Source organism: Bacillus sp. OV322 (assembly GCF_900112495.1).
Taxonomy (GTDB): Bacteria; Bacillota; Bacilli; order Bacillales; family DSM-1321; genus Peribacillus.
Window position 1 is genome coordinate 1 of the sequence record NZ_FOMA01000003.1, and the last position, 230,686, is coordinate 230,686.

A 230,686-nucleotide genomic window follows, 5' to 3' on the forward strand; every position below is an offset into this window, starting at 1 on the left:
CTGCTTCCATAATGGACGGTGGACTTTAATGCAGCACCATAGCCGTCATAGGAATTTCTATTGAAAGTAGATTTATAATAGTCATACGTTTTTCCTGCATAATAGTGGGCATCTACAGCAGGTGCATCATTGGTTGCGCTGAAAATGTTGTCAGCATCCGCCCAAAGTGTTCCTGGAAGTCTTGAGGAATTGCTAGTGTTGTATGTGAAAATACCATTGCCGCGTGTATTATCCTGTAAATAATATTTTCCGCTTGATAGTGTAGTATTTAGCGATACTGTGTTCTTAAGAACGCCTGTACCGGTTCCGACTGAATTTGTGCCGGTAACTTCATCAAGGGTATTATATTTATTTAAAATTTCGCCTGTTTTTGCCGAGACGAAATAATAGTAATTTCCTGGTTTTGGATTCAAAAAGTTTAAATTCACTTTATAGGCGAAATCTGCACGGTCCTCTGAAGCAAATACAACAAGTTCCGGATCTGGAGCCTGCTCATATTTTGGAGTGAAGCCAAGATCGCTTTCCGCAATATTGACCGCTTGTGAGGCCTTAATGCCTTTTTTATCTTTTTTATCGAGCTTTGAATCAAGATCAGATACTACTGTACCCGACACTACATTCAGTACGCCATCATCTTTCAGGACAGCCGCCTGCGTGGATCCGAAAACAGGAACACCTTCAAATGTCTGCTGAAGCTTCAGCACCGTATTTCCAAGCTCGTCTTTGCTCTTTTTGAGTACTTTGAAAGAATCCTTTGCCTGCTTGCTGCCAAGCTTATAAGATTGTTTATTTTTATCAAGGAAGTTAAATAAAATCGTTTCAGGTGCTTCGCTTGAGGGAGCGGTCAGGTTTCCTGACTTGAATTCAGCGGAATCTTTTTCTTTGTTGAATTTTTCTGTGCTTAAAACATTTTTAGAAGCAGCAAACGCTTCAGAATGGGGAAGAGCTGAAACCATTAATCCAAGAGATAATACAGTACCTGCAACGATTTTACCTTTCAAATAACCCAACTCCTTTATTGTAATACAATCAATGTAGTATGAAACTATTAATTATGAAAATTAAGAAAATAACTATTTTTGCAAGCTTTATTAAATAAAATGCTAGTTTTATTAAACTTTAATAATTATATTGAATGAATATATTCTTTTAGTTATATTTTCAAACTTAATAGAGGGGGAAATTCAAATCGGCAATAAAAAAACCGATTTCTTAGAGAAAATCGGTTACGGCTCGCTGTTATCGTTATACAGGATAAGATCCTAAAATTCCAAATATAGAGCAGTATTTTCATGGATTAGGAAAAGAATATTTATTAAGCATCAATTGAGCAGCTTTTTGGTAATGAAAACTGGCTTTTTCGTGTAATCCCTGAGTCGAGTATATCGTTGCTTGAACCACATAGCATTTAGAAAGTAATTGTAAGTCTGTGCGGGCTGTCAAAATAGAAATGGCTTTTTCAATATATTCTTCAGCCATTGAATACATATGCTGATTTATTTCAATTTGAGTTAAAGAAAGAAGCAGTTTTGCTGTGAATAACTCATCATGGCAAGATTTTAAGCCTTGGCTCGCCATTTGCGTAGCCTCGTTAAATTTTTCAAATTGTAAGTACGTCAACGTCAATTCGTAATAGTTGTTAACGATATACCATTCATTCCCGAAATCAATGGAGTGATCCAGACTTCTCTCTAAATATTGGATAGACTTCGAAAAATCATTCGATTGCCTATATAAAATTCCCAAGTTTGTTTGACAGCCAATTATCTCTACTGAATTTTCATCTTTGTTAAGATGCCTTAGTGCAAGTAAATTTGTTTTTATTCCTTCTTCTATCTGTCCAAGATATAGCTCTGAAACGCCTTTAAGCATCAAGAATAATCCTGGTGAATAACTGAAATTCTGCTCTTCCATTATACTGAGAGCTTCATCGATAATAGTGAGACCTTTTTCGTACTGGCCGATTCTTGAGTAGCTCAAACCAAGGTTATAAAGTAATTTGATATGAAGGAGAGGATCATACTTATCATAAATATTGGACTTAATTAAAGCAGTAGCATATAAGGCATTTTCTATACACATGTGATGATTGTTCATCAAGCGATAATTTAAGGATAAGGCATAATAAATTTCGATGTGCTTACTAATTTCAAAAGGTGTTATATAGGATAAAGATTCCTTATATAACAATACGGCTTCTTCCATATTCGCATGGCTTTTAATATCAGCCATTAATTTTAACGCTTCACCTTTAACGGTATAGTCATCCAAGTTTCCCATTAAATCTTGCAGGATAACCTCGGCTTCATCAACTTTATGGCTATTATAGAGAGCAATACACATTTTCACCAATTTCTCAGCTTCGAGAGGATTTAACTTCTCTTGTTCTTGATTCTCCCCAAGTATTTCTCCCAGGCTCACTCCAAGTTTGCTCGCGATGAAATCTAAAGTTTTAATTGATGGGGTAGTTTGATTTCTTTCAATTAGACTAATCATCCCTCTGCTGAGGTTTGGCCCTGCTAAATCATCCTGGGTTAGGCCAAGTGACTTTCTTCTTTCTTTTATCCGTTCTCCAAATTCAGTAATCATGTAAAATCACCTTTTTCTAAGTATTTTTTTTAATCGAAATAATGAAACTTTATTACTATAAACTGGTTGACTTTGTCATTTTATATATAATATATTAACATTGTTAGATAAATTTACCAATAAGGAGAGTTTTTAATGAAGAAGGTAAAAATCTTAATAATGGCACTAATAGTTGTTGCAAGTGGCTCCCTCGCTCTGTCTCATTTACAAAGTGATAATAATTCCAGTTTAGGAATAATAGCGAATCAAACAGATTTAGCTTCTGCTGCAGTCCCAAATTTCGATCCTGTATGGCCAACAGTAAAATAATCCAACGATCCATGTAAACTGAGTTAACTTCTAGTTAACTCAGTTTTTTGTTGGCTTTATTTATGCGTTAATGTCCGCAGTCAATCAGAGCAGTTACACCCGATCACCTGTCTTGTAATGGATTTTAGGAAAAAAATGAATTTTAGTCAATGTACGAATTGTGAAATATTTGAAATTTTGTTCATATTTGAAAATAATGTTTGACTTGGTAAATAATAGTATTATATATTAACTTTGTTAATTTCATTAACATTGAGAAGGCGGTGATGGATGAAATCAACAGGGTATTTCAAATGCTAATCTGTACTGCTGACAAGATGATTTGTTGTAAGAGCCAATCATATATGAAGGAGACTCGCATGGTACATTGTCATTCTATATTCGATAGTCTAGAAGTAGTCAATCTGGAAAATGTCGTGTTACATGAAAAAACGGATGATAACCGATTGAGGAGAATAGCCAATGAAATTAGTCAGCAACAGCTACTGAAAAATCCTCCTCTAGCAATGAAAATTACAAAGGATAAGCACTTGATTTTAGATGGTGCCCATAGAATAAGCGCTTTAAAAGAACTGGGATACAAGAGAGCTATCATTCAAGAACCTGCATTAAATCTCTTTAATACATTAAAAATTGAGGCATGGGGCCATGTAGTGCGCTCTGGAAAACTAGTGGGTCTTGTAGAGGCATCCAGTGAATTTTCACTGAAATGTAATGGCGGACAAAAGATAGCGCAAATTGAAGTGCTTGGTGAAAAAGTAATAGATGTGTATACGCTGCCTTCTGAACATGATTTAGAAACTAAAATTGAAAAAATGAATAAATTAAATCTTTTATATGCATCTAATACACTCGGGGAAATTAAGAGAGTGGCTCCCGGTCATGCACAGGAGATTAAAACCGGAGAGGTATATATAAAGTATGAAGCATTTGATTACCCTGATCTTATGGAAATAGGGAAAAATAACCTGATATTGCCTGCAGGCATCACCCGCGTTGTCATGCCTGGCCGTTTACTTAATATCAATATACCGCTGGAGATATTGAATCAGCCGTCATTTGAAACCAGTCAGCTTGAATACATGGTGAATATTTGGAATCAGTCGATTAGATATTACGAAGATCCTGTTTTTATTGTCAATTTATAAAAAGGAGAATGAAGAATGGCTCTTGTTACAGATTTAGTTGGCAATACACCCTATATTACCTTACAGCGATTAACTCAAGGCATAAATTCAAACATACATGTAAAAATCGAGAGAGGAAACCCGGCAGGAAGCATTAAAGACCGTCCGGCCCTATATCTCATAGAGCAAGCGGAAAAAGAAGGTTTAATTAAACCGGGGGATACCATCATTGAATCATCTTCGGGGAATTTTGGGATATCATTGGCTATGATTGGGGCCTCCAAAGGCTATAAGGTCATTATTCTGGTTGATCCGAAGACAACGCAAGCAAATCTTTCTATGCTCAAGGCATTTGGGGCTGAAATTATTGTGGTAACAGAACAAGATGACAGCGGCTCCTATCATAAAACGAGAATTAAACTTGCGAACGAGCTTCATAAAAAAATCGAGAATTCCTTCAGACCAGACCAGTGTTTTAACCCTAATAATGCAGATGCACATTACTATAGAACAGGACCGGAAATTGCTAAGCAATTCCCTCAAGGACTCGATGCCATAGTCATCGCTGTTTCGACAGGGGGACAAACTGGAGGAATTTCAAGATTTTTTAAAGAGAATTATCCGAATACTAAAATAATTGCTGTCGATGCCGTAGGCTCATCTATTTTCAGCGGCCAAGAACATAGTTACCTGCTGCCAGGTATGGGGCTGAGCTGGACACCTGCAAATATAGAGAATATCCGCTTAATTGACGAAATTTACAAAGTCCCGGATGAATCTGCTTTTATGGCCTGCAGAACACTTGCAAGGCAAGAAGGAATTTTGGTTGGGGGAAGTACGGGAGCCTCACTCATGGCAGCCATGAAAATTGCCCAATCAGATAAGCTCGAAAATATCTTATGTATAGCTTCTGATAGCGGAGAAAGATATTTAGATACGATTTATAATGATGCCTGGATGGAAACAAAGGTGTTTAACTGTGACACGACTGTACATAGTTTAATGCAGAGAGTTAGCGATTTATCTATTTATTCAAATCAGCCTGATCAAGTTGCAAATTATAAGCCTGAACTTATTGATATTTTAGGAAGTCCCAGTAAGAACATTATTCAGAAACGAAAATCTGTTGCCGTGTATTAAAGTCCTAAATTGAAATATTAGAGGAGGAATTTATAGTGTTGAACAGCATAAAAGAAAACTTTGTTTTAATCCTGGCTAATGAAGAGGACCATTTGGACCATACAGCCCTTAGTAAACAATTAAATAAGTTTGAAATGGATAGTTTAGTAGTGGATCCAAGGGATATCATCACAATATTTGAACAATCAGGCACACGTTTTTATTTAGATAAAGTTGAACTAAAACCATCAGCAGTCCTGGGATGGGTTTTCGAAGATATATTACAATTAGGCATGAATTTGCTGTATGCCTTTGAAAGATCAGGTATTCCGGTTGTAAATAAAGCGGATACACTATTCTGCGGCCAAAATAAATATTTGAATTCAGAAGCCCTTCACAGAAATAATATTCCTCATTTTCCCGTCATAAGCGGTTTTTCCGAAAAGTATGTAAACAACTGGACAGATCAGCTTGAATTTCCACTTGTGCACAAACAAATTGTAAGTGCCGGGGGACAATCTGTAATGAAAGTAGAGAAACCAGAGTTATTGACTGATCTAGCCAGAACCTTTGCCCGGTATAATGAAAGTTTTTATGCTCAGCCTTATTTTGAAAAACCAAACAGGGATATTCGGGTAATATGTATTGATTATAAAGCTACTACAGCCTTTTATAAGTATACACCTCAAGGAGAATGGGTGACCAATGTTGCTAGAGGCGGCAAGCCTATCATCATTGATGAGATTGAGAAGGACCTTGCAAGTATAGCTGAAAGGGCAGCAAAAGCATTAGGAGCTCAAATTGCCGGGGTAGATTTGTTAGAAGACCCGGAAACAGGCTACAGAGTTTTAGAGGTAAATACTTGTCCGAATTTTTCTCTGCCGGGATTCATGGAGGATGCCCCAGATACCAATGAATATGAAATTGCTAAAATGCTTGTTAAGCTATCAAAAAAATTAGTTCAATAAGTTTGTTTGTGATAATTTTTGAAATTGGCAGGTATTCAGGAAAGATGAATCTTCAATGGTTCTCTTTCTTTATTTAGTTACTAAAAGCCGGTTCATTCACAAAAATCAGAGTCAGTTTGACAAATAGTTATGACAAGAGGTGTTTTATTTTGTATACATTAATCATCAATTCATATGATAGGAATCTTAATTTGGAAGAAATTGCTCCGGAGAATCTTCATAAAATGATTGTGCTTACCACTCCCAAATTAGAAAACTCTCATATGTTTAAATATTACGAAGAAATTCCGGAAATGAGTGAAAATGAATATTTGGAAAGCAGGGTTTTAGAGCTGTCTAAAATTTATAACATTCATACAATCATCGCACATGATGAATATGACTTAATCAGAGTCGGAAGGATCCGCGACCGATTAGATATTGCAGGTCAAAGTGAGAAGAGCGGTGTATCCTTTCGAAATAAAGTAATAATGAAGGAACACGCTAAAAATTCTGTAGCCACTCCGCATTATCGACAAGTGCAATCTATTTTTGATGTGTATGATTTTGCTGCTGAGCATGGATATCCGCTCATCATTAAACCGATTGACCAAGGTGCATCCAGAGGTCTAACTATTGTTCATAATGAAGAGGACATCAAAGAGTATTCAAAAAAAACCCAGCAATATTCAATGGAAGTAGAAACATTTGTTGATGGGGAAATGTATCATATCGACTCTTTATTTATAAATGGAAATGAAATTCTTACGAGTGTATCTAAGTACTGGAATGGCTGTATAGCCTTTACTAATAACAGCAGTTTGGGAAGTTATCAGCTCCATTCGGAGAGCAAGGAAGCAATCGAGGTCAAAGAATTTTTAAAACAGCTGCTGCTTTCATTCGAATGCCCTGAAAATGCAGTTTATCATTGCGAAGTATTCCGGGACAGAGAGGGAAAGCTGATATTTTGTGAGATAGCAAGCCGGTATGGTGGCGGCTATATCCTTCAGGCGGTAGAGGAGACGTATGGAATAAACATAAAGAACGCATGGTTCAGGGCTCAAATGGGTCTAGAACAAAAAGATGTGCCCAGAGAAGAACAAAAACTTCATGGATTTTTACTTGTGCCGCCAATTAAAGGGAAATTGACAGGGATTCCGGAAAGCATCCCTTTTGACTGGGTTAAGGTTTATCAGAAAAGTGAAGTCGGGACGGATTTTAATTTACCTGCAAGGAGTATCGATAAAGTGGCTGGCATAATGATAGAAGGTGAAAGTTCAGATATCCTTAAGGAAAGGCTGAATCGCTTGGATGCCTGGTTTAGAAGCCAATTATCATGGTCAAGTGAAAGTGATTCAGCACATTGAATACGATCATTAAAACCTTCAAAAAAATGACTCCTTTATCTAAGGCTGCAATCGCGGGAATCTTAATCAGCAGTTTAGGCACATTCATGTTCATGCCCTATGTATCGATTTATATTTCTGATTTAGGTTATAGGGCTTCTTTTGTTGGAGTTGTCTTATTGATGTTTTCCATAAGCCAGCAGGGATTCACATTCTTTGGCGGATATTTAAGTGATAAATTGGGGACAAAGTATATTTGTCTGGCAGGTTTATCAATTCGTATTGCCGGATACATAATGTTTTTATTTTCCTTAAATAAGGCTCTTATCATAATGTCTGCCGTACTGGTTGGTTTGGGAGGGGCACTGATCACTCCTTCGTTAAAGGTGACGATGTCGATAGGGAATGAGGAAATCCGTTCATCAGTTTTTGCACTCAGGAATACAGTGATTAATTTTGGTGCAGCCATTGGTCCAATTTTAGGAGGGGTTTTATATGTATATTCCATAAATGCCATCTTCCTATCTGCAGCAATATTACATGTTTTGGTGTTTTTATTGATAGCCAGAAAAAAACAAATCGTTGTAGAGGCTGAAGAAAAAGGAAATCTTCCATCGCCGAGTATTTGGGCTATTTTCAATGATAAGAGAATTCTATATTTAACTTTTGCTGTTAGTTTCTTTTATTTTCTTTATGTCCAATTTAATTTAAGCGTGCCCATATACATTAAAGATTTTTATCATAAACCCGAGCTTTCAGGTACACTGTTTACCTTTAATGGAATTCTGATTATCGTTCTGCAGTATCCAGTCATGATCTTTTTTCAAAAAAAATTCCAAGATCATATCGTATTAGTTTTAGGAATGTTTTCTTTAGCTTGTGCTTTTATAACTTTAGTTCTCTCTGAAACTATACTGATTTTATTTTTATTTACTTTTTTATTAACATTGGGTGAAATCCTGCTGCCGCCCACCCTGGACAATATAGCAACTAAACTGGCACCCAAAAAATTAATGGGAAGCTACCTGGGGTTTATGACATTCAGTTTTATGATAGGCGGAGGGCTAGGAAGTTTAATAGGCGGTTACGGATATGAGTGGGGATCAGATCATAATATCCGCCTATTATGGATGCTATATTCCTTGGTTGGATTAGCCGGTGCCAGCCTAATTTGGCCTGTGAAGAAGTTTTTAAAAGAATCCGCCCAGGAGAGTATCAAGGAGGATGCAGTATGAGAACGGCATTATTAATTAGCCCAAGGCCAAATGTAATCGAAGATGCACGCCGTGCCGGATATCAGGAAATTTTTGTTTTTATTAAAAAGAACCAAATCAATAATGATATTTTTAACCTTGCAGATAAAGTGTTTGTTTTTGAATGGGACCATTATTACGAAGCCTTACAATACGCTAAAATGCTTCATAGTGCCAATCCTATTTATAAAATCTATGGTTTTGGCGAATATTCTGTCCAGCTGGCAGCTTACCTAAGTGAATCGTTAGGGCTGCAAGGTATTTCTGTCAAGTCCGTTCAGTTAGCTACGGATAAACATCTTATGAGGGATGTATTGAACAAAGTAGACAATCAATATGTATTTTATGAAGTCGTAAAAACGAAAAATGATCTCCTTAAATTAAAGGGGAAAATACCATACCCCTTCATTTTAAAACCAATATCCGGAGCGGGGAGCATGAATGTATGCAAAGTTTCCTCCGATGAAGATTTTAAACGGTTTGAATGTGAATACAAAGAAAGCAGCGGAATCATTTATATTTGTGAGGAATTTTTGAAAGGAAAGGAAATTAGTGTAGAGGCCATTAGTTTTAATGGGAAGCATAAGATAATAGGCATCACTGAAAAATATACAACCGGCAGTCCTCATTTTATTGAAACCGGTCATGTATTTCCGTACTGCCTAGAAGAAGTCCAACAAAAGCAGGTTAGCGATTCCATAACGGCCATACTTAATAGCATCGGTCATAATACAGGGTTAACTCACACAGAGTTAATCTTGACCGATTCCGGGCCAAAGGTTGTGGAAACTCATGTAAGGCCCGGCGGTGACGGGATAACAGATTTAGTCATGCATAGTACGGGTATTAGCATGTTTCATGCACTATTTATGTATGATTTATATGAGATCGAAGAGTTTCCGGTACATCCAGCACATGTCACCTCGAACCAATTCTTTTTCTTTGAAGAGGGTATTATTTCAAAGGTAGAGGGGATTGAACAAATAAGAGAAAACCCTCAAGTAATAGCGATAAACCTATCTTTTAAAGAGGGAGATTCTCTTAAAACTCCTACTGATTCCACTAATAGGCATGGCAATGCGATATTGATTGCTGACGATAGAGAAGGAATCAACAAACTGGTAGATCAAGTTCATAAAACGATCCGTGTTGAAGTGGAACTTATATAAGTAAACAAAATATGAAATAGTTAAGTAAGTATAAATTTACATGAATGTTTTTTAAAAAAATGAGACCCTTAATGATTCTAACAGAAATCATCAAGGGTTTTTGCTGATCCAACATAGGGGCAAGAGTGGAGTAGTTGATGAACAGGGAAAAGTTATTGCTGTTGTGAAGGTAGCTACAGACATTACCGATCGAGAAAACAATATCATTGAATTGGCGGTTAATTTACAAGAATTAGCGAATGATTTGCTGAATCGCGCTGATAAAGGCACAAAAAAAAATCAGGATATTTCTTCGTCCTCAGAGAAGCTCGTTATTGAATCAGAAGAAAGTATGAAGATTTCAAATTCCCTTCAAGTAAAGGCAGATTCAATTGAAAGTATTGCTAAGACGATTAAAGAAATAGCCATGCAGACGAACCTTTTAGCGTTAAATGCAGCCATTGAAGCTGCGCAAATTAGCGGTACGGGCACAAGAAGCTATTCAAGAAGTGAACTCTTATATTGAAGGTATAACGTCAGAGGTTCAAAAAATCAGCGAAGTGTCACAGCGATCACAAAGTGGAATATTAGAAAATCAAAAATTAGTAGAAGAAGCTAAAAAAGAATTTTCGGAAATCGGGAATGCTGCTCTCCTTCTTGAAACGAAATCTAAAACATTCCGGGACATTCTTTAAAGGCTATTCGGCATGCAAGATTAAGCGGTTACAATTACAGCTGGCCAGTGGTCCTGCATTATACAACTCTTACACGTGAAATACCTCTTCTCGCAGCAGGCATACAGCAATCTTAAGCTGCATTCTTATAGTCTTTTCTCCGCATCGTAACAAAGGGCTTCTTTACTTTTTATGAGGTAGTTTATGGAGTTACAGTTTTCTAAACAGGTAAAGACGGCCGGTATAGACCGTCTTTTTAAATAAACCATTTTATGGTAATGTGGAGTGAGTAAGCTGATTATTTTGAATTTTATGGAGCTGGAGGAGAATAATTGAAACACTTTTACATGATATCAGTTTGCATGATCGCCATTTTATTTTTGAATGCCTGCAGTCCGAATGCTGTAAAAACAAAAAGCCGGGTTTTGAATATACCAAATTCAAATCAATATACCACTCTATTTGTTCAGGGTGTTAATAACAATGGGGTATCTACTGAGTCAACTACTGCTTTCATTTCAGATCATAATCAATTATCAGCGTTCATAAAGAAAATGGACAAAATGGAAGTTGAGCAGCCATCAGGTAAGGAGTTAACTGACAAGATAAAAGACTTAAATAAAAAAGGAAATTATATTTTTGTATTGTCTGATAAAAAAACAATGGACAATAAAGTTTATACAATTGATTTTTTTAGTGACGGAACGGTCCTATTCCAAAAACCAAACGGAAAGAAGCCAGCAGCCAATGGTGCAGGAGAGAAGCTGATGTACTTCTCAGCAGAAAAACATCCTAAACTTCTTCATGAAATGAAAAAAAGACTTAATATCACATTTTAGGAATGGGATATAGCAATCAATATCCATAGAAATGATAAATGATTTGCTGATAGAAGGAGGGCTTATCATGCAAAAGCCGAATTCAAAAGATGAATACCCCGCTTATTATCACGAATATATTAATCTGGTTGCAGAAGGTGACATAAAGAATGTTCTGGCCAGCCAGCTTGAGGACACACTTTCATTGTTATCAGGTGTTTCTGAAACAGAGGAAAACTATCGGTATGCACAGGGAAAGTGGAGCTTAAAGGAAGTAATCGGCCATATAACAGACGTTGAAAGAATTATGAGTTATAGGCTGCTTAGAATATCGAGGGGAGATCAGACTCCGCTTGCCGGATATGACGATGAACAATATGTGAAAGAAGCAATGTTTCATACTCGACCCATTTCTAGTTTACTGGAAGACTATCAAGCAGTAAGGAACTCGACTATATCTCTATTGAACAGTTTGCCACACGGGTCAGAGTCAAGAAGGGGCTTTGCAAACAATGGCGAGATAACTGCAAGGGCCATTGCTTACATAATTGCCGGCCACGAACTCCATCATGTGAAAATTATCAAAGAAAAATATTTGGTATAGCATAATAAAAGGTTCTCTGTTATCAAGAAACATTTAGGGGATGAAACATGGATGAATATCTAAGATACTCTGTGGTCATTTTGTTAATGTGCGGTTTTTTATATGGCTTCATTCAGCAGTTCAAACATACAGCGGACATATGGAAATAGAGACAAAGTTCCGGAAAGCTATGTAAAAGAGAATTGTTAGTGAACGGGTTATCTGCATCTCATATTGCGGATTCATTATGTCGTATGTGATGAATGTATTGATCTATGCAAAATGGATTGCCCCATATTTCACAACCAGCATGACAGGCCTTTGGTGTTTAGTTTTTCTTGTCTTGTCCTTCTTCTGGGAGCTAAATTCGGAATGAAGTCTAACACAGCAAAACGGGCTGATACATTTAGTTTATGAAGGATATATTTATAGAAAATTGAATGTAGTAGTGAAAATAATTCGGAGGTGTATTTAGTGGGAAATCCTATTTTAAATCAAATCGGAACAGTTTTTATACCAGTAAGCAGCATTGAAAAAGCGAGAGGTTGGTATTGCGACATTCTTGGTCTTGAGGCAGATGGAGACATACAGTTTGGCCATATTTACGTCCTTCCTATGGAAGGTACGGGAATTGTATTAGACAGCAAGATTTTCTCAAAGGAAAATATATTGAAGACTCCATTATTTCATTTTAATACACATAACATTGAAGAAGCCTATCAATATATGACAGAAAAGAATGTCACTTTGCTAACTAGCATCCAGCATGAGCATTATTTTAACTTTGAAGATCCTGATGGAAATCATCTTATGGTTTGTAAGTGCTGATGAAGCGGTTAGCTTAAAAAAAATTTTTCTGATGAGGGAGCATATGAATCTAAAAAAAGCATCGTTTTTCATCTTATGTTTTGCTATACTTTTTTCGCTGCTGCATCCAAAACAGTCCTTTGCCAAATGGGCTTATGCTTTTGTAGTCTATGATGGTTATACTTATGTATTAAGTGATGAAGCTGTAACAGATATCAATAAGGAAATAGGGCAAGTCACAAAGTATTCGGATAACGAAGGCACGTACTCTGGCAACTTTTCTAACGAATATCACAAAGGGACAAAATACTATTCCATCAAAGGGATTAGCACAGACCGGGCAATTGCAGTTGCCGACCATGGCCATTACAAAAAGGCCGACAGAAGAGGAAAATATGAAGGGGAAAAAGTAGCACCTATTCGTTATATTGAAACTGGTTTAATTATTTTTATAATCGCTGTCCTGCTGATTTATGCTTTTCGTTCGATTAAGGCTAGGCGCTGAGTTGTTTTATTGCCGGAGTTTATGTGCTGCTTCCCACAAGGCCGGAGACAGCAGAGCTGGTGAATGTCGCAGTCGCAAAAGAAAAGCGCGGCAAGGGGATTGGAAAAGAGCTGGTTATGCATGCAATAAAATCGGCTAAGGAGAAAGGCTATAAAACCATTGAAGCGGGTACAGGAAATTCAAGTATAGACCAGCTTGCATTATATCAAAAATGCGGCTTTAGAATGAATAGTATTGATAGGGACTTTTTTATAAAGCATTATCATGAAGAAATCTATGAAAATGGCATCCAGTGCAGGGATATGGTTCGGCTATCCCAGGATTTATGATGACTTGCCTACATACTCTGGTATCTTAGTATAAGGAACGGCATATTGTGAAAGGGGTGTAAAGTTATTTGAGAAGGTATGAAGCAATGCTATTCGATTTAGATGATACCCTGCTTGATAGGGATCATGCAGTAGATAATATGTTTTTAATGATTTTAGAAAAGTGTTATCCCGGTGTTAAACATTCTGCGATAATGCTGCAGAAATTTAAAGAATATGATAAAAGAAGCTATGGTAGTAATGATAAAACAAAAGTTCTGGAATCATTTTTTGATGAATTTCCATCAAAATATAGATTGCCCCGCAATGACATTCAGGATTATTGGAATAGTAATTTTCCCAATTGCTTTTCTATAGACCAGAATACTGCAAATATCGTAAATGCTATAAAGATGCACATGAAAATTGGCATTATAACAAACGGTGCATCGCAGAGACAAAAAGCTAAAATACTTAAAACGAATTTGACTAATTGTTTTGACATAATCATTATTTCAGAAGAAGCGGGACTTAGAAAACCTGACAAACGCATATTTGAATTAGCAATAAATATGCTGAATGTACAGCCGGAAGCCGTATTATTCGTTGGAGATGACCTAGTAATAGATATTGACGGCTGTCAAAATGCAAATATGAAAGGGATATGGTTCAATCCTCATATGAAGAAGAATGATACCGAAATAAAACCATATGCCGAGATTGAATCTTTTGATCGTTTATTGAATTTTATTACATAAGCAGCTTAATCACATAATGACTGGGAATTGATTCTTGGATATCAAATTAGTTTTTAAAAAGGTGTTTTCGTAAACTTTGTTGCTATAATGAAAGCAGACTGAATTCTTCTATTTTATGAATGATAAAAATGGCAGCTGCTGTACTGAGCGGCTTTTTTTTCGTGTTTCTTGCCAGGGTATACGTAAATTACTCTTTCGTTAAAATGTAAATAATAGTCGTATGGTGCAGAACGTTTACTTAGCTTTTTGATTTGCCGTCAGCACAAATTTCCTTTCTGGAATGAGAACGGTCCGCTGTAAAGGAATCCCTCTATTGATACGTTTCTTTCCATAAAATCATACTTCTTTCCATCAATTAAGAACTTCCGGTATCCTGGGTACGAAGCCATATGGCCCTGCCGGGTAAGCTCCTTCAATATTGCTTTGATATATTTATCAAAGTCCGTGTAACGGTCATCAAACTCAATAATGATGCGGCCTTTTCCTTGTCCCATAAGCCAGTTTAAGCCCAGCACACCTAAACTCCCAAATAGTAAAGCAGCTATAATATTAAAAATCTCTTTCATTCGATTTACCTCCCGAAGATTTTCAAACCCAACTGCACCTGCAAATCGCTTCAGCAAAAATTATTCCTGGAGATATAGAAGTCATCCTTCGCAATTCAATACAAAGAAACACGTTCATTTATCTTAATAGCAAGCACACCATCTCTATCAACAGACTTTATTTTAACCACTGCATCTCCGGAATAGCTTCTTTCAAAGTACCCTAATACAGTTTCGCTGTGCATATTTCCTTTTAAATCTTTATATACAATTTTCAATGCGCCTTCATTGAAATCTGCCTTGGAAGTTTTGACAGGGTCCACATGTAATTTGTACGAAGATTTTGCTGCAATCGGCGGGATGCTGATATCCTTTTTAATATGATTGTAGGTCACATATAGTCCGGCTATTTCCTTGTTGGTCTGATTTTGCACTTTGATATCCAATCCGCGCTGACTGATGTAAAAAAGGGCCGCTGCTGCAAGGGTCATACCTATAAGTGTGATGCCAATTAAGAACTTTTTCAAAGTGCCACTCCTTCTGCAGCCGTTATAAATTGAGCTCTGCTTCGTTGATTCAAGTTTAACATATTTAACCATATTTCTTAAGAGTAAACACTCGTTTTCACCAGGTTTTCTGTTCATGTCTTAAGGGTATTTATTGATAAAAATAGTTTACTCGATGAGGTGAGAGAATGGGCAAGAATCAGCATGTTACACCGCATCCCGGCGGAGGCTGGCAGGTGAAAGCTGAAGGAGACAAAAGACCTTCGGGGGTCACGGATACAAAAAAAGAGGCTGTGGATATGGCGAGAGAGATTTCCAAAGATGAGAAATCCGAATTATTTATACACGGGAAAGACGGCCAAATACAGTCAAGGGACAGCCATGGACATGATCCTTTTCCGCCAAGGGGCTAGCCGGTTTGAGGGCTGGCTTTTTCTATTTTAGGGCTATATTCGGTTCTTAATTCATAATGTTGATTAACAAAGAAAACCGCAAATATTTTTATGCGGTTTTCTTTGTTAGATTAATAATTTCTTATTAAACTAAGGCTCTCTTTATAATGCATAAACAGAAATTAGTTATTTACAATTTTAACTTCTTTTAACGGATAATAAACAATATTTGTTGTCCCTATTATCTTTTTTAGTGGTATCGCTCCAATACGGCGGCTGTCTTCGCTGATTCTTCGGTTATCTCCCATTACAAATAAACAATCTTTTGGAACCGTTTCACTGCCTACTGCGGTTTCCTTTAAAGTAAAGGATTCTGTCAGGTTTCCTTCATTTAGTCTTTTCTTATATTTTTCTAAGTATGGTTCTGTATATGTCTTTCCGTTTATATATAAAACGTCATTTTTATATTCGATTCTATCACCAGGGAGTCCAATTACGCGTTTAATGTAATCTCTGCCGTCAGGGGCGTGAAACACAACAATATCAAATCTTTTCGGTTCTCCAATTTTAGTTACAACCATACGTTCCTTGTCCTGTAGAGTGGGGTTCATTGATTCACCGTCAACAACAATAGGGGTAAAGAAAAAAGAACGCATAATAAATACTAAAACAATTGCAGCCATAATGGGTTTAAACCATCCGATCATTACACTTTTCTTATTAGCCATTACTCAATCTCCCTTAATATTTGTTTGTATTGATATCCTTATATTACCATATGTGTTTAGTGTTTGTTATTTTTCTGATAAACAAGGTGGCTGATTTCCGCTACAAGATCCCTGCTAAATTGTTTTGATTTAAATTCGGGAAATATTGAAAGGCTTATTCCTTTGCTTATACCTCCTCTTAGAAATGCATTATAGCAAGGTCTACTCGCATGGGTAAAAAAATTTTTCTGATAATAGTTTCCTGATAAGCAGAGTTCTGCACTGATATGCATAATTTCTGCAAATCTATCAGCTATCCTCTTCATATAGATTTTATTTAAGGGGAGGATTATTATGGGTAAAAAAATAGCTATGCTAATATTTGCAGTCATGCTTGTTTTTGCGCTGTCTGCATGCAGTGATTCAGCGGATAAAGGCCATAATATGGATCATTCCAGTATGAATCATACTAGCTCAGGCGAAATTCCGGAAGGTTTAAAGACAGCCCAGCATCCGGCTTATAAACCTGGCAGCGGGGTCATTCTTAAAGCAGACCATATGAAAGGAATGAACGGGGCAAAAGCAACAGTTAAAGGGGCATATGATACAACAGCATATGTGCTGAACTATACTCCTTCAAATGGAGGAAAAAAAGTAAAGAACCATAAATGGGTCATCAAGGAAGAAATCAAAGATGCTAAAAATAAGGATCTGTCGCCTGGTGCAAAAGTGACGCTCAAAGCAGACCATATGAAGGGCATGAAGGGTGCAGAAGCTGAGATTGTGTCTTCAGAAAAAACGGTCGTGTATATGGTGGATTACACTCCTGTTTCAGGAGGAAAAGAAGTGAAAAACCATAAATGGGTAACAGAAGATGAATTGTCTGCGAAATAGAAAAGGAGCTCATCCAAAGCGGATGGGCTCTTTTCATTCGTTATTTGTGCTCCATTTATAGCCGACACCCCAAACGGTTTTCAGATGCTGATCAATCGGAAATTCTGCCTGGCGCAATTTTTCTCTTATGTTCCGGATATGTGAATCGACGGTCCGGTCTTCTGTTTCTGAAGAAAGTCCCCAAATGGCCGACAGCAGATGATCCCGGGAGAAGACCTTATTTTGATAGTTCAAAAATAATGATAAAAGAGAGAACTCTTTTTTTGTCATGGGAATTCGCTGTGATCCGCAGAAAACCTCAAAAGCTTCTTCATTTAAAGTAAGTTCCTTAAATAGAAGTGGTTCATCATTGTCTCCAGCGGTTCTCCTCAGCACAGCTTCCATGCGTGCAAGCAGTTCCTCTTCATCAAATGGCTTTGCTACATAGTCGTCTGCTCCTAATTTCAGTCCTCTTACTATTTCATTTTTATCACTGCGGGCGGTAAGCATAATGATGGGCACACTCGAGGTTTCACGGATTTGTTTGCACGTTTCCCAACCGTCCGCTTCTGGCATCATTATGTCCAGCAGTATTACATCAATGTTAGTACGCTCAAGCGAATCTAAAGCCTCGCTTGCTGAGCTGCTTTTGATGCATCTATAGCCATGCGGGCTAAGGTACAGTGTTAATAGTTCAAGCATTTTAGGTTCATCATCAACCAGCAGAACGGTATTCATCTTATTGCTCCTTCAATAGTATGGTAAAGCATGTTCCTTTGTTTACTTCACTTTCAGCAAATATCTGGCCGCCGTGTGCCACAGTCAATTCTTTAGCGATGGCTAACCCGATCCCAAAACCGCCTGTTTCCCTGGAGCGGGACTTATCCACACGGTACAGACGGTCAAAAATATAAGGGAGTTTTTCCGGCGGGATGCCAATGCCTTCATCACGGATTTCAATGACAATAGCCTCTTCTTTTTTATAAACTTTCATGCTTGTACGTGCAGGTGCAGCTGAATATTTTAAGGCGTTATCGAGAAGGTTGATAAGAATTTGCCCAAAACGGGCAGGATCTGCAAATATCTTTAAATCTTCATTTGCTTCCAATGTGAGCTGGATGTTTTTATTTTTATATGCAGGAAGCATCTTTTCATAAATGCCCTGCAAAAAAGTAGGTAAGTCTATAACCTCTTTTTTTATCTTAAACTCATTTTGATCAAGCCTTGCCAAATCAAACAGCTCTTCAAGAAGGGCACTAAGCCGCTCCGATTCTTCATGAATAATGGTTAAGTACTTTAACCTGTCTTCTTCATCCAGCATCGGCCTTTTCGCAATATCGGCATATCCCTTTACATATGTCAGGGGGGTGCGCAGTTCATGCGAAATGCTTGCCAAAAACTCATTTCTTTCTTTTTTGAGATAATTCAGGTCATTGGCCAGAGTCTGGATGGAAGATGACAACTCTCCCAGTTCATCCCTCGAAGGTGAGGGGAGAGTAACAGAAAAATTGCCTACGCTGAGCTTTTTAGTTGCTTCTGTCATAGAAATCAAAGGCCGTGTTAATGCCCTGGATAAAAAGAAAATAGAGATCAGCATAAAGACGGCAACTAATATTCCTGCAAAAATAAAGTGGTGATTTAACTGGGAAATCAATAATTTAACACTATTGGTATCCTTAAACATGAATACATTTCCGCTGTTTCCCTGTTTTGTAAAGTAGCTTGTTACTGTTGAAATATATTGTTCGTTTTTCCAGTCCTGCTGAAGGATTTTCCCCTGCAGCGGAACCTTGCCGGGATGTTTGTACAATATTTCCTTCATGCTGCTGTTTATTTTTCTGGAAGAAGCGAGAACTTTCCCGCTGCTGTCAGTGATTACGACTTCAGTATCAGTCTGGGATTCCATCAATCCGATGTGATGGAGAGTTGATGGGTTAAACGATATTTCCAAAACATCACGATGGCTGTTCCCGCGAGCCTGAAGGGAATGCAGCTCCTGGCTGACCCGGGAATGGATGATGCCCGTGTGCAAATATGTCATGGAAATCGACTCGATCAATAACATGCATATAAAAAACCATAATCCCAGCTTAAACGAGATTTTCAATATCTTCACCCTGCTTCATCCAATTCAGCAGACGGTACCGAAACCTGCCCTGAAGGATTAATATGTATTTCTGCAATTTTACCTTGGAAATGTGAAAAGAGTATGCAGAACGCTTTATGTATGAAAGTATAACAGGAAAAAGGGAGTGCTTTCTAGAATCAGTGCACTCCCTTTCTTATTTATGAAATCATCTTACGGCAGATTTCCGCACATGTTAAACAGGCATCTGCACATTTTTGGGAGTGATCGTGGTGGTGCTGTCTGCACTCATTTCCGCAGGCTTCGCAAATCTCTGCACATAGCTGGCAGATCTGAAGTGCAAATGGACTGTTTGATTGCATGGCCCTGGCCGCCAAACCGCAAATATCGGCACATTCCCTGTCCATCCTGATGCAGGAGCTCATCATTTTAACATCTTCTTCGTTCAGGCTGGCATCATTTGGTATTAAGGCCTTTTTCAAAACTCCATAAAAACTGCACAAATTAATAATAGGCGGTGAAAACGAACTTTTAGTTTTACATGCAAATTGAAGTTGCACGAACAAGGAGATAATCAAAATGCCTTATTAGTGAATTTTCTTAAATTAAAGATCAGGATTAAAGAAAAACAACTTAAAAAATACATAGGCTGGGATAGAGAAAGCAATGATTGCAAGAAGATATAGCGGTCTGAGGCGTTTGTCTTTTTTAAACATAGCCCATATAAATCCAATTATTATTACCACATACCCTACTGCGTATAACCACATGCCTAGTGGTCTATCCAAATGAATTCACACCTTTCACATTTCTAATTAAAATCAGCATAGTATTCTTCACATTTATCAATTATTGCCATGTACAAATACAACGAGTGGCGCAGCAGTAATAGCAGCCGCGAAAGATAATATCGCTCACGGTCATATTCATTTTCAGTTATTACGGTGCCATTTTTTAAATACCCTATTACTGGAAAAAAATCCTTTTAACACTTAGTTACTCTAGTTAAGGTTGTACCTTTTTATTATTTATTGATTTTTTGGAACCTGTTGGTTAACGGGCTAAGTTAAGATATTACACATATACGTGCGTCCTTTGGGATAATTCTTTTCACTCTTTTTGATTTTTTTCAAAAGATCACTGTGTTGCTAAATTAGAATTGTGAGCAGCCGACCATAAAGTTTTGCGGGGTGACGGCAGAGGTAATTGTAGTATTAAATGAATCTCCAGTGTCATTAATCGAATGAATTGCCCAAGTAATTGTACTCCCGCAAATGGCTGCTGTCATAAACACATCAAATAATCCTTACGCCTTGTGTTAAGTGACGGTTAGCAAGCCTGATTTTTGGTGTAACGAGCAGGGAAGCCCGCTATTACTAACAAATGCCAAGAAGGAATTTAAGGCAAGACTAGAGAAGTTATTTAATGAATTTTAGACATACCAGGCAGTATGTTTTAACCTATTATGCAAGGGGAGTGAACCTAGTGCGGCAATTTAACAACAGGGTAGTCGATTATTTTAGGGAACACCAAAATGATGTAATCAGAACACTTTTACCAAAGAACTTAGAAGAACTTAATATAAAATTTACTGAACAGGATTTACATATCCACTATGAAATGCTTCATTTACTTTTGGACCGGGTAACCAGCAGTCTCAAAATTAGCAAAGAAGAGATTTCAAAAAATGAATTAGGCTACGATTCCCTAAATTATTTTTTTAATCAAGGCGTTCAGTTAAAAGAGACTGTGGCAGTACTTGGATCATTCCGATTGTCTTTACTCAAATATCTGCGTAATTCAAAAATCATCGATGGCAATGACTTGGAAGAAGGGCTTCAAATATATGAAACTATTATTTTTGCTTTTGATGAAGCCATAAGGATAACAACACAACAATTTAACAATCAAACTGAACAAAACAAACAGACAATGGAGAATGAGCTGGATAATGTTGCTGCTCCGATTGTTTTTATTAATGATGATGATGCAGTGATGCCTCTTGTGGGAGGGTTTTCTTCGTCACGGATGGACAGCGTAGTGAATAACACCCTAAATCAAGTAGTAAAACTAGACGTTAGAAAACTAATTATAGATTTTTCTGGTTTTGTAGGTGTTAGTACAGTGATTTTTCAAAAATTGTTTGAACTAATAGGCGGATTAAAACTAGTAGGGACCAAGGTAGAAATTTCAGGGTTTTCTCCAAAAATGGCAAAAACGTTTACAGAACTTGGATTGGATTTAACACATGTACCTGTATATGGACAATTGAGACATGCGTTGGCATCTAGCCCTTAATCTGCTGTAAAGTTTGCCTGGTAATATGAAATCTTTCCTTTTCAGCGGCCATAGGATTCTAAAGGTTTGCTTAAAGCGTTCATAAATTGAGGATGAAGCCATTCACCCTCTTTTTTTTAGGCTGTTTTCGTAAACTTTGTTGCTATGAAACAAGGGGTTGATTTCCGCTCCAGGATGCTTCGCTTTCCGCGGGGCGTGCGCTGAGCCTCCTCGACTTGCGTCTGCGGGGTCTCACCTGTCACGCTGATCCCGCAGGAGTCTCCACACCTTCCGCTCCAATCAACCTGTTATAACAATGGAATTGCCTCGAGAACTATTTAAGTAACAACAATCTTTAAGAAAAGAGCCTTTTTTTATGTCATCTATCTAAAGTAACAAAAGAGCTTTTGCATAATCCTTTACATAGGGTAGGGGGGTATAATATACTGGGGGTGTAAAGAAAAAAGAGGATGTTCAGTAAACTTATAAATAGTAGGAAAAAGGAGAGAGTGTACATGGAAAAAACAACTTTAAACGTAAAAGGCATGACTTGCGGACATTGTGTAAAAGCTGTTGAAGGAAGCGTCGGTGAATTATCTGGTGTTTCATCTGTTACTGTCCATTTAAAAGAAGAAAAAGTCGATGTAGAATTCAATCCTTCAGAAGTATCATTAAGTGAAATTAAAGAAACGATTGATGATCAAGGCTACGATGTGGTTTAAATAAGAGGGACAAGAGCAGCGTGCTATCCGGCACGTTCTCTTTTTTTAAGGGCTTTGAATGATGAGCGGCGGAACATGCGGGATTTCTGTAAATGATATCATTATACCCTGCAACGTCTTGGAGGTGCTGCTGTATGAGTGAATCTGGAATAGCAAAAATGAAAGAAGCGAACTATCAAATAACAGGCATGACATGTGCGGCCTGTGCCGGAAGAATTGAAAAAGTCCTGAAGAAAATGGAGGGTGTCCAAGAGGCAAATGTCAATTTGGCCCTGGAAAAATCAAGAATCACATATGATCCAAGCATTGTTTCAGAGGAGGATTTTCAAAAGAAAATCAAACATCTTGGATATGATGTGGTGATGGATAAAAAGGAATTCGATATTACCGGGATGACCTGTGCGGCCTGTTCAGCGAGGATTGAGAAGGTCTTAAATAAAATGGACGGAATTTCAAGCGCAACAGTGAATCTTGCCCTAGAAAGAGCAAGCGTAGAATTTAATCCGTCATTAGTAGACACTGGAGATATAGTGAGCCGCGTCCAAAAGCTCGGGTATAACGCGATTGCAAAAGAAGAAAATGAAAATACGGCAGATTACCGACTCAAAGAAGTGAAAAAACAGCAAACAAAATTCATTATTTCTGCCATTCTATCTCTTCCATTGCTGTGGGCGATGGTCAGCCATTTTTCTTTTACTTCTGGAATTTATCTGCCTGAAGCGCTTATGAATCCTTGGGTTCAATTCTCGTTTGCTACACCAGTCCAGTTTATGATCGGGTCGCAGTTTTATATTGGCGCATATAAAGCGCTGAGCAATAAAAGCGCAAATATGGATGTACTTGTAGCCCTTGGAACATCTGCAGCGTACTTTTACAGCTTGTATATGACGATTGCAGCGGGTTCTGGCGGGCATATGCCCCAGCTGTATTATGAAACAAGTGCCATCCTCATTACATTAATTCTTCTCGGGAAACTGTTTGAAGCAAGAGCCAAGGGCCGCTCGTCTGAAGCGATTAAGAAGCTGATGGGACTTCAGGCTAAAACGGCGATTGTCATTAGAAACGGAATGGAGAAAGAAATTCCGCTTGAAGAGGTTCAAACTGGCGATGTTGTCCTCATCAAGCCAGGAGAAAAAGTGCCTGTAGATGGCATGATTCTTGAAGGGAATTCCGCGGTGGACGAATCGATGATAACAGGAGAAAGTGTGCCTGCAGATAAACAAGCAGGAGATTCGGTCATTGGGGCCACAATCAATAAAAACGGATTCTTAAAGATTGAAGCACTCAAGGTCGGAAAAGACACGGCTCTCTCCCGCATCATTAAGGTAGTTGAAGAGGCCCAGGGTTCAAAGGCGCCTATCCAGCGCCTCGCTGATAAAATTTCGGGGGTATTTGTGCCGATTGTTGTGGGGATTGCCGTTATCACCTTCTTGATCTGGTTTTTAGCTATAAATCCCTGGGATTTTGCCGATGCATTGGAAAAACTGATTGCTGTTTTAGTGATTGCCTGTCCTTGTGCACTTGGTCTTGCGACACCGACCTCCATTATGGCAGGATCTGGCCGTGCAGCAGAATTCGGTATTCTCTTTAAAGGCGGGGAACATCTGGAAGCGGCGCACGTCATTGATGCAGTGATTTTAGATAAAACAGGGACCGTTACAAAAGGTGCTCCGCAATTAACAGATGTGATCGCATATGAAATAGAGGAAAATGAACTTCTATCATTGATCGGTTCAGCCGAAAATCAATCCGAACATCCTCTTGCACAAGCAATTGCTGCTGGAGTGAAGGAGAAAAATATCCCTTTAAAAGCTGTGCAGCAGTTCGAAGCGCTGCCAGGCTATGGCATAAAATCAGCAGTTGATCACACGTCCGTTGCTATCGGGACACGAAAGCTTATGGAACAGGAGAATATCAGTCTTGCACCATATGTGCTGTCCAGCATGGAAGCTCTTGAAAATCACGGGAAAACCGTGATGCTGGCTGCTGTTGACGGGAAATATGCCGGAATGATTGCGGTGGCAGATTCAATTAAGGATACTTCAAAAGAAGCGGTCCGCCGGTTAAAGGATCTGGACATCAGGGTGCTTATGATTACTGGAGATAACGAGCGGACGGCCAAAGCCATTGCGAAGGAAGCGGGCATAGATGAAGTGATAGCAGGGGTCCTTCCAGAAGGAAAAGCCGCGGAAGTTCAAAAGCTTCAGCAGCAGGGAAGAAAAGTGGCCATGGTTGGCGACGGGATCAATGATGCCCCCGCTCTCGCTGCCGCCGATATCGGAATGGCCCTTGGAACGGGTACAGACATTGCGATGGAAGCAGCTGATATTACACTCATCAGCGGCGACTTGAACAACATTGCCGATGCCATTTTGATGAGTAAAAAAACCATCCGCAACATCAAACAAAATCTCTTTTGGGCATTTGCCTATAACGTCATTGGCATTCCAATTGCCGCCCTTGGCCTGCTCGCCCCGTGGCTGGCAGGAGCTGCCATGGCATTCAGCTCAGTATCAGTCGTACTGAATGCCCTTCGCCTGCAGCGCGTTAGAATTGCTGACAGGGGAAAATAGGTGGAAATAGAGATCCCGTTTCGGGGTCTCTATTTTATTTGCTTATAGGGACAGGCTTTGAAGCATTGTATAATGTTATAATATGAGAAGCTGCAGAGCCGTGTTTTTAATATAATCAGTTTAAGATGTGCAGTGTACTAGGGGGCAAAATAGTGAGCGGGATTGAAACCTTCGCAATATTTTTAATTCGAAATGCTGATTCAATAAGCAGAGAAATCGTTGAATATAATTTAGGAAAATTAGAAATAGAGCTTCCCTATGAAATTGTCGAAAAGTCAATAACCAATAACCGTGAATTTTTGGAGTTCCTTGGGAGTTCGTTACATTTATCGGATGAATCAGTGACTGAGATGTTTCTTCAATGGCACAAAAAACATCTGGAAAAATCTCGAGCAGAATCCCATCAGTTTAGTTTCGAAGACATCTCCAGCCTTATAAAGCCATATGCGGAAACTAAGCTCCAGCTAATAAATATGCTTGCCAAAACAACCATCAAGCAAGGCCTGTCTACAGATGAGGTAGTTTTTGTAAATAACCGAACAGGTTACCTGCTCGATTTAAGTATTACTCAATCTATCCTTGAACGAGAACGGTTAGCAGATGAAATGAATGTAAAAAATCAAAAGGTAATAACTGAGTTATCATCACCAATCGTGCCCATACAAAATGGAATAGCGATTCTCCCGTTAATTGGAGAATTTGATTTAATTAGAAGTGAGCATATTATGGATAAGGTTATACCAAAAATCAGTAACCTGAAAATTGAGTGTCTTATCATTGATTTCTCTGGACTGGTTACGATTGATAATGAGGTGGCCGGCAGAATTTTTACCATAAATAAGGTTTTAAAATTATTAGGGGTAAAAACCATATTTACAGGTATACGATCTGATTTAGCAACAATGAGTATCGCCGCAGGAATTGATTTTACAGATTTAGAAACGTTCAGCACCGTAAAGCAAGCCATCCTCAGCATAAGTTAGCACAGCAAAAGGAAGCTTCATATTTCATTAAAATTTGAGTTAATTAATCTTTTGGCTGCCATTTTCGGGCGGCTTTATTTATTTCCGCTAGTGAAATTGCTTGTTATGGCATTCGCTCGAATCAATCGGAAACTGGCTCTAATGAAGCAGAAATTCGCTCTAATCAAGGTGTATTTGGCTCGAATCAGGCTGGAATTCGAATGAATTTTCCATTTTTATGGAAAATATCAGGCTCGTCGTTTAGATTTTTAGGGGTGTTACTAAATTATTATCCTCACTGGGTGATTTGCCAGCTTTAAAACAATAATTCTTCTTCATTTTAATCTTCTCTTAATTCTTTTTATGCCGGCAATGAGGTATCATTAAGTAGTGCTACGCTCTTTATCAGGAGGTAAATAAATTAGTGGACCAAATTATACATTTATTAAATGAATATGGATATATCGTATTATTTTTATCATTAATGCTTGAGCTGATTATTGTCCCGATACCTAATGAAGCAATAATGAGCTATGTGGGTGTGCTTTGCTATCAGGGAAAGATGAATTTGTTTCTGTCTGTCTTATCAGCCGGATTGGGCGGTGTGGCAGGGGTGACGGTTTCCTATTGGATCGGCTATAAGCTTGGCGAGCCCTTTTTCCGCAGATTCGGCCGATTTATCCACATGGGGCCGGAGAAAATAGAGAAGATGTCCGTCTGGTACGGGAAATATGGGAAGGTGCTCTTGCTCATTTCTTATTTCATTCCGGGTGTAAGGCATATCGCCAGCATTATTTCCGGGATTATCAAGCTTCCATTCCGGACTTTCGCCATCTTTTCATATATTGGTGTCTTTTTATGGACAGGAACCTTTATTTGGCTCGGAGATTTGATGGGGCCGAAGTGGGATCAGTTTGAAGGAGAAATTAAAAAGTGGCTCGTCCTTGCAGCCATTCTTATTGGTACCATTGGCTTATGTTATTTTGTCATAAAAACAAACAAAGAATATATTAAAGAAGCCATAATCCTTATTTTTGAAAATGTATTTCAGCGTTTCCATAGTTTCCGCAAAATAAAAATTATTATTTTAGGTGTTTCCCTGCTGTTTGTTTCGTTTATTACCTTGATGGTTCTTTATATAAAAAGCGTTATTTCAAATGAGTTTGTCCAATTTAATGAAGTGGTAAAGACGGTTCTCAATTCATTGTTTAATGTTCACTGGAACGGTCTGATGCATCTGCTGCAGCATCTTTCTTCCTGGCCGGTTCTTGGAGTGCTTTCTTTATTTACACTGGCAGCGATCTTTTTTAACAGGAAAAATATATGGCTTGAATGCATCTTTTATGCTTCGGCAGTGATCGGTACCTACCTGTTTTCCATTGGTGTTCGCTGGCTGTTTCATTTCTTGCTTGGTGCAAAAAGCATTAGCGAGAATTTTGCTGATGAAAAGTCCATGCTGTTCATGACGGTGTATGGTCTGCTATGGTTTATGCTGATCCGCCATAAGTCGCGGTTTTTATCAGCAGCATTCCTGTTCGTCTTCTTTATTTTCTGTCTGGCAGCCTATTCAGTCAGTTCCATTTATCTTCATCAGTCACTTCCGAGCGACATTCTTGCCTGTTACGTTTTCAGTGCTGTACTGGTCAGTGGAGCCATTTTATCTATGGAAATGTTCCGTTTCTTAAACTTGATAAAAGAAAGTATCCGAAAAATCGATTAAGCGCACCTAAGGGCAGTTTCTCCTATAAAGAGAGCTGGCCTTTTTTTGCTGCAGCCGACAAACTCTTTCTTACTGCCATTTATAATAATGTGTTCCAAATAGCCGAATAAAATTTATATGAATCATGAGCATCAGAAATAAGCACCGTCGATTTGTTCGGTTAGAATTCTGCCTGAACCAACACGCTTTGAAGGAGTTGTTTTATTCCGGTCTCTTGCGATCAATACACAGACTTGTTTCGGGGATAAACTTGCACGATTAACACCGAAATTTGCATGACTCCGTAATTAGCGTACCGAATATCCATGCGAAGCACTGAAAAAGACAGCTGATATCACAGGCATCCCGGGTTACCTCCGTCTGGTCAAAGTAAATTATTAAAAATAGAGTAAAATGCGGCGGATGATAAACCCGCTTAAAATACCGGGTATAAGAAATAACATAGGAAGCCATACCGGGCCGAGCAGCACACCAAATATTTCTAATTTAGAGGAATAAAAAAGCCCAAGCGTGACGAAATAGGCTGAAAAGACAAATGGCAGGGAAGCCCATGGTTTGTTTCCGCCTCCAGCATCCCGGTAGGCATCCCACATGGAAAAAAAGTATAAGCAAGGGTAAAACATCAGCCATTGATGGTTTGTCACTTGAATGGCTTTTTGAATTTCGCCCTGAAAGCTGTATATAATAGCTAAGTTAAAGTTGGCCTGCACATTAATTAGAACCTCGATGCCAATAAATATGAATCCTTTTATTAATTTGCCATTCAGTATTTGTCCAAAACCGGGAAATGCTGCACTCCAAAAAATCGTCTCTTTAGCGTCCACATTTTTTTAATCCTTTATTGATAGCGAAATCCGCGGAATGTGCTTTACTTACATCCATGCAGGCGGCATAGGAACTCCATAGAATACTTTGGATACTTCCTTTATGATGATTTTCCATTGTATTAACCTCCTGATTATCTTCAATTATAATTTTCCCATATAGTAAATATACTTATTCATGACCTTGCACTCAGCATATTGTAAACCCTGGCCATTCCATAAAAGAAATATGCTTGCCTGCCTCCCAGTTTAATGACCTTTCTTGCAAGCCGGCGGACATTTTTTTGAGACTTGATTTTACTGTCAGATAGATATAAGCCAAGCAGGCCCTTAAGGATAAGCTGGTGGAAGCCTTTATCTGGTATATTTGCCGCCGTATCCAGTGACTTAGAGAAAAAGCTTGCAAAAGAGGCCATTAACTCTTCATCATCCCGATAATAGCTGCAAAAATTCAAATCTCCCTCCTTATGGTCTTCTTCCTGATCAATAAAATAATCCAGTAATATATGAAGGCCCTGAATGTATGGAAAATAGCCATTGAATATGGAAATGGCTTTTTCTTCATTAAAGTCTTTCTGGGTGCTGTATGCACAAAGACAAAATATGCCTAGGGTAGATCCGGCACAGGCGGAAAATTCATACCAGGCAAGGGAAGGGAAGTCAGAAATCCTGGTTCTGGCCCAGTCCATCAGGCGCGTCGCTCTTTCATCTACAGTAACATGCTTATGTACCTGCAGCTCGCAATAATAGGAATTTAGTGCCTCCATGTATGGCAGGATGATGGTGTGATGCCGGATGCCGCGCAGTACTGACTGGCAGACATCCACTAACTCATGCAGGTATCCGCCATCATCTTTTTCGTTTCTGAACCGATAATAATCTGTCTTTCCCAGTGCAGGGTCAATTGAGTGCTTCATGGCTTCATGCAAGGCAGAAAAATCTTCTGGATTTAAAGAGGTGCCCCTGTCGCACAGGTTGTCGAGATAGTCACTCATTGTTTGGTACCCTACGATAAACTTGATGGTTTCTGCCCGGTTCCATTTATTATCTGCAAGCAGGGCAAAAATAGCTCCTCCCTGACAGTGAAAAGCTTTGCTTCCTATGCTTGATAATGCCTGTTTTTTAAGCACAGGATCTGGAATCTGTTCCGCTCTTTTTCTCCAGTGGGCAAGCTCCTTGTCAACGAAAGGAAAGACTTTATAGAAAATGTCCATCATTAAAGCAATAGAATTCAAATACATAACCTCTCCTTCCGCTTGTTTAATCAACAATTCCTGATTGGCTCAGTTCGACATCCATTTTTACCGTAATATCCATTTTGGGGTATTTTTCCTTCCACTCTTTAAAGTCGAAATGGCGAGTTTTACTTCTCATTTTTTCGCCAAGGCCTAATGGATCTACTTGCAATTTCTGGAACTTCTTTATCATTTTATTTAATTTTTTGGTAGAATCCTCACTGAAATCTTTTTCCACTGCATGAAGAGCATTAGGGTCAGTGAAGGTGACACGACCGGCATCGGTTATTCTTCCTTTCATGGATATATGAACCACTGCTCTTGAAAAATCGCCCTTTGTCATTTGGTATTTCACCTTTGAGTTAAGATTTTCGATGGTTAAAAAAGTACCGCTTTTTAACTTGATTTCATGCAGCCCGTTCTCGAAATTTTCATACATTGTTTTAAAAAGAAACGATTCTTCTTCCGAAACGGATCCTGCATATTTATCTTGTTTAAAAAGAGCGACTCCCTTAATTCTGATTTTATTTTGATAGTTATCCAGCAGCGGCATGATTGGATCTTGGCCTACTTCTTTGTAAGTATTCAAAAATGAATGCAAATTTGTTTTAGGAAGATTTAAGTTCATGTTGGAATTAAAAAGATCAGAAAGATACCGGGAAGGGGTTTCTGATACCGTATAATTTTTTTTGAGCATCTTTTCAACAGATCCGTCAACAACACCCAGATAAATATTCCTCCCGATTTCAGGATCCCTGCTGAGCGTTTTAATATAGTAGCCTATTCCGTGCTCTGCGAGTTCTTTATTATATAAAACCACATCCGCTCTTCCAATCATGAGCGTTTTAGGGGATTCCGTCTGAATGATTTGGCGGATATTTTTGCTTGTATGTCCTTTTGCCGTTAAATAGCTGTTTTTTGGCGGGGCTGTTTCTTCATTTGAACTGATCGGTGTGACAGCAGTGCCTTTTACATACATATCATCAATATAATCATATCCAAATGCGGTGATAAGCTGGATATCCTCAAGAATACGGGGCTTTATGCTGTAGCCGGCGACCAATAGTATGGTAAAGATGGTCCACCATATAATTTGAAGCGGGTTGTTATTCATTTTTTTTACCTGCCTTCAATCGTATAAGTTGAAAAGCATAAAGAAATGGAATGTAAAAGTAGATCAATATAAAGCCTGCTTTCCCCGTGTATGTATTTAGCAGATCGATTTCAACACGGTTTGAAAACAATACGCAGCTAATGAATGTAATAATTAATAACAGGATCAATCCCTTTTTTTGCTTTAAGTGAATAACCTTCTTCAAGCCCCAGCTGGCTGACCACATAAGAAGACACAGGTTTGGAATGATGACAAAAAGCCAAACCACAATGCCTGTATATTCGAATCTTTCAATAAACGGCAAGTTTACGATTTTCCACAAAGTCAAAGTGGCCCAAATGGTATCTTTCAGCTGGCTTTGGCTAAAGTACAGGAACGAAACAACTGCAGTGAGAAAATAGAGGAATATGCTGAAAAGGACGCCAAGATGTGACCATTTTTGCGACTTTTCTGCTTGTTTAATAAATGGATAAAAAAAGAATAGCGTTTCAAAGCCCAAAAAATTGAGAGTCATGGTTTTAGCGCCTAATAAAATTTCTCCAACAGAATGATCCATAATGGGAAATATCCTTGTAATGTGTCCTTCCTGAAGGGGAAACCAATTCATGAAGATGACGGGAATTCCGTAAAGGACACTTAAAAACGCAATGCCTGTCACGACTCTGAACCCCTTTATGACGAATACATAGGTGATGGTCAATAAAATCATAATCATATACCAGGTATGGAGCTGAGGGAATATCCAGATTTGAATGACCTCAACATATGTGCGGGAGATGGTGACCATCAAAGCCAACAAATAGACAATGAAAACGAGTGAGAAAAAATTCCCGATTACTTTGCCAAAGAGCTGTTTATGTATGACGGTTATATCACTTTTACCCTTATTCAGTATTTTATACGACATCCATATAATGAGGTTGATGGAAAATCCGGAGATGAGTATGGATATCCATGCATCGTGGCCTGCATCCTTCGCTATATAGCGCTCAAATCCAAGAATGGCCACGCCTATTTGTGCGGTGTGTATCAAATAAAAGGTGAAAAACGGCGAGACTTGGCGGTTTTCTTTTACCATGATTTATCCTACCTCTGCAGATTATTCTTCAATATCCGGATTTTTTTTCTTCTTCTTGGCTTTGTCTTTAAATCTGACTGGATTTTGGGATCTTACTTGCATAGGGCGTAATCTCTGGTGAGAAAATGGCAGCCTGAATAGGGCATCCTTTAAATCATGTATCCTGAGCGGGTAGATAGGTGCGATATATGGCCTTCCAAGCGAAGTAAGGCCAAGCAAATGCGCCAAAACAAAAGCGAAGCATACAGAAATGCCAAGAAGTCCTAGAAACTGGGCGAATAGAATAAAAGGAAAACGAATCAAACGGATGGTATTGCTCATCTGATAGACTGGGGTGGTAAAGGATGAAAGAGCAGCCAATGCCACAACAATCAAGAGCACATTGCTTGTCAGCCCTGCATCAACAGCTGCAGTTCCAATAACGATACCGCCAACGATACCGATTGTCTGTCCTACCTTTGTAGGCAGCCGTGCGCCAGCTTCCCGCAGAAGCTCGATCGTCAGTTCTAAAATAATCGCTTCCATTACCGGCGGAAACGGAATACCGCTTCTTGATGCAACAAGTTTATTTAATAAATCCTGCGGAATCAATTCATAATGATAGGTCAAAATCGCCACATACAGCGGAGTGGATAAAACGGAAAACATAACCGAAAACAAACGGATCAAACGAAAAGCTGATGCAATATGCCAAGTCAGGAAGTAATCCTCAAAAGCAGAGAAAAACTCTACAAGCGTCGTTGGCCCGGTTAAAACAGATGGAGAGCCATCTGTCAAAATGGCAATTTTACCTTCAGCCAAAACACTTGCTGTCCGGTCAGGGCGTTCTGTATCAATCAGCTGAGGAAATGGCGAATTTCTGTTATCAGAAATCATCTGCGTAACAAAGGATGCATCCACGATTTCGTCATATTCTATATTTTTTATTCTTTGAATGACGGTATTTACGTTTTCTTCATTGGCCACTCCGTCAATATAAGCCACACAAATTCTCGTTTTGGACAAATTCCCTACAATGATTTCTACAAAGGTTAATTCAGGAATAGGCAGCCTTTTGCGGATTCTGTTTATATTAATATCCAGGGATTCCACAAAAGCTTCTTTAGGCCCTATTACGCTGTACTCCTGCTCTGGAATGGAAATGGCCCGTTTTTCTTCTGTCAGCGCATTCACCAGCATGACAGTGGTATCATCTTCATGCAGCTGAATAATGATAAAACCGGCGAACAACTTTTTCTGGATCTCGGAAACTTCATTTGTAACCATGATATTCTCAAACGGCAGAGTGTTTTTCAGCTCTTCATATGTCTTAAATTTCTTATCCTGAAGATACAAAAAGATATCCCGGTGCAAAATTTCAGGAGAGACGAGAGTCTTAAAATAAGAAATACACAAAAAATTATGCTTATTCTGCTGAAACCTCATGAAATCCGCTGATTTCCGGCATGTATCAAGAAGATCCTTCAGTGAATGATAGTGTGTATCCAGCTGGCCGCCGGGTGAATTCTTTTTATCTGATTTCTGCCACCAGGTTTTCATGTATTTCCTCTCCTTTCCCGCATCTTTGGAATATCTGTACACTTCAATATTTTTCTACAACAGCCGGTAATTATTCCTAGATGTTTTGTAAATGTACATGGTTATAGCAGAAGCTGTCCCTGAAAAGGGGAGTTGCATGATTTATGTGAAAAGCTGCATGAATATCGCCGAAAGTTGCATGATTCTTCGAAAAGCTGCACGATTATGGAAGAAAGTCGCATGATTATAGAAGAAAGCTGCATGATTATAGAAGAAAGCTGCATGATTATCTTGAAAACCTGTTTGTATGCGGGAAAAGTGATGGGTTTATGCATTCAAAGAGCCTATTTGGAAATGTATAGCTATAATAGAGATAGATTGGGAGGGGATTTTTTTATGCTTGAGGAATTTTTGAAGTGGTGATTACGCCGTTTAACCGAAAAAGAACAGCAAGAGTATACTTGCCTGAGGATTATTATCAAAATGATACGAGGTATCCTGTTCTTTATATGCATGATGGCCAAAATCTTTTTAAAGATGAAGATGCGAATTACGGTGTATCCTGGGGGATTTCAGATTATCTGGCGGCTAGCGGCAGAAAAATGATTGTAGTGGGATTTGACTGCAATCATGAAGGCTACAAGCGCCTCGATGAATATGGGCCATGGCCAAGCGAAGAAATGAGCAGGGTCTTTCCTGTTAACGAAGATACAATAGGCGGGGAAGGCAAACTATACATTGATTATATTGCACAAGAGCTAAAACCGATGATTGATGAGAAATATAGAACAAAAACAGAAGAAACCTCCATGGCGGGCAGCTCGATGGGCGGCTTGATTTCTACTTACGCAGCCTGTGCATATCCTGATATCTTTAAGAAAATCGCCTCCGTTTCCTCGGCTTACTGGTTCAATCAGAAGGAAATCGAGAGCTTCATCCAAAACAGCGATCTTTCCGGCATTGAAAAGTTTTACATGGATATTGGCATAAACGAAGATACACAAAGCATCGGAAGCCAGCGTTATGTGGACTCCAGCGAAAGAGTTTACTATATATTGAAAAATAAAGTAAAAGACTTGCGCTTCGACATTATAGACGGAGCTGTCCATAACGAGCAGGCATGGAGAGAAAGAGTACCGGCAATTTTTGAATTTTTAATTGAGGAAGATTCCAAGTAAGAATGCAGCTCAGCATTCTGGCTTTCAGCTCGAATGAACTTTGCATCATTGGCTCGATTGGCAGCTGAATGGAATCCCAATTACCTTAAATAGGAATTATTAAACGGACAATTTTATCATGTTTCTCAAAATACATTTGTGATGACAATCATGCTTAAGGAGAGGACAGTTTGTTAACAAATTTGTACTTTGTAAGACACGCTCATTCTGAATATTCTACAGAAGAACTTAAAAGGCCCTTATCAGAAAAAGGTTTATGTGACGCAAAAATAGTAAATCAACTGCTTGCCAAAGAAAGTATAGATTATGTTATTTCAAGTCCTTATCTACGCGCAATACAAACTGTAGAAGGTGTAGCAAAGTGTATTGAAAAAGAAATTATTATTGAGGATGCATTCAAAGAGAGGCAATTATCTTCACAACGTGTAGAAAATTTTCAGTTAGCTATAACAAAAGTCTGGAAAGAGCCTTCATTTTTTTGGGAAGGCGGAGAATCTAATGTAACTGCTCAAAAAAGGGGAGTTAAAGCTACTTTAAAAGTGTTAGAAAGATTTGAAGATAAAAACATTTTAATAGGTACACATGGCAATGTAATGGTTCTTATTATGAATTACTTTGATACTAAGTATGGCTTTGATTTTTGGAAAGAACTCAATATGCCGGATATTTATAAACTTTCTTTTAATAAATTCGAATTGAAAGAAGTAAATAGAATTTGGGGGAATGGTTAATAACTCTTTTCGTAAGGGCTTGAAGAAAATAGCATTGCACAATAAAAGTGAGGGTGTTACATATGGGGAGTCTTACAATACCAGCTGAGGTAATCATGGAAACATTGTTTAAATCCTGGTCTTTAGAAACAAGTTCAATGTTGATTAAAGATAATCCTGCTAAAGGGCAATGCGGGGTCACCGCATTAGTTGTAAATGATATATTGGGCGGAGAGATAAAGAAAACTAAATTGCACGATGGATGGCATTTTTATAATATCATTAACGGCAAGAGATTAGATTTTACAGCTTCTCAATTTACAGAAGACCTATTGTATACCGATCTTCCTTCAAATAGAGAAGAAGCATATAAAGATACTAATGAAAAACAGTATAGTCATCTAAAACGAAACTTTTTAATCAATTTAAATGCATTTATCAAATAACAGGTTTGTGGACCATTGCCTTCCTCTTGACCTTGCCATGTGCTGCTAGCATTAAAAAATAGCTATACGATAGGCCAATTAAAAAGTACCGATCATGAAGTAATAGAATAGGAATGAGGTGAGAAGTGAAACGTCCTTCTGCAACAATGATGGTCTTGCGTTTCCTGAATACTAGTGTCTGGGTTTGTCCTCCTAAAAGAAGAAGATTTACTTCAGCATCATGATATGTTGCAGTATAGACAATTAGTTCAGCGGATATTTCACGTTCCCAATTTTTATCGAATTCAGCTAATAAAACTCGATTGGATGCAGTGTCAAATGTTTTTGGCTTTCATATTTATTTTCCCCCTTTTTTGCTTGTACTAATAAGAATAGAAAAGCAGAAAAGGGGTCCGGTGTGTCCACCTGAAGGAAAAATAAACTACATCACAGTACGGGAAACAGATAGGTTACCGTGATATTCGGAAGAATCCGCGATCTCAACGAAATTAGAGATTAAGAGGGAACATTTTATAAACCGGAATTTTGAGGAAGCAGCTGCTTAGATTGAATGAGCATGGTATTGATGGAGGGAGGTTCATATTACGCGGACTAAAAAAGACCACTATTTAATAGCAGTCAAATGCAATGCATCTCGAAGTAAAAAAATATCTTGATAGATGATATTTTTTACCTGGTCATCGTCACAATTGTTGAACTCATTTAGTAACCGTCCAAGTTCCTTGATAAAGAGTAAGTGCACTCGCTTGTTGTTCATAGTGTTACTCTCCTTTACATAGGAAACACCTATGTACACTAAGGCTAACACTATATCCATTTAATTACAATGGCCTTCAGCTTTATTAATATTTGTCCCTTAGCTTTTCCCTGCCTCGTTTATAAGAAAGTTATGGCAATTTAAAAGTCCTTCCTTAAATTCTTTACTAATTCTCTCTGAATCATAGGCACATACAGAAAGAAGTTTTGTTTCGGCAACAATTTTATCCGCTTCATTTTCAGAATCCATTAATTTTCTGCTTACCTCCCTTTCATCCCGCCACTCTACATGAGCCCAGCTTCTGATAGCTAAATCGTTTTTTAGATCTCCTTCAATTAAGTTCGGAAGATAATCGAAAATAGAATTAATTCTAAAATCTCCCGTGGCAAAATAGAAATCATAATTATTGACGAACGCCACTTTTTTTAAGCGACTTTCATCCACTAACAATTTAAGTCTTTTTTTTATCAACGGAATAAAACGATCATTTTCTACAATAACACTATATTCACTCAGTTCTAAACCAGAAATGACAAAGTCGACCACATTTTTAACATACTGATCCTGATTTTTGAAAAAATATAATACATGGCCCTTGGTAAGAGTCTGAATTTCATTGACTTCTATTAAATGCGTACTTTCCAAATGTACACCCCACTGATATAGACATATAACACTTATATAAAAGTTTATCATACATTGATATAAAAACGGGTTTCGCCAGGAAAAAACCATGAATGGTGTAATTATTGAGAATCAAAGTCTCAAAACGCAAAGTTTGTGAGAGAATGTACTAAAAATATAGGGGGCGTGGGCGGCGAGCTGGTTTGTATCATATTGCGGATTGCAGCTTCATATGTCCATATTTCTGCATTGAATATAAACAGGATACCTCCTGAGTCATTTGATACATTTTTTGATTTGGGTTTAATGACCAAAACAAAGGATATAGATATAGAAATACGATGTTTCTTTAACAAATTTGGCTAAAGGTGCCAGGCAGGTATTTTGGTCTCCCAAAAAGAGGATACTATTTATAGTATTGAAATGGAGGGTGTGTTTATATGATTGATGAAAAAACGATTGGTATTGTTCAGGCAACTGCCCCGGTATTAAAGGAGCATAGTAAGGAAATTGGGAAAAGGTTTTATACATTATTATTTGAAAAGGCCCCTGATCTTTATAATATTTTCAATCAGACTAACCAGAAAAGAGGCCTTCAGCAGGAAGCGTTGGGATACGCTGTTTATGCGGCTGGAGAGCATATAACAAATCTTGGCGCAATCAAGCCTGTTATAGAGAGAATATCTCAAAAACACAGGGCAATCGGAATTAAAGCGGAGCAATATCCTGTAGTGGGCGAGACGCTGCTTGACGCTGTCAAAGATGTTCTGGGAGATGCAGCAACAGAAGAAATCATTGAAGCGTGGGGAAAGGCTTATGGCTATATTTCCGATGCTTTTATTGAACTTGAAGAGAAATTGTATGCAGAAACTAAAAATCAGACAGGCGGATGGGAAGGCTACCGCAGCTTTATTGTGGAGAAAAAGGTGAAAGAAAGCGATGAAGTGACTTCCTTTTACCTGAGGCCTGAAGACGGGAAAGAAATCGCGGGCTATAAAGCAGGACAATATCTTACCATTAAGGCAAAAGTTCCAGGTGAAGAGTATACCCATATCCGCCATTACAGCCTATCCGAAGCAGCAGGGAAGGATTATTACCGGATCAGCGTGAAGCGGGAAGACGAACATGATACATCGCCGGAAGGTATTGTTTCAAATTATCTACATAACCATATCCAAACAGGTGATTCACTTCCGTTTTCAGCACCTGCAGGAGACTTTGTTCTTGAGCAGGATGATTTGCCAGTTGTGTTTATTAGCGGAGGTATCGGGATTACACCGGTATACAGTATGCTGCAGACTCTTGTAAATGAAAAAACAGCGAAGGAAATCACTTTTATCCATTCTGCGCGCAATAGTAAAACCCATGCTTTCCGGGAGGATTTAAAACAACTATCAGATAACAACAGCCATTTAACATACTTGGTTTGTTATGACGCGCCGACTGAGGAGGATAGGGCTTCCAAAAATTTTGATAAAGAAGGTTATGTTGATTTAAACTTCTTAAAAGCGAATGCTGGCACTAAGGACGCGCAATTTTATCTTTGCGGTTCTCTTCCTTTTATGGAGACAATCATTAAAGCTCTGGATGAATGGGGAGTATCGAAAGAACACGTTCACTATGAATCCTTCAGTCCTGTCGCCATTTTAGGAGAAGAGTAGCCAATTAGAATCCGAGGTTTTTCCATGGCTGTTTCGCATTTTGCAGAAGCAGTCTTCGTTCTTTTTATAGTGATAATAATAGTCAAAATAGAAAGGAGATGCCTCAATGCCCGCAAAGCTGCAACATGCTTTTTCCGAAGTGTTAAAACTGACTCAGCGCTGCTTGATGAGACCGCATCTTATGAACATTCACTATTGACGCTGATTCGTGCGTCCATGCAGGAGCAGAAAGATACCTTGAATAAGCTGATTCCGGAATTGGAGATAGAGAACAAGGCAAGGGATTTAGATGTAAGAAATTATATAACTATCGTCTATCATAATCATGAAGTTTCAAGTCCGGTCTTTAGGGCTTGGGGGAGGGCCAATGAGTGGATGAATTTGTCCTCAAAAGAGACATTTAATACTGAAAGGTTTTAATAATTACATGTGATAGAAGGGAAAGACGACAGTGAAATTGGTTAAAAAAAAGGGGAAAATAATTAAATTACATCCCGCGCAGATTCTTGTAATAGGCTTTTCCATCCTCATATTAATAGGTACATTCCTATTGATGCTGCCTATTTCTACAACGGAAGAAGGACATGGGCTGGGCATGATCGATGCTTTGTTTGAAGCCACCTCTGCGGTATGTGTAACAGGACTGGCAGTGGTGGATACAGGCACGACGTTTACTGTATTTGGACAAATCGTCCTTTTGTTTTTAATCCAAATTGGCGGATCGGGTTTTATGACTTTAGGTATATTTATGTTCATCATCCTGGGAAAGAAAATAGGAATAAAAGAAAGATTGCTGCTTCAAGATTCCTTGAATTTATTTACTCTTTCAGGTGTAGTGACACTTGTTTTAAAGATTATTAGTATTACACTAATTGTAGAAATTGCAGGTGCTATCATTTTAGCGGTACGTTGGGCCGAGGAGATGACATGGGGAAAAGCTGCTTATTATGGTGTTTTCCATTCGGTTTCAGCGTTCAACAATGCTGGATTTGGACTTGAACCAGACAATTTAAGTAAATGGGTGGGGGATCCTGCAATTAATTTGGTTATCACATTTTTATTTATTATAGGCGGGATAGGTTATACCGTAATATTGGATATTTGGCAAAAAAAATCTTGGAGAAAGTTAACTCTTCATTCCAAGGTCGTTTTATTGTTCTCATTAATTCTTAATATCGTTGCCACTTTTATTATTTTTGCTTCGGAATATCATAACTCTGCTACTATAGGGAAGTTGGGGTTAGAAGATAAAGTGTGGGCATCTTATTTTCAGGGAGTTGTTACTCGGACAGCAGGATTCAATACAATTGATATCGGACAAATGACCTTACCCTCTCAGGTCTTCATGATGGTACTAATGTTTATTGGAGCTTCTTCTGGCTCTACCGGCGGAGGAATTAAAGTAACCACTTTTGTCATTATTTTATTGACTCTTTGGACATTTTTATCTAATAAAGGTGATGTGAACATTTTTAAGAGACGAATATCATGGCAATTGGTAAATAAATCATTATCAATTAGCGTTATTGCTGTCATATTTATCTTTATTATTTTCTTCTTGCTCACATATACAGAGCATGCAAGTATGGAGAAAATTCTTTTTGAAACGATTTCTGCCTTTGGGACAGTAGGTCTTTCAGCAGGATTAACCAGTCACTTATCCCCTGCAGGAAGAATTCTTATCACAATCATGATGTTTATTGGTAGAATAGGACCTTTAACAATGGCTTTTGCTTGGATGTCTAAACGAAATGGAACCAAAATTAGATATGCAGAGGAAAAAATATTAATTGGATGAGATTGGATTAAAAAATGATAGTTAATAAATGAAGGCTCTTTTCTTAAAATTGTTGTTTTTTTAATTTGTTATGTGAGGCGTTCTCATTGTCAAGTCAGGTTGATTAGAGCGTAAGGTGTGAGACTCCTGCTTAGATTAGCAGATCAGGTGAGACCTAAGCAGGCACAGCCGAGGAGGCACTGGCTGCCCCGCGGAAAGCGAGCATCCTGGAGCGGAAATCAGCCACCTTGTATCATAGCAACAAAGTTTACGAAAACAGCCTAAACGAAGGAAAAATGTGGGTTATTTGAGTATCTGTATGAACGACTTTCCACATAAAAGCCGCCCATGTGGCAGGCTTTTACATGAAAAAGTTTTTTGCGGACTTTGAAAGGCTTCCAGAAAGAGAGAGATGCACCCCGCTATGATTGCCATCCAGGCGGGAGGGGTGTTATATCATAAAGCCGAGCAATAACACTTATTACTCAACACTTGAATCATCTAATTGAATTTTGGCAACTTTACCATTGCTGACACACCAAAACTCTAACGTTAGATTGTGTTTATGGTCAATATAGCCAATAATGTCTGCTCCTTGCTCATTGCTTTTGTAATAGTTATCTCCATACAAAGAGAGCACTTTTTCCTTACTGTCTCCCAGTTTAATTCCTTTTTCTGTTCGGAGTGGGTTATCGTATATGTTGTTTTCCGTACCGGTTATTATTAGCCTCATCAGAGATCCTTTATTTTTGCCGGAATTAATAGAAGCAGTTTCTAATCCGCCTTTCCAATGATAATAGTCATAGTAATCATTATTTTCCTTGCTTAGCGGTTTTCCGTACCTTGTTATAAAACTGCCTTCATGTATACTTTCGTGTATTTTCATCCCTCCTATGGACTCCTTGGAAAGGTTGGCAGATTTCGTCAGCTTCTCAGAGTATGGTCTAAAATATAGAAACGCTAAAACGGCTATTATTATAATTGCGGTATATAAAGCAAATCTTTTTTTGCTCATTGAGCTCCTGCTTTCTGGATTAATTGGTAAATTTGGATAACATTAGTCTATCATATTCGGCGTTGCTCTGCCTTGCGGTAAATGGAATGGAAGCAAGTCGGAAAAATTATTGCGGAGAAGTCTCAGTAAGATTTTTAAAATATGACTGTGTGCACTTGATGCTAAGGGAAACTATCGTAATATTCTAATGCGAGTCTAAGAACAAACCGGAATAATAACTCTTCCATGACATATATTGTCTGTAGCAATGGACAAGGGATGATGGCATGATCCGTAAAATTTGTATAGCTCTATTATCAAGTATCTTCATCGGAGTAGGCCTGAATGGATTTGTTATACCATACCATCTTTTGAATGGAGGTATATGGGGAGTCAGTTTGATCTTGCATTATGTTATGAATTATAATGTGGCACTTGTATTTATCTGCTTGAATGCACCGATTTTTTTAGCGGCCAGTTTCTATGACAAATCATATTTTGTAAACGGGATGGCTGGAGTAGTCATATCGAGCACCGTGATTGATTTGCTTAAGCCTTTTCAGACGTTGATTCATTTGCCTGTTTTATATAGTGTGCTGATTGGAGGAACACTGATCGGTATCGGGGTCGGGTGCATGCTGAAGGAGCATATCAGCCCTGGAGGAATGGACTTATTGGCGCTCATCATGGCAAAAGTTTTTTCGGTCAATGTCGGGATTATCATATTAGTCATAGATGCGGTCATTATTTTAACGGGAATTTTGATATTAAAAGACGCTAGCTTATTATATTCCATGCTGATCATTGGAATTGTCGGAACAATGGCATCCATTATTACAGGAGTAAGGAATGTGAACATTTATGTGTAAATCAGAGGGCTGCACTTCGCGGCTCTTTTGTTATGGAGAAACTTGTTTTTTGCGGTTATAAGAAATTGTTATTAAAAGGGATAATTTATCGGTATTTATCTTAATGGCTTCATCCAGCTATACTTATATTAGTGAGAGCCAATGAAAAATGGATAGGGGGAAGCAGTATGGTTCTGGGTGTGCATCACGTGCAGATTACGATCCCTAAGGGCGCTGAAGAAGAGGGGAAGAAATTTTACTGCGGCATGCTGGGCCTGCCGGAAATTGAAAAGCCTGAACCGCTAAAGGGGCGGGGAGGCTTTTGGATAAAAACCGGTAATATGGATGTGCATGTTGGTTCAGAGGATAGTTTTGACAGGTTAAAAACAAAAGCGCATGTTGCTTATCTGGTGGAGGATATTTTTTATTGGAGGAACAGGCTCAAGCAAAATGGCATTGTGATCTTTGATTCCGTGCCAATCCCAGGTTATGAGCGATTCGAGTTCAGGGATCCTTTCGGAAATAGGGTGGAGATGATTCAAGAAATATAGCTTAAAAAACTGCACACTCATCGTCAGCCTATCCTGGAATGAATGTGCAGTTTATTTTACGAACTCTTCTTGTAGTTATCAAGATTCCATTTTAGGGGGCTCCGCCATCCAGCCTTTTGACATCATGAGTTTAGCGCCTTCAAGAACGTATCCATATACATCCTTCGTATAGATTCCTGACTTTGCAATAATATCATTTCTCAGGACAAAAGCATTGGCAAACCCTTGGCTGCCAATGCTGAATCCTCCTAAAAGATAGCAGCAAAATACCATCATTTTATCCGAAAAAGGAGCTATAGTTGATGTAGTGACCACCCCGCCTGATGCTGCGGCTGGCTGAACGTTATTTTCAAGAAGGATGTTCTCGGTGCCTTTTATTATTTCCTTTGTCAGGTTTTGCCCTTTTATAAAATACTTTTTGGCTTCTTCGTCTTTTGTGCATTGTGCAAAGCTTTTCATCAGCTGCATACCGGTAATATTGGTTTCCAGGGAATGAAACAACAATCCGAATTCAATAGTATTCAAGGGTCTTTTATGGCCAAGAAGGTTTGTTCCCTTCATATAGCTTGTGTCAGTAATATATTCATTGGATGTTGGCATTTCTGTAAAATTTGGCGCTGGCAGAATCCTGTTATCAAGCAGATATTGTGTAAATAAATTATAATAGGTTTGTGTTATGTCCGTAAGTTTTTTATAGAACATGATAATATCTTCGCGATACGATAATGTAGTATGTAACGCATACATGCCCATACTTATTTCCTTAAGTATGCGGCAGAACGTAATGTCAAATCCCTGCTCATAAAGATTTGGAGCTTCAAGATTTACGTCTTCCATCGTAAATCCGATTGGAACCGCTGCACCGTCTTTTTTCAGTAATGCTGAAATTTCATCCACCATGGGATTTAGTTTTTTTACGAGTCCCTGCATGAGTGCTTTAGCCTTTTGATCATCTGATGTCTCAATGAAATAATCAACTATCCGGAGAATCATTGTTTTTTTGTGATAAGTCATCCATAATATCCCTACTTCGGCTGAGCTCATTTTGTTTTGTTTAGGCAAATTCGATATCTCCTTTGTTTTGTCTGTTTAAAAGTAGTATGTGGTGTGTTTGTAAATGTATACAAAGTAAAGCTCGCTTTTAGCGGAATGCATGCTTAAACAAAAAAAGCTGCCGGGGCAGCCAATGATGAATGAGTCAATATGGACGGTATCGGGAATTAATGGCCGGACGACATAGCTATCTTACCTCTGACCTTTTACACAAGAAAATGCAAGCACTAAAGGAATTCTTTGTCTTCGTTTAAACTCACTTTCACTGCTGAAATGTTCGCGTTTTGGCGTGCCTTCCCGAAGATCAGTGACGGTAAATCCGGATTGGGTAAGTGTACGGAAATAGTGTTCAATAGTCCGAGGGTACTTCACGACAACCTGTCCAATCCACGGTTCCTTTCTCTCTCCATCCAGAAAATAATCATTCACCACCCAGTTTTCGCGCAGTTCTCCCGATTGTTTGCTGATAAAAGAAGAGGTGGTGAGCGGGTGCTGGACGCTGAAAATGAATCTTCCCGTTTCTTTTAGGGATGTCAGGACGTTTTGGAATAACTGGTTAATATCTGCCACATAATGAATGGCGAACCGTGATGTCACAATATCAAATTGGTTTGATGGGAAGGAATAGGTTTCCATGGTTTCATTGAAGAGCATCCCATTGACTCCATCCAAATTTGATAATGCCCGGGCTGCCATATTCCTGGATCCCTCCACACCTGCATAAAAAGCCGCTCCCCCATTAAGCAGATCCCTGCCAAACGAAGCATCTCCGCAGCCTAAATCCAGAATTCTTTTGCCTTTAAAGCCGCCGATCAGTTCATACATCAATGGCCCCTCAATCGCAGTATTAGGACTGTCTGGTCTTTCCCTTCTTTTTATATAGTTTGTGAAAAACTCCGCTTCATCGTAGACACTTGATCCTCTGAATTCCATAAAAACCCCCTGAGTATTGTTATATGAAGCCAGAAAATAATCGTATGAAAAACCTTGTATTGTAGAAAAAGGCTGATCCTAAATGACAGTGTAGCATAGAAAATAATGGAAGGGGTAATTTTTGAATGAAGATGTTTCCGGCGAAAGATAAGGTATTTGTCATGCGGCTTCTCTAGATGCAGGGGGGAGGCTGAGGGAAGCAGAAACGGGCAGCTTGTCAGGGGGGCATTGGCACCCCGCCTGTAAAGCTTTTTTATGAATAATGATCAAGCAGAAGAGACACCAGCAATCCGAGTGCAGCGATCAGTCCTGTCAGAGGGCCGCTGTCTTCATAGGCTTCTGGCATCATTGTAGAAGCGATCATCGCAATGATCCCTCCGCCTGCAAAAGCGCCTATTTCTGACATAATAGCTCCTGAAGCATGATCAAGGAAAAAGTAGCCTCCCCATGAAGCAAATGTTGAAATGGCTAATACAGTGATCCAAAGCAGCATGATTTTGGTTTTCGAGTAGCCGCTGTTCTTCATGCCGGCAGTGCTTGAAAGCCCCTCTGGAATATTGCTGATGAAAATGGCGACTACTAACAAAAAGCTGACTGTCTCTTTTTCGAGCAGGCTCGATCCAATCATGATCGACTCAGGTATGGCGTCCATGACTGTGCCGATAAAAATGGCAATGCCGCCGCCTGCAGCCGCTTTCTGGCCTGACCTCTTTCTTTGGGAGGCGCCTTTTTTGGAAACCAGGTAATCAAATAAAGTAAAGACAGCGGCACCTGCTATAAAACCGATAATAGTCGGTGTAATTCCGCCATCATGTACAGCATCGCCGAGGAGCTCAAACGATGCTGCCCCCATTAAGACACCTGTACCAAACGCCATTATGTATCCGATTATTTTTGTCTTGATTGGCAAAAACATGGAAACAAGAGCACCTAATAGTACGGCAGATCCTGATATCCCGCCCCACATTGCGGCAGACCACATACGCATCACTCCTTTCTTAAAAACTACTACCCAAAACCGTTTTGGATAAACTTAGAATGAAATTAGGCGAAGAAGGGGATTGGAGGTACTTGGAATGTTTCATGCCGGTCAGGGTGCTTTCATTTGATTTAGGGTAGCCTCAATTTTAAAGTCCTGTTATTAGAGAGAGTGCTTCCAAGGCAATCCGAGGAAATATAATTGCAAAATGAAGTTGCTTATTATGGTAAAAGATGTAAAATTACAGTGTTGTAAAAAATTTCTATTTAATGAATCAGGAGTGATTGTTTTATTATAGGCAGAAAAGAAAAGCGGCAGCAGTTAACGCAGAAAGATACGCATAGGTATCGATAAGGAAAATCTCTCATAAAATAAAAAATTCCCCTGCTGCGTTCTGCAATTATTTTGCTAATGCTAATAAGGAAGAAATCCTGCAGCAGTTTTTAAGCGTTAGCTATAAAATGTTCCTAGACAGCATTGAGGAAGCTGCCGTCATGAGGGCGGGTAACACCATGGAAAATCGTTTAAGAACGATTTTTTATGCTTATATCCATTTTGGGCTGCTCAAGCTGGTTGCTATCAGTTCATCTTAAACTTAAGCGACCCGTCCAGCTTACAGGCCGATGACCGGGAAAAGGATTTCTTTTGCTTATTGGAACTGTTAAACAAGCTATAGAAGCAGGAGTATTAAAAAAGGAAGATGTACAGCTTATGTCTCAATATATTTGTGCATCGCTGCCTGGGATAACATCTTTGTTAATAAAATTTCCCAAGTTTCCGCGGGTGGAGAGAGAAGATGATTTCGTTCATGCAGATAGTATCTTTAAGGGGATTTCATAATAGAATGGGATTTTAAGAATTGGGGGAGATGTTAGTGGCAAAACAAAAAATTAATGTGAAAATCTTGCTCTGTTATGTGGTTGTTGCGGCTTTTATTGGTTATATTTTAATGTCTTATGTGTTGCAAGATCCCAAAAATGCAGCTATTATTGCCGGCAAGCTGGAAAATAGCCCTAGTTTTCCATATGATTTATGGATTGTGATTTTATTCTTTCATATTTCAACAGGGGCCATTGCCCTCATTTTAGGACCTTTTCAATTCCTGAAATCCAGCAGGAAGAATAAAAAGGTGCATAGAACAATTGGGAAAATGTATATGTCAGCTTTCAACAGGGGCCATTGCCCTCATTTTAGGACCTTTTCAATTCCTGAAATCCAGCAGGAAGAATAAAAAGGTGCATAGAACAATTGGGAAAATGTATATGTCAGCCATTTTCCTTAGCGTGCCTGCGGGAATTTATCTGGCCTATTATGCAACAGGAGGAGCCGGATCGGGGATTGGCTTCCTTGTACTGGACATTTTCTGGTTTGCCGCGACATTTATTGGTCTTAGGAAAATTCATAAGCAGGATATAAAGAGGCATCAGGAGTGGATGCTTCGCAGTTATGCTATTACTCTTGTATTCGTGACCTTTCGCATTTTCATGCCAATCTTTGTGTTTGTCATGAAGCTTGGATTTTCAATTGGGTTTCCAGCCGCAGTCTTTTGTTCTATTGCACTTAATTTAAGCCTCGCAGAATGGCATCTTCGGAGGAAAAATATAAGCTCCAAGAAAACCAGCCCAAAAACAACACCTGTCTGACTTCATCAATGAATAAATCAAAATAAATAATTCCATAATTCTCCAATAAACCGCTAAAAAAAGTGGGGAGATTTGTCTTCACGGGTGAAAAACTGCAATTAATAGCTCAGCAGGCTTTAATTTGGAACTCACTGTAGATACATCCAAAGTGAAATGGGCGGCAGCGAACAGTCCAGCCTGCAGCCTTCTAAGAAGCTATAACGGTTAATTAAAGGAGACAAAATGCTAAGACAAAGAATACGTTGTGGGGTTTTATTGGCAGCTACAATCGCAATCACAATCACCTGGTACTTTATAAACTCCTACTATAATAAAGATTTATCAAAATACGATGTATCACAACTTGAAAAAGTTGATATGCTGGTTTCGCCTAGTAAAGATAAAAAATTAAGTGTTTATTTCGGAGGAGGTATTTTCGGGAGAACAGATTATACTTATATCGGACAAATGGAAAATCTTAAGAATCATAGTAAGAGTCTTATATTTATACTCCCTGGAGAAAAATTTAAACTATCCTGGCTGGATAATGAGCATCTTCAGATAAATGGGGATAGTGTCAGCATAAAAAGCACTTATGATTTTCGGGAAAAATAAACGGGTGCCGTATTATTAGGATGAAACACAATAACAAGCCGGAAACGTCATTTATCGAGCGTTTCCGGCTTTTTCTGCTCAACGCCATAGTACCATTTTCAGAAGATGGGAATCAGTGAAATGAAATATGGGTTTATAAGGAAAAAAATTGGTTTAATATACCTGAATATTTGGGTAACACTTTTATATTCTTGCAAAAATGGTAAATCTTTTCTAAGATTTTTATATGCTATAAAATGACAAATATTTTAATTCTATTCAAGGTCCGGGTTATTTTACCCTTAATGGATTGAGAGAGCACCTGCAGCAGAATTCAACAGACAAGATTAACAGAGCTATGAAAATCCACTCATTGAAATAATTCTCCTAGTTAAGATAATCAGCCGAAAAACTGGAAAGGACTTTCCGTGATGTCAATGAAAATCTATGATGCAAAGGCACTTATTCATGCTGCAGGGGAGCGTTCCAAACAATATAGCGATTTGAGAGAACAGCTTATTGAACTGAAAAAAGGATTCAGCGGCATCGTCGAACTGGATGATGAGCTGAAGGGGAATGGTGCTGCGGCGATTAAAGGATTTTACAGGGCGCAGATGGACACATCAGATGCCTGGATAGCCCTTGTTGACCGCCATATTGCTTTTTTAAATGGAATAGAAGGGGATACAGAAGAGGCTAAGCTCGGAGGGGACAGCATTGTTGAAGTGCCGTTTCTTGAAGGGGAAGTCGCACATGCAGACAGGAAGTCAAAGGAACTTGTCGCTGCCCAAAAAAGTGATCTGAAGGCCATATTCAGCCGGATAGAAGACATTATCCATCTGGAACCATTCTCCGATGAGGAATTTCAGGAACAAATTTCAGAGGCTGACAGGAAACGCTTCGAAACGATAGACAAGGTAAATGAGACGGACAGCGGGTGGCTTGAAGAATATGCGGAATCTGAAGCAGACCAGGCTGCCATTGTGTCCCTGCTTGCGCAGCTAAGGGAATCAAGTTCAAGGGGAGGCAAGGTCTCTCCTTTATACTTTGACGCCAAGTCCTATCAAAATAGCGAAGTTTATAAGGAGCTTCAGGATAGGAAGAAAGAAAACACAGCCTATTTGAAAATCAAGAAAGAAGAAGCGGAAAAACGCCGGATCGAGGATTTAAAAGCGAAACTCGCGACTGTAACCAACCCAGAAGAATTCCTGGAAATTGCAAACGTTATTGGATTGGATAATTTGCCTCCTGAACAGCAGCAAATTGTTATACAGCTTGAAATGGGCAAGCAGAATGCGGAAATCGCCAAAGGGATAGGAACAGGTCTTTACGATGCGGGAAAAGATTTGGTGACAGGTATTTGGGATTTTGTTAAAGACCCTGGCGCAACCATTGAAAGCACGGTCACAGCAATTGTTCACCCGATTAAAACGTATAATTATATTTCAAAGGCGATTTCTGACTCGTTTGAGAGGGATATGGTGCATGGAGACGCCTATTCCCGGGCACATTGGGTAAGCTATGCCCTTGGCACTGTCGTATCATCTGTTGTCGGGACGAAAGGTGCAGGAGCGGTTGCGAAAACGGGCATGGCCACTTCTAAGGCGGCCGTTATTCAAGGAGTTACTAAGGCTAAGACAATCCGCAGCCTGCTGCCATATGCACCAGGTAACCGCTTGGCAGCATCAGGTGTACCTTTTAATGCGGTAAATGGGGCAGAATTAGAAAATCAGCTGCTTACCATGGCCAAAGTTGAAACAGATCTGCTGGACAAGGGGCCTGTGAAGAGCCGGCTGGATTATTTAAGAGATAAGCACGGCACGCTTACCCCAGAAGAATTGCACGACAGGATCAACACAAGAGGCGAAATTGAAAAAGCCATAAACCATGGTTCGAGGAATACATGGAACGACTTTTATGAAGCATCAAAAGAAGGAAAAAGTGTTGAACAAATAAAAAATTCATATATTAACCTGATTAAGGAGCAATCTCCATGGCCGGAAGGATTTACTCCTGTCAAATCTGTCCTGAAATCCGGAGATACCTTTGAAATGGTTTTGGACAACAAACAGCCATTAAATAAGCCAGGAAGTTTTGGGACATATGACACAATATCCGGTGTCGAATATGCCAAAAATAAGCTGGCCATTAAATCGGACTGGAAAGAAGATTTCGGCAAGGTTGTCACATACAGAGTGAAACAAGGAGTGGAGCTGCCGGTATTAAAAGGCCCGGTTGGCCCGCAAATCGACCTTGCAGCAGATAAATATCTGCCCGGCGGCGGCACACAGCTGCAGATCATGCTTGACTGGAAAGAAGACAAGATGAATTATCTCGAAATCGTTTCAGTTCGCCCTAATAAATAGACTCTGTTAAAGCTCCATGCAGGTTTCCCGCCCCTATGCACGGGAAGGGAAATCTATAGACAAGATGAATAGAGACATTAAATAAAGGAGTATGAGTATGGAAATTATAGATTTTTCCTGGGATTTAGAAAGTGTCGGCTGGACATATGAGGGAAAAGAAGTACAAGTTGCACTATCAAATATTAACTTTGCCAACTTAGATGCGGACGAGAACTATATATACATTGTATGCGGCGAAAATTTTTCCGAAAATCAGATTCACTTCCTGACATTTGACGGAAAAGAAATTCTGGCCTATGACAAAACATCAGGATCGATCACCTGGGAATTTGACGGTAAGACCGAGGTGCAATGTGAACACCTGGAAAATGCGAGATTGTATATCATGGAATCTCTTATAATGGCCATTGCCGCAGACGGACAGGGAAATACCAAGTTAATAGGCTGGCGTTTAGACGGGACACTGGCATTTGAAACAGCTGCCCCACCAGAATATAAGCTTTCCTATTTATCATCTGTTGATAAAAAACCAACCGTTGTCTGTGAGGGCAGTCCGGCAAAAGCAGACAAGTATGGAAGAAACACCTGGCATTTCAGCATAGATGCTGCAACTGGCGAATTAATCAAGTCTGAATTGGCGCATTGATATATTTGTATGATAGGCCCTTCTTTGTGGAAGGGCTTCTTTCCTGTTTGCTTACGGATGAAAGGTTTTAAAGTAATTGTATGCACAATTACCATAGAGATTTATAATTGGTACTAAAAGGAGAAATGAGCCTTGATAAATAAAGTTCAAAGCAGGCCCTTGTATATTCAAAAGCTTGAAGCACTTTTGAGGCGTATCCCAAGCCAGCATGAAAAGCGAAAGGAAATGGAGGATGAGCTCTCAAGAAGAATGTCGGGCTTTAAAGGAGAGCTGTCGCTAGATTATTATTTACGACTGATTCCCGATAAATCAATACGGATTTTCCATGACATCAGGCTTCTCGATGGAGAGTACACTTTTCAGATAGATACTTTGTTAATGTGTACCCGTTTCTTTTTAATACTAGAGGTGAAGAATTTTTCCGGTTCACTGCTTTTTGACCGAACTTTTAAACAGCTTGTCAGAAGGATTAACAATAAGGAAGAAACATTTCCGGATCCGATTACACAGGTGAAACGTCAGCAGCTCCAGCTGAAAAATTGGCTGAAAATCCGAAAACTCCCCGAAATCCCCATAGAGACACTTGTTGTGATCTCCAATCCCTACACTTACATCATGCCTCCTGAAAACCCTACGGAAGTCAAACGCCTTGTCACGCATAGCGCTAATCTCATCAGCAGATTATCAAACCTCGAAAACAAGCATAATCATGACGCACTTACGGAAAAAGCCCTTGCAAGAATCTCAAAAACCCTCTTAAAAAACCAAATCCCAGATAACAGGAGTGTTTTGGAAAAATATCAAATCACGAAACATGAACTCATTAAGGGAGTCGTGTGCCTGGATTGCTCTCCGTTTTTAATGAAAAGAGAGTACGGCAAATGGATCTGTACTCAATGCGGAGCAGCATCTAAAGAAGCCCATATAGATGCATTGCGGGACTACCTTCTTTTATGGGGAGAGACGATTAGCAACCAGGAACTGCGTGAATTTCTTGGTATCAGTTCAGCGTCAATAGCAGCAAGAATGCTCTCTTCCTTGCAGCTTCCCTATACAGGTTCGACTAAGGATAGAAGATACAGCCTAGCGGGGTTGCTTAACAATTAAAGAGTTTGTATTTTTCTCTATTTATTGCAGTTGCATGATTTTGTTCAGAAGCTGCACGATTCATTCAAAAAGTTGCATGATTTTCGTCCGAAGTCGCACGATTTTAGGGGGAATCTGCATGATAATCTTACAAATTCGCATGATTACGCCAAATACACTCTTGTATTAGCACAAATTCAGGTAGGAATCAGCCAATCGCTAAAATAAAATTATGTAAAAGCCCTTTTTGATAAAAACCTATTTACTTAAAGTTTGCTCCTGCTTGGGAGAGATTGATCAGCCAGTCATTTAATAGGAGTTATTACCCTATCCAGAGGTCGGATATGATTGCTATACTATGAACCGGGGTTAAATTCCTTGGTTCTTTTTATTTATTAAACAACAAGAAAAGGATGATTTATGTGAACAAAGTTTTAGGTTTTGCGAAAAGAAGATGGGCATATATTTTAACTGCCCTTATTGCACTCATTATTGGAGGAAACATGGGCCCTTCAAAAGAGGAAGTCGATGCAGCTGCAAATAAAAATGAGGAACTGAATAATATAATCGAACAAAGAAATATACGGTTAGCTAACTTAGCTGATGAGAACAAAAAGCTTTCCGCTAAAGTAAAAGAAGCGGCTCCATTTTTTAAATTACAAGAAGCTGAGCGCAAAGAAAAAGAAGCTGAATTGAAGAAAAAGGAAGCAGCTGCTAAAGCAAAGAAAGAAGCCGAAGAGAAAGCAAAAGCTGAAGCTGAGGCAAAGGCTCAGGCTGAAGCAGATAGATTAGCAGAAGAAAAAGAAAAGAGAGGCTACGATACAGGAACTACGTATAGCCAATTAGCAAGAACCCCTGATAATTATATTGGTGAAAAAGTTAAATTTAACGGTACGGTTGTTCAGGTCATTGAAGGTGACGATACTGTACAGATACGATTTGCTGTTAACGATGATTACGATAGAATCCTGTTTGCTGAATTTGACCCTTCTATTGTAGAGTCCAGAGTTTTAGAAAACGATAAGATTACGATCATGGGATTATCTACTGGTTTAATCTCTTATGATTCTACAATGGGCGGGAAAATATCTATTCCAGGTGTGTCTGTTGAAAAAATAGAACAATAATAAAAGTAATTTGGGGCAGTCTCTACTTGGGACTGCTCTTTTTTAGTTGGTGGGTTTATGATTTCCCCCGCCGGCTAAAATCGGCTGTCTCCTCCTGTTAATCGATTTTTCCCTTTTTACCGTGGCTATATATACAAAAAGCCCCCGATTCCGGTCAGCGTTTGCCGGAATGAGGGGCTTTTTCAATTTTATCGTATACGGCACTGAGAGCCTGTTCGAATTTGCCGCTTTTTTTGGGCTGGTAGTATTGTTTGCCCCGGAGTTTGTTTGGCAGATACTGCTGTTTGACCCAGCCATTTTCATAATTGTGCGGATAAAGGTAGTCAATTCCTCGGCCGAGCTCTTTTGCCCCTTTATAATGGGCGTCCTTCAAGTGATCGGGAACATCGCCGCTTTTTCCTGCTCTGATGTCTGCCAGGGCCGAATCAATGGCCATGATGGCGGAATTTGATTTTGGCGATAAGCAGAGTTCGATGACGGCATTGGCGAGCGGAATCCGGGCTTCAGGAAAACCGAGGCGTTCAGCCGTTTCAATTGCGGCAAGCGTTCTCGCTCCTGCCTGCGGGCTTGCCAGGCCGATGTCTTCATAAGCAATCACGGCAAGGCGGCGGGCAATCGAGACAAGATCGCCTGCTTCAGCTAGACGGCCCAGATAATGCAGGGCTGCATTCACATCGCTGCCGCGGATGGATTTCTGGAAAGCGGAGAGCACATCGTAGTGGGCATCTCCATCTTTATCGTGTGAAAAACTCTTTTTCTGAATGCATTCTTCAGCGGTTTTTACATCTACCGAAATTATCCCGTCTTCATCAGGTTCCGTTGAAATGACAGCAAGCTCAAGTGCATTTAGCGCACTGCGGACATCTCCGTTCGATGCCTGAGCAAGATGTGTGAGTGCCTCCTTGCTGACATTAGTCTTATAATTGCCAAGACCGTGTTCACTGTCCTCAAGGGCACGCACCAGTGCCGTCACAATATCATCTGTTTCAAGCGGCTTTAATTCAAAAATCTGGCAGCGGCTCCGGATAGCGGGATTGATTGCATGATACGGATTGCTAGTTGTGGCACCGATGAGCGTAATCATTCCATTTTCAAGATATGGCAAGAGGAAGTCCTGTTTGGCCTTATCGAGACGGTGGACTTCATCGAGCAAAAGGATGACCCTGCCTGACATTTTCGCCTCCGCTGCGACGATTTCCATATCTTTTTTATTATTGGTAACGGCATTCAGCGTGCGGAAAGCAAATTTGGTGCTCCCGGCTATCGCACTTGCAATCGATGTTTTCCCGACGCCGGGCGGACCATATAGAATCATGGAGGAAAGCTGTTTGGCTTTGACCATGCGATTGATAATTTTTCCATCGCCTGTAAGATGGTCCTGTCCGATGATATCTTCAATCGAATGGGGACGCATACGGAAAGCGAGCGGTTTAATATTCATAAGCACCTCTCCTGGAATCAAGTAGGTTTCTGTCCTTATCATACTATATAATGAAGGGGAAATGCATTTATGGCGGTTGTGTGCTATAATTTCTTGTGCCGACTGCGGTTTTAAAACACTAAACCAAGAATCACATATATAGATTTAAAGCATCAAAAAAAATTGAGGTGTAAAAACTATGAGAATCTCAACAAAAGGCCGTTACGGCTTGACTATTATGATTGAGCTTGCAAAAAAACATGGAGAAGGCCCGACTTCACTTAAGTCGATTGCCAATGCACATGATTTGTCCGAGCACTACCTGGAACAGCTGATTGCACCTCTTAGAAATGCAGGACTTGTCCGCAGTATCCGAGGAGCTTATGGCGGATATGTACTTGGACGCGATCCAAAGGAAATCACATCCGGAGATATCATCCGGGTGCTTGAAGGCCCGATTACACCTGTAGAAGGAATTGAGGATGAAGAGCCGGTCAAGCGCCAGCTTTGGATCCGCATCAGAGACGCTGTCAAGGATGTTTTGGACAGCACAACGCTTGACGACCTTGCCAATTATAATGACAGCGGCGAGCAAGATTCTTATATGTATTATATCTAATGCTACACCTGCCAGCGCTTGATTTTTTCAGGGTGCTGGCTGGTTTTCTTATTGGAGGATGAAAAAAGTGGAAAAAATCTATTTGGATCATGCGGCAACCTCTCCTATGCATCCGGAAGTCATCAGTACAATGATGAAGGTGATGGAAGGGGACTTTGGTAATCCGTCCAGCATCCATTCATTTGGCAGGCAGGCACGTCATATTCTCGATGAATCACGTGCTGTGATTGCAGGCAGCATCGGTGCCGCACAAAATGAAATCATTTTTACAAGCGGCGGCACGGAGGCAGATAACACCGCACTGACTGGAATTGCCTTTAGCAGCCAGGCGAGGGGCAAGCACATTATTACCACTGAAATTGAACATCATGCTATTCTTCATACATGCCATTTTCTCGAAAAGTCCGGGTTTGAGGTCACGTATCTGCCCGTCAGCGAGGAAGGAATCGTTTCTCTTGACGACTTGAAGAAAGCTCTAAGAGAGGATACGATCCTTGTTTCTGTAATGTATGCCAATAATGAAACCGGCGCAGTGCAGCCTATCGGCGAAATAGGCAGGATTCTAAAGAACCATCCAGCTTATTTCCATACTGATGCTGTACAGGCTTATGGATTGGCGGATTTGGATGTGAACGAACTCGGAGTGGATTTGCTTTCTGTTTCGGCGCATAAGATCAATGGCCCTAAGGGAATCGGTTTTTTATACGTGAAAAATGGCATCAAACACCAGCCGCATCTATATGGCGGCGATCAGGAGCGCAAGCGGAGAGCGGGTACAGAAAGTGTGCCTGCGATTGCAGGTTTTGCTAAAGCAGCCGCTATTGCCCAAGCTTCTAGAGAAGAAAAAGCTAAGCAATACAAAGAATTCAAGAACATTATGCTTTCTGTCATGAATGAACAGGGTGTCCGGTATGAGCTGAATGGCTCACTGGAAAACACACTGCCGCATGTGATCAACTTCAGCTTTCCGGGAACGAATGTCGAATCGATGCTCGTCAACCTGGATTTGGCAGGGGTCGCTGTATCCAGCGGATCTGCGTGCACAGCTGGTTCGATTGAGCCTTCACATGTTCTTGTAGCGATGTTCGGAAAAAACTCCGAACGCACGAAAAACTCAATCCGTTTCAGCTTCGGTTTGAATAATACGGAAGAACAAGTAAGGCAGGCAGCGGAGGAAACTGCAAAAATCATTCGCAGATTGCTAAAATAAAGTTTTAAAGGAGCAGAAAGATGAATAAAGCGCCAAAAGACACCCGTGTCGTAGTCGGCATGTCTGGTGGAGTCGATTCTTCTGTTGCAGCTCTCATGCTGAAAAACCAGGGCTATGATGTAGTCGGGATTTTCATGAAAAACTGGGACGATACCGATGAAAACGGTGTGTGCACCGCAACAGAAGATTACAATGATGTAATTGCCGTCTGCAACCAGATCGGCATACCATATTACGCAGTAAATTTCGAAAAACAATACTGGGACAAAGTGTTTACCTACTTTTTGGATGAATACAAAGCAGGAAGAACACCAAACCCAGATGTTATGTGCAATAAGGAAATCAAATTCAAGGCTTTCCTTGAACATGCAGTCAGCCTTGGTGCGGATTATCTGGCTACCGGCCATTATGCCCAGGTGGAATTCCGCGATGTAGACTACAAAATGCTCCGCGGTGTGGACGAAAATAAAGACCAGACGTATTTCTTGAACCAATTAACTCAAAGCCAGCTGGAAAAAGTGATGTTCCCGCTTGGAGGTATTGATAAAAAAGAAGTCCGTAAAATTGCCCAGGAAGCAGGCCTTGCCACTGCCGCAAAAAAAGATTCAACAGGAATCTGCTTTATCGGCGAAAGAAACTTCAAGGAATTTCTCAGCGGCTATCTTCCGGCACAGCCAGGCAATATGGAAACTCTTGACGGTGTAGTCATGGGCCGTCATGATGGATTGATGTACCATACAATCGGCCAGCGCCATGGACTTGGAATCGGCGGAAGCGGGGAACCATGGTTTGTCATTGGAAAAGATCTTAAGAAAAACATCTTGTATGTAGGACAAGGCTTTGACAATGAAAAACTTTACTCGGATTCCATTAACGCAGTGAATGTAAGCTGGGTGGCGGACCATGCACCATCTCAAGAATTCACATGTACTGCCAAATTCCGCTACCGCCAGCCGGACAGCAAGGTAACTGTCAAAGTGAAAGAGGACGGAGATGTGGAAGTGATTTTCTTCGAGCCAAGCCGTGCAGTCACTCCAGGACAAGCTGTCGTTTTTTACGATGGTGAAGTATGTCTTGGCGGCGGAACGATCGATGAAATCTTTAAAGACGGAAAAAAATTAACCTATGTGGGTTAATACCGGGCGAACTCCTGAGTGAAATCTGGTTAACTTTGTTACATTAACCGGCTGTTTGGAGCGAAGGGATGCTTCGCTTTCCGCGGGGCGTGCGCTGAGCCCGCATGAGTCTTGAAAATCTTTTGCATTAAAAAAGTCAAATTCCTTATTTGAGGGATTTGGCTTTTTTGTTATTTTAATGGGGATTGTCTATCCAGAATGGGAATTCAATAAGGCTGATTCACATTCAGGATATGATACAGCTGTTTGCAGTAAAAACAGGAGACAAAGTTTCCTATTGGTATCTCATTTCAGGCCAGAATTTCGGTTTGGCTCGAATCCTAGGGAATCTGGCTCGAATGGGACTGGATTTCGCTCTAATGGAAGGGGATTTGGCTCTAATCAAGGCGTAATTGAATCGATTATCCAATTAACTGGAAAAAATCAAGCGCGATTTCTTATAATAAAAGAGATTCTGAACAGTTTATAATAGTGCCAGACTATATGAAAGTCACTGGGCTATCAAAAAAATGAAGATTTTCAGTGAGCTAAAATCAGAATGAAGTTTTTGATGAATGGACCTTTGATGTGTCATTTTATAATCAGAAAGCACATCTTCCAGGGAGCTTTGTTTTTTAATTTTATGGTATAATTCAATGTAGAAAAATTGGAGCGTGAGATATTATGGATAAAAATCAGCAAGGAATTCAGTTTATGCAAGAAGGCAAGTACGAAGAAGCAGTAAAGGTATTTTCAGAGGCGATTGAAGAAAGCCCGAAGGATCCTGTGGCATATATTAATTTCGGGAATGTGCTTACTGCAGTAGGCGAGCTTGATAAAGCGGAGAATTTTTACCAAAAAGCCATCGGACTTGATGAGAAAGCTGCGGCTGCTTATTATTCGCTTGGCAATTTATATTATGATACAGAGAAGTTTCAAGCGGCATCTGAAATGTTTCAAAAGGCGGTTTCAAACGGCCTGAATAACAGTGATGCATACTTTATGCTGGGACTTTCGCTCATGTCCCTGGATCAGCAGAAACTGGCCATGCCCTACCTGCAGCGTGCCGTTGAATTGAATCCGGCCGATGTTGACGCAAGATTTCAGTTTGCATTAAGCCTGGCTGGACTTGAGCTTTATGATGAGCTGGTTAATCAGCTGAAACAAATTGTTGAGCAGGATCCTAATCATGGTGATGCTTATTATAATCTAGGAGTTGCTTATGCCGGATATTTTGAAGATGCTGAGAAGGCCTTGGAGTATTTTGAAAAAGCGCTTGAAGTTCAGCCGGACCATATGCTTGCAGCACACGGTGTGAAACTGATTAAGTCGCTTTCTGAAACAGAAGAAAATTAATTCATTCTCATGAAAGGAGGGAAGCGCTATGGGACAGCAGGATTCGCTGGATTTGTTCTCAGAAGAAAAACCGTTTATGAAAGGGCGCCAGCTTGTCACTATTTTTCATAATGAAGGCAATATGTACTCGGTTGTGCGGATCCGTGTTGATGAGACCAATTTGAACTATGATGAAAAGGAAGCGGTTGTGACAGGCTACTTCCCTCGTATTCATGAAGATGAGACGTATACCTTTTACGGGATTTTAAAAGAGCATCCCCGGTTCGGGATGCAGTTTCATGTCGAGCATTTCCGTAAAGAAATGCCGCAGTCAAAAGAAGGAATCATTAATTATTTATCAAGCGATCTCTTTAAGGGAATCGGAAAAAAAACAGCCGAAAGCATCGTGGAGGCTGTCGGGGAGAACGCGATTTCAAAAATCCTTGCACAGCCTTCCCTGCTGGACGGAATCCCTAAGCTATCCGGTGAAAAGGCGAAGGCATTTTATGACACGCTGATTGAGCATCAGGGGCTCGAACAGGTGATGATTGCCCTGAATCAATACGGGTTTGGCCCGCAGCTGTCGATGAAGATTTATCAGATGTACAAGCAGGACACTGTTTCCATGCTTCAAAGCAATCCTTATAAGCTTGTAGAAGATATTGAGGGGATTGGTTTCGGGCGTGCAGATGAGCTTGGATATCAGCTTGGAATAGCTGGTTCCCATCCGGACAGAATCAAGGCGGCCTGTTTATATACCTTAGAATCGCAGTGCCTTCAGGAAGGCAATACATATCTTGAAGCGGAGGCACTCCTTGAGAGTGTCAAAAAACTTTTGGAAGAAAATAAACGGGATCGTATAGAGTTTACTGATATTTCCTCGGAAATCGTCAAATTGGGAGAAGAAGGTAAGATTATCAAGGAAGGCATGCGAGTTTACCTTCCTTCTCTTTATTATTCTGAAAAAGGGATTGTAACCAATATTAAACGGATTCTCGGGCAAACCCAATATCAGGATCAGTTTCCGGAGTCTGAATTTCTTCTTGCACTTGGAAAGCTTGAAGAGCGGCTTGGTGTAGACTATGCCCCTGCGCAAAAGGAAGCGATACAGACGGCGCTCCAGTCTCCGATGCTCATTTTGACTGGAGGGCCCGGTACAGGGAAAACTACGGTCATTAAAGGGATTGTTGAGCTATACAGTGAGCTGCATGGAGTGTCCATGGAGATAAAAGATTACATAAAAGAAGAAGACCCTTTTCCGTTTGTGCTTGCTGCTCCAACAGGGCGGGCGGCCAAAAGGATGGCTGAATCAACCGGGCTGCCTGCTGTCACCATTCACCGCCTGCTTGGATGGAATGGAAGCGAGGGATTTTCCCATGATGAAGATAACCCGATCAATGGCCGGATTGTCATCATCGACGAAACCTCCATGGTCGACACCTGGCTTGCACAGCAGCTGTTCAAGGCCCTGCCTGATGATGTCCAGCTTATTCTTGTCGGAGATGAAGACCAGCTGCCTTCAGTCGGACCGGGCCAGGTGCTGAAAGATCTGCTTGGGTCGAATTGCGTGCCGACAGTGGCTCTTGAGCATATTTACCGCCAGGAAGAAGGGTCCTCCATCATTGAGCTCGCCCATGATATCAAACGCGGCAGCCTTCCTCCTGATGTGGAAAAGCAGCAGGGAGACCGTTCGTTTCTAAAATGCGGTACAGGCCAGATTTCACAGGTAATCGAAAAGGTCGTACAGAATGCCCGTAAAAAAGGATACACAGCAAGGGACATACAGGTGTTGGCTCCGATGTATAAGGGGCCAGCAGGGATTGATGCTTTAAACAAAATGCTTCAGGAAGTTTTTAACAGCAATAAAAATGAAAAGCGCAGAGAATTAAGGTTTGGCGATGTAATTTTCCGGACAGGTGATAAAGTCCTTCAGCTTGTGAACCAGCCGGAAAACGGCGTATTTAATGGGGATATGGGTGAGATTGTTTCTATCCTATTTGCCAAGGAAAATACAGATTCAGTGGATAAGGCCATTATTTCCTTTGAAGGAATTGAGGTCAGCTACACCAAACAGGAACTTTCGCAGATTACTCACGCATATTGCTGTTCGATCCATAAATCACAGGGAAGCGAATTCCCGATTGTCATTCTTCCTGTTGTAAAAAGCTATTACCGGATGCTGCGGCGCAATCTGATTTACACAGGTATCACCCGGAGCAAGGAATTCCTCATCCTTTGCGGTGAAGAAGATGCCCTTCGTATGGGCGTTGAGCGGAATAATGAAATAAGAAAAACAACACTGCTCACACGGCTGCAGGAAACTATGAATGATAATGAGGACGCTGATAACGAAAGCATATCTGCTGAAATTTCCACAGAAACAGCAGAAGATTACACAGCAGCACTCATGAAAACAGATCCAATGATCGGAATGAAAAATGTCACGCCTTATGACTTTATGTAGGCGGGGCATTTTTTTTTGTGTACATGGCAGCCTATTTTTTGAATTGGCTCTAATCATGACGGAATCGCTCTAATTGTCATGAATTTGGCTCGAATGAGGGCAGATTTCAGTGCGATTATCCATTTATTTGGAAAATAATACTCATGCAGATCCCTATGGAAAACCTTTCACCTTATTTCTTGCAGGCAAATCACGGATACTATCATGGTAAAGCTTTTAGAGAAGCGATCAGGCACGATGTAAAACTTGAACGGAGGCGGGATGATGTGCACATTTTCTTTAATTAAAGGACTGCCTGTGTATTCCAAGGATGGAGAGCGGGTTGGCATGATATGTGATCTGGCCATTTCTGGAGACGGGCATGTAGCGGGTGTGATTGTCCATCAGCAGGCTTTTTTTAAGAAAACCTATTATATCCCGCTCGGCCAGGTTTATTCATTTGGAGAGCATGGAGTTGTGATTGAGGATTATGATCCCTCACTCCGGCAGATAAAATGTCCGCAGAATCTGCAAAAATTCAGCGGAGATCATTTATTTGGGAAAATGCTCATGTCAGAATCGGGAGAAGAGCTGGGTCTTTTACATGACGTATATTTCCAGGAAAAAATGGGCACGATTGTAGCATATGAAACGACAGATGGTTTCTTTTCGGAAATTTCGGAGGGAAGGCGCATGGTCGAATGCGGGCTTCCTCCAGCGTTAGGCAAGGACGCCATTATTGTTTCTGTCTATGATCTGTGAGGTGTTTGCTTTGGAAATGAAATGTCCGAATTGCAGAAGCAAGGATATCGGAAAAATTGGCGTAAACCAGTTTTATTGCTGGAATTGTTTTATAGAACTGTCCGTGTCAAATGGAATGATCAATACTCATCAAGTAGAAGAGGACGGAAGCTTGAGCTCTCTTGATGACTTGTTTGAAGAAAATGACCGGATGTTCGGCATGTAAAAACCTGTCCAATGGACGGGTTTTTTTACGTTATCCGCGATTAATGGCCGAGGTTTGCATGAAAATCCAAAAAGTCACAAAAACTACTACGAGGAGGCGTATTGAATGGATATTCGGCTTAAGTGGTTTTACCGCCTTGGTTTTCTGCTGCTATTATTTTTTGTCCTTTATATTTTCATGAAGCTTGAGCCAATCTGGAAGCCTGTTGTAACGATAGGTTTTACGGTGCTTTTGCCGCTGTTTATCGGGGCGTTTATTTCCTATTTGCTTCATCCTGTCGTCGAGATCCTGCATCACCGGGGCATGAAGCGGGGATGGTCGATTGTGATCATTTACCTGATTTTCTTCGGAGGTCTGGGACTTGCTCTATATAAAGGCATACCTGCAATGACCACGCAGATTCGCGAGCTGTCAGACAGTGCGCCGGATGTGATCAGGCAGTACCGCTACTTAATGGATCTTCTGGAGAAAAAGACAGCTTCCTGGCCTTTTGGCTTTCATGAGCGCCTTGAGGATAGTGTGAAGCTGTTAGAAAGCCGTCTGAATGACCTGATGAGTGTTGTGATGGGCTATTTGATGAGAATATTTGATTTTATTTTGCTTTTGTCTCTGATACCTTTTATTGCTTTTTATATTTTGAAGGACTTTGCAGCAATAAAAAAAATGGCCTGGTACTTAACTCCGAAAAAGTGGCGTAAACAGGGGATGGCCTTCCTGAGGGATGTGGATGTGTCACTTGGGGGCTATATCAGGGGACAGATTCTTGTTTGCATCAGCATTGGCGCTATTTCAGCGCTCCTGTTTTGGCTGATTGGAATAAAATATCCGCTCCTTCTTGGGATCATTATTGGCATTACCAACGTCATTCCCTATTTTGGTCCAATTTTTGGGGCGGTGCCTGCCGTCCTTATTGCTGCATCAATGTCAGTAAAAATGATGATTTTCGTGATCCTGATCGTGCTTGTGCTTCAGTTTTTAGAGGGAAATATCCTCTCTCCTCTAATTGTCGGGAAAAGCCTTCACATGCACCCCATCTTCATTATGGTCGCCTTGCTTGTCGGAGGGGAAATATCAGGGGTTTTCGGCATGATTCTGGCTGTGCCGATCCTGGCTGTGATCAAAGTATTTGTGCTTCATGCAAGATATCACTTTATACAGCGCACAAAGTATGGTCCGGCAGGAAGCAAGGGAAATTAACTGCAGTGTTGACAAAGCGGGATGTTGTGAATATAATCCAATACATAAGAATGAAAAATCGTTGAAGGATCGAGTATGCTGTAGACCATCTTCGTGCCCTGCACATAAGAGAGGAATTTCCATGGCTGAGAGGAATTCCAGATGAAGAACAGCTGAAAGCTAGTCCGGAGGGCAGCTAAAACCTGCCGTTACGCCGCGTTAAGGCTATGATGAAGGTGATGAGTGATGCAATTAGACTCATAATCAGGGTGGTACCGCGAGCTAACTCTCGTCCCTGTCAGGGGATGGGAGTTTTTTGTTTGCGGTTTTTTTGCTGCATCAAACCCATGCCAGGACGGGACGCCAACGTGTCTATTTTAGGGAGGATAAAATGATGAAGAAGCTGACAGGCGCACAAATACGCCAAATGTATCTCGATTTCTTTAAAGAAAAAGGCCACAATGTTGAGCCAAGTGCTCCGCTTGTTCCGCATGATGATCCATCTTTGCTTTGGATTAATTCAGGTGTCGCAACACTGAAGAAATATTTTGATGGACGGGTCATACCGGAAAATCCAAGGATTACAAATGCACAAAAAGCGATCCGTACAAACGATATTGAAAATGTCGGAAAAACGGCCCGCCACCATACATTTTTTGAAATGCTGGGCAATTTCTCAATCGGCGATTACTTCAAAGAAGAAGCTATCACATGGGCATGGGAATTTTTGACTGATGAAAAATGGATCGGCTTTGATCCGGAGAAGCTTGCTGTAACAATTCACCCGGAAGATGAAGAAGCGTTTGAGCTTTGGAACAAAAAAATCGGCCTTCCTGCTGAGCGGATTATCAGGCTGGAAGAAAACTTCTGGGATATCGGTGAAGGCCCAAGCGGTCCCAATACAGAAATCTTCTATGACCGCGGACCTGCTTACGGCGACGACCCGAACGATCCCGAGCTTTATCCTGGCGGAGAAAATGAGCGCCATCTTGAAGTTTGGAACCTGGTGTTCTCACAGTTTAATCATAATCCGGACGGTTCTTACACTCCGCTGCCAAAGAAAAACATTGATACAGGTATGGGACTGGAACGCATGGCATCTGTTGTTCAGGATGTTCCGACAAACTTCGATACAGATTTGTTCATGCCGATCATTCATGCTGTTGAAGGGATTTCAGGCGAAAAGTACCGCGTAGAGAATGAAAAAGATACGGCGTTCAAGGTCATTGCTGACCATATCCGTACTGTTACCTTTGCTGTAGGAGACGGTGCTCTCCCTTCAAATGAAGGACGGGGTTATGTACTGCGCCGCCTGCTGCGCCGCGCTGTCCGCTATGCTAAACAAATCGGCATCAACCGGCCGTTTATGTATGAATTGGTTCCGGTTGTCGGGGAAATCATGTATGATTTCTATCCTGAGGTGAAGGATAAAGCCGAATTTATTGCTAAAGTAGTGAAAAATGAAGAAGAAAGATTCCACGAAACACTTCATGACGGACTGGCTATCCTTTTTGACGTGATGAAAAAGGAAAAAGAAAAAGGAAGCACCATCATTCAGGGTGCAGACGTTTTCCGCCTATATGACACATACGGTTTTCCTGTTGAATTAACAGAGGAGTATGCCGAAGAAGAAGGCGGCATGACGATCGACCAGAAAGGCTTTGAGCGTGAAATGGAAGCACAGCGTGAGCGTGCGCGTGCAGCACGCCAGGATGTGGATTCTATGCAGATCCAGGGCGGAGTGTTAGGCGATGTGAAGGTTGAAAGCACATTTGTCGGATACGATAAGCTTGAAGCAGAAGGAACCGTGGCAGCCATTATTAAGAACGGCGAGCTTGTCACTGAAGCGCATGAAGGGGAAGAGGTTCAGGTCATCTTGAGCGAAACGCCATTCTATGCTGAAAGCGGCGGACAGATTGCGGACAGGGGCACAATGGTAAACGAAGATGTTAAGCTCAATGTCCTTGATGTCCACAAAGCGCCGAATGGCCAGAATCTTCATAGAGTCAGTGTTGCAGCCGGCACTTTGAAGCAGGATGATACAATCATTTCTGTAGTGGATCAGGTAAAAAGAGGCGGCATAGTGAAAAACCATACAGCCACACATCTTCTGCATCAGGCTTTGAAGGATGTTTTAGGAACACATGTCAATCAGGCAGGATCTTTGGTTGAAAATGACCGTCTGCGTTTCGATTTCTCTCATTTTGGCCAAATTAAGCCTGAGGAGTTAGATCAAATTGAGGAAATCGTCAACCAGAAGATCTGGCAAAGCCTTGATGTGGACATAAATTATAAAGACATCGAGGAAGCAAAAGCCATGGGCGCCATGGCACTGTTCGGCGAAAAGTACGGCAAGGTCGTGCGGGTAGTCCGCATCGGCGATTACAGCCTTGAGCTGTGCGGCGGATGCCATGTGCCAAATACGGCTGTAATCGGACTGTTCAAGATTGTCTCAGAAAGCGGAATTGGTGCAGGCACACGACGGATTGAGGCTGTTACTGGAGCATCTGCTTATAAGCAAATGGCCGACCAAATCTCCCTGCTTAAGGAAGCCAGTGCCAAATTGAAGGCAAACCCGAGAGATCTTTCTGTACGCATTGACGGCATCCTTGGCGAAATGAAGGACCTTCAGCGGGAAAATGAAAGCCTGTCTTCAAAGCTAAGCAACATTGAAGCAGCTAATCTCGTATCCAGAGTGAAGGAAATCAACGGCGTTCAGGTGCTTGTAGCTAACGTACAGGGAACAGATATGAATAATCTTCGTGCAATGGCTGATGATTTGAAGCAGAAGCTGAATTCTGTCATTATAGTACTAGGCTCTGCACAAGGAGAAAAAGTGAATCTTATTGCAGGAGTTACAAAGGATTATATCGAAAAAGGCTATCATGCCGGCAAATTGATCAAAGAAGTGGCTTCCCGCTGCGGCGGCGGAGGCGGTGGCCGTCCAGATATGGCTCAGGCAGGCGGAAAAGATCCCGAAAAATTGGATGCAGCGCTTAATTTTGTTGAGGAATGGGTAAAATCCATATCATAAGCATATGAAGTGTTGTACAATTGAATCAGGAGTCCGAACCCGTTCTTGCTGTTGAACGCAAAAAGAGAGGTGCATTATATGAGTTCCTTTGATAAAACGATGAAATTCAATTTTCCCGAAGAACCGTTTGAACAAGATGTAAAAGAGGTCCTTTTCCAGGTGCATAATGCCCTTCAGGAAAAAGGCTATAATCCCATCAATCAGATTGTAGGGTATCTTCTGTCAGGTGACCCGGCCTATATTCCGCGCCACCAGGATGCCAGAAACATCATCCGCAAGCTGGAACGGGATGAAATCATCGAGGAATTGGTTAAATCGTATTTGAAGCACCATCGAGAGGGAAAATAATACATGCGCACTATGGGACTTGATTTAGGTTCAAAAACCATCGGCGTTGCGGTAAGCGACGCGATGGGCTGGACTGCACAGGGTATAGAAACTGTGAAGATTGATGCAGATCAAAGGAATTTCGGCATTAAGCGATTAGGGGAAATCATCAAAGAGCATGAGGTGTCCAAAATCGTTGTCGGCCTTCCTAAGAATATGAACGGAACAGAGGGCCCGCGGGCGGAAGCAAGCCAGGAGTTCAGCAAGCTCCTGGAGAAAAAGTTCAAGCTTCCTGTCTTCCTCTGGGACGAGCGCCTTACGACAATGGCTGCTGAACGGGTGCTGTTAGAAGCGGATGTCAGCAGAAGCAAGCGTAAGAAAGTAATTGATAAAATGGCGGCTGTCATGATTCTTCAGGGATTCCTTGACAGACAAGCCAATACTTTATGAGGTGAATAATATGGAACATGGCGAAAATAATATTACAATTGTAGACGATAACGGAAACGAACAGCTTTGTGAGGTTCTTTTCACATTTGACTCTGACGAATTCAAAAAATCTTATGTACTATACTACCCGATCTCTGCTGACGATGATGAAGAAGAAATCGAAATCCACGCATCATCATTCGTGCCAAGCGAAGACAACAAAGACGGAGAGCTATCTCCAGTTGAAACGGACGAAGAATGGGACATGATCGAAGAAATGCTGAACACTTACCTTGAAGAAGAAGAAGGCGAGTAACAAAGCAGAAAAAGCAGGCTCACAAATGAGCCTGCTTTTTTCATGCGCAAATTTGTATTATTTTTAGGGGTCTGACCCCGCATGTAAAACGTTTTCTTGACAAAGTGCGGGGTTGTTTGTCATTAATAGAGGAGTGAAATTTGCTGGATTTACTGTTATTTTGTGATTTGTATGTATTTTTTGGCTGTTTTTAGTATAATAATCGAGCAGGCTTCCTGTCAGAAGGACTGCAGGTACGTGAATGTTTGGACGTGCAGGGGGTAATGGGAATGGATGATAAAGAGAAAAATAAGATAACGAAGAAGCAATACATACGGGATGGCTTGCTGGAGCGCCAGAGTGAGGCGCGTGTGGTGAGGAAGGTCATTTTGATCGTCGTAGCCGTGATTGTGCTTCTTGGAGCCGCAATCGGCATCGGAGGGTACTTTTACGTCAGTTCGGCGCTTAAGCCGGCAGATCCGGATGATAAGAGCGTGAAAGTGGTTGAAATCCCGATCAATTCTTCAATCGGAGGAATTTCAGAGATCCTTGAAAGCAAAGGTATCATTAAAAACGCGCGTGTATTTAAGTATTATATCAAGTTCCGCAACGAAGCCGGATTCCAGGCAGGGAAGTATAAGCTGTCACCTTCCATGAATATCAAGGAAATTGTCAGCAGCATCAAAACCGGGAAGGTTATGAAGCAAGCTGCGCTGAAAATTACGATTCCAGAAGGCAAGCAGCTGGTGCAGATTGCGGGAATCATTGCCGATAAAACAGGCAGGCAGCCGGATACAGTATTTAAAGAGATGAACAATAAAGCATTCGTACTGAAGATGAGGGAAAAATATCCGAATTTGCTGAAGGATGAAATCTACAACAAAAACGTGATGTATCCGTTAGAGGGCTATCTGTATCCAGCCACATACGAATTTTTCAAAACAAATCCGTCTCTGGATGAAATTGTTTCCCAGATGCTTAAGAAAACAGATGATTCTCTTCGTCCATATCAAAGTGATATAGCGGCAAAAAAATTCACACCGCATAAGCTTTTGACGATTTCTTCATTAATAGAGGAAGAAGCAACGGAGAAGGTGGACCGCAGCAAGATAGCTTCTGTTTTTTATAATCGTCTTAAAGAAGACATGCCGCTGCAGACAGATCCGACAGTGCTATATGCAAAAGGCCAGCACCAGAAAAAGGTGTTTTACAAAGACCTTAAAGTTCTGTCTCCTTATAACACCTATAAAAATAAAGGATTGCCTCCCGGGCCGATTTCAAATGCAGGAAAGATATCCATTGAGGCAGCTTTAAAGCCTGCTAAAACAGATTATCTGTATTTCCTTGCAACAGGAGACGGACGGGTCCTATATTCGAAAACTCTTGCTGAACATAATCGTTTAAAGGCAGAGCATATTACTGACAAAAATTAATCATTAGTCTTTTGGGGGAGAGATATTCACTTTCTCCCTCTTTTTGTGGTAAAATAGTCAAAGTGAATTTTTTCAGAATAATGTCCTGCTCGGCCGCTGCCGGGTTTTTTCTGCGATAGAAAGAAAAAGTGTTACATAAGCCAAGGAGGAATCAGCTTGAAGGAGAACCTGGAGGAATATCTTCATTCCCTGCTGCCGGCCAGAAACGGCGAATTTGCCGAAATGGAGGAGTACGCAAAAGAACATCAAGTACCGATCATGGAGCCTGAAGGCATGGAGGCCTTGCTGCAGATACTTAGGCTGCAAAAGCCTGAAAGGATTCTTGAAGTAGGGGCAGCCATAGGATATTCAGCACTCAGGATGTCAGACGCCCTTCCTGGCACGAAAATCGTGACCATTGAAAGAGACGGAGAACGTGCCCAGCTTGCACGTGAAAATATAAAAAAAATGGGCAAGCAGGAAGATATCACGCTTATTGAAGGCGACGCACTTGAGACAGGTGAAGAAGCAGGCCTCTATATGTATGACGCCATCTTCATTGATGCAGCTAAAGGGCAATATAAGCGTTTTTTTGAACTTTATGAAGCATTTCTAAACCGTGATGGCATCATTATTACGGACAATGTTCTCTTTAAAGGCCTGGTCGCTGAGAATGAAGAAGAAATCGAACCAAAACGGATTCGCAATTTAGTCCGTAAAATAAAGGATTATAACGTGTGGCTTATGAATCATCCGGAATATCATACAGTGATTCTTCCTATTGGAGACGGAGTGGCCATCTCAAAGCGTAAATAAAGGTAAGTTTCGGCAGTGGAAAACGAAGGAAGAACAGTTTTTTTACTTGGATCCCCTGGAGTATAATTCATCCATGTTTGGGAACCCTAGCAAAAAGACTCGTTTCGATTTCGCAAGTAGAATCCTTACCCAATAAGGATTCGTACAGGATCCATGACCGTGTTGCATAGTAAACGGGTGATGAAGTGGAATTGAACACTGTGCCCAGCATGCAAATCAGGTGCTAAAAAAAGGAACATGACAGAGATTCCTTTGGACAGACAAGCCTGGAGAGAATCGGAAGGAGAACGAACATGGGGAATAAACCTGTAGTAATCGGTGTAGCCGGGGGATCGGGTTCTGGTAAAACAAGTGTAACACGAGCAATTTTTGAAAGCTTTAAAGGGCATTCCATTTTGATGCTTGAACAGGATTATTATTATAAAGATCAAAGCGACCTTCCATATGAAGAACGCCTTAAAACGAATTATGACCATCCGCTTGCGTTTGATAACGACTTATTGATCGAACATATCCATAAGCTTTTGAAGTATGAGCCCATTGAAAAGCCTGTATATGATTATTCCATCCATACACGGGCAGAAGAAATTATCACGGTAGACCCAAAAGAAGTGATCATCCTTGAGGGCATTCTCATTTTAGAGGATGAGCGTCTCCGCGATTTAATGGATATCAAGCTGTTTGTCGATACAGATGCCGACCTGCGCATTATCCGCAGAATGTCGCGTGATATTAAGGAACGCGGCAGATCAATGGATTCTGTTATTGACCAGTACGTGAACGTGGTGCGTCCGATGCACAACCAATTCATCGAGCCTACAAAGCGGTATGCTGATATCATCATTCCAGAAGGCGGCCATAACCATGTTGCCATTGACCTGATGGTGACTAAAATTCAAACCATCCTTGAACAAAAGTCATTTTTGTAATAACATGGCATAGATAAAGGTAAGAGATATTTTTTAAGGCTGTTTCCGTAAACTTTGTTGCTGAGGAACAAGGTGGCTGATTTCCGCTTCAGGATGCTCGCTTTCCGCGGGGCAGGCGGTGAGCCTCCTCGGCTGCGCCTGCGGGGTCTCACCTTCCCGCTAATCCCGCTGGAGTCTCGCACCTTACGCTCCAATCAACTGGCTTAACAAGAAATCGCCTCAAAGAACTTATTAAAAAACAACAATCTTTAAGAAAAGAGCCTTTTTTTATTTATTTTCTGTTAAATACTGGACAAATTCCGGAAAAGGAAATACTCTATCTTAAGAAACAGAATCATTAAGCTGTCTGCATGTTAAAAGATGCAGCAGATAAACTAAGGTATTTCCTTAGTCAATGCGCGCCCTTCAGTAAGGACGCGCACTTATGTATTCTCCGCTGTATGGACCTGATGCTATACGCGTCCGGACGATTAATGGCTGCTCAGGCAGCTGACTACATAATATTTCGCATGCTGCCCAGGCAGGATGCGGAGGACTTGAAGGAGTGAAGGGTTTTGGCTATAGAAAAAGTATTTCCCATGACAAAAGAAGGAAAAGAGAAACTGGAGCAAGAGCTTGAAAACTTAAAGACGGTAAAAAGGAAAGAAGTTGTGGAAAGAATTAAAATCGCAAGAAGCTTTGGCGATCTTTCCGAGAACTCTGAGTACGATTCCGCAAAAGACGAGCAGGCTTTTGTTGAAGGCCGTATCACCACTTTAGAAAATATGATCCGTAATGCAAAGATCATTGAAGAAAGCGATACGAATTCAGATACAGTAACACTTGGCAAGACGGTCACATTTGTTGAGCTTCCAAATGGCGACGAAGAAACCTATTCAATCGTCGGAAGTGCAGAAGCAGATCCGTTTGAAGGCAAAATTTCAAACGACTCTCCAATCGCTGCAAGCCTTATGGGCAAAAAAGTAGGCGACACGGTTACAGTCATGACTCCAGGCGGAGATATGACAGTGAAAATCGTTACAATTAAATAAGATGAAAAGCGGAGCAATGCCAGATTGCTCCGCCTTTTTTCTGCCTGAATCCTATAAAGGCCCTTTCATGATTGTTGTTTATGCAGAGAAGACCCTATCCTTTGTAAAAATATGGTACTATTTATTGTGAGGTAATATATAAAGGGGGCAATTGCAATGACTGTAGAAATCATGGATAATGAAGACTTCATTATTTTAAAATGGCAGCTGTCACATATTGAAATTCCGAAGAATGACATTCTTTCTATTAAGCAGGATGATACCTATGCCGGAGATCCATCTGCCACTGTAAGGCTAGGTTTTCCCTATGCCAGCACAGATCGCCTGCTCATTGAGACCCGGCATGACAAGTACCTTGTGTTCACTAATGAGAGCCCTAAATTCCTGAGGATCCTTCAAACAGAAGTGAAATGACAGTGCCCCTCTCCGGCAGCGGAGGGGTTTTTTTGTATCTGCTTTGAAGGATTCCGCTGAATCCGTAACGGTAATAGGCCTATACCTGATTTTCTCTTCTGGGTAAAAAGTTTTGTTATTGTCAGAATGTTATGTTTTTTGTTGTGCTCCTGTGGGAATATGAGGTAGTAATGGAATGTGAGCTTTTCATATTCTTGAAAGGGGACACGATCTTGAAAAAAAGCATACATATGTGGATCCTCATTTTAATTTTACTTGCGTTAGGAGGCTGCGTGATGAATCAGAACGACGATGGAGCCGAAAAAAAAGCATTGCCAAAAGAAAAGGCTTTAAGCGACGCCTATACAAAAGAGTATTTGATGTCCCATAAAGAAAAAGAAAAAGGATTTTATCAGCTTCAGTCAAAAACCAATGGCTATACGATGCTTTTTCCAGCAGATGCCTCGATTTCAGAATCAAGTACAGAAATAAATGGCGACTTTTTTGAAACCTATGAATTTAGTGAATCCAGCAAAGAGTCAAATATCATGAATGAATATAAAATCACGTTTGATAATAGAGCTGTTTCAAGAAATATTGAGGCTAATTTAGCCCAGCTTTCCAGTTATGCCGATTACCAGGGTGAATATAAAAAAATCAATGATGGTGAAAAAACACTTTATTATGCTAAAAATACGTTCACATATAAAGGAAATGCAGACCACAGATTTTTCAGTTATATCAAATCGAATAAAAGTGATAAAGCCATTAGTTATGTGGCTTCAGATTCCTGTATGGATCAACAAAGGAAATGCACAGCAGGTTCCAGGCAAAGTGAGGAAAGATTTTTAAAATTGATGAAGTCAGTAGATTTTAAAGATTGAACTAAAGCTGCAGGTGAAACGAAAATGGGCAATGAAGAAGTGTTAAAGAATGATATCCTCCGGGCAAGAATTGCAAATTTGGAGTATGAAAAGGATGGGCCAATCACCATAGAACAAATCAGGAAAATTTATATTGAAGAATGCGGGAAAGAGCCGCCGGGGAAAATTGAAGTTTACCGTTCTGATGATATAAAGGAAATTAATCAGGATAAACGCAACGGGAAAGATTCGGGGTTTGATGGTACGGTTATTCATTTTTATGATCCAATCAAGGGTATCAACCAGACATACACCATTACAAGAGGAAGCGAGAATGCCGAAGACGGAGGAAGTGGTGGTCCGAATGACTGGCTATACAATTTATTTGGGATTTTTGAAGGTAAGGCGCAAAATCAGTTAAAGGATGCGAGTATGTTTGATCAAATAGTAACGAGTAAGATTAATGATTCTGTTAAAAGAGATCTGGAGAGGAGAAGGAAAAATGGAGAAGAGATTCAGGATATTCCGCTGCAAAAGTCCGGAATTGGACACTCCCTCGGCGGAAACCTGATTCAAATGCTGCAGCTGAAGGATGGGGGCTTCCGGAATGTGTATGCCATCAATGACTGTCCGCCAAGCGCCTACCAGCTTGTTTTGGCCGATAAAGGATTTCAATTTGCCCTTCAGCACGAATTTAATAGGAACGTCAAGGACGATAAGGAGCTTTACTCCATCCCGCCATCCGAGCTTAAAGCTTTCACAGAAGAGTATTATAGGGATAAAGGAAAGAATATTCATCATTTGACCGCTAATGAAGATATGCTTCATGCAGCCTCGATTATCAGGGGATTTATTGATCTTGGCGACAGGAGATATGTAGACACAAATCCTGACTTTGATGGCATTCAGAATGTCGTGCAGCATCTTTCAGATAAAGACCTCCAGGCACTGCAGACTTTCCTGGGGCAGTTTGGCCCTGCATATGAGCAAGGAGGGACTGAAGCACTGATCAGGGCTATGACAGGCTATGATTCCAGTTTCGCAGAGTGCGTGAATGATGTGAAAAGGGAGATTGGGAACTTTCTTAGAAATGGTCCGGATTGGGAGGAAAAGTATCTTGATGTGCATGTTCCCTATACAGGCTTCGTAAAATTTCCGCTAATTGCGGTGCCTGTGATGCCTGCTGAGCTTACCCGTGCCATCGGCAATCTTACAGCGAGGATTATCGAAATGGAATCGAAGGTTACGAATCTGGCAAAACAGCTGCCTCTTTTCGGGCATATTCTCTTAACCGCAATGCTGCCGCTTAAAGATAAGCTCGCCCCGCATTTTGAAAAGCTGAAGGAGCATGCGAAAAACCTGCTGGAGATTGCGGCTGATACAGGAAAGAGACTGGCAGTTGACATGTTTAACCCTAATCACAGCGTGGATGATGACTTGGCCGGGGTGATTTTGATCAATGGAGCCAAAGCAGTCTGGAATATTAAAAAAATGGGAGAAGCATGCGGAGATATGTTTAAGGAAACTAAAACGTTTTTTTCGGGCTTTGGAGAAGCGGCTGATGCGCATGGCATCAGCCAGTTGACGAGCGGGCTTGCATCCGGGGAAGGCAAACGCTATGAAGGAAATGACATGTTTTTATCCGCCGGAAGCGGAAGCAGAAAAATAGAAATCAATCTTTCCTCTGCTGTCCGGATTTATCAGCTGGGAACTGATTCCCTTCATGAACAGGAATACTATTTGAAAGAGCTTAAAAATATGTATAAAAAGGAATACCTCGAAGACTATGACAGCCGCAAAAAGAAATTACTTCAGAAATTCAGCGACATGGAAACCCATCCTCAGAGATACAAATACCTTCTTCACATGGAAAATGCCAAAATCACAAATATCACCGTCAATGAAGTTATGCAGCCGTTAGATGCATCCTTCACAAATGCATTCGAGGATGCGTTTCACTATTATGAAACCGAGCAGGCTAAAAGCAGGGATTTAATCAATAAAATACGAGCATCCATCGAACAGCTTTTTAATAAAGATGAAAAAGTGTCCAGTATGTTTGATCTGCGGTAGTAAAAGGAGGCAGACATGGGAAGCTTGGCTAAAAGATACGATTTTGAACCATACGAAGATCTGACAGGCAAGGCCAGGGGATTTAACGACCTCTTTGGAAAGCTCGGAAGCCTGGCCCACGAAATGCAGCTGGCGGCTGAAAAGGAACTTGCAGGCAGTTCCGGGGAAATGGTGGACAGCATTAATGAAGAGCTGAAAAAAGAGCTGAGCCAGCTGCAGATCCACATCACTCAAAGTGTAAAAGTCATGCATGATAAAGCGGTCCTCTACAGCGGGCTTATGAATGACATGAAAACGCAGAATATCACTATTTATTATGAAGAAAGCGCCATGCCTCCAAAAGGGAAACAGGAATCTGGAGAGAGCAGGCACAGCAATACACGATAAAATTATTAGAACTTTCGAAAAATAGTCTGCGTCCGGGATTAAAAAGTGATGCCTCGTCAACAATGGTGATGAGGTGTTTTTATATGATAAAAAAAAGAATAGCCTTTCTTGCATGTTTTATCATGCTGCTTTTGGTCCTGCTTGCCGCAAGGCTTGTACAAATCCAGCTTATCAGTACAGAGTCTTTTTCCGCACATCATGTGAACTTAATAGAAGCCAGTGTGAAGCAGAGAACCCAGACGGTTACGCTCGATGATGGAAGAGGGAAATTTTATGACGTGAAGGGTGTGCCTCTTGCACATGAAGAAGTTCCTACACTGGTGCTTTTTCCTTTTTTGAAAAAAATGGACTGGCCTGCGGATAAAGTGGCTGGGATTATCGGAAGAGATGAAGAGGCATTGAAGAATGCCGTTCAGATGGCAAAGGAGCCATTTGCTTTTGGAGGAAAAAAACCGATTATCTTAACAGATGAGCAGACAGCTGCTATCAATTCATTGAAAGTACCAGGTGTATTTGCCGTGAAAGAAAAATTTAACCAAAACAGCATACCAGCTGCTCAATTGATTGGCTCAACTGTTATGTACGGGTCACTGAAGGTGCCGAGATATCCAGATCAAAAGCTGTCAGCCCAAACAAGGGTAGGCTACCGGGGGCTTCAGCGGACATTTGATGAATTCCTGCTTTCAGGCGGCGACTCCAAGCTTGTGTACCATGTGGATGCCAATGGGGGACCGATGTTCGGGGTAGATGTTAAATATGTTGAACCTGCCAACCCCTTATACCCTGTCAAAGTAATCACAACACTTAATAAAGGGCTTCAGGAAAAGGCGGAAAAGCTGGTTGATGAGCATGGTATAAAAAAAGGCGGGATTGTCCTGATTGATATTGCATCAAGTGAAATCCGGGCGATTGTATCACGTCCAAGCATGGAGAAGAGAAATCCGGATGCCGAAGGCTCAGTGAATCTCATGTTCAGGCAGGCAGCGCCAGGTTCTGTCTTTAAAACCGTCGTCGCTGCCGCTGCGATTGATTATCAGGCTGCAAAAAACAAGACCTTTAACTGCAGCTTGACCATTGAAGGAAAAAAAGATAAAAAGCATGATTACGGCCCATTGAACTTTGAAAATAGCTTTGCTCAAAGCTGCAATAGGGCATTTGCCGAGCTTGGCCAGGAGATTACTGCAAAGAATCCGGACTTTTTGAAGCAATATGCCGAGAAGCTGAATGTGATCGGTGGCTCAGGATGGAAAGGGAATGTCTACCATACCCCGATTGAACAGCTGGATCAGGAGGATAAAGGGAAGATCTGGCAAGATGAAAAGCTTAAAAAAGATCCAAGGATGGTGGCAAAAAGCTCAATAGGACAGCAGGATGTGCAGGCTACCCCTCTTGCCATTGCCAATATGATGGCGACTATAGCCCGTGGAGGGGAAAAGGAAATGGTGAAAGCCGTGAAAAAGGTCGAGTTCAATAACGGGACATCCATCGTTTCATTTCCTGATATGAAAATTAGCGGAAAACCAATTTCGCCTTATACTGCTCTGAAGCTTCAGCAGATGCTGCGCGGTGTTGTCACAAGCCCGAAAGGAACGGGAGCACCTCTTGCTGATCTGCCATATGAGGTAGCTGGAAAGTCCGGCACCGCACAGACTGATATCGAGAGAAAAAGGCTGAATAAATGGTTTGCTGGATATTTTCCATATAAAAATCCAAAATATGCACTTGTCGCGGTAAGCCTGGATACGGATGAAAAAAGCGAAACAATGACTCCATTATTCGGGGATATTGTGAAAGAAGTCTATAAAGAAGACCAAAAACAAGTAAATGACGGGACTAAAGAATGAAAAGCGGAGAAAACAAGCTGGGATAGGATTCACTTCAAACTCTAAAGAGAACATGCTAAAATGGAGCTGTACGCAATAAGTTAGGGGGATATGTGAATTGAGTGATTTTAAGCCCATACAGAATAATTCAAGACTTAGCAAAGTGAAGCAAAAAAAGATGAATCGAATATACAACGTGCTGATTGTGGTTATGTCCTTATTAATCATCGTGGTAGGAGCCACTATTTTCATTGGCAATAAAGATCAAAGCGCTGCACCTGAGAAAGCCCCGAGCGCCGCAAAAGATAAAAATAGCACAACAAAAAAGGAAAGCCCTGCAAAGGAAAATAAGGATGATGCCTCCGTCCAGGCTTCAGGGGAAGAAACAGATAGCGCTGCTGCTGATGACAGCACGGATGATTCCGGGGAGACCAAGGATACCGCGGATGAAAACCAGAAAGCCGATTTAAAAGAAGTGCAGGATAAGAGCGATTCAAATGTCGACAAAGCCTATGAAAGCAAAGACTGGAAAACAGTAGGCACTACCCAGACCGGGCAGCATACTACTTCCTTTGACAAAGGCTCTGCAGACTGGAAAGAGATGACGAAGGCTCTTGCCTACGGTGCTGGAATTGATGAGAGCAATATGACAACATGGTGGCTTCAAAACGGAGGCTCCCCGAATACGGCAGTCGGAACGGTTTCAGCCAAAAATGATCCGCAATCCTACCGTGTTTATCTTCAGTGGGAAGATGGCTCGGGCTGGAAGCCGGTTAAGATTGAAAAGCTGAAAAGCAACGATAAAAAATGATTTTCCTAAAAAGGCCCAGGCATTGACCCGGGCCTTTTCTTTGTTTCCTGCTTAGTCCGTTCATATTTTATCAGGACTTCGCTTTAAAGTGTACGACTGCGCTGTAAAATCTTCTTCCTTCTTCCGTTACATGCATTTGATGGGAAACAGCATGTACACCAAGCAAAATTGCCTTGTTCACTTCTATTTGTGCTTCTACCTTTTTCTCCAGATCTTTCAGGCTTTCTGCTTCAAAAAATTCTACTTTATCCTGAATGAAATCCAGCTGAAAATTCATATCTATCCCTCCGTAATCTGTTCATCACAAATGCTATTGCTGAAGCATAGGATACTTCACAGATAAGTGTATCATGTTTATGGGGAATCTCTCTGTCTATTTTTATTAAAAAAATGCTTTAGGGAAATGCGAAGTACTTGATGGAATCTTTGACATGTGTTAAATTTAGAACAGTTTCACGCTAAAACACACTATACTGATAGGAATTATTTACTTTATAATAAAAAAGGTGATTATAATGGGAAGAGAATTTTTGGATTTATTTGAAGAATGGTCGGAATCGTATGATGATACAGTAGTGGGAAAAGATATAGAATATCAGGAAGTATTTAAAAATTACGAACTGATCCTAGAAAGCGTGGCCAAGCGGGCTCATGGCCATGTTATTGAGTTTGGGGCCGGAACAGGAAATCTTACTGAAAAGCTGCTGCAGGCAGGCCTGAGTGTAACCTGTGTGGAGCCTTCTCCTGCTATGAGGGAAAAAGCAATCGAGAAGCTACCGGCCGGAACAGACATCCAGGATGGAGATTTTATTGATTACAACCGTCCAAAAAAGGTCGATACCATCGTCAGCACATATGCGTTTCATCATCTGACAGATGATGAAAAGGAAAAAGCTTTGGCGGACTATGGAAAATTACTGAAAACTGGTGGTAAAATAGTGTTTGCAGATACTATGTATCAATCCAAGGAAGCTTACAGCCAAGCTATACGCGAAGCACAGGAAGCAGGATTTCATAATCTGGCAAATGATTTGCAGACAGAGTACTATACAACCATTCCGTTTTTTGAATCTGTATTAGAAGCAAACGGCTTTGAAGTAAGCTTTGACCGGTGCAACCAATTTGTCTGGATTATGGAAGCGGAAAAATTATAGGAAGAGGTTTAATAATGAAAGCAGCCATAATCGGAGCAATGGAAGAAGAAGTAACTATTTTACGGGATAAGCTGGAAAATCTTGAACAGGTAACAATCGCAGGCAGCGAATTCAATAAAGGAATGCTGGACGGTGTAGAAGTAATTCTATTAAAATCAGGAATCGGCAAGGTAAACGCGGCGATGTCAACGGCGATCCTGCTTGAAAAGTTCAAGCCTGACGCAGTGATTAATACAGGCTCTGCAGGCGGATATCTTCCTTCATTGAATGTAGGCGACGTGGTCATTTCAACAGAAGTGCGCCATCACGATGTGGATGTAACCATCTTTGGATATGAGTATGGGCAAGTCCCTCAAATGCCGGCAGCATTTGCCTCGGATCCGGCTCTTCTGAAGATTGCTGAAGAAGCTGCAAAGGAAATAAATGGTATCCAGGTGGCAAAAGGCCTGATTGTTACAGGTGATTCGTTTATGCATGATCCTGAGCGTGTTGAATTTGTCCGCAGCCAGTTTACTGACCTTGCAGCAGTGGAAATGGAGGCAGCGGCTATTGCCCAGGTGGCGTACCAGTTTGGCGTACCTTGTGTGATTATCCGGTCACTTTCTGATATTGCAGGAAAGGAATCAAATGTATCCTTTGAGCAGTTTTTAGAAACTGCTGCCCTGAATTCCACAGAGCTTATTTTACACATGATAAAGCAGATGAAGTAAAAAAGCAGGGGGCAAAAAAGCATCAAATGCCCCCTGTTATATCAAGACACAGCGGCGGTTACGAATCAGCCGTGAAAGGTGCGTTGAGAAATGAAGGTTTATGGAAGCGTTCATGAATTGATTGGCCAAACGCCAATGATTGAAATCACTCAATTTCCTCTTCCAGAGGGTGTCCGGATATTTGCTAAGCTTGAGTATTTCAATCCTGGGGGAAGTGTGAAGGATCGCCTTGGAGTAGAGCTGCTTGAGGCGGCCTTTAAAAGCGGGGAACTAAGGGAAGGCGGCACTGTCATTGAACCGACTGCCGGCAATACAGGAATCGGACTTGCACTTGCTGCCATCAATAAAGGAATTGATGTTATTTTTTGCGTGCCGGAAAAGTTCAGTGCAGAAAAGCAGGAGCTAATGAGGGCACTTGGAGCTAAGGTCATCAATACTCCGACAAAGGACGGGATGAAGGGTGCTATAGAAAAGGCCCAGCAGCTTCTTAAGGAAATCCCGGGTTCCTATTGTCCGCAGCAGTTTGCAAACTCATCAAATCCTGAAACCTATTATAAAACACTGGGACCTGAAATCTATGAACAGCTTGACGGTAAGATCGGTGTTTTCGTGGCTGGAGCAGGGACAGGCGGAACGTTTATGGGTACAGCTAGATATCTGAAGGAACAAAATCCTGCAGTGAAAACCGTCATTGTAGAACCTGAAGGCTCCATTTTAAATGGAGGAGAAGCTGGCCCGCATAAAACAGAGGGAACGGGCATGGAATTCCTGCCTTCTTATATGGATGTATCATATTTTGACAGCATCCATACCGTATCCGATGAACATGCATTTTTCCTTGTCAGTGAATTGGCGCGCAAGGAAGGGCTGCTTGCTGGAAGTTCTTCAGGCTCTGCATTATATGCAGCCTTAGAGGAAGCAAAAACAGCCAAACCTGGGACGAATATTGCCGTAATTTTCCCGGATTCGAGCGAACGATATTTAAGCAAGAAAATTTATCAAGGGGGCATTTAACTATGAAAAAGAAAACACAGCTGATCCATGGCGGTATTTCCGGTGATGAAAAAACAGGTGCAGTGTCTGTGCCGATTTACCAGGTAAGCACATATAAACAGGATGGTCCAGGAAATCACAGAGGCTATGAGTACTCAAGAACCGGAAATCCGACACGCCACGCATTGGAGGAACTCATTAAGGACCTCGAAGGCGGAAAGCGCGGCTTTGCTTTTGGTTCCGGAATGGCTGCTATGACAGCTGTCATGATGCTATTCAGCCAGGGGGACCATATTTTGCTGACTGATGATGTGTACGGCGGATCTTACCGCGTAATTACTAAAGTGCTGAACCGTTTTGGCCTTGAAGCTACATTCATCAATACAAGCGACCTATCAGGCATTGAAAAGGAAATCAAAGAAAACACGAAAGCTTTGTTCCTGGAAACGCCGACAAATCCAACCTTAAAAATCACAGATATTGAAGAAACAGCGAAGATCGCCAAAAAACACGGTCTGCTAACGATTGTTGATAATACATTCTCTACACCTTATTGGCAGAATCCGCTGACGCTTGGTGCAGATATTGTACTGCATAGCGCAACGAAGTACATTGGCGGCCATAGCGATGTTGTAGCAGGGCTTGCCATTGTAAATGACGAAAAGATCGGGGAAGATCTTCATTTCGTGCAAAACTCTACAGGAGGGGTTCTTGGGCCGCAAGATTCCTGGCTGCTGATGCGCGGCATCAAAACATTAGGTGTGCGCATGGAAGAGCATGAAAAGAACACGGGAGAAATCGTGGACTTTCTGCTTCAGCATGAAACCGTGAAAAAAGTGTATTACCCTGGCATTGAAAGCCATCCAAACCATAATATTGCCAAAAAGCAATCCCGCGGTTTTGGCGGAATGGTTTCCTTTGATGTCGGAAGCGCGGAAAAAGCAGCAGAAGTGTTAAGCAAGGTTAAATACTTCACCATTGCTGAAAGCCTTGGGGCAGTGGAAAGCCTAATTTCAATTCCGGCTCTTATGACGCATGCTTCCATCCCGCAGGAGCGCCGTTCAGAGCTTGGCATCACTGATGGCTTGATCCGGATTTCTGTGGGCCTTGAGGATGCCGAAGACCTGATCGAAGACTTAAAGACTGCACTTGATGCTTAAAAATCAAAGCAAAAGCAGGATTCTTCCCTTTGGAGGAGTCCTGTTTTTTTTTCCGCTTCGTGCAGGCAGCATCCCTATTATCATGTCAGAGGACAGGCTTTGTTCCTATTACGGCCGCAGCATTCAGTTCACTGTCATGTACGGCTCTGGTGATCAGGCCATGTTGAGCAAATATTTCAAAGGTCTGCCATGCCTGTTTCCTGCTGGTCTCGACTATGACATGGCCAAGAGGCGCCAGCCATTGGCAAGCCTCTGATGCTATCCTGCGATGGAAATCCAGGCCATCAATTCCGCCGTTAAGTGCAGCCTTGGATTCATGATTGCGGGACTCCCGCGGCAAAAGCCTGATTGCCCGGGTTGGAACGTAGGGGGCATTTGCAACAAGGATATCGACACGCCCGCGCAAAACGGATGGCAAAGGCTTGCAGAGATCTCCTTCTAAGACAAGAGCGCCTATAGAAGCAAGGTTTCTCCTTGCACATTGCACGGAGTGGGGGTCGATGTCTGCAGCGTACAGTTCAATCCCGCCCAGGGCTTTGTCCAGGGCCGCGCCTACTGCCCCAGTACCGCAGCATATGTCTGCAACAACTGCCCCCTGCATATCTAAGCGGGCCGCCTGTTTAACTAAAAATTCAGTACGCCTTCGGGGAACAAAGACTCCAGGCTCCACTGCTATCCTGATTCCGCAGAAATCCGCCCAGCCAAGTACATATTCAAGCGGTACCCCAGTTGCCCTCCTATCTGCCATTTCTGTAAGAGATTCCAATGACTGTGCCTCTGTGACAAGCAATCTGGCTTCATCCTCAGCAAAAACGCAGCCAGCATGGCGAAGTTTCGCTGCGATTGCCTTTTCTGTTTCTTTATCTATATTAATAATAATCTCACCGCTTTTCATAGCTTCTTTTGCGTATGATAGGTAATTCGTCAGGATAGCAAAAAATCCTGTAGCATAATCGGCATTAGAGTTAAATGCTGCTTCTGCATCATAATCGCCAGCGCCTTAAAGAAAGTCTATAAAACTATAAAATATTTTTTGCGAAAATGGTTGAAAATTATGAAACTTTGTTTTAAAGTGTAATTGTAAACGATTTCAGAAATCGTTTACACGAGCGCTGAAAATTTTTTATAAGGAGGGAAAAGGAGGCGTTTTTTTGACAACGATTGCGGATGTAGCCAGTCTGGCAGGGCTTTCCAATGCGACTGTATCGCGTGTGATTAATAATCATCCCAATGTGACTGAAGAAAAAAAACAAAAAGTCAGGGAAGCGATGGAGGCACTTAATTATTTTCCTAATTCATCAGCCCAGCGGCTGCGGAACCAAAAAACAGATACTATTGCCATCTTAATTCCAATCTTGACTAATCCTTTTTTTGCTTATCTTCTTGAGGCAATAGATACTGTTGCAACACAGAACAATCTGCAGCTCCTTGTTTGCCAGACGAGGTACGACAAAAAGAAAGAACTCAAATTTCTGCAATTGCTCAAAACGAAACAGGTGGATGGCCTAATTTTGACATCCATTGAAAATGACTGGGAAATAATTGAGGAGTATACCTCATGCGGTCCCATGGTCTTATGCAATGAATATGACAGGCGCGCGAACATTCCGACTGTCCGGCTGAACCAGCTCGAGGCAGGATACTTAGGAACAAAGCATTTACTGAAAATGGGACATAAGAAAGTCGCCATCACAAGCGGCGGGAAAAGCAGCCTGGCAAGGGACAGGGACCGCGGAATCCAAAAGGCGCTGAATGAATACGGTATCCATGTACGCCAGGAATGGCGTGTCTCAAACGTCTTTAACATGGAAGACGGGTGCAGGGTATTCCAATATCTGCAGAACCTTCCAGACAAGCCGACAGCTGTATTCACAGGAAGTGACCAGGTAGCTGCGGGCATGCTGGTCGAAGCAAAAAAAAACGGAATCTCGATCCCGCAGGATTTTGCCGTGATGGGCTTTGATGACCAGCCGATATCAAGGGCGATGGATCCGGAGCTTACAACAATAAAACAGCCGGTCGAGGAAATGGGCCGGATCGCCATGGAAAAGATCATTGATGCTATCAATGGGAAAAATGATTCCGCGATGAAGCATACTTTATTGCCATTTGAATTGGTTGTGCGAGGCTCTACAAAATGAAACCGACTATAAAATTATTGGGGGACCATACATGAAAAAGTCCATGAAAATGAAATGGCTCACGGTTTTTGCTACACTCTCACTTGCACTGACAGCTTGCAGTTCAAGCGATACGAGCTCAACAGACAAGGGCGGAGAGAAGGATTCCAGCAAGGGTAAAGATGAAAAAGTAACATTGACATATGCCCGCGGCAAGGACGTGACACAGGGCACGACCAAAATGGTGGAGGCGTTTGAAAAATCCCATCCAAACATCAAAATCAACTTCAAACAGATGCCTGCTGACACTGGACAGCAGCATGACCAATACATTACGGCATTCAACGCCAAGTCATCTGAAATTGACGTCATCGATATGGACGTAATTTGGCCGGCAGAATTCGCGCAGGCAGACTATGTGCTTCCGCTTGACCGATTCATCCAGGCTGACCATATTGACCTGAACGAATACAACCAGGGCGCACTTGCAGCATCCCAGTTCAACGGGAAACAATGGGCGCTTCCAAAATTCATTGATGCAGGACTTCTTTTCTACCGCAAAGATCTTGTAAAAGACAGTGATGTCCCTAAAACATGGGATGACCTGCTTAAACAGGCAAAAGCATTGAAAGGAAAAGGCGGCACTAAATTTGGATATATCATGCAGGCCAAGCAATATGAAGGCCTTGTATGTAACGCTGTTGAATTCGTTTCTGCTTACGGCGGCCAATTCATCAACGAAAAAAATGAAGTAACTGTAAACAGCCCGCAAACAATCAAAGGCTTAAAGAAAATGGTTGAAGTGGCAAAATCATCAGTAGTGCCAGGAAATGTAACTACCTTCACTGAAATTGAAAGCGACCAGGCGTTCATCGAAGGCCAGACTCCTTTCCTTCGCAACTGGCCATATGAATACGCAAGTGCCAATGATAAAGAAAAATCAAAAATTGCCGGCAAAGTCGGAATCGCTCCGCTTCCTTCCGGTGACAAAGGATCAGGTGCTGCACTTGGCGGCTGGATGGCTGGAATCAACAAAAACTCCAAGCATCCAAAAGAAGCATGGGAATTCCTGAAATTCATGGCTGGACCTGAAGGCCAGAAAATCGATGCTATTTACGGCGGTCACGCACCGACCATTCTTAGTCTTTATAATGATCAAGAGGTTATCAAAGCTAACCCTACTTTTGCAGACAAAGGCTTCCAGGATGGCTTAAAGGCTGCGGTTTCACGCCCGGTTGCTCCTAACTATCCAGAAATCTCAGAAATCATTCAAATCCACGTTTCCAAAGCAATTGCAGGACAGGAAACAGTTGAACAGGCTGTACAGAATATGGAAAAAGAAATGAAGGCAAAACTTAAATCCTAAGTTTCGTTCACACAAGCAAGAAGAAGATGACTCTGTGAAGGAATCTGTGATATATACAAGCAGAGAATTCCATGGGTCATCTTCGATTTTTTCATAGTATAGGAGAATGATATATGAAAAATGGCTCAGTTGGAGTAGAGAATGAACCAAGAAGAGGTGTCCCTGCACCACCGGTTAGAAAAAATAAGAAGCCTAAAAAGCAATTATCCGAAAAAAAGATCGGCTATCTGCTTGTAGCTCCGTCCCTGCTTTTGATCTTCGTGATTGCCATCTGGCCTGTCATGCAATCCTTTTACTTCAGCTTGTTTGACCTGAAGCTGAATGATCCGACAAGGTCCGAGGTCCATCTAAGCCATAATATCGATCTCGACCGTTACCTGAACAACTATCCATTCCTCGTTGGCGCAATTGACAGCGAAATAAAGACAAGCACTGAAAAGGATCAGCTTCAAGAGGTGAAAACAGAGCTTGAAGACATGGATAAAAAACTGCAAAATGATTCAGCACTCAAAGGGCAATATCAAGCAGTAAACGATAAGCTCATGAATTTCGAACAAGTAGGAAACAAAGAAAGCATTGCAAAGATTGATAACAGCCTTGCTGAGGATTTTCGTAAAACAGGGGAGTCCATTAACAAGGAACTGAAATCGATTTCAAAAGAAACGAAGCTAACTCAGGAAAAGAAAATACTCGGGCTTGCCGCAGGCTATAAAGAAGTGGTACAGCAGCCGAACTTCGTGGGTTTTCAGCATTATAAAGATGATTTAACGAACAGCAGAATGTGGAAGGCCATGGGCAACACGCTGACATTTACCGTAGTCTCGGTGGTGCTGGAATTTGTGATAGGACTTGCTATTGCTCTATTAATTAATAAAGCATTTGTAGGCAGGGGACTTATCAGGGCAAGCATCCTGATTCCCTGGGCAATTCCGACAGCCGTTTCTGCCATGATGTGGAAGTTCCTGTATGACGGGCAAAACGGTATCATTGCCAAATTGTTTTCATCCATCGGCATTGTCGATAAAATGGAAAACCTGCTCGTGACCGATACCGGAGCAATGTTCTCGGTCATCTTTGCAGACGTCTGGAAGACAACACCTTATATGTCACTGCTGCTGCTTGCAGGGCTTCAGACCATACCGTCCTCCCTGTACGAAGCTGCCGCGATCGATGGAGCAGGAAAATGGCGCCAATTTGTGTCCATTACCCTTCCGCTGCTGAAATCCAGCATTCTTGTTGCCCTTTTATTCAGGACGCTTGATGCATTCCGGGTATTTGACCTTGTTTACGTTTTAACAGGAGGCGGTCCTGCCAATTCGACGGAAACCATCTCGATTCTTGCATATAAGGTCATGTTCTCCCAGACTAACTTCGGCAACGGCTCGGCCTTATCCGTAATTGTCTTTATCTGTGTAGCGGTCATTTCAATGATTTACATTAAATTTTTGGGAAAAGATCTCTTAGGTGAGGGATCAGGCAGATAAAGAGCCGTGAAAGGAGTGTGCACCATGCAGAAAAAAGCAAGCCCGTTATTTTATGTATTTCTAGTTGTGTTTGTATTCCTCGTGATGTTTCCGTTTTTATGGATGCTGATCAGTTCAATCAAACCGGCTTCTGAGCTGTTTGGAGATCGAGCCTTTACTCCATATTCGGAGCACCCGACCTTTAAAAACTTTGTTTCTGTATTCGTAAATTATCCATTTTTGCGATATCTATGGAATAGTACAGTTGTTGCCACCATTACAACGGTTTATACCGTTTTGGTCGCATCCTTTGCGGCATATGCGATTGCAAGGCTTCAGTTCAGGGGCAAAACATTCATCCTGGGGCTGGTTTTGTCAGTTACGATGTTTCCTCAAATCGCAACTATTTCACCGATTTATATTATCTTGAAAAATCTGGGTTTAACGAATTCCTATCTGGGGTTAATTATTCCTTATACAACCTTTACGCTCCCATTATCCATCTGGCTGCTTGTGACCTTCTTCCGCAAGATTCCTTTTGATCTGGAAGAAGCTGCGAAAATCGATGGAGCCACTTTGATGCAGACATACTGGAAGGTTATTCTGCCGCTTGCGGTACCCGGGATTTTCACTACCGCTATCCTGGTATTCATCGCAGCATGGAATGAATTCCTGTTCGCTTTGACCATCAATACAGATGAAAAATTTAAAACTGTTCCAACAGGGATCGCGATGTTCCAGGGTCAATTCACAATTCCGTGGGGAGAAATCTCAGCAGCGACCGTTGTTGTGACCATACCGCTCGTCATTATGGTTCTTATCTTCCAGCGCCGCATAGTTTCAGGCTTAACATCAGGATCTGTAAAAGAATAGAAAAGGAGATTAACTAATATGCTGAATGTAACCGTTTGGAATGAAAATCGCCATGAACAGAAAAATCCCAAGGTAAGGGAAGTATATCCCGAAGGAATTCACGGCCAGCTGGCAAGCTTCTTAAGGGAGGAATCGTTCAATGTCCGGACTGCCACCCTTGACGATCCGGAACATGGCTTAACTGAAGATGTTTTGGCAGATACCGATGTCCTGCTTTGGTGGGGGCATATCGCACACGACGAGGTCAGCGATGAAATCGTCGAGCGCGTCACGCAGAGAGTGCTGGACGGAATGGGATTAATCGTGCTTCACTCCGGCCATTTTTCTAAATTATTCAAAAAGCTGATGGGCACCACATGCGATTTGAAGTGGAGAGAAGCGGATGAAAAAGAAAGGCTTTGGGTAGTGGACCCTGGACATCCGATTGTAGAAGGAATTGGAGAAAGCATTGAGCTTGAAAAGGAAGAAATGTACGGCGAGCATTTTGATATCCCTGTTCCGGACGAGCTTGTTTTTGTAAGCTGGTTTGAAGGCGGAGAAGTATTCAGAAGCGGCTGCACGTATAAGCGCGGAAACGGAAGAATCTTTTATTTCCGCCCTGGTCATGAAACATATCCAACCTATCATAACCAGGATATCCAGAAGGTTATCGTCAATGCCGTAAACTGGGCAAAGCCTGTATTGCGCAAGCGCCCGGTATATGGTAATGCAAAGCCGTTAGAAGCTATCGGCGCACATAAATAAAGTACTGAAATAACAGGGATAAGAGGAGATGTAGGGATGGGGAAGTTGAGAATTGGCGTAATAGGCTGCGGAAGTATAGCTACACACAGGCATTTGCCGGAGTATGCAGCGAATCCGGAGGCTGAAATTGCAGCAGTGTGCGATATTTTGAAAGAACGTGCAGAAGAAAAGGCAGAGCTTTATCAGGCAAAGGCTTATACAAGCTACGAGGAGCTTCTTGCTGATGATTCAATTGATGCAGTTTCTGTATGCACGCCGAATTATCTCCATGCACCAATCACGATTGCTGCATTGAAGGCAGGAAAGCATGTGCTGTGCGAAAAGCCGATGGCCACTTCCAAGGAAGATGCTGAAGCGATGATTAAAGCATCTGAGGAAAGCGGCAAAAAATTAATGATTGCCCACAATCAGCGTTTTGTGCCTTCACATGTGAAAGCCAGAGAATTGATTGAAAGCGGAAAAATAGGTAAGCTGTTCAGCTTCAGAACAGCGTTTGGCCACGGAGGACCTGAAGGCTGGAGTGCTGACGGCATGGATAGCTGGTTCTTTAAGAAAAGCCAGGCATTCATCGGTGCCATGGGTGACCTCGGTGTACATAAAACCGATCTGCTCCGCTATCTGCTGAATGAAGAAATTACGGAGGTTGGAAGCTTTGTAGAAGGCTCTGCCAAAGAAAACAGCGATGTGGATGATAATGCAGTCTGCATTTTAAAAACGGAAAGCGGCATAATCGGTACACTGGCTGCAAGCTGGTCTTATACAGCGAAGGAAGATAATTCGACAATCATCTACGGTGAGCATGCCATTGTGAGAGTGGAAGATCATCCGGAATACTCACTGATTGTTCAATATAAATCAGGGGAAACAGTAAACTATGAGCTTGGCCAAATACAATCCAATGATGAAGGCGGCCAAAACAGCTCTGAAGTCATTGATAAATTCATTGAAAGCATTCTTTCTGGCAAAGAGCCAGCTGTAAGCGGAGAAGAAGGCATGAAGTCGCTGATGGTAGTCCTCGCCGCTTTGAAATCGAACGAAACAAAGAGCATTGTTCGAGTCGAATAGGTTCTTGATCAGGAGGTTTTGTAATGACAATTCTTAAAGTGGGCATTATCGGGGTTGGAGGGATCGCCCAAAACCGGCATATCCCTACGTTTCTGAAATTAGCGGACAAGGTTTCGATTTGCGCCCTCTATGACACAGATTTTGAAAAAGCGAGGCAAGTGGCGGCAGAACTCGATATTCCGCAAGTTGCCCAGACCCATGAAGAGCTGTTTGAATTTGCGGATGCTGTAGTCATTTGCACGCCAAACAAATTCCATTCAGAGCTGGCAATCGAAGCCTTGAATGCAGGATGCCATGTATTGTGCGAAAAACCGATGGCATTATCTGCAGAAGAAGGCAAAGAAATGATTGCCGCTTCTGTCAGGGCAGGCAAGATTTTGTCCATTGCCTATCATTACCGGTTTATGAAGGAAGCTATTGCCGCCAAAAAGGTCATTAATGAAGGCGAAATCGGCACTCCGCTTGTAATCCGGGTACAGGCGCTTCGCAGGCGCAAAGTTCCCGGGTGGGGTGTATTCATCAACAAGGAGCTCCAGGGAGGCGGAAGCCTGATGGATTATGGCTGCCATCTGCTTGATTTGGCACTTTGGCTGATCGGAAATCCCAAGCCGGCCGAAATTAGCGGAACAACCTATGACGTATTGAGCAGGATTCCCGGACAGGTGAATCAATGGGGCTCTTTCGACCATCAAACCTTTGGGGTGGATGACCATGTTTCAGGATATATCCGTTTTCAAAATGGAGCATCCCTGCTGCTTGAAACCTCCTGGAGCAGCAATATTAAAGAAGATGTCATCGAAAACGTTAGCATCTCCGGTGATAAGGGAGGGCTAGAGGTTTTCCCGTTCAGCCTCAATTACGCAAAGCATGGCATGCTGTTCAACAGCAATGCCGAATGGCTGCCGGGTGAGGATGATCCAAGCCTCCCTCAGGCAGAAAACTTTGTGCTTTCCTGCCTTGGTATGGCTGAGCAGGTTGTTAAAGCAGAGGAAGCCCTTCAGGTAACACAGATTATTGAAGCGATATATGAAAGCAGCAGCAAAGGCTGCAGTGTGAGGATATAAAATAGGAAGGGCGGATAAGAATGAAATTAGGAGTATTTACTGTATTGTTTGCAGATAAATCTTTTGAAGAAATGCTGGATACTGTCAAGGAATCCGGCCTTCATGCGGTAGAAATCGGGACAGGCAATTATCCGGGCAATGCCCACTGCCCGCTGGATGAGCTTCTGGAAAGTAAAGAAAAGCGGGAGGATTACCTGAAGCAAGTGACTTCACGGGGCCTGATCATCAGCGCTTTCAGCTGCCATGGCAATCCGCTGTCTCCAGATAAGGAATTTGCTGCAGTTTCTCATGATACATTTGTTAAAACCGTAGAGCTTGCATCACTTCTGAATGTACCAGTCGTAAACTGCTTTTCAGGTGTAGCTGGGGATCAGGAAGATGCCAAGCATCCAAACTGGCCTGTTGCTCCATGGCCGAATGAATATGGAGATGTGCTGACATGGCAATGGGAAGAAAAACTCATTCCTTATTGGAAGCAGTGGGGGAAATTTGCAGAAGAAAAAAATGTAAAAATCGGCCTTGAACTTCACGGAGGATTTTTGGTCCATACCCCGTATACTCTTTTGAAGCTTAGGGAGAAAACATGCAAGGCAATTGGCGCCAACCTGGATCCGAGCCATCTTTGGTGGCAGGGAATCGATCCGGTTGCAGCTATTAAGATCCTTGGCAAAGAAGACGCCATTCACCATTTTCATGCAAAGGATACATACATCGACCAGGAAAATGTAAACATGTACGGACTTACAGACATGCAGCCATATGACAGTGTAAGAACCCGGGCATGGTCCTTCCGTTCTGTAGGCTGCGGACATGGCTTGCAGGAATGGTCTGACATGATGAGCGCGCTTCGCACATTTGGATATGATTATGCAGTATCCATCGAACACGAAGACCCGCTTATGTCAATTAACGAAGGCTTCATGCGTGCAGTGAAAAACCTGCAATCCGTATTAATCAATGAAAACCCATCCTCCATGTGGTGGCTATAATAACAATCCGGGGACTCCAAACTGAGTCCTCTTTTTCTTTGCTGTTTTCGTAAACCTTGTTGCTATGAAACAAGGTGGTTGATTTCCGCTCCAGGATGCTCGCTTTCCGTGGGGCGGGCGGTGAGCCTCCTCAGCTGCGCTTGCGGGGTCTCACCTTCCCGCTAATCCCACAGGGGTCTCGCACCTTACGCTCCAATCAACCCGACTTGACAATGGGAACGCCTCACATAACAAATTCAAAAAACAACAATCTTTAAGAAAAGAGCCTTTTCTTTTTAGCGGTCATAGAGTAAAGATAATTTAACCTCAGAAGGCAAAGAGCGCCTTCCAAGCCCAAAACCCTATTTGCTTCGCAAGCTGAACAGGCGCTTGCGCTTTTTACATAATTTACAATCGGGAATGCTGTCTTTTGTATGGTAAAATAGGACTAGTGATAGATTTTGAGAATTTTGGAGGCGTCTGTATGAATACGAAGGAACAAACGAAGGTGCTTATGGCAAAAATGCATGATTTTAAACGCTTTGCGATGATTCTGCTTTGTGTTGGTTCGTTCTTTTATATAGGAACCATCCTTCCAGATCAAAATATGACCATGGCTAATACGTATGCTTACATGATAACCAGCACAGCAAGCCTTCTGGTGTCTGTTTTCTTTTTCATGAAAGCTAAAACATATAAACGGCATTTAGATGAAATTGGATGATATATATTCTAAATTGAATCCTGCACCATATACTGAACAAGTAATGTTTAGTGTGGTGCAGGATTTTTTGTGCAATAAATTTCTGAAATTTAGGCAAATAACAGGTTTACAAAACTGTATATTTTGGATATACTTACCAATGTAAGATAAAACTGCTAAAGGAGGTCGAAGGAAATGACTTATATCATTGCTAAATTCAGAGCTGCAAGTTTTTCCTGTGCAACAACACAATTTAAAAATGAATTCGACCTGTACGGAGCAGATTTTCTTTAAGGCAATACTTTGCTTTTAATGAATGATGCAGATAATCCCGGCCGCAGGAGGATTCGTTATCCTGCGGCCTTTTTATGCCCAAAACAGCCGCAGGAGGCCTATTCTTTCTGCGGCCTTTTTCTGTCCAAAAATCGGAGGTGATACCATGACACTGAATATCCTGTTTTTTACGGTTACCATTCAAAAACATAAAAAAACGGCACAGCAATGTATCCAGGCAGATCAATCTATGAAAATCCGCAAGGAACATATCGATCGTGCCCTCATGCATCGAAGAATGTAAGAATCGGCTAATAGTACAATGAATGCTGTTAAGAAGCAAAAAGAGGTGACAAAGAATGAAATTAAATATTATTTTTCTAACAATTACAATTAAAAAAAGCAAGTTAACCAAGGAAGAATCTATACACCAGGAAAATATACGCAGCCTGAGGGACCACTACAGAAACCGCGGGCTTATGCATGGAAACATCAATTAATTTTAAGAAAGGGGAGAATATGATGCTGATATATGATAGGGAAAAAAGGTTTTGGCCGGGGAATGGAAAAGGAAATGACTGCCTGTAAGGGGGTGAAAAAATATGATAGTGAATATGCTGTTTTTTACAATTATCATCAAGCGAAAGAACATAACGGCTGAAGAATATAAACATCGTGAAGAAATGAAAAAATTGCGTGAAGAATATATCGTCCGCGGTTTAATGCACAGAAATTAACAATTAAAAAAATAATTGCAGAGAGGATGAAGTAATATGAATAGAAATGGAGCAGCAGGAATGGATACCAAAGGGTGCATCTGGCATCAGAAGGATACCGGCTAACGTATTATTTTGAAAGAAGAAAAAGGAATTTCACATTATTGACATAATTTGTATGAAAAATGTTCAAATTTCAAGGAATTGTTAGCATATAAAGCATGTTACCTTTTATGAAGGATTAAAAAAAGGAGTGCACAGTTTATGTTTACAATTGTGATATCCCTGGTTGTTGCCACGATCATTGGAATAGTAATAGCAACAGAATTATCACTCAACATGTAAAATGGAAATGCTTATGGCTTTTTGCTGTAAGCATTCTTTTGCGTTGTTAAATTGTATGGAGGATTTCTGCACTATGCTGATTGGAACGGAATAATTCGTACAAATGCATTTAAAAGGTGCTGAATGGGTATGTAGGTAGAATATAGAAAATTCCAAGATAAAGGAGAGGAAGTCATGACAAACATTAATTTAGCTGTTATTTATTACAGTATGAGCGGAACGAACTATCAGCTGTCGCGCTGGGCTGAGGAAGGTGCGAAAGAAGCGGGGGCTGAAGTGAAGGTATTGAAGGTGCCAGAACTGGCACCAAGTTCCGTGATTGAAGGAAATCCTGCTTGGAAAGCTCACCTAGAAGCGACGGAGCAGGTTCCCGAAGCCACTTTGGAAGATCTTGAGTGGGCAGATGCAATTATTTTCAGTGTCCCGACGAGGTATGGAAATATGCCTTCACAGATGAAGCAATTTCTTGATACAACCGGCGGGCTCTGGAGTAAAGGCAAGCTGGTAAACAAGGTTGTGAGCGCAATGACCTCTGCCCAAAATCCTCATGGAGGACAGGAATCCACCATTCTATCACTATACACAACCATGTTTCATTGGGGAGCAATTGTGGCAGCGCCAGGCTACTCGGATCCTGTTTTATTCGGGGCAGGAGGCAACCCATATGGAACAAGTGTGTCAGTGGATCAAAACGGAAACATGCAGGAAGACGTTGAAGCGGCCGTCAAGTATCAAGCGAAACGGACCATTCATTGGCTGAATGGGTGAAAAAAGGCATTCAGTAAAACAATCGCCTTGTTTGCATGAAAAGGCAGCAAACCAGATCACTGAAAAATATATTGCAGTAAAATAAATACCTCCCTAAATTCAAGTGGTACAGACACAAACAGGCTGCCGTCCGCATAGGTATGAAACATAGGCAAAGGCCCAATGAATTAGGGGAGGTAGAAACATGCCAGACATACTGACAGCAATTGGCTACCTGGTCAAAGAATTTTACTTATTAGTTTCTTATGTGAAAAACAATGCTTTCCCCCAGCCGCTATCAGCAAAGGACGAAAGGAAATATCTGCAGCTCATGGCCCAGGGTGACGGTGATGCTAGAAACATGCTAATTGAGCACAACTTGCGGCTGGTTGCGCATATTGTCAAGAAGTTCGAAAACACCGGTGAAGACACAGAGGATTTGATTTCTATCGGTACCATCGGACTGATTAAAGCGATTGAAAGCTATTCAGAGGGCAAGGGGACGAAGCTTGCCACATATGCGGCGCGGTGTATTGAAAATGAAATCCTTATGCACTTAAGAGCTACAAAGAAGACGAAAAAAGATGTTTCGCTGCATGATCCTATCGGCCAGGATAAAGAGGGCAATGAAATTTCATTGATTGATGTACTGAAATCTGAATCAGAGGACGTTATTGATACGATTCAGCTCAATATGGAAATTGAAAAAGTGAAGAAATATATTGACATCCTCGACGACCGGGAAAAAGAAGTGATTGTAGGAAGATTCGGACTGGATTTGAAAAAGGAAAAAACACAGCGCGAAATCGCCAAGGAGCTCGGAATTTCAAGAAGCTATGTCTCCCGGATTGAAAAAAGGGCCCTTATGAAAATGTTCCATGAATTTTACCGGGAAGAAAAGGAGAAAAAGAAGAGCTGAACTTTTTGAGCTGCCAGGTTAAGAAACCAGGCAGCTTTTTTTTTGCTTCATGGAATGCTGCCGGGTTTTTTTAAAAGCCTGTTTTCGTAAACTTTGTTCCTATGGAACAAGGGGTTGATTTCCGCTCCAGGGTGCTTCGCTTTCCGCGGGGCGTGCGCTGAGCCTCCTCGACCTGCGTCTGCGGGGTCTCACCTGTCACGCTGATCCCGCAGGAGTCTCGCACCTTCCGCTCCAATCAACCTGCTATAACAATGGAATTGCCTCGAGAACTATTTAAGTAACAACAATCTTTAAGAAAAGAGCCTTTAAAAAAAGCAATGTTATACGATTATGTTGATATTGGCTATATAAGAACATAAGTGAGTGGTTAATAATGGCACTGAGGGATATTATAAAGGGGATTCAAATATCTGAACAGAAACATAAAGATGGTTACACCTGCACACACATATTGCTATTTAACTAATGCTGTCCATTTTGGGAAGTATCGAATTAAAGCCGGAACGAAATTTATTGAACGACAGCGGTACCGCTTCAAGGACTGCAGAAAAATATTTAGGATGTAACCAATATATGAATGCTAATGATCCTGGTAGTGCGATTTTCTTTTTTACCTAGTTGCATCTTCACTGTTTTGTTTAGTGAAATCCATAGTATAATACTAATCCACCATGAATTTACATTTTTTACAAACACTATAATTCGAGGTGTTATTATGACCAAGAAAAAACTTTATGTATTTAGCCTCGCTGCAACTATAGCTAGTACGTTCATTCCTGCAGTCGGAGTTGAGGATAATGAATTCCGTCATTTATACGGCTTTCCTGCACAAGTGTTCGGATACTACGAAACTGGTCATTTTAGTTTCGAGTGGCTAGGTTTCATCTTTAATTTCTTCGTACTTTACTTCGTTGCAAACATCGGATCGAAGTTATTTCTCTCATTAATGAAGTAAAGTCATGTTATTTCAGTTTTGAAATCTTTAAGTTATACAATGAAACACGACGTAGGAACTGGATATCACCCTAATATTACCCCGGATATTACGTATTCTTACAAAGTAACTTTGTATAGAAATGGGAAATATAGTATAAAGGGTACTAGAGATCAAGCACCTTCTCATGAAATGTATATAAAATAATGGCTCCTATAAAAAAATATTTAATGCTAAAAACAGAGGGATAAAAATTTGGTTAATTCCACTGGCTCCAAATGCAGCAATTAATTATTCAAACTAATTCAACATCTACAACCTTAACTCGAGAGGGAGCTTAAAATGGACGATATTACAATGTATGATCTTTTTCAAATACTATTATTTTGGTACATGTTAATTATTGCTTGGGTAGTGTTAGGTCTTTCTGTATTGTTTTTTATAATAGCATTAAGAAAAAAATCTCAGAAATTAATGAGTGTAAGTGTAATTTTAATGACACCGAATATCCTCTTATTAATCATACAGGAAATTGAACCCGTGATAATGCTTTTATTTATTATATGGTTTGCTGTCCAAATTTTAATGTTTATTAAAATATTAAGAGAAAAAAGATATTTAAAGTAAGATTACTAGAAAAGCTCTTCTCATTTTCGAGAGGGGCCTTTTTTAAATTTTTGACTAATTCAGTTATAACATTATCGTTGTAAGTTACTTTGTAAGCCCGAATTATAAAAAATAAAGCGCGCCCATGGGCGCGCATGACAAATAGCTGTAGATCACTGGTTTTTTCTCAGATCTACAGCTATTTGATTTTTTCGCATGCCTCCTGGATTTGCTTGGACCAAGGCAGATAGCGGTCTAAAAGATCTGGCTGCTGGCGGAGGTCCAAATTGGGCAAATCCGTCAGTAACTTTATTAGATATTGGTAAAAATCTAGGCCGTTCGCTTTGGCTGTTTCTGCGAGGCTTAGACAGATGGTATTCGCTTGGGCATCAGCTTTACTGACGGAGAAAAGCCAGTTTTTTCGACCAATGACACTTGGCCGAATGGAATTTTCAGCTGGATTGTTATCGATCTCGATTCGGCCGTCATTCAAGAATGCTTTTAGCCCGCTGATTCGATTAAGCGTATAGTCAGCTGCCTTGGCGAGGGCAATTTTCCCATAGAACGGTGGTGACAACCTTTATTATGACCAGTAAGGATATACCAGACTCTGTCCAGTTCCAAACAAAAAAGTGTCTGGCCATTTTGAGGTCTTAGCAGAAAACTAAGTGTACTGAGTTTATTAATTTGTCATGAAAAACTACCAGAATAGGGCGCACTGCCTGAGGAGTGGATTATCAACAAATGCATATACATATACACTTGTTGATAATCCATACTTAGTGCTCCAAAATTCCTATCTGAAATCACCTTTTTAAAATTACATTGGGTAACAGCAAACTGTTTGAGAAAAGGTTGTTGGCAAACAGGAGAATTCCCTGTTGACTATTGATAATGTGAAGCAATCCATTACCAAGGCAATAAAGGGGGACATACGAGAGATATCGATTCTTGGTTTAATGAGGTCGAATCAATTCAAGAGCAATATTATTTAACATAGCTTTTATAAAAAAATACAAAAAATGCGGAGGGAAAAACAGCTGTTTTTCTCTCCGCATTCAGTGAGTTTTACATATAGAATTAATATTTGCCTTTTATCATATCTAAAAATGCATGGTAAATTTCAATTCCTTGAAAGGTTAATAGACTTGAAGCTGTTGCTGAAAAAACGCCCACCATTAAAAAACGGATCCACATGGATACCACTCCTTCGTTTTAAAGTTTTTTACCCTTTAAAATTCAGGAAATTAGCCACATACTTGGAGCTGTAATGCACCGGATCCAAAAATAGAAAGCGCCGGATCAGTTTTACGGATGAAAGGCTGTATATAAACAAGATCAATACAATCACGAAACTGATTTCTGATACCGGAGGAACAATAGCAGGCAATGGAACCTTTTTATCCTGTTCATCTGCTGAGTATTGAACCTTATCATCTTCAAAGGTACTTAGGATCCTGTGGTCTCCGGAAGAGTGATGCACGGTAAATCCGGTGAACATGTGCAGCGCCGCATAGGCTGCAAAAACAATCAGCAATAAATGAGTGATTAGCGCTTTGCTCTTCAACCTGATCCCTCCTTTTAAGAAGTAATCCCATCATATCACCTTTTATAAAAAATACAATAAGGAAAAAGTTTAAATTTCAGAATAATTCGAATAAATTGAAAAATATGCAAAAACCCTTATAATAGAAATATAGAACAGAAAGGGGAACATATTCATGACATATTCGTTAACTTGGGATTTAGAGGTGTTTTTTAAAGGCGGAAGCTCTTCAGAAGAATTTCAGCAATTTCTGAAGGAGGTAAAAAAGCATATTCAGGAATTAGACAGCCTTGTAAGCGGTTGGAGAGTCAAGTCAGAAGAAAAAGATCAGCATCTCCTGATCAATGCCATGGAGCTTTTTGAGAAAACCCGCATGAAAATAAGCCAGGCCGGCGCTTTTATCAGCTGTCTTGAAGCCCAGGATATGGATGATGAAAAAGCACATGAACTTCGCTCGGCAATCACCCAGGATTTTGCGGCATTTCAAAATGCCCTGACAAAGCTTGATCAAAAGCTGGTGCAGCTTGATGAGGAATTTTTCCAGTCCATACTTAAGCAAGAACCCTTAAAGGAATTGAAATACATACTGAATGAACGCAGAGAACAGGCGGGCAGCATGCTGTCTGTTGAGGAAGAATCATTGATTAACCAGCTTGAAGTAGATGGATACCATGGCTGGGGACAGCTTTATGATACAATTGTCGGCTCCATCCGGATTCCTCTTGAAGAAAACGGGGAGAAACAGGAGCTGTCTGTTGGCCAGGCAGCAAATAAATTCTCTGATCCTGACCCTAAGGTAAGAAGCAGCATTTTCAAGGCGTGGGAGCAGGCATGGCAGGAAAAGAGCGATCTTTTGGCTAAAACGCTGAACCATCTTGCTGGCTTCCGCCTGAGTGTTTATGAAAAGCGCGGATGGAAGGATGTGCTGAAGGAGCCGCTTGATATAAACAGAATGCAAAAAGAGACTCTGGACAGCATGTGGGGAGCCATTGCCAGCCAAAAAGAGCCTTTGGTTAAATTTCTGAACCGCAAGGCGGAGCTTCTTGGAGTTGAGAAATTAAGCTGGTCTGACCTTGATGCACCGCTTTCTTCCTCAGGAGAAGCAAAGGTGATGGATTATCAGGAAGGAGCGGCCTTCATTCTCAAGCATTTCAGCAAATTCGGGAAAAAGCTTGCGTCCTTTACAGAAAAGGCTTTCGAGGACAGCTGGATTGAAGCGGAAGACCGTCCAGGCAAGAGGCCTGGCGGATTTTGCACAGGTTTTCCTGTCAGCGGGCAATCAAGGATCTTCATGACGTATTCCGGCACACCTTCCAATGTATCAACGCTTGCCCATGAACTGGGGCATGCCTTTCATTCTTTTGCCCTGAAGGAGACGCATCCCCTTAACCGAGGCTATGCAATGAATGTGGCTGAAACAGCGTCCACCCTGGCTGAAATGATTGTATCGGATGCGGCTGTTAAGGAAGCGAAAAATGATGAAGAGAGGCTGGCACTTCTTGAGGACAAAATACAGCGGTCTGTCGCACTTTTGATGAATATCCATGCCCGCTTTTTATTTGAAACAAGATTCTATGAAGAAAGAAAACAAGGAATGGTCAGTGCCGGACGCCTGGATGAATTGATGGAAGAAGCACAAAAAGAAGCCTATGGAGAAGCACTCAGCGAGTATCATCCGTCATTCTGGGCATCAAAACTGCATTTTTACATTACCGGTGTGCCTTTCTATAACTTCCCGTATACATTTGGATACCTGTTCTCTCTGGGAATCTATGCCCAGGCGTTGAAGGAGGAAGAAGGTTTTGAAGAAAAGTATATCGCCCTGCTTCGGGATACAGGAAGCATGAAGGTGGAGGACCTTGCCAAAAAGCACCTGAATGTTGACCTGGCGTCAAGCGGATTCTGGGAGGATGCGGTAGGCGCTTGCCTGAAGGATATTGAAGAGTTTCTTGACCTTACCAATCCTCTTGTTAAACAGGCATAATAAAGTATAAAAAAATGCCGCCTGAGTGAAATCAGGCGGCATTTTTTTATTATAATGAGATAAGTGCATGAAAATTATTAAACTTTCTTAAGTTTAAATGGACTGACCATTAAGAAAGATAATATAATCATAAAGGACAGCAGAATGACAGGATGGACATGTCCGATGGCCAGAAAGCTAAGGGTAGCCAGGCATCCAGCCGCAGTAATCGGCAGCCCGGTGAAATAGCCATTGCTTTCCGTAATATTAAATTTGGCGAGGCGGAATGCACCGCAGCCAATGTAAAATACTGTGAAGAATGTACCTGGAGCGCCGAAATCTTCAAGAACACCCTGATATAATAATAGAGCAGGCGCTATTCCGAATGAAATAATGTCGCACATGGAATCCAGCTGTTTGCCAAGCTCGGATTCACAATTGAATTTTCTGGCTGCCATGCCATCAAACCGGTCGGCAAGTGCGGCTAGAAAGATTAATAGTAAACTAAGGTTTAATTCATGATTCATGCCAGCAATTATCGCAAATCCGCCAAGGGATAAATTGGTTAAGGTTATGATGTTTGCGGTCTGTGTTTTCAGCTTCTTGACAGTAAGGTCCAGTACGTCAGATATTAACATGTTTTCACTCCTCTTGGACTGGATAATTTACATCCTAAATGCTTATTATATAATAATATTTTATACCGTACAAATTATGCAAGATATTTTTGAATTATTTTACATTTGGTGGTGGAATATTTGTACCAGTTTTTTTATCGGTCACTTATAGAATTGACAAACGGAAAATGGAGCTCCCATCTTCTGAAAAGGTTCAGCAGCTCAAGTCTCTCAAAGCACCTTATACCTTCTTATGCAAGGGTTTATAACATCAATCAGGATGAAAGCAGCCGTAAGCTTGATGAGTATGAAAACCTGCATTCCTTATTTACCAGGCAGCTAAAGGAAAATGCCAGAGTCATAGCTGCGGATCCTTCTGCGGTTGTCAGTCCCGTGGATGGAGTTCTGGAGGATTATGGGGAAATCACTCTGGAAAAAAGCATCATTGTAAAGGGACGGACATACTCGATTGAAGAAATGCTGGAAGACCCGGACTCACTCCAGAAATATCTTGGGGGATCATTTATGGTGCTGTATTTAAGCCCAAGCCATTATCATCGGATTCATGCACCGGTATCCGGCACCGTCAAAAAAAGATGGGTGCTCGGGAAAAAGTCGTATCCGGTCAATAAATTCGGAATGAAATACGGCCGTGCACCACTTTCTAAGAACTACCGGAATATAACCGAGGTTGAACATGAAAAAGGGATGGTAGCCATTGTGAAAGTCGGAGCAATGTTCGTGAATTCAATTGAAATTACCGAGCAATCGGACAAGCTGGTTAAGGGCCAGGAGTTTGCCTATTTCAGCTTTGGTTCGACAGTAGTGCTTTTATTTGAAAAGGGAATTTTCCAAAAAGACATACAGAAACCTGTGCCTTCAGATGTCAGAGTCGGAGAAAAGCTGGGCGTCCTTACAGACGCAGAGCAGGAATGACCATAAAGGAAAAAGGCTGATCCTATTGTCAGCCTTTGTAGCTTTTTACAGTGTTATTCTAATTTTATGTGTGAGGGATCTGCGGTGAATTTCCGTTTCAATAAGACGGATAAAGTCTCTGCTCAATTCTAATTTTCTTGCCTTAAAATAAGACTCAATCAGTAAATCATCAGTTAATTTATTCATAGCTTTGCCAGAGCGGCCACTCACCTCCATATTATATCAATCAGGCATAAACGGTGTATCCTGTGCATATATTGACAAGTTAACCTGGTGTATTCCCACTTTATCAAATTAGATTGTTAAGAACAACCGTTCCAATATCCACAGGATTTGGTGGATAACCTGTGCTTAACTTGTTTATAATTGGAAATTCTGTGCGTGAAACAAAGGGTAAAATGTGCATAAGGTTATCCACAAAAATAAAAATGGAGAATTTTGTCGAAAATTATTTTGATTTTTAGCTCTGTTCATCCTGACTGCTTCTAATTGGACTATCTTACAGCAGGCAAGGAGCTAAAGGCATTATTGCTCCGGAATTAAAACATACATAGTAAGAAAGGCAACACTGTGCAATCCCTGCCATTATGGAAAAAACATCATGTTTTTCCATAATAGCAGGGATTGCTCGCTGTTTTCAGAGTGAAATACAGTCAAAACTGATTGTACAGCTTTGCACTGGAAGGTTCGTTTAAAGGGGAGATTTTTCTTTTTTTCTTCCCTTTCCTTTCGTTGTATATTATGATGGAATTTTGAAGTACATGGTTTTCACTTGCTTTTTTGAAAATTTGAGGGAAATCCGATATGATGGAAACGGTAAATTCATGAAAAATATTGAGGTGCAGACATGCTTGAAATATTCTTGCCCAGCGAACATGTAAAAAGCATTTTTGACATAACGCCCGAGCAGCTAAAGGAAAAAGGAATAAAGGGTATCATTACAGACCTTGATAATACACTTGTGGAATGGGACCGGCCTACGGCAACACCTAAGCTTATTAAATGGTTTGATAATATGAGAGATCACGGAATTTTAGTGACGATTGTTTCTAATAATAAGGAAAACAGGGTCCGGGCTTTTTCGGATCCGCTTCATATTCCTTTCATCTTTCAGGCAAGAAAGCCAATGAGGCGCGCATTCAGCCGTGCCATTGCCAGCATGGGATTGAAACGGGAAGAAACCGTGGTAATCGGAGATCAGCTATTGACAGATGTGCTAGGCGGAAACCGCGGAGGCTTTCATACAATTCTCGTGGTGCCAGTCGCTTCCAATGATGGCTTTGCGACAAAACTGAACCGCAAAATTGAAAGACGGATACTCGCGTTTTTCAAACGAAAAGGGATGATAGAATGGGAGGACAGCAATTGAACAATCAAGAAGAAATGGTTTGTATAGGCTGCGGGGTCAAGGTTCAGACTGAAGATCCTTCCAAGCTTGGATATGCCCCTAAATCTGCGCTTGAAAAGGAAACAATCATCTGCCAGCGCTGTTTCAGGCTTAAACATTATAATGAAGTCCAGGACGTATCTTTAACGGATGATGACTTTTTGAAAATATTGAACAAGGTCGGCGAAACAGACTCCCTAATTGTCAAAATCGTTGACATCTTTGATTTCAATGGAAGCTGGCTTCCTGGGCTTCACCGCTTTGTCGGAGGAAACGATGTTCTTTTAATCGGCAATAAAGCAGATCTTCTTCCAAAAAGTGTGAAGCACAATAAATTGATTCACTGGATGAAAGAATCTGCACGTGAATTAGGCCTGAATCCGGTAGATGTTCTGCTTGTCAGCGCTGAAAAGGGAAAACACATCCAAGAAGCGGCCGAAGCGATCGAGCATTACCGGAACGGGAAGGATGTTTATGTTGTAGGCTGTACGAATGTCGGGAAATCGACATTCATCAATCGCCTTATCAAGGAAGTGAGCGGCGAAGGTGATGTCATCACGACTTCCCATTTCCCTGGAACCACACTGGATACCATTGAAATTCCGCTCGATGATGGACAGGCCTTGGTTGACACACCGGGAATCATCAATCATCATCAGATGGCTCACTATGTCGATAAAAGAGACTTGAAATTCATCACGCCAAAGAAAGAAATCAAGCCGAAGATTTATCAGCTGAATGAAGGCCAAACCTTATATTTCGGCGGATTGGCGCGACTTGATTATGTATCAGGAGGCAGAAGGTCCCTGACATGCTACTTGTCCAACGACTTGAATATTCACCGAACCAAGCTTGAAAAAGCTGATGAATTATATGAAAATCATGCGGGCGAACTGCTTACGCCTCCCCGCAGAGACCAGATGGATGAATTCCCGAAATTGGTTCCTCATGAATTTACAGTTAAAGAAGGCAAAATGGATATTGTATTTTCAGGCTTAGGATGGGTGACGGTAAACGAACCTGGAGCAAAGATTACGGCACATGTGCCTAAAGGGGTCAATGTTATCATCCGCAAGTCATTAATTTAATAAATGTGGTGGAGCAAATGATGAAATTGTACGGTGTAATCGGAGACCCGATTGCACACTCCATGTCACCGGAAATTCATAATGATGCTTTTGAAAAACTGGGTATCGAAGCAGTTTATCATCACCTTCATGTGGTTCCGGATGACCTGGAGGCTGCGGTCAAGGGAATGAAAGCAATTGGCTTCGCGGGCTTTAATGTCACGGTTCCCCATAAAGAGGCGATCATCCCTTTTCTTGATGAAGTGGATGAAGCCGCTTTGGCTATTGGAGCAGTAAACACAGTTGTCCGGGAAAACGGGCGTTTTAAGGGATATAATACAGATGGAATGGGTTTTTACCGTTTTCTCAGTGAATGGATCACAGGCGAGCTGTCAAATAAGAAAACATTGATCATTGGAGCAGGCGGTGCTGCAAGAGGCATTTACTTTACGTTAGTGAAGCAGGGCATGAAAAAGGCTGATATCGCCAACCGCACTGCGGGCCGGGCCAGAGGGCTGATTGATGATTGCCCCTATAGCAAGGAATCTTTGGCCCTGTCCATCCCTGAAGCAGAAGAAAGGCTTGCTGATTATGACTTAATCATACAGACAACTTCTTCAGGAATGAGTCCAAATATCAGTGAAAAACCGATTAATCTTTCCATTATAAAAGAACGGGCATACGCCGCTGACATTATTTATAATCCGCTAGAGACAGCGTTTTTAAAAGATGCGGCTTCGCTTGGAGCCCGTATTGAAAATGGGCTTGGCATGTTTGTGAATCAGGCAGCTCTGGCTTTTGAGCTTTGGACTGGCCAAGCGCCTGATACAGCAAGAATGCAGCAAATTGTTTTGAACAAACTAGGAGGTCACACATGCTGACAGGTAAACAAAAACGATTTTTACGATCAAAGGCACATCATTTACAGCCGATTTTTCAGGTGGGAAAAGGCGGAGTGAATGAAAATCTTGTTAAACAAGTCGGAGAAGCTTTAGAAGCCCGCGAACTCTTGAAGGTAAGCATCCTGCAAAACTGTGATGAAGAACGCGGCACTGTTGCAGAGGGGCTATACAAAGGCGCGAAGGCAGAACTTGTACAGATTATCGGCAATACGATCGTGTTATATAAAGAGTCAAAAGAAAATAAACAGCTTCAACTGCCATAAGGAAGAATGTGATGAAGAAGATAGGTATCCTTGGAGGCACCTTCAATCCGCCGCATATCAGCCATCTGATTGTGGCAAATGAAGTGCTGCATGCACTGTCTCTTGATGAAGTCAGGTTCATGCCGAATCATATTCCGCCCCATAAAGTGAAAACACATGAAGTATCAGATGAAGACCGGCTCTCCATGCTGCATCACGCAATAAGCGGAAATCCCTGCTTTTCGGTTGAGGAAATTGAAATGAAAAGAAAAGGGACTTCCTACACATATGATACAATCAAGCTTCTGATAGAAAAGGAGCCCGAGTGTGAATTTCATTTTATTATAGGCGGAGATATGATTGAATATCTCCCAAAATGGCATAGAATCACGGAACTTTTGGAGATGGTCACTTTTGTCGGGGTGAAAAGGCCAGGTTACAGCGAAGCTACATCATATCCGGTAACCATGGTGGAAATTCCGCAAATGTTTATTTCCTCATCTCTCATCAGGGAAAAAATAAAAAAGGGCTCGCCCATCCAATATTTGCTTCCTGATTCTGTGGTGAGTTACATTAAGGAGAATGGTTTATATGAATCGTGACGAAGCTTTACAATTAGTGAAGGCACAAATCACAGAGCAGCGCTATATCCATACGCTTGGTGTTACAGAAGCTGCGATTGACCTTGCAAAACGCTATGGAGCTGATATAAAAAAGGCTGAACTTGCGGCCATTTTTCACGATTATGCCAAATTTCGTCCCAAGGATGAAATGAAGGAAATCATCATATCAAAAGGGATGGCCCCTGATTTGCTGGAATATCACTCCGAACTATGGCATGCGCCTGTCGGGGCATATCTGGTTGAAAAGGAAGCGGGCATCACCGATCGGGACATCCTTGATGCAATTGCTTACCATACTTCAGGAAGACCTGGTATGACATTGCTTGAGAAGATTGTATATCTTGCAGATTATATAGAACCGGGACGTGCTTTTCCCGGAGTGGACGAGGTCCGCGAAACAGCGAAGAAGAACTTGGATCTTGCTGTCATCGAAGCATTGAGGAATACGGTCGCTTTTTTAATGAGCAGAAAACAGACTGTATATCCTGATACCCTATTTACGTACAATGATCTTATCAAGAACAAGAAGGAGAAGATTTAATGACAGAGCGCGAATTGCTAGTAACAGCTGCTAAGGCGGCAGATGATAAAAGAGCCGAGGACATTGTTGTACTTAATATGAAGGGGATTTCCCTTATTTCAGATTATTTTTTAATTTGCCACGGCAATTCTGACAAGCAAGTGCAGGCTATTGCACGTGAAATGAAGGAAAAAGCCGAAGAGAATGGCATTGAAGTCAAGCGGATGGAGGGGTTTGACGAAGCAAAATGGATTCTTGTTGACCTTGGCGATGTTGTTGCACATATCTTCCACCGCGATGAAAGAAGCTACTACAACTTAGAACGCCTATGGGGAGATGCACCTTCAGAGGACCTTCAAAGCGAATTGAACCTATGAGCTATGAACGCTTTGCCTATGTTTACGATGCATTGATGAAGAATGCTCCCTACGAGAAGTGGCTGCAGCTTTTGCTTGATAAGTGGGGAACGTATGATGTAAGCGGAAAGAAAATTCTTGATCTTGCCTGCGGAACAGGAGAATTCACTGTTGAGCTAGCCAGGTGCGGTTTTGAAGTAGCCGGTGTTGATTTGTCGGAGGAAATGCTTTCTGTCGCCAATGAAAAGGCAAGTCTTATGGGGCTGCAGATTCCATTTTACCAGCAGGACATGGCCGGTCTAGAGGGACTAGGCGTGTATGATGGGGTCACGATTTTTTGCGACTCTTTGAATTACCTCAGAACGGAGAATGATGTTCAGGCTGCCTTCAGGGGTGTGAATGAGCATCTTCAGTCTGGCGGGTTATTCATGTTCGATGTGCACTCTGTTTATAAAATGGAGCAAATTTTCCAGAATCACACGTTTGCTGTCAACGATGAAGATGTATCATATATCTGGGATTGCTTTCCTGGTGAAGAGCCTTATAGTGTTGAACACGATTTGAGTTTCTTTGTCCGTGATGAGGAATCCGGGTTATATGACCGCTTCGATGAATGGCATTATCAGCGTACATATCAGACAGAAACCTATGAACGCTGGCTAAACGAAGCAGGCTTCGAAGTTTTGGAGGTTCTTGCTGATTTAAATGAAGAGGCCCCAAGCAGTACAACGGAAAGAATTTTATATATCTGCAGGAAAAAATAAATAAGTTGAACAGAGCATGCAATTCTCTGTTCAACTTTTTTTTGATGTAAGCAGGAAAATGCCCTTAAGCGGAGAATCTAGTATTTATGCCCAAGATCTTCTTCGATTTGCTCCAGATCTTCCTCGAATTTTGCCTGTGTTGCCTCAAAGAGCCGCGGAAACATATCACCGATTGCCCCTTCGAGCACCTTGATTCCTTCTCCTGTAATCCCGCCTTTTACGCAGACCTTTTCTTGCAGTGACGGAAGAGAATAAATTTCCTGGCTTAATAACTCGCCTAATCCCGCCAGCATATTCTGTGTCAGAATCGTTGCTGTGGCTTCATCAATTTTCGTTGCCTGGCAGGCTCCATCAATGAATGCCCTTGCCAAAAAGCTGAAGAAAGCCGGTCCGCAGCTGACAATATCAGAAGCTGCCCTGGTAATTTCATTTGGTATAGAGACAGGAGCTGAGATGGATTTGGCCAAGTCTGAAATTTTTTCCTGCCATTCACGGCTGCATGATTCTCCAAACGTCAGCAGAGAAACCCCTGATAGCGCGCGGTTTGTGATGCTTGGAATGAATCGTGCACAGTGGCAGTTCAGCTGTGATTCCAGCTGGGCCACTGAAATGGGGCTAGTAATCGACACAACACACTGTTCCTGTGTAACGGCCGGTTTTATTTTTGCAATCACTTCCGCAAATTGTAGAGGCTTTACACAAAGGAAGATCAGGTCTGCTCTTCTTGCCGTTTCCTCTGCCGTTTCTGCCACTGATATTGCCCCGCATCGCTCCTGCAGCGTATAAGCCTTTGAAAGTGTCCTGTTCGTGACTGTAATCTCCTCGGGCTTTACAGCTCCAGCTCCAAGAAAAGCCTCTATTAAAATGGTTCCCATATTTCCTGTCCCGATAAAACCAATTTTCATCCTGCCACCCCCTCGTTTCTCCTAAAGAGTATGATACATCCTCCTTGTCTTATGACTTCTGTAAAATCAATACGAAAGGATGTTAGTTTTCATGGATATTTTATTAAAAAAGAAAATAGCGGCCGTTTTTGGAACTGTCATCCTTGCTTCGGGAGGATTTTACTATTATCAGGAAACAAAAAGCGGCCAGGAAAATCAAATGAATATTTTTCCTAACCAAGCGGAAAATGCGTTTTCTGCAGATCCCTTAGCTGCCGGAGAAAAAAAGGCTCCAGCCGAAAAGAAGCCTTCTGTTATAAAGGTGGATGTGAAAGGGGCTGTTAAGGCTCCAGGAGTGTTTAATGCAAAAGAAGGAGACCGTGTGATAGATTTGATTGCAGCTGCGGGAAATTTTTCCCGGGAGGCGGATAAAGATAAAGTGAACCTTGCTCAGCTTGTGCAGGATCAGATGGTCATTTATGTGCCGGAAAAAGGTGAAGCACCAGGGATGGAAGGAGCTTTGGCAGCACCCGCAGGAGCCGTTTCTGTCCCGCAAGGAAAGGGAGGAGGCGGGGATGGAAAGGTAAATTTGAATACGGCTTCAGAGGCGGATCTTGAGACATTAACTGGCATCGGCCCGTCTAAGGCGCAGGCCATTCTGGAATACCGGGATAAAAATGGCGGCAGCTTCAAATCGGCTGAAGATTTAAAGAATGTGCCGGGAATCGGCGACAAAACCTTTGAAAAATTAAAGGATTCCATTTTTGTACAATGAATTCTTTAGAGCTTCATCTACACAATGATAGGCTTAAAAGGTAGAATGGAGGAGAAACCATTACTGCATGAGGGAGAGACAAATCATGAAACGTATCAGCTGGGATCAATATTTTATGGCACAAAGCCATTTATTAGCTTTAAGAAGCACTTGCACACGACTGACGGTAGGAGCCACCATCGTGCGCGACAAGCGCATCATTGCCGGAGGTTATAATGGTTCCATTGCAGGGGGCACGCATTGTATTGATGAAGGCTGCTATGTCATTGACCATCATTGTGTCCGTACCATTCATGCGGAAATGAATGCCATTCTGCAATGTGCCAAATTCGGGGTCCCTACAGGAGAAGCTGAAATATATGTGACGCATTTTCCATGTCTTCAATGCTGTAAATCCATCATTCAGGCTGGCATAAAAGCAGTTTATTATGCTAAGGACTACAAAAACCATCCTTATGCTATCGAACTGTTTGAGCAGGCGGGAGTGAAAGTTGAGCATGTCAGGGCGGAATCACCTGCACAAGGCGAAAAAGAAAAGCAGGATTTTGTTATGTCCCTGCTGACAGAACTCGGACATTCTGGAAGAACTCCAGAAGAAATCGCGGAATTGCGGAAGCAGGCAGAATCAATATTCAATCCTACTGTTTAACGGGGGAGTTAAGTGGATAAAAAACTCATTTTCACAGCCGTATCAGCGGCACTTGGCACGTCCTGTTATTTTTCACGAAGCGGGAAGATTCTGTTCATCCTGCTTCTGTATTTTATATTTCTATATATGACAGCAGGATTTAGAAATCTGCTTCTTCAATGTGCGGCTGCTGCTTTATTTTTTTCATCGGCACACATTGCTGCAATCCGGCAAAAAACGGTATTTACAGGCAGGGAATATTCCTTTCTCATTACCTTTTCAGAAATGCCGGACTTTGATGGCAGCCTCATGAAAAGCCCAGTGAAAAGCCAGAATGAAAGCCTTCAGCTATTTTACAGCATAGGAACTGAAGAAGAAAAATCTGCCTTGCAGCAATACATGGGCCCGGGGGTTTCCTGCTTGATTTCCGGCAAGCTTGAGAAGCCTGAAGCTGCACGAAATGCGAATGGATTTGATTATAAAAAATTTTTGATACAGAAAAACATTTCATGGATCCTCCGAGCTAAGACTTTATCGTTAGACAGTTGCCGCCACAACCCAAAAAACCCCGCATTCATGATTTCCTCACTCAGGGCAAAAGGCATCTCCTATATTTCAAATCATTTTCCCGAATCTTCAAAAGGCTTTGTCTCTGCATTGATTTTTGGAGATGGGAAGGAGATCGGTGAAGAAGACTATCTGGCCTATCAGAGACTTGGCATCGTCCACTTGCTGGCCATTTCCGGACTTCACGTCAGTTTTTTAACAGGCATTCTATTTTATCTGGGAATCCGCATGGGCATCACCAGAGAAAAAATGAGCATGATCATCCTTATTTTATTGCCCGCATATATGATCCTTTCAGGAGGCAGTCCATCTGTTTTGCGGTCCTGCCTTATGGCCATGCTGTATTTTTTCCTTTCCCTTTGCAGAAAAAAGCAGGCTATTACTGCAAGCATGGCTTGTGTATTTCTTTTTCTGCTTCTTTACAGTCCATATATGTTATTTAATATCGGCTTTCAGCTATCTTTCCTTGTTTCACTCTCCATCGTTTTATCAGCCCCTATTCTAAAAAAGTACCCAAACCATCTTCAGCAGCTTTTAATAATGAGCATCATTTGCCAGCTGGCGGCCATTCCAGTCCTTCTGTATCACTTTTATGAAGTCTCCGTGCTCGGCATCTTCTTGAACGTAATATATGTACCGCTGTATTCCATCCTGTTTCTTCCTTTTTCAATAATAGCTTTGGCTTTTTCGATTTTTTTGCCTCATCTCTCGGAACCGCTGATTGTGCTGCTGGATCTTTTATTCCGGTTCTGCAGCTGGTTAGCAGAAAGGATATCAAAACTTCCTTTGTCATACCTGACATTTGGAAAACCTGCTTATTGGACCATGCTGCTCCTTTCACTCAGCATATTCATCATATTTATACAATGGGAAAGAACCTCGCTTTCAAAGTGCCGTAAAGCAGTATTTTTTCTTGCTGCGGTGCTGCTTGTTCAATATCATATCAATAAATTTTCACCTTTTGGAGAAGTGACGTTCCTTGATGTAGGGCAGGGTGATTCAATTTTAATACAGCTGCCATACAGCAGGGGCAATTATCTCATCGATACAGGCGGACAGCTGATGTTTCATCAAGAAAAGTGGAAAGAGCGCAGAAAAGTATTTGATACGGGCAGCGGTACAATTATTCCGCTGCTGAAAAGCAAGGGGATCCATGGCCTGGATAAGCTGATTCTGACGCATCCGGATACTGATCATATAGGAAGTTCAGATAAAATCCTTGCAGGCATTGAGGTAAAACAGATTGTATTAGGGATGGGGAACGAACAGAAATATAGGGAGAAGGATTTTATACAGACTGCAGCAAGGAAGGGAATACCGGTTGCAGAGGTGAAAAGAGGAGATCGCTGGAAGGCAGGAGAAGCAGAATTTTTTGTGCTGAATCCCTATCGAACGGAAGAAGAAACAAATGAATCATCCATCGTGCTGTTTGCAAAAATGGGTGGCCTTACCTGGCTGTTTACAGGCGACTTTGGAGTGAAAAGCGAAGGAGAGCTGCTTCGCACCTATCCGGGACTTTCCGCAGATATTCTAAAAGCAGGCCATCATGGCAGCAAAACATCTTCTTCTGCAGAATTCCTGAATGGCATTTCGCCAATGGCAGCCGTCATTTCTGCAGGAAAAAACAACCGCTACGGCCATCCGCACCAGGAAACGCTCAAAGCATTAACCATGCTTCATATCAAGGTCTTCCGGACAGATGAACAGGGGGCAGTCACTTACCGCTTTTCAGGGAGAAGGGGAACCTTTTCAACCAGTTTGCCATAGTATGTCAGTAAAGGAAGAGGAAATGAAGAAAGAGACCCTAAAGAAAAGCGGCCTCTATCGGGCGGGAATTCTTCCATTTTCTCCTTGTTAACGCATTCATTTTTGCCGGATAGTATACTTAAGAACCTATCGTATGAATTACGGTAGCAATGATGAACAACACGGCAAAAAATGCAAATGAAACACCAAATCCAACTCCGGCGTCAACTGCATCATTACGTTTCGATTGGACATTTTTTTCGAATTCGTTCATGGCTAACCCCTCCTATTTCACTTTTAGTATAAGCGATTACAAAATAAAAATCTACAGTTCCATTTTGATTTCCTATACTGACAAGAGTTGTCACAAATACTTTAGCCGTGAGGGGCAACAATAATTATATGAAGCAGGTTGAGCTTCTAAGTCAGGCGGCAGACATACTCATTTCATATCTAATACCGCTGTATAAGAAAGTAATCCGGAACTTTCTTGGCAGCGTTTATATAAATCGGGGATTGGCCTATTAGGCCGATTCCCGTTAATAGCTTGTCAAAATGCTTTCTTATCTATACCATTATAATAAGAATACATAGCAAAGAGGCGGTTTTCATTGGTATTAGATATTTGGAAAAGTATTAAAGCAAAGCAGTTTGCCCCTGTGTACCTGGTATATGGGACAGAAGCTTACCTGATAAACGAAACAAAGCAGCTTTTTTTGCAGCATGCACTTACAGAAGAGGAGATTGATTTTAACTTTGCTCAGTTTGATTTAGAAGAAACTCCAATAGAAACAGCCCTTGAAGACGTTGAAACACTCCCTTTTATGGGAGATCGGCGTCTTGTTTTCATGCAGAACCCATTCTTTTTGACTGCGGAGAAAACAAAATCAAGAATTGAGCATCAGGTAAAAAGGCTTGAGGAATATTTATCGAATCCTGCCCCTTATTCAATTGTTGTGCTAACGGCTCCTTACGAAAAGTTGGATGAGCGGAAAAAAATCACTAAGGAGCTTAAAAGGAAGGCAGTTCTTGTCGAAGCGAAAAAACTGAATGATCATGAACTGAAGGCGTGGATCAGGGAAAGGGCAGCCATTTCGCATGTGCAGATTGATGAAAATGCCATCGACTTATTGCTCGAACTTGCTGGGACAAACCTTATGCAGCTTACCAGCGAAATTGATAAAATGGCTTTGTATGCGGATGACGAAAAAAGGATAGATACTCTGGTTGTTGAAAAGCTTGTTGCTAAATCACTGGAACAAAATATTTTCACGCTTGTAGATTATGTTCTGCAGCGGAACATTGAGGGTGCGATAACCATTTATCGTGACCTTCTGCGGCAGAATGAAGAACCGATTAAAATCCTGAGCGTAATTGCAGGACAAATCCGCATGCTGTACCAGGTAAAGGAGCTGTCAAGGCAGGGCTACAGCCAGCAGAAGATTGCTTCAGCGCTTAAGGTCCATCCTTACCGGGTGAAGCTCGCTGCCGCAAAAACAAACACATTTCTGGAAAAAGAACTCCTGGCCATTGTGAAAGATCTTGCCGAAGCCGATTATAAAATAAAAACGGGCCAGGCTGACAAAGCACTCACACTGGAACTGCTGCTTTTAAAAATGAGGTAATTCTGCGTAGGGCTAGCTGAAACCGTCATAATTAGGACAAGCTATTAAAGTCATTAAAGGATAGCCTTTGCTAAATTGGCCGGCAGATTTCCGCTGCAGGTGCTTCGCTTTCCGCGGGGTCTCACCTGCCACGCTGATCCAGCAGGAGTCTCGCACCTTTCGCTCCAATCCGCCTATTTCTGTTTGAATAGTAACCAGCAATCAAAAAGCCAGCTTCCTTATGTCTTAAGGAAGCTGGCTTTTTTATAAGCTAAAATCAGTTATTATCACACTGATAGCCTTGTTCTTGTATCGTTTTTATCTGTAATATAGTTGAGGCTATTAAAACCTTTTAATTTCGCATTTTGATATAAGCCTTCGAGTTTTGCCTTGTCTTTACAATAAATTGTTACATATATAGAATCAACAACTAAAAGCACGAGCTGACAATTGCTGTTTACATATTCATCATACGTTTCAATATGTAATGGATTCTTCCCTTTCGGATAGGCTTGTAAATTTACAAAGATGAGATAATATTTATTTTCTTCCAAAAGTTCTCTGAGAAATAAGCTATCCATCCCGTTCATCTCTTCTGGGAAAAGTGGTTCCCGTAACTCTTTATTCTCCACTAAATAGGATTCTTCGTCAGCGCTTAACCAAACGAATTCAGTAATTTCAAAGGGAGTTAATACCTTCCAAAGAAAACTTCCATATTCATTGGGAATTTCGAAAGTTATACCTCGTTTCATTTTTCATCTCCTCCTTTATTTAACAAGGAAAAGCAACGTTATAACTATTGCAAAATGACCAGAAAAGCATTTGGCTGGGGGCTGCAATGCTTGTTAATAATGAATAATGCAAAAAGGTGACGGCCATATGGCTGTCACCTTTTTGCAGCGTGAAAAAAACGACCCGGGTGGATCGTTCATTGAGCATTCATTAAGCGTTTAAAGAGTTAAGTCTTTTCGTTAAACGAGATTTTTTACGGGCTGCCGCATTTTTATGGATTAATCCTTTAGATGCAGCCTTGTCTAATTTTTTAGAAGCAGCTAATAGAGCTTCTTTTGCATTGTCTGCACTGTTAGCTAATGCAGTTTCAGCGACTTTCACTGAAGAGCGCATGTTAGACTTTACAGTTGCGTTTTGAGCGCGGTTAGTATCGCTTGTTTTTACGCGTTTAATTGCAGATTTAATGTTTGGCATTCCGTTCACCTCCTACACAAGAAATCGAGATTATATGAACTCGACTTTTCAAATCTATACCAAATAGCACAAGTGATATTTTATCAGACTGCTCCCTATAATGCAATACTCTGAATCAGAATCGAAAAGGAATTATTTTTTTAAGACCAAGCTTTATCTCGTTACATATCATTGTATCAAAAGAATCGAGAATAAAAAAGCAATATCGGAAGAATGTTTATAAGAAAGTATGGAGAATACTAGATTATATTCTTTTACAGATGGGAGAACAAGCTTTGATGAAAAAGAAATTGGATGTTAGCCAATATTCAGTACGGACAGATCTTGCTGTAGAGGCAAGGGAGCTTGTCATGGACAAGAATGGAGTTGCGGGTGAAAAAGATGTTTCTCATATTGAAGGTGTCATCATTAAGGAAAAGGATGTTGATGACCTGAAAATTTCTTTGATAGAAGTAACAGCTGAAGGCGAAAAGCATATTGGCAAAAAGCCAGGCAGCTATTTAACGATTGAAGTACAGGGAATCCGGCAGCAAAATACGGAAACCCAGCGTAAGGTAGAGCAAGTATTTGCTAGTGAGCTTGGAAGTTTTATAAAAGGAATGGGCATCACAAAAGACAGCAGCTGCCTTGTAGTCGGACTTGGGAACTGGAATGTGACTCCTGATGCTTTAGGGCCGGCAGTAGTGGAAAATCTTGTGGTTACCAGGCATTTATTTCAGCTTCAGCCGGAATCCGTCGAGGAGGGATACAGGCCAGTAAGCGGTATTGCTCCTGGAGTTATGGGAATTACAGGTATCGAGACCAGTGATATCATCCTTGGGGTGATTGAAAAAAGCAAGCCGGACTTTCTCATTGTGGTGGATGCGCTCGCCGCACGCTCTCTTGAGAGAGTCAATGCCACAATCCAGATTTCAGATACAGGCATTCACCCAGGCTCTGGAGTTGGAAATAAAAGAAAAGAGCTCAGTAAAGAATCGCTGGGAATTCCAGTCATCGCTGTAGGTGTGCCAACTGTAGTGGACGCGGTTACGATTACGAGTGATACGATTGACTATATTTTGAAGCATTTTGGCAGCGAGCTAAAAGAGGGTGACAGGCCGTCAAGGGCACTCGCTCCTGCAGGGTTCAGTTTTGGGAAAAAGAAAAAACTGACTGATGAAGATTTGCCTGATGAACAGCACAGGCAGACCTTTTTGGGCATCATTGGCACCCTTGGAGAAGATGAAAAAAGGAAACTTATCCATGAAGTGCTTTCGCCTATCGGACATAATCTGATGGTGACGCCTAAGGAAGTGGATGTATTCATAGAGGATATGGCCAATTTACTAGCGAACGGATTGAATGCAGCCCTCCATGAAGCCATCAACCAGGGGAATACTGGCTACTATACGCGCTAAAGAGACTAGCTTTTTCAAAAAACCCGTTCTACTTCTTCTAGTATCTTCATAAGCATTACTAGACAAGCTTTAGAAAGGGTGACAAAGAAAAGATGCGAAGAAACCGGCATATAGGTATGATCACAGTTATCAATGGCTCAACGATTATTAAGGGTTTTCTTTCGATTCTGGTTCTGCTTCTTTTCATTTTTTCGGCGAGCGGGGTTCTCACATCTCTGCGGCCAGAATATAGGATTTCATCCGGTTCGGTAAATTCGGTTGCCAACCAATTTTCAGGAAAAATGCTCTTCTCCATGCTGGCGAGCGAAAATCATTACTTTTTTAACGCACTCCCTGGTGGAGAGCCTGCTGTTAGCGTGACTCCCCAGCTTTTAAAGCTGACAACTAATATTTCCATGGATGACCCCAGAAGCCTTCTAGGCAGGGAGCTGCCAGGCTTCTCGATATTTGATACGGAAATCCTTGTAGCAGGAAAAGGGACAAACTATACCAATATGCCTTATGAATCATCGCCTCCAGGTGATGTAGCGGAAAATGGAAAGGATGCTGCACTCCAGAATGTGGATCAAATAAAAGAACCGCAAAAGCAGGCATCCCAGGATCCTAAGATGACCACTGGCGGGCGAAAAGTGGTTTTGATATATAATTCGCACAACAGGGAATCCTTTCTGCCTTATCTCAAAGGTGTGACAGATCCGAATATGGCGAGCCATTCAAAAATCAATGTAACCAAGCTGACTGATAAGCTTGTACAGGATCTAAATGATAAGGGAATAGGATCACAGGCCAGCAAAACAGATATCCTTGCAAGGCTTAATCAAAAAGGTCTGAAATATTCCAGGTCCTATCAGGAGGAAAGAGGCGTCTTGCAGACGATGATCGCCTCCAATAAGAATCTTCAGTATTTTGTCGATATCCACCGGGACTCGAGGCGCAAAAAAGACACGACTATTGTACTGAACGGAAAAAGCTATGCCAAGATTGCTTTTGTAATTGGAGGGAAAAATGCCAATTATGAAAAAAACGCTGCACTCGCAAGCAAGATGCATAAGGCGCTTGATAAAAAATATCCCGGATTATCAAGGGGAGTGCTGCTGAAAAAGGACAAGGGCGACAATGGTGTGTATAACCAGGATCTTTCCTCGAATGCCATGCTTATTGAAATTGGCGGAGTGGATAATAATTTCGATGAAATGTACCGGACAATTAATGCCTTTGCAGATGCATTCAGTGAAATTTACTGGGATGCTAAATCCGTAAGCGGATCATCAGGCAGTCCGGCAGCAAAATAACCGCAGAAAGGAGCTGTTTCCATGTTTCGGTTTTCAATGAAATGTCTAGGCGTAACACTTATCTTATTCCTTGGGGTCCTGATCGGCATGCAGTATGCCAATCAGGGAATGAAAACGATGAAAGGCTTCAATGACCCTAAGCTGTACAGTGCATTCACAGTGAAGGAATCCAAAAAGGGCAATATGGAAGCAGCCATTCTCGGCGAAAAAGTAACCAGCCACGACCTTGAAAAAAAGAAAGAAAAGCTCCAGCAGCTTAAAGCCTACAATGTTTTTTCATCGGCAGGAAAGCAGCTGTCCCAATCTTTGACAAGTCTCTTTGAAAAAACGGCAGATAAAATAGGCGGCACCCGCTGAAAAAGCTGGAATCAGAAACCACTTGTGATATTGGTTTCTTTTTTTTGAAAGGGGGCTGATTTACGCTTCAGGATGCTCGCTTTCCGCGGGGCAGGCGGTGAGCCTCCTCGGCTTTGCCTGCGGGGTCTCACCTTTCCTGCTGATCCCGCAGGAGTCTCGCACCTTACGCTCCAATCAGCTCTGTTTAATAATGTGATTGCCTTACAAAACTTATTAAAAACTTCAATATTCAAGAAAGGCTGTTTTCGTAAACTGTGTGCTGAACAAGGGGGCTGATTTCCGGTTCAGAAAGCTCTTGTTCCTGTTAGCCCCTTTCTTCAGCGCCTAGCTTGCTGTGCAAAAGACCGCCTGTGCCAGGAAGGCAAAGAGCAGCCTTCTGGTCCCGTGCGCCTATTTGCTTCGCAAGCTGGACAGGCGCTTCCGCTTTTCTTGTTGTCTGGCTTCAGCGCCTAGCCTGCTGTGCAAAAGACCGCACGTGCCAGGAAGGCAAAGGGCAGCCTTCCAGTCCCATGCGCCTATTTGCTTCGCAAGCTAACAAGGCGCTTCCGCTTTTCTTGATGTCTGGCTTCAGCGCCTAGCTTGCTGTGCAAAAGACCGCATGTGCCAGGAAGGCAAAGAGCAGCCTTCCAGTCCCATGCGCCTATTTGCTTCGCAAGCTGAACAGGCGCTTCCGCTTTTCTTGTTGAATCTCTCTTTTTGTACTGCTATAATCAAAAATAGTGCATTGTGTCGACAAGTAGGAGTGAATGTTATGAATAGAGAAGAAAAGTTAAAGAGGCAATCTAAAATTCGTAACTTTTCGATTATTGCTCATATTGACCATGGTAAATCTACATTGGCGGATCGTATTTTAGAAAAGACGAACGCTTTGGCTCAGCGCGAGATGAAGAGCCAGCTTTTGGATTCGATGGATCTTGAGCGTGAACGGGGAATTACGATTAAATTAAATGCTGTTCAATTAAGATATACAGCCAAGGATGGAGAAGAGTATATTTTCCATCTGATTGATACACCAGGGCATGTAGACTTCACTTATGAAGTATCGCGAAGCCTTGCTGCCTGTGAAGGAGCGGTCCTAGTTGTGGATGCTGCCCAGGGAATTGAGGCGCAGACTCTGGCCAATGTGTATCTGGCTTTGGATAATAACCTGGAGATTATCCCGGTTATCAATAAGATCGATTTGCCAAGTGCCGATCCTGAACGGGTCCGCGGCGAAATTGAAGATGTAATCGGACTGGATGCGAGCGATGCTGTTCTTGCCTCTGCAAAAGCAGGGATTGGGATTGAAGATATCCTTGAGCAGGTTGTGGAACTTGTTCCTGCCCCGCAAGGCGATCCGGAAGCACCTTTGAAGGCGCTGATTTTTGACAGCTTGTATGATGCTTACCGCGGAGTTGTTGCATACATCCGTATAGTTGAAGGCTCTGTTAAAGTCGGCGATAAAATTAAAATGATGGCGACGGGAAAAGAATTCGAAGTCATCGAGCTAGGGGTTTTCACTCCTAAAGCTAAGCAGCTGGATGAATTGACTGTGGGAGATGTAGGTTTCCTGACAGCTGCCATTAAAAATGTCGGCGATACTCACGTGGGGGATACGATTACAGGTGCCAAGAATAGCGCTGCTGAAGCACTGCCCGGCTACCGTAAATTGAACCCGATGGTATACTGCGGTTTGTATCCGATTGATTCAGCCCGTTTCAATGATTTAAGAGATGCACTGGAAAAGCTTGAATTGAATGATTCTGCGCTTCAGTTCGAACCGGAAACCTCCCAGGCCCTAGGCTTCGGATTCCGCTGCGGATTCCTTGGACTTCTTCATATGGAAATTATCCAGGAGCGTATTGAACGCGAATTTAAAATTGATTTGATTACAACAGCACCAAGTGTAATTTACGATGTTATCTTAACGGATGGCACGCAGCTGAAGGTGGATAACCCTTCCAATATGCCGGATCCCCAGAAAATAGACCGTGTGGAAGAACCTTATGTAAAAGCGACAATGATGGCACCTAATGAATTCGTTGGGGCGATTATGGAGCTTTGTCAGAATAAACGGGGAAATTTCATCGATATGCAGTATATGGATGAAAACCGTGTCAGCATTGTATATGAAGTTCCGCTTTCTGAAATTGTTTATGACTTCTTTGATCAATTGAAGTCCAATACAAGGGGTTACGCTTCATTTGATTATGAAATGATTGGCTATAAAACGTCCAAGCTTGTGAAAATGGATATCCTATTGAATGCAGAAACAGTTGATGCCTTAAGCTTTATTGTCCACAACGATTTCGCCTATGAACGCGGCAAGCTGATCGTTGACAAACTTAAAGCATTGATTCCAAGACAGCAATTCGAGGTGCCGATACAGGCTGCCATCGGGCAAAAAATTGTAGCACGTTCAACAATCAGCGCCATGCGTAAAAACGTGCTGGCAAAATGTTACGGCGGAGATATTTCCCGTAAACGTAAATTGCTTGAGAAGCAAAAAGAAGGTAAAAAGCGGATGAAGCAGGTTGGTTCCGTAGAAGTGCCGCAGGAAGCTTTCATGGCGGTTCTGAAAATGGACGACACGACTCCGAAAAAATAAATAAGCCAAAAGAGAGGTTAGACCGGTCACAACTGACATCTAGCCTCTTTTTCTATCTTGTAAGCCAGACTAAAAGGTGTGATAACAATGATTAAAAGTGCATATCTTCACATTCCGTTTTGTGAGCATATTTGCCATTACTGCGATTTTAATAAAGTTTTCCTGCAGGGGCAGCCTGTAGATGAATATCTGAAGAGCATGAAAAAAGAAATGGAGCTCTCCCTCCGCAAATACACGGCCGGCAATCTTGACACTATTTTCGTCGGTGGAGGGACTCCTACTTCCTTAGATGAAAAACAGCTGGAATATTTGTGTGCATCTATTAAAGAAACCCTTCCTTTTAACGAAAATACTGAATACACGTTTGAAGCCAATCCTGGAGATTTATCGGCTGAGAAGCTGAAGGTGCTTTTTGACTCAGGTGTAAACAGGCTAAGCTTTGGGGTGCAGAGCTTTAATGATGAGCTATTAAAGAAGATTGGCAGAACACACAGGGCTTCAGATGTTTATGAAACACTTGAAAAAGCCAGAGCGGCTGGTTTTACTAATATCAGCATTGATTTAATATACGGTCTTCCGGGGCAGGAAATGGAAGACTTCAAAGATACTCTGAATAAGGCGATGGAGCTTTCGCTTCCTCACTTTTCAGGATATTCATTGATAGTTGAGCCAAAAACTGTTTTTTACAACCTTATGCAAAAAGGAAAGCTCAATCTGCCGCCGCAGGAACTGGAAGCACGGATGTATGAGGTGCTGATGGAAACGATGGGCAAGCATGGCCTCCGTCAATATGAGATTTCGAACTTTGCAAAGCCTGGTTTTGAAAGCAGGCACAATCTGACATACTGGAATAATGAAGAGTATTTCGGTTTTGGGGCAGGGGCTCACAGCTATACATCAGGGAAAAGAATTGCCAATTACGGACCTCTGAAAAAATACATGACCCCTATTGCAGAGGGAGAATTGCCTGCAATGGAGGAGCATACTGTTTCTATAAAAGAAAAAATGGAAGAAGAAATGTTTTTAGGCCTCCGAAAAGCAGAGGGCGTTTCACTTGCGCATTTCAGGGAAAAGTTTTCTGTAGAAATGAAGGAGATTTTCGGGAAACCGCTCGAAGAACAATTATCAAAAGGGCTGCTGGAAGAAAGAGCCGGCACCGTCCGTTTGACCCAACAGGGAAAGCTGCTGGGCAATGAAGTCTTTCAATCATTTTTATAAGAAAAAAGAAATGTTTATCCGTTGACATCATTGGCTTCATTTGTTAATTTATTAGTAGTATTAGCACTCAGTGGTATAGAGTGCTAACAGAGGTGATCAAACATGTTAACTGATCGTCAATTGCTGATCCTGAAGGTTATTATCGATGACTTTATTAGAAATGCTCAGCCGGTAGGCTCGCGAAGCTTGTCAAAAAAAGAAGAAATCACCTTTAGTTCAGCGACAATCCGCAATGAAATGTCGGATCTTGAAGAACTGGGCTTTATAGAAAAAACTCATACTTCTTCAGGGCGTATCCCGTCTGAACAAGGGTATAGATACTACGTGGATCATCTTCTCCACCCGCAAAGGCTTAAGAAGGATGACAGGGCAATGCTGCAGTCCATATTTGCCGAGCGGATTTATGAACTGGAGAAAATTGTCCAGAAATCGGCAAAGATCCTTTCTGAATTGACAAGCTATACAAGCATTGTGCTGGGCCCGAAAGTGAAGGATAATAAGCTACGGAAAATCCAGATTGTCCCTATCAGCCAAGATACGGCTATTGCCATTATCATAACGGATACAGGGCATGTGGAAAACAAGATGATTTCCCTGCCGCCGTCCTTCGATTTGAATGAAATTGAAAAGATGGCGAACATCCTTAATGACAGGCTGGCCGGAGTGCCGCTTGCAGAGCTGAAGGACAAAATTTATAAAGAAGTTGCTGTGCTTTTGAGGCAGCATATCCATGATTACGGTACAATTGTATCGTCTCTGGCAGATACCTTTGCGGTTTCCGAAGCCGGGAAAATCTTTTTTGGCGGCAAAACCAATATGCTGAAGCAGCCTGAATTTCATGATATCGAAAAAGTGACATCACTGCTTTCGATGATTGAACAGGAACAGGGAATGTATGATTTGATCAAACAAAACCCTGCTGGCATCCATGTGAAAATCGGCCGGGAAAATAATAATACAGCACTTGATGACTGCAGCCTGATTACTGCCACTTACTCAGTGGGCGAGGAGCAGGTTGGCACAATTGCAATCCTGGGACCTACAAGAATGCAGTATTCACGTGTTATCAGTCTATTGGAATTTTTCTCGAATGACATGACCGCACTTTTGACAAGATTGTATCAAAACCATTAGCAAAGGCAATATTGGTAGGGGGATGAATATCCTCCCTGCTTAATATTCCTAGCATATAAACAACCCTTTTAGGGAGGTGAAATTGTGACAGAAGAAAGAAAGAACGAATCAACTGTTGAAAACGAGACAGTTGCAGAAACTGAGGCTGATGCTATATTTGCAGAAGGTGATGTTCAGGATGAAAATCCCCAAGCATCTGAAGAAACGACGGATTCATCCGCTAAAATCGCTGAATTGGAAGCGAAGATAGAGGAAATGGAGAATCGATACCTTCGCCTTCAGGCTGATTTTGACAATTCACGGCGCCGTTCGAAATTGGATTTTGAAGCGGCTCAAAAATATAGAGCTCAAAACCTTGCTTCTGAACTTCTTCAGGCCCTTGATAACTTTGAAAGAGCCATTAAGGTGGAAGCGGATAATGAGCAGACTAAATCCTTACTTCAAGGCATGGATATGGTGCATAAGGGCATTTTAGCTGCACTTAAAAAAGAAGGCGTTGAGCCGATTGAATCAGTTGGAAAAGAATTTGACCCCCACTTGCACCAGGCTGTAATGCAGGTAGAGGATGAAAATTTCGGATCCAATGTGGTTGTGGAAGAGTTCCAAAAAGGATACATGCTAAAAGATCGGGTCCTTCGCCCTGCTATGGTCAAAGTGAACGGATAATCCGATTATGAGTGGTTACATACGAAAACGGGAGGTAATGGAAAAATGAGCAAGATTATTGGTATTGACTTAGGTACAACGAACTCTTGTGTCGCTGTACTGGAAGGCGGCGAGCCTAAAGTAATTCCGAATCCGGAAGGCAACCGCACAACTCCTTCAGTTGTTGCGTTCAAAAATGGGGAAAGACAGGTCGGTGAAGTTGCAAAACGCCAATCGATCACAAATCCTAATACAATTATCTCAATCAAACGCCATATGGGTACAGCTCATAAGGTAGAGGCAGAAGGAAAAGAATATTCTCCTCAAGAAGTTTCTGCAATCATCCTTCAGTATTTAAAATCATATGCTGAGGAATATCTTGGAGAAAAAGTTACAAAAGCAGTTATCACGGTTCCTGCTTACTTCAATGACGCTGAGCGCCAGGCAACTAAGGATGCAGGGCAGATTGCCGGACTTGAAGTAGAGCGCATCATCAATGAACCGACTGCAGCAGCACTTGCATACGGTTTGGATAAAACAGAAGAAGACCAGACAATTCTTGTTTTTGACCTTGGCGGCGGTACTTTCGACGTTTCCATCATGGAGCTTGGCGATGGTGTATTTGAAGTTAAAGCGACTGCAGGGGATAACAGACTGGGCGGAGACGACTTTGACCAGGTTATCATCGACTATCTGGCTGCTGAATTCAAAAAAGAAAACGGCATTGACCTTTCTAAAGATAAAATGGCTCTTCAGCGTTTAAAAGATGCTGCTGAAAAAGCGAAGAAAGATCTTTCAGGCGTTACTTCAACACAAGTTTCACTTCCTTTCATCACAGCTGGAGAAACAGGACCTCTTCACCTTGATGTGAATCTTACAAGAGCGAAATTTGATGAACTTTCTTCAAGCCTTGTAGAACGTACAATGGGACCTACTCGCCAGGCACTTAAGGATGCAGGCCTTTCACCATCTGATATCGATAAGGTTATCCTTGTCGGCGGATCTACCCGTATTCCTGCCGTTGTGGAAGCAATCCGCAAAGAAACTGGAAAAGAGCCGCATAAAGGCGTAAACCCTGATGAAGTAGTAGCAATGGGTGCTGCAATCCAGGGCGGAGTGCTTACAGGCGATGTGAAGGATGTTGTTCTTTTAGATGTAACACCTCTTTCACTTGGAATCGAAACAATGGGCGGAGTATTCACAAAATTGATCGACCGCAATACAACGATTCCTACAAGCAAGTCACAGGTATTCTCAACTGCTGCAGATAACCAGACTGCTGTTGACATCCATGTGCTTCAGGGTGAGCGCCCAATGGCTGCTGACAACAAAACACTTGGCCGTTTCCAATTGAGCGATATCCCGCCGGCACCACGCGGAATCCCTCAGGTCGAGGTTACATTTGATATTGATAAAAACGGTATTGTAAATGTTCGTGCCAAAGACCTTGGTACAAACAAAGAGCAGGCCATCACAATCAAATCATCATCAGGCCTTTCTGATGAAGAGATCGACCGCATGGTACGCGAAGCTGAAGAAAATGCGGAAGCAGACAAAAACCGCAAAGAAGAAGTTGAACTTCGCAACGAAGCAGATCAGCTAGTATTCCAAACTGAAAAGACTTTAAAAGATCTTGAAGGCAAAGTGGATGAAGCAGAGGTTGCTAAAGCAAACGAAGCGAAGGATGCTTTGAAAGAAGCCATCGAGAAAAATGAAATCAGCGATATCCGTGAAAAGAAAGATGCACTTCAGGAAATCGTGACTAATCTTTCTGTGAAGCTTTATGAAGAAGCTGCAAAAGCCCAGCAGGCTGCTCAAGGCGGAGCTGACCAGCAGGGAAATGGCGACGATAACGTAGTGGACGCTGAGTACACTGAAGTTAACGACGACGATAAAAAATAATTCAGCTAAAAAAAGCTGAATTGACTACCATTAAAAAAGTCAAAGTCAGGGTTTCTTGGCTTTGGCTTTTTTTAAATGATACGTATTGTTTATCTCTGCAGGTGCGGAATCCAATGGTGGGCTGCCGGCCAAAGTCCCCTGGCCTGAAAGCGGTTTTCCAAATGGCGGTAAGATACAACCGGGAAATGGTTAATTTTCCCTTTAGCTGGAAATGGATGAAGCTGTATGCATATGATAAAGGGTCCTGTGTTAAATGTTGGGCGCAGTCATTTGCCGTGCTTACTTTTTACCTTGCACTTTAACTTTGAAAAATGATAATATTATCTTTATGTGAAACGGATCGGGAGTGGATTAATCTATGAGTAAACGTGATTTTTACGAGGTATTGGGAGTGTCGAAAAGTGCTTCCAAAGATGAAATAAAGAAAGCATACCGCAAGCTTTCCAAACAATATCATCCTGATATTAATAAAGAAGCAGATGCGGCAGACAAGTTCAAGGAAATCAAGGAAGCTTATGAAGTACTGAGCGATGAACAAAAGAAAGCCCATTACGACCAGTTTGGACATACAGACCCTAATCAGGGCTTTGGCGGTTTTGGCGGCCAGGACTTTGGCGGCGGCGGTTTTGGCGGGTTTGAAGATATCTTCAGCACGTTCTTTGGCGGCGGCGGTGGCGGCAGAAGGAGAGATCCAAATGCACCAAGGCAGGGTTCAGATCTTCAATACACCATGACTCTTTCTTTTGAAGAAGCTGTTTTTGGCAAAGAAACGGAAATTGAAATCCCGCGTGAAGAAAATTGCGATACTTGCCACGGAACAGGTGCAAAGCCTGGCACTAAGGTTGAGACATGTTCGCACTGCCACGGAACAGGGCAGCTGAATGTAGAACAAAATACACCAATCGGGCGGATTGTGAATCGCCGCACCTGCCATCATTGCCAGGGAACTGGAAAGATCATTCCGAATAAATGTTCAACATGCCACGGAGCAGGCAAGGTACAAAAACGTAAAAAAATCAGCGTAAAGGTTCCGGCTGGTATTGATGATGGCCAGCAGCTGCGCGTTTCAGGCCAGGGCGAACCAGGTGCAAACGGCGGTCCTGCAGGAGACTTATACGTCGTATTTAACGTTCGCGGTCATGAATTCTTCGAGCGTGACGGAGACGATATTTACTGTGAGATGCCAATAACCTTTACTCAAGCAGCTTTGGGTGACGAAATAGAAGTACCAACCCTGCATGGCAAGGTAAAGCTTAAAGTTCCTGCCGGGACGCAAACAGGCACTCGTTTCCGCTTGAAAGGAAAAGGTGTTTCCAATGTCAGGGGTTATGGCCAAGGAGACCAGCATGTGGTCATTTTGATTGTTACACCGAAAAAATTAACTGATAAACAAAAGCAATTGCTTAGGGAGTTCTCTGAAATCAGCGGTCAATCTGCACCTGATGAACACGAAGACGGCTTCTTTTCAAAAGTAAAGCGTGCCTTTAAAGGCGAATAAGGGGAGAGTTTTGCAATATGAAGTGGTCAGAACTAACAATCCACACAACAAATGAAGCAGTAGAGCCAGTTTCCAATATTCTGCATGAAGCAGGTGCCAGCGGGGTCGTCATTGAGGACCCTGCCGATTTGGTAAAAGAACGGGAAAATGTTTTCGGTGAAATCTACCAGCTAAATCCTGCGGACTATCCGCAGGAAGGTGTAATCCTGAAAGCCTATCTGCCTGTCAACAGCTTTCTCGGCGAAACGGTAGAGGAGATCAAGGACGCAATCAATAATCTTCTCCTTTTTGATATCGACCTTGGAAGAAATTCTATTTCAATCAGTGAAGTGAATGAAGAAGAGTGGGCAACTGCCTGGAAAAAGTATTATAATCCCGTAAAAATTTCGGAAAGATTTACAATCGTTCCGACATGGGAAGAATATACACCAGTCAAGAGCGACGAACTTATCATCGAGCTTGATCCGGGAATGGCATTTGGAACAGGTACACACCCTACGACTGTTATGTGCATCCAGGCACTTGAGCGAACAGTAAAGCCTAATGACAGGGTTGTGGATGTCGGCACAGGCTCTGGTGTTCTGAGTATTGCGGCGGCTATGCTAGAAGCCCAAAAGGTTCAGGCGCTGGATCTCGATATCGTTGCTGTTACTTCAGCAAAGCTGAACGTGAAGCTCAATAAGGTGCAGGATATTGTTTCTGTCACCCAGAACAATTTGCTTGATGGCATCGACGAAGCCGCTGATGTGGTTGTTGCCAATATCTTAGCGGAAGTCATCATTAGATTTACTGATGATGTAGCTAAAGCAGTAAAACCAGGCGGATATTTTATCGCATCAGGAATCATTCAGGCTAAAAAGCAGGATGTAAAGGATGCAATTAGCGCCTCCGGATTTACCATTGAGGAAACGATTCTAATGGAAGACTGGGTTGCGCTGATTGCCAAGAGAAATCATTAAAGCGCATCTCCGGCTTTTTTTCGACAAACGGGAAATTCTATTACTAAAAAAGCGGGTGCCAGCATGCAGCGTTATTTTTTGAGGAAATGTGATGTTGAAGGAAATACTGTAACCATTTCCGGAGATGATTTTCATCATATTACCCGTGTCATGAGAATGGAAGCAGGCTCAAAAATTATTGCGGTTACAGAGGATGGACAAGCAGGTGTTTGTGAAATAACAAATATTGCCAGCGATTCGGTGATCGGTAACGTTATAGAATGGAAGCATGAAGAAAAAGAACTGCCCGTTTCTGTAACCATTGCGAGCGGTCTGCCTAAAGGGGATAAATTGGAGTATATCGTCCAAAAAGGCACGGAACTAGGTGCAGCAGAGTTTATCCCTTTTATTGCGGCCCGTTCCGTCGTAAAATGGGATCAAAAAAAAGCCGGCAAAAAAACAGAGCGCCTGCAGAAAATTGCAAAGGAAGCGGCTGAACAATCGCACCGCACAATTTTGCCGAATGTGCAAGAACCAGTTTCTCTTACGGAGCTTGCGAACCTTGGTGGATTCCATGTGAAGCTGATAGCATTTGAAGAAGAAGCAAAGCGGGGAGAAACCAGCATATTAGCCTCATTACTTGGCAAGGCAGAGCCCGGACAGAGAATTTTATTTGTCTTTGGTCCTGAGGGCGGCTTGTCAGAGGCTGAAATTGAAAAGCTAAGCGCTGCAGGGTTTATTTCTTGCGGGCTTGGGCCAAGGATATTAAGGACAGAAACAGCACCGCTATATGCATTAGCGGCTGTATCTTATCATTTAGAATTATTGAGGTGATGAAAATGGCAACTGTCGCTTTCCATACATTGGGCTGCAAAGTAAACCATTATGAAACAGAAGCCATTTGGCAGCTATTCAAAACACAGGGCTATGACCGTGTGGAATTTGAATCTCCTGCAGATGTTTATGTAATCAATACATGCACGGTTACCAACACCGGCGATAAAAAGAGCCGTCAGGTCATCCGCCGTGCCATCAGAAAAAATCCTGATGCCGTTATCACGGTGACCGGCTGCTATGCGCAGACTTCACCTGCTGAAATTATGGCAATCCCGGGCGTTGATATTGTTGTCGGCACACAGGACCGGACCAAGATGCTTCAATACATCGAGCAATATAAACAAGAGCGCCAGCCGATCAATGGAGTAGGCAACATAATGAAAAACCGGGTTTATGAAGAATTGGATGTTCCTGCTTTTACTGACCGCACCCGTGCGTCCCTTAAAATCCAGGAAGGCTGCAATAATTTCTGCACATTCTGCATTATTCCTTGGGCACGCGGCCTAATGCGTTCACGCGATCCTAAGGAAGTCATTCGCCAGGCACAGCAGCTTGTTGATGCAGGTTATAAGGAAATTGTGCTTACCGGCATTCATACGGGAGGCTACGGTGAAGACATGAAAGATTATAATCTAGCCATGCTTCTCCGTGACATGGAAGAACAGGTGGAAGGATTAAAGCGGATCAGGATTTCTTCTATAGAAGCAAGCCAAATCACTGACGAAGTGATTGAAGTGCTGGCAAAATCCGATAAAGTTGTCCGCCATCTGCATATCCCTATCCAATCGGGTTCTGATACTGTCCTTAAACGCATGAGACGGAAATATACAATGGAATTCTTTGCAGACCGTTTAGATAAGCTTAGACAGGCCTTGCCTGGGCTTGCCATTACATCGGATGTCATTGTAGGATTTCCTGGAGAAACGGAAGAAGAGTTCATGGAGACATTTTCTTTTATTGAAGAACAGAAATTTTCTGAGCTTCATGTTTTCCCTTACTCCAAACGTACAGGTACGCCGGCAGCGAGAATGGAAGACCAAATTGATGAAGAAGTGAAAAATGAGCGTGTTCATCGTTTGATTGCCCTTTCTGATCAGCTTGCAAAGGAATATGCTTCACGCTTTGAAGGTGAAGTACTGGAAGTGATTCCCGAGGAACGTTTTAAAGAAGCTCCTGAGAGCGGATTATACGAAGGCTATTCAGATAACTACCTGAAAGTGGTTTTCCCGGCATCGGAAGAAATGGTCGGCAAAATCGTAAAGGTCAAGGTGACAAAAGCTGGATATCCTCACAGCGAGGGCCAATTTGTTACAGTTATTGAGAACAGTCCTTTAAAAGAAGCCGTTCTTGGCTAAGAAATCACCTATACGATAACCCCCAACAGGATTGAATGGACCGCTTACAATCCTGTTGGGGGTTTTTGTTTTGGATAGATGAATATTAGTGAAAGCGTGTTTAATATTATTTTTTGGGTAATATGTAAAGAGCCTCGTCAATTTATCTTAAACATGTTATAGTTGAGAGGTACGTACATCTCAATAGCTGTTTTTGAAAGGAGTTTCACTATGAGCCAAAATGTAGCAGGCATAATAGATCACACGCTGTTAAAGGCAGATGCAACAAAAGAACAAGTAAGAATTCTATGCGAGGAAGCTAAAGAGCACCATTTCTTTTCTGTCTGCGTAAACCCGACATGGGTCAAATATGCGAGCGAATTGCTTCAAGGTTCAGACGTTAAGGTTTGTACTGTAATCGGTTTCCCTTTAGGAGCCAACACACCTGAAACGAAAGCGTTTGAAACGAAGAATGCAATTGAAAACGGTGCACATGAGGTTGATATGGTCATTAATATCGGCGCTCTGAAAGACAAAGACAATGAAGCGGTGAAAAAAGATATCCAGGCAGTTGTTGCAGCTGCAACTGGCAAAGCACTGACAAAGGTTATTATCGAAACTTCTTTGCTTACTGAAGAAGAAAAAGTGCGCGCTTGTGAAATTGCTGTTGAAGCAGGTACTGACTATGTGAAAACCTCAACTGGTTTCTCAACTGGCGGAGCCACTCCGGAGGATATCGCATTAATGAGAAAAACAGTAGGACCGGATATCGGCGTCAAAGCTTCAGGCGGCGTGCGCAATACTGAAGATGCCAATAAAGTAATCGAAGCAGGAGCAACCAGAATTGGTGCTAGTGCGGGTATTGCGATCATTAAAGGGCTTACTTCGGACTCTGACTACTAAGATAACGATAAGAAAAGCGTGAACGGGGGCATTTTGCCTGCCGCACGCTTTTTTTGTTCAAATTTATTTCTCTGCAGATGATAAACCTTCTAAGTACGGGGCTTATGAAGAAATAAAATAAAACGGGCATAGTGGTGCGAAAAGGGAAGAACAATGATTGAAGTTGCTGCATTAAACAGAACACTTGCATGGGCCAGCTGTGTTTCCTTGGCATCGGTAAGGTATGCTGAAGCCTGCTGAAGCTGGTGAATAAAAGGAAAAAACACAAGCACTCCGATAACATTGAGCCAGATATGTGCGTAAGCTGTAAAAGCTGCTTCCTTTCCTGATCCGATGCTTGCCATGTATCCAGTAATGCATGTCCCGATATTTGAGCCCAGCATGATGGCAATGGCAGTCTCTACATTCAGCTGATTTCCCATCAAAAAGCTCATGGCAATTCCTATTGTGGCTGAGCCTGAATGTATGAGCGCTGTTAGGACCATCCCGATCAGCAGGGCCAGAAACAGGTTTTTTTCCATGGTATGAAGTACCTGATTTACAGCGGGATAAGCTGTAAGGGTGCTGGAAAGCATTTTAAAACCGCTCATAGCGGCAAAGATGGAAGATATTCCGATGAAGGCCATGCCAAGGCTCCGGGCCAGTGATTTTGGGATGAACAGGAGCATAGTGCCTAAAACTATTCCGGGAATGATAATGCGGTCAAGTGAAAAGGACATGAATTCAGCGGTAGCCGTAGATCCTATATTAGTTCCAAGGATAATGCCGATTGTCTGCGGAAACGTCAGGCTTCCTGCAGATACGAGACCAACCGTCATGACCATAACTGCGGAACTGCTTTGAAGAATGCCGGTAATAATGGTTCCCGAAAGAAAACCTTTCCAGGGAGCATCTGTGACTTTGGATAGAAATTCTTTTAATTTATCTCCTGAAAGCTGAAATAAGCCCTTTCTTAGCACAAGCATCCCTAATAAAAACATTCCGATATACAGGGAAAAAAGCAGTAAAACATGCAAGCCGCCTCACCTCTTATAACCAGTGTATGGACAAGTTGATCATCCAATGACTGGTTTTTAACACCTGTAACACAGGGAACATTTTGGCGGGAAGCGAAGAAGTTTCACAATTTCAGTTGACCTGCCTTTGGGCTTATATTATAATGGTTTAGTACATGTTATAGCATGTTGACAACTATGATTTATTGTGTTGTTCTCGGAGGGAGGGAAAGAGATGTCTAAAACCGTCGTTCGTAAAAACGAATCGCTTGAAGATGCTCTTCGTCGTTTCAAACGTACTGTATCTAAAGCAGGATCGCTTCAGGAAGCACGGAAGCGCGAATTTTATGAAAAGCCAAGCGTAAAACGCAAGAAAAAGTCTGAAGCTGCCAGAAAACGTAAATTCTAAGAGAGGGTGGAATTATGAGTCTTCTCGAGCGTTTAAATAATGATATGAAACAAGCGATGAAGGACAAGGAAAAGGATAAACTCTCTGTCATCCGCATGCTTAAAGCTTCCCTTCAAAACGAAGGAATTAAGCTTGGCAAGCAGGAAATGACAGCAGAAGATGAATTGACAGTGCTCTCTCGCGAATTAAAACAACGCAAAGACTCCCTCCAAGAGTTTGAAAATGCAGGTCGAATCGATCTCGTGGATAAAGTCCGAACCGAAATAGGATACGTTGAGGCATATATGCCAGAGCAACTTTCAGAGGATGAAATTTCTTCAATTGTTGCATCAACAATTGAAGAAGTTAACGCATCATCTAAAGCTGATATGGGTAAAGTTATGGGAGCGCTTATGCCGAAGCTAAAAGGCAAAGCGGATGGTTCAATCGTTAATAAACTGGTGCTTGAACGCCTTTCATAATTCTATACCTGACTATAAACCGCAGGCAATGCAAATTGTCTGCGGTTTTTTAGTAAAGAGAAATGAATGAATATTCACTTATTTTATCCCTTTGAATTATGGGTTTTGTTTTCTGAATCCAGCTTCAGCGCCTAGCCCGCTGAGGCCTGCAGGATGCAGGTCATGAAGGCGTTTCTGCAGGATGCAGAGGGTTTAGCCTTCGGTCCCTAAAAGATGCTTTGACCTAAGAAGGAAAGCCGCCTTCTGAGTTCAATGTCCTATTTGCTTAGGCCCCAGGATGGGGGTCACAAAGACGTTGCCGCAGGACGCGGCGCTCTTAGTCTTTGATCCTCTGCCAGGCGCTTACGCTTTTATTATTCATGAAACTTTTTTGTTTTACAGATTTCCCGAACGGGAATGCCCACTCCTTTAGGTGTGGTGCTTCAAGTATCTGAAAGTTCTACTTAACTTCATTAATATTCCGTGGTAGTTTAATTATAAAACTAATACAATAAATGGATGAATGAGTATAGAAGAACAAACACAACCGTATCATTAATTAACTATCATTTTGTCTTTTGTCCTCGATACAGAAGAAAAATATTCATTCGTGGTGATGTAGAGACACGCTTCAAACAGTTGGTAAAGGAAATATGTATGTTTCTAAACGTCCTGCCAACACTTAGCCCTGCCGATACGATGGCAAAAATTAAAGGAGTGACATCAAAAAGTTGAGAGAGGAATTTCCTCATCTTCAACACCTGCCAAGTTTATGGACACGTTCGTATTTCGTTTCTACCGTAGGAAATGTATCAAGCGAAACCATCAAGCAATATGGGAACAACAAAAAACAAGGGAGTGAAACAATGCTGCAAACGCTAACAGTCTAGATTAAATTGCTTCCAACTAAAGAACAAATTCAATTATTAAAACAAAGCAGCCACGAATACATTAAAGTGATTAACACACTTGTAATAGAAATGGTTGAAGCAAAGAAAAGCACAAAGAAAACAACAAAAGATGTGCCTGCAATTCTGCCGAGTGCGGTTAAAAATCAAGCGATTAAAGACGCTAAAAGTGTGTTCCAAAAAGTAAAAAAAGCTAAATATCAAATCGTACCTGTATTAAAGAAACCTGTTTGCGTCTGGAACAATCAAAACTATTCTTTTGACTTCACGCATATTTCGATTGCGTTTATAGTGAACGGCAAATCAACTCGCTTGAAGGTTCGAGCGTTGCTCGTAGATAAAGATAACCGTAATTTTGATTTGTTGAAACACAAATTAGGCACACTTCGTATCACGAAAAAATCAAATAAGTGGATTGCCCAAATATCTGTCACCATCCCTCTAGATGAGAAACCAGGGACCAAAATTATGGGTGTAGATTTAGGTTTAAAAGTCCCTGCTGTTGCCGTGACAGATGATGAAAAAGTACGTTTCTTTGGCAATGGCAAGCAAAATAAATATATGAAGCGGAAGTTTCGCACCGCACGCAAGAAATTAGGCATTAAAAAGAAATTGAGTGCAATTCGACAACTTGATGATAAAGAACAAAAATGGATGAAAGACCAAGATCATAAAGTAAGTCGTGCAATCGTCGATTTCGCAAAAGACCATAATATTTCTGTCATTCGTTTAGAACAACTAACGAATATCAGACAGACGGCAAGAACAAGCCGTAAAAACGAAAAAAATCTCCACACCTGGTCATTTTATCGCTTGGCTCAATTTATTGAATACAAAGCAGCTCTAGTCGGCATTCGCGTAGAATACGTGAACCCCGCCTACACAAGTCAAACGTGCCCAACTTGTACAGAAAAGAATAAAGCCAAGGACAGAAAATATGTTTGTAATTGCGGATTCAACAAACACAGAGATCTAGTCGGTGCAATGAATATTCGTTATGCACCTGTGGTTGATGGTGACAGTCAACCAGCCTAAGATGCTACACGCACTGTCTTAGGAGGGGTAATGAGATACCCTCACCTTGAAGGCTGTTCAAAACAGAAATGGACTGCGAACGATAAGTCATTCAAGAATCCCACCCGCCACACAGCAAGGTGTAGGGCTTGCGGCTTTAGCCGTGGGAGTCTCAAATACGTAATAAGTAGGTAGGCAGGAAAAGTGAAAGGAGGAGCTGCTTCTGAAAAAGGCATTGGTGTTCTTTTTATTTCTGTTCATTCTAATCCCCTCATATTTTTCTTCACATCAAGCTGAGGCTAAAGGCAAGCCGGTTTATATTGTCCCTATTGAAAATACTGTTGAAGACGGTTTGTATGTCTTTTTGTCCCGTGCTCTGGACAAGGCAGAAAAGGATCATGCCAGTCTTGTAATCTTTGAAATCAATACGCCTGGCGGTCTGGTGGATTCTGCCGGGAAAATAGCGAAAATTCTGGGAAATACACCTCTTAAAACCGTTGCATATGTGAATAACCGTGCATTATCGGCTGGCGCCTATATTGCGCTTAATGCGGATCAAATTTATATGGTTCCAAGTGGCGTTATGGGGGCAGCGGCTGTTATCGATTCTGCTGGGAATACGGCAGGGAAAAAGGCGCAGTCATACTGGCTGGCAGCCATGAAAACGGCTGCTGAACAAAATGGGCGCAACCCTCTTTACGCTCAGGCGATGGCAGATGAAAATGTTGATTTGCCTGAATATGGAGCTGAAAAAGGAAAACTTCTCACCTTTACCTCGTCACAGGCTGAAAAAGCTGGCTATAGTGAAGGGACTGTTTCAGGAAAAAATGAACTATATGAAAAGTTGGATATCACTGCTGCAGATGTGAGGCCAATCGATGAAAATGTTGGTGATAAACTGGCGAGATTCATCACAAATCCGGTCGTAGTCCCGATTCTTTTGACTATTGCTTTACTTGGCATTGTAATTGAATTATTTACGCCGGGATTTGGTATTCCTGGCATCATTGGAACCATCTCCATTGTGCTGTTTTTCTATGGCCATCTTGTTGCCGGAATGGCTGGTTATGAATCTATCGGCTTATTTGCAGCGGGAGTCGTCCTTTTGCTTCTCGAGCTGTTTGTGCCTGGAGGGGTCATTGGCGCCTTTGGGCTGGCCGCTATCGTCGGCAGCTTATTTTTGGCCGCAGAAAGTGCTGTTGCCATGGCCATTTCACTGTTAATTGCACTGGCGGTATCCGTTATTGCAGCCATACTATTTGTAAAGGTGTTTGGTAAAGAAATGAAATTTTTCAAAAAAATCATTTTGAATGATTCAACGAATACAGAACAAGGATATATTTCGAGTCCGGACCGCTCCGACCTTCTCGGGCAAACGGGCATGACCCTTACAGATCTGCGCCCTGCCGGCACTGTGCTTATCCAGGAGGAAAGGGTAGATGTGGTGACAGAAGGCGGGTTTATTTCAAAAAACTCGGCTGTCAGGGTCGTTAAAACAGAAGGATCGCGAATTGTTGTAAGAGAGATATAAAATAAACAATCTTGACTAACAGGAAGGATGAAGACGTTGGAAATGACTTCTGGAACAATTTTTTTATTGCTGATTATTGTGGCTGCAGTTATTGTTTTAGCTGTTCTGCTTACTTTTGTGCCAGTTATGCTCTGGATCTCGGCCCTTGCGGCAGGAGTGAAAATCAGCATATTCACGCTTGTGGGAATGAGGCTGCGCCGTGTTATTCCTAGCAGGGTGGTTAATCCTCTGATCAAGGCTCATAAAGCGGGGCTTAGTGTAACGACAAACCAGCTGGAAAGCCATTATCTTGCAGGAGGGAACGTAGACCGGGTGGTAAATGCACTTATCGCTGCCCAGCGCGCGAATATCGAGCTTCCTTTTGAGCGTAGCGCTGCCATTGACCTGGCCGGCCGTGATGTATTGCAGGCTGTACAAATGAGTGTTAATCCTAAGGTCATCACGACTCCGTTCATAGCAGGGGTGGCGATGGACGGAATTGAAGTAAAGGCGATTGCACGGATTACTGTACGTGCGAATATTGACAGGCTGGTAGGGGGTGCGGGTGAGGAAACCGTCATAGCCCGTGTCGGCGAAGGCATTGTATCGACCATTGGTTCTTCTGAGAATCATAAAAAGGTACTGGAAAACCCTGACATCATTTCAAGGACCGTTCTATCTAAAGGGCTGGATTCCGGTACGGCATTCGAAATTTTGTCAATTGATATTGCTGATGTTGAAATCGGCAAAAATATCGGTGCCATCCTGCAGACAGACCAGGCAGAGGCGGATAAAAAGATTGCTCAGGCAAAAGCGGAGGAGCGCCGCGCTATGGCTGTGGCACTTGAACAGGAGATGCTTGCACGCGTGCAGGAAATGAGAGCTAAAGTGGTGGAATCAGAAGCTGAGGTGCCTTTAGCTATGTCTGATGCATTAAAGAATGGAAACATTGGCATTATGGATTATATGAACTATCAAAATCTTTCTGCAGATACAGATATGAGAAATTCTATCAGCAATGGGACTAAAGATCCTAAAGATAAAAAGTAAGGGAGGCGTTTAGATGCATTCCTTAACCGATTTGATCTTAAATAATATCTGGAGCATTATTGTTCTGATTGGAATCATTTCTTCTGCTGCCGGGAAAATAAAAAAAAGCACAGAAAAGCATTCGGCTGAAGGGCATAATAACCGGAAGCGAATAAGCAGGAAAGAACCTGCAGGGATGCAGGAGGAAGTATACGAGAAACAACAGGTGCAAAAACCCCTTTCTGAAGCATTAAGGGATGAAAGCGCCCGGGAAGAACTTGCGAGACTTTCGCAGCAGGACGCCGCAATACGTCAAAGGCGAATGGCGGAAAAAATGATGTCTGTGCGCCCGTCAGCTATCAGAGATGAATCCAGCCCGGTGTATAGGCAGGATTTAGCCTTTACAAGGGAAAAACTCGCGGAAGGGATTATACTTGCCGAAGTTCTGGGTCCGCCTAGATCGAAGCGTACACTTCGGCAGGTGCGCAGTACTGCGGGTCATGGCCGGCGAGGATAGAAAAAATTGTGCTAGAACCCCTTTTCATTTCATACATTGAGATGAAAGGGGGTTCTTTTTTTATGGCGCGAAAATGGGGGCAGAAACTAAAACGGCTAATGGTGCAGACCATGGACCTACCGCAAGATGTCATGATGGACCTGCCGCGCATTACAATTATTGGCCAATTACATATTTATATAGAAAATCACAGAGGACTCCTGACTTTTACAGATACAGAAGTAAGGCTGATGTTGAAAAAGGGGCAGCTTTTGATAAAAGGAAATGCCTTTGTTATTAAAACGATTTTACCTGAAGAAATCATGCTTCAAGGAACGATAGATAAGGTTTATTTTATCAATGAGTGAGCTTGGGGGAGGAGACCCATGAAAAATCAATGGACAAACAAGTATAAGGGCTATGTCAAGGTAAAAGCGTATGGCCGGGGGATAGAGCGTCTTATTAATACGCTGACCAAACAGGGCATTCCGATATGGGATGTCAGGCGCTCGGGAACAGATGAAATCCTTTTTTTGATGGAATTCAAGGAGATTTCCCGGCTCAGGCAGGCGGTAAGGAAAAGTGACTGCAAGGTGAAATTCGAAGGAGGATTCGGAGGGCCGTTTTTTTTGAAACGCATGAAAAAAAACAGCGGATTTGTTGCAGGCCTTTTTGCTTTTTTGTTTTGCATTTTCATGCTGTCGAATATGGTTTGGGGCATACAGATTCATAATGCCAAGCCCCAGACCGAGCATGCTATCCGCAAAGAGCTGGACAGGATGGGAGTCAAGATCGGCAAGGTGCAATTTTTTGTGGATGATCCGGAGACCATCCAGCGCAAATTATCGGACCGTATCAGTGCCTTGACATGGGTGGGAGTGGAACTGAAGGGGACAACCTTCCATTTCCAGGTTGTAGAAAAGAAACAGCCTAAAGCTGTGAAAAAAACTTCTCCGCAAAACCTGATTGCCTCAAAAAAAGCTGTTATTACTTATATGTTTGTGGAAAAGGGACAATCTATGGTTAAAGTGCATGATTATGTGGGCAAGGGACAACTGCTGGTCTCCGGCTTCATCGGAAACCCTGAAAGTCCGAAGATTGTTCCGGCAAAAGGAGTAATCATGGGTGAAACGTGGTATAGAGCTACAGCAGAGGTTCCTTTGGCAACTAAGTTCTCCGTCTATAACGGAGACGAAAATGTCCGGCACTATCTGAAGCTATGGAATATCTCCATTCCTGTCTGGGGATTTAAAAATCCCGGATATAAGAAATATGTAGAAGAAGAAACAGTCAAGCCTTTTCATTTCCTCCAATGGGAACTCCCTTTTTCCTATAAAGTAAAAACAAAGCGGAGCAAAGAGGAAATTACCCGCACTTATACGGAAAAAGAAGCAGTGGCAAAGGCAATGGCAGATGCAAAAAAACATTTGGAGAAAAAGCTACCTGAGGATGCCAGGATAACTGGGGAGAAAATTTTGCATGAAAGCATAGACAATGGTAAAGTAAAATTATCTATTCATTACCAGGTAATTGAAAATATTGCAGCTGGACAACCAATCATTCAAGGAGACTAACGAATGCCAGAAGATGTAAAAGTAATAAACTTAGAGCTCGAATCGCCTAATGAAGCCCAGGCTTTACTGGGAAATGCTGATTCTAATTTAAAAGTGCTTGAAGAAGAGTTTAATGTATCGGTCATTACACGCGGCGGCGGCATCATGATTGCGGGAGAGGAAGAACGGGCGCTCGTTGCCGGCGATATCCTTAACGCTTTGCTTTCAGTTATCCGAAAAGGGATTTCCATCAGCTCGCGGGATGTTATTTATGCCATTGAGCTTTCAAAAAAAGGAACGCTTGAATACTTTGGCGATCTTTACGAAGAGGAAATTGCAAAAACGGCCAAAGGCAAATCCATCAGGGTCAAAACCATCGGCCAAAGGCATTATGTGCATGCGATTAAAAAACAGGATTTAGTATTCGGAATCGGACCAGCGGGAACGGGGAAAACCTACTTAGCTGTCGTAATGGCGGTCAATGCCTTAAAAAATGGCCAGGTTAAACGGATTATTTTAACACGGCCTGCAGTAGAGGCGGGCGAGAGTCTTGGTTTTCTTCCAGGTGACCTAAAGGAAAAGGTAGATCCCTATCTCCGGCCGTTATACGATGCCCTTCATGACTTTTTAGGCATGGAACAGACCCAAAGAATGATTGAACGGGGAACCATTGAAATTGCTCCCCTTGCATATATGAGGGGAAGAACGCTGGATGATGCATTTGTCATCCTCGATGAAGCACAGAATACCACCCAGGCGCAAATGAAGATGTTCCTGACGCGGCTTGGCTTTGGATCAAAAATGGTCATCACTGGAGACAGAACACAGATAGACCTTCCTAAAGGCGTAAAATCAGGCTTAAAACGGGTTGAGGAAATTTTAAAGGGTGTTAAAGGACTTTCTTTCACCTACCTGGAACAAAGCGATGTTGTCCGGCACCCGCTTGTTGCGAAAATCATCACCGCCTATGACGAAGCAAACGAATAAAAAGGGAAATCCGCCGCACATTATATGCTGGCGGATTTTTCTTTCCCGGCATAAGTAGGATGAAATAAATTCTTAAAACTGTTATGATTTTACATAATCAGATTTTGACAGCGAAAGATAATATCAACCATGCTTTGCTGTGACTAGTGCTTATGGGGCACTTAATGCTTTTCTATGTCTAGCGCAGTGCCCAGTCTCCTGTGCAAAAGATGATTGCCCCGTGAAGCCAAAGGGCGGCATCGCGGTTCAATCCCTATTTGCTTTGGAGCCTGAACGGGCACTTAATGCTTTTCTATTTACGGAGGTGGTTTTTTGGGCGGGTTTCAGCGGTTTGTGAAGAGAATGAGGGTGCTGATGGACAGCCGGTCATTTCAATTGCTGCTGTTTGTGGTATTAGGCGTGTTTTCCTATTTAATGATGTATACGAATGTTAAGCCGGAGAAAGTCCATATAGAGCTCTTTAAGCCAGCGGAGCAAACGATCCGGGCTACCAAGACGGTTGAGGATCCCGTGAAGACGAAGGAACAGGTCGAGGACAGTATTAAGCAGGTTTCAGATATATATACTCTGAAAAAGGAATATGCCCAAAATAAAGTGGATTTAATATCCTCTATTTTTGATTCGGCTCTTGAGGTCCAAAAAGAAACCGCTCCTTCTCTAAGTGCGGATAAAGCGAATCAGGACGGCTCCAAGACATCTCCTGTGAAAACAGTGCAGGAAAAGGTTTCGCTTCTGAAGAGCAAGCTGACAGATGAAGTTAATAAGGACATACCGGATCAGGTGTTTGAAGCACTGGCCAATGCGGATGCGACTGAGCTTAATATTGCGAAGGACTCTGTAATAACTGCGGTCAACAAGGTTATGAACTCCAGGGTCACCGCTGTAGATGTGGAGATGGCGCGCAACAAGGCTGAACAGGAACTGCGATCGTCCAGTTTACATACAGATATGAGAGAAGCGGCCACTACGCTTGCACGATCTGCGATCATTCAAAATGTTTTTTATGATAAAGACAAGACAGAAGAGCAAAGAAAAATTGCGCAGGAAAATGTGGATCCCGTAAGGATTCTGCAGGGGCAGATCATTGTCGAGGAAGGCCAGCTGATAGACCGTGAAATATACAGGCAGCTGGAACTTGCCGGCTTTCTCAGCACGGATAAAACGATTCTGCCTTTTGTCGGACTGTTTTTATTTATCTTCTTGATTTTAAGCACTTTTTATTATTATGTAAAATCATCCAAAACTGAGGGAGAGCATAGAAATAATCAGCTGCTCATATTTAGCCTTGTTTATGTGCTGGCATTGTCTCTAATGAAAATCATCAGCCTGTTTACAGGCTTTAGATTTACGGATCTTGGCTACTTTTTTCCGGCAGCCATGTCCGCAATGCTCATTAAAACCCTCTTGAATGACCGCTTTGGAGTGGCCATTTCCATTATCATTGGTGCATATGGCACATTGATCTTTAATGGAGATTCCCCGGGGAATATGGATTTTGCAAAAGGGATGTACTTTTTATTCAGCGGGATTGCGGCAATCATCATCCTTTCAAGGAAAAACTTTAAGACAAAAATCCTTCAGGCAGGATTACTGCTGGCGCTTGTGAATATTGTTTTGGTTTTTTCTCTTTTGTTCATAACGGACGGGCATTATACTAAGATGGAATATCTGTTTTATACTATTGCTGCCATCGTGTCGGGATTGGCATCCTCGGTATTGACAATAGGTCTCCTGCCGTTTTTTGAGCTGGGCTTTGGGTTTTTGTCATCCATGAAGCTGATTGAGCTTTCAAATCCGAATCATCCTCTGCTGCGGAAGATCCTTACCGAGGCACCGGGAACCTATCATCATAGTGTAATGGTGGCAAACCTTGCTGAGGGAGCGTGTGAGGCAATCGGGGCAAATGGTCTTCTTGCCAGAGTTGGCTGCTATTATCATGATATCGGCAAAACGAAACGGCCGCAGTTTTTTATTGAAAACCAGATGAATATCAAAAACCCGCATGACCGGCTGCCGCCGGCAACGAGCAAAAATATTATCATCGCTCATGCCGTTGATGGAGCTCAAATGCTGTCAGCACATAAGTTCCCGCCAGAAATTATTGATATTGCTGCACAGCATCACGGGACAAGCCTGCTGAAATTTTTCTACTACAAGGCAATGAAGGAGGATGAGGGGACCATAGAAGCTGAATACCGATATCCTGGCCCAAAAGCCCAATCAAAAGAAGCGGCAGTTATCGGTATAGCAGACAGCGTGGAAGCTGCTGTGCGGTCCATGAACCATCCTACACCTGAAAAAATAGAAGAGCTTGTCATCCATATTATCGATGATCGGATACATGACCATCAATTTGATGAGTGCGATATTACTATGAAAGAATTAAAGATTGTGCAGCACTCATTATGCGAGACACTGAACGGGATCTTTCATTCAAGGATTGAGTACCCTGAACTGCAAAATTTACAAAGAAGGTGACAAAATGATTTTAGAAATAGATTTTTTGGACGAAACCGGACAATTGGACGAAAAGTCAATTGAATTGGTTGAGAAGGTGCTGCAATTTGCGGCAGTAAAGGAAGAGATAGATAAAGGAAGCGAGCTTTCCGTTACTTTCGTGGACAATGAAAGAATCCAGGAAATTAATAAAGAATACCGGCATAAAGACTCTGCTACAGATGTAATATCGTTTGCCCTTGAAGAAATGGGGGAGGATGAAGTCGAAATTATCGGGGGAGAAATGCCGAGAGTATTGGGGGATATTATTATCTCCATTGACAGGACAAGGGAGCAGGCGGAAGAATACGGACACACCTTTGAACGTGAACTTGGATTTCTGGCATTGCATGGATTCCTTCATCTGCTTGGCTATGATCATATGAACGAGGAAGATGAAAAACAGATGTTCACAAAACAAAGGGAAATATTAGATGCCTATGGCCTTTCCAGGGAAGCATAAAAAAAGACAGCCATTATATAAAAGTTTTCTTTTTGCTTTTGAGGGAATATGGACTGCTTTAAAGTCTGAACGAAATATGAAAATTCACTTTGCAGCAGCGGCTGCAGTGTTATGCCTGGGCTTGTATGTTGAACTTTCAAAGCTGGAATGGATGCTGATTCTGATCTGTATTTTTGGCGTGATTTCTTTGGAATTGGTGAATTCTTCAATTGAGCGGGTTGTGGATCTTGCCACAAGCGAGACCCATCCGCTTGCCAAGCAGGCAAAGGACTTTGCAGCCGGCGCAGTACTGGTGTTTGCCATCTTTTCAGTCATTATCGGGTTGATCGTTTTTTTGCCAAAGCTTGTGGAATGGTGAGGAAAAAGGGTAAGATAACGGAAGTGTTACACTTATGTAACACTATTTCCAAGACAAGGGCAGATAGGCTAAAATAAGGATATAAAACGTTGATTAAAATAGACATTCTATTATTTTTATAAAAGATGAGCGAAATTATATCGGGGAATTATGCCTGAAAGGAAGATGCAAATGGAACTGGAAATGTTAATGGAAGAGGCTAAGAAAGCAAGGGAACGAGCTTATGTGCCTTACTCTAAATTTGCAGTGGGAGCTGCCCTTCTTACAGAAGGCGGCAAGATATATCATGGCTGCAATATCGAAAATGCTGCATACAGCATGTGCAATTGTGCAGAGCGCACAGCCATTTTTAAGGCGCTGTCTGAAGGGGACAGGGATTATAAGGTACTAGCGGTAGTGGCAGACACCAAAAGGCCTGTGCCCCCATGCGGAGCATGCAGGCAGGTCATATCAGAGCTGTGTCCGAGAGAAATGAAAGTGTTTTTAACCAACCTGAATGGGGATATTCAAGAATTAACAGTAGAGGAATTGCTGCCAGGAGCATTTTCACCGGAGGATTTGAATGAATAACTTAATTGATGATACACAGGCAAAAGGCTACAAATCAGGTTTTATATCCATCATTGGACGGCCGAATGTAGGGAAAAGCACGTTTTTGAACAGGGTAATCGGCCAGAAAATCGCCATTATGAGCGACAAGCCGCAAACAACAAGAAATAAAGTGCAGGGCGTGCTTACCCAGCAGGATGCCCAGATGATTTTTATAGACACGCCGGGAATCCATAAGCCAAAGCATAAGCTTGGCGACTTTATGATGAAGGTTGCTACAAACACGCTGAAGGAAGTCGACTTAATTCTTTTCATGATCAATGCAGAAGAGGGTCTTGGACGCGGTGATGAGTTCATTATTGAAAAGCTGAAAACGGTAAAAACACCCGTTTTTCTTGTGATTAACAAAATCGATCAGGTACACCCGGATGAATTGTTTCCGCTGATTGAAAAATATCAGGCGCTTTATCCTTTTGAATCGGTAGTTCCTATTTCGGCACTTGAAGGGAATAATGTGGATACGCTTCTGGATCAGATCAAAAAGCATCTTCCGGAAGGGCCGCAATTTTACCCGGCCGACCAGGTCACAGACCATCCTGAACGCTTTATCATTTCAGAGCTGATCCGTGAAAAGGTCCTTCATTTGACCCGTGAGGAAATTCCGCATTCCGTGGCTGTAGTCATTGATTCCATCAAGAAGATGGACAATAGTGAAACGATTAACGTAATGGCCACAATCGTTGTTGAGCGGGATTCACAAAAGGGCATCGTCATCGGCAAACAGGGGAAAATGCTGAAGGAAGTCGGAAGCCGGGCAAGAGTAGATATCGAAAATCTGCTGGGATCCAAGGTTTTCCTTGAGCTGTGGGTTAAGGTTCAAAAGGACTGGCGCAACAAAATGTCCCAGCTTAGGGACTATGGCTTCAATGAAGAGGAGTATTAAAAATTAGCAATTTTTACGTCACATGAAAATGTGCATAAAGGCCAAGATAATCTTATAGGGCAAAATATTAAAATGCTAGTACACGAAAGGTGGGCTTTAATATGTTGGATTTTACCTGGAAGGTTTTCTCTCAGACAGGTAATGTTGACACCTATCTTCTTTTTAAAGAAATAGAGGTGGAAAGACAGGAAAGACCCGAAAGTACAGATGCAGAACTAGCAGATGCTGATTTTCCTATATTCTAGATTTTTCTTGCCATATGAATAGGATGGTGACTTGTCTTGCTTAAAAAGTGTGAAGGCATTGTCATACGCCGGATGGATTATGGAGAAAGCAATAAAATAATAACCTTATATACACGTGAATTAGGGAAAATCGGAGTAATGGCAAGGGGAGCCCATAAATCAACAAGCAGGCTCTCCTCTGTCACCCAGTTATTTTACTACGGTTATTTTCTTGTCCAGACATCAAGCGGGCTGGGAAGCCTTCAGCAGGGGGAAACGATTGATTCGATGAGATCGATCAGGGAAGATTTGTTTTCAACTGCGTATGCTTCATATATTGTCGAGCTGCTTGATAAAAGCACAGACGATAAAAACCCGAATCCCTTTTTGTTTGAATTGCTCTACCAGACCCTTCATTACATAAACGAAGGCTATGATGCTGAAGTCCTCAAGTTCATTTTTGAAATGAAAATGCTGCCGGTCAACGGATTGAATCCGACCCTAAACCAATGTGCAATATGCGGGGAAACCGAAGGGGAATTTTCTTTTTCAATCCGGGAAGGCGGTTTTATCTGCCACCGGTGCCTGGATAAAGACCCTTATCATATGAAAATTTCACAGCAAGCCCTAAAATTGCTGAGACTGTTTTATTATTTTGATTTGTCCCGGCTCGGTAATATATCGGTTAAGCCTGAAACAAAAAAAGAGCTTGAAAAAGTCATAGATGCCTATTATGAAGAATACTCAGGCATCCACCTTAAATCCAAAAGGTTTTTAAAACAAATGGACAACATGAAAGACATGTTTTAAAAGTTGGACCCTGCAGTTGACAATAGCTCATACATTCGTTAAAATTTTCAGTACTGATAGTTAAGCTGCGTTGATGGAAAGTAGTACCTGATTCCCTCCATAATAGCGAACCCGGGACCGTGCAAGCCGGGGTATGGATAATCAGCGAAGGCATTCCGGAGCATTTCGTGCTGCATATTGCAGAAAAGAGGCCGTGACTTCACGGCAAATAGGGTGGAACCGCGGGTAACTCTCGTCCCTATGCTTACAAGGCATAGTGGCGGGAGTTTTTTGTGTTTTCTGCCATTTGCCTTAAGAAGTGCAAATAATTTGGAGGTGCATGATGAATATTCAAAACATGATTTTAACTTTGCAAAAGCATTGGTCTGAACAAGGATGCATCCTGATGCAGGCATACGATGTAGAAAAAGGGGCAGGCACAATGAGCCCGTATACGTTTCTGCGTGCAATTGGGCCAGAACCATGGAGTGTTGCTTATGTAGAGCCTTCCAGGCGCCCTGCTGACGGACGTTACGGGGAAAACCCGAACCGCTTGTATCAGCATCACCAGTTCCAGGTAATCATGAAGCCGTCGCCCGACAACATTCAGGAGCTATATTTGGAATCCCTGCGTGCCCTTGGGATTGATCCGCTTAAACATGACATCCGTTTTGTTGAAGATAACTGGGAAAATCCTTCACTTGGCTGTGCTGGCCTCGGCTGGGAAGTTTGGCTTGATGGAATGGAAATTACCCAATTCACTTATTTCCAGCAGGTAGGCGGCCTTGAATGCAAGCCTGTATCTGTGGAAATCACTTACGGAATTGAACGCCTTGCTTCGTACATTCAGGATAAGGAAAATGTATTTGAACTTGAATGGACGGATGGATTCACTGTCCGCGATATATACGGACAGCCTGAATATGAGCATTCGAAATATACATTTGAGACATCTGATTTAGATATGCTTTTCAAGCTTTTTAATATGTATGAAAAAGAAGCAGACCGCCAAATGGAAGAAGGACTTGTGCACCCTGCATATGATTATGTACTGAAATGCTCTCATGTTTTCAATCTGCTTGATGCCAAGGGAGCGATTTCGGTTACGGAGAGAACTGGCTATATCGCACGCTGCCGGAGTTTAGCAAGGAAAATCGCAAGAACTTTTTATGATGAGCGGGAAAAGCTCGGCTTCCCGATTTTGAAGCAGAAGGGAGATGTTCTTTAATGAATAAGCGTGATTTATTGCTTGAAATTGGCCTAGAAGAGATGCCTGCCCGTTTTGTCACATCCTCGATGGAACAGCTGGCAGAAAAAGTGAAATCATGGCTTGCCGAAAAAGCGATTGATTTTGGCGAAGCAACCATGTACTCCACACCCCGGAGACTGGCACTTTTGATTAGAGATGTAGCAGAATCCCAGCATGATAAAGAAGAAGAAGCGAAGGGTCCTGCGAAAAAGATTGCATTGGATGAAAACGGCAATTGGTCCAAAGCGGCAGCCGGTTTTACAAGAGGACAAGGTGTTACTGTTGATGATATTTACTTTAAAGAGATTAATGGCATTGAATATGTGCACATAAATAAATTTACAAAAGGCAAAGCAACCTTAGAGCTGCTTCATGAACTTAAAGACATTATCTCTGGAATGACTTTCCCGAAAAACATGCGCTGGGCTAACCAGGATCTTCGTTTTGTCCGTCCAATTAAATGGATTGCTGCATTGTTCGGAGAAGAAATCATTCCGTTTGCTATCGCCGATGTAGAAACAGGCCGCACGACACGGGGCCATCGCTTCTTGGGAGAAGATATCACGATTGATTCCCCGTCCGGCTATGCAGAATCTCTGAAAGAACAATTTGTTCTGGCAGAACCGGAACTTCGTAAAAATACGATCCGCAATCAGATTGCAAAGCTCGAGGAGAAACAAAATTGGGTGATTCCGGTTGATGAGGAATTGCTTGAAGAAGTAAATAACCTTGTCGAATTTCCTACGGTTTTATTTGGCCATTTTGAAGAGGAGTTTCTTGAGCTGCCCGCTGAGGTCCTGATTACCTCGATGAAAGAACATCAGCGTTATTTTCCGGTTAAAAGCAAGGACGGAAAGCTGCTGCCTTACTTTGTTACCGTAAGGAACGGAAATGATCAGCATCTTGAGACGGTTGCACGAGGCAATGAGAAGGTTCTTCGCGCACGGTTATCGGATGCGAACTTCTTCTACAAGGAAGACCAGAAAAAAGAGATTTCCGATTTGCTCAAAAAGCTGGATTCTATAGTCTATCATGAAGAAATTGGAACACTTGCTGAAAAAACTGCACGTGTGGGGGCATTGACTGGAGAGTTGGCTGATGCTTTGAAACTTGGCGATCAAAAGACATCTGCTTTGCGTGCGGCTGAGATTGCTAAATTTGATCTTGTGACACATATGGTTTATGAATTTCCGGAGCTTCAAGGGTATATGGGAGAAAAATATGCCTTGATCAAAGGAGAAAAAAGCGAAGTTGCACAGGCGATCAACGAACATTATATGCCGAGGCATGCAGATGACAATGTTCCATCATCCAGCATTGGTGCAGTGCTGAGCGTTGCTGAAAAAATGGACACAATCGTATCCTTCTTTGCCATTGGCGTTATTCCGACAGGCTCTCAGGATCCTTATGCCCTAAGAAGGCAGGCGAGCGGAATCGTTCAGATCCTGCTTGAAAAGAAGTGGGACCTGACAGCAGAGCAAATTATGGATCTTGCTTTGGCTTCTATTGAAGGAAAAGGCATTCTAAAGCGCGAAGCTTCTGAGGTCAAGAGTGACTTATTGACTTTCTTCAAAGCCCGCGTCAAACATTTATTGAATGAAAAAGGCATCCGCTATGATTTGATTGATGCTTTGCTGTTCGATAAAATCGGCAGGATTTCATCTATTGCAGAACGTGCTGAGGCACTGGAAAGCAAAAACGGCGAGGAAGGCTTTAAAGAAGGTTTGGAAGCGCTGAGCCGTGTTATGAATATTGCGGTTAAATGCGAACAGCAAGTGCCTGTAGATCCTTCTTTGTTTGAAAATGAACAAGAAAAAGCTTTGTATGAAAAATACCAGTCTGTGTCTGCTGAATATGCAGCCGCTTCAGATGAAACGGTCCGCATTGATTTGCTATTGTCATTAAGACCGGAAATTGAACAGTACTTTGACAATACAATGGTCATGGCTGATCAGGCAGACTTGAGGAATAACCGATTATCACTTATGAAAGAAATCAGCAGCACCATTACACAATTTGCGGCAATGAATAAAATTATTGCCGGATGATATAAGGCTTTTGAAAAACGGACGCCTCGCAGAGCATTAAGGGCAAGGCGTCCGTTTATTTTTGTATGGTTTCGGTCTGAGTATGGAGAGAAGCCCTTTTCATTTGAAATATATAGTATATAATAATTACATATAGTATAACCTATTACTTTTCTCTGCTAGAGCAGGGGGGCGGTGAATATGATCGAGCTGAACAAGCGCCAGGAGCGCATTTTACAAATCGTTAAAGACAATGGACCCATCACGGGAGAACATATTGCAGAACAGCTGAACTTAACCAGGGCTACACTAAGACCGGATCTGGCTATTTTGACGATGTCCGGATTTTTGGATGCACGTCCCCGGGTCGGATATTTTTACACAGGAAAATCAGGGAGCCAGCTTTTGACGGATAGCCTGAACAGCCTAATTATTAAAGACTATCAGTCCATTCCTGTCGTTGTGACAGAAAGTATATCGGTTTACGATGCAATCGTCACGATGTTTCTTGAAGATGTCGGTACGCTATTTGTGGTAGATAAAAACTCCCTTCTTGTCGGAGTTTTGTCGCGCAAAGATTTACTGCGGGCAAGCATAGGGAAACAGGAGCTATCTTCTGTGCCTGTTAATGTCATCATGACAAGAATGCCGAATATTACAATGTGCACGAAAGAGGATCTTTTAATGGATGTTGCCAAAAAATTAATCGAAAAGCAAATTGATGCTTTGCCGGTTGTCAGAGAAACGGATAATGGGTTTGAAGTAACCGGACGAATTACCAAAACGAATATTACCAAAGCTTTCTTGTCATTGGCTGATAGCAGCTACTAAGAGGGCTTATCTGGGGGAATGGGAGATCCTATGAAGGGTTCTATGATTTATGTTGTATCTGATTCAGTAGGGGAAACAGCGGAATTAGTAACCAAAGCGGCGGCAAGCCAATTTATAGCAGCAACTTTCACTATCAAAAGGATTCCCTATGTAGATGATGTGCAAAATATTGAAGATGTCATCTCGCTGGCAAAAATGAATAATGCAATCATTGCTTTTACGCTTGTTAAACCGAATATCAGGGAATATATGATTAATCGTGCGAGAAAAGAAAATATCCTTTACTATGACATTCTCGGTCCGCTTCTTAGTATTTTGCAGAAAAAAGCAGAATCTATGCCGTTTAATGAACCAGGCATGGTCCGAAGGCTTGATGATGATTATTTCAAAAGGGTTGAAGCCATTGAATTTGCAGTGAAATATGATGACGGACGCGATCCAAGAGGCATTTTGAGGGCTGACATTGTACTTGTCGGCGTTTCACGCACATCCAAGACCCCGCTTTCACAGTATTTGGCCCATAAAAGATACAAAGTAGCCAATGTGCCGCTTGTGCCTGAGGTGGACCCTCCGGAAGAGCTTTTCCTGGTTCCGCCGGAAAAATGCATTGGGCTGAAAATCAGTCCCGAGAAACTGAATTTCATCCGCAGGGAGCGGTTAAAATCACTTGGCCTCAATGATCATGCCATTTATGCCAACATGGAAAGAATTAAAGAGGAATTGATTTACTTTGATGAAATCATGGACCGGCTGAAATGCCCAATCATTGATGTGACGAATAAAGCTGTCGAAGAAATGGCCAATACAATTATTAATATCATACAAAACCGCAGCATATAATGGAGTTGGCTGCAGAGCAAAAGGTATAGCGGATGAACACAGTATTCCGGATACATAACAGATATTAAAATCACATAAAAAATCATGATACTTGGAATTTCCAGATGGAAAATGGAGTTCCAGAATGCGAGCCCGTTCCCGTATGTGCGGCTCCTTTTCTTTTTGTGCATTTTTCTGCACCGCATATTGCGCTTTTTATGTAATCTAGCTCCAGCGCCTAGCCTCTCGAGGTCATAAGCCACGCAAGAAGAGAAGACAAAGAACGCCTTCTATTCTTGCGCGTCTTATGCTGGTCGAGGGCCCCCAGGATGGGGGTCACAAAGACGTTGCCGCAGGACGCGGCGTTTTTAGTCTTTGATCCTTTGACCAGGCGCTTGCGCTTTTTATGTAATCTAGCTCCAGCGCCTAGCTTGCGAGGCCTGCAGGATGCAGGTCATGAAGGCGTTTCTGCAGGATGCAGAGGGCTTAGCCTTCGGTCCTTAAAAGATGTTTTGGCCTCAGAAGGCAAAGAACGCCTTCCAAGTCCAAAACCCTTTTTGCTTCGCAAGCTGATCAAGGCACTTCCGCTTTTTTTATTACCAAGTTTTTTTGTTGGCTTCTTTGGGGGAAATGTACTATAATAAAAAATTGTGAAAAATGTATTCTTGAGGTTTAGAGTTAATTATTACGGAATAAACTATAAATAGCGAGAAGTCAAGGTTTCCTCCATAAAATAATTCGACAGCTTGCGGTAATATCCCTAACAAATGCGAGGAGAAAAAAAGGATAATGCAGAAAGATGTAGAATTTAAAAATATGGATATTAATCCATCGATTTATGTGGATGCGGATGCTTGTCCTGTAAAAGAAGAGATCTTGAAATGTGCAGAGGTGTACGATATAAGTGTCTGTTTTGTGGCGTCATATAAAAATATGATGAATAATCCTTCTGGCGGGCGATGGGTGTATGTCGATGCTGATAAAGAAGCGGCAGACCTTCGAATTGTCAATTCTTCGAAAAGAGGCGATTTGGTCGTTACAGCCGATATCGGATTAGCCGGGACACTGCTGCCTAAAGGAGTTTATGTTCTTTCGCCCCGGGGAATGGAGTATACAGAAGATAACATTTCTGCGCTTCTTGATATGCGCTATCTATCTGCAAAGCTCAGAAGGCAGGGGAAACATTCCAAAGGGCCTAAGGCTTTTACAAAAGAAGACAGAAATCATTTCACCAGTGCACTTATGAATATTTTGTCGAACTTTGCAGGAATTCATGATTCTTTATCGAAATAATACTAACACCGGATCGCAAGGTGAAAATATGGCCAATGCCCGACTAGAAGATGAAAAAATTAATCAGATTCGTGAAGCTGTTGACATTGTCGACTTTATCGGCGAATATGTCCAGCTAAAAAAACAAGGGCGGAATTATTTCGGCCTTTGTCCTTTTCATGGTGAAAATTCCCCGTCTTTTTCAGTTTCTTCTGATAAGCAGATCTTCCACTGCTTTGGCTGCGGGGCAGGCGGAAACGTTTTTACCTTTTTAATGGATATAGATGGCTGCAGTTTTCTGGAAGCTGCAAAAATCCTGGCCGAAAAAGGAAATGTGCCCCTGGATGTTGAAATAAATAAAGGTTCTGCCAGATCGAATATGCCGCCTGGTGCACAGCAGATGATCGAAGCGCATGACCTTTTGAAGAAATTCTATCATCATTTGCTTGTAAATACAAAAGAAGGCCAGGAGGCTCTTGAGTATCTGCTGAACAGGGGCTTTACCGAAGAAACAATTACAAAATTCCAGATTGGATATTCTCTTGACTCATGGGACTTTGTCTATAAGTTTTTAACAAAAAGAGGCTATACAGAGGATATTCTGGTAAAGGCTGGCCTTACGATTCAAAGGGAAAGAGATCAAACCTACTTCGATCGGTTCAGAAACAGGATCATGTTTCCGATATCCGACCATCAGGGGAATACGATTGCGTTTTCCGGGAGAGCAATGGGGGACGATGAGCCCAAATATTTAAATAGCCCTGAAACGCCAATCTTTAATAAAAGCAAAATTTTATATAATTTCCATCAGGCACGTCCGCAAATCCGGAAAAAAGAAATGGCTGTAATTTTTGAAGGATTCGCCGACTGCATTTCGGCTGTACGTGCAGGAGTTGAAAATTCCGTTGCAACGATGGGGACCTCCTTGACAGATCAGCATATTCAATTGCTTAAAAGAAATACAGACCAGGTATTAATATGCTATGATTCCGATTCTGCCGGTCTTCACGCAGCAAACAGGGCATCCATCATGCTTCACGAGAATGGATTTCAGGTTAAGGTTGCACAAATGCCGGATGGCCTTGACCCCGATGACTACATAAAGAAATATGGTGAAAAAAGCTTTGTTTCTGAAGTAATAGGGGCTAGTTTAACATACATGGCCTTTAAAATGCAGTATCTGAGAAAGGGAAAAAACCTAAATAATGAAGGAGATCGCATTCAGTATATTGAAGAGATATTAAAGGAGATTTCCAGATTGCAAAATGCGGTGGAAAGGGATCACTACCTCCGCCAATTGTCTTCGGAATTTTCATTGTCTCTGGATGCGCTTGAAAACCAGCAAAGGCAGGTCTTTTTCTCCGAAAGGAAAAAGGGAAATGTGCCGGTTCCTTCAGAAAAAAGGATAACCCTTCAATATGAGAATAAATTAAAGCCTGCTTATCATAATGCTGAAATTAAGCTGATTGCACATATGCTGAAAAGTAAAGAAACTGCAGCAAAAATTCAGCAGATGCTCGGCGGCACTGTTCTCAACTTAGATGCGCACCAGGCAATCATTACTTATTTATATGGATTTTATGAAGACGGTCATGAAGCTGACACCAGCTTTTTTCTAACCTATTTGCCTGATCAAAACTTGAGAAGAATTGTTTCTGAAATAGAAATGATGTCAGTAAATGAGGAAGTTACCGATAAAGAACTGACAGATTATATAAATCAAGTGTTGAAATATGAAAAATTGTTAAAGATAAAAGAAAAAGAGGCCGAAGAAAAGGAAGCAGAGCGGCGCAGTGATTATATCAGGGCAGCACAGATTGCCATGGAAATCATTCAAATGCGCAAGTTACTTTAGTGTAGGGTGTAAGTCTTGGAAGGAGGGGAACACATGGCTGAGAAACCAGCACGTTCCAAAGAAGTTGATAATGAATTAAATCTTGATCAGGTGAAAGAGCAGTTATTGGAGCTTGGCAAAAAGAGGGGTTCTCTAACGCTGGAAAAAATTGCAGAGCGCATTGGCAGCTTTGAATTGGATTCTGATCAAATGGATGAGTTCTATGAATTATTAGGTGATAACGGGGTTGAAGTCCTGACTGAAAGCGAAGATGAAGAAGAGGACGATGATGATCCAAACGTACAGCAGCTGGAAAAAGAAGAAGAATTTGACCTGAATGACCTAAGTGTTCCTCCAGGTGTTAAAATTAATGACCCTGTCCGTATGTACCTTAAGGAAATCGGTCGTGTTGACCTTTTGTCTGCTGAAGAAGAGATTTCTCTTGCAAAGCGGATTGAAGAGGGTGACGAGGAAGCCAAGCGGCGTTTGGCAGAAGCGAACCTGCGTCTTGTAGTAAGTATCGCAAAACGCTATGTTGGACGGGGAATGCTGTTCTTGGATTTGATCCAAGAAGGTAATATGGGTCTTATCAAAGCGGTTGAAAAGTTCGATTACCGCAAGGGATATAAATTCAGTACCTATGCCACATGGTGGATCCGCCAGGCAATTACGCGTGCGATTGCTGACCAGGCAAGAACAATCCGTATTCCTGTGCATATGGTTGAAACCATTAATAAATTGATTCGTGTACAAAGGCAGCTTCTTCAGGATCTTGGCCGTGAACCTTCACCGGAAGAAATTGCTGAGGATATGGATCTGACTCCTGAAAAGGTTAGGGAAATCCTGAAAATTGCTCAAGAGCCGGTCTCCCTTGAAACACCGATTGGTGAAGAAGACGACTCACATCTTGGAGACTTCATTGAAGACCAGGATGCAACTTCTCCGTCAGAACACGCTGCATACGAACTGCTCAAGGAACAGCTTGAGGATGTTCTTGATACACTGACTGACCGTGAAGAAAATGTATTAAGGCTGCGTTTCGGTTTAGATGACGGCCGCACACGCACTCTGGAAGAAGTCGGCAAGGTCTTTGGTGTTACCCGTGAGCGTATCCGCCAAATCGAAGCAAAAGCGCTGCGCAAGCTTAGACATCCCAGCCGCAGCAAGCGTCTTAAGGATTTCCTGGAGTAGAATAAGCTAGAATGACTGCATCAGCCTCCAATAAAAATGATATGGATTACTGCACAAAAGGTTCGGCCTCAGTATGGAGCTGTTCCTTTTTTGCGGCTTGATTTCATATGATTTTTGGAGGCATTTTTTATGACTGCCTCAAACCTAAAGGTTAAATGGCCGATATAAACAGAAATGATTTTATTTAGGATGTGCCGGTGAAATGGATCAGCAGCGAAAGAAAATTATCATTCAAGAAATCAGCTACTGGAAGAAAAACAGGATGCTTCCAGATACATATTGTGACTTCCTTCTTGCCCTCTACAGCGAGGGTGCAGAATCTGTCCAGCCCAAAGCGCGAAAGTCTTACATAAAGCTATGGCTCTGCATCATAGTGAGCCTGCTGGTTGCCGTAAATCTATTTTTGAATTATTTTACTGAATTCTCAGTGGGATTGCAAATTTCCCTTTTAACTTTTTCTGTGCTCCTGTTAGCAGCTATAGCGTATTTCCTATTTAATAAAAAGACCCTATTTCAGGTTCCGCTAATTGGATGTGCCTTCTTACTTCTCTTGGAAACGGTTACAGCGGCAGAACAGCTTTCATCACATAAACACGTAATCTTATATATTCTCCTGCTGCTTCAATGCTTGATTTGGGTGTTTGCAGGCAGGAAGCTGAAACTGCCTTATTTCATCATCGCAGGGATTTTGGGGGCTTGCGTGGTCTTATTCTTTATAAGTAAATTATACAGTATATTTTGAAAATAAAAAATATTTAATTGTAAATTATTATATTCAAAAAAGTCATGGAATTTGACGAATTTTCAAATTTATTTAATTACTTAAGCTTTAGGGCTTTTCCTGTCTTCCATTTTCAAGTAAAATAAAAGTTGCATGAATATTATGGTTAATTGAACAGAACAGGTTATACATAGGGGAGGTAAATCTATGAATCGCAATCCACTTATCCCGTTTTTGCTTATCATGGTTTTAGGTATCGGTCTTATGTTTATGCTTTCTTTTAAAGGCCTTGGTGACGCAAAACAGGCGGCTGACGAACAGAAAAATGGCGGAAAAGAAAAGACTGGGCAAACTGCATCAGCCAGTCCGGAAGAAATTTATAAAACAACCTGCATTACCTGCCATGGAGATCAGTATCAGGGCAAGGTAGGGCCGAAGTTAAAAGGTGTAGGAGAGCGTTTGTCTGAAGAACAGGTTAAGAATGTCATTACAAATGGCCGCGGGGCAATGCCTGCTGGTTTGGTGGAAGCCGGCAGCATCGATAAGATGGCTAAATTTATCCACGGACTCAAATAATATAAAAAGATGGCTGATGGTTTTGTATTTTAACCATTCAGCCATTTTTTTGTAAACGTTTCATTTTGCGTATTGATATACAGGCTATGGAATCCTAGCGGTTTCAGGGTATAATATAATTTGTAATTCCCGCAGATTATCCGGATTTACGGAGATTGGCAAATCTGTATCAAGTAAATTTAATTAAGAGAGTTGATATCATGAACCACGAAAAATTATCACTGCGCCTTGAGCGTGTTGCTATACATATCCCGGAAGGCAGTATATTGGCTGATATCGGGTCCGATCATGCTTATTTGCCTTGTTATGCAGTGAAAAAGGGCCTTGTGAAAAAGGCTATAGCAGGAGAAGTCAGTGAGGGACCCTATCAATCTGCCTGCAATAAAGTAAGGGAAACAGGACTTGGGGAACACATTTCCGTCAGAAAGGGAGACGGCCTTGAGGTGCTGTCACCAGGCGAAGCTACAGCTATCAGCATAGCCGGCATGGGAGGCACGCTTATTTCAAGCATCCTGGAAAACGGAAAAACTAAGCTGAGCAATGTAAAAAAACTTATTCTCCAGCCCAATGTGGGGGCAAACCATGTTCGTATGTGGCTAATAGAAAATGGCTGGGAATTGGTTCATGAAGAAATCCTTGAAGAAGACGGGAAAATTTATGAAATACTTGCTGCTGAACCTGGTGATCCATTAAAGCCGTATGGTGTTGAAAAGGAATCTGGCCTGCTATTCGGCCCCTTCTTGATGAAAGAAAAAAATGATGCTTTTATCAAAAGGTGGACATTGGAAAAAGAGCATTGGAAAAAGATTTCCGCGCAGCTTTCTGCAGTTGCCCTTAATCCGGAAACAGAGGAAAGAAGAAATGTGCTGCTTGCGAGAATAAATATGGCAGAGGAGGTATTAGGAATATGAAAACACCGAATGGCTGGGAAGTGATTGAGCTTTTTGAACAGTTTTCCCCTAAGAAGTATGCAATGGAGGGAGACCCAATCGGCCTGCAGGTCGGCTATTTAAATAAGCCTGTCACAAAGGTCCTCATTGCGCTTGATGTGCTGGAAACTGTCGTAGATGAAGCGATAGAAAAGGGTGTGGAGCTGATTATTGCCCATCATCCTCTTATATTCCGCCCTCTGGCAAAAATCATCACGAATACTCCTGCAGGCAGAATCATTGATAAATTAATTAAACACGATATTGCTGTGTATGCAGCACATACCAATTTGGATGTTGCGAAAAACGGTGTAAATGACCTGCTTGCTGAAGCGCTTGGCCTGAAGAATACTGAAGTTCTTTCACCTACCTATCAAACACAGCTTAAGAAGCTTGTTGTGTACGCCCCGAAAGATGCAGAAAGTGACCTCAGAAGTGTCTTGGCGCAAGCAGGTGCCGGAGCTATAGGAGATTATAGCGAATGTTCATTCACTGGGGAAGGTGTCGGCAGGTTTTTGCCTGGAAGCGGAACAAATCCTGCCATTGGTCAGCAGGGAGTTTTAGAATCTGTTCATGAAGTCAGGATTGAAACAATCTTTCCTGAAGACTTGGAAAAAAGAATTCTGTCAGCTATGCTGAAGGCCCATCCTTATGAAGAGCCAGCCTATGACATTTATACGCTTGAAAATAAAGGCGAAACACTGGGACTGGGGAGAGTGGGCACCTTACAGCAGGATATGACACTGAGGGAGTTTGCTGAGCATGTTAAGGCATCTCTGGACGTGAAAGGCGTGCGTGCAGTGGGCGACCTGGAAAGCAAAGTCAGGAAGGTAGCTGTTCTTGGCGGGGACGGAAATAAATATTACACGGCTGCTAATTATAAAGGTGCAGATGTGTATGTTACTGGAGATATGTATTATCACACAGCACATGATGCCATGATGACAGGCCTGAATATAGTTGATCCCGGGCACAATGTCGAAAAGGTTATGAAAAAAGGAGTAGCGAAGGTAATGGCTGCTTCATCTAAAAAGAAAAAATATGATGTCGAATATATTGCTTCTGAATTGAATACAGATCCATTTATTTTTATATAATTTCTCAAAGGATGACAAAAAAAGAACAGCTGGTATCCCACCAGCTGTTCTTTCTTTATATATTAAATGGTCTGTGCTGGTTTTGGTGCTTTGATTTTAGGGAGTATCTTATTTAAAGGAACTTTCTTTTCTGTATTCCAGGTTGTCTCATCCTCGTGATCGAATTGCTCAAGAAAAGCAATGACCTCTTTGGTGATAGGAGTTGGAGTAGAAGCCCCTGCTGTTACTGCGACTGTTTCGGCGCCTTTAAGCCATTCCAGCTTCAGTTCGGAAATATCTGCGATTCTGAATGCCTTTGTATGGGCAATTTCCTGTGAAACCTGTGCAAGCCGGTTGGAGTTATTGCTCTTGGGATCTCCGACAACAATCAGTACATCTGCTTCTCCAGCCTGGTTTGCTACTGCTTCCTGCCGAACCTGTGTAGCAAGGCAGATTTCTTTATGAACCTCAGCATGAGGATATTTTTCCTTGACCTTTTCGATGATTTCCATAACATCCCACTGGCTCATGGTTGTCTGGTTGGTTACGATAATACGGTCGCTTTCAAGTGCCAGTTCTTCCACTTCACTGGCTGACTGCACCAAGTGAACCACATCTGGCGCTACGCCTACCGCGCCTTCCGGTTCAGGATGGCCTTTTTTGCCGATATATATAATCTGGTAGCCTTCCGCTTTTTTCTCGACAATCAGATTATGTGTGGATGTAACATCCGGGCAGGTCGCATCAATGGATACTAGCCCTTTCTGCTTAGCAATCTCCCTTATCTCCGGAGAAACACCGTGAGCTGTAAAAATAACTGTGCCGCTTTCAACTTGTTCCAGGATTTCTTTGCGGTTGCTTCCGTCAAGTGTAATGATGCCTTCCTCTTCAAAAGCGTCAGTTACATGCTTGTTATGAACAATCATCCCTAAAATATATATTGGGCGTGGCAATGTTTTATCTAAAGCCGCATTTCGGGCTATTACCATGGCATCGACCACACCATAGCAATATCCGCGCGGAGATATCTTCATGACTTTCATATACTTCCTCCTTCAGGACATATCGCTCTATGTCTGTTCTTCCTTATTATACAAGGGGTTCAATGATATTTCAAAGAATCCTTAAGAAGGGCTGGCTCGGGCCTGAAGTGTAAGAAAGTTTCACAGCTTTTTAAGTAAAAGAAAAAAGAATGCAAGACATCATGCATTCTCATACTTCCGTTAAATGTATAGCTTTGGAGATGAACCGCCTTTTTGCTTTTGGCTGCTCTTCCTGCTGCGTTCAGCTGTTTTTTTCTCCGCTGTTTCTGCTGTGTCTGCTGTTTTTGTCTTAGTCTCCTGTTTATCCTCGGAAGTGTCTGTCGAGATTTCCGTTTTTTCTGTGTCCCTGCTGCTGTCATCTGAATCTGTGGATTTTAAACTTTTATAAATTTTCCACATCGATGGAAGATTCTTTACCATAGGACCGTATTGCTGCACCATGGGGCCGAATTGTTCTGCTGCCTGGAGCACTTTTTGCGTATTGTTGAGCATGGATGTAATTCCGGTTGGATTTGTTATGGCTGCCAGAATCCCTCCGCTTTTTGCAGCTGCTGCACCTGCTGCCTGCGGCGGGGCAAACATATTAGCGCTTTGCCGGTTCCCGCCAAGGATTTTTGAAAGAAGTCCTTGTTTTTGTACGGGCGGGGCAGACTGTGCTCCACGGCTGTTTTGAAAACCTCCGAAAGGGCTGAAACCAGTATTGCCGGGCTGCCTTCCTTGAGGCGGAGTACTGGCAGGGCCTCTCGGGATTTGCGGGCGGGCCATGCTGCCTCCCTGCTGCCTGGGGAAGCCCATGCCTCCGCCTTGCTGTCTTGGGAAGCCCATGCCAAATCCTTGTCCGGGCGGGAAATTTCTTCCTGGGGGCATATTTTCCCTCCTCTTTAAAAAAATATAGTGTATATGCTGACACTATAAAATATGCAGTACTGCCAAAAAGGTTTAACCCTGAAAGACGCAGACTGAAAATTCCGCAGTGCCCCTGGGCAAGTGCTTATACAGACTTTTTGGCAGAAGGGAGGGAAAGGAGTGAAGGGTGATAAAGCCCCTCCTTTTTATTGAATTATCGTGATATTGCCAGTTTAATCTGCTATACTGGCTGTTTGAGGCTCTTGCGCAAATGAGCTATTGTTTATTATAATAACAGGACATGTCTATGGCTGCGATCGTCCGCCTTCGATAGCCTGACTGGATAAAGGAGATAATGGATAATCGATGAAGCAAAACAATTTTGAACGTTTTCAATTAAATGACTATATTATAGATGCAGTTAAATCACTGGGGTTTGATAAGCCTACCGAAATACAGGAGAGAGTGCTTCCTTCTGTATTAAAAGGGACGAGCCTTATCGGACAATCACAAACAGGAACAGGCAAAACACACTCATACCTTTTGCCGATCATGAATAAGCTCGATGCCTCAAAAGATGAGGTTCAGGCCATTATTTCAGCACCAACCAGGGAACTGGCTAATCAAATTTATAAAGAAGCATTAAAAATTGCTGAGCACTTCCCAGAGGAAAATCCGCTTAATGTCCGCTGTTATATCGGCGGCACAGACAAGCAGAGAGTTATTGATAAATTAAAATCACAGCCGCAGCTTGTTATCGGCACGCCTGGCCGTATTAAGGACCTTGTGGAAGACGGGGCATTGCAGGTATTCAGCGCAACGGTTCTCGTTGTGGATGAAGCGGATCTTATGCTTGATATGGGATTCATAGAAGATGTTGATAAATTTGCTTCACGTATGGCCCAGCACATTCAGATGCTTGTATTCTCTGCTACCATTCCTGAAAAGCTTAAGCCATTTTTGAAAAAGTATATGGAAAATCCTAAACATGTGCATGTAGACCCTAAACAGGCGACTGCTGTAAACATTGAGCATGTGCTTGTGCCGCTCCGCCATCGTGATAAAATCCAGCTTCTTCATGACTTGGCTGTACAGTACAATCCTTATTTAGCCATCATTTTCACTAACACAAAGAAGATGGCCGATAAGGTTGCAGACTCACTGATTGAAAAGGGACTGCGTGTCGGACGCATACACGGCGACTTAAGCCCGCGTGACCGCAAAAAAATGATGAAGCAGATCAATAATCTTGATTATCAATATATTGTAGCAACAGACCTTGCTGCAAGGGGAATTGATATTGAAGGTGTCAGCCATATTATCAACTTCGAGCTTCCAACAGATCTTGATTTTTACATCCACAGAACAGGAAGAACAGCACGGGCTGGATATTCTGGCATTGCGGCGACCATTTATGATATCTCAGACGAAGATGCTTTAAACCGTTTGGAAAAAATGGGCGTTGTTTTTAAAGACGTGGATCTGCAAAACGGAGAATGGATGGAAATTGATGAGCGGAACAAGCGGAAAAACCGCAAAAAACAAGAATCATCCATTGATACAAAAGCGAAAAGCCTCGCTTCAACAAATAAGAAACACTCCAAAGTCAAGCCAGGCTATAAAAAGAAATTTCAGCGACAAGTGGAAGACATTAAAAAACGCGAGCGCCGTTTGAAAAATAAATCTAAATAAGGCCCGCTGGACGCGGCGTTCTTAGTCTTTCGACATTAAGAGGGCGATTACGCAATTCGGGGTTGTCCAGCTTCATCGCCCAGCCTCTCGAGGTCATAAGCCATCCTGCAATAGGGAGGAAGAACGCTCTCTTTTGCAGGCTGTCTTATGCTGGTCGGAGCTTTCGGGGCGATTACGCATTTCGGGTTGTCCAGCTTCATCGCCCAGCCTCTCGAGGTCATAAGCCATCCTGCAATAGAGAGGAAGAACGCTCTCTTTTGCAGGCTGTCTTATGCTGGTCGGAGCTTTCGGGGCGATTACGCATTTCAGGTTGTCCAGCTTCATCGCCGAGCCTCTCGAGGTCATAAGCCATCCTGCAATAGAGAGGAAGAACGCTCTCTTTTGCAGGCTGTCTTATGCTTGTCAAGGCTTTCAGGGCGATTACGCATTTCAGATAGGAGTTGAGGAGTTTGCTTAAGATTGGGTCACATGTTTCGATGAGCGGCAAGGATATGCTGCTTGCTTCAAGCAGGGAAGCTGTTTCTTATGGTGCTAATACGTTTATGGTATATACGGGTGCGCCTCAAAACACCAGAAGGAAAAAAATAGAGGATTTGAATATAGAATCAGGTTTGCTGCATATGCAGGAAAATGGCATTGATGAAATCATTGTGCATGCTCCTTATATCATAAACATCGGCAATACGGAAAATCCCAATACATTCGAACTAGGCGTGAATTTTTTGCGCAGTGAAATTGAACGGACAGCTGCGCTGGGTTCAAAGCAGATTGTCCTACACCCTGGAGCACATGTGGGGGCAGGGACTGAGGCAGGAATCAAAAGAATTATAGAAGGCCTTAATGAAGTGCTGACAGAAGAACAGGAAGTGCAGATTGCACTTGAAACGATGGCCGGAAAAGGCTCTGAATGCGGAAAAAGCTTTGAAGAGTTAGCCATGATTATAGATGGTGTGAGTTTAAGCGATAAACTTTCCGTTTGCTTTGATACCTGCCACACACATGATGCCGGCTACAATATCAAGGAAGATTTTGATGGAGTGCTCAATGAGTTCGACAAAATTGTAGGGATTGACCGGATCAAGGTTCTTCATATTAATGACAGCAAAAATGACAGGGGCATGAGGAAAGACCGCCATGAGAATATCGGTTTTGGATACATCGGGTTTGATGCATTAAGCTATATCATTCACCACCCTCAGTTAATGGATGTACCAAAAATCCTTGAAACCCCATTTGTCGGAGAAGATAAGAACAACAAAAAAGCTCCGTATAAACATGAAATTGACATGCTGAAAAGCAAAGAATTCGACAGCAATCTGCTGGATAAAATTCTTGGCAGCTGAATAGCAGTTTAAATCAGAAAAACGCCGTCCTGAATCAGGCCGGCGTTTTTCCTATGAATGATAGCTTGAGCAAGACTGTCAGCTGTTTGTCAGCTGCTTGAAAATAGATTCGATTTTTTTTGAAGTTTCGGTACCAGTAATCGCGGAGATTTGCTGCAGAACCTGCTGCCTTTGAGATAGATCAAAGATATTGATGTTTTTCCCGGCCAGCAGCTGAGTGATTCCTTTAGCCTGGGTTTGGTTCAGCTGAACTCCATACTGCCTGCCAATGGAAATTAAATCGTCAGGGTTCATGTTGTTAATCTTATGGTTGACCATCATTTCTAATAGTTTCATGCCATTCCTCCTCAATGTAACATATGAGGAAAATATGGGTATGTGAACAGGTAAAATGAAAAGTTTGATCGAAGAAAGAAAAGAGGGCCTCCATTATTAATATTTAATAAGCTGTTTTTGAGGTTCTGGAACAGGGTGGCTGATTTCCGCTTCAGGATGCTCGCTTTCCGCGGGGCGGGAGGTGAGCCTCCTCGGCTTCTCCTGCGGGGTCTCACCTTCCCGCTAATCCCGCAGGAGTCTCGCACCTTACGATCCAATCAGCCTTATTAAACAATGGGATTGCTTCAGAGAGCTCATAAAAAAACGACTATCTATAAGAAAAGAGTTGTTTTAAAATGGATTCCCTCCCAAAAGTCGGTTTAATCGCACTTAGGGGGGGGAATGGAAGGTGGCAGTTACCTCTAGTCCCTGCGGAAAGGGAATCAACTGCTCTCCGCTCAATTGATCACCTGTAAAGAACATTTTCAGTACCATGAACAGAGCGTTTTCTTTACAATTGAATATAATTCCTTTATACTACGAAAGGTAAATCGTAATGATTCTTATAAAATAGGTGATATCTTTGGAAATGATGAAAAAAGAACCGGTTATCAAGGTCACAGATCTTTCTTATAAATATGCAAAAGATACTGTACTAGAGGATGTAACCCTGTCCGTTCCGCAAGGCGCCTTTTTGTCTATTGTCGGACCTAATGGGTCGGGAAAGTCTACACTACTGAAACTTCTCCTGGGACTGCTAAAGCTCCAAAAAGGATCGATTGAGCTTTTTGGCCAGGATATCAGGAATTTCAGGGACTGGCAAAGGGTGGGGTTTGTATCCCAAAAAGCCAATTCCTTCAACTCAGGATTTCCTGCAACCGTGCTGGAGGTTGTGCTGAGCGGATTGACCAAAAAAATCGGACTCTTTAGATTTGCAAAAAGCAAGCATAAAAAAAGGGCATTAGAAGCACTGGACTCCGTAGGAATGCTGTCTTTTCAGCAGAGAAACATTGGTGAATTATCCGGAGGGCAGCAGCAACGGGTATTCATTGCCCGCGCGCTTGTAAGTGAACCGGATATGCTGATTCTCGATGAGCCGACTGTCGGTGTGGATGTTCAAAATGTTCACCAGTTTTATGACATGCTGGAAATGCTGAATAAGGATTTGGGAATTACCCTTCTTTTAGTTACGCATGATGTTGGCACAGTCACTGACAAAGTCACCCATGTGGCTTGCCTGAATAAAAAGCTGCATTTTCATGGAAATGCGGGGGAATATCATTCGTTAAATGAAGAAGAACTGTCGGCCGTGTATGGGCCGGGCGTACAAATGTTAAATCATAATCACTAAATGTTGTGGAGGATAACCCATGATTTCGGGTATATTTCAATTTGAATTTTTGCAAAATGCCTTTCTTACAGGCATCATCATCGGTGTTCTGGCGCCGCTGCTAGGCGTATTTGTCGTGGTAAGGAGAATGTCGATGATTGCCGATGCGCTAAGCCATGTTGCGCTTGCGGGAATTGCCTTCAGCCTGCTTCTTGAAAAAAAATTCGCAGCGCTTGCCGGGCTCAATCCCATGTATATGGGGATGGCTTTCTCCGTATTCGGCTCTCTGTTCATTGAGAAACTGAGAAATGTATACAAGCATTATCAGGAGCTGGCCATTCCGATTATCCTTTCTGGAGGAATCGGTTTAAGCGTGATTTTTATTTCGGTTGCCAATGGCTTCAATGCCGATCTGTATGGCTACTTGTTCGGTAGCGTCAGTGCGGTCAGCCGGATGGATTTATGGCTGATTATAGGAGTGGGGCTCCTTGTTATTATTGTTCTGCTTCTTTTGTTTAAAGAGCTTTTCCTTCTGTCATTTGATGAAGAGCATGCTAAGGCATCCGGAATTCCTGCTAAATTCATTCACTTTGTATTCATTGTCATGGTGGCGCTGGTCATTGCTGCTTCAATGAGGATTGTCGGTATTCTCCTCGTCTCCTCCTTGATGACAATACCAGTGGCAGCGAGTTTGCGGTTTGCAAAGGGATTCAAGCAAATGATTTCTTTTTCCATCCTATTTGGAGAAATATCTGTTGTAGGGGGATTATTTTTTTCCTATTATCTTAATTTGGCGCCAGGCGGAACCATTGTCATGATCGCTGTTATCATATTAATTCTGTCTATTTTGAAGGATAAAATTAAGTCTCGCTTTGCGTGAGGGGAGAGGTGATACTTTGAACGTTTCAGCCGCAATGAAGCTGTTAAAAGAAAAAGGATTTAAGCATACAGGAAAAAGAGAAGAAATGCTCCAGCTTTTTTCCGCGAGTGAAAAGTATTTAACTGCAAAAGACGTTTTGGAAAACATGAAAAATAACTACCCCGGATTAAGCTTTGATACTATATACCGGAATCTTTCTCTATTTGCTGAGCTCGGCATTTTTGAAAGTACTGAACTGGCAGGAGAAAAGCATTTCCGCTTTACATGCGGGCATGATAGCCATCATCATCACTTTATCTGCATGAAATGCGGAAAAACGAAAGAAATCAAGGCCTGTCCGATGGCTGGCATTGAAGAAAACCTGGAGAACTATGATATATCAGGACATAAATTCGAGGTGTACGGACACTGTCCGGATTGCCTACACTGAAAGATAAAAACCATTGCCGTACTGTGCAATGGTTTTTTTTTGCGGGAGATTTTTTCTGGAGTTTATTGTAAAATTTTTTCCGAATTTCCTGCTTTCCTGCCTGGATGTTCATAGATAAACACTACAATTAATAACTAAAAAAGAATTTTTGAAATCCATAAAATAAAATATATGCACCTAAAAGAAATGCTATTACAACAAGGGATGTAATTACAATAGAGGTATATTTCTGATTTGGGGTATACATATAAAAAAAAGGAATAATAAAAAATCCGGTGATTAACCAAATAAATGCAGTTTCTTCCCTCTTCTCAAATTCATAATAGTTTGCCGCAGTTAAAATTGGAATGATACATCCTGCAATCCAAACAATAAAAAGTATACCAACCCAAATATGCTTTGATTTAAATTTCATGTAAATGCCTCATCTCTAAAAACTGCAAAATACCGGAATTATAAATAAACCTATTTTCACGACTGTAAAAGAATAATAAGGATAATCCGGCTGCTGAGTGTAATAAACATTTTCATTAGTTAACATTACGGGTACTGCAGACCTGCACCCCAGATTTTAAATAAAGAGATAACACCACAATTAACTTAGGTTTTATATTCCATAAAATGGCCATTAAAAAGTGCAATCCATTAGTATTTCCATTTATTTTTAATAAATTCCTCTAAAAATATTACAAAAGGATAATAATATAACTTAAATACCTTATTGAAGGGTCCTTGTTTAGCCATTCACATGGGTTCTCAAAAAGAAAAAAGATCTTTTTTTCTTTTTTATTGGCTCTTTTCTTAAAGATTGTTGTTTATTTAATTTGTTATGTGAGGTGTTCCCATTGTCAAGTCAGGTTGATTGGAGCGTAAGGTGCGAGACTCCTGCTTAGATGAGCAGAACAGGTGAGACCTAAGCAGGCGTAGTCGAGGAGGCTCACCGGCTGCCCCGCGGAAAGCGAGCATCCTGGAGCGGAAATCAAACACCTTGTTTAATAGCAACAAAGTTTACGAAACAGCCTTTTTATTTTATTGAGCTTTGGAATGATTATTAATTATTGATATAAAAGAAAAATTGACACTGTCCACTTGATGTCAAAGTCATTGATTGGTTTGGCTATAATATTAAGGAAGTATAAAAAAATGCCCTGTACACAATGCAGGGCATTTCTTCTTTTGAATTGGTTGCAGGGTATTATCGGTACATTTAATCAAGTTTGCTTCAGCCAATTTTTCACCCATTGTTCAGCTTCAAGCCATGTATGTACCCGGATGACAGAATCCGGGACTGGGAGCCTGTTATAAGGCGTATCGAATAAAATCACCGGAATGTTGCATTGTTCCGAAATGGCAACAGCATTATCGTGTTTATCTTCAAAAAATAAATCCACTTTGCATCTTTTGGCCGTTTCAACTTTATCATGAGAGCCGATCAGTTCTATATGATGATAGCCGAGACCCTGGGTTTTGAACCACTCTTCTGTAATCTGAAGCAATTTGTTATGCCGTGCGCTGATAAAATAAAGATCTGCAGAATGCATCCACTCGCCAAGAACCTTCTTGGCCCCTTCTGCAATCGGTGATTCTGCATATATGTGCGGCTCATTTTCCAGGAACCACTTTGAGAAATCTTCTGCTGGAACATGAACAAAGGGTGTTAAATCATACTCTGTTATATCTTCATATGCCAAGTTCATCCCAAAAGCCTTATTGATAAATGGAACCATAGCATCCGGCCTTGTGACAGTTCCGTCAATATCAATGCCAAAACGTTTTTTCATAAAGGTACAGCTCCTAATTAAGAATCCATTTTTAAGTGTACCATATAAAAGTTGTTTAAAAAAATTCCGTTAAACGGATAAATTATCCATCCTGCGCAAATTCTTTCTCACGTGTTTTTTTGAATTTTACATACACTAAAAAGGCTCCTATTTTGAAAGTGAGGGATGCAGGAATGGATGATGACCGCTATTCAAGTGTGGATGATGAAATGATGATTACACCGAAGCATAAGTCTGAAGAACAAAATGTGAGTAATGATAACGGAGAAACTGCAGCGGCTGTTTATGGAGATGCCAGCGCCTCTAAGGCAGATTCCCTGGAAGGGGACAGTGGGGCCTCTATTAGGTATAATGAGGAAACCTCGGGTGAAATCACACCTTCTGCGGCGATTTATGGAGATGCTGAAGCTTCAGATATTTATAAAGAGGAAACAGCTGCTGAAATCGCTCCTCCAACTCCCTTCAGGAGACAAATGGATGCTGGCGTGCCTGTTGAGGATACAGACAGCGACAGTGTAACAGCGGGCACAGGCATTGGAATTGCTGCCTTGGTTTTGTCAATTCTCTCGCTGTTTACCATGCCGATTCTATTCGGGGCAGCAGGGATCATCCTGGGGTTCATTGCCCAAAGAAAAGGTGCGCTCAGTCTTGGAGCCTGGTCAATAGGCATCGGGGCACTTTCCATCATCATCGGCATTTTTATCATGCCATTTTTCTAGACATGCAAAAGAGCTTGGCTCCGATTGGAACCAAGCTCTTTTTGTATGCTATTTCTGTTTATACTGTTGGAGCAGGGGCAGCAGCTGCTTCTGCTGCCTGCTTGGCAAAGTATTCTTCTGCCACTTTATCGATTTCTTTTTTAAGTTCTTCTACCATTGTTTCTTCAGGTACCTTGCGGACGATTTGGCCTTTTCTGAACAGCAGTCCTTCACCGCGTGCTCCGGCAATTCCAATATCAGCTTCTCTTGCTTCCCCAGGACCGTTTACGGCACAGCCTAAAACAGAAACCTTGATCGGCGCTTTAATGGTTTGAATGTATTCTTCAACTTCATTGGCGATGCTGATTAAGTCAATCTCGATTCTGCCGCATGTCGGGCAGGAAATCAATGTGGCCATATTGGAAGCCAGACCATATGATTTCAGAATTTCGCGTGCAACTTTGACCTCTTCAACAGGATCGGCGCTCAGTGAGACGCGCACGGTATTTCCGATTCCCTTGCTGAGGATGGCTCCAAGGCCGGCAGCACTTTTAACGGTGCCTGAGAACAGAGTTCCGGATTCTGTGATCCCAAGGTGAAGCGGGTAGTCAAAAGCTTTGGCTGCTTTTTCATATGCTTCAATGGCCAGGGTAACGTCGGATGCTTTCATGGAGACGATAATATCATGAAAATCCAGGTCCTCCAGAATCTTGATGTGATGCAGGGCACTTTCAACCATGCCGTCCGCAGTCGGGAAACCGTATTTCTCGATGATTTTCTTTTCCAGAGATCCGGCGTTTACGCCGATACGGATAGGAATCCCTTTTGCCTTGGCAGCTCTGACAACTGCCTCAACCTTTTCGCGGCGGCCGATATTGCCGGGATTGATGCGGATTTTATCTGCTCCGCCTTCAATAGCCTTTAATGCCAGTTTATAATCAAAATGAATATCCACTACAAGTGGAATGTTAATCCGTTTTTTTATTTCGGAAATGGCATTTGCTGCCCTTTCATCAGGACATGCAACACGTACGATCTGGCATCCTGCTTCTTCAAGCCGCTTGATTTCAGCAACGGTAGCTTCCACATCATGCGTTTTTGTTGTTGTCATGCTTTGGACGATTACTTCATTACTGCCGCCAATTGTTAAGTTTCCAACTTTAATGGGGCGTGTTTTGGTACGATGTATAATTTCACTCACGTGGAATTCTCTCCTTTAGGAAAAAACCGATTTTCTTTCATGATCCTTTTAGATCACAGAAATATTGTATCAATTTTAAAGGGTAATTGACAAGGAAATGCATAGTTTTTACCCTATATTGTTAAAATCGCGTGGTTTTCTCCTCATATTTTTCCCTGAAAGCGCCGCCTTATTTATAGACGGGGATTTTATAGGTTTTCCCGATTTGAATGTTTTCTGGTTTTATTCCATTATTCAGTTTTTGAAAGTCTGCAATTGCCGTTTCAATGGAATACGATTTAGTTTCGTTTTGCTCAAGAAGCGAAAGAAGGGTATCTCCAGGTTTGATGACTGATTCCACAAAGGGGATGGTACTTGGTTCCGGTTTTTCTGCTGTTCCGCCCGTATAGACGGCACCTGCTGCAGATTCTGCCGGCCCTCTGGCACCTGCGTCAGCGGGGATTGTTCCGGTTGTAAGGTCGAAATAAATAATGAATACAACAAATATAACTACAATAAAAGCGGCTAATCTCTTCATAAAAAACATCCCCCTGGGCTTGGCTTATTCTATATATATGGCGGGGGATTTTAATATATGCCAAGAATTCGGCACTTTTTTTTGAGAGTACCGGATTTGTCACGACTCTTTTGACCGCAAAAAAAGAAGCAGAGTAATCTGCTTCCTGCGAACTTCCTATATTTCTTCGTAAGACCTTACTTCCTTAATGGACAGGTAAAGAATAATCAGTGCTGTAAACCAGCTGACAAGCGTGCTAAATGGAACTGCAGTCTGGAACGCTTCCATGATTGTAAAGAAAATGGCCGGAAGTGTGATGCTGTAGGCTGCCAATTTCCATGTATGGCGGTATGAAAGGTTTCTGCCGAGAGAGCCTTTAATGGCAATCCCGATGAGGGCAAGGATGGAAATTTTAATAAATGCTGTCACAAGTGCGAAGATATACATCAAAAGCACAAGGATGGCTATGGCAATTGGCAGAATAGAGTCGGCAGATTTCAGTACATTGGCAAGATCATCTTTAGTAATGGGCGTGCTGCTTAAAACGCTGTAGGGAGTCGTTTGCGTCTCGCCGCCCGCAACTATTACGAAATCATGTTGAAGCAGGGCAATTGCGCCGTTCGACTGGCTGCTTACATCATCAGGAGACAGTTTGCCTGAGTCATCCAGGTAAATCTGGAATGTATCTTTATCCAAAACCAGCGGCTGCTTTCCTTTAACGCTTAGCTCGCCGTTCTTTATTTGAAAAGAAGGCATTTCATTTGCCACAGCCTGCTCGACGGATTGAAAGGCATGTGTAATGAAGCTGCCGAAATAGATGGATGTTGGTATGATTGTGAGGAGCATGAGCATAAACACATATAAAATGGTTTTGCCGAAGCCCTGATTCCGGAAAGTTGCGATATCTTTCGGAGAGTATAGGCTTGTAATTAATTGTTTGAAAATATTCATCGGTTCAGCACCCTTTAGCTCTTATTATGGTAATAATCAGTTTCTGCGGAAATATCTATTTTATTTTATCTATCCTTGCCTAAGAAAACAACCTTTATCAGGATTTCCCGGGATGAGGGCCAATAAAAACCGAATTCAGCAGAAGGGGGGCATGCAGGGACCTTTGGCAGTGTTTTTTTTCATGTTAAAGGGAATTCTTATAGCAGGAAGGAACGATTTTATTTTGAAAGGAGGAAAATCTATGGAGGCCATTTATTGGAGCGTCATTATCCTATTATTTATTATCGCATTTATCGGGCTGGTTTTCCCTGTAGTCCCAAGTGTCTTGTTCATTATTGGCGGAATATTGTTATATGGAGTTTTTTATTCCTTCGAGCCATTTAACTGGGTGTTTTGGACAATTCAGATTTTATTCGTGATCCTGCTGTTTACTGCAGATTATGCCGCCAATATGTTTGGAGTAAAGAAGTACGGCGGCTCAAAGGCTGGAATTTGGGGAAGCACCCTTGGGCTGATTATTGGCCCATTTGTCATACCTTTTGCAGGGATCCTGGTTGGCCCCTTTATCGGTGCTGCCTTGGCAGAAATCCTATTTCACAGAAGAGATTTTAAAACTGCCATGAAAATAGGGCTGGGATCAGTCGTCGGCTTTATCAGCAGCGTAATAACGAAAGCAGTCATCCAGCTTGGGATGATCGGATATTTTTTGATCGTTGTGCTGCATTAGCAAGGAGAGTACAGCAGAAGAAAAATGGTCTGTTTTATAAAATAACGAATATAAAATTGGCAATTACAAAGCATAACGTTTGAAACAAGAGTGGAACTCTGATAATCTAAAATTAACGAGCCAAAGAATGGCAATTGCCTCTTCGGCCTGTACAAACTAACTTACATAGGGAGGAAATTATTATGGCATTTGAACTTCCACAATTACCGTACGCATACGACGCATTGGAGCCTCATATCGACAAGGAAACAATGAATATCCACCACACTAAGCATCACAATACTTATGTTACAAACTTAAACGCAGCTCTTGAAGGAAATGAAGAGCTTTCAGGAAAAAGCGTTGAAGAAGTAATTGCAAACCTTGATGCAGTTCCTGAATCTGCACGTACTGCAGTTCGCAATAATGGCGGCGGACATGCTAACCATTCATTGTTCTGGCAAATTCTTTCACCAAACGGCGGCGGACAGCCTACTGGCGAATTGGCTGATGCCATCACTTCAAAATTCGGCAGCTTTGACAGCTTTAAAGAAGAATTCGCTAAAGCTGCAACAACACGCTTTGGATCTGGCTGGGCATGGCTTGCTGTTAATAATGGCAGCCTTGAAGTTACAAGCACTCCTAACCAGGACTCTCCAATCATGGAAGGCAAAACGCCTCTTCTTGGCCTTGATGTTTGGGAGCACGCTTACTACCTTAACTACCAGAACCGCCGTCCAGAATACATCAACTCTTTCTGGAATGTAGTTAACTGGGATGAAGTATCAAAACGTTACAGCCAAGCTAAATAATTTTATTATTTTTCTTGTTAAAAAGCAGAAACCCGGGAAAAGGGGTTTCTGCTTTTTTTTGCTTAAATGGCCTTTTTCTGTGGAAACCGCTGGCATTTTCCATCCATTACATAAATGGCATTGTTTTTTCAAACACTAGAAGAGATTATAAAGGAGAGAGAACAATGAGTATGTTAAAAAAATGGACTGGGGATATGGAAATCAACAAGGATTTGCGGTTTCTTTTGCTGATTGGCGGTTTGTACAGCATCAGTGTCGGTTTATCCAATACATTTGTGAACATATTTCTATGGAAACAATCGGGTAAGTTCCTGGATATCGGTATTTATAACCTATCGGTGGTTGTTATTCAGCCTCTGACCTTCATTTTCGCAGGGAGGCTTGCTAAAAAGGTCGACCGCATTATCGTTCTGAGGCTTGGTGTTATTTTTTTGTCAATGTTTTACTTGAGTGTCCTCTTTGCCGGAGGGAGAGCGACGGATTTCTTAATGGTATTAGGAGGGCTTCTCGGGATTGGCTATGGTTTTTACTGGCTGGCTTTTAATGTGCTTACCTTCGAAATCACGGAGCCTGAGACAAGGGATTTCTTTAATGGCTTTATGGGCCTTCTATCTTCTTTTGGCGGAATGGTCGGACCCATTTTAGCAGGATTCATTATTTCAAGACTTGAAAAATCATCAGGATATCCCATCGTTTTCGGGTTATCACTTTTTTTATTTTCGGTTGCCGTTTTTCTAAGCTTTTCCATAAAGAGACGGCCTGCACACGGAAAATATTTCTTCTCGGCCATATTGAAAGAAAGAAAAAAGAATGTTAACTGGAGACTCATTACCAATGCCCACATTTTTCAGGGATTGAGGGAAGGTACATTCATGTTTGTCATTTCCATTTTTGTCTTTATCAAGACAGGAAGTGAAATGGCCATCGGAAACTTTGGCCTGCTTAATGCAGCGGTATCCTTCGTGGCCTACCTTATAGCATCCAGATTCATTAAGAAGCCCATGCGGAAAAAGGCCATATTGATTGGCGGCCTGCTGCTGTACGCGGGCGTGTTTCTGATCACATTTGATGTAACCTATGGAAAGCTTCTTTTGTACGCAGCGACCATTGCACTTGCCTATCCGATATTATTGGTGCCTTACGTTTCACTGACATATGATGTAATTGGACAGTCATGGAATGCAGCAGAAATGAGGATTGAATATATTGTAGTCCGGGAAGTGTTTATACATACCGGCAGAATTATATCGATTGCCGGCTTCATCTTCTCCGTGTCATTTTTCAATCCCTCTCAAAGCCTCCCCATCTTCCTAATGATTGTGGGAATAGGACACACCTGTATTTACCTGTTTGTCAGAAAAATAAATCTGGATGAGAAAACCGCTTAAAGGAGATGGAATGAATCTCCTTTTTTGTGGTTCTGACTTCGAAATAATAGATGTTTAACGTTTTATTAAAAGACCCTGTAAAATTATATGGTTGATTCAACACTGATGATCTGTGAAGATGGTAAATTCTATTATTTTCGATTGTAAACGGCCCTGGACCAAAAATAAACAGCACAACCTATTAGTAAAATAGTCATTTGCCATCCAGAGTCACCCTTAGTAAAAAAACTGTATAATGACCAAATAAGCAGTGAGATGGTATAAAAAATAAAACCATATTTTGCAGCTTGGTCGCTCTGATACTTTTCCATTTCATCGGCTTTTCGGAGTTTCATTTATTTTCCCCCTCGTAAAAAAATAATTTTTCAATTTGTCTATTTAGATGTATAGATAACTTGAACGCTAATGACAGTGTAGGGTCGTATTTATTATTTTCAATCGCATTTATGGTTTGTCTTGTCACGCCACATTTATTTGCAAGTTCTTCTTGTGAGAGTTTCATATTTCTTCGCACATTTCTAATATTATTTTTCAATTTAACCACCAAAACCTTCTCAAATGTAAAAAACTCTTTACATTTTTGAGTATATAAATTATTACCACATAATGTCAATTTTTTATTTCCGAACCAATTTTTATTAACGTTACTTCAACTACCACGAAAACGTTTTTTATTATGTACAGAGCACTTGTATGCATTAGCAAATATCAACAGATTTATTTAACAGAGCCAATTAAAAGAAATGTTAATTATCTATTGATATTGAACCAACCCAGATTTAAGTTAAAAATAAGACTTTTTTTCGAAAACTTCGTTGCTATGAAACAGGTGTTGATTTCCGCCACAGGAAAGCAAGCGGCTGGAGCGGAAACCAATAGATATGTTTAACAGATCCTAAATTAATTCACCTTATTTGCCAATATTAAGTGATTATATAAATAGTGCCTATTAAAAGGGAACTTTTTTGAATTAAGGAATTCCTTTTTCTATTATAAAAACGACATCATACATTAACATAGATTTTTTGAAAAAAAGAGAACACAAATGTAGAAAAAAAGGGTAATCTTCTATAAAATGAGGACTAGAGTGTTTTTGAGAAATGATAAAGGGTGTGTAGCTTCAGTGAAAAAAGGAAAAAAGAAAAAGACGCACGTTCCTTTTCGGCTTAATTTTCTTTTCTTTTTCGTGTTTGTGTTGTTTTCTATCTTGATTTTACGATTGGGCTTTGTCCAAATTGTTTATGGAGACGATTATCGCCGTGAAATTGCAAGGACAGAGGATGTAACGGTCAATAACCCGGTCCCGCGCGGAAAGATGTATGACAGGAATTTAAAGGTAATGGTGGATAACGTGCCTCTTGACGCAATTACCTATACAAGATATCAATCCACTAAGCCACAGGAGATGCTTGATACCGCAGAAAAATTATCAAAGCTGATCACTGTGAGCCCTAAGAAAATTACAGAGCGTGATAAAAAAGATTTTTGGATTCTCAAGCATCCAAAGCTGGCAGAAAAGAAAATTACAGCTCATGACAGGAAGCTTGTAGAGCAGAAGAAATTGGAAGAAAAAGATTTATACAAACTTCAATTAGACAGAATTACCGATCAGGAGCTGAACTCATTCAGCCCTCATGATTTGAAGGTGCTGGCAATTTTCAGGCAATTCACCGGCGGTTATGCCCTGACACCGCAAACCGTAAAAAATAAAGGTGTGACAAAGGCCGAATTTGCCAAGGTGAGCGAGAATCTTAGCTCACTGCCTGGTGTCAATATTACAACTGACTGGGACAGGGCTTATCCTTACAACAAAACACTTCAGACAGTGCTTGGGAAAGTATCTTCATCAGATGAGGGACTGCCCAGCGAGCAGCTCGATTATTACCTGGCACGCGATTACAGCCGGAATGACCGGGTAGGAAAGAGCTATCTGGAAAAAGAATATGAAGATGTCCTGCATGGACAAAAGGCAAAAGTGAAAAATGTAACAGATAAATCAGGAAACATTGTGGATTCTAAGGTAATTTCGGAAGGGCAGCGGGGTAAAGACCTTGTTCTGACCATTGATATGGACCTGCAGCTTGCGACTGAAAAAATTATTGAAGAAGAGCTGCTGAAATACAAAAGCATGCCAAACACATCCCTTCTTGACCGTGCCTTCATGGTCGTCATGGACCCGAATACAGGGGAAATCCTGACAATGGCGGGCAAAAGATATGTAAAAGATAAAAAGACCGGCAAACATACCGTTGAGGACTTTGCACTTGGGAATATTACAACCTCTTATAATATGGGATCTGCGGTTAAGGGAGCAACAGTTCTGACCGGATACCAGACAGGGGCCATCCAGCCGGGAACAACCTTCTTTGATACGAAGCTTAAATTCAAAGATACAAAGCCGAAGGGATCATCCCATAACTATGGCTGGCTGAATGATCTTGACGCCTTAAAGCATTCATCGAACGTTTATATGTTCCGTACAGCAATCAATATCGGCGGCGGACATTATGTGTATAACGGACCATTGAATCTTAATCCTAAAGCATTTTCAACCATTCGTGATTCTTTCGCTCAATTCGGCCTTGGTGTCCGCACAGGCATCGATTTGCCAAATGAAATGGTTGGATTTAAGGGCTCCGAAACTACACCAGGTAAATTGCTTGACCTTGCTATCGGTCAGTATGATACCTACACGCCTATACAAATGGCTCAGTATGTTTCCACCATTGCAAATGGCGGTAACAGGATGAAGCCGCATCTCGTTAAAGCGATTCACGACCCAGTAAATAATAATGATCAGCTTGGACCAGTTATGAAGGAAATCGTTCCAACAGTGATGAACCGGATTGATATGAAATCCAGCTGGATTGACAGGATACATGAAGGCTTCAGAAGAGTTATGCAGGAAAATGGGGGAACTGCCTCCACATTCTTTGCACACAAAAGCTATAAGCCTGCCGGAAAAACCGGTACCGCCCAGTCTTTCTATGACGGACCTGACCGTGCCAAGTATTCCAAGCCTGTAGATACCATGAATATCACGCTGGTAGGATACGCACCATACAACCATCCAGAAGTAGCATTTGCTACTGTTGTTCCTTGGGCTTACCAGGGTCATACCGGACATACAATGAATAAAGAAATAGCAGAAAAGGTGCTGGATAAATACTTTAAATTGAAAAAAGAACGTGAAAAGGCACAAGGCAAGAAAACCGATACAGCGACTGACGAACGCATCGCTAACAGCCCATCTATTAAAAAAGAGCAGGCTGCCATCAGAAAAAGCCAAAAAAACGGAAATTAATCCTTATGTAAAAGACCAAATCATTTGTGATTTGGTCTTTTTTGCAAGTAAGAAACGTTATTATGAGAGGCACTAATTCTAATCCATTGTTATGTCACCATGGTGATCCAAGAATAGCTAGATTCAGGGTAAGTGGCATCTTTAAAATCGTATCAATGGTGTATATCCTATTGATACGTAAACGTCAAATAATCCCCGCCTATTCATTAGGCGGGGATTACGTTTATAAAAGTAAAATTAAACAACTATATTGTCGCTGATCGCTTGATATAAATAAAAAAGATGATTGCTCGCATAAATAGGCAATCATCTTTTCGTGTTTTAAACGACTTCATTTTTTATATTATTCAATACCAACCAATTGTTATGTCACCATCATGAAAGTATTCTATTACATATCTTGAAGTTGGGCAATAAATGAATTGATCCCAGCCAATCCATGTAAGTTCTTCAAAATTTGAAAGGATCCTTTGTACACTTGTTTTGACAAAAGGGAAATCTCCGGATGAGTACAATAAATACGCTTGCTGAGTAAGATCAAAACCTTGAATTCTTAAAACATCTTTAATTGAACCCGTATTCCAATCCTTGATTTTCACCTTATTTTTTACCTTTTCCCAATCAATTCTCCCCCATTCAGCTATGGGAAATGTCTGAACAAACTCATTCATAATAAGATCTCCATCTTCTTTAGTTAAAGGAAAAACATCATCTCTTATGTCAAACGAATTTAATACCTCAGCCACTAAACGCATTCGTTCCTGTTCTTCAGCTTTTTGTTTTTGTACGTGTAATAGCCTAGCTAATTTAGCTTTTTGTTGTTCATTCACTAATGAATTCTCCTTTAACTTTTCTTTCTATTATAGCTGTCGATTTTTTTCTTGTAGAGTCTACCCATAAGACCTTCCACTGTTCCAACTGCTAATCCTAAACTGTTTCTCCAGTATCTTAAGCATTATATTTCTACCCTTTTTTTGATCCATTTTAAGTTAGGCTAACTAATAATCTCCCGCCTCTAACTGTATAAGAACCAGGAGGATCCGGAATTGCAGTAGCTGCTATATCCCAAACTAAATATCCCGCTGTTCTCCGAGTAGGAACTTCTAGGGCTTTCAGTGATATCGCTTTTGTATCAGTTTAGTTTCCTTTATACATATTTCATTAGAGAAGAATTAACAGAAATAAGTCCGGGAATTGCTGATTTGCATTGGATAACAGCTGGTCTTTTGGCGTGATACTTGGGGTTTACGTCTCTTTTAAATACAGAGTACCCAATATGGCGTTCCTTTTTTCCGCGGTCATGTTTTTTTGGGAGTACCTATACTTGTGTTTGCGATGGATCTGTTAATTACTTCCATGTAATTAGCTTTATCGGGATTCCTAAAAAAATAAAGAACTTTACAATACTCCAACAGGTCTTAACGCAAAATTTACAAAAGGTTAAAACCGCATTTACAGTAGGAGTTTAATCTGATTAAGCAGGACAAAACAACTAGTCAGCACAAACTTTAGCGATTGCCCGAATTTAAGGACAAGGTGCCGAGTTTGATGGGCGCTTTATAATATATGCTTGTTCCCTGATACGAAACAAGGAGGAATACTTAGTGAATCTTACAGTGATGAAGCAGCATCCGAATATAGAAAAAGAAGTCCTCGACATTAATTCCCAGCCAAGTCAGCCATTGGTTTACCAATCATCACAGCTTAATTTGTGGTATGGGGAAAATCATGCCCTGAAAAATATCAGTCTGGATATTTACCAAAACGAGGTTACAGCCATTATCGGCCCATCAGGCTGCGGGAAGTCTACGTATATTAAAACCCTTAATCGTATGATTGAACTAGTCCCGGCTGTGAAAACATCTGGCGAAATTAAATACAGGGGCACAAATATCCTTGATAAATCTTATGCAGTGGAGGAATTGCGTACACATGTAGGCATGGTTTTCCAAAAGCCTAATCCTTTTCCTAAATCCATTTATGAAAATGTCGCATATGGACCAAAGCTTCACGGAATCAAAAATAAAAAAGAGCTGAATGAACTTATTGAAAAGAGCTTGCGCGGAGCAGCTTTATGGGATGAAGTCAAAGACCGGCTCCATGAAAGCGCATATGGTCTATCTGGGGGGCAGCAGCAGCGTCTTTGCATTGCACGCTGTCTTGCTATTGAGCCTGATGTAATCTTGATGGATGAGCCGACTTCTGCACTTGATCCAATTTCCACACTGAAGGTGGAAGAATTGGTGCAAGAACTGAAGAAGCAGTTCAGCATCATTATTGTGACCCATAACATGCAGCAGGCTGCCAGGATTTCGGATAAAACGGCTTTCTTCCTGAATGGAGAGGTTATTGAATATAAAGAAACAAATACAATCTTTTCAAATCCAGCCGATCAGCGTACAGAAGACTACATTACTGGCCGTTTTGGATAATACTCAGGAAAGGGTGAATAAAGATGGTGGTACGCGAGAAATTTGAACTGGAGTTAAAAGAACTTAAAAGTAAACTGATACAGCTTTCTGAATATGCCTCACTGGCCATTTCCAAATCGTTCTCGGCACTTGAGAACCAAGATCTTGAACTCGCAGTTGAAATTATCGAAGAAGATACTAGAGCAGATATGCTGGAAGAAGAAATCAACGATTTTGCGATCCTGCTCATAGCGAAACAGCAGCCGGTTGCCATTGACTTGCGCCGGATAGTCGCTGCCATTAAGATTGCCTCTGATATTGAAAGAATTGCCGACTTCGGAGTGAACATTGCAAAGTCTGCCATCAGGATTGGCGAGAAGCCTTTCATTGTGCCGCTTACACACTTTAAAAATATGCATTCCATAGCTCTTGAAATGATTGAGCTATCCATGAAGGCATTTGAAGAAGATGATATCGTTTTGGCACGGCAAATTGCCTTAATGGATGATGAAGTGGACCGCTTGTACGGAGAAAGTATTAAAAGTCTGCTCCAGCTATCAAATGAAAACCTGCAGCAGGTCACACAGCTTTCTTTCGTTGCCCGCTATCTGGAAAGAACAGCAGATCATACGACGAATATTGCTGAAAATATTTATTATTTAGTGCGAGGCCGCCATCTCGACTTGAATGAATAACAAAGAAATCCCGGATGCTTACTGTCCGGGATTTCTTTGTTTATTCATTTGACAGTTACCATTTCAATTTCATCTTTTATCCATTCATCTTTCAAGATGTCGTATGGAATTGTCTCTTTACCTGATTTGATATTATAGAGAAAAGCAAATTTATTGGTTATTTCCTGATGGTTTAATTTCTTTGCATTCAATCACAAATTCTGAATAATTACCGACAACAGTTCCAATATTTAGAGATTGTCCCAAACTATTCTCTCCTCATTCTTATTTAATACCATATACCAAAAATTTCATAATTTAATTTGAAGAGATTTTTCTTGTGTTTCGTTATGACATAAAAAGAGGTTGAATCAATTAAGATTCAACCTTGAAGTGTTCTCAATCTATTTCGTCAATGTACATGCTAATTTTAACATTAGAGCCACTGTCGATAAACTTAAGAGTTAAAATTTGAGTAATAATAATCAACCAATGTGCGCTTCACATTATTATTTATTTTTCACACTACTTATTCTTTGTAAATAGATAAGGTTCTTCACCCAATTCCACAATAGCATCTTCGGGGACTTTTACACAATCACTTAAGTGGTAATCGATACCATTATCAACTGTTTCTTTTGTAATTACCTTTGAGCAGGTGTTTGTAAGAACACTGGGGTCACCGCCAAACTTGTCATTCGAGCTGTCATGACTGTATTTTATGTTCTTCCCGTCATAATCTAAGTCACTAAAGATTGGGTCGCCTTCTTTTGTGTAAGCAGTTATCCGGACTTTATCTTTTTGATGAATTTTCATGTTATCTAAGAAATCTTGAAATCGATTAAAGTTCTTAATTCCCGATGGCGTAAAAACAACATCGCCTCTTTTAGTAGCTTCTTCTGAGCTGTAGCCTGAGCCTAACGATTCTTCTTCTGGCTTCGTGCATCCCGATAATACCATGATTCCAATAAAAGATAGACAAATAACTTTTCTCACATATTAACCTCCCATTCATACATGCACCGTTAAAGAGATTTATTCAACTGGAAGAATATCTTCGACAATATTAATTGGGACATTCTTATGGAATGTTTCAAAAGCAATAGGTTCTTCCCAAAAGAGAAGATGAAAAGTCTCCTATTTGCATTATCGGTGGTTGCCCGTTACCGTCTTTGGGATAATTTTATCAGTCTTATCATTTTTTAGCATTACATGGTCATACAAACCGGGCGCAGATAATTGCCCCTGTTAGTTTGTAATTGTTTTGGCAATCTGTGAGAGCTGCATGAAGCTTGTCAGTACATAGGTGCCAATCTGGATGCGCCCGCTTAAATGATTTTTTTCCATATAGTCTTCAAATTGCTTTTTGTCTTTTATTATCTTATTTGCAGCTAAAAGGTTAGAGATGTCCTCTGTCGTCATGCCTGATTTGATTTCAAGCGAGTAGGAAGAAGGGCTGGTTTTATCCTGCACGTTGTGAGCCTGTTTTTTAGTTTCTTTTCCTTTGTCTGGAGAAACGGGCTTTACAGAACTTGCTTGCTTTTTATCCGGCTTCCGCATTTCTTCATTGCCATTCTTCTCAGGAAGTTTCGTTGTCTCTTGTGTGCCGGTCCCTCTTGCTCCCTTTTGATCAAAAAGGTAATAAGCTCCAGAGAGGACAGCACATGCAAAGATGATTCCTGCTGCAAATGCCCTGAGAGCTATTCTACTCATGTAAGTAACCTCTCAATCCCTGTTCCTCAATTACAGTCATGATGTCTTCTCTGGAAAGGGCAGACTGCCTTTCAATCTGTTCTAGGGAAAGTCCCTGCTGGAAGAGTGAGAGAACCTGGCTTCTCAGGATTTCATTTATTGGCAAACCGCGCTTAGAAGCTGCTGGAGCGGAAGGCTTCAGCATGGCTGCAGGCGGATCTTGGAGCAAAAGCTCCTCTTCCAGGACTTTTATCTTCTTTTTCAATACATACATATCCTGCATATGTGACAGGGTCATTTGTTCAAGATCATCCTCAAGCTTCGAGACGCGATCGCGTTTAAAGAAGGATAAAACAATAAACATGATCGAAAGTGCTAAAAGTCCTATGATGGTATATTCCATAATTTCACCTCGAAAACTAAATTTCTGCATATATTTCTACTATACACATTTTTATAAAAATTTGGTTGAAATTCCTGCATCTTATAGGGAGTTTTTAAAAACAAAACCGAGATTTGTCTAAAACAAATACTTGACCGGATATATTATCTGAAAATTCAGACTGTAAATAAAGTCAACGAAATTATTTTTTACTCTTTTAGCCCTGTCTGATAAGGCTGGCGTATATCGACAAAATGCGTTTATTGTCCATGTGCGCATTCAATGCTACGATAAGAATAGTTAAAATATAGAAGAAAAGGAATACCGGTTTTTAAAAATACGTATAAACGAAGAGCAGCCGTCCATGTGCCATTTATAAAAAGAGAAGCATCTAAAAAGGGAGGATATTTATGAATACAATGTCGGCATATAAACCGCATGCAGTTCAAGAGGGTCCGCGTAAGGGCTTGAAGGCAGGGGTATGGATGGATGGCACGTTTGATTGGCATTCCGAGCAGGATTCTTTTACAAATCATGCTGGAGATGTTCGCACACTTATTCAAGCCTTTACCAAAAGTCAAGTATCTTTTGTCACCTGCACCATCAAGAATAATGGAAGGGCTTTCAAATATCCTAAATTTGTTTTCCAATATGAAAATATATTAGAGAGACAGGCTGTGGCTTTTTATAGCCCTCCAGAGCGCGCCATCCTGCATATGTCCCAAGGCTCCATCTCTTTGCTTGGCGGCACGTTAAAGGGGCAGGGAATCTCTCAGTACTGCATCCAGGGAAAAGGGAACTTATATAAGAATGGGTGTTTCAAATCCCTTAAGGATGGAATTCTGTCGTATTCTCCTTTGGCAAAGGGAGAAGTGAGCAGCATATTCTCTCTTGAAGCGGAAATAGGTCCTGGAGAATGCGCTGAAGCCATGGCATGGGTTATCCATACGCCGACAAAGGAAGAAGCACAGGGATTAAATGAAGGCCTTCTGAGAACGCTGTAGCACGCCTCTGGTAATGCACTTCCCGGAAGGATGATTTACATACAAAGACGCAGCGGCATGAAGCAGCGTCTTTGTTCACATTCAGGCGCTTCCACTTTTTCTAATCCAGCTTCAGCGCCTAGCCTCTCGAGTCATAAGTCGCACAAGAATTGAAGGCAAAGAGCGCCTTCTATTCTTACGCGTCTTATGCTGGTCGAGGCTGGACAGGCGCTTGCGCTTTTTTTTAATCCAGCTCCAGGGCCTAGCCTCTCGAGGTCATAAGTCACGCAAGAAGAGAAGGCAAAGAGCGCCTTCTATACTTGCGCGCCTTATGCTAGTTGAGGCTGAACAGGCGCTTGCGCTTTTTTTCTTAAATTTCCCCGAAAATCGGACTAGCATTTAGTAGTGAATAGTGCTATTATAGAAAAGTCCTATGTGAAAAAGTCAATATGTTTGGAGGGAAATACACATGCGCGTGAATATTACGTTAGCTTGCACTGAATGTGGAGACCGTAACTATATTTCTAAAAAAAATAAACGTAACAATCCAGATCGTCTTGAGCTTAAAAAGTACTGCCCAAGAGAAAAACGCAGCACAGCTCACCGTGAAACAAAGTAAGCAACAGGAGTTTTTCCTGTTGTTTTTTTTATATCTAAAAATAATATAATATTTTGATATCTTCCTTTTCTGATACAGAAAGGGACTTTGAGGTGAATACATATGCTTGAAGAAAAGATTAATCTGCGCAGGGAAGTAAGGAGCAGACTTGCGCAGCTTGACGGATTGGAGCATGAAATCCTTTCCGGCCAAATTGCAGGCGCCCTGTTTGAAATGGATGAATGGAAAAGTGCCGGGACGATTGGGATAACCATCTCCATTTACCCTGAAATAGATACAAAGAAAATCATTGAGAGGGCATGGCAGGAAGGCAAAAAGGTGGCTGTGCCTAAATGCATTCCTGACACTAAAAGCATGGTCTTTAAAGAAATCAGCTCCTTCTCCCAGCTTGAGACCGTATACTTTGGACTCCAGGAACCTGTAGAAAACACCAGGGCCATTCAGCCTTCTGATATTAATCTGCTGATTGTACCGGGACTGGCTTTTACAAAAAACGGTAATCGCCTAGGCGTCGGAGGCGGATATTATGACCGTTTTCTAATTGGTTATAAAGGTCTTTCAGTTTCTCTTGCTTTCGAATTCCAGGTCAGGGAACAGCTTCCGGCAGAGAAACATGACATACCAGTCAATATGCTTGTTACCTCGTCTGGAAAAATAGACTGCCATGCTGACTGATGTGATATATATGGCTGGCATTGCAGCAGCAGCTATAGCAGCATACGCTGCTGCTGCCTTGTCAAAGTCAGGCATGATTGCAGCGATTGCTGTCGGAATTTCTGTTGAGCTTGGATTTCATTTGCCCGGGCTGCTTTTGCTTGGGGCTTTTTTTGTCAGCTCTAGCCTTCTTTCCAAAATTAAATCTAAGGAAAAGAGAAAAGCAGAAAAAATTTCACAAAAAGGAAGCAGGAGAGACGCTGTACAAGTCCTGGCGAATGGCGGTGCTTCGGCTGTTTTTTCCTTATTGTATTGGCTGCATCCGTCACAGCTGTTTTTGCTGCTGTTTATCGTTTGTCTGGCAGCTGCCAATTCGGATACATGGGCCTCAGAAATAGGCGTATTAAGCAAAAAACGTCCCTGGCATCTGCTGAATTTTAAAAAGGCTGAACGGGGAACTTCCGGTGCAGTATCCTTGACTGGAACGATTGCAGCTATTTCAGGTTCTCTTTTTATTGCCTTACTATCAATGGTGCTGCTTAAAGAACTGACGATAGATCAGACGCTCAAGATAGCTCTATCAGGCTTTATCGGATGCCTGGCAGATACCCTGCTTGGAGGAGCGGTCCAGGCAGAGTATACATGCCATATATGCGGGGGCAGGACGGAAAAAACAATCCATTGCGATGAAAAGACCATTCTAGCTAAGGGGATTTCCTGGGTGAATAATGATGTGGTTAATGCAGCATCTATTATGATTGCGGCTTTATTCCTTTTTATCATCACCACTCGTATCGCGGTGTATAATTGAAGTCTGTTAAGATTAAGAAATCTCTTTGTGAAGATCCAAATGGTTAAATTTAACCTCACACCTGAATGCACCAAAAAATCCTGAATTACACCTTATTAATATGTGAACCTGATGGAAATTCGTCAGGTTCTTTTTATATTCTGGTTCTTACTAAATAAAAGTAAGTAAAGTAAATATAAAGATATTTTTCGTTTTTGTATAAGTAAACTTTACTTTTGTATAAATATAGTTTATGATTTAATTCCAGAGGTGATAGTCATGAAGAAGGATTTTGGTGATACGATATCAAATAATGTTTATGAATATCGTGTACTTGCCAGAATGTCTCAGCAGGAATTGGCAGAGCAAGTAGGGGTTTCCAAGCAAACCATCTTCGTAATGGAAAAAGGAAATTATGTTCCGACTCTGCTATTAGCTTTTCGAATTGCCGAATTTTTTAATGTTGATGTAAACGATATTTTCACTTATGAGAAAGGAAATGATAAAAATGAAAATTAAGTCTATCTCAGACATACCTGATGCAATTTTTTATCCTTTAAAATCTTGGGCTGAACAATCTCCGGGAAACTGGAACATTCTCATTGGTATCGGTTTTATATTGCTTATAATCGGAGGGATTCTAACATATGTACTTCAAAAGAAAATGGGTAAAGCTGACGAAAGAACAAAGCAAATATCTTTAAATAGTGCCCTTATAATGTTATGTGGAGTAATTTTATGTGACATGATTTTACCTAAAGAGTATATGTGGCAAATCTTCCTCTTATTTAAATATTCCCTTGCATTCATTGCTTCAGGTATATATCTTGCCGTTCGATATAAAAAGGATTTTTTAAACTAAGAACTAAACAGGGTGATTGGGAATGGTTGGGGAATGATTGTAAATATCTTCTGTCCTTATGTGGCGGTGGTGGGTGCGGTTTATGGAATCTTAACAGCTATATTGTTGTTTTCCTAAAATGGCTTGGCTAATACCCGAGGGATGATTCATATCGAAGTGGGAAATAGTAACCACCTATAACGTTAAAAATAGATAATTAATAGTAGGAATATTTGGGGGGCTATTTATGAGTATTTATAATAAACAAACCCAGTTAATAAAAGTATTAGATACTATATTACATGTGAAAATCATCGGTGAAGGCAATCCAATTGTTTTTCTCCACGGTGGACCTGGAAGTGAGCATGGCTTTTTCCTGCCACATGTACTTCCGCTAGCGAAGGAATTTCAGCTAATTCTTTACGATCAGAGAGGGTGCGGTAAATCTTACCCAGCCGATGGTAACAAATACACAATGATGGCTGAAGTTGAGGCATTAGAAGCATTACGAAAGGAATTAGAGTTTGACAAAATTAATGTATTTGGTGAATCATGGGGTTCAATGCTTGCGTTATTATACGCATCATCTTATCCAAATAGAGTAAATAAACTTTTCCTAACAGCTGCGATAGGTGCAAGTACTGAAGGACTCGTCGCCTTTGAAAAAGAATTACTAAAACGATTATCGACAATAGATAAACTAAAGGTGTTTTTTATTAATATTGCGATGAAGACAGGTCTGATTACAATGGATTCGATGGTGAAGGTGCTTAATCCATATTATTTATTTTCAAAGGATGCATTAATTCGTAAGCTAGGTACAAAAATCAATCAAAATGTTAATCATATATTGGGTGATGATATGAGGAACAATTATAATTTAACAGAGCAATTGCTTCGGTTAGATCATATTCCTGTACTTGTTGCCCAAGGGAGTCATGACATGATTAACCCCGCACATATTAGGGAACTCTTGATAAAATATATCCCGCATGCAGAGCTAATAGAAATTCAGGATTGCGGGCATTGGACTGTTGTTGAACAACCTGACAAAATCAATCATCTTGCGAGTCGTTTTTTTAGTAATAATGCGGTTTAGAGTGATTATCAATTTTAGAAGCCACAAATCATCGTTTTTGAAATGATTGGTGAATCTTTTTATATGCGGTGTGAATTATTTTGGCTCTTTTCTTAAAGATTGATGTTTTTTAATATGTCCTGTAAAGCAATCCCGTTGTTAAACCGGGAAGGTGCGAGACTCCTGGAGCGGAAATCAGCCCCTTGTTCCAGAGCAAAACAAAATTTACGAAAACAGCCATTTTTTTAAAAAGAGTATTCATAAATTCTCCTTTTGTCAGCAAACTAACAAAAGGAGGGATAGCCATGAAATTATTAATAAAGATTATTGCCATAGGATCACTCATTTACCTGGGTTTCCAAAATCGCTACCGTTTATTGAATGTGTTTCTTTCAAACAGTTTTCTCAGGAGGTTCCTTGTTTCCAGCTCATTGAATATGCCTGGCATGCGTGAGAAAATGATGCAGAACATGTTTGGCCGAACTAAATAATAGGAAAAAGCCTTGTCATCCGGCAAGGTTTTTTCTATGCACAAAAGTGTCCAGCAGATTCCTTCGTAAAAACCTCCAGCATAAATAGAATGATTATTTTTAATTTATTAAATTTTCTTTAATCAGTTTTTCCACAATTTTTTGCTGTAAAACTAATAAATGTATCCGATAGATAAATTATCCTGAGATGAAAGACTGAGTTTATACAAGTTCAAATTCACCAAAATGTTTTAAGGAGATGTGCCGAGGGCAACAAAATAACCAGTTCTATACACCAGAAGATACCTGCAAAAATGTCCAAGGAGCTGTATAAAATATGAAGAATTCTGAAGAAAAAAGTAAGCTGAAACGGAGAATTTCCATAAAGGTCAAATGGATGCTGTTTATATGTGCAGCAGTCCTGATTGCAATTGCAGTCACAGCGTTTACGATGAATAGCACTGTTGCAAAGATTTTTGAAAAAGATAACACAGCCTCAAATAAAATAAGTTCAAAAAACGCTTCTGGCCAAATTCAGGCTGAACTGAAAAATTATGAAGGATCCCTTGAACAGCTATCATCTCTAGTATCCATCGAGCTCGATGGAAGAAAATCAGTGACGGAAGTTGAAAAGAACCTGGAAACAGTAAAAAAACAAAATGGAAACTTGCTTTCAGCCTATTATATGGACGGGCATAGCGGAAAGTTACATATATTCCCGAAAATGGCATTTGACAAAGACGTACGGGATACCAGGACGTATAAGGATTTGACAGCGAGTCCCAAAACACAATGGATGGATGTATACAGGGACAGTGTGACAGGGAAAATTATGACTTCTGTTGTCACGCCTGTTTTTACTAAAGGGGTTATGACTGGAGCACTGGGATATGATATCGATTTATCCTCAATTGGAGAGATAAGAAAAAGTATTGAGCATTACTCAAACAGCAAACTCATTATCCTCGACTCACAAGGATTTGTTGTCAGTTCTTTTATGAAACGTGCTGATGGAAAAAATATGAATCCGTCAAAAAGCCATGCTGTAGAAGGTGTAAGTGACCTAGTTACAAACAACAGCCAATTTAAAAAGAAATTCAGCTGGGTTGAAGATTTGTATCAGGATAAGAATTTTTCTGCCCAGTCTCTGGATTACAGCGGACATCAGTATACAGGAGAAGCGGCAAACATCTCGAAGCTGAATTGGAAGGTGCTGTCTTTTACACCTAACGAACATTTGCAATCCAAACTGAAGGATATTGCAGATAGGGCGATTATTTCAGCAATAATCGGATTATTAATCGGTGCGTGCTGTGCCATCTTCCTGGCTGGAAAGCTAAATAAAATTATTGGATCTCTGCAGGCTGTTCTTGCAAAAACCTCCAACGGAGATCTTGTCACTGGAATGTCTGTATCATCCAATGACGAAATTGGTGACCTTTCTAATAGCTATAACATAATGCTTGCAAAACTGCGGCACCTGATTGAAACCGTCAAAGGCAATGTAGATCGTGTAAATACGGCAGTAAAGGGTCTGACTGTTATTGCTGCAGAAAATAATACAGCTATTACAGAAGTATCAAGTGCAATTGAAGAAATAGCAGGAGGCGCATCAAATCAGTCTGTCCATGTGGAAACAGGTGCTGATGCCACTCAAAAATTAAGCATGGAGATTGATGAACTTCTAGAGCAGTCAAGTAGCAGCCAGACTAAACTGGGAAAAGCTTCTGATGAGGCCAAAGCGGGAATGGAACAGGTGGATCAATTGAAAGATTCATACTCTCAGTTAGAAGAAGCATTCCGTAAAGTGACAAGTATGATAGCGAGCCTGGCAGATAAGTCGAAAAACATAGCGAATGTCACGCAAGCCATTTCCAATATTGCTGAACAAACGAATCTTTTGTCATTAAATGCTTCTATTGAAGCAGCCAGGGCAGGAGAACACGGAAAGGGTTTTGCTGTTGTGGCAAATGAAGTAAGACACCTGGCAGACGATTCCAAAGTAGCAGCCTTAAATATCCAGGAGATTATTAACAGCGTACTGATAGATACAGACAAGCTTGTTAAGACGATGGAAGAAACCAATGAAATCTCGAAAGAACAGCATGGTGCAGTGTCATCTGTCAGCAGATCAATGACAGAGATGGACGGATCCATGAAAGAAGTCATTGCTGCCATGAATCTTGAAGCAAAATCCATTGAAAACATCCGGGGCCAAAAAGAAAATGTGCTTCAAACAATGGAAGAAATATCTGCCATCTCCCAGCAAACGGCTGCATCTGCAGAAGAAATTGCTGCATCTATGGAAGAACAGGCAGCATCATCTAATGATCTCGCACAGTATACGGTTAATTTGGCAGAACTTCTGGAAAATCTGGAAAATGCCATGATTGAGTTCAAAATACATTCTTAATAGCAATACTCTAATGCAGTCCATAATGATGCCATCCCCGATTCGGAGCATATGGGCTGCATTTTTTCCTATTACCGGTCCATTCCGGGAATATTATCCGAAAAATATAGCTTCCTGCAATAAATGAGTATAAAGTATCGGTACAAAAGGCCGATACAATATGTATCACTAAAATACATAAAGACCGCTGAAAAAAACACACGCATGAACCGGCAATAAAATCCCTCATCTTAGGGCAGACAGGAGGAAACTGTGTATTCATTTTCAAGTTTTAACTTATTTGACTATCGATATCTTTTGATGACTGTCCTATTTTCGGTCATCAGCTGTATTATCGGAATAGAAGCGAGCAGGAAAATCCGGAAGGAAGGAATGAACTGGAGAACCCTTGTTGCGTGTTCTGTATTGCTGGCTGTTTCTTTTTGGCTTACCCACTTTTTTGTTTCTATATCTGTAGATTTGCCATTTTCTGTAGATAATTATCAGGTTTATGTAGCTTTGAATTTTTTGATATGTTTTATAGGTTCTATCCTTGCGTTGAAAATGGCTCAATTCCGAATTGAAAATGACGGACAGCATATTTTGGGCGGCTTATTTATTGCCATCGTGATTTTGAGTGCAGATATCAGCGGATTCCTTGTGCTATTCGGGGATTTAGTCGATATCAAACCAGTTTTCTGTGTGATAACATTAATTTTAACTATCAATGTTTCTTTATCTATTTTCCGGTTTCTGATTCAAATCACTCATGAAGATTCGTTTAATCTCCCGAGGAAATGGAAGTATATCGGCTCGGCTGTGGCCGGTATTTCCTTTGCTGGCATTCCGTATATCACGATTGTCTCCATGTTAAGCTTTGATGCGTATGATCCTTCTTTTTTTGAGGAAATTCTGCCGTTTCTCTTAGTAATGATTGCAAATATCATTATGATGCTGGTGCCTAACCTATTTGGAAGTCAAATCCTGCTGAACAATATACAGTCTTATACCTCGCTTTTTAATAACAATCCCGCAGCTGTTTTTTCCGTTGATCTGGAGGGGAACATCCTGGACACCAACCTTGTGGCCACGGATATTACCGGTTACAACAAGGAAGAATTGAAGGGTAAGCATATCCGGATATTTTTCAGTGACGCTGAAAAGTCAGAGGTGCTTAAATATCTGCAAAATGTCCTGCAGGGAAATGTTTCTAATATAGAAACACAAATACTTGGCAAAGAGGGAACATATAGGTATGTCAGAATCACAGCAGTCAGAACACATATAAATAACAAGCTCATCGGAGTTTTCGGTGTTTTAGAAGATATCACGGACAGAAAAAAGGCGGAGCTTCAGGTTCAATATATGGCCTACCATGATGAACTGACCAATTTGCCTAACAGAAGAAGAATAAGGATGCTGATGAAGGAATTCACAGTAAAACATAGTGTTTTTTCTATCATGCTTCTTGATTTTGACAGATTTAAACGAATTAATGACACATTTGGGCATTCTTTTGGCGATAAGCTCTTGATTGAGGTCAGCAAAAAACTTCAGAATCTTATCAATGACTCTGGAATCACTTCAAGGCTTGGTGGAGATGAATTTTTAATCCTGGTTCCCGATGCTGATGTGACAACGCTGGCAGAGCAAATTATCCAGACCTTCAGAAGCCCGCTTTCTGTAAACGGTTATGAAGTCCTTCTAACAGCAAGTATGGGAATTGCTTCATATCCTGAGCATTCAACAAATGCGAATGATCTTTACAAATACGCCGACATTGCCATGTATCATTCCAAAGAGAATGGAGCGAACAGCTTCTCTGTTTACAATGAAAAAATGGCTGAAGAGACCCTGAATAAACTCGGCCTGGAGTCAGATTTGCAGAAGGCTTTGGATAACAGGGAGCTTCTGCTGTATTTTCAGCCAAAGGTTCATACAGCGGAAGACAAGTTAACAGGCTCCGAGGTTTTGCTCCGGTGGAATCATCCGGAAAAGGGGTTTATTCCTCCTAACGTATTTATCCCAATTGCAGAGGAAAGCGGTATGATCGTCTACTTAGAAAAATTTGTCTTTAATGAAGTTTGTAAAGTCCTTTCGAGATGGAAGGAAAGCGGAAAGGATATTAAGAGAGTTTCGATTAATATATCCTTAATCTCTATTTTACAGGAAGATTTTGCTTCCCATATCATTAGCACACTTGAGAAATACAAGATAGAAGGACATTTCCTGGAGCTTGAAATCACTGAAAGAATTGTGATGAAAAATGAGGATGATGTGAACTGTATCCTGCAAACGCTAAGGGAAAAAGGCATACATATCAGCATTGATGATTTTGGGACAGGCTACAGTTCTCTAAGCTATATTGATAAATTAAATGTAGATATCCTGAAAATTGACCAGTCATTCATCCGAAATATTGAAAGCAACCGGGAAGTTATTACAGCGATCATCTTCCTGGCGAAAAGTCTGAAAATGAAAGTGATTGCTGAGGGAGTCGAAACCAAAAAACAGATTCAGCTGCTTAAGGAACTCGGCTGTGAAGATGTTCAAGGCTACTATTATTCTCCGCCTATCCCCTTAAAAGATTTCGAATCGTCTTATTTTCATTAAAGCAGGCTGCGGCCTGCTTTTGTGTTTTAAACATATGAATAAGGGAAAATATGACATAGAAGAAAGTTGGAAATTGAGAATAAAGGCTTTTAAGTACACATATCCTTCTTGAAGGACTGATATAGCTGCCTGTAGACGTGTTTCCGGCTTTTTTATTTAGGCTCCTTTCTTTTATGCTCATTCCTTAAAGATTGTTGTTTTTTTATTTATTATGTGAGGCGTTCCCATTGTCAAGTCAGGTTGATTGGAGCGTAAGGTGCGAGACTCCTGCTTAGATTAGCAGAACAGATGAGACCTAAGCAGGCGCAGCCGAGGAGGCTCACCGGCTTGCGTGGAAAGCGAGCATCCTGGAGCGGAAATCAACCACCTTGTTTCATAGCAACAAAGTTTACGAAAACAGCCTTCTTTTAATCATTTCATCGTTAAATCAGCAAAGTTTACAAAAACATCCTTTATTTATTACTCAAATATGAAGAATCATATGCATGTTACAGGCTGTACAACTCTATAAAATTCGTTCGGTACAGAGAGCATTATATGTAAATAAAGTTTGGAAAAAGATCGGATAATCGGATACACTTAGCTAGACAGGAAAGCCAGGTTGAGCAGTTTAATGCATTCATATATTAAAAACGCTTTTTTTTTAAAGATTGTTGTTTTTTAATAAGTTCTGAGAGCCAATCTCATTGTTAAGCCAGGTTGATTGGAGTGTAAGGTGCGAGACTCCTGTGGGATTAGCGGGAAGGTGAGACCCCGCAAGCATTGCTTGTGAGGCTTCACCGCCCGCCCCACGGAAAGCGAGCATCCTGGAACGGAAATCAACCCCTTGTTCCATAGCAACAATGTTTGCGAAAACAGCATAAAAAACAGGATACTTCCCTGTTTATGTTCATACTGGCATTCCGTAAAGCCTGCATGGCAGGCTATTTACTATTTACAGCTGTAAAGAAGAAAGTGGGGAAGGTATTGGGATTTCAAGAGGATTATTTATTTTGGTCCGCGGTTAAAAATCTTTCGTCTCAATATAACTATCGGGTTATCACCATCTCTGACAATCATCAGGAAATCTGGCTCGAAAATTCGAAAGAAAAAAATTATCCTGTCATCAGGCTCATGCTCCGTGATTTGGACTGGGCAAGCTGGCTGAAAAGGGATATTGAACGGACCGTGCTGAATGGGGAACAAATCAGGAAGAAGCTGTATCATAAGCCACTTAAGGTATTGAATATCTATATCACATCACATGTGCCTGTGGATGATTATGACTTTGCAGGTAAACCATTTGTTCACCGTAAAACAGAAGCGGAAACGTTTATATTGAATATGGACTCTTTTGGAGATAGATGGAGGCAGCTTGAAGAGCTGACCGGCATGCATCTGGATATCGAGGAATCAAAAATGGCGGCAGCTGAAGAAGATGACATTTCTTCCATAAAACAGAGTGCTCTGACAGAAGCGGTCAAAAAAGCCAAAGAAGAGCAAATGATATTTGAGCGGGGAAAACCTGTTTTCACTTACATTTTTATAGCAATTGGAATTGCTGTCTACTTTTTGATGGAGTGGGCGGGTTCAAGCACCAGGACTGATACACTGATTGATTTTGGTGCCAAGTACTCACCTCTTATTCTGCAGGGGGAGTGGTGGCGTTTTTTTACGCCGATGGTTATCCATATCGGAATGATTCACTTGATCATGAATACTATTTCGCTTTATTTTATCGGTCCTGCTGTTGAGAAAATGTATGGAAGCAGCAGATTTTTGTTCATCTATTTATTAGCTGGGTTCTCTGGGACGCTTGGCAGCTTTTTGCTTAACCCTGCTTTATCTGCAGGTGCCAGCGGAGCCATATTTGGTTTGTTTGGTGCTCTTCTTTATTTTGGCATCAGCAACCCAAAACTGTTTTTCAGGACAATGGGGCTTAATGTTTTCGTTTTAATCATTATCAATCTTGGCTACGGTTTTTCAAATGAAGGCATTGATAATGCAGCACATATCGGCGGTTTGATCGGCGGCTTTTTTGCGGCAGGCATCGTTCACTTGCCAAAGGATAAGCAGCCGTTTAGGCAGATATTATTTGCCGCGGCAGCTGCAGGGCTGATTTATTTCCTTCTTCAATATGGCTACGAGCATCAGGAAAGCTCTCCTGAGAATGACATGGCTGCTGTACAGATGGCGGGCGATGAAGTGAAAAAAGGAAATGAAACAGAAGCGAAAAAGCTGCTGGAAGGCTATGTGAATAGCTACGATGTGGCTCCATATTCCCATTTTATGCTGGGCAATATAAGCTTTGGCAAAGGGAAATATGAAGCAGCAAAGAAAGAATACCTCAAAGCGGTACAGCAGAACCCTGATATGTCTGAGGCTTACTATAACCTGGCGCTCAGCTATACAAAATTAAATCAATTTCAGGAAGCAAAAAAAGCTGCCGGAAATGCAGTTGAAAAGAAGCCTTCGGAAGCTTCCTATAAGAAGCTTGAAGAAAATATCGATCATCTGCTTGATAATTCCTGACGGAGAAGTACTGGTGTTCCGTCGGAGGCAGTCAATAAAACAAGCAATTCACTTTTATTTTTAGAAAGAAGCAATTGGGGAATGGTGCTGCCTTCAGGGCTGATAACAGTGCCATTCTCTTTTTTTATTCCAAGGGCAATATTTTTATAAATGCCTTCCCACAGCTTGCCGATTATTTCTTCCCGTTTGGAGGAAGGAAAAGCGGAGAAAAAGACATTTTTTTGCTGCGGCAGATCGGTTAGGGATAATGTTGTATAGAGATTTTCATTGATATGGAAAGCCTTCAGATTTTGATTCAGGTTTTTTTCTGATTCAAGGGCTGCGGCCTTATCCAGTATTTCCTTCCACCTGATTTGTTTTGAGGATAATGGTTTTTCAAAATATTGATAGCCTGCTTCTGGAGGCAGTATTATATATAGGCTGCTATGGCTCATTTCCTGGGCGCTTCTATAGTCTGACCCCTTATGCACCTCAGCATAATGAAAGGTAATCGCCTGCAATAGGGAGCTATCTTTTTCCTTCCAGGTGCCCTCCTGATCCAAGGTTTTTTTATTTTGCCTCCATTCCTTTAGCACTCCCTGAAGCCTGCCATTCCGATAAAGCAGGGAAACATCCTGCCTTATATATGCAGAATGATTTAACTGAGAGGAAGATTTCAGCCGGACAGTGAAGGAGCTTTTTCCGGCTTTTTCAGATAGGAGATGTGTGCCTGCATAATCAAAGCTCAGCGAAGGATCGATCGGGAAAAACAGGATCGTTTCCTTTGCCTGCTGGCTATGAAAAAGATAAAGGACTGAAAAAAGCGAAGCCATCAAGATGAATGCTGCTGTTTTTAGCTGTCTTTTCATAGAAATCCTCCGTTTACAAGAGATATTGATATGTATGAAGACAGAGGGACAAGTATGTTGAAATTTGGATTTTACGCTAAAAAAAGAATATCTGTTATCTGGACTTGTGAGATATGGAGTGTTCCGATATAATTTTAAGAGGAAATCGCTAGAAGCAAAGAGGGATTTTATGAAAACAATTTATGATATTCAGCAGTTTTTAAAAAGGTTTGGCACCTTTATTTATATAGGAGATAGAGTGGCAGAGCTTGAACTGATGGAGACGGAAATCAGGGAAATTTACCGGTCCCAGATGATGGACACAAAAGATTACCAAATGGCTCTCCTGCTGCTCAGGCAGCAGATCCAGATTGAAAGAGACAAAGAGAAGCAATAGGGGTGAAGGAAATGAACAAGTGGATTATGGGGATAGACTTAGGCGGTACGACAATAAAGCTTGCATTTATCAGTGTATATGGTGAAATCGTTCACAAATGGGAGATTCCTACAGATATATCTGAAAACGGAAAACACATTACAATTGATATTGCCAAAGCGATTGACGATAAGCTCAGTGAACTGGGCGAGTCTAAGAGTAAAGTTGTTGGAATCGGCATGGGTGCGCCTGGACCTGTAAACTATGTGACAGGCTCCATTTATGAAGCAGTCAATCTCGGCTGGACAGATTATCCGCTGAAGGACCTGCTAGAGGTTGAAACTTCCCTGCCGGCTGTGATCGATAATGATGCAAACCTGGCAGCGGTCGGCGAGATGTGGAAGGGTGCCGGGAAAGGCGCCAAGGACATCGTCTGTGTCACACTGGGAACGGGAGTGGGCGGCGGAGTAATTGCCAATGGCATGCTGATCCACGGAATTTCAGGAGCTGCAGGCGAGATCGGGCATATTACAGTTGTTCCTGAGGGCGGGGCACCTTGTAATTGCGGCAAAACAGGCTGCCTGGAAACCGTAACTTCCGCAACAGGCATTGTCCGTCTTGCAGCAGAAGCAATTAAAGTATCAGACGGAACATCTCTGGCAGCAGAAAAAATTAAAAATGGAGAAATCCTTTCATCTAAATTAATTTTCGATTGTGCAGAAAAAGGAGATCAGCTTAGCCTTGCGGTGGTGGATAAAGTAGCAGGTTATCTTGGACTGGCTCTTGCTAATGTAGCAAATGTACTGAACCCTGAAAAAATTGTCATTGGCGGCGGTGTTTCTAAAGCTGGTGAAGTGCTGATCGCGCCTGTAAGAGAAGCGTTCAAGCGCCATGCCTTTACAAGGGTGCGTGAATCGGCCGAGATCACTACGGCTACCCTTGGCAATGATGCAGGAGTGATTGGTGCTGCCTGGCTCGTCAAAAATGCTTATATTGAATAGAATATAGCTCCGCTATAAGGAGAAAATAACAAAGAAGCTTTCCGTTAATATGGAAAGCTTCTTTGTTATTGTTTATGGCCCTTAGTAAACCTAACCTGGAATCGAAAAAAAGGCAAGAAGCCTTGTTTCAATACATGTAACAGAAAGGAGGGGGCATCCCTGAAGAATCTCATTATGCGCGGTTCATCGTTTTTATGGCTCACTGTTTTCACAATGTGGATGAAAACATATATTGCCTATAAAACAAGCTTTAATATCGATATTGACAGTATGATTCAGGAATTCATTTTACTTATTAATCCTTTGAGCTTTCTGCTGCTTGCTGCCGGTGTGAGTTTCTTTTTAAAAGATAAAAGGAAGAACATGTATCTGCTTCTGATGAATGTGGCCGTGACAGGAATTTTACTGGCCAATATTGTATTTTATCGTTTTTTTAATGACTTCCTGACACTTCCCGTGTTATTTCAAACAAGCAATATGAGCGATCTTGGCGGCAGTGTTACTGAACTTGCCGAACCTTGGGACTTACTATATTTTTTGGATATTATATTGTTTTTTGTGATGAAAAAGTACAAAATAACCGCTGTTTTGAAATACCCGGAGGTGACCGGAAAGAGCTACCTGATTTTTGCATTGTCGATTAGCGCCTTGAATTTAATTCTTGCTGAAACAGAGCGTCCGCAGCTGCTTTCAAGAACATTTGACAGAAAAATTCTCGTTAAGAACATCGGCACCTATAATTACCATTTATACGATGTTTATCTTCAGTCTAAGTCCTCCGCACAGCGGGCACTTGCAGATGGCAGTGAGCTGGCTGAAGTCAAAAATTATCTTGATGCAAATAGAAAGAAGGGCAGCCGGGATTTTTTCGGGATTGCGAAAGGAAAAAATGTTATATGCGTTTCAATGGAGTCCCTGCAAAGCTTTGTGATCAATGAAAAGGCAAAGGGAGAGGAAATCACCCCTTTCCTCAATCAATTCATCAAGGAGAGCTACTATTTCAATAATTTTTATCACCAGACAGGCCAGGGGAAAACATCTGATTCAGAATTCATCGCAGAAAATTCCCTGTATCCGCTGGGCAGAGGAGCAGTATTTTTTACAAATTCACAGAACACTTATAAAGCAGCTCCGTCCATTCTGAACCATAGCGGATATTACACTGCTTCTTTGCATCCTAATAATAAGAGCTTTTGGAATCGCGACATTATGTATAAATCTTTAGGCTACCAGCGGTTTTATCATAGCCGGGATTATGTGATCAATGATGCTAATTCTGTCAATTGGGGCCTAAAGGATAAGGAATTCTTTAAGCAGTCCATACAGCATCTGAAAGGAATGCCGCAGCCTTTTTATGCGAAATTTATCACGCTGACCAATCATTATCCTTTTACACTCGGGAAAGAGGATCAATCCATCGGTGATGTCGGGACAGATTCGAAAACCCTTAATCGCTATATCATGTCTGTCCGCTATGCGGATGAAGCTCTTGGCCAGTTTATAACAGACCTGAAGGCATCCGGACTGTATGATAATTCGCTGATCATATTATACGGTGATCATTATGGGATTTCACAGAATCACCGTGCAGCCATGAAACAGTTTCTTGGCCGGGAAATCACACCGTATGAGTCCATCCAGCTGCAGAGGGTGCCGCTTTTTATCCGCATACCAGGAAAAGAAGGGAAAATCATGGATGCCATTGCAGGGCAAATTGATATTCAGCCCACTCTTTTGCACCTTTTGGGAATTGAAACAAATCATAACATCTCATTTGGAAATGACTTGTTTTCACCTGATCATGATGGAAGGATGGCAATCCTCCGCGACAGCAGTTTCATTACGGACCGCTATGTGTTCACAAAGGATATCTGTTACGACAGAAAGAGCGGTGGTGTTTTAAAGCATGATGATTGCATGCTATTTGAAGACAAAGCAAAGCAGGAGCTGCAGTATTCAGACAGGATCATTTACGGTGATCTGCTTCGTTTTGATCAATAGCTGCCTGCGGGGCCTGTTCCATCATTTTTCGCTTTCCGGTTTCATATGTTATTAAGGAAAAGCGGAGGGGATATTCATGAAAATCATGGGAAGGCCAGGCGATGCGTCAGAGTATTATCAGCTCCTTTTTGGAGTTCCTGCACAATTAATTGAAGATGCCAATCCGGGGCTTGGAGACGGCGGCTCCTCTAGGGGAGGCCTGGTCATTCCGGGCTATACAGTGAGAAGGACTGCAAGTCAAAGCATGAGGGAGGCAGCAGCCGCCAATCAGCTTTCACTTGATGCGCTGCTGGCTGTGAATGAAGGGAAAAAAGAAGCTGGCATATACATTCCCGAAAGAATCAGGGAACCTGTAATCATGACCAAAAAACCTTATGTATATGAACATTTGATATCAGATTTAAAAGCATTGAAGGAGGTCTATCCTTTTCTTAAAATAAAGGCCATTGGGAAAAGTGTGATGAAGCGTGAAATATTTGAGGTCCGCCTGGGCAGGGGGCCTAAGGTCATCCATTATAACGGGGCTTTTCATGCCAACGAATGGATCACATCTGCCCTATTGATGAAGTGGCTGAATGAGTTTCTGCTGTCAATGGCGAATAACAATCCGCTTTCTGGTTTGCGGTCACTGCCCTTTTATGATGACGTAACAATCTCCATTGTGCCAATGGTAAATCCCGATGGAGTAGAACTCGTCCATAAAGGAGAAACCGCAGCACAGGGCAAATTTGATGTAGCTGCCATGAATAACGGAACAGGGGAATATTTGGCATGGAAGTCAAATATCCGGGGGGTTGATTTGAATAATCAGTTCCCCGCAGGCTGGGATATTGAAAAGGTCCGTAATGCCCCGCAGGCCCCTTCATTCCGTGATTATCCGGGAGATCGCTTCTTAACGGAACCTGAAGCTGTGGCGATGTGGAAGCTGGCCAAGGAAAGCAGCTTTGACAAGGTTATAGCTTTGCACACCCAGGGAAAGGAGTTTTACTGGGGCTATGAATCGAAAGAACCGGAGTACTCTTATTGCATTGCAAGTGAGTTCGAGCGGAAAAGTCCGTATCGCGCCGTTAAATATATTGACAGCCATGGAGGATATAAGGATTGGTTCATTCAGGAATTCCGGCAGCCAGGCTTTACACTGGAGCTTGGCTTTGGCATCAATCCGCTTCCGCTTTCACAAATGGAGGAAATATATAGAGATACATTAGGGATCTTAATGGCAGGATTATATATGTAGGGAAAATGCAATTAATTACGCTGGACCCATTTCAAATGGTGTCTCGATGAAAAAATAGTAAAAAAATCCCGTATTTTATTTCAGCAGCTTGAAGATTTTTGTTTTATAATGAAATCTATAAGGTTGCTGGGGGTGTGTTGACATTTCATTATTTTGGTCATTGCTCAACAGGCGCCGGCAAAAGAAAGGCGCCTTTTTTAACGAAAGCCATAGTGCTGTTATACTGCTCTATTGCTTCATCTTGATCGTATTACTATCAGGATGCATGTTTCAGGGCAGTCTGGAAGATGATCCCCCGCAGGATACGAAACCTGCTCCAAACATCCCCCTGCAGACCGGCGATTTGAATGCTATTGCTTATGGATGGCTGGACTCCCATACGATTCTTTACTCTTCTGGGAAAAAAGGCAATCAAATGCAGGAGCTGCATTCCTGGAATATGAAGACGAACAAAAAACGCGTTTTTTTTCAAAATGAAGCTTCTATATCGGATGTGAAAATCAGTCCCTCAAAGTCCTTTGTGCTGGTTAAGTTGTCTTCTTCAAAAAAGAAGGCGATCATTGAAATCCTGGATCACACAGGAAAATCCGTCTATTCTGCAGCAATTCCCTCTACAGAGCTTACCTATGAATGGAATCCTTACAGTGATGGTGTTTTGTTTATTTCCGGATTTAATGAAAATTGGACATACAGCAGTTATGCAGCGGACGTCACCCGCAAGAAAATGGACAAGGTTCCTTTTCCGCAGCCATTTGCGCAATGGAGCTCTAAGGATGAGCTGCTGTATTTGGACTGGGATAAAAAGAATCCCGGGCAGACAGCTCCGTTAATGAAAAGAAATTTTACATCAGGAAAAACCGAAACCGTTATGCTGGATATAGGCTATTTTAAAAAGTGGAGCAAAGGGCTAATGACCATAGCTGCCAGCAGTGAAAGCCCTGATAAGGCGGATTATATTTTTTATAATAATAAAGGCAAAGCATTATCCTCCATGTCTATGCCATTGCTCAAAACCTTTTCGGACTGGGTGATTCCCAAGATGGATGTAATCGGGAAAACAACTGAGCTGATCACTTTCCGGCCTGAGCGCGGGGGTGATGGCAGCGGGGCAGACAAACATTTCTCTTTGGTCAGTTTCAACTGGAAGACGGGGAAAGAAGAAGAGCTCCTAAAGCATCAGAGCAACGAGCCTTTGAGCTGTTCGCCAAATGGACAATGGTGTTTATATGGCACCCAATTAGAGAATATAGTCAATATGAAGACGAATAAAAGCTATAAACTTTTTTCAAGGAAAAGAGGATGAATAAGAATGGCAATTGCAGATGTTACCGTTATACCAGTAGGAATGGAAGGCCCAAGCGTCAGCCAGTATGTGGCAGACATTCAGCGCATCTTAAAGAGGCATGAAGAAGAGGGCAAGATAAACTTTCAGCTGACCCCGATGAACACCATCATCGAAGGCAATCTGTCTGATATATTCACTGTGATACAGGAAATCCATGAATCTCCGTTTTCTAAGGGAGTTCCCCGTGTCGCAACATCAATCAGAATTGATGAGCGGAGAGATAAACCATCCACTATGGAAAGCAAAATGAAAAGCGTAAAAGAAAAGCTATAAGAAAAGGGGCGGCCATAACCGCCTCTTTTCTTATAGCCGAAGAAACTTTCGCTTTTAATGCGAAACTGGGAAACCATTATGAATGAGCGTCATGACGGTAAACCAGCCGAAGATTCCTGTGCTGATGACAGCAAACAGAAGACCAAGAATGTTTTTGCTTTTAAGAGATTTAAAAATGCCTGCTAATGCCAATAGTGAAACAAGACCAAAGATAATAACCAATAGCATTTCATTAAGCCCCCTTGCGTTTCATAATGAGTCAGAATCCTCTGCGGCACAAGGTTCATTTTGCGCTGTGAGGGAAAGCTGAAGAAAAATATGTAAAGAAGATTGCAATCACTTACATTTTACTGTTTTTTCTAAAAATTGTCCACATTATTCAAATACGAGTTTGCGCTCATGGCATTAGCCCATAACATCCTGAAAGCAGCCGGCATCCGCTACCTGCTTTATTTTAGGGACTTATTGGACAGCCCATTGATTTTTGCGTGATCGTTGGAATAAGTCCATGGTTTTTATGCTTTTGAAATTTTTTTATTTGACTAATGAAGAAACCGGGTACAAAATGTCTTTTAGGTGCTTAGGATTTAATAAAACATACACAATAAAAGAATCAAATCTATTTATAGGAGGCTGTTTATGAGGACAGTAGATAAGTGAATTATTTAGAATATAGGGGTATTGAACTGGAAAACGATTTTTTCAGAGCTATTGTATCCGTGAGAAGGAAGCAATATCGATATGGCAGAAAAATTTGATGACTGGCGTACGAATCAATGATAGAAATCTTACTTTAAGAACATTCCTGAGGGTTTCCTTTACCATTCTTAGGAAAAGATAAAAAGAATTCTGTTTGAAAAGGAGAGAAGAAGAACATGATGATTATTCATGCCTTTTTGAAGGTGGACCCAAACAAACGGCAAGATTTTTTGGCGTTTACTCAATCAGTGGTTTCAAGTTCCAGGGAAGAAGAGGGAAATATAAGCTATCAATTATTTGCGGACCCCTCAATTGATAATGAGTTTGTTTTTTTAGAAATGTGGAAGGATGAGAAAGCTATCGAAACCCATGAAAAAACTGAGCATTTTAAATCGTTTGTCCAAGGTTTGGAACAATTCCTGCTTGAACCTTTACGTGTGGAGAAGTACCAGGCTGCTGGGAAATAGTAACGTTTGCTGTTATGATGTAGTTCGGTTTTGATAAGCTTATTTATACAACTGGAGAGACTCAACTTGAAATGTCCGCTTTGGCCAAGAATATGGACATTTTGCATTGTTGACTTCTTGAAAATGTCCTTAAAAGCCCCAATGAGTCTAATTTGTCTTGTCAATATGATAAGGCAGGACCATCAAACGAGGAGGAATACGAAAATGGAAAACTTGATTAATTTTCATGTGACTGGATCTTCAAAGGGACTTCAAACCATTGCCAAAACGGGAAAGCACACACTTACCATAGATGAACCGCCGGTAATGGGCGGCCAGGATTCAGGTCCTAATCCCCTGCAGACATTATTAAGTGCCCTTTCAGGATGTGAAAATATCGTTGCCAATGTCGTGGCCAGGGAGATGGAATTCGATCTTCAAGGAATCGACTTTGATATCAAGGCGGTGCTGGACCGCCGAGGTTTCATGGGTGATCCGAATGTAAAGCCATATTTTCAAAGCGTGAACATCGAGGCTAAAGTGAAAACAGGCGAACCTCAGGAACGCATTGATGAATTACAGAGGATTACCGATTCCCGCTGCCCGATTTATGCTACACTTTCAGCGGCAGGCATACCTATTGAAACGAATTGGACAAAAGCATAAACTGTAACACACTAGGCAGACACTCGATGTATATCGTTTTGTGTCTGCCTTTTTCCTTTTTTTCATAACAAATCTGGAATAGCTTACTGAAAGGCAGCCATTATTAAAGAAAGTGATAATAGGGAGGAGTGAACAATGTGAAAACAACTGGTAAGCGGGAAGGGGACCTTGCTTTTTCCGGGATCAAGCCTTCAGGGCATAAAATTGCAATGGATGCTGCAGAGGAAGCGGGGGGTTATAACACCGGGCAAGGTCTGCAGAATTGCTATTGCACGCGGTCGCAGGGGTACCAGGATTGATATTATTCTGATTTAAAAAAAGATACATTTGAATCCTGCCATTTTCATATGGAGATGGAAGGAAATAGAACGGATGACCATCCAAGAAAATTATCCGAGAATTGCCTGAAGATAAACTCATCAGGGCCATCCAATTGTCAATAGACAGATATTGCTCGTTTCACAGTCATTAAGTACCGAAGTAACGGTAAGTTATACTCTTAATGGAGTCAGGGGCAAAAAGAAATCTGAATACGTTTAAAGCGGGGAGGCCATGCCATCCCCGGTTTTTTACTAATCAGTGAAAGGATACAATCTTTTCTAATTTATGGCGGTGATGAGGATAACCTTCACTGGCTGCACGCCCCATAGGAACCAGCGCGGCAAATTTAACATGTTCCGGAAGGCCGAGGATTTCCTTCACCTTTTCCTGGTCGAAGCCAAGCATTGGAACACTTGCATAACCAAGCCCTTGTATTGTTATCAACAGAAAACCGAGTGCTATGCCAGCTTGGGTCAAGCCCCACTGGCCGCGCTCTTCAATACTCATTCCCCCAAAAAAAGAAGCAAGGTTTGCGACCTCTTCTTCTTTTCGCTCAGGAGGCAAACCGGGATGCACGGTATCCGGCAAGTTGGCGACCACATCCTCCATATCGCTTGTTACCAGTACAACCGCGGGTGCAGAAGTAACTTGCTGTTGTCCATATGCTGCTTCTTGCAGCTTTTCTTTGAGTTGGGAATCCGTTACGACATGAAAACGCCATGGCTGAAGATTCCAGGCGCTGGGAGACAAGCGGACAAGATTGAATATGGCTTGCAGCGTTTCCCGGGGAATTTCCTCTTCAGTAAATTTGCGGATGCTTTGCCGGGATTCAATCGCCTCTTTAACCGTTAAAATTTGTTCTGAAATTTGTGTGTCCAAGAATTTGGCCCTCCTTTAGACAGATTGACTGTCATTTTCTCAAGTACAAGGTTTAACCTGCCTAAATAGTATGTGCAAATTCATTCATAATTCTTAAGGAACAATTTCCCTGGCGTTTCTTGAAAATAAAAATGATGTACGAAATGGAAAATGTGTCCGGCTTTAAATAGAAGGAAGTGATTACTTCGCTTTCTTTTACTTTCCGATCAGGACGAAATTAAACAGAATGAGTGTTGCCGATAGAAAGATACTATTCTAATTTTAAAAAGCACGGGAAGAAAGGTTAATCATATCGAGCTGGGTAAAAACGGCATAAATGAATTCTATAAAATTATTGCAATTCAGAATGTAATCGATTACAATAATTTCATAAGATAGACATATGTCACTATACGTCCACAAGATGGACATTCGAAAGGAAATTATCTACTTATGGTAAGGATAGTTGATGTCGCTAAAAAAGCAAATGTTTCCACGGCTACTGTCTCCAGGGTGATTAGCAACTCAGGGACAGTGAAAAAAGATACAACAGAAAGAGTGTTAAAAGCGATCGATTCATTGAACTATCAACCTAATATTCTGGCAAGACAGCTTAGAAGACTGGAAACAAAAACGATACTGGTAATTGTTCCTGATATCACAAATACATTTTTTTCCAAAGTGCTCCGTGGTATAGAAGCTGTAGCCATTAAAAACGGTTATCAAGTATTGCTAGGGGATGCCCAAAATGATGCTGATCGTGAAAGCGGGTATTTAAATATTCTTAAACAAAGAAAAGCGGATGGAATGCTGCTGCTGACAGCAAAAATCAATGGGCAGGCAATAGAAGAAATTGCAAAGCAATTTCCCGTTGTGCTGGCATGTGAATATATTGAAGGTTCACAAATACCGACTGTTTCAATTGATAATGTCAGTAGTGCAAGGAAGGCGACTAAACATTTAATTGAATTGGGCCATGAAAAAATCGGTTTTCTATCAGGCCCATTCGACAGTGTACTGGGCAGGGACCGGTACAAAGGATTTCAGCAGGCTTTGGCTCAGTATGGTCTTCCTACTGACTCACTATTGGTTCAGGAGGGCGATTTTTCATTTGAAAGCGGCATTAATTTAATGCAAAAGTTTTTAGCAATTGACGAGCCACCCACTGCTATTTTCGCTGCTAATGATGAAATGGCGATAGGAGCAATCAAAGCCATTAAAGCAAAAGGTCTTAGCGTGCCAGATGACATTTCGATAGTGGGATTTGATGATATAAAGTTCGCATCTATTTATGAACCCGCACTCACCACTATTGCCCAGCCGTCTTTTGAAATTGGCGAAAAGGCAATGGAACTTCTTCTCCAGTTAATTAATGATAATAGTATTGATAAAAAGCAATACATTTTAGAGGATAAACTGATTATAAGAGATTCCAGTAAAAAGTGTAAAAAAGAAAAAAATTGAACATCTGTTTCAGGTGTAAAATTTTTTTATTATAATGTAATCGATTACATTTTGATAAGTTCATTATCCAATACTGAGTATTTTAATCATCGGCTCCTAAAAGCTGGCTGATTCTGAAAAGACAATCTCATCAAAGGAGGTGTTGCCGATTAGTTCCTTATTCTAAACAATCGGCTAAAAATAAAAAAATAAAAGTGGAGGACATCCAATGAAAAAGAATTTATTCCTTTCTGTTATATTGATTTTTGTTCTTGCAGCAGCACTTATGGGTTGTGGTAATTCAGAAAAAACTTCAGGAGAGAAAGAAAGTACAAAAAAGAATGAAAATTATTCAGGGAAGGCTTCCGGACCGCTGACAATCAATCCTAAAATTCCAGACTTGGAAGTCCAGGATAAGGGGCCGAATGGTGAAAAAGCAGTGTCAGCAAAGTCATTGCAGCTTACAGAAGAAGAGCTTCAGAAGATTAAAGATGGCAAGTATAAAGCTGCTATTGTCATGCATTACTCTGGGACTGACTATATGAAGGCAGCCGTAGGAGCGATGAAGGATACTTTTAAAAGAATGGGCATTGAAGTCATTGCCGTAACGGATGCACAGTTCAAAGCAGAAAAACAAGTAAACGATATTGAAACAGTATTAGCTAAAAAACCGGATATTATGATTTCAGTACCAGTTGACGCAGTTTCTACCGCACCGGCATATAAAAAGGCAGTTGCACAGGGAGTCAAATTAGTATTCATGGATGGAGCTGCAAAAGGCCTTAAGCCTGGAAAAGACTACATCAGCATTGTTTCAGGAGACAACTACGGAAACGGTGCACTTGCCGCTGACATCATGGCTGAAAAACTTGGCGGTAAAGGGAAAGTCGGAATCATTTATCACGATGTAAACTTTTTTGTTACGAAAAACCGCTCAGATGCTTTCGAAGCAAGAATCAAAGAAAAATATCCTAATATTAAAATTGTAGCGAAAGACGGTATTACAGATCCAAATAAAGGTGAAGAAGTAGCATCCGCTATGCTTACAAGAAATCCCGGCATAGATGGGATCTTTGCTCCATGGGACGTACCTGCCGAGGGAGTAATGTCTGCAATACGTAACGCAGGCAAAGAAAAAGATGTAATAGTGACTACGGTTGACTTGGGAACTAACGTTGCAATCTCCATTGCTTCCGACGGAATTGTTAAAGGCCTTGGAGCTCAATTGCCGTATGATCAAGGCGTGGCTCAAGCCATTCTTGCAGGTTATGCCCTTCTCGGCAAAGAGGCACCAGCTTATGTTGCCTCTCCTGCGATTAAAGTAACGAAGGATAATGTGCTGGATTCCTGGAAGCTGATTTATGGTACCGAGGCCCCATCTACTGTAAAAAATGCAATGAAATAAGTTAATTTGAATGACAACTATTTAATAGAGGCTGTCATAAAGCAGCCTCAAAAAAAAAAGAAGGTGAAAGAATTGAATCAGCCTATACTTGAAATGATGAACATATCTAAAGCATTTAATGGAATTACTGTTCTTGATAATGTGGATTTCACTCTGAGAAAAGGTGAGGTTCACGCATTGATGGGCGGAAATGGGGCCGGGAAATCAACATTAATGAAGATTCTCACCGGCATATATACTGCTGATAGCGGTGAGATATTGATAGAAGGAAAACGAGTAAGCATTAATAGCATTGATGATGCCAATAAAAATAATATCTCTATGATTTTTCAGGAGTTCAGTTTAATTCCAACATTGACGGTTGCTCAAAACATCTTTCTGACCCGTGAAAAAAGAACTTCGTTTGGTTTGCTTAATGATAAAGAAAGCGAGAAGAAAACAGAGGCGCTGCTTAAGGAATTAGGAGTGGATATCAAACCCTCTGATATTGTCCAAGAACTTGGTGTAGGATATTGGCAGATGACCGAAATCGCTAAAGCATTATCTCAAGAAGCAAAAATTTTAGTAATGGATGAACCAACATCTTCTCTAACAAAAACAGAGACGGTAGTCTTATTCGACTTCATTAACAAATTGAAAGCAAAGGGTTATTCCATCATTTATATTTCCCACAGGATGGATGAAATTTTTCAAATATGCGATAGGATTACCATATTAAGGGACGGAAGATATATCACTACCGAAACATGCAGTGAAACTGATCTTGATACAGTCATTCAACATATTGTGGGCAGGGAGTTCGACAAGGCTTTTGAATGGCAAGAACGTCCATATTTAACAGATGTGCCGCCAATATTTGAAGTTAAAAACCTGAATGCCGGAGATAAACTTCAAGATATCAACCTTGCCATCCAGCCCGGTGAAATTGTGGGCATCGCTGGATTAATGGGAAGCGGGAGAACGGAATTAGTCCGCAGTCTTTTTGGCATTGACCCTATTGATAGCGGCGAAATTTACGTTGATGGCAAAAAAAGGCCTATTAAGAGTGCAGGGGATGCCATAAAAGCAGGAATTGCTTTAATTCCTGAAGATAGACGCATGCAAGGGTTGGTCCTTCAACATAGTGTGAAGGATAATATGATACTTCCGATCCTATCGAAAGTAAAAAGAGGATTATTTATTGATAATAAGAAATCCAATGAGATTAGTAATCAATTAGTTCAAAAGTTGAATATCAAAACGGATAATATTTTTAAAACATCCGGTTTGTTATCAGGCGGGAATCAGCAAAAAATTGTGCTTGCCAAGTGGCTGGCCAATGATCCCACCGTATTGCTTCTTGATGAACCGACAATCGGTGTTGATATTGGCGCAAAGACCGAGATTATAGATGTTATTAGAGAATTGGCTGAAAGCGGAAAAGCAATATTAGTTGTTTCTTCAGAACTCCCAGAACTATTAGCCATGAGCGATCGTGTCGTGGTTATGCATGAAGGGAAGATCAAAAAGGAGATTAAACGTAAAGAGATCAAATCAGAGGAGGATTTAGAGTATGCAATCCAAGGTTTCTAGCGAAGTAAAACAACCCTCAGTCTCCATATTAAAAAAATTCGACTGGCGGGACTACATAGTATATATAGCCTTTGTTGGTGTATTAATCTACTTTTCAGTCACCCTTTTTGACCAAGGATTTTTAACATCAGGAAATCTATTAAATATCGTAAGGCAAACCGCAACAATTACATTAATGGCTCTTGCGATGACATTTGTCATCAGTTCAGGTGAAATTGACCTGTCTGTTGGTTCAATTGCTGCATTATCTTCACTGGCAGGAGCATTGGCTCTTCAGGCAGGATATGGAATATTTGGGGGATTGATTGCCGGTGTAGGTACAGGCCTTCTTGTTGGGTTAGTTAACGGCTTGCTTGTAACAAAAGTAGCCATTCCTTCATTCCTTGTAACACTGGGTACAATGGGTGCAGTAAAGGGTATAGCGATGTGGATCACTGACACTGCTCCGGTTCCTATCGTTGATGCCGATTTCAATTTCATTTTTGGATCTGGAGATATCGGTCCTATCCCTGTATTGCTTATTTGGACGCTGGTATTCGCCATTATCGCTCATATCTTGCTTCGTAAGACGTCATATGGGCGAAAAGTTTTAGCGACAGGCGGAAATGAAAATGCTGCAAGGTTCTCGGGAGTTAAAACAGCCAGGGTTAAGCTGATGGTTTTCGTTGGCACTGGCCTTATGGCAGGATTGGCCGGGCTTTTATATGCAGGCCGTATGAATGCGGGAAGATTTTCATTTGGTGAAGGCGATGAGCTATCTGTAATTGCCGCTGTAATTTTGGGAGGAACAGCTCTAGCTGGCGGAGTCGGAACGATTATTGGAACGGTCATTGGTTCATTAATGATTGGCGTTATCAATAATGGCTTAATTATTATGGGCTTGGATGTCAGTCAACAGATGATCATAAGAGGTTTGATTATTATTTTGGCAGTAGCGCTGGGACGTAAAGCGGTAAGCAGATAAGAATGATCAGATAAATTGTGCCATACAGACGCAAGATTCCATTTTTCTAATAATTAGATTTATTTAGGAGGATTAACATGACAATGCAAGCGGTATTCTTTCCAGGAGATAAAAAAGTAGAAGTTCGTCAGGTTGAAATTCCAAAGCCAGGACCAGGAGAAGTTTTAATTCAAATGAAGGCTTCTGCGATTTGCCGCAGTGATATGAGTTTGTATTATGGTACATCCGTTTTTGAAGGGACAAAAACTGGTTTAGTTAGTCCAGGGCATGAACCGGCCGGTATCATTACTCAGGTAGGAGATGGAGTTTCAAAATTCCAGGAAGGAGATCGAGTTGCCGTATATTTGGCCTTAGGATGCGGAGAATGTGCGCACTGTAAAAGCGGCTATAAAATGTTCTGCAAGGAGTTCAAGTGTATAGGTTTTGACGCAAATGGCGGAGATGCAGACTACATGGCTGTTCCTGCAGAAAACTGCATGCGCTTACCGGATGACATGAGCTTTGTAACGGCTGCCGTATCCACTGATGCTGTTGGTACACTATTTCATGCTCAAAAGAGATTGGGCATCTCTGGAAGGGACAAGCTTGTAATCTTCGGAATGGGTCCTATGGGCGTAGCCGGAGTCATGATTGCACGCGCACTCGGTGCAACCGTAATAGCCGTCGATATGATTGATGAGCGTTTGGAAATGGCAAAAGAGCTTGGCGCTGACTATGTTATCAATGGAAAAAACACGAACGTACAAGAGGAAATCGCCCGTATTACGAACGGGGTTGGGGCTGATGCTGCCATCGATTGTTCAGGAAGCCCGTTCGCAGAAAATGACGCATTGGATTGTGTGCGGCCTCATGGACGCGTTGCCTTTGTCGGTGAAAGCAAGGAATCAACAATCAAGCCGAGCCAGCAGCTAATCAGAAAACAAGTAACTTTAATCGGTTCATGGTATTTCCCGATCCAGGAATTCGATGAAATTGCCGAATTTATCGTTAGAAAAAAACTTCCGGTTGAAAAGCTGGTCACCCACAGATTCAAGCTGGAGGAAGCAGAAACAGCATTCCGCCTGTTTGATGAAAGAAAAACAGAAAAAGCGGTATTTGTTTGGGAGTAATATTTCCGATTGCATTAACAATTCTATTAAACATTGGTTTTTAACCCTCAATCCTTCATTAAAAGGATTGAGGGTAATTATACATCACATTTGGAAAAGAGGTTATACAGATGAAAGGCATTTCTTTCAACACTTGGGCTTATAGCAGTTTTCCATCATGGGTACCTTCATATCCGCTAGAGGAAGTCATCAAACGACTATCTTCCTTCGGCTACGATGCGATCGAGATTGGTTGTGCTGCACCTCATGCCTGGCCGGATTATTTATCACAGGAGAGAAGACAGGAGGTTTTAAAGCTTTTAAAAGAAAAGAATTTAAAGGTTTCGTCCATGCTTCCTGCTCCGGGTGGAGGGCCGGGGAATAACCCGAGCTCCCTTTTAGCTGAAGAACGTAAATTCACTATCAATCACTATAAAGATGTTGTCCGGTTGGCACATGACTGGGAATGTCCGACAGTGATGTGGATTGCAGGCTGGGCTTCTTTCGGGATGCCGCAGCAGGATGCTTGGAATTATAGCCTGGAAGGATTAATCGAAGTCGGAAACTATGCGAAAGATCTAGGTGTAACAATGGTAGTGGAACCGACCCCGGCAGACAGCAATTTAATTGAAACTGCAGATGATGCATTACTATTGGCCGAACAAACTGGCTTATCAAATGTGAAGGTAATGTTTGATACATTCCATGCCTTGTATCGAAATGAAGTGCCGAGCGACTATGTATACCGTATGAAGGACAAGCTGCATCACGTCCACATAGCAGACAATGATCGCCTTCCTCCAGGACAAGGAAGAGGAGATTTTGATGCTGTTATTAGAGCATTAAAGGATATTAACTATGATGGCTACCTGGCAATGGAAGTCGGTTTCCACACAAGACAAGCCGAGCCTGATTGGTATGCGAAAAAATCCATTGAATTCCTGAAAGCAAAAGTGAATGAGATTTTTAGTTAATTAACAATTAAATTTTATATCTCGAGGTATTAGATTCTGGTTTTGGAATATTTATAGGGGAATTCTTGTTGAGTATCAGATGAATACCTTAAGCAGAAGAGTGGGCCTTACTGCATGTATTTAAATTGCACAGGGCCCATTTTAAAAAATAATTAATGAAATGTTCAATAGAATTGAACTAGGGGGTTTATATGAAAAAGCTATTATCGGTATTCACTTTAATGATGTTAATTTCAGTTCTGGCATTAGCAGGCTGCGGCCAAAAGAGCTCATCAGGTTCTGGGGAGGACAGTAGCCCAAAGACAAAAGAAGCAACAGCCACCTCGGGTCCGCTAACGATTAACACTGAATTGCCTAGTGACCAGAAAATCCTAAGTAAAGGCCCACACGGGGAAACTGCGGTATCCGCTAAAACATTGCAACTCTCAGAACAGGACTTGAAAAAAATTAAACAAGGGAATTATTCCGCTGCACTTGTTATGCACTATGCCGGTAATGACTGGGCCAAGGCACAAATCGACGGCTTGAAAGCATCGTTCAATAGGATGGGGATTAAAGTCGTAGCGGTAACGGATGCTCAATTCAAGGCGGAAAAGCAGGTTTCAGATATTGAAACAGTTCTAGCAAAGAAACCTGATCTTATCGTAAGTATTCCGGTAGACCCTGTTTCTACAGCAAGTGCATATAAGAAAGCAGCTGCAGCTGGAGTCAAACTCGTTTTCATGGATAATACACCAAGCGGTCTGGAAGCTGGCAAAGATTATGTGAGTGTTGTTTCTGCCGATAATTATGGAAATGGCGTTGCTGCAGCAGATATTATGGCTGAAAAATTAGGGAAGAAGGGAAAGATTGGTGTAATCTTCCATGAAGCGGACTTCTTTGTAACAAAGCAGCGTACCGATGCATTTGAGGCAACACTAAAAGAAAAATACCCAGATATGAAAATCGTTGCACGTGGAGGGATCACTGACCCGAACCAGGGAGAAAAGGTAGCATCCGGAATGCTGACAAGAAATCCTGATTTGGATGGAATTTTTGTTGTGTGGGATGTACCGGCCGAAGGAGCATTAGCAGCTGTAAGAACAGCAGGAAAAAAAGATATTGCAATCACGACAATTGACCTTGGAACAAATGTAGCATTGGACATTGCACAGGGTGGGCCAATCAAAGGTCTGGGAGCACAGCTGCCATATGATCAGGGAATAGCAGAAGCTATCCTTGCTGGATATTCTTTATTAGGAAAAGATGCACCTCCTTATGTAGCCGTGCCAGCTTTAACTGTAACAAAAGAAAATATTCTGGATGGATGGAAACTGGTTTACCATACGGAAGCCCCTAAAACTATTCAGGATGCAGCTAAGTAAATTATATACTATTAATGTCAGGTTTAATTTTTCTAATTATACGATTTTGTAAATAGTTTAAGTGTTGGAAGTGGGTTAACTCTGTTCATTGTATAAACAGAGTTAACCCTTTTTGGCTCAATAAAGAATAGGGAAATAGGTTTATTGAAATTTGTCTCTGTGCATATCAGGGGAAATAGAAGGCAGCCTATGAAAATATGGTTTCCTGATTCATTGAAAAGTGGCCCTTCTGTGTACAGCAGACTCGTTAAAACAATCCCGAACATATTTACATTAGGAAATGTACTGTGCGGCATAGTGCTCGATCACTGCCAATATGGATGGATACCTGCGTCTTGAATCATTACTAAGTTTCCTTGGCTGTTAGGTGTTACAAGCTATTATTCTTTAAATAAAACGGATCGTGGGTAGACAGCAGAGCTGTGATTGCGCTGAACTGGACAAAGACTATCAGCCACCCAGCGCATCACCGCCGGAGCGAAAAAATGGAAATTTAAAAAAATCGTTTAAAAGAGTTGAAATTTATTATGTAATCGATTACACTAATATCGTAGTCAGAGATGAATAAAAAACCTCATAAACAACTATTTTTTTATCCATCTATGTAATCGATTACAGTAAACAGAAGATTTATTGCTTTCGAAATTAATAGTTTAGTGATATAATTTATTTGTAGATGTAATCGATTACATTTTGTCTAGTATTTTCGATTAGCGAATCTAATTTTCAGCGTCAGAAAATGCTTAGATAAAAAATATTTTGTATTTAAAATCATCATTCGAAACGGAGGAGTAAAACAATGAAACTTGGCTATCAAACCAATACTTGGGGCGGTGTAGTAGGACATCCTGCTGGGGTTACTTCGATAAGGGAACTTTATTATCTTGCAAATGGTTCAACTGAAGAAGCACTGAAAGATATTTCGAAAGCCGGGTATGCAGGGTTTGAACTATTCGACGGAAACTTGATGCAATACAAAGATAAAAAAGAAGAGTTTAAAGCTTTGCTGAACCAATATTCATTAGAGTTCATCGGCGTTTATACTGGAGGAAATTTCATCTATCCGGATGTATTGGAAGAAGAATTGCAAAAAATCGAAGAAGTTGCAGCACTTGCTTCCGAGCTTGGTGCAAGACACCTGGTCATTGGCGGAGGCGCTGTCCGGGGAAATGGCATTAAAGAAAGCGATTACGCTGATTTGGCCAAGGCCCTAGATCAAGTGGCAGCGATTGCAGAAAAAAATAATCTCATTCCTAGCTATCACCCGCATCTGGGAACAAATGTGGAAGCACCGGACCAGCTGGACAAGCTTATGGCGCTTACAGATATTAACTTATGTCCTGATACCGCACATATCGAAGCAGGAGGCGGAGATCCGGTAGAGGTTATCAGAAAGTACGCGGACAGAATTAAATACGTCCACTTCAAGGATTTTGCAAACGGAGAATTTTTGCCATTAGGTGAAGGGCACCAGAAGTTCGATGAAATGGTGAAACTGTTAAACACAAACAATTATGACGATTGGATTACCGTAGAACTTGACAGCTACGCGGATCCTAAAAAAGGGGCAGAAATCAGCCGCGAGTATTTATCAAAATTTGAAAAATAAGCTTGAATGCTTTTGAAGCGATAACCGTACTTAACAGATAAAGTTCAAATTTAGAGGAGGATATTAAAATGAAAAAATTAAACGTAGGTATGATCGGCGGAGGTTTCATGGGAAAAGCTCACTCACTTGCATATGCAGCAATGCCAATGTTCTTTTGGCCTGCTCCGGCTATCCCGCACCGCCACACAGTAGTGGATGTAAAAGAAGAATTGGCTAAAGATGCAGCGGCAAGATTAGGGTTTGAACATTATTCAACTGATTGGAGAGAAGTTGTCAACAATCCCGAAATAGATGTCATCGATATCGTAACGCCAAACAATACACATGCTGAAATTGCAATCGCCGCAGCAAAAGCAGGCAAGCATATTATTTCTGAAAAGCCGTTGGCTCTTGGCGCTGCTGAAGCGAAAGAAATGCTCGAGGCAGTTAAGGCTGCAGGCGTGAAACATGCGGTTGCCTTCAACTACAGAAGGACTCCTGCTGTTGCCCTGGCGAAAAAATACATTGAAGAAGGAAGAATCGGAAAAATCTTAAGCTTCCGAGGAACTTATTTGCAAGACTGGTCTGCTGATTCGAACTCACCGCTATCATGGCGTTTCCAAAAGAAAATTGCCGGTTCAGGCGCACTGGGTGACATCGGTACACACGTTGTAGATTTCGCACGTTACCTGGTTGGCGAAATTACAGATGTAAACGCGATGACCAGAACTTGGATTCCAGAAAGACCGGTCCAAACAGGCGGCATTGACAATCTTGGAACGGTGAAAAGCAACGATGCGGATGTTCCGAAAGGCAAAGTCGATGTAGATGACGAGTTCATCACAATGGTCAAATTTGAAAACGGAGCCATCGGATCTATCGAAGCAACCCGCAATGCATGGGGACGCAACAATTTCATTACATTTGAAATACATGGTGAAAAAGGATCTTTATTCTTCAACTATGAGCGCCGTGATGAACTGCAAGTAGCCTTCGCGGATGATCCAAGTGACGCAAAAGGTTTCAGAACAGTATACACAGGCCCATCTACACCGTACGGAGAAGCATTATGGCCAATCCCTGCATTGGGTATCGGTTACGGGGAAACAAAAATCATTGAAACTCATGATTTCTTTAAAGCAATTACAGAAGAAGGAACACAATTCTCTCCAAACTTCAACGACGGATACCGCATTGAGCTGATCGCTGATGCAATCCTTGACTCAGCCGATAAAGGCGAATGGGTGAATGTAAACGAATTGGAGAAAAAGTAAGGCATTAGCAATTTGAAGGCTGCTGCTCCGATGCGGCGGCCTTTCTTAAAAAACAATACGAATTTACAATAACCACCGTTTAACGAAGGAGGATAAGGACCATGGAAAAAATTAAAGTCGGAGTCATCGGGATGGGTTTTATCGGACCTACCCATATAGAAGCCATCAGAAGGCTCGGATTTGTCGAAGTTGTCGCGCTGGCGGATTCCAGCCTGGAGGCAGCCGAAAAAAAGGCAGCTGATTTTGGCATTCCAAAAGCCTATGGCGATTATCGCGATATGCTGAAAGACGATGAAATTCAAGTCGTGCATAATTGCACACCCAATCACCTGCATTTCGCAATCAATAAAGACATCATTTTAGCAGGCAAGCATGTATTATCTGAAAAACCGCTGGCAATGAACAGTGAAGAATCCGCAGAACTCCTGGCATTGGCCAAAAAACACAAGGTTGTTCACGGTGTAAACTTTAACTACCGTCAATACCCGATAGTTAAGCAGCTGGCCGCCATGGTCAACCATGAGCAGCTAGGGAAAGTAAATCTTGTTCACGGGAGCTATTTGCAGGACTGGCTTTTGTATGAGACTGATTTCAACTGGCGTCTGGCACCGGAAGCAGGAGGCAAATCACGTGCCATTGCTGATATCGGTTCGCACTGGTGTGACACTGTTCAATATGTAACCGGAAAAAGAATTGTCGAAGTATTCGCTGATTTGGCCACAGTCATTCCTGTAAGGAAAAAATCCAAATCAAATGAAGCCACTTTCGGCTCCAAAAACGATCAGGAACTCGAATATGAAGATATTCCAATCAGCACAGAAGACTATGCTTCAGTTCTGCTGAAGTTTGAAGATGGTTCAAGAGGCGTATTTACAGTTTCCCAGGTAAGTGCGGGCCGCAAAAATCGTTTAAGCTTTGAAATCAACGGAAGCAAAAGCTCTGCTTATTGGAATCAGGAAGAACCGGCAAAATTGTGGATTGGGAATCGCGATAAACCAAATGAAACCATGCTTGCTGACCCATCTCTATTCTTGCTGGAGGCACAAAGTGGGATCCATCATCCAGGCGGACACAATGAAGGATGGCCGGATGCATTGAAAAATGCAATGCTGAATTTCTATTCATTCATTCGCGATGGCAAAGATCCAGAGCGTGATGAGGCTGGTTTTGCTACTTTTGCGGATGGACATGTTTCCATGTGCATTACCGAAGCCATCTTAACAAGCCACGAACAACAAAAGTGGGTTAAAGTAAGCAGAGGCCAGGAGGGGTAATCATGAAATTAGGTGTATTTACGGCTCTTTATCAAAATCTGCCCTTTGAGGAAATGCTGGATAAGCTTGCCGGTATGGGCGTTGAAGCAGTGGAATTGGGTACAGGCAATTATCCGGGAAACAGCCATTGCAATCCTGACGAGCTCTTGGAAAGTCCTGAAAAGTTAAGGGGTTTCAAAAAAGCTGTTGAAAGCAGGGGAATGATCATCAGCGGACTGAGCAACCATGGAAATCCGCTCCATCCCGATAAAAAGGCTGCTGCTGCTGCACATGAAACATGGAGAAAAACCGTTTTGTTGGCTGAACGGCTCGAAGTTCCAGTTATCAATGGATTTTCAGGATGCCCGGGTGACCATGCCGAAGCGAAGTTTCCAAACTGGGTGACATGCTCATGGCCGCCTGAATATACAGAGGTTTTGGATTGGCAGTGGAATGAAGTTGTAATTCCGTACTGGAAGGAGGAAGCGAAGTTTGCCGAACAGCACGGAATCAAACAAATTGCATTTGAAATGCATCCTGGTTTTGTCGTTTATAACCCTGAAACGCTTTTAAAATTAAGGGAACACGCAGGATCTTCCATTGGTGCCAATTTTGATCCGAGCCACCTCTTATGGCAAGGAATCAATCCTATTGAAGCCATTAAAGCGCTGGGAAAAGAAGAAGCAATCTTCCATTTCCATGCCAAAGATACGTATTTGGATAAAGCAAATATCAGTGTGAACGGCGTATTGGACACGAAACATTATAGTGATATTTTAAACCGTTCCTGGACATTCAGGTCAGTAGGGTATGGCCAGGATGAAAAGGCTTGGAAAGACATAATCAGCACTCTTCGCGCGGTTGGATATGACTATGTCGTTTCTATTGAGCATGAAGACATGCTGGCATCCGTTGATGAAGGATTGGGCAAGGCTATCTCTCTATTAAAGGGAGCGCTTTTCAAAGAGCAGCTAACCGAAATGTGGTGGGCATAATCCGTTCCGGGGATTCGATACAGGTACTTTCACTTTCATCTAGGCGCCTGTCTCGAATCCCTGGGCCTGCCTTACCTTTAATAGGACTGAAAAACATCATCAGAAGTAAACATAAGATTACGAGGTGAGTAAAATGAATGCGATTACAGAACAACAACAAAAAAGAGCCGGACTACCTGGGAAAATGATTTTTGGCTTTGTCGCAATTCTTATCTTTATGGCCGGTGATGGGCTGGAACACGCATGGCTATCACCTTATTTGATTAACCATCAGGGATTGACTGTCCAGCAGGCGGCAACGCTTTTCACAGCATATGGAGCAGTATTGGCGCTCGCTGCCTATTTCTCAGGAGTGCTAACGGAAATATGGGGGCCAAGAAAGGTCATGGTAATCGGGCTCATCACTTGGCTGGCCGGCCAAATTCTTTTCATTGAATTGGGTTTAAAGCAGCATAATTACGCTGCGATGTTACCAACCTACGCACTGCGCGGTATTGGCTATCCTTTCTTTTGTTATTCATTTTTAGTCTGGGTTACCTACCGCAGCCCGCAGCGTATTCTGGCTTCAGCAGTCGGCTTTTTCTGGGCAGCATGGAGCGGCGGCTTATATGTAGTGGGAAGTTATTTCCCTGCTTTCATGACTGATAAGATTGGGTATATGGGCCTTTTATGGAGTGCAGTTGCCTGGGTGCTTGTCGGCGGAATTGCAGGACTTATCGTAGTCGGAAATGTAAAAGTCGGCGTGAATAACGGTGACGCAAAGGACAAACTCAAGAGCTTATTGAGCGGATTTACGATCTGTATTGAAAAACCAAAAGTGGCCATCGGCGGGCTGGTCCGGATCATCAATTCAGTTGGTGTAGGGGCACTGCCAATTTTCTTTCCGCTTTACTTGGCTTCCGAATACAAATACTCTACAGGTGAATGGCTGACCATTTGGGGAACCTTTTGGCTGGCGAACATCATATTCAACCTGGTTATCCCATACATCAGCGACAGATGGCTCGGCTGGCGGAACACGGTCATGTGGCTGGGCAGCGTCGGCTGCGGTATAATGACCCTGGTATTATTCTATACACCACACGTTGTTGGCCACAATTTCTGGGCTATGACAGCAGTGGCCATTATATTTGGAATCGTACTTTGCGGATTCGTTCCGCTTTCTGCCCTGGTAGCTGCTTTGGCACCCGAACAAAAAGGTTCCGCCATGGCAATCGTAAGCTTCGGTGCAGGCATGTCCTACTTCATTGCACCGGCAATCGTTGGCCTGTTCATCAACAGCATTGGCGCAGAAGGACTTGCATGGGTATTCTCCATCCTATACTTTTCCGGTGCTGTGTTAATGAAATTCATGAAACTTCCTTATGAAGAAAAGCAGGAAGAAGGCAAAGAAAAACTTTCTGAAAGAACTGCTCGTGCGAATTAGGAAACCTTGTAAGTAAATCATTTAGGATTCAAAGTTTGAACCTTAACGGCTTTTCCGTTAAGGTTTTTTAGTGTGCCAGGCCTGTTCATCAGCTTGACGGTGAAAGTCTGTTATGGGCGTTGAGGTTTGCGAGCCATGACACAGCCCATGAACTCTAAGGGGAAAAGAAGCTCAGAAAGAAGGACGGTCTTTTAAAAGAGTGGGGCTTCCCTTATTTAACCACGACAGCACAAGAACAATAGGGAATCTACCAATAGACTAATTGACAAGATTGTTGAATAAGAATTTGAACAAAGCCTTTAAGAGGGACGTGTGGTATATTAAGGAAGAAAAAAAGCTGTTAGCAACGTTTTCGGAAGGAAATAAACTTTCCTCTGTTAGAGTTTCCCTCCTCAGGCTTCATTACAAGCTTCCAAGGCTCACATTCCTGATATCCATCCTATTACTATCCTTCTTTTCAACCTGTATTCCGTTGCTTTTCACCATTTATTTCCCTTGTACTCTCCCTTTATACCAATTCTCCTTTAAAAACGGACAGGTAATGGTGTAAGATGAAGTTTATAAAATGTTGAATTGGAGATGAGAAGATGAAATGGAATCAGCTGCCACTTGGCCCGCTGCAGACCAATTGTTATGTATTGTCCAATCAGGAGGAATGCATCATTTTTGATCCTGGAGAAGAACCGGATAAACTGATTAATTACATAGGCTCCAAAAAATTGAAGCCGCTTGCTGTGCTTCTGACACATGCCCATTTTGACCATATTGGCGCATTGGATAAAATACGCAGCCAATACAGAATCCCCGCCTACATCCATGAAAAGGAAGCCAAATGGCTGCTTGATCCTGCTTTAAACGGGTCTCAATCATTTATGCCGGAACATCCGCTTCGATGCCTTCCTGCAGAAGAAATTATCGCCAAGGAAGAGCTTACTATCGGAAGTTTTTCTTTTGAAATCCTTGAAACACCGGGACATTCCCCGGGAAGTGTTTCATTCTACCTGAAAGAAGAAGGAATGGTCATATCTGGTGACGTTTTATTCAAGGACAGTGTCGGCCGTACAGACCTGATAGGCGGTAATGAAGCGCTGCTGATGAAGAGCATCCACAGCAGGCTGCTGACTCTCCCTGAAAACACGATTGTCCTTCCAGGCCACGGACCAGTTACAACTATAGAAGATGAAATGGAAACAAATCCATTTCTTAACGGGTTTTAACCAACTATCGGAACTGCAGTGATGCAGTTTCTTTTTTTTGTTTATTTAAGGCTCTAGGAGAATCGCTGCCCTCTTGCAGTTATTAATAAATGTAATTATAAGGAAAAAATATATGGTATAGTTTTTAAAAAGGAGTGATGAAAAACTATTATATTGGGAGGCTGGATATGAAAATGAATATATGTGGATGTATTTCAAAACTACTTTATGCTTTTGGAGGCCTTAAATGAAAACGGCATTACTGCTTATAACACTCATCTTCGCAATCTCTTTAACTGGATGCATAGGTCCCGGACTGGGTGACACAGAAACGAAGGTAGCCGGCGACTACTATTTAGTGAAGTCAGGAAAGCATAAAGCCAGCTTGATGAAAGAAGTTTCTGGAACAAAAGAAGGGATTATTCCTAATTCGGTTACCGGATTGTATGTGTATGAAGATTATATTTTTGCACGTCAACAGCCTTATGATTTGGAAAAGGAGAAATTAGTAAAATCGGAAACTCATTACTTTGTCCTTCATCATTCCAGTGGTGAAATGAAAGGGCCGCTCTCTTTAACCGAGTTCAAAAGTCTGCTGAAACGCATGGATGTCAAAACAAAAGTGAAATTTGAGAAGGATAATATTGTCCATGTGAATATTAATTAGCTTTAATCATAGCTGGGCAGATCCAGCATTAACAGAACGAGACCGAATTAAATCTTGCCCGAAATTTGAAAGCAGGGAGAATCATTATGAAAAAAACAGCACTCTTTTTATCAATCGCAGCTTTTTTAGGTGCGGGAAGCTATCTTATATATGGGGTAAATGAACACGATCAGCCATCACCGAAAGAAAATGCTGCAAAGAAATCTGACATCTCGACATGGGTCTATCATACAAAGGTTCCGGAAGATTACATATGGAAAATTCACTTCGATCATGGCTTAAATAAAAACATTCTTAGCGATGAAACGGCATATGTTTTGGATAATGAAAATAAACATGTTCCTGTCAGGCTGCAGTCAGGAGATTCAGGAACACTTACCATTAAGCCGCCGAAAGAAGGGTATAAAAAAGGAATTACATATAACTTATACACAGATAGGGATTTGGATAAAGAATTTATTGGAGACGAAAAGCAGCCGAAACTATACCGAATACAATTCACCGTAAGCAAAAGTGGAGCATAGGCGGATAATAAAAAGTCAGAATAATTCAACACCTTTTTGCACCGATATATGATTCCAGCCTGTTAGGAATTATGTCTCTATCTATAGAAACTGTTTTAAAAGGGGAGAGTGCTCATGGAGACGGGCCGTTCGATAGACAGCATTTTAAAAGAAAAGGCGGCAGCAAGTAAAGATGGAATGATTACTTATAGAGAGTACATAGAGACAGTGCTTTATTCACCAGAGCATGGCTATTATATGAAGGAGAGAGAAAAAATCGGAAAAAACGGCGATTTTTATACATCCAGTATAATGAGTGATGGATTTGGAATAGCCCTTGCAAAGTGGTTTTCGTATAGTCTGAAAGAAACTGGCCTGCATCCTGTCATTGCCGAGATTGGGGGCGGCACTGGAAATCTGGCATACAGCATCCTCTCTTATCTGAAAGAAAATGATAGAGAATTATTTTCATGTTTAACCTATATTGTGGCGGACAGCAGCCCCTATCATCAAAAACGGCAGAGGGAAAAGCTGAAAGGCTTCGATCATATCGTTTATGCAGAATCCTTCGCAGAGTTGGAAAATTTCGAGGGGATTATATTTTCCAATGAATTATTCGATGCGCTGCCGGTCTATGTTGTTGAAAAAAAACAGGGTGTTATCCATGAAGTATTCCTGGAAATGAACAATGGGTTTCTGACCGAATGTCTGAGGCCCTGCATAAATACAGAACTGATAGGGTATATAGAGAATCAGAATATCATCTTAGCCGAAGAGCAGCGCATGGAAATACCGTTTGATATGGTTGCTTGCCTAAAGTCATTCTCTCAAAAACTGAAAAAAGGTTTTTTGTTAACAATCGATTATGGATATACACACGATGAGTGGAAGGAAAACATTCACTCTAAGGGCAGTTTAAGAGGATATTATAAGCATACGATGGTGAGTGATGTGCTGGAACGTCCCGGCGAGATGGATATAACGTCACATATTCATTTTGATGCACTTAAAAGCTTCGGGACACAGTACGGATTAAGAAATGAAACGCTGCTTGGGCAACATGAATTTCTGCTTCGCTGCGGACTGCTTGAGGAAGTGGCCGATCATCAAAACACGGATCCATTTTCAGCTGTTTCTAAACGTAATAGATCCATCCGCAGCCTGCTTCTTCCGGGAGGGATCAGTTCTTATTTCCGCACCTTGATCCAGACCAAAAATATGCCGAAGCTTGACAGGCTGTTTCCTTATTAAACATGAAAAGCTCCCTGCTGAATGCAGGGAGCTATGTATTGCATTTGTTTAGCCCGCAGGAAGTTATGTCCCGCTAGCTCAACCGGCTACATGAAGCAAACCGGGCAGGCTGGACTTTATTCCATGCCTGCTCCCGGAACCATCATAAAAGTGGACCAGTAGGTAAATCCGACGAAGAAAACGGTAAGATATGCTCCGAACACATAAATATACATCCGCTCAGATAATCGCAAATAACTTAAAAGAATAAAGAATCCAGTTTGTCCAAAGAAAATCAAGGCTGTTGTATACATATCACCTAAATAGAAAAATATGGCCATAATACCAGTCCAGAAACCAAGAACTCTGTACATGCGCTCCATCTGTATCCCTCCTTTGTGCCAATCATATCCATTCTAAATAATTATAAATTACAAGTTCGCAGGATGTAAAGACTTGATTGTATGCGCTTTATTATTTAAAGGCGAAAAATACAGATAATTCAAGTTTTTTTGGAAGGATGTTTTCGTAAACTTTGCTGCTATGGACAAGGGGCTGATTTCCTCTTCAGGAGTCTCGCACCTTACACTCCAATCAAACCGGATTAACAATGGGAATGCTTCAGGGAACATATTAAAAACAACAATATTCAGCTCTTTAAATTAAGCCATTTACTAATTTTTTTCACATATCAGGAGGAAAGCAAAAAAATTTAAAAATAAATCTTATACATGTAAGGGTAAATGCTGTACAAATGTTATACATATATTATACAATCTCCGTATACCTACTTAGATAATTAAAATTTAGAACGGAGGATGAACAATGAAAACATTAACTTTCTTTTCATACCCAAGCTGTACGTCATGCCGCAAAACAAAAAAATGGCTGCGGTCTAATCAAGTTACTTTTGAGGAACGTCATATCTTCAGGGAAACACCAACTCCGGACGAATTGCAGGAAATATTAAAATTAACAACAGAAGGGCTAGATGAGCTGCTTGCTACAAGAAGTGAAACCTTTAAGAGCTTAAACTTGGATTTGGATGACTTAAAATTGTCTGATGTCCTCCAGCTATTATCAAAGGAACCGAAGCTATTAAGGAGACCGATTGTTACGGACGGGGAAAAGCTGATTATCGGCCATCACGAAGATGCACTAAAAAGCATGGTTCATATGAAAAATGAATTGAAAATGAGTATGTAAAATGAATTCTCGGTCACTCGAGAATTTTTTTTTTTGGAACGGGCAATTTTGCCTGCTGCTTTGACCCTTTGTGGTTTCCTAAAAGAGATTAAACCGCGGCTTTTATTAAAAGGCAATTTGAAAGAAATATTGCAGATAGAAGGAATTTGGGAAAAACAGGGAGAATTAATAGACGATGATGTTATTTAAGATGCCGCTGAAAGTTAAACATGAAGAGGAGGGCATTGTGATAAAAAAAGAATTCGAACGTCCAACCGATTATTATGATAATCGTCTATATCCTATTGATGAAGAAATTTGCAAGCTGCTTCAGCAGAGGAAATCTATTTGTGAGGGAAAACCAGGCTTTCCGCCAGATAAGACAATCACTGAGTGGGCCGGGAAATATGATCTTTTTGAAGAGTTCCTGCAATCCTTATTCGGATTAATGAGGATGGATGGCTTCTTCAAGCCGCATGTTGAGCCATCTGGATTTATAAAACATCTGCCTGTATTAAAATCCTTTGAAAAAGAGGAGGAGATTTATACAATTACTTATATCAAACAATACACAAATGCCAGTGTGCTGAACCTTCATATTGATTGGGATGAAAAAATGGATACCCCGCTTGAGATGATAAGAAAAAGACCCCGTGATTTTTTAGAATTAAAGATAGACCAATACGATTGCCGTTCAGATGGCAGCGGCGGAGGACAAGGATACCGCACCCATACATATATTATATCCCCAGCATTGCCGGACAACTTATCCGGGCTGGAACTGGTTTTCAATAAAAAAGATTCAATATTCAGTGAAACAGAAATGGAAGACAACATAATCATCACATTGGATTAAGGGGACTATGTTTGTGATTAAGGATTCTGATAAGAGAACCCATTCTTTATACTCCAGTGACACCAAGAAAAATCATCGGTTTTTCTTGGTGTGTCTTTATTAGGCCAATAATTTCGCATGCTTTATTCCGCAGCATTCCACGGAGAACAAACCGCTTCATCCACACCCTCGACGCTTAGCAGCAATCCTTTGCATTAGGTTATTCATAGATGAATAGTTGTATTTGGTATATAATGCATGCTGATAATTTTTTCTAATCGTTATACATAAGACATCTGTCATTCCTTCGGGTTTATGAAGATTGTAAAATAAAGGAAGGGTTGATGGAGGGGAGGACAAAGGGATGAAAGCAATTATTGTAAAAGGGTATGGAAATCCCGAGGTTCTTGTCTGCACAGATACAGATATTCCTGATATAGGACCCTCTCAGGTACTGATCAGGGTAGAAAAGACAAGTGTGAACTTTGCAGATATTAAAACAAGATACGGAAAAAAAGGAAGCAAAAAACTGCCTTATATCCCCGGGCTTGATACAGCTGGGGTGATTGTAAAGACTGGACGCGATGTCCGGAAATTCAAGGAAGGACAGAGAGTGATTGCTTTTCCTTTCACGGGTTCTTATGCAGAATATGCAGCTGCCGAGGAAAACCTCACCTTTGCCCTCCCGGAGAATATAGACTTTGATACGGCTGCTGCGTGTCCCACAGTCTCTTTTCTCGCATACAAACTTATTTGTGATATTGCCAGAATCCAAAAAGGAGAAAATGTTCTAATCCATTCAGCTGCCGGAGGAGCAGGCACAGCAGCCATCCAGCTGGCAAAAGTTTTGGGAGCCGGAAAAGTAATTGGAACGGTAGGGAATGAAAGCAAAGCTAGAACAGCTCTTGAAGCAGGAGCAGATATGGTCATTTGTTACGAAACAGAGGATTTTGCAGAAAAAGTCAATGATGCAACAAATGGGAAGGGCGCGGATATTATTTTGGACTCTATTGCAGGGCGGGTTTCTGAGAAAAGCCTATCTTGCCTTGCTCCATATGGCAGGCTGGTACAATACGGCAATAGCGGAGGCAAAGCAGGAAGCTTTCAGACAAGTGACCTTCATTCCAGCTGCCGGTCCGTGCTGGGATTCTCCCTTGGGACTACAAGAAAGCTCCGCCCTGAAATCCTTGAGGAAACAGCGGGACATGTGCTCCGCTATCTTTCTGAGGGCTCTTTGAAAATGAAAATCGGCCGCCGCTTTCCTTTAGAAGACGCTCATTTGGCACACGGGCTGATGGAAAGCAGGCTAAGTGAAGGGAAGATCCTGCTTGACGTGAGGAAGTGAAGAATCATATTGATAGATATATAAACGTTTGATCAAAAAGGAAGAAGGAATTTTATGAAAAAGAAAGCGGTTTTAGCGGGGGGTACTGGATTTATAGGTGCCTTTCTTGAAAAAAAGTTCTGTGAATCGGGCTACGAAGTAAAGGTGATTTCCCGGCAGGCTCCACATATTAACTGGCAAGACACAGATGCCATCATCAGTGCGCTTGAAGAGGCTGAGATATTAATCAATTTGGCAGGCAAGTCTGTGGATTGCCGCTATAATAAAAGGAATAAAGAGACGATTCTTCTTTCAAGGACGAAAACGACGAATATTCTCGGAAACGCCATATCTCAATGCAAAATCCCTCCTAAGCTCTGGATCAATTCCAGTACAGCCACCATCTACCGCCACGCGGAGGACCGACCAATGACGGAGGAAGAGGGAGAGATAGGCTCTGGATTCTCTGTGGATGTTGCCAAGGCATGGGAACAAGCATTTTTTGATTTTCAATTGCCTGAGACAAGGCAAATTGCCCTAAGGATTGCGATTGTTTTGGGAAGAGATGGAGGCGTGATGACTCCCTTTAAGAATATGGTCAAGTTCGGCCTTGGAGGCGCACAAGGACCTGGGACACAAAAATTCAGCTGGATCCATGTTGAAGATCTCTGCCGCATCATCACCTTTTTACAGGAAAAAGAATCGTTGAGCGGTGTATTTAATTGTTCCTCTCCGAATCCTGTCACGAACGCAGAGTTAATGGAAAACCTCCGAAAAGCCATGGGGGTTAAGGCCGGGCTTCCATCAGCAAAATGGATGCTTGAGCTTGGCGCTGTGTTCATCAAAACAGAAACAGAGCTAATTTTAAAAAGCAGATGGGTAATCCCTGAAAGGCTGATAAAAGAGGGGTTCACATTCAAATACAGCCGCATTGAAGATGCCCTTCATCAAATCCTCAGCTGATAAGCAGCAAGGCAGCTTGTGTAATCATTGAAGGTTTCTAAAGGATAAAGAGTCAAGCGGGAACATCTAAAACTATGATTAGAGGTAACATGGATGAACGTTCAATTGAATGCTGTGACAAGAGAAAACTGGGAAGAAGCTTTGTCATTAAAGGTTAAAGCAGCACAGAGCCGCTTTGTTCCCGAACCAGCGGTATCACTGCCAAAGTTTATATTAAACCAGACGGAGACAATGTCCAATACATTCCATTTGCCATCTATAATCATGAACAATTAGTCGGGTTCATTATGCATGCATATATTGAAAATACAGCAAATATGTACTGGATTAGTGGATTTATCATTGACGAAAAGCACCAGGGCAAGGGATACGGGAAGGCCGCTCTTGACGGGATGATTTCTTGGATCATCAAAACTTTTCCTGCATGCAAAGAAATCCGGCTGACTGTACATAGGGAAAATCATACGGCCAGGGGACTATATGAAAAATATGGCTTTGTTCCTTTAGGAGAGGCAATTGGCGAGGAAGATGTATGGTCTCTGCCTGTCTCGAAGCGTTGATGAGAAAAAAGCAGAGATGAAAGCTAAGGTATGTTCTCTGAGATAGTACGAAAGCACATTTGATCTCTGCTGGCCAAATAAGAATTCATGGAGAAACTAATGACGCAAAATAACATCGTATTGGTTGTGAGTACATCAATTATTAACAATAATAATGACGTACTGCTTATAAAAGAAAACAGGTTATCTGAGAAAAATAAGTGGAATTTTCCTTCTGGGCACATAGAGCAAG

The 230,686-nt window shown here is 41.6% G+C and carries 238 protein-coding genes and 7 pseudogenes (1 of these 245 cut by a window edge); 192 read left to right on the forward strand and 53 right to left on the reverse strand.

The window, feature by feature from the left end; translation table 11 throughout:
* On the reverse strand, positions 1–1,001 hold a 1,001-nt coding region (locus BM126_RS07665), incomplete at its 3' end, for a PepSY domain-containing protein (protein ID WP_177201357.1).
* A 289-nt stretch (positions 1,002–1,290) separates the two neighbouring features.
* Entirely contained in the window at positions 1,291–2,589 is a 1,299-nt protein-coding gene (locus tag BM126_RS07670) for a helix-turn-helix domain-containing protein (RefSeq protein WP_090988985.1), read from the reverse strand.
* 135 nt (positions 2,590–2,724) lie between these two features.
* On the opposite strand from BM126_RS07670, the gene BM126_RS22265 reads away from it, so the two are divergent.
* The 15 genes and pseudogenes from BM126_RS22265 to BM126_RS07740 all read left to right on the forward strand — a co-directional run bounded on the left by BM126_RS22265 (position 2,725) and on the right by BM126_RS07740 (position 14,291).
* Positions 2,725–2,898 carry a hypothetical protein gene (locus tag BM126_RS22265; protein WP_177201358.1) on the forward strand — a complete coding sequence of 58 codons (174 nt, stop codon included), beginning with the start codon at positions 2,725–2,727 and terminating at the stop codon, positions 2,896–2,898.
* A gap of 266 nt (positions 2,899–3,164) precedes the next feature.
* Positions 3,165–4,046, forward strand: coding sequence for a ParB N-terminal domain-containing protein (locus BM126_RS07675; RefSeq protein WP_141770038.1), 882 nt, complete (start codon positions 3,165–3,167; stop codon positions 4,044–4,046).
* Positions 4,047–4,061: 15 nt separating this feature from the next.
* Positions 4,062–5,165, forward strand: a complete 1,104-nt coding sequence (locus BM126_RS07680) for a cysteine synthase family protein (protein ID WP_090988987.1) — start codon at positions 4,062–4,064, stop codon at positions 5,163–5,165.
* 35 nt (positions 5,166–5,200) lie between these two features.
* Positions 5,201–6,112, forward strand: a complete 912-nt coding sequence (locus BM126_RS07685; RefSeq protein ID WP_177201359.1) for an ATP-grasp domain-containing protein — start codon at positions 5,201–5,203, stop codon at positions 6,110–6,112.
* Between the two features lie 149 nt (positions 6,113–6,261).
* Positions 6,262–7,458 carry an ATP-grasp domain-containing protein gene (locus tag BM126_RS07690; protein ID WP_090988989.1) on the forward strand — a complete coding sequence of 399 codons (1,197 nt, stop codon included), beginning with the start codon at positions 6,262–6,264 and terminating at the stop codon, positions 7,456–7,458.
* Positions 7,455–8,672: an MFS transporter gene (locus BM126_RS07695; RefSeq protein ID WP_090988990.1), complete on the forward strand. Its 1,218-nt coding sequence runs from the start codon at positions 7,455–7,457 to the stop codon at positions 8,670–8,672. The genes BM126_RS07690 and BM126_RS07695 overlap by 4 nt, the downstream gene beginning before the upstream one ends.
* On the forward strand, positions 8,669–9,859 hold the full coding sequence (locus BM126_RS07700) for an ATP-grasp domain-containing protein (protein WP_177201360.1): 1,191 nt from the start codon (positions 8,669–8,671) through the stop codon (positions 9,857–9,859). The genes BM126_RS07695 and BM126_RS07700 overlap by 4 nt, the downstream gene beginning before the upstream one ends.
* 100 nt (positions 9,860–9,959) lie before the next feature.
* Positions 9,960–10,364 carry a methyl-accepting chemotaxis protein gene (locus BM126_RS07705; RefSeq protein WP_090988992.1) on the forward strand — a complete coding sequence of 135 codons (405 nt, stop codon included), beginning with the start codon at positions 9,960–9,962 and terminating at the stop codon, positions 10,362–10,364.
* Positions 10,348–10,533 (forward strand): hypothetical protein, encoded by a 186-nt coding sequence (locus BM126_RS22270; protein ID WP_090988993.1) that lies wholly within the window; start codon positions 10,348–10,350, stop codon positions 10,531–10,533. The genes BM126_RS07705 and BM126_RS22270 overlap by 17 nt, the downstream gene beginning before the upstream one ends.
* Before the next feature lie 311 nt (positions 10,534–10,844).
* Complete coding sequence (locus tag BM126_RS07715; protein WP_090988994.1) at positions 10,845–11,351, forward strand: hypothetical protein; 507 nt, start codon at positions 10,845–10,847, stop codon at positions 11,349–11,351.
* Positions 11,352–11,418: 67 nt separating this feature from the next.
* Complete coding sequence (locus tag BM126_RS07720) at positions 11,419–11,934, forward strand: DinB family protein (RefSeq protein WP_141770040.1); 516 nt, start codon at positions 11,419–11,421, stop codon at positions 11,932–11,934.
* A gap of 453 nt (positions 11,935–12,387) precedes the next feature.
* Positions 12,388–12,741: a VOC family protein gene (locus BM126_RS07725; protein WP_090988995.1), complete on the forward strand. Its 354-nt coding sequence runs from the start codon at positions 12,388–12,390 to the stop codon at positions 12,739–12,741.
* Between the two features lie 43 nt (positions 12,742–12,784).
* A complete protein-coding gene (locus tag BM126_RS07730; protein ID WP_090989393.1) occupies positions 12,785–13,225 on the forward strand; it encodes a hypothetical protein in 441 nt (146 codons plus the stop codon).
* Between the two features lie 8 nt (positions 13,226–13,233).
* Positions 13,234–13,554 (forward strand): annotated as a pseudogene (locus BM126_RS07735) (GNAT family N-acetyltransferase); the annotation flags it as partial.
* 86 nt (positions 13,555–13,640) lie between these two features.
* Positions 13,641–14,291, forward strand: a complete 651-nt coding sequence (locus BM126_RS07740; protein WP_090988997.1) for an HAD family hydrolase — start codon at positions 13,641–13,643, stop codon at positions 14,289–14,291.
* 257 nt (positions 14,292–14,548) lie between these two features.
* Here BM126_RS07740 and BM126_RS07745 read toward each other — a convergent pair whose 3' ends face one another.
* Positions 14,549–14,857 (reverse strand): hypothetical protein, encoded by a 309-nt coding sequence (locus tag BM126_RS07745; protein ID WP_256213020.1) that lies wholly within the window; start codon positions 14,855–14,857, stop codon positions 14,549–14,551.
* Between the two features lie 95 nt (positions 14,858–14,952).
* On the reverse strand, positions 14,953–15,363 hold the full coding sequence (locus BM126_RS07750) for a hypothetical protein (protein ID WP_090988998.1): 411 nt from the start codon (positions 15,361–15,363) through the stop codon (positions 14,953–14,955).
* Between the two features lie 167 nt (positions 15,364–15,530).
* On the opposite strand from BM126_RS07750, the gene BM126_RS07755 reads away from it, so the two are divergent.
* On the forward strand, positions 15,531–15,755 hold the full coding sequence (locus BM126_RS07755; RefSeq protein ID WP_090988999.1) for a DUF2188 domain-containing protein: 225 nt from the start codon (positions 15,531–15,533) through the stop codon (positions 15,753–15,755).
* A gap of 161 nt (positions 15,756–15,916) precedes the next feature.
* Here BM126_RS07755 and lepB read toward each other — a convergent pair whose 3' ends face one another.
* Complete coding sequence (gene lepB, locus BM126_RS07760) at positions 15,917–16,462, reverse strand: signal peptidase I (RefSeq protein WP_090989000.1); 546 nt, start codon at positions 16,460–16,462, stop codon at positions 15,917–15,919.
* 56 nt (positions 16,463–16,518) lie between these two features.
* Complete coding sequence (locus BM126_RS22275) at positions 16,519–16,833, reverse strand: hypothetical protein (RefSeq protein WP_177201354.1); 315 nt, start codon at positions 16,831–16,833, stop codon at positions 16,519–16,521.
* Here BM126_RS22275 and BM126_RS07770 point away from each other — a divergent pair.
* Positions 16,814–17,335: a YdhK family protein gene (locus BM126_RS07770; protein WP_256213021.1), complete on the forward strand. Its 522-nt coding sequence runs from the start codon at positions 16,814–16,816 to the stop codon at positions 17,333–17,335. The genes BM126_RS22275 and BM126_RS07770 overlap by 20 nt on opposite strands.
* Before the next feature lie 33 nt (positions 17,336–17,368).
* On the opposite strand, the gene BM126_RS07775 is transcribed toward BM126_RS07770, so the two are convergent.
* The 4 genes from BM126_RS07775 to BM126_RS22280 all read right to left on the reverse strand — a co-directional run bounded on the left by BM126_RS07775 (position 17,369) and on the right by BM126_RS22280 (position 20,694).
* Positions 17,369–18,052, reverse strand: a complete 684-nt coding sequence (locus BM126_RS07775) for a response regulator transcription factor (RefSeq protein WP_090989003.1) — start codon at positions 18,050–18,052, stop codon at positions 17,369–17,371.
* 1 nt (position 18,053) lies between these two features.
* Entirely contained in the window at positions 18,054–19,430 is a 1,377-nt protein-coding gene (locus BM126_RS07780; RefSeq protein ID WP_371261427.1) for a sensor histidine kinase, read from the reverse strand.
* A gap of 170 nt (positions 19,431–19,600) precedes the next feature.
* A complete protein-coding gene (locus tag BM126_RS07785) occupies positions 19,601–19,882 on the reverse strand; it encodes a four-helix bundle copper-binding protein (protein WP_256213022.1) in 282 nt (93 codons plus the stop codon).
* Between the two features lie 671 nt (positions 19,883–20,553).
* Positions 20,554–20,694: a hypothetical protein gene (locus BM126_RS22280; RefSeq protein ID WP_177201361.1), complete on the reverse strand. Its 141-nt coding sequence runs from the start codon at positions 20,692–20,694 to the stop codon at positions 20,554–20,556.
* Between the two features lie 191 nt (positions 20,695–20,885).
* Between BM126_RS22280 and BM126_RS07795 the strand changes: the two genes are divergently transcribed.
* From BM126_RS07795 to BM126_RS07815, 5 genes are all read left to right on the forward strand, one after another.
* A complete protein-coding gene (locus tag BM126_RS07795; protein ID WP_090989005.1) occupies positions 20,886–21,698 on the forward strand; it encodes an STAS domain-containing protein in 813 nt (270 codons plus the stop codon).
* Between the two features lie 494 nt (positions 21,699–22,192).
* On the forward strand, positions 22,193–22,399 hold the full coding sequence (copZ, locus tag BM126_RS07800) for a copper chaperone CopZ (RefSeq protein WP_071350616.1): 207 nt from the start codon (positions 22,193–22,195) through the stop codon (positions 22,397–22,399).
* Positions 22,400–22,533: 134 nt separating this feature from the next.
* Positions 22,534–24,972 (forward strand): heavy metal translocating P-type ATPase, encoded by a 2,439-nt coding sequence (locus BM126_RS07805; protein WP_090989006.1) that lies wholly within the window; start codon positions 22,534–22,536, stop codon positions 24,970–24,972.
* A gap of 152 nt (positions 24,973–25,124) precedes the next feature.
* Entirely contained in the window at positions 25,125–25,955 is an 831-nt protein-coding gene (locus tag BM126_RS07810) for an STAS domain-containing protein (protein WP_177201362.1), read from the forward strand.
* A gap of 403 nt (positions 25,956–26,358) precedes the next feature.
* Positions 26,359–27,654 carry a VTT domain-containing protein gene (locus BM126_RS07815; protein ID WP_090989008.1) on the forward strand — a complete coding sequence of 432 codons (1,296 nt, stop codon included), beginning with the start codon at positions 26,359–26,361 and terminating at the stop codon, positions 27,652–27,654.
* Between the two features lie 56 nt (positions 27,655–27,710).
* Here the strand turns inward: BM126_RS07815 and BM126_RS21885 are convergent.
* The 7 genes and pseudogenes from BM126_RS21885 to BM126_RS07840 all read right to left on the reverse strand — a co-directional run.
* Positions 27,711–27,911, reverse strand: a pseudogene (locus BM126_RS21885) (IS1595 family transposase); the annotation flags it as partial.
* Between the two features lie 120 nt (positions 27,912–28,031).
* The gene (locus tag BM126_RS07820) at positions 28,032–28,478 is read right to left on the reverse strand and encodes a hypothetical protein (RefSeq protein WP_090989009.1); all 447 of its coding nucleotides are present in this window, start codon (positions 28,476–28,478) and stop codon (positions 28,032–28,034) included.
* The gene (locus tag BM126_RS22775; protein ID WP_256213023.1) at positions 28,468–28,596 is read right to left on the reverse strand and encodes a hypothetical protein; all 129 of its coding nucleotides are present in this window, start codon (positions 28,594–28,596) and stop codon (positions 28,468–28,470) included. Before BM126_RS22775 ends, BM126_RS07820 begins: the two co-directional genes overlap by 11 nt.
* 58 nt (positions 28,597–28,654) lie before the next feature.
* On the reverse strand, positions 28,655–29,713 hold the full coding sequence (locus BM126_RS07825; protein ID WP_371261428.1) for a tetraprenyl-beta-curcumene synthase family protein: 1,059 nt from the start codon (positions 29,711–29,713) through the stop codon (positions 28,655–28,657).
* A 25-nt stretch (positions 29,714–29,738) separates the two neighbouring features.
* On the reverse strand, positions 29,739–30,827 hold the full coding sequence (locus tag BM126_RS07830; protein ID WP_090989010.1) for a Ger(x)C family spore germination protein: 1,089 nt from the start codon (positions 30,825–30,827) through the stop codon (positions 29,739–29,741).
* Positions 30,820–31,905, reverse strand: coding sequence for a GerAB/ArcD/ProY family transporter (locus BM126_RS07835; RefSeq protein ID WP_090989011.1), 1,086 nt, complete (start codon positions 31,903–31,905; stop codon positions 30,820–30,822). The genes BM126_RS07830 and BM126_RS07835 overlap by 8 nt, the downstream gene beginning before the upstream one ends.
* A 21-nt stretch (positions 31,906–31,926) precedes the next feature.
* The gene (locus BM126_RS07840) at positions 31,927–33,444 is read right to left on the reverse strand and encodes a spore germination protein (protein ID WP_090989012.1); all 1,518 of its coding nucleotides are present in this window, start codon (positions 33,442–33,444) and stop codon (positions 31,927–31,929) included.
* A 204-nt stretch (positions 33,445–33,648) separates the two neighbouring features.
* Here BM126_RS07840 and BM126_RS07845 point away from each other — a divergent pair, with 204 nt between their 5' ends.
* The 4 genes from BM126_RS07845 to BM126_RS07860 all read left to right on the forward strand — a co-directional run bounded on the left by BM126_RS07845 (position 33,649) and on the right by BM126_RS07860 (position 35,757).
* The gene (locus BM126_RS07845) at positions 33,649–33,846 is read left to right on the forward strand and encodes a hypothetical protein (RefSeq protein WP_141770042.1); all 198 of its coding nucleotides are present in this window, start codon (positions 33,649–33,651) and stop codon (positions 33,844–33,846) included.
* Positions 33,843–34,601 carry an alpha/beta hydrolase gene (locus tag BM126_RS07850; RefSeq protein WP_256213024.1) on the forward strand — a complete coding sequence of 253 codons (759 nt, stop codon included), beginning with the start codon at positions 33,843–33,845 and terminating at the stop codon, positions 34,599–34,601. The genes BM126_RS07845 and BM126_RS07850 overlap by 4 nt, the downstream gene beginning before the upstream one ends.
* A 170-nt stretch (positions 34,602–34,771) precedes the next feature.
* Complete coding sequence (locus BM126_RS07855) at positions 34,772–35,332, forward strand: histidine phosphatase family protein (RefSeq protein ID WP_090989015.1); 561 nt, start codon at positions 34,772–34,774, stop codon at positions 35,330–35,332.
* 62 nt (positions 35,333–35,394) lie between these two features.
* Positions 35,395–35,757, forward strand: coding sequence for a YunG family protein (locus tag BM126_RS07860; protein ID WP_090989016.1), 363 nt, complete (start codon positions 35,395–35,397; stop codon positions 35,755–35,757).
* Between the two features lie 856 nt (positions 35,758–36,613).
* Here the strand turns inward: BM126_RS07860 and BM126_RS07865 are convergent.
* Positions 36,614–37,159, reverse strand: coding sequence for an MEDS domain-containing protein (locus tag BM126_RS07865; protein ID WP_090989017.1), 546 nt, complete (start codon positions 37,157–37,159; stop codon positions 36,614–36,616).
* A gap of 419 nt (positions 37,160–37,578) precedes the next feature.
* On the opposite strand from BM126_RS07865, the gene hmpA reads away from it, so the two are divergent.
* From hmpA to BM126_RS07885, 3 genes are all read left to right on the forward strand, one after another.
* Positions 37,579–38,799 (forward strand): NO-inducible flavohemoprotein, encoded by a 1,221-nt coding sequence (gene hmpA / locus BM126_RS07875; protein WP_090989019.1) that lies wholly within the window; start codon positions 37,579–37,581, stop codon positions 38,797–38,799.
* A gap of 69 nt (positions 38,800–38,868) precedes the next feature.
* Positions 38,869–39,219, forward strand: coding sequence for a hypothetical protein (locus BM126_RS07880; RefSeq protein ID WP_141770043.1), 351 nt, complete (start codon positions 38,869–38,871; stop codon positions 39,217–39,219).
* Between the two features lie 31 nt (positions 39,220–39,250).
* Positions 39,251–40,597, forward strand: a complete 1,347-nt coding sequence (locus tag BM126_RS07885; RefSeq protein ID WP_090989021.1) for a TrkH family potassium uptake protein — start codon at positions 39,251–39,253, stop codon at positions 40,595–40,597.
* Between the two features lie 460 nt (positions 40,598–41,057).
* On the opposite strand, the gene BM126_RS07890 is transcribed toward BM126_RS07885, so the two are convergent.
* Complete coding sequence (locus BM126_RS07890; RefSeq protein ID WP_090989022.1) at positions 41,058–41,591, reverse strand: hypothetical protein; 534 nt, start codon at positions 41,589–41,591, stop codon at positions 41,058–41,060.
* Positions 41,592–41,857: 266 nt separating this feature from the next.
* On the opposite strand from BM126_RS07890, the gene BM126_RS07895 reads away from it, so the two are divergent.
* Together BM126_RS07895 and BM126_RS07900 are read left to right on the forward strand one after the other, a co-directional pair.
* Positions 41,858–42,439, forward strand: a complete 582-nt coding sequence (locus BM126_RS07895) for a YitT family protein (protein WP_090989023.1) — start codon at positions 41,858–41,860, stop codon at positions 42,437–42,439.
* A 167-nt stretch (positions 42,440–42,606) separates the two neighbouring features.
* Positions 42,607–42,969, forward strand: a complete 363-nt coding sequence (locus BM126_RS07900; RefSeq protein ID WP_090989024.1) for a VOC family protein — start codon at positions 42,607–42,609, stop codon at positions 42,967–42,969.
* 78 nt (positions 42,970–43,047) lie between these two features.
* On the opposite strand, the gene BM126_RS07905 is transcribed toward BM126_RS07900, so the two are convergent.
* The 3 genes from BM126_RS07905 to BM126_RS07915 form a co-directional block, all read right to left on the reverse strand.
* Entirely contained in the window at positions 43,048–44,031 is a 984-nt protein-coding gene (locus tag BM126_RS07905) for a DUF3231 family protein (RefSeq protein ID WP_090989025.1), read from the reverse strand.
* A 183-nt stretch (positions 44,032–44,214) separates the two neighbouring features.
* On the reverse strand, positions 44,215–44,955 hold the full coding sequence (locus BM126_RS07910) for a class I SAM-dependent DNA methyltransferase (RefSeq protein ID WP_090989026.1): 741 nt from the start codon (positions 44,953–44,955) through the stop codon (positions 44,215–44,217).
* A gap of 253 nt (positions 44,956–45,208) precedes the next feature.
* The gene (locus tag BM126_RS07915) at positions 45,209–45,937 is read right to left on the reverse strand and encodes a ZIP family metal transporter (RefSeq protein WP_090989027.1); all 729 of its coding nucleotides are present in this window, start codon (positions 45,935–45,937) and stop codon (positions 45,209–45,211) included.
* Between the two features lie 458 nt (positions 45,938–46,395).
* Here BM126_RS07915 and BM126_RS22780 point away from each other — a divergent pair, with 458 nt between their 5' ends.
* From BM126_RS22780 to BM126_RS07955, 8 genes are all read left to right on the forward strand, one after another.
* On the forward strand, positions 46,396–46,527 hold the full coding sequence (locus tag BM126_RS22780) for a hypothetical protein (RefSeq protein ID WP_256213025.1): 132 nt from the start codon (positions 46,396–46,398) through the stop codon (positions 46,525–46,527).
* A 281-nt stretch (positions 46,528–46,808) separates the two neighbouring features.
* Positions 46,809–47,165 (forward strand): DUF2306 domain-containing protein, encoded by a 357-nt coding sequence (locus BM126_RS07925; protein ID WP_177201363.1) that lies wholly within the window; start codon positions 46,809–46,811, stop codon positions 47,163–47,165.
* A complete protein-coding gene (locus BM126_RS07930) occupies positions 47,077–47,577 on the forward strand; it encodes a DUF2306 domain-containing protein (protein WP_177201364.1) in 501 nt (166 codons plus the stop codon). Before BM126_RS07925 ends, BM126_RS07930 begins: the two co-directional genes overlap by 89 nt.
* Before the next feature lie 222 nt (positions 47,578–47,799).
* Positions 47,800–48,171 carry a DUF5412 family protein gene (locus BM126_RS07935; RefSeq protein ID WP_090989031.1) on the forward strand — a complete coding sequence of 124 codons (372 nt, stop codon included), beginning with the start codon at positions 47,800–47,802 and terminating at the stop codon, positions 48,169–48,171.
* Between the two features lie 410 nt (positions 48,172–48,581).
* On the forward strand, positions 48,582–50,516 hold the full coding sequence (locus BM126_RS07940) for a ribonuclease YeeF family protein (RefSeq protein WP_090989032.1): 1,935 nt from the start codon (positions 48,582–48,584) through the stop codon (positions 50,514–50,516).
* A 97-nt stretch (positions 50,517–50,613) separates the two neighbouring features.
* Positions 50,614–51,162, forward strand: a complete 549-nt coding sequence (locus tag BM126_RS07945; RefSeq protein WP_090989033.1) for a hypothetical protein — start codon at positions 50,614–50,616, stop codon at positions 51,160–51,162.
* Positions 51,163–51,294: 132 nt separating this feature from the next.
* Positions 51,295–52,269 (forward strand): nuclease-related domain-containing protein, encoded by a 975-nt coding sequence (locus BM126_RS07950; protein ID WP_090989034.1) that lies wholly within the window; start codon positions 51,295–51,297, stop codon positions 52,267–52,269.
* 392 nt (positions 52,270–52,661) lie between these two features.
* A complete protein-coding gene (locus BM126_RS07955) occupies positions 52,662–53,375 on the forward strand; it encodes a toxin regulator (protein ID WP_256213026.1) in 714 nt (237 codons plus the stop codon).
* Positions 53,376–53,529: 154 nt separating this feature from the next.
* Here BM126_RS07955 and BM126_RS07960 read toward each other — a convergent pair whose 3' ends face one another.
* Complete coding sequence (locus BM126_RS07960) at positions 53,530–54,810, reverse strand: replication-associated recombination protein A (protein ID WP_177201389.1); 1,281 nt, start codon at positions 54,808–54,810, stop codon at positions 53,530–53,532.
* Positions 54,811–54,994: 184 nt separating this feature from the next.
* Between BM126_RS07960 and cymR the strand changes: the two genes are divergently transcribed.
* The 23 genes from cymR (at position 54,995) to BM126_RS08080 (ending at position 78,283) form a co-directional block, all read left to right on the forward strand.
* On the forward strand, positions 54,995–55,414 hold the full coding sequence (cymR, locus tag BM126_RS07965; RefSeq protein WP_071350579.1) for a cysteine metabolism transcriptional regulator CymR: 420 nt from the start codon (positions 54,995–54,997) through the stop codon (positions 55,412–55,414).
* A 67-nt stretch (positions 55,415–55,481) separates the two neighbouring features.
* Positions 55,482–56,624, forward strand: a complete 1,143-nt coding sequence (locus tag BM126_RS07970) for a cysteine desulfurase family protein (protein WP_090989397.1) — start codon at positions 55,482–55,484, stop codon at positions 56,622–56,624.
* Between the two features lie 20 nt (positions 56,625–56,644).
* Positions 56,645–57,760: a tRNA 2-thiouridine(34) synthase MnmA gene (mnmA, locus tag BM126_RS07975; RefSeq protein WP_090989037.1), complete on the forward strand. Its 1,116-nt coding sequence runs from the start codon at positions 56,645–56,647 to the stop codon at positions 57,758–57,760.
* Between the two features lie 185 nt (positions 57,761–57,945).
* Positions 57,946–58,152 (forward strand): hypothetical protein, encoded by a 207-nt coding sequence (locus BM126_RS07980; protein ID WP_090989038.1) that lies wholly within the window; start codon positions 57,946–57,948, stop codon positions 58,150–58,152.
* A 271-nt stretch (positions 58,153–58,423) separates the two neighbouring features.
* On the forward strand, positions 58,424–59,095 hold the full coding sequence (locus tag BM126_RS07985; protein ID WP_090989039.1) for a tetratricopeptide repeat protein: 672 nt from the start codon (positions 58,424–58,426) through the stop codon (positions 59,093–59,095).
* A gap of 28 nt (positions 59,096–59,123) precedes the next feature.
* A complete protein-coding gene (locus BM126_RS07990; protein ID WP_090989040.1) occupies positions 59,124–61,538 on the forward strand; it encodes an SF1B family DNA helicase RecD2 in 2,415 nt (804 codons plus the stop codon).
* A 264-nt stretch (positions 61,539–61,802) separates the two neighbouring features.
* The gene (locus BM126_RS07995) at positions 61,803–62,279 is read left to right on the forward strand and encodes a PRC-barrel domain-containing protein (RefSeq protein ID WP_090989041.1); all 477 of its coding nucleotides are present in this window, start codon (positions 61,803–61,805) and stop codon (positions 62,277–62,279) included.
* A gap of 16 nt (positions 62,280–62,295) precedes the next feature.
* Positions 62,296–62,484 carry a hypothetical protein gene (locus BM126_RS08000; protein WP_090989398.1) on the forward strand — a complete coding sequence of 63 codons (189 nt, stop codon included), beginning with the start codon at positions 62,296–62,298 and terminating at the stop codon, positions 62,482–62,484.
* 105 nt (positions 62,485–62,589) lie between these two features.
* Positions 62,590–63,681 carry an AI-2E family transporter gene (locus BM126_RS08005; RefSeq protein ID WP_090989042.1) on the forward strand — a complete coding sequence of 364 codons (1,092 nt, stop codon included), beginning with the start codon at positions 62,590–62,592 and terminating at the stop codon, positions 63,679–63,681.
* Between the two features lie 373 nt (positions 63,682–64,054).
* Positions 64,055–66,694, forward strand: a complete 2,640-nt coding sequence (gene alaS, locus BM126_RS08010) for an alanine--tRNA ligase (RefSeq protein WP_090989043.1) — start codon at positions 64,055–64,057, stop codon at positions 66,692–66,694.
* Positions 66,695–66,772: 78 nt separating this feature from the next.
* Positions 66,773–67,042 (forward strand): IreB family regulatory phosphoprotein, encoded by a 270-nt coding sequence (locus BM126_RS08015; protein WP_071350571.1) that lies wholly within the window; start codon positions 66,773–66,775, stop codon positions 67,040–67,042.
* 3 nt (positions 67,043–67,045) lie between these two features.
* Positions 67,046–67,471 carry a Holliday junction resolvase RuvX gene (gene ruvX / locus BM126_RS08020; RefSeq protein WP_071350570.1) on the forward strand — a complete coding sequence of 142 codons (426 nt, stop codon included), beginning with the start codon at positions 67,046–67,048 and terminating at the stop codon, positions 67,469–67,471.
* A 10-nt stretch (positions 67,472–67,481) separates the two neighbouring features.
* Complete coding sequence (locus tag BM126_RS08025; RefSeq protein WP_071350569.1) at positions 67,482–67,766, forward strand: DUF1292 domain-containing protein; 285 nt, start codon at positions 67,482–67,484, stop codon at positions 67,764–67,766.
* A 263-nt stretch (positions 67,767–68,029) separates the two neighbouring features.
* On the forward strand, positions 68,030–69,178 hold the full coding sequence (gene mltG / locus BM126_RS08030; protein WP_090989044.1) for an endolytic transglycosylase MltG: 1,149 nt from the start codon (positions 68,030–68,032) through the stop codon (positions 69,176–69,178).
* 156 nt (positions 69,179–69,334) lie between these two features.
* On the forward strand, positions 69,335–69,973 hold the full coding sequence (locus BM126_RS08035) for an O-methyltransferase (RefSeq protein WP_256213027.1): 639 nt from the start codon (positions 69,335–69,337) through the stop codon (positions 69,971–69,973).
* 293 nt (positions 69,974–70,266) lie between these two features.
* Positions 70,267–70,902 (forward strand): uridine kinase, encoded by a 636-nt coding sequence (gene udk, locus BM126_RS08040; RefSeq protein WP_071350636.1) that lies wholly within the window; start codon positions 70,267–70,269, stop codon positions 70,900–70,902.
* Between the two features lie 554 nt (positions 70,903–71,456).
* The gene (gene greA, locus BM126_RS08045; protein WP_090989045.1) at positions 71,457–71,933 is read left to right on the forward strand and encodes a transcription elongation factor GreA; all 477 of its coding nucleotides are present in this window, start codon (positions 71,457–71,459) and stop codon (positions 71,931–71,933) included.
* A gap of 156 nt (positions 71,934–72,089) precedes the next feature.
* A complete protein-coding gene (locus tag BM126_RS08050; RefSeq protein ID WP_090989046.1) occupies positions 72,090–72,347 on the forward strand; it encodes a SunI/YnzG family protein in 258 nt (85 codons plus the stop codon).
* A gap of 275 nt (positions 72,348–72,622) precedes the next feature.
* Positions 72,623–73,210 (forward strand): hypothetical protein, encoded by a 588-nt coding sequence (locus BM126_RS08060; RefSeq protein ID WP_090989048.1) that lies wholly within the window; start codon positions 72,623–72,625, stop codon positions 73,208–73,210.
* Between the two features lie 24 nt (positions 73,211–73,234).
* Positions 73,235–75,262 (forward strand): DUF6792 domain-containing protein, encoded by a 2,028-nt coding sequence (locus tag BM126_RS08065; protein ID WP_090989049.1) that lies wholly within the window; start codon positions 73,235–73,237, stop codon positions 75,260–75,262.
* A gap of 15 nt (positions 75,263–75,277) precedes the next feature.
* Entirely contained in the window at positions 75,278–75,649 is a 372-nt protein-coding gene (locus BM126_RS08070) for a hypothetical protein (protein ID WP_090989050.1), read from the forward strand.
* Positions 75,650–75,732: 83 nt separating this feature from the next.
* Complete coding sequence (locus BM126_RS08075; protein WP_090989051.1) at positions 75,733–77,493, forward strand: penicillin-binding transpeptidase domain-containing protein; 1,761 nt, start codon at positions 75,733–75,735, stop codon at positions 77,491–77,493.
* Positions 77,494–77,590: 97 nt separating this feature from the next.
* Complete coding sequence (locus BM126_RS08080) at positions 77,591–78,283, forward strand: YrrS family protein (protein WP_090989052.1); 693 nt, start codon at positions 77,591–77,593, stop codon at positions 78,281–78,283.
* A gap of 70 nt (positions 78,284–78,353) precedes the next feature.
* On the opposite strand, the gene BM126_RS08085 is transcribed toward BM126_RS08080, so the two are convergent.
* On the reverse strand, positions 78,354–78,560 hold the full coding sequence (locus BM126_RS08085) for a DUF2536 family protein (RefSeq protein WP_090989053.1): 207 nt from the start codon (positions 78,558–78,560) through the stop codon (positions 78,354–78,356).
* A 238-nt stretch (positions 78,561–78,798) separates the two neighbouring features.
* Between BM126_RS08085 and BM126_RS08090 the strand changes: the two genes are divergently transcribed.
* From BM126_RS08090 to BM126_RS08105, 4 genes are all read left to right on the forward strand, one after another.
* Positions 78,799–79,437, forward strand: a complete 639-nt coding sequence (locus tag BM126_RS08090; protein WP_090989054.1) for a class I SAM-dependent DNA methyltransferase — start codon at positions 78,799–78,801, stop codon at positions 79,435–79,437.
* Between the two features lie 14 nt (positions 79,438–79,451).
* Positions 79,452–80,147, forward strand: a complete 696-nt coding sequence (gene mtnN, locus BM126_RS08095) for a 5'-methylthioadenosine/S-adenosylhomocysteine nucleosidase (RefSeq protein ID WP_090989055.1) — start codon at positions 79,452–79,454, stop codon at positions 80,145–80,147.
* A 90-nt stretch (positions 80,148–80,237) separates the two neighbouring features.
* A complete protein-coding gene (locus BM126_RS08100) occupies positions 80,238–81,161 on the forward strand; it encodes a PLP-dependent cysteine synthase family protein (RefSeq protein ID WP_090989056.1) in 924 nt (307 codons plus the stop codon).
* 2 nt (positions 81,162–81,163) lie between these two features.
* Positions 81,164–82,300: a bifunctional cystathionine gamma-lyase/homocysteine desulfhydrase gene (locus BM126_RS08105; RefSeq protein WP_090989057.1), complete on the forward strand. Its 1,137-nt coding sequence runs from the start codon at positions 81,164–81,166 to the stop codon at positions 82,298–82,300.
* 85 nt (positions 82,301–82,385) lie between these two features.
* Here BM126_RS08105 and BM126_RS08110 read toward each other — a convergent pair whose 3' ends face one another.
* On the reverse strand, positions 82,386–83,195 hold the full coding sequence (locus BM126_RS08110; protein ID WP_090989058.1) for a putative protein N(5)-glutamine methyltransferase: 810 nt from the start codon (positions 83,193–83,195) through the stop codon (positions 82,386–82,388).
* 256 nt (positions 83,196–83,451) lie between these two features.
* Here BM126_RS08110 and BM126_RS08115 point away from each other — a divergent pair, with 256 nt between their 5' ends.
* The 15 genes and pseudogenes from BM126_RS08115 (at position 83,452) to BM126_RS08190 (ending at position 97,227) form a co-directional block, all read left to right on the forward strand.
* Complete coding sequence (locus tag BM126_RS08115; RefSeq protein ID WP_090989059.1) at positions 83,452–84,441, forward strand: LacI family DNA-binding transcriptional regulator; 990 nt, start codon at positions 83,452–83,454, stop codon at positions 84,439–84,441.
* 31 nt (positions 84,442–84,472) lie between these two features.
* Positions 84,473–85,786, forward strand: a complete 1,314-nt coding sequence (locus BM126_RS08120) for an ABC transporter substrate-binding protein (RefSeq protein WP_090989060.1) — start codon at positions 84,473–84,475, stop codon at positions 85,784–85,786.
* A gap of 113 nt (positions 85,787–85,899) precedes the next feature.
* Entirely contained in the window at positions 85,900–87,270 is a 1,371-nt protein-coding gene (locus BM126_RS08125; protein WP_090989061.1) for an ABC transporter permease subunit, read from the forward strand.
* A 24-nt stretch (positions 87,271–87,294) separates the two neighbouring features.
* Positions 87,295–88,122 (forward strand): carbohydrate ABC transporter permease, encoded by an 828-nt coding sequence (locus BM126_RS08130; protein WP_090989062.1) that lies wholly within the window; start codon positions 87,295–87,297, stop codon positions 88,120–88,122.
* A gap of 18 nt (positions 88,123–88,140) precedes the next feature.
* Positions 88,141–88,866 (forward strand): ThuA domain-containing protein, encoded by a 726-nt coding sequence (locus BM126_RS08135; protein WP_090989063.1) that lies wholly within the window; start codon positions 88,141–88,143, stop codon positions 88,864–88,866.
* Between the two features lie 36 nt (positions 88,867–88,902).
* Positions 88,903–89,931 carry a Gfo/Idh/MocA family protein gene (locus tag BM126_RS08140; protein ID WP_090989064.1) on the forward strand — a complete coding sequence of 343 codons (1,029 nt, stop codon included), beginning with the start codon at positions 88,903–88,905 and terminating at the stop codon, positions 89,929–89,931.
* Positions 89,932–89,954: 23 nt separating this feature from the next.
* On the forward strand, positions 89,955–90,995 hold the full coding sequence (locus tag BM126_RS08145) for a Gfo/Idh/MocA family protein (RefSeq protein ID WP_090989065.1): 1,041 nt from the start codon (positions 89,955–89,957) through the stop codon (positions 90,993–90,995).
* Between the two features lie 20 nt (positions 90,996–91,015).
* Positions 91,016–91,984 (forward strand): sugar phosphate isomerase/epimerase family protein, encoded by a 969-nt coding sequence (locus BM126_RS08150; protein ID WP_090989066.1) that lies wholly within the window; start codon positions 91,016–91,018, stop codon positions 91,982–91,984.
* Between the two features lie 463 nt (positions 91,985–92,447).
* Positions 92,448–92,687 (forward strand): YrhC family protein, encoded by a 240-nt coding sequence (locus tag BM126_RS08155; protein WP_071350545.1) that lies wholly within the window; start codon positions 92,448–92,450, stop codon positions 92,685–92,687.
* 295 nt (positions 92,688–92,982) lie between these two features.
* Complete coding sequence (locus tag BM126_RS08160) at positions 92,983–93,243, forward strand: YrzI family small protein (protein WP_090989067.1); 261 nt, start codon at positions 92,983–92,985, stop codon at positions 93,241–93,243.
* 55 nt (positions 93,244–93,298) lie between these two features.
* Positions 93,299–93,439, forward strand: a complete 141-nt coding sequence (locus BM126_RS08165; RefSeq protein WP_090989068.1) for a YrzI family small protein — start codon at positions 93,299–93,301, stop codon at positions 93,437–93,439.
* A gap of 102 nt (positions 93,440–93,541) precedes the next feature.
* Positions 93,542–93,676, forward strand: a complete 135-nt coding sequence (locus tag BM126_RS08170) for a YrzI family small protein (RefSeq protein ID WP_083392063.1) — start codon at positions 93,542–93,544, stop codon at positions 93,674–93,676.
* 498 nt (positions 93,677–94,174) lie between these two features.
* Positions 94,175–94,785, forward strand: a pseudogene (gene wrbA, locus BM126_RS08175) (NAD(P)H:quinone oxidoreductase).
* A 167-nt stretch (positions 94,786–94,952) separates the two neighbouring features.
* Positions 94,953–95,666, forward strand: coding sequence for an RNA polymerase sporulation sigma factor SigK (gene sigK / locus BM126_RS08180; RefSeq protein WP_090989069.1), 714 nt, complete (start codon positions 94,953–94,955; stop codon positions 95,664–95,666).
* A gap of 1,276 nt (positions 95,667–96,942) precedes the next feature.
* A complete protein-coding gene (locus tag BM126_RS08190) occupies positions 96,943–97,227 on the forward strand; it encodes a hypothetical protein (RefSeq protein ID WP_090989070.1) in 285 nt (94 codons plus the stop codon).
* Positions 97,228–97,405: 178 nt separating this feature from the next.
* Here the strand turns inward: BM126_RS08190 and BM126_RS08195 are convergent, their stop codons facing one another.
* Positions 97,406–97,783, reverse strand: a complete 378-nt coding sequence (locus tag BM126_RS08195) for an IS66 family transposase (RefSeq protein ID WP_371261429.1) — start codon at positions 97,781–97,783, stop codon at positions 97,406–97,408.
* Between the two features lie 648 nt (positions 97,784–98,431).
* Complete coding sequence (locus BM126_RS08200) at positions 98,432–98,773, reverse strand: hypothetical protein (protein WP_071350540.1); 342 nt, start codon at positions 98,771–98,773, stop codon at positions 98,432–98,434.
* Between the two features lie 154 nt (positions 98,774–98,927).
* Here BM126_RS08200 and BM126_RS08205 point away from each other — a divergent pair, with 154 nt between their 5' ends.
* Positions 98,928–100,736 carry a M3 family oligoendopeptidase gene (locus BM126_RS08205; protein WP_090989071.1) on the forward strand — a complete coding sequence of 603 codons (1,809 nt, stop codon included), beginning with the start codon at positions 98,928–98,930 and terminating at the stop codon, positions 100,734–100,736.
* A 77-nt stretch (positions 100,737–100,813) separates the two neighbouring features.
* Here the strand turns inward: BM126_RS08205 and pssA are convergent, their stop codons facing one another.
* Positions 100,814–101,353 carry a CDP-diacylglycerol--serine O-phosphatidyltransferase gene (gene pssA, locus BM126_RS08210; protein WP_071353596.1) on the reverse strand — a complete coding sequence of 180 codons (540 nt, stop codon included), beginning with the start codon at positions 101,351–101,353 and terminating at the stop codon, positions 100,814–100,816.
* A gap of 108 nt (positions 101,354–101,461) precedes the next feature.
* On the opposite strand from pssA, the gene BM126_RS08215 reads away from it, so the two are divergent.
* Positions 101,462–102,268: a phosphatidylserine decarboxylase gene (locus BM126_RS08215; protein WP_177201365.1), complete on the forward strand. Its 807-nt coding sequence runs from the start codon at positions 101,462–101,464 to the stop codon at positions 102,266–102,268.
* 45 nt (positions 102,269–102,313) lie between these two features.
* On the opposite strand, the gene BM126_RS08220 is transcribed toward BM126_RS08215, so the two are convergent.
* Positions 102,314–102,454, reverse strand: a complete 141-nt coding sequence (locus BM126_RS08220) for a sporulation histidine kinase inhibitor Sda (protein WP_071353594.1) — start codon at positions 102,452–102,454, stop codon at positions 102,314–102,316.
* 661 nt (positions 102,455–103,115) lie between these two features.
* Here BM126_RS08220 and BM126_RS08225 point away from each other — a divergent pair.
* The 8 genes from BM126_RS08225 to BM126_RS08260 are packed head-to-tail and all read left to right on the forward strand — an operon-like array spanning position 103,116 to position 108,129.
* A complete protein-coding gene (locus tag BM126_RS08225; protein ID WP_071350749.1) occupies positions 103,116–103,637 on the forward strand; it encodes a YqeG family HAD IIIA-type phosphatase in 522 nt (173 codons plus the stop codon).
* Complete coding sequence (yqeH, locus tag BM126_RS08230) at positions 103,619–104,743, forward strand: ribosome biogenesis GTPase YqeH (protein ID WP_090989073.1); 1,125 nt, start codon at positions 103,619–103,621, stop codon at positions 104,741–104,743. Before BM126_RS08225 ends, yqeH begins: the two co-directional genes overlap by 19 nt.
* Before the next feature lie 17 nt (positions 104,744–104,760).
* Positions 104,761–105,603, forward strand: a complete 843-nt coding sequence (aroE, locus tag BM126_RS08235) for a shikimate dehydrogenase (RefSeq protein WP_090989074.1) — start codon at positions 104,761–104,763, stop codon at positions 105,601–105,603.
* The gene (gene yhbY / locus BM126_RS08240) at positions 105,597–105,887 is read left to right on the forward strand and encodes a ribosome assembly RNA-binding protein YhbY (protein WP_071350746.1); all 291 of its coding nucleotides are present in this window, start codon (positions 105,597–105,599) and stop codon (positions 105,885–105,887) included. The genes aroE and yhbY overlap by 7 nt, the downstream gene beginning before the upstream one ends.
* 11 nt (positions 105,888–105,898) lie before the next feature.
* Positions 105,899–106,468: a nicotinate-nucleotide adenylyltransferase gene (locus tag BM126_RS08245; RefSeq protein WP_090989075.1), complete on the forward strand. Its 570-nt coding sequence runs from the start codon at positions 105,899–105,901 to the stop codon at positions 106,466–106,468.
* Positions 106,458–107,030, forward strand: a complete 573-nt coding sequence (gene yqeK, locus BM126_RS08250) for a bis(5'-nucleosyl)-tetraphosphatase (symmetrical) YqeK (protein WP_090989076.1) — start codon at positions 106,458–106,460, stop codon at positions 107,028–107,030. The genes BM126_RS08245 and yqeK overlap by 11 nt, the downstream gene beginning before the upstream one ends.
* Complete coding sequence (gene rsfS / locus BM126_RS08255; RefSeq protein WP_071350743.1) at positions 107,030–107,386, forward strand: ribosome silencing factor; 357 nt, start codon at positions 107,030–107,032, stop codon at positions 107,384–107,386. Before yqeK ends, rsfS begins: the two co-directional genes overlap by 1 nt.
* On the forward strand, positions 107,383–108,129 hold the full coding sequence (locus BM126_RS08260) for a class I SAM-dependent DNA methyltransferase (protein WP_090989077.1): 747 nt from the start codon (positions 107,383–107,385) through the stop codon (positions 108,127–108,129). Before rsfS ends, BM126_RS08260 begins: the two co-directional genes overlap by 4 nt.
* A gap of 77 nt (positions 108,130–108,206) precedes the next feature.
* Here the strand turns inward: BM126_RS08260 and comER are convergent, their stop codons facing one another.
* Positions 108,207–109,034, reverse strand: a complete 828-nt coding sequence (gene comER / locus BM126_RS08265) for a late competence protein ComER (protein WP_090989078.1) — start codon at positions 109,032–109,034, stop codon at positions 108,207–108,209.
* 91 nt (positions 109,035–109,125) lie between these two features.
* On the opposite strand from comER, the gene BM126_RS08270 reads away from it, so the two are divergent.
* From BM126_RS08270 to BM126_RS08280, 3 genes are all read left to right on the forward strand, one after another.
* Positions 109,126–109,788: a helix-hairpin-helix domain-containing protein gene (locus tag BM126_RS08270; RefSeq protein WP_256213028.1), complete on the forward strand. Its 663-nt coding sequence runs from the start codon at positions 109,126–109,128 to the stop codon at positions 109,786–109,788.
* Between the two features lie 85 nt (positions 109,789–109,873).
* Entirely contained in the window at positions 109,874–110,437 is a 564-nt protein-coding gene (locus tag BM126_RS08275) for a ComE operon protein 2 (protein ID WP_090989079.1), read from the forward strand.
* A 12-nt stretch (positions 110,438–110,449) separates the two neighbouring features.
* Positions 110,450–112,750 carry a DNA internalization-related competence protein ComEC/Rec2 gene (locus BM126_RS08280; RefSeq protein ID WP_090989080.1) on the forward strand — a complete coding sequence of 767 codons (2,301 nt, stop codon included), beginning with the start codon at positions 110,450–110,452 and terminating at the stop codon, positions 112,748–112,750.
* Between the two features lie 118 nt (positions 112,751–112,868).
* Here BM126_RS08280 and BM126_RS08285 read toward each other — a convergent pair whose 3' ends face one another.
* On the reverse strand, positions 112,869–113,003 hold the full coding sequence (locus tag BM126_RS08285) for a YqzM family protein (protein ID WP_071350737.1): 135 nt from the start codon (positions 113,001–113,003) through the stop codon (positions 112,869–112,871).
* 337 nt (positions 113,004–113,340) lie between these two features.
* Between BM126_RS08285 and holA the strand changes: the two genes are divergently transcribed.
* Positions 113,341–114,354, forward strand: coding sequence for a DNA polymerase III subunit delta (holA, locus tag BM126_RS08290; RefSeq protein WP_090989081.1), 1,014 nt, complete (start codon positions 113,341–113,343; stop codon positions 114,352–114,354).
* Between the two features lie 266 nt (positions 114,355–114,620).
* Here the strand turns inward: holA and BM126_RS08300 are convergent, their stop codons facing one another.
* Positions 114,621–115,085 carry a DUF2691 family protein gene (locus BM126_RS08300; protein WP_090989083.1) on the reverse strand — a complete coding sequence of 155 codons (465 nt, stop codon included), beginning with the start codon at positions 115,083–115,085 and terminating at the stop codon, positions 114,621–114,623.
* Between the two features lie 190 nt (positions 115,086–115,275).
* Entirely contained in the window at positions 115,276–115,539 is a 264-nt protein-coding gene (rpsT, locus tag BM126_RS08305) for a 30S ribosomal protein S20 (RefSeq protein ID WP_071350734.1), read from the reverse strand.
* Positions 115,540–115,817: 278 nt separating this feature from the next.
* Between rpsT and gpr the strand changes: the two genes are divergently transcribed.
* The 13 genes from gpr (at position 115,818) to deoC (ending at position 131,581) form a co-directional block, all read left to right on the forward strand.
* Positions 115,818–116,936, forward strand: a complete 1,119-nt coding sequence (gpr, locus tag BM126_RS08310) for a GPR endopeptidase (protein ID WP_090989084.1) — start codon at positions 115,818–115,820, stop codon at positions 116,934–116,936.
* Between the two features lie 116 nt (positions 116,937–117,052).
* The gene (gene spoIIP, locus BM126_RS08315) at positions 117,053–118,228 is read left to right on the forward strand and encodes a stage II sporulation protein P (RefSeq protein WP_371261430.1); all 1,176 of its coding nucleotides are present in this window, start codon (positions 117,053–117,055) and stop codon (positions 118,226–118,228) included.
* A 21-nt stretch (positions 118,229–118,249) separates the two neighbouring features.
* Positions 118,250–118,585, forward strand: coding sequence for a YqxA family protein (locus tag BM126_RS08320; RefSeq protein WP_090989086.1), 336 nt, complete (start codon positions 118,250–118,252; stop codon positions 118,583–118,585).
* Positions 118,586–119,336: 751 nt separating this feature from the next.
* Positions 119,337–121,172, forward strand: a complete 1,836-nt coding sequence (gene lepA, locus BM126_RS08335) for a translation elongation factor 4 (protein ID WP_071350728.1) — start codon at positions 119,337–119,339, stop codon at positions 121,170–121,172.
* Positions 121,173–121,259: 87 nt separating this feature from the next.
* Positions 121,260–122,390, forward strand: coding sequence for a radical SAM family heme chaperone HemW (gene hemW, locus BM126_RS08340; protein ID WP_090989089.1), 1,131 nt, complete (start codon positions 121,260–121,262; stop codon positions 122,388–122,390).
* Between the two features lie 102 nt (positions 122,391–122,492).
* On the forward strand, positions 122,493–123,524 hold the full coding sequence (gene hrcA, locus BM126_RS08345; protein ID WP_090989090.1) for a heat-inducible transcriptional repressor HrcA: 1,032 nt from the start codon (positions 122,493–122,495) through the stop codon (positions 123,522–123,524).
* Positions 123,525–123,608: 84 nt separating this feature from the next.
* Positions 123,609–124,190 (forward strand): nucleotide exchange factor GrpE, encoded by a 582-nt coding sequence (gene grpE, locus BM126_RS08350; RefSeq protein ID WP_090989091.1) that lies wholly within the window; start codon positions 123,609–123,611, stop codon positions 124,188–124,190.
* A 45-nt stretch (positions 124,191–124,235) separates the two neighbouring features.
* Positions 124,236–126,071, forward strand: a complete 1,836-nt coding sequence (gene dnaK / locus BM126_RS08355) for a molecular chaperone DnaK (RefSeq protein ID WP_090989092.1) — start codon at positions 124,236–124,238, stop codon at positions 126,069–126,071.
* 358 nt (positions 126,072–126,429) lie between these two features.
* Positions 126,430–127,569: a molecular chaperone DnaJ gene (dnaJ, locus tag BM126_RS08365; RefSeq protein WP_090989094.1), complete on the forward strand. Its 1,140-nt coding sequence runs from the start codon at positions 126,430–126,432 to the stop codon at positions 127,567–127,569.
* Positions 127,570–127,586: 17 nt separating this feature from the next.
* The gene (gene prmA / locus BM126_RS08370; RefSeq protein WP_090989095.1) at positions 127,587–128,528 is read left to right on the forward strand and encodes a 50S ribosomal protein L11 methyltransferase; all 942 of its coding nucleotides are present in this window, start codon (positions 127,587–127,589) and stop codon (positions 128,526–128,528) included.
* Positions 128,529–128,591: 63 nt separating this feature from the next.
* Positions 128,592–129,341, forward strand: a complete 750-nt coding sequence (locus tag BM126_RS08375; protein ID WP_090989096.1) for a 16S rRNA (uracil(1498)-N(3))-methyltransferase — start codon at positions 128,592–128,594, stop codon at positions 129,339–129,341.
* Between the two features lie 5 nt (positions 129,342–129,346).
* Positions 129,347–130,699: a tRNA (N(6)-L-threonylcarbamoyladenosine(37)-C(2))-methylthiotransferase MtaB gene (gene mtaB, locus BM126_RS08380; protein ID WP_090989097.1), complete on the forward strand. Its 1,353-nt coding sequence runs from the start codon at positions 129,347–129,349 to the stop codon at positions 130,697–130,699.
* A 210-nt stretch (positions 130,700–130,909) separates the two neighbouring features.
* On the forward strand, positions 130,910–131,581 hold the full coding sequence (deoC, locus tag BM126_RS08385; RefSeq protein WP_090989098.1) for a deoxyribose-phosphate aldolase: 672 nt from the start codon (positions 130,910–130,912) through the stop codon (positions 131,579–131,581).
* Positions 131,582–131,670: 89 nt separating this feature from the next.
* Here the strand turns inward: deoC and BM126_RS08390 are convergent, their stop codons facing one another.
* Positions 131,671–132,597, reverse strand: coding sequence for a Na/Pi symporter (locus tag BM126_RS08390; protein ID WP_090989099.1), 927 nt, complete (start codon positions 132,595–132,597; stop codon positions 131,671–131,673).
* A 214-nt stretch (positions 132,598–132,811) separates the two neighbouring features.
* Between BM126_RS08390 and rpsU the strand changes: the two genes are divergently transcribed.
* The 29 genes and pseudogenes from rpsU (at position 132,812) to BM126_RS08535 (ending at position 159,290) form a co-directional block, all read left to right on the forward strand.
* The gene (gene rpsU / locus BM126_RS08395; RefSeq protein ID WP_028391853.1) at positions 132,812–132,985 is read left to right on the forward strand and encodes a 30S ribosomal protein S21; all 174 of its coding nucleotides are present in this window, start codon (positions 132,812–132,814) and stop codon (positions 132,983–132,985) included.
* 14 nt (positions 132,986–132,999) lie between these two features.
* Complete coding sequence (locus BM126_RS08400) at positions 133,000–133,446, forward strand: GatB/YqeY domain-containing protein (RefSeq protein WP_090989100.1); 447 nt, start codon at positions 133,000–133,002, stop codon at positions 133,444–133,446.
* A gap of 498 nt (positions 133,447–133,944) precedes the next feature.
* Positions 133,945–134,315: pseudogene (gene tnpA / locus BM126_RS08405) on the forward strand (IS200/IS605 family transposase).
* Positions 134,316–135,368, forward strand: a complete 1,053-nt coding sequence (locus tag BM126_RS08410) for a transposase (RefSeq protein WP_256213049.1) — start codon at positions 134,316–134,318, stop codon at positions 135,366–135,368.
* Positions 135,369–135,585: 217 nt separating this feature from the next.
* Positions 135,586–136,878, forward strand: a complete 1,293-nt coding sequence (locus tag BM126_RS08415) for an NfeD family protein (RefSeq protein ID WP_256213029.1) — start codon at positions 135,586–135,588, stop codon at positions 136,876–136,878.
* Positions 136,879–136,920: 42 nt separating this feature from the next.
* Positions 136,921–137,907: a flotillin-like protein FloA gene (gene floA / locus BM126_RS08420; protein WP_071350750.1), complete on the forward strand. Its 987-nt coding sequence runs from the start codon at positions 136,921–136,923 to the stop codon at positions 137,905–137,907.
* A 13-nt stretch (positions 137,908–137,920) separates the two neighbouring features.
* Positions 137,921–138,403: a hypothetical protein gene (locus BM126_RS08425; RefSeq protein WP_090989103.1), complete on the forward strand. Its 483-nt coding sequence runs from the start codon at positions 137,921–137,923 to the stop codon at positions 138,401–138,403.
* A 62-nt stretch (positions 138,404–138,465) separates the two neighbouring features.
* A complete protein-coding gene (gene yqfC, locus BM126_RS08430; RefSeq protein WP_071350714.1) occupies positions 138,466–138,750 on the forward strand; it encodes a sporulation protein YqfC in 285 nt (94 codons plus the stop codon).
* An 18-nt stretch (positions 138,751–138,768) separates the two neighbouring features.
* A complete protein-coding gene (gene yqfD / locus BM126_RS08435; RefSeq protein ID WP_090989104.1) occupies positions 138,769–139,956 on the forward strand; it encodes a sporulation protein YqfD in 1,188 nt (395 codons plus the stop codon).
* Positions 139,957–139,959: 3 nt separating this feature from the next.
* Entirely contained in the window at positions 139,960–140,922 is a 963-nt protein-coding gene (locus tag BM126_RS08440; RefSeq protein WP_090989105.1) for a PhoH family protein, read from the forward strand.
* Positions 140,923–141,234: 312 nt separating this feature from the next.
* Positions 141,235–143,400 carry an HD family phosphohydrolase gene (locus BM126_RS08445; RefSeq protein WP_090989106.1) on the forward strand — a complete coding sequence of 722 codons (2,166 nt, stop codon included), beginning with the start codon at positions 141,235–141,237 and terminating at the stop codon, positions 143,398–143,400.
* Positions 143,401–143,404: 4 nt separating this feature from the next.
* Positions 143,405–143,881 (forward strand): rRNA maturation RNase YbeY, encoded by a 477-nt coding sequence (gene ybeY, locus BM126_RS08450; RefSeq protein WP_090989107.1) that lies wholly within the window; start codon positions 143,405–143,407, stop codon positions 143,879–143,881.
* Positions 143,859–144,239: a diacylglycerol kinase family protein gene (locus BM126_RS08455; RefSeq protein WP_090989403.1), complete on the forward strand. Its 381-nt coding sequence runs from the start codon at positions 143,859–143,861 to the stop codon at positions 144,237–144,239. Before ybeY ends, BM126_RS08455 begins: the two co-directional genes overlap by 23 nt.
* Positions 144,240–144,410: 171 nt before the next feature.
* The gene (locus BM126_RS08460) at positions 144,411–144,809 is read left to right on the forward strand and encodes a cytidine deaminase (protein ID WP_090989108.1); all 399 of its coding nucleotides are present in this window, start codon (positions 144,411–144,413) and stop codon (positions 144,807–144,809) included.
* Positions 144,802–145,731 carry a GTPase Era gene (gene era / locus BM126_RS08465; protein WP_090989109.1) on the forward strand — a complete coding sequence of 310 codons (930 nt, stop codon included), beginning with the start codon at positions 144,802–144,804 and terminating at the stop codon, positions 145,729–145,731. Before BM126_RS08460 ends, era begins: the two co-directional genes overlap by 8 nt.
* A gap of 101 nt (positions 145,732–145,832) precedes the next feature.
* Positions 145,833–145,976, forward strand: a complete 144-nt coding sequence (locus BM126_RS08470) for a YqzL family protein (RefSeq protein ID WP_071350114.1) — start codon at positions 145,833–145,835, stop codon at positions 145,974–145,976.
* Positions 145,977–146,012: 36 nt separating this feature from the next.
* The gene (recO, locus tag BM126_RS08475; protein WP_090989110.1) at positions 146,013–146,765 is read left to right on the forward strand and encodes a DNA repair protein RecO; all 753 of its coding nucleotides are present in this window, start codon (positions 146,013–146,015) and stop codon (positions 146,763–146,765) included.
* Positions 146,766–147,087: 322 nt separating this feature from the next.
* Positions 147,088–147,972, forward strand: a complete 885-nt coding sequence (glyQ, locus tag BM126_RS08480) for a glycine--tRNA ligase subunit alpha (RefSeq protein ID WP_090989111.1) — start codon at positions 147,088–147,090, stop codon at positions 147,970–147,972.
* Positions 147,972–150,041, forward strand: a complete 2,070-nt coding sequence (gene glyS, locus BM126_RS08485) for a glycine--tRNA ligase subunit beta (RefSeq protein ID WP_090989112.1) — start codon at positions 147,972–147,974, stop codon at positions 150,039–150,041. The genes glyQ and glyS overlap by 1 nt, the downstream gene beginning before the upstream one ends.
* Before the next feature lie 174 nt (positions 150,042–150,215).
* Complete coding sequence (locus tag BM126_RS08490; RefSeq protein WP_071350110.1) at positions 150,216–150,851, forward strand: transcriptional regulator CcpN; 636 nt, start codon at positions 150,216–150,218, stop codon at positions 150,849–150,851.
* Positions 150,852–150,881: 30 nt separating this feature from the next.
* A complete protein-coding gene (locus BM126_RS08495; protein ID WP_090989404.1) occupies positions 150,882–151,691 on the forward strand; it encodes a pyruvate, water dikinase regulatory protein in 810 nt (269 codons plus the stop codon).
* Positions 151,692–151,999: 308 nt separating this feature from the next.
* The gene (locus tag BM126_RS08500) at positions 152,000–152,311 is read left to right on the forward strand and encodes a hypothetical protein (protein WP_141770046.1); all 312 of its coding nucleotides are present in this window, start codon (positions 152,000–152,002) and stop codon (positions 152,309–152,311) included.
* A gap of 148 nt (positions 152,312–152,459) precedes the next feature.
* Positions 152,460–152,963: a YaiI/YqxD family protein gene (locus tag BM126_RS08505; RefSeq protein WP_256213030.1), complete on the forward strand. Its 504-nt coding sequence runs from the start codon at positions 152,460–152,462 to the stop codon at positions 152,961–152,963.
* Positions 152,944–154,797 (forward strand): DNA primase, encoded by a 1,854-nt coding sequence (dnaG, locus tag BM126_RS08510; protein WP_371261431.1) that lies wholly within the window; start codon positions 152,944–152,946, stop codon positions 154,795–154,797. The genes BM126_RS08505 and dnaG overlap by 20 nt, the downstream gene beginning before the upstream one ends.
* A gap of 33 nt (positions 154,798–154,830) precedes the next feature.
* The gene (gene rpoD, locus BM126_RS08515) at positions 154,831–155,967 is read left to right on the forward strand and encodes an RNA polymerase sigma factor RpoD (RefSeq protein ID WP_071353052.1); all 1,137 of its coding nucleotides are present in this window, start codon (positions 154,831–154,833) and stop codon (positions 155,965–155,967) included.
* Between the two features lie 202 nt (positions 155,968–156,169).
* Positions 156,170–156,709 (forward strand): hypothetical protein, encoded by a 540-nt coding sequence (locus tag BM126_RS08520; RefSeq protein ID WP_090989114.1) that lies wholly within the window; start codon positions 156,170–156,172, stop codon positions 156,707–156,709.
* Positions 156,710–156,895: 186 nt separating this feature from the next.
* Positions 156,896–157,264 carry a cytochrome c550 gene (gene cccA / locus BM126_RS08525; protein WP_090989115.1) on the forward strand — a complete coding sequence of 123 codons (369 nt, stop codon included), beginning with the start codon at positions 156,896–156,898 and terminating at the stop codon, positions 157,262–157,264.
* Between the two features lie 200 nt (positions 157,265–157,464).
* Positions 157,465–158,175: a tRNA (adenine(22)-N(1))-methyltransferase gene (locus BM126_RS08530; RefSeq protein WP_090989116.1), complete on the forward strand. Its 711-nt coding sequence runs from the start codon at positions 157,465–157,467 to the stop codon at positions 158,173–158,175.
* Positions 158,172–159,290: a Nif3-like dinuclear metal center hexameric protein gene (locus tag BM126_RS08535; RefSeq protein ID WP_090989117.1), complete on the forward strand. Its 1,119-nt coding sequence runs from the start codon at positions 158,172–158,174 to the stop codon at positions 159,288–159,290. Before BM126_RS08530 ends, BM126_RS08535 begins: the two co-directional genes overlap by 4 nt.
* Positions 159,291–159,352: 62 nt before the next feature.
* Here the strand turns inward: BM126_RS08535 and BM126_RS08540 are convergent, their stop codons facing one another.
* On the reverse strand, positions 159,353–160,312 hold the full coding sequence (locus BM126_RS08540) for a 4-hydroxy-3-methylbut-2-enyl diphosphate reductase (RefSeq protein ID WP_071353057.1): 960 nt from the start codon (positions 160,310–160,312) through the stop codon (positions 159,353–159,355).
* Between the two features lie 180 nt (positions 160,313–160,492).
* Positions 160,493–161,179, reverse strand: coding sequence for a YqfQ family protein (locus BM126_RS08545; RefSeq protein ID WP_256213031.1), 687 nt, complete (start codon positions 161,177–161,179; stop codon positions 160,493–160,495).
* 345 nt (positions 161,180–161,524) lie between these two features.
* Here BM126_RS08545 and BM126_RS08550 point away from each other — a divergent pair, with 345 nt between their 5' ends.
* Positions 161,525–162,850 carry a DEAD/DEAH box helicase gene (locus tag BM126_RS08550; RefSeq protein WP_090989118.1) on the forward strand — a complete coding sequence of 442 codons (1,326 nt, stop codon included), beginning with the start codon at positions 161,525–161,527 and terminating at the stop codon, positions 162,848–162,850.
* A 93-nt stretch (positions 162,851–162,943) separates the two neighbouring features.
* Here BM126_RS08550 and BM126_RS21895 read toward each other — a convergent pair whose 3' ends face one another.
* On the reverse strand, positions 162,944–163,195 hold the full coding sequence (locus BM126_RS21895; protein ID WP_141770047.1) for a hypothetical protein: 252 nt from the start codon (positions 163,193–163,195) through the stop codon (positions 162,944–162,946).
* A 104-nt stretch (positions 163,196–163,299) separates the two neighbouring features.
* Here BM126_RS21895 and BM126_RS08560 point away from each other — a divergent pair, with 104 nt between their 5' ends.
* Positions 163,300–164,193 carry a deoxyribonuclease IV gene (locus BM126_RS08560; RefSeq protein WP_090989120.1) on the forward strand — a complete coding sequence of 298 codons (894 nt, stop codon included), beginning with the start codon at positions 163,300–163,302 and terminating at the stop codon, positions 164,191–164,193.
* A gap of 78 nt (positions 164,194–164,271) precedes the next feature.
* On the opposite strand, the gene BM126_RS08565 is transcribed toward BM126_RS08560, so the two are convergent.
* Positions 164,272–164,529, reverse strand: a complete 258-nt coding sequence (locus tag BM126_RS08565; protein ID WP_090989121.1) for a DUF2624 family protein — start codon at positions 164,527–164,529, stop codon at positions 164,272–164,274.
* 568 nt (positions 164,530–165,097) lie between these two features.
* On the opposite strand from BM126_RS08565, the gene BM126_RS08570 reads away from it, so the two are divergent.
* From BM126_RS08570 to BM126_RS08580, 3 genes are read left to right on the forward strand one after another with little or no spacing between them, the layout of a single operon-like run.
* Positions 165,098–165,859: a metal ABC transporter ATP-binding protein gene (locus BM126_RS08570; protein ID WP_090989408.1), complete on the forward strand. Its 762-nt coding sequence runs from the start codon at positions 165,098–165,100 to the stop codon at positions 165,857–165,859.
* A 19-nt stretch (positions 165,860–165,878) separates the two neighbouring features.
* Positions 165,879–166,718, forward strand: a complete 840-nt coding sequence (locus BM126_RS08575; protein ID WP_090989122.1) for a metal ABC transporter permease — start codon at positions 165,879–165,881, stop codon at positions 166,716–166,718.
* Between the two features lie 16 nt (positions 166,719–166,734).
* On the forward strand, positions 166,735–167,148 hold the full coding sequence (locus BM126_RS08580) for a Fur family transcriptional regulator (RefSeq protein WP_090989123.1): 414 nt from the start codon (positions 166,735–166,737) through the stop codon (positions 167,146–167,148).
* Between the two features lie 127 nt (positions 167,149–167,275).
* Here BM126_RS08580 and BM126_RS08585 read toward each other — a convergent pair whose 3' ends face one another.
* Positions 167,276–167,563, reverse strand: a complete 288-nt coding sequence (locus tag BM126_RS08585; RefSeq protein WP_090989124.1) for a hypothetical protein — start codon at positions 167,561–167,563, stop codon at positions 167,276–167,278.
* Between the two features lie 796 nt (positions 167,564–168,359).
* Complete coding sequence (locus BM126_RS08590) at positions 168,360–168,929, reverse strand: 5' nucleotidase, NT5C type (RefSeq protein WP_090989125.1); 570 nt, start codon at positions 168,927–168,929, stop codon at positions 168,360–168,362.
* Between the two features lie 119 nt (positions 168,930–169,048).
* Here BM126_RS08590 and BM126_RS23275 point away from each other — a divergent pair, with 119 nt between their 5' ends.
* Positions 169,049–169,648, forward strand: coding sequence for a DUF4190 domain-containing protein (locus BM126_RS23275; protein ID WP_371261432.1), 600 nt, complete (start codon positions 169,049–169,051; stop codon positions 169,646–169,648).
* A gap of 58 nt (positions 169,649–169,706) precedes the next feature.
* Here the strand turns inward: BM126_RS23275 and ispG are convergent, their stop codons facing one another.
* The 3 genes from ispG to BM126_RS08610 form a co-directional block, all read right to left on the reverse strand.
* Entirely contained in the window at positions 169,707–170,828 is a 1,122-nt protein-coding gene (gene ispG / locus BM126_RS08600; RefSeq protein ID WP_090989126.1) for a flavodoxin-dependent (E)-4-hydroxy-3-methylbut-2-enyl-diphosphate synthase, read from the reverse strand.
* Between the two features lie 169 nt (positions 170,829–170,997).
* Positions 170,998–171,345, reverse strand: coding sequence for a LysM peptidoglycan-binding domain-containing protein (locus BM126_RS08605; RefSeq protein WP_090989127.1), 348 nt, complete (start codon positions 171,343–171,345; stop codon positions 170,998–171,000).
* A 156-nt stretch (positions 171,346–171,501) separates the two neighbouring features.
* Complete coding sequence (locus BM126_RS08610; RefSeq protein WP_090989128.1) at positions 171,502–172,275, reverse strand: DUF1189 domain-containing protein; 774 nt, start codon at positions 172,273–172,275, stop codon at positions 171,502–171,504.
* Between the two features lie 241 nt (positions 172,276–172,516).
* On the opposite strand from BM126_RS08610, the gene BM126_RS08615 reads away from it, so the two are divergent.
* From BM126_RS08615 to BM126_RS08625, 3 genes are all read left to right on the forward strand, one after another.
* Positions 172,517–173,002: a DUF456 domain-containing protein gene (locus tag BM126_RS08615; protein WP_090989409.1), complete on the forward strand. Its 486-nt coding sequence runs from the start codon at positions 172,517–172,519 to the stop codon at positions 173,000–173,002.
* A gap of 182 nt (positions 173,003–173,184) precedes the next feature.
* A complete protein-coding gene (locus BM126_RS08620; RefSeq protein ID WP_090989129.1) occupies positions 173,185–173,793 on the forward strand; it encodes a superoxide dismutase in 609 nt (202 codons plus the stop codon).
* 164 nt (positions 173,794–173,957) lie between these two features.
* Complete coding sequence (locus BM126_RS08625) at positions 173,958–175,181, forward strand: MFS transporter (protein ID WP_090989130.1); 1,224 nt, start codon at positions 173,958–173,960, stop codon at positions 175,179–175,181.
* Between the two features lie 131 nt (positions 175,182–175,312).
* Here BM126_RS08625 and BM126_RS08630 read toward each other — a convergent pair whose 3' ends face one another.
* Complete coding sequence (locus tag BM126_RS08630; RefSeq protein WP_090989131.1) at positions 175,313–175,516, reverse strand: hypothetical protein; 204 nt, start codon at positions 175,514–175,516, stop codon at positions 175,313–175,315.
* The gene (locus BM126_RS08635; protein ID WP_090989410.1) at positions 175,513–175,716 is read right to left on the reverse strand and encodes a helix-turn-helix transcriptional regulator; all 204 of its coding nucleotides are present in this window, start codon (positions 175,714–175,716) and stop codon (positions 175,513–175,515) included. Before BM126_RS08635 ends, BM126_RS08630 begins: the two co-directional genes overlap by 4 nt.
* 540 nt (positions 175,717–176,256) lie before the next feature.
* On the opposite strand from BM126_RS08635, the gene BM126_RS08640 reads away from it, so the two are divergent.
* Complete coding sequence (locus tag BM126_RS08640; protein WP_177201366.1) at positions 176,257–178,485, forward strand: peptidoglycan D,D-transpeptidase FtsI family protein; 2,229 nt, start codon at positions 176,257–176,259, stop codon at positions 178,483–178,485.
* A 347-nt stretch (positions 178,486–178,832) separates the two neighbouring features.
* On the opposite strand, the gene BM126_RS08645 is transcribed toward BM126_RS08640, so the two are convergent.
* Positions 178,833–179,315 carry a CDI toxin immunity protein gene (locus BM126_RS08645; RefSeq protein WP_090989132.1) on the reverse strand — a complete coding sequence of 161 codons (483 nt, stop codon included), beginning with the start codon at positions 179,313–179,315 and terminating at the stop codon, positions 178,833–178,835.
* Positions 179,316–180,104: 789 nt separating this feature from the next.
* Here BM126_RS08645 and pstB point away from each other — a divergent pair.
* Together pstB and phoU are read left to right on the forward strand one after the other, a co-directional pair.
* Positions 180,105–180,917 (forward strand): phosphate ABC transporter ATP-binding protein PstB, encoded by an 813-nt coding sequence (gene pstB / locus BM126_RS08650; RefSeq protein WP_090989412.1) that lies wholly within the window; start codon positions 180,105–180,107, stop codon positions 180,915–180,917.
* A gap of 23 nt (positions 180,918–180,940) precedes the next feature.
* On the forward strand, positions 180,941–181,591 hold the full coding sequence (gene phoU, locus BM126_RS08655; protein ID WP_090989133.1) for a phosphate signaling complex protein PhoU: 651 nt from the start codon (positions 180,941–180,943) through the stop codon (positions 181,589–181,591).
* A gap of 504 nt (positions 181,592–182,095) precedes the next feature.
* Here the strand turns inward: phoU and BM126_RS08660 are convergent.
* The 3 genes from BM126_RS08660 to BM126_RS08670 form a co-directional block, all read right to left on the reverse strand.
* Complete coding sequence (locus tag BM126_RS08660; protein WP_090989134.1) at positions 182,096–182,566, reverse strand: DUF4362 domain-containing protein; 471 nt, start codon at positions 182,564–182,566, stop codon at positions 182,096–182,098.
* A gap of 252 nt (positions 182,567–182,818) precedes the next feature.
* Positions 182,819–183,283, reverse strand: a complete 465-nt coding sequence (locus tag BM126_RS08665) for an endolytic transglycosylase MltG (protein WP_090989135.1) — start codon at positions 183,281–183,283, stop codon at positions 182,819–182,821.
* Positions 183,276–183,665, reverse strand: a complete 390-nt coding sequence (locus BM126_RS08670; RefSeq protein WP_090989136.1) for a hypothetical protein — start codon at positions 183,663–183,665, stop codon at positions 183,276–183,278. The genes BM126_RS08665 and BM126_RS08670 overlap by 8 nt, the downstream gene beginning before the upstream one ends.
* A 389-nt stretch (positions 183,666–184,054) precedes the next feature.
* On the opposite strand from BM126_RS08670, the gene BM126_RS08675 reads away from it, so the two are divergent.
* From BM126_RS08675 to BM126_RS08725, 12 genes and pseudogenes are all read left to right on the forward strand, one after another.
* Complete coding sequence (locus BM126_RS08675) at positions 184,055–184,648, forward strand: hypothetical protein (RefSeq protein ID WP_090989137.1); 594 nt, start codon at positions 184,055–184,057, stop codon at positions 184,646–184,648.
* Positions 184,649–185,096: 448 nt separating this feature from the next.
* Positions 185,097–185,246, forward strand: coding sequence for a 50S ribosomal protein L33 (gene rpmG, locus BM126_RS08680; protein ID WP_071351274.1), 150 nt, complete (start codon positions 185,097–185,099; stop codon positions 185,244–185,246).
* A 102-nt stretch (positions 185,247–185,348) separates the two neighbouring features.
* Positions 185,349–185,921 carry a 5-formyltetrahydrofolate cyclo-ligase gene (locus tag BM126_RS08685; protein WP_090989138.1) on the forward strand — a complete coding sequence of 191 codons (573 nt, stop codon included), beginning with the start codon at positions 185,349–185,351 and terminating at the stop codon, positions 185,919–185,921.
* Between the two features lie 10 nt (positions 185,922–185,931).
* Positions 185,932–186,711 carry a DUF92 domain-containing protein gene (locus tag BM126_RS08690; RefSeq protein WP_177201367.1) on the forward strand — a complete coding sequence of 260 codons (780 nt, stop codon included), beginning with the start codon at positions 185,932–185,934 and terminating at the stop codon, positions 186,709–186,711.
* 258 nt (positions 186,712–186,969) lie between these two features.
* On the forward strand, positions 186,970–187,209 hold the full coding sequence (locus tag BM126_RS08695; RefSeq protein WP_090989140.1) for a helix-turn-helix transcriptional regulator: 240 nt from the start codon (positions 186,970–186,972) through the stop codon (positions 187,207–187,209).
* Entirely contained in the window at positions 187,199–187,552 is a 354-nt protein-coding gene (locus BM126_RS08700) for a DUF2178 domain-containing protein (RefSeq protein WP_090989141.1), read from the forward strand. The genes BM126_RS08695 and BM126_RS08700 overlap by 11 nt, the downstream gene beginning before the upstream one ends.
* A 226-nt stretch (positions 187,553–187,778) precedes the next feature.
* Positions 187,779–188,630, forward strand: coding sequence for an alpha/beta fold hydrolase (locus BM126_RS08705; protein ID WP_090989142.1), 852 nt, complete (start codon positions 187,779–187,781; stop codon positions 188,628–188,630).
* A gap of 284 nt (positions 188,631–188,914) precedes the next feature.
* Positions 188,915–189,100: a hypothetical protein gene (locus BM126_RS08710; RefSeq protein ID WP_090989143.1), complete on the forward strand. Its 186-nt coding sequence runs from the start codon at positions 188,915–188,917 to the stop codon at positions 189,098–189,100.
* 430 nt (positions 189,101–189,530) lie between these two features.
* Positions 189,531–190,544: pseudogene (locus BM126_RS23280) on the forward strand (sensor histidine kinase); the annotation flags it as partial.
* 315 nt (positions 190,545–190,859) lie between these two features.
* Positions 190,860–191,492, forward strand: a pseudogene (locus BM126_RS23285) (methyl-accepting chemotaxis protein); the annotation flags it as partial.
* A gap of 252 nt (positions 191,493–191,744) precedes the next feature.
* Positions 191,745–194,084, forward strand: coding sequence for a bifunctional diguanylate cyclase/phosphodiesterase (locus tag BM126_RS08720; protein WP_090989145.1), 2,340 nt, complete (start codon positions 191,745–191,747; stop codon positions 194,082–194,084).
* Between the two features lie 915 nt (positions 194,085–194,999).
* Complete coding sequence (locus BM126_RS08725; RefSeq protein WP_177201368.1) at positions 195,000–196,595, forward strand: rhomboid family intramembrane serine protease; 1,596 nt, start codon at positions 195,000–195,002, stop codon at positions 196,593–196,595.
* Here the strand turns inward: BM126_RS08725 and BM126_RS08730 are convergent.
* Entirely contained in the window at positions 196,574–197,443 is an 870-nt protein-coding gene (locus tag BM126_RS08730; protein WP_090989147.1) for a hypothetical protein, read from the reverse strand. The two genes, BM126_RS08725 and BM126_RS08730, sit on opposite strands and share 22 nt — an antisense overlap.
* Positions 197,444–197,612: 169 nt before the next feature.
* Between BM126_RS08730 and BM126_RS08735 the strand changes: the two genes are divergently transcribed.
* The 6 genes from BM126_RS08735 (at position 197,613) to BM126_RS08760 (ending at position 203,655) form a co-directional block, all read left to right on the forward strand.
* Positions 197,613–197,819, forward strand: a complete 207-nt coding sequence (locus tag BM126_RS08735) for a YqgQ family protein (RefSeq protein ID WP_071350331.1) — start codon at positions 197,613–197,615, stop codon at positions 197,817–197,819.
* Positions 197,820–197,830: 11 nt separating this feature from the next.
* Complete coding sequence (locus BM126_RS08740) at positions 197,831–198,799, forward strand: ROK family glucokinase (RefSeq protein WP_090989148.1); 969 nt, start codon at positions 197,831–197,833, stop codon at positions 198,797–198,799.
* Between the two features lie 174 nt (positions 198,800–198,973).
* On the forward strand, positions 198,974–200,800 hold the full coding sequence (locus BM126_RS08745) for an LTA synthase family protein (protein ID WP_090989149.1): 1,827 nt from the start codon (positions 198,974–198,976) through the stop codon (positions 200,798–200,800).
* 76 nt (positions 200,801–200,876) lie between these two features.
* Positions 200,877–202,037, forward strand: coding sequence for a M14 family metallopeptidase (locus BM126_RS08750; protein ID WP_090989150.1), 1,161 nt, complete (start codon positions 200,877–200,879; stop codon positions 202,035–202,037).
* Between the two features lie 265 nt (positions 202,038–202,302).
* The gene (locus BM126_RS08755; protein ID WP_090989151.1) at positions 202,303–203,340 is read left to right on the forward strand and encodes a YqgU-like beta propeller domain-containing protein; all 1,038 of its coding nucleotides are present in this window, start codon (positions 202,303–202,305) and stop codon (positions 203,338–203,340) included.
* A gap of 6 nt (positions 203,341–203,346) precedes the next feature.
* Positions 203,347–203,655 (forward strand): MTH1187 family thiamine-binding protein, encoded by a 309-nt coding sequence (locus tag BM126_RS08760; RefSeq protein ID WP_090989152.1) that lies wholly within the window; start codon positions 203,347–203,349, stop codon positions 203,653–203,655.
* 54 nt (positions 203,656–203,709) lie between these two features.
* Here BM126_RS08760 and BM126_RS08765 read toward each other — a convergent pair whose 3' ends face one another.
* Positions 203,710–203,883, reverse strand: coding sequence for a DUF2759 domain-containing protein (locus tag BM126_RS08765; RefSeq protein WP_090989153.1), 174 nt, complete (start codon positions 203,881–203,883; stop codon positions 203,710–203,712).
* Between the two features lie 647 nt (positions 203,884–204,530).
* On the opposite strand from BM126_RS08765, the gene BM126_RS08770 reads away from it, so the two are divergent.
* The 3 genes from BM126_RS08770 to BM126_RS22795 all read left to right on the forward strand — a co-directional run bounded on the left by BM126_RS08770 (position 204,531) and on the right by BM126_RS22795 (position 205,765).
* Complete coding sequence (locus BM126_RS08770; RefSeq protein ID WP_090989154.1) at positions 204,531–204,821, forward strand: putative quinol monooxygenase; 291 nt, start codon at positions 204,531–204,533, stop codon at positions 204,819–204,821.
* A 204-nt stretch (positions 204,822–205,025) separates the two neighbouring features.
* Complete coding sequence (locus BM126_RS08775; RefSeq protein WP_090989155.1) at positions 205,026–205,466, forward strand: OsmC family protein; 441 nt, start codon at positions 205,026–205,028, stop codon at positions 205,464–205,466.
* A gap of 137 nt (positions 205,467–205,603) precedes the next feature.
* Positions 205,604–205,765: a hypothetical protein gene (locus tag BM126_RS22795; RefSeq protein ID WP_256213033.1), complete on the forward strand. Its 162-nt coding sequence runs from the start codon at positions 205,604–205,606 to the stop codon at positions 205,763–205,765.
* Between the two features lie 277 nt (positions 205,766–206,042).
* Here the strand turns inward: BM126_RS22795 and BM126_RS08785 are convergent, their stop codons facing one another.
* Positions 206,043–206,666, reverse strand: a complete 624-nt coding sequence (locus tag BM126_RS08785; protein WP_090989156.1) for a nitroreductase family protein — start codon at positions 206,664–206,666, stop codon at positions 206,043–206,045.
* Between the two features lie 432 nt (positions 206,667–207,098).
* On the opposite strand from BM126_RS08785, the gene BM126_RS08790 reads away from it, so the two are divergent.
* The 16 genes from BM126_RS08790 to BM126_RS08865 all read left to right on the forward strand — a co-directional run bounded on the left by BM126_RS08790 (position 207,099) and on the right by BM126_RS08865 (position 225,608).
* Positions 207,099–208,109, forward strand: coding sequence for a LacI family DNA-binding transcriptional regulator (locus BM126_RS08790; protein WP_090989157.1), 1,011 nt, complete (start codon positions 207,099–207,101; stop codon positions 208,107–208,109).
* 208 nt (positions 208,110–208,317) lie between these two features.
* On the forward strand, positions 208,318–209,493 hold the full coding sequence (locus BM126_RS08795; protein ID WP_090989158.1) for a substrate-binding domain-containing protein: 1,176 nt from the start codon (positions 208,318–208,320) through the stop codon (positions 209,491–209,493).
* Between the two features lie 72 nt (positions 209,494–209,565).
* Positions 209,566–211,065 (forward strand): sugar ABC transporter ATP-binding protein, encoded by a 1,500-nt coding sequence (locus BM126_RS08800; protein WP_177201369.1) that lies wholly within the window; start codon positions 209,566–209,568, stop codon positions 211,063–211,065.
* The gene (locus BM126_RS08805; RefSeq protein ID WP_090989159.1) at positions 211,046–212,029 is read left to right on the forward strand and encodes an ABC transporter permease; all 984 of its coding nucleotides are present in this window, start codon (positions 211,046–211,048) and stop codon (positions 212,027–212,029) included. Before BM126_RS08800 ends, BM126_RS08805 begins: the two co-directional genes overlap by 20 nt.
* A gap of 77 nt (positions 212,030–212,106) precedes the next feature.
* Positions 212,107–213,138, forward strand: a complete 1,032-nt coding sequence (locus tag BM126_RS08810; protein ID WP_090989160.1) for a zinc-dependent alcohol dehydrogenase family protein — start codon at positions 212,107–212,109, stop codon at positions 213,136–213,138.
* Positions 213,139–213,248: 110 nt separating this feature from the next.
* Positions 213,249–214,091 (forward strand): sugar phosphate isomerase/epimerase family protein, encoded by an 843-nt coding sequence (locus BM126_RS08815; protein WP_090989161.1) that lies wholly within the window; start codon positions 213,249–213,251, stop codon positions 214,089–214,091.
* 191 nt (positions 214,092–214,282) lie between these two features.
* Positions 214,283–215,455, forward strand: a complete 1,173-nt coding sequence (locus tag BM126_RS08820; protein WP_090989162.1) for a substrate-binding domain-containing protein — start codon at positions 214,283–214,285, stop codon at positions 215,453–215,455.
* A gap of 799 nt (positions 215,456–216,254) precedes the next feature.
* On the forward strand, positions 216,255–217,064 hold the full coding sequence (locus BM126_RS08825) for a sugar phosphate isomerase/epimerase family protein (RefSeq protein ID WP_090989163.1): 810 nt from the start codon (positions 216,255–216,257) through the stop codon (positions 217,062–217,064).
* Between the two features lie 68 nt (positions 217,065–217,132).
* Complete coding sequence (locus BM126_RS08830) at positions 217,133–218,317, forward strand: levoglucosan dehydrogenase (RefSeq protein WP_090989164.1); 1,185 nt, start codon at positions 217,133–217,135, stop codon at positions 218,315–218,317.
* Between the two features lie 101 nt (positions 218,318–218,418).
* Complete coding sequence (locus BM126_RS08835) at positions 218,419–219,591, forward strand: Gfo/Idh/MocA family protein (RefSeq protein ID WP_090989165.1); 1,173 nt, start codon at positions 218,419–218,421, stop codon at positions 219,589–219,591.
* A 2-nt stretch (positions 219,592–219,593) separates the two neighbouring features.
* Positions 219,594–220,565: a sugar phosphate isomerase/epimerase family protein gene (locus tag BM126_RS08840; RefSeq protein ID WP_090989166.1), complete on the forward strand. Its 972-nt coding sequence runs from the start codon at positions 219,594–219,596 to the stop codon at positions 220,563–220,565.
* 133 nt (positions 220,566–220,698) lie between these two features.
* Positions 220,699–221,991: an MFS transporter gene (locus BM126_RS08845; protein ID WP_090989167.1), complete on the forward strand. Its 1,293-nt coding sequence runs from the start codon at positions 220,699–220,701 to the stop codon at positions 221,989–221,991.
* A gap of 587 nt (positions 221,992–222,578) precedes the next feature.
* Positions 222,579–223,208, forward strand: coding sequence for an MBL fold metallo-hydrolase (locus BM126_RS08850; protein WP_090989168.1), 630 nt, complete (start codon positions 222,579–222,581; stop codon positions 223,206–223,208).
* Between the two features lie 226 nt (positions 223,209–223,434).
* Positions 223,435–223,854 (forward strand): hypothetical protein, encoded by a 420-nt coding sequence (locus BM126_RS08855; protein WP_090989169.1) that lies wholly within the window; start codon positions 223,435–223,437, stop codon positions 223,852–223,854.
* Positions 223,855–223,940: 86 nt separating this feature from the next.
* Positions 223,941–224,378, forward strand: a complete 438-nt coding sequence (locus tag BM126_RS08860; protein WP_090989170.1) for a hypothetical protein — start codon at positions 223,941–223,943, stop codon at positions 224,376–224,378.
* 114 nt (positions 224,379–224,492) lie between these two features.
* The gene (locus BM126_RS08865) at positions 224,493–225,608 is read left to right on the forward strand and encodes a class I SAM-dependent methyltransferase (RefSeq protein WP_090989171.1); all 1,116 of its coding nucleotides are present in this window, start codon (positions 224,493–224,495) and stop codon (positions 225,606–225,608) included.
* A gap of 116 nt (positions 225,609–225,724) precedes the next feature.
* Here the strand turns inward: BM126_RS08865 and BM126_RS08870 are convergent, their stop codons facing one another.
* Complete coding sequence (locus BM126_RS08870) at positions 225,725–225,970, reverse strand: DUF2626 domain-containing protein (RefSeq protein ID WP_071350278.1); 246 nt, start codon at positions 225,968–225,970, stop codon at positions 225,725–225,727.
* Between the two features lie 442 nt (positions 225,971–226,412).
* Here BM126_RS08870 and spx point away from each other — a divergent pair, with 442 nt between their 5' ends.
* The 6 genes and pseudogenes from spx to BM126_RS08900 all read left to right on the forward strand — a co-directional run.
* Positions 226,413–226,793, forward strand: a complete 381-nt coding sequence (spx, locus tag BM126_RS08875) for a transcriptional regulator Spx (protein WP_090989172.1) — start codon at positions 226,413–226,415, stop codon at positions 226,791–226,793.
* 226 nt (positions 226,794–227,019) lie between these two features.
* Positions 227,020–227,628, forward strand: coding sequence for a hypothetical protein (locus BM126_RS08880; protein ID WP_141770055.1), 609 nt, complete (start codon positions 227,020–227,022; stop codon positions 227,626–227,628).
* A 343-nt stretch (positions 227,629–227,971) separates the two neighbouring features.
* Positions 227,972–228,952, forward strand: coding sequence for a quinone oxidoreductase family protein (locus BM126_RS08885; RefSeq protein WP_090989173.1), 981 nt, complete (start codon positions 227,972–227,974; stop codon positions 228,950–228,952).
* 54 nt (positions 228,953–229,006) lie between these two features.
* Positions 229,007–229,894, forward strand: a complete 888-nt coding sequence (locus BM126_RS08890; protein ID WP_090989174.1) for a TIGR01777 family oxidoreductase — start codon at positions 229,007–229,009, stop codon at positions 229,892–229,894.
* A 93-nt stretch (positions 229,895–229,987) separates the two neighbouring features.
* Positions 229,988–230,454, forward strand: a pseudogene (locus BM126_RS08895) (GNAT family N-acetyltransferase).
* A gap of 99 nt (positions 230,455–230,553) precedes the next feature.
* Positions 230,554–230,686 carry the 5' end (the start) of an NUDIX hydrolase gene (locus BM126_RS08900; protein WP_090989175.1) on the forward strand. It continues 335 nt past the right edge of the window, so only the first 133 of its 468 coding nucleotides appear in the window; its start codon is at positions 230,554–230,556; the stop codon falls past the right edge of the window.

What these genes read in the sequence shown, in the direction of transcription:
- BM126_RS08805 (WP_090989159.1), top strand. Translation starts at nt 211,046, where the DNA reads ATGCAATCCAAGGTTTCTAGCGAAGTAAAACAACCCTCAGTCTCCATA.
- BM126_RS08825 (WP_090989163.1), top strand. Translation starts at nt 216,255, where the DNA reads ATGAAACTTGGCTATCAAACCAATACTTGGGGCGGTGTAGTAGGACAT.
- BM126_RS08495 (WP_090989404.1), top strand. Translation starts at nt 150,882, where the DNA reads ATGAAGGGTTCTATGATTTATGTTGTATCTGATTCAGTAGGGGAAACA.
- rsfS (WP_071350743.1), top strand. Translation starts at nt 107,030, where the DNA reads ATGACAGAGCGCGAATTGCTAGTAACAGCTGCTAAGGCGGCAGATGAT.
- BM126_RS08550 (WP_090989118.1), top strand. Translation starts at nt 161,525, where the DNA reads ATGAAGCAAAACAATTTTGAACGTTTTCAATTAAATGACTATATTATA.
- BM126_RS08735 (WP_071350331.1), top strand. Translation starts at nt 197,613, where the DNA reads ATGAAAACAATTTATGATATTCAGCAGTTTTTAAAAAGGTTTGGCACC.
- BM126_RS08090 (WP_090989054.1), top strand. Translation starts at nt 78,799, where the DNA reads ATGGGAAGAGAATTTTTGGATTTATTTGAAGAATGGTCGGAATCGTAT.
- BM126_RS07915 (WP_090989027.1), bottom strand. Translation starts at nt 45,937, where the DNA reads ATGTGGTCTGCCGCAATGTGGGGCGGGATATCAGGATCTGCCGTACTA.
- BM126_RS08770 (WP_090989154.1), top strand. Translation starts at nt 204,531, where the DNA reads ATGATGATTATTCATGCCTTTTTGAAGGTGGACCCAAACAAACGGCAA.
- BM126_RS08220 (WP_071353594.1), bottom strand. Translation starts at nt 102,454, where the DNA reads ATGAATAAATTAACTGATGATTTACTGATTGAGTCTTATTTTAAGGCA.
- lepA (WP_071350728.1), top strand. Translation starts at nt 119,337, where the DNA reads ATGAATAGAGAAGAAAAGTTAAAGAGGCAATCTAAAATTCGTAACTTT.
- BM126_RS08585 (WP_090989124.1), bottom strand. Translation starts at nt 167,563, where the DNA reads ATGAAATTTAAATCAAAGCATATTTGGGTTGGTATACTTTTTATTGTT.
- aroE (WP_090989074.1), top strand. Translation starts at nt 104,761, where the DNA reads ATGATGAAATTGTACGGTGTAATCGGAGACCCGATTGCACACTCCATG.
- BM126_RS08110 (WP_090989058.1), bottom strand. Translation starts at nt 83,195, where the DNA reads ATGAAAAGCGGTGAGATTATTATTAATATAGATAAAGAAACAGAAAAG.
- lepB (WP_090989000.1), bottom strand. Translation starts at nt 16,462, where the DNA reads ATGGCTAATAAGAAAAGTGTAATGATCGGATGGTTTAAACCCATTATG.
- BM126_RS08170 (WP_083392063.1), top strand. Translation starts at nt 93,542, where the DNA reads ATGATAGTGAATATGCTGTTTTTTACAATTATCATCAAGCGAAAGAAC.
- deoC (WP_090989098.1), top strand. Translation starts at nt 130,910, where the DNA reads ATGAGCCAAAATGTAGCAGGCATAATAGATCACACGCTGTTAAAGGCA.
- BM126_RS08060 (WP_090989048.1), top strand. Translation starts at nt 72,623, where the DNA reads ATGAATCAGAACGACGATGGAGCCGAAAAAAAAGCATTGCCAAAAGAA.
- BM126_RS08270 (WP_256213028.1), top strand. Translation starts at nt 109,126, where the DNA reads ATGGATATTTTATTAAAAAAGAAAATAGCGGCCGTTTTTGGAACTGTC.
- BM126_RS08865 (WP_090989171.1), top strand. Translation starts at nt 224,493, where the DNA reads ATGGAGACGGGCCGTTCGATAGACAGCATTTTAAAAGAAAAGGCGGCA.
- BM126_RS08775 (WP_090989155.1), top strand. Translation starts at nt 205,026, where the DNA reads ATGGAAAACTTGATTAATTTTCATGTGACTGGATCTTCAAAGGGACTT.
- BM126_RS08815 (WP_090989161.1), top strand. Translation starts at nt 213,249, where the DNA reads ATGAAAGGCATTTCTTTCAACACTTGGGCTTATAGCAGTTTTCCATCA.
- BM126_RS08605 (WP_090989127.1), bottom strand. Translation starts at nt 171,345, where the DNA reads ATGAAGAGATTAGCCGCTTTTATTGTAGTTATATTTGTTGTATTCATT.
- BM126_RS08065 (WP_090989049.1), top strand. Translation starts at nt 73,235, where the DNA reads ATGGGCAATGAAGAAGTGTTAAAGAATGATATCCTCCGGGCAAGAATT.
- BM126_RS08625 (WP_090989130.1), top strand. Translation starts at nt 173,958, where the DNA reads ATGAGTATGTTAAAAAAATGGACTGGGGATATGGAAATCAACAAGGAT.
- BM126_RS08745 (WP_090989149.1), top strand. Translation starts at nt 198,974, where the DNA reads ATGCGCGGTTCATCGTTTTTATGGCTCACTGTTTTCACAATGTGGATG.
- rpmG (WP_071351274.1), top strand. Translation starts at nt 185,097, where the DNA reads ATGCGCGTGAATATTACGTTAGCTTGCACTGAATGTGGAGACCGTAAC.
- hrcA (WP_090989090.1), top strand. Translation starts at nt 122,493, where the DNA reads ATGTTAACTGATCGTCAATTGCTGATCCTGAAGGTTATTATCGATGAC.
- BM126_RS08190 (WP_090989070.1), top strand. Translation starts at nt 96,943, where the DNA reads ATGGACGATATTACAATGTATGATCTTTTTCAAATACTATTATTTTGG.
- BM126_RS08400 (WP_090989100.1), top strand. Translation starts at nt 133,000, where the DNA reads ATGAGTCTTCTCGAGCGTTTAAATAATGATATGAAACAAGCGATGAAG.
- BM126_RS08440 (WP_090989105.1), top strand. Translation starts at nt 139,960, where the DNA reads ATGCCAGAAGATGTAAAAGTAATAAACTTAGAGCTCGAATCGCCTAAT.
- BM126_RS08840 (WP_090989166.1), top strand. Translation starts at nt 219,594, where the DNA reads ATGAAATTAGGTGTATTTACGGCTCTTTATCAAAATCTGCCCTTTGAG.
- BM126_RS08125 (WP_090989061.1), top strand. Translation starts at nt 85,900, where the DNA reads ATGAAAAATGGCTCAGTTGGAGTAGAGAATGAACCAAGAAGAGGTGTC.
- rpoD (WP_071353052.1), top strand. Translation starts at nt 154,831, where the DNA reads ATGGCTGAGAAACCAGCACGTTCCAAAGAAGTTGATAATGAATTAAAT.
- BM126_RS08165 (WP_090989068.1), top strand. Translation starts at nt 93,299, where the DNA reads ATGAAATTAAATATTATTTTTCTAACAATTACAATTAAAAAAAGCAAG.
- BM126_RS08275 (WP_090989079.1), top strand. Translation starts at nt 109,874, where the DNA reads ATGAAACGTATCAGCTGGGATCAATATTTTATGGCACAAAGCCATTTA.
- ruvX (WP_071350570.1), top strand. Translation starts at nt 67,046, where the DNA reads ATGCGCACTATGGGACTTGATTTAGGTTCAAAAACCATCGGCGTTGCG.
- BM126_RS08070 (WP_090989050.1), top strand. Translation starts at nt 75,278, where the DNA reads ATGGGAAGCTTGGCTAAAAGATACGATTTTGAACCATACGAAGATCTG.
- BM126_RS08120 (WP_090989060.1), top strand. Translation starts at nt 84,473, where the DNA reads ATGAAAAAGTCCATGAAAATGAAATGGCTCACGGTTTTTGCTACACTC.
- BM126_RS08790 (WP_090989157.1), top strand. Translation starts at nt 207,099, where the DNA reads ATGGTAAGGATAGTTGATGTCGCTAAAAAAGCAAATGTTTCCACGGCT.
- BM126_RS08685 (WP_090989138.1), top strand. Translation starts at nt 185,349, where the DNA reads ATGCTTGAAGAAAAGATTAATCTGCGCAGGGAAGTAAGGAGCAGACTT.
- BM126_RS08025 (WP_071350569.1), top strand. Translation starts at nt 67,482, where the DNA reads ATGGAACATGGCGAAAATAATATTACAATTGTAGACGATAACGGAAAC.
- BM126_RS08630 (WP_090989131.1), bottom strand. Translation starts at nt 175,516, where the DNA reads ATGAAACTCCGAAAAGCCGATGAAATGGAAAAGTATCAGAGCGACCAA.
- BM126_RS07720 (WP_141770040.1), top strand. Translation starts at nt 11,419, where the DNA reads ATGCAAAAGCCGAATTCAAAAGATGAATACCCCGCTTATTATCACGAA.
- BM126_RS07675 (WP_141770038.1), top strand. Translation starts at nt 3,165, where the DNA reads ATGGATGAAATCAACAGGGTATTTCAAATGCTAATCTGTACTGCTGAC.
- rpsU (WP_028391853.1), top strand. Translation starts at nt 132,812, where the DNA reads ATGTCTAAAACCGTCGTTCGTAAAAACGAATCGCTTGAAGATGCTCTT.
- BM126_RS07730 (WP_090989393.1), top strand. Translation starts at nt 12,785, where the DNA reads ATGAATCTAAAAAAAGCATCGTTTTTCATCTTATGTTTTGCTATACTT.
- BM126_RS07775 (WP_090989003.1), bottom strand. Translation starts at nt 18,052, where the DNA reads ATGAATACCGTTCTGCTGGTTGATGATGAACCTAAAATGCTTGAACTA.
- glyS (WP_090989112.1), top strand. Translation starts at nt 147,972, where the DNA reads ATGAATAAGCGTGATTTATTGCTTGAAATTGGCCTAGAAGAGATGCCT.
- cccA (WP_090989115.1), top strand. Translation starts at nt 156,896, where the DNA reads ATGAATCGCAATCCACTTATCCCGTTTTTGCTTATCATGGTTTTAGGT.
- BM126_RS08705 (WP_090989142.1), top strand. Translation starts at nt 187,779, where the DNA reads ATGAGTATTTATAATAAACAAACCCAGTTAATAAAAGTATTAGATACT.
- BM126_RS07910 (WP_090989026.1), bottom strand. Translation starts at nt 44,955, where the DNA reads ATGGAATTCAGAGGATCAAGTGTCTACGATGAAGCGGAGTTTTTCACA.
- dnaG (WP_371261431.1), top strand. Translation starts at nt 152,944, where the DNA reads ATGATTCTTTATCGAAATAATACTAACACCGGATCGCAAGGTGAAAAT.
- comER (WP_090989078.1), bottom strand. Translation starts at nt 109,034, where the DNA reads ATGAAAATTGGTTTTATCGGGACAGGAAATATGGGAACCATTTTAATA.
- floA (WP_071350750.1), top strand. Translation starts at nt 136,921, where the DNA reads ATGACTTCTGGAACAATTTTTTTATTGCTGATTATTGTGGCTGCAGTT.
- BM126_RS08675 (WP_090989137.1), top strand. Translation starts at nt 184,055, where the DNA reads ATGAATACAATGTCGGCATATAAACCGCATGCAGTTCAAGAGGGTCCG.
- spx (WP_090989172.1), top strand. Translation starts at nt 226,413, where the DNA reads ATGAAAACATTAACTTTCTTTTCATACCCAAGCTGTACGTCATGCCGC.
- BM126_RS08135 (WP_090989063.1), top strand. Translation starts at nt 88,141, where the DNA reads ATGCTGAATGTAACCGTTTGGAATGAAAATCGCCATGAACAGAAAAAT.
- mtnN (WP_090989055.1), top strand. Translation starts at nt 79,452, where the DNA reads ATGAAAGCAGCCATAATCGGAGCAATGGAAGAAGAAGTAACTATTTTA.
- BM126_RS08205 (WP_090989071.1), top strand. Translation starts at nt 98,928, where the DNA reads ATGACATATTCGTTAACTTGGGATTTAGAGGTGTTTTTTAAAGGCGGA.
- BM126_RS07945 (WP_090989033.1), top strand. Translation starts at nt 50,614, where the DNA reads ATGGAAATTATAGATTTTTCCTGGGATTTAGAAAGTGTCGGCTGGACA.
- BM126_RS22780 (WP_256213025.1), top strand. Translation starts at nt 46,396, where the DNA reads ATGTTCCTAGACAGCATTGAGGAAGCTGCCGTCATGAGGGCGGGTAAC.
- BM126_RS08160 (WP_090989067.1), top strand. Translation starts at nt 92,983, where the DNA reads ATGATGCAGATAATCCCGGCCGCAGGAGGATTCGTTATCCTGCGGCCT.
- BM126_RS08885 (WP_090989173.1), top strand. Translation starts at nt 227,972, where the DNA reads ATGAAAGCAATTATTGTAAAAGGGTATGGAAATCCCGAGGTTCTTGTC.
- BM126_RS08855 (WP_090989169.1), top strand. Translation starts at nt 223,435, where the DNA reads ATGAAAACGGCATTACTGCTTATAACACTCATCTTCGCAATCTCTTTA.
- BM126_RS07770 (WP_256213021.1), top strand. Translation starts at nt 16,814, where the DNA reads ATGCTAATATTTGCAGTCATGCTTGTTTTTGCGCTGTCTGCATGCAGT.
- udk (WP_071350636.1), top strand. Translation starts at nt 70,267, where the DNA reads ATGGGGAATAAACCTGTAGTAATCGGTGTAGCCGGGGGATCGGGTTCT.
- BM126_RS08000 (WP_090989398.1), top strand. Translation starts at nt 62,296, where the DNA reads ATGAAATGTCCGAATTGCAGAAGCAAGGATATCGGAAAAATTGGCGTA.
- BM126_RS08810 (WP_090989160.1), top strand. Translation starts at nt 212,107, where the DNA reads ATGACAATGCAAGCGGTATTCTTTCCAGGAGATAAAAAAGTAGAAGTT.
- mnmA (WP_090989037.1), top strand. Translation starts at nt 56,645, where the DNA reads ATGAATAAAGCGCCAAAAGACACCCGTGTCGTAGTCGGCATGTCTGGT.
- yqfD (WP_090989104.1), top strand. Translation starts at nt 138,769, where the DNA reads ATGAAAAATCAATGGACAAACAAGTATAAGGGCTATGTCAAGGTAAAA.
- dnaJ (WP_090989094.1), top strand. Translation starts at nt 126,430, where the DNA reads ATGAGTAAACGTGATTTTTACGAGGTATTGGGAGTGTCGAAAAGTGCT.
- BM126_RS08665 (WP_090989135.1), bottom strand. Translation starts at nt 183,283, where the DNA reads ATGAGTAGAATAGCTCTCAGGGCATTTGCAGCAGGAATCATCTTTGCA.
- BM126_RS08075 (WP_090989051.1), top strand. Translation starts at nt 75,733, where the DNA reads ATGATAAAAAAAAGAATAGCCTTTCTTGCATGTTTTATCATGCTGCTT.
- BM126_RS08540 (WP_071353057.1), bottom strand. Translation starts at nt 160,312, where the DNA reads ATGAAAGTCATGAAGATATCTCCGCGCGGATATTGCTATGGTGTGGTC.
- BM126_RS08285 (WP_071350737.1), bottom strand. Translation starts at nt 113,003, where the DNA reads ATGAACGAATTCGAAAAAAATGTCCAATCGAAACGTAATGATGCAGTT.
- mtaB (WP_090989097.1), top strand. Translation starts at nt 129,347, where the DNA reads ATGGCAACTGTCGCTTTCCATACATTGGGCTGCAAAGTAAACCATTAT.
- ybeY (WP_090989107.1), top strand. Translation starts at nt 143,405, where the DNA reads ATGATTTTAGAAATAGATTTTTTGGACGAAACCGGACAATTGGACGAA.
- BM126_RS08760 (WP_090989152.1), top strand. Translation starts at nt 203,347, where the DNA reads ATGGCAATTGCAGATGTTACCGTTATACCAGTAGGAATGGAAGGCCCA.
- BM126_RS07940 (WP_090989032.1), top strand. Translation starts at nt 48,582, where the DNA reads ATGTCAATGAAAATCTATGATGCAAAGGCACTTATTCATGCTGCAGGG.
- BM126_RS07860 (WP_090989016.1), top strand. Translation starts at nt 35,395, where the DNA reads ATGGGGAGTCTTACAATACCAGCTGAGGTAATCATGGAAACATTGTTT.
- BM126_RS08225 (WP_071350749.1), top strand. Translation starts at nt 103,116, where the DNA reads ATGCTTGAAATATTCTTGCCCAGCGAACATGTAAAAAGCATTTTTGAC.
- cymR (WP_071350579.1), top strand. Translation starts at nt 54,995, where the DNA reads ATGAGAATCTCAACAAAAGGCCGTTACGGCTTGACTATTATGATTGAG.
- BM126_RS08890 (WP_090989174.1), top strand. Translation starts at nt 229,007, where the DNA reads ATGAAAAAGAAAGCGGTTTTAGCGGGGGGTACTGGATTTATAGGTGCC.
- BM126_RS08835 (WP_090989165.1), top strand. Translation starts at nt 218,419, where the DNA reads ATGGAAAAAATTAAAGTCGGAGTCATCGGGATGGGTTTTATCGGACCT.
- BM126_RS08845 (WP_090989167.1), top strand. Translation starts at nt 220,699, where the DNA reads ATGAATGCGATTACAGAACAACAACAAAAAAGAGCCGGACTACCTGGG.
- BM126_RS07745 (WP_256213020.1), bottom strand. Translation starts at nt 14,857, where the DNA reads ATGAAAGAGATTTTTAATATTATAGCTGCTTTACTATTTGGGAGTTTA.
- BM126_RS07995 (WP_090989041.1), top strand. Translation starts at nt 61,803, where the DNA reads ATGTGCACATTTTCTTTAATTAAAGGACTGCCTGTGTATTCCAAGGAT.
- BM126_RS08130 (WP_090989062.1), top strand. Translation starts at nt 87,295, where the DNA reads ATGCAGAAAAAAGCAAGCCCGTTATTTTATGTATTTCTAGTTGTGTTT.
- BM126_RS08860 (WP_090989170.1), top strand. Translation starts at nt 223,941, where the DNA reads ATGAAAAAAACAGCACTCTTTTTATCAATCGCAGCTTTTTTAGGTGCG.
- BM126_RS08730 (WP_090989147.1), bottom strand. Translation starts at nt 197,443, where the DNA reads ATGAAAAGACAGCTAAAAACAGCAGCATTCATCTTGATGGCTTCGCTT.
- BM126_RS08820 (WP_090989162.1), top strand. Translation starts at nt 214,283, where the DNA reads ATGAAAAAGCTATTATCGGTATTCACTTTAATGATGTTAATTTCAGTT.
- BM126_RS08015 (WP_071350571.1), top strand. Translation starts at nt 66,773, where the DNA reads ATGAGTTCCTTTGATAAAACGATGAAATTCAATTTTCCCGAAGAACCG.
- alaS (WP_090989043.1), top strand. Translation starts at nt 64,055, where the DNA reads ATGAAGAAGCTGACAGGCGCACAAATACGCCAAATGTATCTCGATTTC.
- BM126_RS08150 (WP_090989066.1), top strand. Translation starts at nt 91,016, where the DNA reads ATGAAATTAGGAGTATTTACTGTATTGTTTGCAGATAAATCTTTTGAA.
- BM126_RS08535 (WP_090989117.1), top strand. Translation starts at nt 158,172, where the DNA reads ATGAAAACACCGAATGGCTGGGAAGTGATTGAGCTTTTTGAACAGTTT.
- BM126_RS08520 (WP_090989114.1), top strand. Translation starts at nt 156,170, where the DNA reads ATGGATCAGCAGCGAAAGAAAATTATCATTCAAGAAATCAGCTACTGG.
- BM126_RS08105 (WP_090989057.1), top strand. Translation starts at nt 81,164, where the DNA reads ATGAAAAAGAAAACACAGCTGATCCATGGCGGTATTTCCGGTGATGAA.
- BM126_RS08830 (WP_090989164.1), top strand. Translation starts at nt 217,133, where the DNA reads ATGAAAAAATTAAACGTAGGTATGATCGGCGGAGGTTTCATGGGAAAA.
- BM126_RS08470 (WP_071350114.1), top strand. Translation starts at nt 145,833, where the DNA reads ATGTTGGATTTTACCTGGAAGGTTTTCTCTCAGACAGGTAATGTTGAC.
- BM126_RS08145 (WP_090989065.1), top strand. Translation starts at nt 89,955, where the DNA reads ATGACAATTCTTAAAGTGGGCATTATCGGGGTTGGAGGGATCGCCCAA.
- BM126_RS08870 (WP_071350278.1), bottom strand. Translation starts at nt 225,970, where the DNA reads ATGGAGCGCATGTACAGAGTTCTTGGTTTCTGGACTGGTATTATGGCC.
- BM126_RS07890 (WP_090989022.1), bottom strand. Translation starts at nt 41,591, where the DNA reads ATGAGCAAAAAAAGATTTGCTTTATATACCGCAATTATAATAATAGCC.
- BM126_RS07990 (WP_090989040.1), top strand. Translation starts at nt 59,124, where the DNA reads ATGGGACAGCAGGATTCGCTGGATTTGTTCTCAGAAGAAAAACCGTTT.
- BM126_RS08575 (WP_090989122.1), top strand. Translation starts at nt 165,879, where the DNA reads ATGATTTCGGGTATATTTCAATTTGAATTTTTGCAAAATGCCTTTCTT.
- BM126_RS08320 (WP_090989086.1), top strand. Translation starts at nt 118,250, where the DNA reads ATGTTTCGGTTTTCAATGAAATGTCTAGGCGTAACACTTATCTTATTC.
- BM126_RS08140 (WP_090989064.1), top strand. Translation starts at nt 88,903, where the DNA reads ATGGGGAAGTTGAGAATTGGCGTAATAGGCTGCGGAAGTATAGCTACA.
- BM126_RS08640 (WP_177201366.1), top strand. Translation starts at nt 176,257, where the DNA reads ATGAGGACTAGAGTGTTTTTGAGAAATGATAAAGGGTGTGTAGCTTCA.
- BM126_RS07755 (WP_090988999.1), top strand. Translation starts at nt 15,531, where the DNA reads ATGGGCAAGAATCAGCATGTTACACCGCATCCCGGCGGAGGCTGGCAG.
- copZ (WP_071350616.1), top strand. Translation starts at nt 22,193, where the DNA reads ATGGAAAAAACAACTTTAAACGTAAAAGGCATGACTTGCGGACATTGT.
- BM126_RS08695 (WP_090989140.1), top strand. Translation starts at nt 186,970, where the DNA reads ATGAAGAAGGATTTTGGTGATACGATATCAAATAATGTTTATGAATAT.
- hmpA (WP_090989019.1), top strand. Translation starts at nt 37,579, where the DNA reads ATGATTGATGAAAAAACGATTGGTATTGTTCAGGCAACTGCCCCGGTA.
- BM126_RS07955 (WP_256213026.1), top strand. Translation starts at nt 52,662, where the DNA reads ATGATTTATGTGAACAAAGTTTTAGGTTTTGCGAAAAGAAGATGGGCA.
- BM126_RS07680 (WP_090988987.1), top strand. Translation starts at nt 4,062, where the DNA reads ATGGCTCTTGTTACAGATTTAGTTGGCAATACACCCTATATTACCTTA.
- BM126_RS08850 (WP_090989168.1), top strand. Translation starts at nt 222,579, where the DNA reads ATGAAATGGAATCAGCTGCCACTTGGCCCGCTGCAGACCAATTGTTAT.
- BM126_RS08700 (WP_090989141.1), top strand. Translation starts at nt 187,199, where the DNA reads ATGAAAATTAAGTCTATCTCAGACATACCTGATGCAATTTTTTATCCT.
- BM126_RS07935 (WP_090989031.1), top strand. Translation starts at nt 47,800, where the DNA reads ATGCTAAGACAAAGAATACGTTGTGGGGTTTTATTGGCAGCTACAATC.
- gpr (WP_090989084.1), top strand. Translation starts at nt 115,818, where the DNA reads ATGAAAAAGAAATTGGATGTTAGCCAATATTCAGTACGGACAGATCTT.
- BM126_RS08505 (WP_256213030.1), top strand. Translation starts at nt 152,460, where the DNA reads ATGCAGAAAGATGTAGAATTTAAAAATATGGATATTAATCCATCGATT.
- hemW (WP_090989089.1), top strand. Translation starts at nt 121,260, where the DNA reads ATGATTAAAAGTGCATATCTTCACATTCCGTTTTGTGAGCATATTTGC.
- BM126_RS07740 (WP_090988997.1), top strand. Translation starts at nt 13,641, where the DNA reads ATGCTATTCGATTTAGATGATACCCTGCTTGATAGGGATCATGCAGTA.
- BM126_RS08670 (WP_090989136.1), bottom strand. Translation starts at nt 183,665, where the DNA reads ATGGAATATACCATCATAGGACTTTTAGCACTTTCGATCATGTTTATT.
- BM126_RS22265 (WP_177201358.1), top strand. Translation starts at nt 2,725, where the DNA reads ATGAAGAAGGTAAAAATCTTAATAATGGCACTAATAGTTGTTGCAAGT.
- BM126_RS07830 (WP_090989010.1), bottom strand. Translation starts at nt 30,827, where the DNA reads ATGAATAACAACCCGCTTCAAATTATATGGTGGACCATCTTTACCATA.
- BM126_RS08260 (WP_090989077.1), top strand. Translation starts at nt 107,383, where the DNA reads ATGAGCTATGAACGCTTTGCCTATGTTTACGATGCATTGATGAAGAAT.
- BM126_RS08755 (WP_090989151.1), top strand. Translation starts at nt 202,303, where the DNA reads ATGTTTCAGGGCAGTCTGGAAGATGATCCCCCGCAGGATACGAAACCT.
- yqeH (WP_090989073.1), top strand. Translation starts at nt 103,619, where the DNA reads ATGGGAGGACAGCAATTGAACAATCAAGAAGAAATGGTTTGTATAGGC.
- BM126_RS08795 (WP_090989158.1), top strand. Translation starts at nt 208,318, where the DNA reads ATGAAAAAGAATTTATTCCTTTCTGTTATATTGATTTTTGTTCTTGCA.
- BM126_RS08500 (WP_141770046.1), top strand. Translation starts at nt 152,000, where the DNA reads ATGGGGGTCACAAAGACGTTGCCGCAGGACGCGGCGTTTTTAGTCTTT.
- BM126_RS08610 (WP_090989128.1), bottom strand. Translation starts at nt 172,275, where the DNA reads ATGAATATTTTCAAACAATTAATTACAAGCCTATACTCTCCGAAAGAT.
- BM126_RS08740 (WP_090989148.1), top strand. Translation starts at nt 197,831, where the DNA reads ATGAACAAGTGGATTATGGGGATAGACTTAGGCGGTACGACAATAAAG.
- BM126_RS21895 (WP_141770047.1), bottom strand. Translation starts at nt 163,195, where the DNA reads ATGACCTCGAGAGGCTCGGCGATGAAGCTGGACAACCTGAAATGCGTA.
- rpsT (WP_071350734.1), bottom strand. Translation starts at nt 115,539, where the DNA reads ATGCCAAACATTAAATCTGCAATTAAACGCGTAAAAACAAGCGATACT.
- yqeK (WP_090989076.1), top strand. Translation starts at nt 106,458, where the DNA reads ATGAATCGTGACGAAGCTTTACAATTAGTGAAGGCACAAATCACAGAG.
- yqfC (WP_071350714.1), top strand. Translation starts at nt 138,466, where the DNA reads ATGGCGCGAAAATGGGGGCAGAAACTAAAACGGCTAATGGTGCAGACC.
- BM126_RS08725 (WP_177201368.1), top strand. Translation starts at nt 195,000, where the DNA reads ATGGCAGGCTATTTACTATTTACAGCTGTAAAGAAGAAAGTGGGGAAG.
- BM126_RS08765 (WP_090989153.1), bottom strand. Translation starts at nt 203,883, where the DNA reads ATGCTATTGGTTATTATCTTTGGTCTTGTTTCACTATTGGCATTAGCA.
- BM126_RS08750 (WP_090989150.1), top strand. Translation starts at nt 200,877, where the DNA reads ATGAAAATCATGGGAAGGCCAGGCGATGCGTCAGAGTATTATCAGCTC.
- pstB (WP_090989412.1), top strand. Translation starts at nt 180,105, where the DNA reads ATGAAGCAGCATCCGAATATAGAAAAAGAAGTCCTCGACATTAATTCC.
- BM126_RS08245 (WP_090989075.1), top strand. Translation starts at nt 105,899, where the DNA reads ATGAAGAAGATAGGTATCCTTGGAGGCACCTTCAATCCGCCGCATATC.
- sigK (WP_090989069.1), top strand. Translation starts at nt 94,953, where the DNA reads ATGCCAGACATACTGACAGCAATTGGCTACCTGGTCAAAGAATTTTAC.
- BM126_RS08620 (WP_090989129.1), top strand. Translation starts at nt 173,185, where the DNA reads ATGGCATTTGAACTTCCACAATTACCGTACGCATACGACGCATTGGAG.
- BM126_RS08565 (WP_090989121.1), bottom strand. Translation starts at nt 164,529, where the DNA reads ATGAAACTATTAGAAATGATGGTCAACCATAAGATTAACAACATGAAC.
- BM126_RS08570 (WP_090989408.1), top strand. Translation starts at nt 165,098, where the DNA reads ATGATGAAAAAAGAACCGGTTATCAAGGTCACAGATCTTTCTTATAAA.
- pssA (WP_071353596.1), bottom strand. Translation starts at nt 101,353, where the DNA reads ATGTTAATATCTGACGTACTGGACCTTACTGTCAAGAAGCTGAAAACA.
- BM126_RS08615 (WP_090989409.1), top strand. Translation starts at nt 172,517, where the DNA reads ATGGAGGCCATTTATTGGAGCGTCATTATCCTATTATTTATTATCGCA.
- phoU (WP_090989133.1), top strand. Translation starts at nt 180,941, where the DNA reads ATGGTGGTACGCGAGAAATTTGAACTGGAGTTAAAAGAACTTAAAAGT.
- prmA (WP_090989095.1), top strand. Translation starts at nt 127,587, where the DNA reads ATGAAGTGGTCAGAACTAACAATCCACACAACAAATGAAGCAGTAGAG.
- BM126_RS07670 (WP_090988985.1), bottom strand. Translation starts at nt 2,589, where the DNA reads ATGATTACTGAATTTGGAGAACGGATAAAAGAAAGAAGAAAGTCACTT.
- glyQ (WP_090989111.1), top strand. Translation starts at nt 147,088, where the DNA reads ATGAATATTCAAAACATGATTTTAACTTTGCAAAAGCATTGGTCTGAA.
- BM126_RS08005 (WP_090989042.1), top strand. Translation starts at nt 62,590, where the DNA reads ATGGATATTCGGCTTAAGTGGTTTTACCGCCTTGGTTTTCTGCTGCTA.
- BM126_RS08375 (WP_090989096.1), top strand. Translation starts at nt 128,592, where the DNA reads ATGCAGCGTTATTTTTTGAGGAAATGTGATGTTGAAGGAAATACTGTA.
- era (WP_090989109.1), top strand. Translation starts at nt 144,802, where the DNA reads ATGAATAACTTAATTGATGATACACAGGCAAAAGGCTACAAATCAGGT.
- BM126_RS08300 (WP_090989083.1), bottom strand. Translation starts at nt 115,085, where the DNA reads ATGAAACGAGGTATAACTTTCGAAATTCCCAATGAATATGGAAGTTTT.
- BM126_RS07985 (WP_090989039.1), top strand. Translation starts at nt 58,424, where the DNA reads ATGGATAAAAATCAGCAAGGAATTCAGTTTATGCAAGAAGGCAAGTAC.
- BM126_RS07900 (WP_090989024.1), top strand. Translation starts at nt 42,607, where the DNA reads ATGGTTCTGGGTGTGCATCACGTGCAGATTACGATCCCTAAGGGCGCT.
- BM126_RS08545 (WP_256213031.1), bottom strand. Translation starts at nt 161,179, where the DNA reads ATGCCCCCAGGAAGAAATTTCCCGCCCGGACAAGGATTTGGCATGGGC.
- BM126_RS07805 (WP_090989006.1), top strand. Translation starts at nt 22,534, where the DNA reads ATGAGTGAATCTGGAATAGCAAAAATGAAAGAAGCGAACTATCAAATA.
- mltG (WP_090989044.1), top strand. Translation starts at nt 68,030, where the DNA reads ATGGGAATGGATGATAAAGAGAAAAATAAGATAACGAAGAAGCAATAC.
- BM126_RS22775 (WP_256213023.1), bottom strand. Translation starts at nt 28,596, where the DNA reads ATGGAAAATCATCATAAAGGAAGTATCCAAAGTATTCTATGGAGTTCC.
- BM126_RS08530 (WP_090989116.1), top strand. Translation starts at nt 157,465, where the DNA reads ATGAACCACGAAAAATTATCACTGCGCCTTGAGCGTGTTGCTATACAT.
- BM126_RS08085 (WP_090989053.1), bottom strand. Translation starts at nt 78,560, where the DNA reads ATGAATTTTCAGCTGGATTTCATTCAGGATAAAGTAGAATTTTTTGAA.
- spoIIP (WP_371261430.1), top strand. Translation starts at nt 117,053, where the DNA reads ATGATCACAGTTATCAATGGCTCAACGATTATTAAGGGTTTTCTTTCG.
- yhbY (WP_071350746.1), top strand. Translation starts at nt 105,597, where the DNA reads ATGCTGACAGGTAAACAAAAACGATTTTTACGATCAAAGGCACATCAT.
- BM126_RS07835 (WP_090989011.1), bottom strand. Translation starts at nt 31,905, where the DNA reads ATGGTAAAAGAAAACCGCCAAGTCTCGCCGTTTTTCACCTTTTATTTG.
- BM126_RS22275 (WP_177201354.1), bottom strand. Translation starts at nt 16,833, where the DNA reads ATGACTGCAAATATTAGCATAGCTATTTTTTTACCCATAATAATCCTC.
- BM126_RS08460 (WP_090989108.1), top strand. Translation starts at nt 144,411, where the DNA reads ATGGAACTGGAAATGTTAATGGAAGAGGCTAAGAAAGCAAGGGAACGA.
- BM126_RS07845 (WP_141770042.1), top strand. Translation starts at nt 33,649, where the DNA reads ATGGAAGAAAGTCGCATGATTATAGAAGAAAGCTGCATGATTATAGAA.
- BM126_RS08590 (WP_090989125.1), bottom strand. Translation starts at nt 168,929, where the DNA reads ATGAAAAAACGTTTTGGCATTGATATTGACGGAACTGTCACAAGGCCG.
- BM126_RS07700 (WP_177201360.1), top strand. Translation starts at nt 8,669, where the DNA reads ATGAGAACGGCATTATTAATTAGCCCAAGGCCAAATGTAATCGAAGAT.
- dnaK (WP_090989092.1), top strand. Translation starts at nt 124,236, where the DNA reads ATGAGCAAGATTATTGGTATTGACTTAGGTACAACGAACTCTTGTGTC.
- BM126_RS07840 (WP_090989012.1), bottom strand. Translation starts at nt 33,444, where the DNA reads ATGAAAACCTGGTGGCAGAAATCAGATAAAAAGAATTCACCCGGCGGC.
- BM126_RS08710 (WP_090989143.1), top strand. Translation starts at nt 188,915, where the DNA reads ATGAAATTATTAATAAAGATTATTGCCATAGGATCACTCATTTACCTG.
- BM126_RS08100 (WP_090989056.1), top strand. Translation starts at nt 80,238, where the DNA reads ATGAAGGTTTATGGAAGCGTTCATGAATTGATTGGCCAAACGCCAATG.
- BM126_RS08155 (WP_071350545.1), top strand. Translation starts at nt 92,448, where the DNA reads ATGAATACGAAGGAACAAACGAAGGTGCTTATGGCAAAAATGCATGAT.
- BM126_RS08455 (WP_090989403.1), top strand. Translation starts at nt 143,859, where the DNA reads ATGGCCTTTCCAGGGAAGCATAAAAAAAGACAGCCATTATATAAAAGT.
- BM126_RS07895 (WP_090989023.1), top strand. Translation starts at nt 41,858, where the DNA reads ATGATCCGTAAAATTTGTATAGCTCTATTATCAAGTATCTTCATCGGA.
- BM126_RS08425 (WP_090989103.1), top strand. Translation starts at nt 137,921, where the DNA reads ATGCATTCCTTAACCGATTTGATCTTAAATAATATCTGGAGCATTATT.
- BM126_RS08050 (WP_090989046.1), top strand. Translation starts at nt 72,090, where the DNA reads ATGACTGTAGAAATCATGGATAATGAAGACTTCATTATTTTAAAATGG.
- BM126_RS08690 (WP_177201367.1), top strand. Translation starts at nt 185,932, where the DNA reads ATGGCTGGCATTGCAGCAGCAGCTATAGCAGCATACGCTGCTGCTGCC.